This window comes from Sphingobacterium sp. B16(2022) (assembly GCF_012030425.1).
GTDB lineage: Bacteria > Bacteroidota > Bacteroidia > Sphingobacteriales > Sphingobacteriaceae > Sphingobacterium > Sphingobacterium anhuiense.
The window spans coordinates 922,742-1,099,225 of sequence record NZ_JAAUVN010000002.1; the positions used below are offsets into that span (position 1 = coordinate 922,742).

Annotated in this window: 143 protein-coding genes, 3 tRNA genes and 1 rRNA gene (1 of these 147 running past the window's edge); 59 read left to right on the forward strand and 88 right to left on the reverse strand. The window is 36.1% G+C overall.

Annotation, left to right across the window (positions count from 1 at the left end; all coding sequences use genetic code 11):
* A protein-coding gene (locus HCX49_RS13980; RefSeq protein WP_168127434.1) for a two-component regulator propeller domain-containing protein crosses the window boundary here: on the reverse strand, positions 1–350 show its 5' portion. Its footprint begins 2,806 nt before the window's first position; the window shows 350 of its 3,156 coding nt (coding positions 1–350); the start codon lies at positions 348–350; its stop codon lies off the left edge, out of view.
* A 226-nt stretch (positions 351–576) separates the two neighbouring features.
* Between HCX49_RS13980 and HCX49_RS13985 the strand changes: the two genes are divergently transcribed.
* The 8 genes from HCX49_RS13985 (at position 577) to HCX49_RS14020 (ending at position 16,608) form a co-directional block, all read left to right on the forward strand.
* Positions 577–1,737, forward strand: a complete 1,161-nt coding sequence (locus HCX49_RS13985; RefSeq protein ID WP_168127435.1) for an aldose epimerase family protein — start codon at positions 577–579, stop codon at positions 1,735–1,737.
* Between the two features lie 430 nt (positions 1,738–2,167).
* Positions 2,168–4,012 (forward strand): glycoside hydrolase family 2 protein, encoded by a 1,845-nt coding sequence (locus HCX49_RS13990; protein ID WP_132770150.1) that lies wholly within the window; start codon positions 2,168–2,170, stop codon positions 4,010–4,012.
* A 99-nt stretch (positions 4,013–4,111) separates the two neighbouring features.
* Entirely contained in the window at positions 4,112–6,589 is a 2,478-nt protein-coding gene (locus HCX49_RS13995) for a glutaminase family protein (protein WP_168127436.1), read from the forward strand.
* A 99-nt stretch (positions 6,590–6,688) separates the two neighbouring features.
* Positions 6,689–7,792 (forward strand): family 43 glycosylhydrolase, encoded by a 1,104-nt coding sequence (locus HCX49_RS14000; RefSeq protein ID WP_168127437.1) that lies wholly within the window; start codon positions 6,689–6,691, stop codon positions 7,790–7,792.
* Positions 7,793–8,744: 952 nt separating this feature from the next.
* Positions 8,745–10,208, forward strand: coding sequence for an IPT/TIG domain-containing protein (locus HCX49_RS14005; RefSeq protein ID WP_206368482.1), 1,464 nt, complete (start codon positions 8,745–8,747; stop codon positions 10,206–10,208).
* Positions 10,209–10,220: 12 nt separating this feature from the next.
* Positions 10,221–13,370, forward strand: coding sequence for a SusC/RagA family TonB-linked outer membrane protein (locus HCX49_RS14010; protein WP_237682804.1), 3,150 nt, complete (start codon positions 10,221–10,223; stop codon positions 13,368–13,370).
* A gap of 11 nt (positions 13,371–13,381) precedes the next feature.
* Positions 13,382–15,436: a RagB/SusD family nutrient uptake outer membrane protein gene (locus HCX49_RS14015; RefSeq protein WP_168127438.1), complete on the forward strand. Its 2,055-nt coding sequence runs from the start codon at positions 13,382–13,384 to the stop codon at positions 15,434–15,436.
* A gap of 188 nt (positions 15,437–15,624) precedes the next feature.
* On the forward strand, positions 15,625–16,608 hold the full coding sequence (locus HCX49_RS14020) for a DUF4973 domain-containing protein (RefSeq protein ID WP_132770142.1): 984 nt from the start codon (positions 15,625–15,627) through the stop codon (positions 16,606–16,608).
* Positions 16,609–16,811: 203 nt separating this feature from the next.
* On the opposite strand, the gene HCX49_RS14025 is transcribed toward HCX49_RS14020, so the two are convergent.
* Complete coding sequence (locus tag HCX49_RS14025; protein WP_132770140.1) at positions 16,812–17,792, reverse strand: hypothetical protein; 981 nt, start codon at positions 17,790–17,792, stop codon at positions 16,812–16,814.
* A 933-nt stretch (positions 17,793–18,725) separates the two neighbouring features.
* On the opposite strand from HCX49_RS14025, the gene HCX49_RS14030 reads away from it, so the two are divergent.
* Positions 18,726–19,385, forward strand: coding sequence for a DUF2625 family protein (locus HCX49_RS14030; RefSeq protein ID WP_206368484.1), 660 nt, complete (start codon positions 18,726–18,728; stop codon positions 19,383–19,385).
* A gap of 406 nt (positions 19,386–19,791) precedes the next feature.
* Positions 19,792–20,418 (forward strand): methyltransferase, encoded by a 627-nt coding sequence (locus HCX49_RS14035; protein ID WP_132770138.1) that lies wholly within the window; start codon positions 19,792–19,794, stop codon positions 20,416–20,418.
* Positions 20,419–20,457: 39 nt separating this feature from the next.
* Here HCX49_RS14035 and HCX49_RS14040 read toward each other — a convergent pair whose 3' ends face one another.
* Complete coding sequence (locus HCX49_RS14040) at positions 20,458–21,228, reverse strand: methyltransferase domain-containing protein (RefSeq protein ID WP_168127439.1); 771 nt, start codon at positions 21,226–21,228, stop codon at positions 20,458–20,460.
* Between the two features lie 374 nt (positions 21,229–21,602).
* On the opposite strand from HCX49_RS14040, the gene HCX49_RS14045 reads away from it, so the two are divergent.
* The gene (locus HCX49_RS14045) at positions 21,603–22,046 is read left to right on the forward strand and encodes an Hsp20/alpha crystallin family protein (RefSeq protein WP_021191225.1); all 444 of its coding nucleotides are present in this window, start codon (positions 21,603–21,605) and stop codon (positions 22,044–22,046) included.
* A gap of 50 nt (positions 22,047–22,096) precedes the next feature.
* Here the strand turns inward: HCX49_RS14045 and HCX49_RS14050 are convergent, their stop codons facing one another.
* Entirely contained in the window at positions 22,097–22,537 is a 441-nt protein-coding gene (locus tag HCX49_RS14050) for an acyl-CoA thioesterase (protein ID WP_132770134.1), read from the reverse strand.
* A gap of 143 nt (positions 22,538–22,680) precedes the next feature.
* Here HCX49_RS14050 and HCX49_RS14055 point away from each other — a divergent pair, with 143 nt between their 5' ends.
* From HCX49_RS14055 to HCX49_RS14070, 4 genes are all read left to right on the forward strand, one after another.
* Positions 22,681–23,187, forward strand: a complete 507-nt coding sequence (locus HCX49_RS14055; RefSeq protein WP_021191223.1) for an RNA polymerase sigma factor — start codon at positions 22,681–22,683, stop codon at positions 23,185–23,187.
* Positions 23,177–23,818, forward strand: coding sequence for a hypothetical protein (locus HCX49_RS14060; RefSeq protein ID WP_168127440.1), 642 nt, complete (start codon positions 23,177–23,179; stop codon positions 23,816–23,818). The genes HCX49_RS14055 and HCX49_RS14060 overlap by 11 nt, the downstream gene beginning before the upstream one ends.
* A gap of 107 nt (positions 23,819–23,925) precedes the next feature.
* Complete coding sequence (locus HCX49_RS14065) at positions 23,926–25,581, forward strand: ABC1 kinase family protein (protein WP_168127441.1); 1,656 nt, start codon at positions 23,926–23,928, stop codon at positions 25,579–25,581.
* Positions 25,582–25,612: 31 nt separating this feature from the next.
* Entirely contained in the window at positions 25,613–26,401 is a 789-nt protein-coding gene (locus tag HCX49_RS14070; RefSeq protein WP_206368487.1) for an SDR family oxidoreductase, read from the forward strand.
* A gap of 49 nt (positions 26,402–26,450) precedes the next feature.
* On the opposite strand, the gene HCX49_RS14075 is transcribed toward HCX49_RS14070, so the two are convergent.
* From HCX49_RS14075 to HCX49_RS14090, 4 genes are all read right to left on the reverse strand, one after another.
* The gene (locus HCX49_RS14075; RefSeq protein WP_132770128.1) at positions 26,451–27,041 is read right to left on the reverse strand and encodes a YceI family protein; all 591 of its coding nucleotides are present in this window, start codon (positions 27,039–27,041) and stop codon (positions 26,451–26,453) included.
* 135 nt (positions 27,042–27,176) lie between these two features.
* Positions 27,177–27,758 carry a Crp/Fnr family transcriptional regulator gene (locus HCX49_RS14080; RefSeq protein ID WP_132770126.1) on the reverse strand — a complete coding sequence of 194 codons (582 nt, stop codon included), beginning with the start codon at positions 27,756–27,758 and terminating at the stop codon, positions 27,177–27,179.
* A gap of 24 nt (positions 27,759–27,782) precedes the next feature.
* On the reverse strand, positions 27,783–28,490 hold the full coding sequence (locus HCX49_RS14085) for an FkbM family methyltransferase (RefSeq protein ID WP_132770124.1): 708 nt from the start codon (positions 28,488–28,490) through the stop codon (positions 27,783–27,785).
* A gap of 63 nt (positions 28,491–28,553) precedes the next feature.
* Positions 28,554–29,204 carry a YiiX/YebB-like N1pC/P60 family cysteine hydrolase gene (locus tag HCX49_RS14090; RefSeq protein WP_132770122.1) on the reverse strand — a complete coding sequence of 217 codons (651 nt, stop codon included), beginning with the start codon at positions 29,202–29,204 and terminating at the stop codon, positions 28,554–28,556.
* 86 nt (positions 29,205–29,290) lie between these two features.
* Here HCX49_RS14090 and HCX49_RS14095 point away from each other — a divergent pair, with 86 nt between their 5' ends.
* From HCX49_RS14095 to HCX49_RS14115, 5 genes are all read left to right on the forward strand, one after another.
* Entirely contained in the window at positions 29,291–29,782 is a 492-nt protein-coding gene (locus tag HCX49_RS14095) for a hypothetical protein (protein WP_021191216.1), read from the forward strand.
* Between the two features lie 141 nt (positions 29,783–29,923).
* A complete protein-coding gene (locus tag HCX49_RS14100) occupies positions 29,924–30,217 on the forward strand; it encodes a hypothetical protein (protein WP_021191215.1) in 294 nt (97 codons plus the stop codon).
* A 2-nt stretch (positions 30,218–30,219) separates the two neighbouring features.
* Positions 30,220–30,594 (forward strand): hypothetical protein, encoded by a 375-nt coding sequence (locus HCX49_RS14105; RefSeq protein ID WP_132770120.1) that lies wholly within the window; start codon positions 30,220–30,222, stop codon positions 30,592–30,594.
* Complete coding sequence (locus tag HCX49_RS14110) at positions 30,594–31,736, forward strand: glutathionylspermidine synthase family protein (protein ID WP_132770117.1); 1,143 nt, start codon at positions 30,594–30,596, stop codon at positions 31,734–31,736. The genes HCX49_RS14105 and HCX49_RS14110 overlap by 1 nt, the downstream gene beginning before the upstream one ends.
* Before the next feature lie 384 nt (positions 31,737–32,120).
* On the forward strand, positions 32,121–32,567 hold the full coding sequence (locus tag HCX49_RS14115; protein WP_132772605.1) for a DoxX family protein: 447 nt from the start codon (positions 32,121–32,123) through the stop codon (positions 32,565–32,567).
* A 75-nt stretch (positions 32,568–32,642) separates the two neighbouring features.
* Here HCX49_RS14115 and purL read toward each other — a convergent pair whose 3' ends face one another.
* On the reverse strand, positions 32,643–36,317 hold the full coding sequence (gene purL / locus HCX49_RS14120) for a phosphoribosylformylglycinamidine synthase (protein ID WP_168127442.1): 3,675 nt from the start codon (positions 36,315–36,317) through the stop codon (positions 32,643–32,645).
* 410 nt (positions 36,318–36,727) lie between these two features.
* On the opposite strand from purL, the gene pheT reads away from it, so the two are divergent.
* From pheT to HCX49_RS14145, 5 genes are all read left to right on the forward strand, one after another.
* Positions 36,728–39,124 (forward strand): phenylalanine--tRNA ligase subunit beta, encoded by a 2,397-nt coding sequence (gene pheT, locus HCX49_RS14125; RefSeq protein WP_168127443.1) that lies wholly within the window; start codon positions 36,728–36,730, stop codon positions 39,122–39,124.
* A 36-nt stretch (positions 39,125–39,160) separates the two neighbouring features.
* A complete protein-coding gene (locus tag HCX49_RS14130; RefSeq protein ID WP_021191211.1) occupies positions 39,161–39,469 on the forward strand; it encodes a hypothetical protein in 309 nt (102 codons plus the stop codon).
* A gap of 55 nt (positions 39,470–39,524) precedes the next feature.
* Positions 39,525–39,815, forward strand: coding sequence for a cell division protein ZapA (locus HCX49_RS14135; protein WP_021191210.1), 291 nt, complete (start codon positions 39,525–39,527; stop codon positions 39,813–39,815).
* Between the two features lie 247 nt (positions 39,816–40,062).
* Positions 40,063–41,616, forward strand: a complete 1,554-nt coding sequence (rny, locus tag HCX49_RS14140) for a ribonuclease Y (protein WP_132772610.1) — start codon at positions 40,063–40,065, stop codon at positions 41,614–41,616.
* A gap of 1,129 nt (positions 41,617–42,745) precedes the next feature.
* Complete coding sequence (locus tag HCX49_RS14145; protein WP_031289036.1) at positions 42,746–43,270, forward strand: hypothetical protein; 525 nt, start codon at positions 42,746–42,748, stop codon at positions 43,268–43,270.
* A gap of 59 nt (positions 43,271–43,329) precedes the next feature.
* On the opposite strand, the gene HCX49_RS14150 is transcribed toward HCX49_RS14145, so the two are convergent.
* Positions 43,330–44,211, reverse strand: a complete 882-nt coding sequence (locus HCX49_RS14150; protein ID WP_168127444.1) for a DUF3078 domain-containing protein — start codon at positions 44,209–44,211, stop codon at positions 43,330–43,332.
* A 497-nt stretch (positions 44,212–44,708) separates the two neighbouring features.
* Here HCX49_RS14150 and rlmH point away from each other — a divergent pair, with 497 nt between their 5' ends.
* Entirely contained in the window at positions 44,709–45,182 is a 474-nt protein-coding gene (gene rlmH, locus HCX49_RS14155) for a 23S rRNA (pseudouridine(1915)-N(3))-methyltransferase RlmH (protein WP_132842155.1), read from the forward strand.
* A 550-nt stretch (positions 45,183–45,732) separates the two neighbouring features.
* Here rlmH and HCX49_RS14160 read toward each other — a convergent pair.
* From HCX49_RS14160 to HCX49_RS14175, 4 genes are all read right to left on the reverse strand, one after another.
* Complete coding sequence (locus HCX49_RS14160; protein WP_021191207.1) at positions 45,733–46,185, reverse strand: NUDIX domain-containing protein; 453 nt, start codon at positions 46,183–46,185, stop codon at positions 45,733–45,735.
* Between the two features lie 11 nt (positions 46,186–46,196).
* Positions 46,197–47,000, reverse strand: a complete 804-nt coding sequence (locus HCX49_RS14165) for a DUF1080 domain-containing protein (RefSeq protein WP_237682805.1) — start codon at positions 46,998–47,000, stop codon at positions 46,197–46,199.
* Complete coding sequence (locus tag HCX49_RS14170) at positions 47,000–47,746, reverse strand: hypothetical protein (protein ID WP_132772619.1); 747 nt, start codon at positions 47,744–47,746, stop codon at positions 47,000–47,002. The genes HCX49_RS14165 and HCX49_RS14170 overlap by 1 nt, the downstream gene beginning before the upstream one ends.
* Positions 47,747–47,831: 85 nt before the next feature.
* Positions 47,832–49,010, reverse strand: a complete 1,179-nt coding sequence (locus HCX49_RS14175) for a DEAD/DEAH box helicase (protein WP_168127445.1) — start codon at positions 49,008–49,010, stop codon at positions 47,832–47,834.
* A gap of 212 nt (positions 49,011–49,222) precedes the next feature.
* Here HCX49_RS14175 and HCX49_RS14180 point away from each other — a divergent pair, with 212 nt between their 5' ends.
* Positions 49,223–51,637, forward strand: a complete 2,415-nt coding sequence (locus tag HCX49_RS14180) for a thiamine pyrophosphate-dependent enzyme (RefSeq protein WP_168127446.1) — start codon at positions 49,223–49,225, stop codon at positions 51,635–51,637.
* A gap of 20 nt (positions 51,638–51,657) precedes the next feature.
* Here HCX49_RS14180 and HCX49_RS14185 read toward each other — a convergent pair whose 3' ends face one another.
* From HCX49_RS14185 to HCX49_RS14205, 5 genes are all read right to left on the reverse strand, one after another.
* Positions 51,658–52,518, reverse strand: a complete 861-nt coding sequence (locus HCX49_RS14185) for an ROK family protein (RefSeq protein ID WP_021191202.1) — start codon at positions 52,516–52,518, stop codon at positions 51,658–51,660.
* Positions 52,508–53,611, reverse strand: a complete 1,104-nt coding sequence (gene aroC, locus HCX49_RS14190) for a chorismate synthase (protein WP_132842160.1) — start codon at positions 53,609–53,611, stop codon at positions 52,508–52,510. The genes HCX49_RS14185 and aroC overlap by 11 nt, the downstream gene beginning before the upstream one ends.
* Positions 53,612–53,679: 68 nt before the next feature.
* Positions 53,680–54,927: a 3-phosphoshikimate 1-carboxyvinyltransferase gene (aroA, locus tag HCX49_RS14195; RefSeq protein ID WP_132772626.1), complete on the reverse strand. Its 1,248-nt coding sequence runs from the start codon at positions 54,925–54,927 to the stop codon at positions 53,680–53,682.
* On the reverse strand, positions 54,927–56,033 hold the full coding sequence (locus HCX49_RS14200) for a chorismate mutase (RefSeq protein ID WP_021191200.1): 1,107 nt from the start codon (positions 56,031–56,033) through the stop codon (positions 54,927–54,929). Before HCX49_RS14200 ends, aroA begins: the two co-directional genes overlap by 1 nt.
* A 133-nt stretch (positions 56,034–56,166) precedes the next feature.
* A complete protein-coding gene (locus tag HCX49_RS14205) occupies positions 56,167–56,991 on the reverse strand; it encodes a prephenate dehydratase (protein WP_132772628.1) in 825 nt (274 codons plus the stop codon).
* 878 nt (positions 56,992–57,869) lie between these two features.
* Here HCX49_RS14205 and HCX49_RS14210 point away from each other — a divergent pair.
* The 3 genes from HCX49_RS14210 to HCX49_RS14220 are packed head-to-tail and all read left to right on the forward strand — an operon-like array spanning position 57,870 to position 60,198.
* Positions 57,870–58,733, forward strand: coding sequence for a hypothetical protein (locus HCX49_RS14210; protein ID WP_021191199.1), 864 nt, complete (start codon positions 57,870–57,872; stop codon positions 58,731–58,733).
* Entirely contained in the window at positions 58,730–59,347 is a 618-nt protein-coding gene (locus tag HCX49_RS14215; protein ID WP_021191198.1) for a YigZ family protein, read from the forward strand. Before HCX49_RS14210 ends, HCX49_RS14215 begins: the two co-directional genes overlap by 4 nt.
* Positions 59,344–60,198: a nucleoside phosphorylase gene (locus HCX49_RS14220; RefSeq protein WP_168127447.1), complete on the forward strand. Its 855-nt coding sequence runs from the start codon at positions 59,344–59,346 to the stop codon at positions 60,196–60,198. Before HCX49_RS14215 ends, HCX49_RS14220 begins: the two co-directional genes overlap by 4 nt.
* 20 nt (positions 60,199–60,218) lie before the next feature.
* Here the strand turns inward: HCX49_RS14220 and rodA are convergent, their stop codons facing one another.
* From rodA to HCX49_RS14285, 13 genes are all read right to left on the reverse strand, one after another.
* Positions 60,219–61,484, reverse strand: coding sequence for a rod shape-determining protein RodA (gene rodA / locus HCX49_RS14225; protein WP_132772632.1), 1,266 nt, complete (start codon positions 61,482–61,484; stop codon positions 60,219–60,221).
* Entirely contained in the window at positions 61,477–63,453 is a 1,977-nt protein-coding gene (gene mrdA, locus HCX49_RS14230; protein ID WP_168127448.1) for a penicillin-binding protein 2, read from the reverse strand. The genes rodA and mrdA overlap by 8 nt, the downstream gene beginning before the upstream one ends.
* Before the next feature lie 35 nt (positions 63,454–63,488).
* Positions 63,489–64,004: a rod shape-determining protein MreD gene (locus HCX49_RS14235; RefSeq protein WP_132772635.1), complete on the reverse strand. Its 516-nt coding sequence runs from the start codon at positions 64,002–64,004 to the stop codon at positions 63,489–63,491.
* Positions 63,997–64,839: a rod shape-determining protein MreC gene (gene mreC, locus HCX49_RS14240; RefSeq protein ID WP_132772637.1), complete on the reverse strand. Its 843-nt coding sequence runs from the start codon at positions 64,837–64,839 to the stop codon at positions 63,997–63,999. The genes HCX49_RS14235 and mreC overlap by 8 nt, the downstream gene beginning before the upstream one ends.
* Before the next feature lie 89 nt (positions 64,840–64,928).
* The gene (locus tag HCX49_RS14245; protein WP_021191193.1) at positions 64,929–65,954 is read right to left on the reverse strand and encodes a rod shape-determining protein; all 1,026 of its coding nucleotides are present in this window, start codon (positions 65,952–65,954) and stop codon (positions 64,929–64,931) included.
* 173 nt (positions 65,955–66,127) lie between these two features.
* Positions 66,128–67,786 (reverse strand): M1 family metallopeptidase, encoded by a 1,659-nt coding sequence (locus HCX49_RS14250; RefSeq protein ID WP_168127449.1) that lies wholly within the window; start codon positions 67,784–67,786, stop codon positions 66,128–66,130.
* An 83-nt stretch (positions 67,787–67,869) separates the two neighbouring features.
* Positions 67,870–69,525 (reverse strand): DNA polymerase/3'-5' exonuclease PolX, encoded by a 1,656-nt coding sequence (locus HCX49_RS14255; RefSeq protein ID WP_168127450.1) that lies wholly within the window; start codon positions 69,523–69,525, stop codon positions 67,870–67,872.
* A 1-nt stretch (position 69,526) separates the two neighbouring features.
* Positions 69,527–70,846 carry an NAD(P)/FAD-dependent oxidoreductase gene (locus tag HCX49_RS14260; protein ID WP_168127451.1) on the reverse strand — a complete coding sequence of 440 codons (1,320 nt, stop codon included), beginning with the start codon at positions 70,844–70,846 and terminating at the stop codon, positions 69,527–69,529.
* A gap of 265 nt (positions 70,847–71,111) precedes the next feature.
* Complete coding sequence (locus HCX49_RS14265) at positions 71,112–71,441, reverse strand: 2Fe-2S iron-sulfur cluster-binding protein (protein WP_132772645.1); 330 nt, start codon at positions 71,439–71,441, stop codon at positions 71,112–71,114.
* A 3-nt stretch (positions 71,442–71,444) separates the two neighbouring features.
* Positions 71,445–72,449: an NAD(P)/FAD-dependent oxidoreductase gene (locus HCX49_RS14270; protein WP_168127452.1), complete on the reverse strand. Its 1,005-nt coding sequence runs from the start codon at positions 72,447–72,449 to the stop codon at positions 71,445–71,447.
* A gap of 8 nt (positions 72,450–72,457) precedes the next feature.
* Complete coding sequence (locus tag HCX49_RS14275; RefSeq protein WP_132772649.1) at positions 72,458–72,892, reverse strand: MarR family winged helix-turn-helix transcriptional regulator; 435 nt, start codon at positions 72,890–72,892, stop codon at positions 72,458–72,460.
* A gap of 143 nt (positions 72,893–73,035) precedes the next feature.
* Positions 73,036–76,002, reverse strand: coding sequence for a protein translocase subunit SecDF (gene secDF, locus HCX49_RS14280; protein ID WP_168127453.1), 2,967 nt, complete (start codon positions 76,000–76,002; stop codon positions 73,036–73,038).
* Positions 76,003–76,242: 240 nt separating this feature from the next.
* Complete coding sequence (locus tag HCX49_RS14285) at positions 76,243–76,716, reverse strand: hypothetical protein (protein ID WP_031289033.1); 474 nt, start codon at positions 76,714–76,716, stop codon at positions 76,243–76,245.
* Between the two features lie 239 nt (positions 76,717–76,955).
* On the opposite strand from HCX49_RS14285, the gene guaB reads away from it, so the two are divergent.
* Positions 76,956–78,431, forward strand: coding sequence for an IMP dehydrogenase (gene guaB / locus HCX49_RS14290; RefSeq protein WP_168127454.1), 1,476 nt, complete (start codon positions 76,956–76,958; stop codon positions 78,429–78,431).
* 36 nt (positions 78,432–78,467) lie between these two features.
* On the opposite strand, the gene ppk1 is transcribed toward guaB, so the two are convergent.
* The 6 genes from ppk1 to HCX49_RS14320 all read right to left on the reverse strand — a co-directional run bounded on the left by ppk1 (position 78,468) and on the right by HCX49_RS14320 (position 89,387).
* Positions 78,468–80,537, reverse strand: coding sequence for a polyphosphate kinase 1 (gene ppk1, locus HCX49_RS14295; protein WP_168127455.1), 2,070 nt, complete (start codon positions 80,535–80,537; stop codon positions 78,468–78,470).
* 132 nt (positions 80,538–80,669) lie between these two features.
* Positions 80,670–86,567, reverse strand: coding sequence for an alpha-2-macroglobulin family protein (locus tag HCX49_RS14300; protein WP_168127456.1), 5,898 nt, complete (start codon positions 86,565–86,567; stop codon positions 80,670–80,672).
* Positions 86,568–86,643: 76 nt separating this feature from the next.
* Positions 86,644–87,024, reverse strand: coding sequence for a hypothetical protein (locus HCX49_RS14305; RefSeq protein ID WP_132772658.1), 381 nt, complete (start codon positions 87,022–87,024; stop codon positions 86,644–86,646).
* Between the two features lie 153 nt (positions 87,025–87,177).
* Positions 87,178–87,756, reverse strand: a complete 579-nt coding sequence (locus tag HCX49_RS14310; RefSeq protein WP_021191181.1) for a DJ-1/PfpI family protein — start codon at positions 87,754–87,756, stop codon at positions 87,178–87,180.
* Between the two features lie 72 nt (positions 87,757–87,828).
* The gene (locus tag HCX49_RS14315; protein ID WP_132772660.1) at positions 87,829–88,392 is read right to left on the reverse strand and encodes an NADPH-dependent FMN reductase; all 564 of its coding nucleotides are present in this window, start codon (positions 88,390–88,392) and stop codon (positions 87,829–87,831) included.
* A gap of 89 nt (positions 88,393–88,481) precedes the next feature.
* Positions 88,482–89,387 (reverse strand): 1-aminocyclopropane-1-carboxylate deaminase/D-cysteine desulfhydrase, encoded by a 906-nt coding sequence (locus HCX49_RS14320; RefSeq protein ID WP_021191180.1) that lies wholly within the window; start codon positions 89,385–89,387, stop codon positions 88,482–88,484.
* A 55-nt stretch (positions 89,388–89,442) separates the two neighbouring features.
* Here HCX49_RS14320 and HCX49_RS14325 point away from each other — a divergent pair, with 55 nt between their 5' ends.
* Together HCX49_RS14325 and HCX49_RS14330 are read left to right on the forward strand one after the other, a co-directional pair.
* Entirely contained in the window at positions 89,443–90,486 is a 1,044-nt protein-coding gene (locus HCX49_RS14325) for an RluA family pseudouridine synthase (protein ID WP_021191179.1), read from the forward strand.
* A gap of 13 nt (positions 90,487–90,499) precedes the next feature.
* Positions 90,500–91,357, forward strand: coding sequence for an aminotransferase class IV (locus HCX49_RS14330; protein ID WP_132841330.1), 858 nt, complete (start codon positions 90,500–90,502; stop codon positions 91,355–91,357).
* A gap of 161 nt (positions 91,358–91,518) precedes the next feature.
* Here HCX49_RS14330 and HCX49_RS14335 read toward each other — a convergent pair whose 3' ends face one another.
* The 4 genes from HCX49_RS14335 to HCX49_RS14350 form a co-directional block, all read right to left on the reverse strand.
* The gene (locus HCX49_RS14335; RefSeq protein ID WP_132772666.1) at positions 91,519–92,946 is read right to left on the reverse strand and encodes an amino acid permease; all 1,428 of its coding nucleotides are present in this window, start codon (positions 92,944–92,946) and stop codon (positions 91,519–91,521) included.
* 281 nt (positions 92,947–93,227) lie between these two features.
* Positions 93,228–93,395 carry a FeoB-associated Cys-rich membrane protein gene (locus tag HCX49_RS14340; protein WP_021191178.1) on the reverse strand — a complete coding sequence of 56 codons (168 nt, stop codon included), beginning with the start codon at positions 93,393–93,395 and terminating at the stop codon, positions 93,228–93,230.
* A 6-nt stretch (positions 93,396–93,401) separates the two neighbouring features.
* The gene (gene feoB / locus HCX49_RS14345) at positions 93,402–95,501 is read right to left on the reverse strand and encodes a ferrous iron transport protein B (RefSeq protein WP_168127457.1); all 2,100 of its coding nucleotides are present in this window, start codon (positions 95,499–95,501) and stop codon (positions 93,402–93,404) included.
* Positions 95,502–95,741: a ferrous iron transport protein A gene (locus HCX49_RS14350; RefSeq protein ID WP_021191175.1), complete on the reverse strand. Its 240-nt coding sequence runs from the start codon at positions 95,739–95,741 to the stop codon at positions 95,502–95,504.
* 106 nt (positions 95,742–95,847) lie between these two features.
* Here HCX49_RS14350 and HCX49_RS14355 point away from each other — a divergent pair, with 106 nt between their 5' ends.
* Entirely contained in the window at positions 95,848–96,324 is a 477-nt protein-coding gene (locus HCX49_RS14355) for a MarR family winged helix-turn-helix transcriptional regulator (protein WP_021191174.1), read from the forward strand.
* Here the strand turns inward: HCX49_RS14355 and HCX49_RS14360 are convergent.
* Together HCX49_RS14360 and HCX49_RS14365 are read right to left on the reverse strand one after the other, a co-directional pair.
* On the reverse strand, positions 96,321–97,139 hold the full coding sequence (locus HCX49_RS14360) for a ZIP family metal transporter (RefSeq protein ID WP_132772670.1): 819 nt from the start codon (positions 97,137–97,139) through the stop codon (positions 96,321–96,323). The genes HCX49_RS14355 and HCX49_RS14360 overlap by 4 nt on opposite strands.
* Positions 97,136–97,720: a phosphatase PAP2 family protein gene (locus HCX49_RS14365; RefSeq protein ID WP_021191172.1), complete on the reverse strand. Its 585-nt coding sequence runs from the start codon at positions 97,718–97,720 to the stop codon at positions 97,136–97,138. The genes HCX49_RS14360 and HCX49_RS14365 overlap by 4 nt, the downstream gene beginning before the upstream one ends.
* A 203-nt stretch (positions 97,721–97,923) precedes the next feature.
* Here HCX49_RS14365 and glmM point away from each other — a divergent pair, with 203 nt between their 5' ends.
* Positions 97,924–99,306, forward strand: a complete 1,383-nt coding sequence (gene glmM / locus HCX49_RS14370) for a phosphoglucosamine mutase (RefSeq protein ID WP_021191171.1) — start codon at positions 97,924–97,926, stop codon at positions 99,304–99,306.
* Between the two features lie 368 nt (positions 99,307–99,674).
* Here the strand turns inward: glmM and HCX49_RS14375 are convergent, their stop codons facing one another.
* The 9 genes from HCX49_RS14375 to HCX49_RS14415 form a co-directional block, all read right to left on the reverse strand.
* Positions 99,675–101,258, reverse strand: a complete 1,584-nt coding sequence (locus tag HCX49_RS14375) for a M60 family metallopeptidase (RefSeq protein WP_132772673.1) — start codon at positions 101,256–101,258, stop codon at positions 99,675–99,677.
* A 194-nt stretch (positions 101,259–101,452) separates the two neighbouring features.
* Positions 101,453–104,623: an efflux RND transporter permease subunit gene (locus HCX49_RS14380; protein ID WP_168127458.1), complete on the reverse strand. Its 3,171-nt coding sequence runs from the start codon at positions 104,621–104,623 to the stop codon at positions 101,453–101,455.
* A 33-nt stretch (positions 104,624–104,656) separates the two neighbouring features.
* The gene (locus HCX49_RS14385) at positions 104,657–105,802 is read right to left on the reverse strand and encodes an efflux RND transporter periplasmic adaptor subunit (RefSeq protein WP_168127459.1); all 1,146 of its coding nucleotides are present in this window, start codon (positions 105,800–105,802) and stop codon (positions 104,657–104,659) included.
* 25 nt (positions 105,803–105,827) lie between these two features.
* Positions 105,828–107,156 carry a TolC family protein gene (locus HCX49_RS14390; protein ID WP_031288119.1) on the reverse strand — a complete coding sequence of 443 codons (1,329 nt, stop codon included), beginning with the start codon at positions 107,154–107,156 and terminating at the stop codon, positions 105,828–105,830.
* A gap of 4 nt (positions 107,157–107,160) precedes the next feature.
* A complete protein-coding gene (locus HCX49_RS14395) occupies positions 107,161–107,748 on the reverse strand; it encodes a TetR/AcrR family transcriptional regulator (RefSeq protein ID WP_132772678.1) in 588 nt (195 codons plus the stop codon).
* A 304-nt stretch (positions 107,749–108,052) separates the two neighbouring features.
* Entirely contained in the window at positions 108,053–108,478 is a 426-nt protein-coding gene (locus HCX49_RS14400; protein WP_168127460.1) for a c-type cytochrome, read from the reverse strand.
* Position 108,479: 1 nt separating this feature from the next.
* Complete coding sequence (locus HCX49_RS14405; RefSeq protein ID WP_021189714.1) at positions 108,480–109,127, reverse strand: SCO family protein; 648 nt, start codon at positions 109,125–109,127, stop codon at positions 108,480–108,482.
* A gap of 1 nt (position 109,128) precedes the next feature.
* Positions 109,129–109,557, reverse strand: a complete 429-nt coding sequence (locus HCX49_RS14410; RefSeq protein WP_021189715.1) for a hypothetical protein — start codon at positions 109,555–109,557, stop codon at positions 109,129–109,131.
* 61 nt (positions 109,558–109,618) lie between these two features.
* Positions 109,619–110,098 carry a DUF4442 domain-containing protein gene (locus HCX49_RS14415; RefSeq protein ID WP_021189716.1) on the reverse strand — a complete coding sequence of 160 codons (480 nt, stop codon included), beginning with the start codon at positions 110,096–110,098 and terminating at the stop codon, positions 109,619–109,621.
* A 90-nt stretch (positions 110,099–110,188) separates the two neighbouring features.
* Between HCX49_RS14415 and HCX49_RS14420 the strand changes: the two genes are divergently transcribed.
* Positions 110,189–111,424, forward strand: coding sequence for an MFS transporter (locus HCX49_RS14420; RefSeq protein WP_237682806.1), 1,236 nt, complete (start codon positions 110,189–110,191; stop codon positions 111,422–111,424).
* A 7-nt stretch (positions 111,425–111,431) separates the two neighbouring features.
* Here HCX49_RS14420 and HCX49_RS14425 read toward each other — a convergent pair whose 3' ends face one another.
* Together HCX49_RS14425 and purN are read right to left on the reverse strand one after the other, a co-directional pair.
* Complete coding sequence (locus HCX49_RS14425) at positions 111,432–111,611, reverse strand: hypothetical protein (protein ID WP_132772682.1); 180 nt, start codon at positions 111,609–111,611, stop codon at positions 111,432–111,434.
* A gap of 50 nt (positions 111,612–111,661) precedes the next feature.
* On the reverse strand, positions 111,662–112,234 hold the full coding sequence (gene purN, locus HCX49_RS14430; RefSeq protein WP_132772684.1) for a phosphoribosylglycinamide formyltransferase: 573 nt from the start codon (positions 112,232–112,234) through the stop codon (positions 111,662–111,664).
* Between the two features lie 146 nt (positions 112,235–112,380).
* On the opposite strand from purN, the gene HCX49_RS14435 reads away from it, so the two are divergent.
* The gene (locus tag HCX49_RS14435; protein ID WP_168127461.1) at positions 112,381–112,878 is read left to right on the forward strand and encodes a peroxiredoxin family protein; all 498 of its coding nucleotides are present in this window, start codon (positions 112,381–112,383) and stop codon (positions 112,876–112,878) included.
* 98 nt (positions 112,879–112,976) lie between these two features.
* Complete coding sequence (locus HCX49_RS14440; RefSeq protein WP_168127462.1) at positions 112,977–114,887, forward strand: class II glutamine amidotransferase; 1,911 nt, start codon at positions 112,977–112,979, stop codon at positions 114,885–114,887.
* A 122-nt stretch (positions 114,888–115,009) separates the two neighbouring features.
* Here the strand turns inward: HCX49_RS14440 and HCX49_RS14445 are convergent, their stop codons facing one another.
* The 6 genes from HCX49_RS14445 to HCX49_RS14470 all read right to left on the reverse strand — a co-directional run bounded on the left by HCX49_RS14445 (position 115,010) and on the right by HCX49_RS14470 (position 120,363).
* Positions 115,010–116,221 carry an MFS transporter gene (locus tag HCX49_RS14445; protein WP_132844751.1) on the reverse strand — a complete coding sequence of 404 codons (1,212 nt, stop codon included), beginning with the start codon at positions 116,219–116,221 and terminating at the stop codon, positions 115,010–115,012.
* A 64-nt stretch (positions 116,222–116,285) separates the two neighbouring features.
* Positions 116,286–117,245, reverse strand: a complete 960-nt coding sequence (locus HCX49_RS14450) for a metallophosphoesterase (RefSeq protein WP_168127463.1) — start codon at positions 117,243–117,245, stop codon at positions 116,286–116,288.
* The gene (locus HCX49_RS14455) at positions 117,220–117,984 is read right to left on the reverse strand and encodes a 5'-nucleotidase C-terminal domain-containing protein (RefSeq protein WP_232789236.1); all 765 of its coding nucleotides are present in this window, start codon (positions 117,982–117,984) and stop codon (positions 117,220–117,222) included. Before HCX49_RS14455 ends, HCX49_RS14450 begins: the two co-directional genes overlap by 26 nt.
* 91 nt (positions 117,985–118,075) lie before the next feature.
* Positions 118,076–119,143 (reverse strand): EamA family transporter, encoded by a 1,068-nt coding sequence (locus tag HCX49_RS14460; RefSeq protein WP_168127464.1) that lies wholly within the window; start codon positions 119,141–119,143, stop codon positions 118,076–118,078.
* A 20-nt stretch (positions 119,144–119,163) separates the two neighbouring features.
* Positions 119,164–119,637, reverse strand: coding sequence for an Lrp/AsnC family transcriptional regulator (locus tag HCX49_RS14465; protein WP_021189230.1), 474 nt, complete (start codon positions 119,635–119,637; stop codon positions 119,164–119,166).
* 207 nt (positions 119,638–119,844) lie between these two features.
* A complete protein-coding gene (locus tag HCX49_RS14470; RefSeq protein WP_132772694.1) occupies positions 119,845–120,363 on the reverse strand; it encodes an FUSC family protein in 519 nt (172 codons plus the stop codon).
* Positions 120,364–120,525: 162 nt separating this feature from the next.
* Here HCX49_RS14470 and HCX49_RS14475 point away from each other — a divergent pair, with 162 nt between their 5' ends.
* Both HCX49_RS14475 and HCX49_RS14480 read left to right on the forward strand, forming a co-directional pair.
* Complete coding sequence (locus HCX49_RS14475; protein WP_168127465.1) at positions 120,526–123,444, forward strand: FAD-binding and (Fe-S)-binding domain-containing protein; 2,919 nt, start codon at positions 120,526–120,528, stop codon at positions 123,442–123,444.
* A gap of 86 nt (positions 123,445–123,530) precedes the next feature.
* Positions 123,531–124,166, forward strand: a complete 636-nt coding sequence (locus HCX49_RS14480) for a hypothetical protein (protein ID WP_132844744.1) — start codon at positions 123,531–123,533, stop codon at positions 124,164–124,166.
* A gap of 57 nt (positions 124,167–124,223) precedes the next feature.
* Here HCX49_RS14480 and HCX49_RS14485 read toward each other — a convergent pair whose 3' ends face one another.
* Entirely contained in the window at positions 124,224–126,815 is a 2,592-nt protein-coding gene (locus HCX49_RS14485; protein ID WP_168127466.1) for a DUF5686 and carboxypeptidase-like regulatory domain-containing protein, read from the reverse strand.
* Positions 126,816–127,128: 313 nt separating this feature from the next.
* Entirely contained in the window at positions 127,129–128,823 is a 1,695-nt protein-coding gene (locus HCX49_RS14490; protein ID WP_237682807.1) for an RluA family pseudouridine synthase, read from the reverse strand.
* Between the two features lie 156 nt (positions 128,824–128,979).
* On the opposite strand from HCX49_RS14490, the gene HCX49_RS14495 reads away from it, so the two are divergent.
* The 3 genes from HCX49_RS14495 to HCX49_RS14505 all read left to right on the forward strand — a co-directional run bounded on the left by HCX49_RS14495 (position 128,980) and on the right by HCX49_RS14505 (position 131,129).
* Complete coding sequence (locus HCX49_RS14495) at positions 128,980–129,450, forward strand: Dps family protein (protein WP_132772702.1); 471 nt, start codon at positions 128,980–128,982, stop codon at positions 129,448–129,450.
* A gap of 74 nt (positions 129,451–129,524) precedes the next feature.
* Positions 129,525–130,331: a hypothetical protein gene (locus HCX49_RS14500; RefSeq protein ID WP_168127467.1), complete on the forward strand. Its 807-nt coding sequence runs from the start codon at positions 129,525–129,527 to the stop codon at positions 130,329–130,331.
* Between the two features lie 6 nt (positions 130,332–130,337).
* Positions 130,338–131,129 (forward strand): zinc-dependent peptidase, encoded by a 792-nt coding sequence (locus HCX49_RS14505; RefSeq protein WP_168127468.1) that lies wholly within the window; start codon positions 130,338–130,340, stop codon positions 131,127–131,129.
* A 143-nt stretch (positions 131,130–131,272) separates the two neighbouring features.
* Here HCX49_RS14505 and HCX49_RS14510 read toward each other — a convergent pair whose 3' ends face one another.
* A complete protein-coding gene (locus HCX49_RS14510; RefSeq protein WP_132772705.1) occupies positions 131,273–133,048 on the reverse strand; it encodes an ABC transporter ATP-binding protein in 1,776 nt (591 codons plus the stop codon).
* A 172-nt stretch (positions 133,049–133,220) separates the two neighbouring features.
* On the opposite strand from HCX49_RS14510, the gene HCX49_RS14515 reads away from it, so the two are divergent.
* The 7 genes from HCX49_RS14515 to HCX49_RS14545 all read left to right on the forward strand — a co-directional run bounded on the left by HCX49_RS14515 (position 133,221) and on the right by HCX49_RS14545 (position 138,717).
* Complete coding sequence (locus tag HCX49_RS14515) at positions 133,221–134,294, forward strand: Glu/Leu/Phe/Val family dehydrogenase (RefSeq protein WP_031287814.1); 1,074 nt, start codon at positions 133,221–133,223, stop codon at positions 134,292–134,294.
* Between the two features lie 56 nt (positions 134,295–134,350).
* A complete protein-coding gene (gene nusB / locus HCX49_RS14520; RefSeq protein WP_021189220.1) occupies positions 134,351–135,298 on the forward strand; it encodes a transcription antitermination factor NusB in 948 nt (315 codons plus the stop codon).
* 10 nt (positions 135,299–135,308) lie between these two features.
* The gene (locus HCX49_RS14525; protein ID WP_021189219.1) at positions 135,309–135,776 is read left to right on the forward strand and encodes a DUF1573 domain-containing protein; all 468 of its coding nucleotides are present in this window, start codon (positions 135,309–135,311) and stop codon (positions 135,774–135,776) included.
* A 21-nt stretch (positions 135,777–135,797) separates the two neighbouring features.
* A complete protein-coding gene (gene yajC, locus HCX49_RS14530; RefSeq protein WP_021189218.1) occupies positions 135,798–136,109 on the forward strand; it encodes a preprotein translocase subunit YajC in 312 nt (103 codons plus the stop codon).
* A gap of 120 nt (positions 136,110–136,229) precedes the next feature.
* On the forward strand, positions 136,230–137,180 hold the full coding sequence (locus HCX49_RS14535) for a hypothetical protein (protein ID WP_132772709.1): 951 nt from the start codon (positions 136,230–136,232) through the stop codon (positions 137,178–137,180).
* 1 nt (position 137,181) lies between these two features.
* Complete coding sequence (gene coaE, locus HCX49_RS14540; protein WP_168127469.1) at positions 137,182–137,763, forward strand: dephospho-CoA kinase; 582 nt, start codon at positions 137,182–137,184, stop codon at positions 137,761–137,763.
* 6 nt (positions 137,764–137,769) lie between these two features.
* Entirely contained in the window at positions 137,770–138,717 is a 948-nt protein-coding gene (locus tag HCX49_RS14545) for an MBL fold metallo-hydrolase (RefSeq protein WP_168127470.1), read from the forward strand.
* Positions 138,718–138,784: 67 nt separating this feature from the next.
* Here HCX49_RS14545 and HCX49_RS14550 read toward each other — a convergent pair whose 3' ends face one another.
* From HCX49_RS14550 to HCX49_RS14570, 5 genes are all read right to left on the reverse strand, one after another.
* Positions 138,785–139,975: an MFS transporter gene (locus tag HCX49_RS14550; protein ID WP_132772712.1), complete on the reverse strand. Its 1,191-nt coding sequence runs from the start codon at positions 139,973–139,975 to the stop codon at positions 138,785–138,787.
* Between the two features lie 94 nt (positions 139,976–140,069).
* Entirely contained in the window at positions 140,070–140,876 is an 807-nt protein-coding gene (metQ, locus tag HCX49_RS14555) for a methionine ABC transporter substrate-binding lipoprotein MetQ (RefSeq protein ID WP_168127471.1), read from the reverse strand.
* A gap of 18 nt (positions 140,877–140,894) precedes the next feature.
* Entirely contained in the window at positions 140,895–141,548 is a 654-nt protein-coding gene (gene metI, locus HCX49_RS14560; RefSeq protein ID WP_132772716.1) for a methionine ABC transporter permease MetI, read from the reverse strand.
* Entirely contained in the window at positions 141,541–142,560 is a 1,020-nt protein-coding gene (locus HCX49_RS14565; protein ID WP_168127472.1) for a methionine ABC transporter ATP-binding protein, read from the reverse strand. Before HCX49_RS14565 ends, metI begins: the two co-directional genes overlap by 8 nt.
* 158 nt (positions 142,561–142,718) lie before the next feature.
* Positions 142,719–143,684: a TIGR01777 family oxidoreductase gene (locus HCX49_RS14570; protein WP_168127473.1), complete on the reverse strand. Its 966-nt coding sequence runs from the start codon at positions 143,682–143,684 to the stop codon at positions 142,719–142,721.
* Positions 143,685–143,775: 91 nt separating this feature from the next.
* Between HCX49_RS14570 and HCX49_RS14575 the strand changes: the two genes are divergently transcribed.
* The gene (locus HCX49_RS14575; protein WP_132772721.1) at positions 143,776–145,686 is read left to right on the forward strand and encodes an AAA domain-containing protein; all 1,911 of its coding nucleotides are present in this window, start codon (positions 143,776–143,778) and stop codon (positions 145,684–145,686) included.
* Positions 145,687–145,780: 94 nt separating this feature from the next.
* The gene (locus HCX49_RS14580; RefSeq protein WP_021189931.1) at positions 145,781–146,395 is read left to right on the forward strand and encodes a hypothetical protein; all 615 of its coding nucleotides are present in this window, start codon (positions 145,781–145,783) and stop codon (positions 146,393–146,395) included.
* Between the two features lie 146 nt (positions 146,396–146,541).
* On the opposite strand, the gene clpB is transcribed toward HCX49_RS14580, so the two are convergent.
* Positions 146,542–149,145, reverse strand: coding sequence for an ATP-dependent chaperone ClpB (clpB, locus tag HCX49_RS14585; RefSeq protein WP_132844729.1), 2,604 nt, complete (start codon positions 149,143–149,145; stop codon positions 146,542–146,544).
* A 280-nt stretch (positions 149,146–149,425) separates the two neighbouring features.
* Here clpB and HCX49_RS14590 point away from each other — a divergent pair.
* Both HCX49_RS14590 and HCX49_RS14595 read left to right on the forward strand, forming a co-directional pair.
* A tRNA-Thr gene (locus HCX49_RS14590) sits at positions 149,426–149,498 on the forward strand.
* 23 nt (positions 149,499–149,521) lie between these two features.
* Positions 149,522–149,594: transfer RNA gene (locus HCX49_RS14595), tRNA-Thr, on the forward strand.
* 146 nt (positions 149,595–149,740) lie between these two features.
* Here the strand turns inward: HCX49_RS14595 and HCX49_RS14600 are convergent.
* Both HCX49_RS14600 and HCX49_RS14605 read right to left on the reverse strand, forming a co-directional pair.
* Entirely contained in the window at positions 149,741–152,086 is a 2,346-nt protein-coding gene (locus HCX49_RS14600; protein WP_168127474.1) for a glycosyl hydrolase family 95 catalytic domain-containing protein, read from the reverse strand.
* Between the two features lie 446 nt (positions 152,087–152,532).
* Entirely contained in the window at positions 152,533–153,237 is a 705-nt protein-coding gene (locus HCX49_RS14605; protein ID WP_037526690.1) for a TIGR00730 family Rossman fold protein, read from the reverse strand.
* A gap of 119 nt (positions 153,238–153,356) precedes the next feature.
* Here HCX49_RS14605 and recR point away from each other — a divergent pair, with 119 nt between their 5' ends.
* The 3 genes from recR to HCX49_RS14620 all read left to right on the forward strand — a co-directional run bounded on the left by recR (position 153,357) and on the right by HCX49_RS14620 (position 158,797).
* Entirely contained in the window at positions 153,357–153,971 is a 615-nt protein-coding gene (gene recR, locus HCX49_RS14610; protein WP_168127475.1) for a recombination mediator RecR, read from the forward strand.
* A gap of 140 nt (positions 153,972–154,111) precedes the next feature.
* Positions 154,112–155,380, forward strand: coding sequence for a Gfo/Idh/MocA family oxidoreductase (locus HCX49_RS14615; RefSeq protein WP_132772727.1), 1,269 nt, complete (start codon positions 154,112–154,114; stop codon positions 155,378–155,380).
* Between the two features lie 18 nt (positions 155,381–155,398).
* Positions 155,399–158,797, forward strand: coding sequence for a DUF1080 domain-containing protein (locus HCX49_RS14620; RefSeq protein ID WP_168127476.1), 3,399 nt, complete (start codon positions 155,399–155,401; stop codon positions 158,795–158,797).
* Positions 158,798–158,971: 174 nt separating this feature from the next.
* On the opposite strand, the gene HCX49_RS14625 is transcribed toward HCX49_RS14620, so the two are convergent.
* The 12 genes from HCX49_RS14625 to xerD all read right to left on the reverse strand — a co-directional run bounded on the left by HCX49_RS14625 (position 158,972) and on the right by xerD (position 169,012).
* Positions 158,972–159,301 (reverse strand): DMT family transporter, encoded by a 330-nt coding sequence (locus HCX49_RS14625; RefSeq protein ID WP_132772730.1) that lies wholly within the window; start codon positions 159,299–159,301, stop codon positions 158,972–158,974.
* 98 nt (positions 159,302–159,399) lie between these two features.
* Positions 159,400–159,960, reverse strand: a complete 561-nt coding sequence (locus HCX49_RS14630) for a Crp/Fnr family transcriptional regulator (protein WP_168127477.1) — start codon at positions 159,958–159,960, stop codon at positions 159,400–159,402.
* A 479-nt stretch (positions 159,961–160,439) separates the two neighbouring features.
* Positions 160,440–160,652, reverse strand: a complete 213-nt coding sequence (locus HCX49_RS14635) for a hypothetical protein (protein ID WP_168127478.1) — start codon at positions 160,650–160,652, stop codon at positions 160,440–160,442.
* 34 nt (positions 160,653–160,686) lie between these two features.
* Positions 160,687–161,397 (reverse strand): siderophore-interacting protein, encoded by a 711-nt coding sequence (locus HCX49_RS14640; RefSeq protein WP_168127479.1) that lies wholly within the window; start codon positions 161,395–161,397, stop codon positions 160,687–160,689.
* Between the two features lie 77 nt (positions 161,398–161,474).
* Positions 161,475–162,338, reverse strand: a complete 864-nt coding sequence (locus HCX49_RS14645; RefSeq protein ID WP_168127480.1) for an AraC family transcriptional regulator — start codon at positions 162,336–162,338, stop codon at positions 161,475–161,477.
* A 96-nt stretch (positions 162,339–162,434) separates the two neighbouring features.
* The gene (locus tag HCX49_RS14650) at positions 162,435–163,043 is read right to left on the reverse strand and encodes an alpha-ketoglutarate-dependent dioxygenase AlkB family protein (RefSeq protein ID WP_132772736.1); all 609 of its coding nucleotides are present in this window, start codon (positions 163,041–163,043) and stop codon (positions 162,435–162,437) included.
* Positions 163,044–163,072: 29 nt separating this feature from the next.
* Complete coding sequence (locus HCX49_RS14655; protein ID WP_132772738.1) at positions 163,073–163,924, reverse strand: methylated-DNA--[protein]-cysteine S-methyltransferase; 852 nt, start codon at positions 163,922–163,924, stop codon at positions 163,073–163,075.
* 44 nt (positions 163,925–163,968) lie between these two features.
* Entirely contained in the window at positions 163,969–164,472 is a 504-nt protein-coding gene (locus tag HCX49_RS14660) for a GNAT family N-acetyltransferase (protein WP_206368490.1), read from the reverse strand.
* 372 nt (positions 164,473–164,844) lie between these two features.
* Positions 164,845–164,916, reverse strand: a tRNA-Arg gene (locus HCX49_RS14665).
* Between the two features lie 73 nt (positions 164,917–164,989).
* Positions 164,990–165,529 carry a hypothetical protein gene (locus tag HCX49_RS14670; RefSeq protein ID WP_168127481.1) on the reverse strand — a complete coding sequence of 180 codons (540 nt, stop codon included), beginning with the start codon at positions 165,527–165,529 and terminating at the stop codon, positions 164,990–164,992.
* Positions 165,530–165,549: 20 nt separating this feature from the next.
* Positions 165,550–167,862: a TonB-dependent receptor gene (locus HCX49_RS14675; RefSeq protein WP_168127482.1), complete on the reverse strand. Its 2,313-nt coding sequence runs from the start codon at positions 167,860–167,862 to the stop codon at positions 165,550–165,552.
* A 244-nt stretch (positions 167,863–168,106) separates the two neighbouring features.
* The gene (gene xerD, locus HCX49_RS14680; protein ID WP_021191774.1) at positions 168,107–169,012 is read right to left on the reverse strand and encodes a site-specific tyrosine recombinase XerD; all 906 of its coding nucleotides are present in this window, start codon (positions 169,010–169,012) and stop codon (positions 168,107–168,109) included.
* A gap of 88 nt (positions 169,013–169,100) precedes the next feature.
* Between xerD and HCX49_RS14685 the strand changes: the two genes are divergently transcribed.
* Entirely contained in the window at positions 169,101–171,956 is a 2,856-nt protein-coding gene (locus HCX49_RS14685) for a M16 family metallopeptidase (RefSeq protein WP_168127483.1), read from the forward strand.
* 79 nt (positions 171,957–172,035) lie between these two features.
* Here the strand turns inward: HCX49_RS14685 and HCX49_RS14690 are convergent, their stop codons facing one another.
* From HCX49_RS14690 to HCX49_RS14705, 4 genes are all read right to left on the reverse strand, one after another.
* The gene (locus tag HCX49_RS14690; RefSeq protein WP_168127484.1) at positions 172,036–172,497 is read right to left on the reverse strand and encodes a copper resistance protein NlpE; all 462 of its coding nucleotides are present in this window, start codon (positions 172,495–172,497) and stop codon (positions 172,036–172,038) included.
* Between the two features lie 132 nt (positions 172,498–172,629).
* On the reverse strand, positions 172,630–172,917 hold the full coding sequence (locus HCX49_RS14695; protein WP_168127485.1) for a SelT/SelW/SelH family protein: 288 nt from the start codon (positions 172,915–172,917) through the stop codon (positions 172,630–172,632).
* Positions 172,918–173,021: 104 nt separating this feature from the next.
* On the reverse strand, positions 173,022–173,906 hold the full coding sequence (gene ygiD / locus HCX49_RS14700; protein WP_168127486.1) for a 4,5-DOPA dioxygenase extradiol: 885 nt from the start codon (positions 173,904–173,906) through the stop codon (positions 173,022–173,024).
* Between the two features lie 107 nt (positions 173,907–174,013).
* On the reverse strand, positions 174,014–174,844 hold the full coding sequence (locus HCX49_RS14705) for a helix-turn-helix domain-containing protein (RefSeq protein WP_206368492.1): 831 nt from the start codon (positions 174,842–174,844) through the stop codon (positions 174,014–174,016).
* Positions 174,845–176,164: 1,320 nt separating this feature from the next.
* On the opposite strand from HCX49_RS14705, the gene HCX49_RS14710 reads away from it, so the two are divergent.
* A 16S ribosomal RNA gene (locus tag HCX49_RS14710) occupies positions 176,165–176,484 on the forward strand; the annotation flags it as partial.

The window sequence follows — 176,484 nt, forward strand, 5'->3', positions numbered from 1 at the left end:
AATATTTCAAAATTTTCATGAATGGGATCATAAGAGTAGATCCCTTGATCTGTACCGATCCACATTTTTTTTTGATAGTCTTCTTTTAAAGATATAATAGAATTACTTCCTAAACTTCGATGATCTTCTTTACTTGTAAAGTGTTTGAAAGAATTTCCATCAAAGCGATTCAATCCATCTTTGGTACCAAACCATAGAAATCCGTAGCTATCTTGCATACTGCAGATAACTGCGTTGTTAGAAAGTCCTTCATTTATTTGATAATGGTTAAAATAATAAGGTTGTGCATGGATATGAGCAGAAAATAAAAGATAAGCAAAATAAAGAAGCAACAATTTAATTTTTATCATGTCTAATTGGTAATTGATACAAAAGAGCAGTATTATGAAACAATTCTGCTAATCAATATTTTCTAAATTTAGGATTTTAGTACTTGTAAGGTTGAAGATAAAAAATTAAAAAGTAAATCGTAACTTTTAAGTTCAATTATTTCATTTATCTGTCAACTAAATCGCTTAAGTTGATCAATATGATCAAAATTATGAACCTTTATAAGGGACCTAAAATAAATTAAAAATGAAAAGAAAAATGGAGTGTATGGGTATTGTTAGTATCCTTGTCGTTGGATTAGGATGTCAGCAAAAGAATGTCACAGAAAATAAGGATCAATCTGGAATGATTTCCTATATGGATAGCGCTGCATTTGATGCTAAAATAAATGATCATGATGTCCAGTTATTTGAATTGAAAAATAAACGGGGTGTGCATGCATACTTTACAAATTTTGGTGCACGCATAGTTGGTTTGTGGGTTCCGGATAAACAAGGTAATTTAAGGGATGTGGTTTTGGGATTTACAAAAGCTACCGATTACAACAACCCGGCAGAGCCCTATTTTGGAACGATTGTCGGTCCTTTTGGAAACCGTATAGCAAAGGGAATGTTTCAACTTGATGGACAAACTTACCAACTACCTATTAATAATGGTGTCAATACACTACACGGTGGGTTTAATGGCGTTCATTTTGCCAATTGGACCTTGAAAATGAAGAGCGATTCATCGATTACATTTGCATATACCTTGCCAGATAGAGCTGAAGGTTTTCCAGGAAATATTGCGATGGAAGTTACATATGGTTTAAATGACCAAAATGAACTAACAATTGGATATGAGGCGCAATCGGATAAAAAAACGGTTGTAAATCTAACAAATCATGCTTATTTTAATTTAAACGGAGAAGGTAGTGGTTCAATATTGAATCACCAGCTTCAGTTATTTGCCGATGAATTCACGCCTGTTGATAGTACATTGATTCCAACTGGAAAACTTGAGAAAGTAGGCGGATCAGCTTTTGATTTCACGACCGCTAAGGCAATTGGTAAAGATATTGATGCTAATGATCGTCAACTGTCTTATGGTAAGGGATATGATCATAATTTTGTCTTAAATAAAAAAAGAGAAGGTGATTGGTATAAAGCTGCTCATATTGTGGGTGATCAATCCGGAATTGTCCTGGATATCTTGACGCAGGAACCGGGGATTCAATTTTACAGTGGTAATTTTATGAGTGAAAAGGTCCAATTGAAAAATGGTAAAAAAGACTCTTTTAGAACTGCATTTTGTTTAGAACCACAACATTATCCAGATTCCCCTAATCAACCGAATTTTCCAACAACCGTATTAGTTCCTGGTCAGATCTATAAAACTAAATCACTATATCGATTCTCAGTTCTGTAATTGTTATTTTCATATTATCCAAATATAATCAAGCCCATTTCTTATTTAGGTAATGGGCTTTTCTTTAATAATAATTTAGAATCCTTTGCTAAGCTTAATTAAATGATACAAATGCGCACATTTTTGAGAAAATTAGCAAGTTAAAGTAGCTTGTTAAATCATAAATTTGAGTAACCAGTAATTAAGCACAACGACCTAATAATCATTCAATAATTATTTCGAGGAATTATGGTTTAATCTTAGAAAATATGATCGTTTTGGGGTTAAAAGAGAATGATACTGATCACAGCATTTTAGGTTCGTGTGGAAAATATTGAGATTACAAAATAAGAATTGAATTGATTTTGATGGGAGCCTAAGTTCATGGTTTGTAGTCGTCCCATCTTTAAATATAGTGATATAGATATTAATGATTATACGTTTTTTTATTATGAAGAGAACTTTATTGTTTGCAGGTTTATTAATGACCATACAGATGAACTTTGCTCAAGATTGGAAGCCCGCAGGTTCGCATATTTTAACTTCTTGGGGGGAACAAGTAAATGTTGAAAAGCCACATCCAGAATATCCGAGACCACAGCTCGTCCGATCGAACAATTGGCAAAATTTGAATGGACTTTGGAAATATGCCATTACACCTGTCGATGCTCAGGCTATTCCAACGCAATGGGAAGGTAATATTTTGGTACCATTTGCTGTTGAATCATCTTTGTCTGGCGTAGGGAAAGAAGTGGGAAAAGATAAAGCGTTGTGGTATAGTAATAGCATTACTTTAGATAAAGCAGTTCAAAAAAATAAGATTTTACTTCATTTCGGTGCCGTAGATTGGCAATGTGATGTATTTATCAATAACCAACTGGTCGGTAGGCACGAAGGGGGATTCGATCCCTTTACGATGGATATCTCAAAATTTCTTAAAAAGGGATCGAAGCAGGATATTGCTATTCGGGTATGGGATCCTACCGATGATGGGCCACAGCCACGCGGTAAACAAGTAAAGCATCCTAATGGAATCTGGTATACACCTGTGACAGGTATATGGCAAACAGTTTGGCTAGAGAGCGTTTCTCAAAGTCATATTGTAAGTACTAAGCAAACTCCGCAATTGGATGAGGGAAGCTTAACCTTTGAAGCTTTGGTATCCGGAGGTCAGCCTGGCGATCAGATCAAGGTGAAAGCTGTGGATGGCAGTCGTATTCTGCAGGAGCAATTAGGTGAGCCAAATGTGGCTTTTAAGATTGCTGTTCCAAATGCAGAGGAGTGGTCTCCTTCTAATCCTAAATTGTACGATCTGGAAATTCAATTGTTACGTAAGGGTAAAGTAATTGATCAGGCTAAAAGTTATTTTGCGATGCGTAAGATATCGATGCAGCAAGATAAAGATGGTATTCAACGATTAATGCTTAATAATAAGTTTACATTTCAGTATGGTCCATTGGATCAAGGCTGGTGGCCCGATGGTCTGCATACAGCTCCTTCAGATGAAGCGTTGAAATTTGATGTGATCAAAACTAAGGAAATGGGTTTCAACATGATCAGGAAACATATTAAGGTTGAACCTGCACGTTGGTACCGTCATTGCGATAGTATCGGTATGTTAGTTTGGCAAGATATGCCAAGCGGTGATCTTGGTGGAAATAATTGGGATATGCAACCCGGAAAAATTTCAGGAGGTGATCGTGACAAGACGCGTTCGGCAATATCAGAACAGTATTATCGTAAAGAATGGAAGGCGATAATGGAAGTTTTGCATAATTTCCCAAGCATCGTCATCTGGGTGCCTTTCAATGAGGCTTGGGGACAGTTTAAAACTAAGGAAATTACAGAATGGACAATTGCAAATGATCCATCTCGTTTAGTGAACAGTGCCAGTGGAGGGAATTTCATGGAAACTGGACATATTCTTGACATTCATAATTATCCAGATGCTGCTATGCCTGATCCTTCTTTATTTGGTGCAAATCAGGTTTTAGCATTAGGTGAATTTGGAGGTTTAGGCTTACCGGTTGAGGGGCATTCTTGGCAACAAAAAGACAACTGGGGTTATCAAAGTTTTAAAAATAAAACGGAGTTATTGGATCGTTATAAAAGACTTATTCATGATCTAAACCGTTTGATTCCAATGGGATTATCAGCGGCAGTTTATACGCAAACCACAGATGTGGAAGTTGAAACAAATGGACTAATGACCTACGATCGAAAAGTAATAAAAATGCCTGAAAGTGAACTGAAGGCAATTCACAAACCTTTATTTGAGTTTTTAATTAAACGTTAGTGTGTATTAGGTTGCTCTACTTTTGTGCAAGTGGAGTAACCTGATTCATGAAGATAATAAATTGAAAATTTATTTAAGTAATCCATCAATATATTCATAATGAAATTAAAATATGTCGCTATAGCTGTTCTGTTGTGTCAATCGCTTTTTTCGTCGGCGCAACATAATCCAGTCAAAAATAATTTGCGCGCACCTGCTTTTCCTCTAGTCACCATTGACCCCAATACCAGTGCGTGGTCGTATAGTGATGAACTTTATGGTGATGTTGTGCGGCATTGGACCGGAAAAACTTTTCCGTTGCTTGGCGTCATAAAAGTAGATGGTAAAGCCTATCGTTTTTTAGGTAAAGAGGAAATAGAATTAGAACCTATCGCACGAATGGGAGAAGATGATCACTGGAAAGCGCCATACACAGAGAAGGAACCTTCTGCCGGATGGAATACCTTGGCATTTGATGAAGCGAACTGGAAAACAGGGATTGCGCCATTTGGTACAAAAGATAAAGAATCTCATGCGAAAACAGATTGGCAAGAGCCTAAGATATGGGTTAGAAGGATTATCAACTTAGAAAAAGATTTAGCGGGACAGTCTGTTTATATTGAATTTACCCATGATGATGATGCAATTTTATATGTTAATGGAATAGAAGTCGTTAATACCGGAAATAGAACCGGTAAAAATAATCGCGTCAAACTCTCAGATGAAGTTGTTAAAACCCTTCGGAAAGGGAAAAATATCATTGGAGGTTACTGCCACAACAGAGTTGCAAATGGCTTTTTTGATTTTGGCTTATTTTTAGAAAGAGAGGGGAGTAATCATTTTGATCAGGAAGCAAAGCAAGAAAGCGTTGATGTGCAAGCAACACAAACTCATTATGTTTTTGACTGTGGGCCGGTAAAAGTGAAAGTAAGTTTTACTGCTCCTATGTTTTTGGATAATTTGGATTTACTGACACGACCTGTCAATTATTTATCTTATCAAGTTGAATCAAAAGATGGTAAAAAACATCAAATCGAATTCTATCTTGAAGCATCTCCAAACTGGGCATTAAATTCGCCATTACAAGAATCTGAAAGTAGTGAATTTAAAAATGGATCCTTACAATACGTAAAAACAGGAAGTAAGAATCAACAGATACTGGGTAATAAAGGTGATGACTTGCGTATTGATTGGGGATATTTTTATATGGCTGGAGATCAAAAAAATACCAAAGCAATGATTGGTGATAGCCATGATTTAAGGAAACAATTCTTAAAATCAAATCACGTTATTCAAAGCTCTGTTTCAGGGAAGCAACTGGCCCTGCGTCAGTCATTCTCCGTAACGTCCAAATATAGTGATAAGATACTTTTAGGTTACGACGATTTATATGCGATTCAGTATTTTAACGAAAACTTACGTCCTTATTGGAATAGAGATGGCCAAAGTACCATTGAAAAGCAATTTGATTTAGCAAATAAAGAATATAGCAAATTAATAAAAGCCTCAGATCAATTTGATGCCCAATTGATGCAAAGCGCGATCAAGGCTGGTGGTAAAGAATATGCAGCATTATGCGCACTTGCGTATCGTCAAGCGATAGCTGCACATAAATTGGTAAAAGCACCAAATGGTGATTTACTTTTGTTATCGAAGGAAAATGATAGCAATGGATCTATTGGCACCGTCGATATTACTTATCCCTCAGCACCATTATTTCTATACTATAATCCTGAACTGGCAAAAGGTCTTATGAATTTTATTTTCTATTACAGTGAAAGCAATAAGTGGACAAAACCTTTTGCGGCACATGACGTGGGTACCTATCCGATAGCAAATGGGCAAACCTATGGCGGAGATATGCCAGTAGAAGAGTCTGGCAATATGTTAATATTAACTTATGCTATTGCTAAAGCAGAAGGCAATGCTGCTTATGCAAAGAAACATTGGAAAGTCTTATCTACCTGGGTAGATTATTTGGTAGAGAAAGGACTTGATCCAGAAAATCAGTTATGTACAGATGACTTTGCAGGGCATTTTGCTCATAATGCCAACTTATCGATTAAAGCGATTTTAGGAATTGCTTCTTATGGTTATTTAGCGGAGATGATGGGTGATCAGCAAACCGCTGATAAGTATCTCAATCAAGCAAAATCAATGGCTAAGAAATGGAAGACAATGGCACAAGACGGTGATCATTATAAACTTACCTTTGATCAATCTGGTACGTGGAGTCAAAAATACAACATGGTCTGGGACAAAATATTAAAAATGAAAATTTTTGATGAAGATATTCGTACAACTGAGATCAAATACTATCTCACAAAGCAGAACATTTATGGTCTTCCATTGGATAACCGTCAACAGTATACAAAAACTGATTGGATTTCTTGGACTGCAACAATGGCCGATGACAAAGAAACCTTTGAAAAATTCATTAGCCCAGTATATCGTTTTATGAATGAGACAGTAGATCGTGTACCCATGTCAGATTGGATCTATACAGATAAACCTAAACGCTCAGGTTTTAAAGCTAGATCTGTAGTAGGTGGTTATTTTATCAAAATGCTGTCAGAAAAAATGGAAAAAGTAAAGTAGATTTAGATAGGTTGGTTTGTAGGGCCTTGTGTATACCTGTATGCAACAAGGCCCTTTTTTTAATGCAGGCTCAACCTACGGACATATTATTCATTTATCATGTATCAATTAAATGTAACCGGTCGTTTTTTAGTACTTATATGTACTGTTTATTTTTCGATTTCGTGTAGTAGTTTAGGATTGCGGAAGAGCAATCTGACCGGTGGCAGTGATGCTACTACTGGATCTAACACGTATTTGAATCCAGTATTTGAGCCCATACTTGCGGATCCAACAGTACTTAAAGATCCGAAGTCAGCCTATTTCTATGCGTATGGTACTGCTGATAATTGGGGAGATGAACACGGAGAACGTCTCGTATCTATATTACAATCTAAAGACCTTGTTCATTGGAAATGGATAGGGACAGCCTTTCAACAGAAGCCATCATGGAAAATGGCTGGAGGAATCTGGGCACCTGATGTTATCAAGCTAAAGAACAAATATTTGCTGTACTATGCATTTTCCACTTGGGGAGATTCCAATCCAGGAATAGGTGTCGCGGTTGCAGATCAACCTATTGGTCCATTTTTAGATCAAGGTAAATTATTCGATAGTCAAGAAATTCAAGTTCCCAATTCTATAGATCCCCATTTCTTCTCCGATAAAGGCATTAATTATCTGTTCTGGGGAAGTTTTAGTGATGCTGATACGCAAGGTACATATGGAATACCGTTGACAGATAATGGATTAGCTATTTCCAGTTTACAGAAAAAGTTTAAAGTGGCCGCAGGAGATTTTGAAGCTGTTATGATTCATAAACGTAGAGGGTATTATTATTTATTTGGTTCAAAGGGTTCTTGCTGTGAAGGAGCCAAGAGTACTTATCATATTATGGTGGGGCGTGCAAAAGTATTGCAAGGCCCATATTTTGATAGAGAGGGGCGAGATTTGAAAATGAGGGGTGCTGGCACGCTGTTGCTAGAGGGTAATGACAACTTTGTAGGTACAGGGCATAATTCTCGTATCATGACCGATGAGAATGGCATTGATTGGATGCTGTATCATGGAATAAACCCAAAGCAAAGCCGTGTATCTTCAGGAGGTAACAGACGCGTTCTGCTCTTAGATCAAATTAAATGGGTCGCCGACTGGCCTATAGTAGAAAATAATACCAGTAGCCATTTAACTAAGGAAGCACCATTTTTTAGAGCAGTACAATAGTCGACAGCACTATCTAAATTTTTAATCTATAGAGTTCGTAATACTAGCACTTAACAATCACTAGCTGTTAAGCTCCTTTCATATCTAGTTTTTTGTCTCGTTATATTCACTTGAAGATCAGTTGAGTTAATTTTAAAATTAATAATTACACTTTTTGGTAAAATTTGATAAATTCAATTTTACTGAAGTAATGAGTTGTTTTGACCAGGTGATGGATGCAGATTAAGACGAACTCGCAATTGATAAATCTACCCATTTTGTTTCGTACATACTCACAATTTCAACTGCTCTTTTGAGACCGTTAAAGAGCGGTTTTGTGTTTATCTGATGTATATATTCTCATGTACGAGAAGCTATTCTTTACTGCCTTTTATAGAATTCTTTTTTGTGTAAAAATCGATAAACTTACTTCCTTTGGATGGTCTTTATTCATTTATTCTTTTTTTTAACCAAGTTTTTATCCTCGGAAATCTTGTTTGAAAATATATTCAACATGTCGTTTTGTTTATTTATGATACTAATTAGCAGACTGTTGAGATGAATTGGTAGTGTCATGTTTTTTGTATTGATTAATTTTGATTAATCAATTATAGCATTAAACCTTCTAATATAATTAGAGACTTTATTTGAAACCACATGTATTCTGAGGTTAGGGAAATAGCGATTTTTATAAAATTATAGCTACTATTTTTTTGACCATTATCATATAGTTCTATACTGGTATAGCAGTTATAAATGTCTTCACCTGGTTTTTTAAAAGATCTAAATTACAAGAAGTAAATTAAAAATGTAGCAGTTTATATATCGTTAAAAAGTGGAGACCGTATTGAGGTCCTTTTTTTAATTTAAAAAGCTAATACCATTTAGCTGTGGTGATATTATTCACTTATGTTATTTGTATCGATGATAATACTTTAAATACTGAGAATAAATTTTAACCAAATTATATTTTATGATAACTAAACAGTTTATTAACAGCAATAGGTGTCTCCTAAGCAATATGCTATGGACATTTCTTGTACTTATTTTTGGATTGGGGGGCTGTAAGGATGATATTAAAAATGTCACTGAGGCGTTGCCTTTTGATCCAGCTAAACCTGTGGTTGTATCTGATTTTAGTCCAAAAGCGGGAGGTATGGGGCAGCGCCTTGTTATCTATGGACAAAATTTTGGAAATGATCCCACAAAGATAAATGTGCTTATTGGAGGAAAGCAAGCAAAAGTCATTAGTGCCGTCGGAGAATCACTATACTGCTTGGTCCCAAGGCAAGCGTTTAATGGGGACATTGAAGTGCGGGTCGGAGATCCAAATAAACAAACTATTGGTAAATCTGCAAAACCTTTTGACTACCAGCGCAAAATGGTTGTATCTACCATTATAGGATACCGAAACTCGCGGGGGGATGAACCGTGGAGGGACGGAAAATTTAAGGATGCAGACCAAAGTAAAATGGCAAGTGGATTCTGGGAGCCTTCTTTTATGAAATTTGATCCTGTGAATCCGAAGCATCTCTGGATGACATTCGATAATAACAATGGACTTTACTTGATCAATTTTGCAGATAGTACCGTAACAAAAAAACGTTCTGATTTTGACCGTCCCCGTAGTATTGATTTCACGGTTGATCATAAATATATGATTATCGCAGAAGACCGCGGCGGAGAAAATGATCGAGCAACTTATCGATTATCGCGTGATAGACAGTGGCAGGATAGGGAGGTGCTGACCACCTATAGGCAGTGTAATGGTGCCTCTGTTCATCCTATTAATGGGGAGATGTATTTTAATAGTTATGAGAAAGGACAATTTTTTCGTTTCGATCTGAATAAATATTTTAATGAAGGTCTTGATGTTAAAGGCTACGAACAATTATTTGTCGTGCATGATCCGCAATGGGAATATAAGATTTTGATTCATCCTACGGGAAACTACGCATACATTGTTGTCATTAACCAGCACTATATCCTTCGTGTCGATTATAATTGGGAAAAGAAACAGTTTAATCAACCGTATTTGGTTTGTGGTCAACTTAGAGGAGCTGGTTATGAGGATGCGGTAGGTTCTTCTGCAAGACTGCGAAATCCTTATCAGGGAGTCTTTGTTAAAAATCCGAAATACGTCGCTGATGGTAAGACAGATGAATACGATTTTTATTTCACAGATCAGCAGAATCATGCTATCCGTATCTTGAAACCCGATGGGAGTGTGACGACTTTTGCAGGAAGGGGCAGTTCCAGTATCAATGCTAATCCATATGGCTATGTAGATGGAGACCTGAGACAGGAAGCACGTTTTGACAGACCTTCTGGTATCGCTTACAGTGAAACAGAAGGTGCATTTTATATAGGAGATCAATCAAATCGCCGTATCCGTAAAATCGCACTTGAAGAAATGGATCAAAGTATTAACGAATAATCAGTGGTTTTAATGATGAAAAAATTCTTAATAATATGCATGTTGCTGTTCGGCTTCACCTGTAGTCTTTTGGCTCAAGAGATCGTCGAAGTAACTGGTGTCGTCACGGACGCCCAAAAACAACCTTTAGTAGGGGTTAGTATTTTTGTAACCGATTCACCTGGATTAGGTACGGTTACCGATAATAATGGTCGGTATAAAATCAAAGTAGAACGCTATAAAAGATTAACATTTTCTTATATCGGATATATTAAACAAGACCTGCTGATTAAAGATGTCTTTGTTATAAATATGGCATTGGAAAAATCAGAAACAAGTGTTCTGGATGAAGTTGTAATCACAGGAACTGGTGCCCAAAAGCAATTGACTTCTACAGGAGCTGTAAGCAGTGTAAATGTCAATGACTTGAAATCCAATCCAACTTCGAGCTTATCCAATGCATTAGCAGGAAATGTACCGGGTGTGATGGCCATGATGCAATCTGGACAACCGGGTAAAAATATTTCTGAATTCTGGATTCGCGGTATTTCAACTTTTGGTGGTGGCACAGGTGCACTCGTTTTGGTTGATAATATTGAACGTAATATCAACGATATCAATATTGAAGACATTGAATCCTTCTCCGTGCTCAAAGATGCTGCAGTTACTGCAATATATGGTTCTAGAGGTGCAAATGGAGTTATTCTCATTACGACTAAACGAGGTAAGGAGGGTAAAATTAATATCAATTTTAAAGATGAAACAATTTATAATACCCGAACGATAACTCCTCAATTTGAAGATGGAGTTACTTACGCTAATCTCTTAAACGAATCGCGGATCACGCGTAATCAGGCACCCATTTATCAACCTGAAGAATTAGAAATTTTGAGATTAGGACTGGATCCAGATTTATATCCAAATGTAGATTGGCAAGATCTGTTACTCAAAGATGGTGCGATGACCTATAGAGCCAATCTGAATATGAGTGGCGGTGGCCCCACAGCGCGCTATTTTGCTTCAGGGAGTTATGTTGAAGAAGGTGGGATGTATAAGATCGATGAAACATTACGTAATGATTATAATACCAATGCAAATTACAAACGTTGGAATTATCGTTTGAATACTGATTTTAATATCACAAAAACTACGGTAGCTAAAATTGGTGTTGCAGGATCGTTAGATAAACGAAACAGCCCAGGAATGGGGGATGATGATTTCTGGGGGGTACTCTTTGGGTATTCGCCCATCCGTACACCTGTTATGTATTCGAATGGTTACGTACCTGCGATCGGTACAGGGAATCAGACTAATCCCTGGGTAGTAGCTACGCAGACGGGCTTTAATGAGAATTGGACCAATAGTATCCAGACAAATGTATCTATAGAACAAAATTTCGATTTCATTACTAAAGGACTTCGGGCTAGGGGAATCGTCGGTTTTGATACCAACAATAAAAGTAATATATCCCGTCGTAAATGGCCTGAGCAATGGCGTGCTGAACGTGCGCGCGATGAAAATGGAAATCTGATTTTTACGCATGTATCCAATCCCAGTGAAATGTTTCAAATGAGTGGAGCTGAGGGAGAAAGACGTGAATTTCTGGATTTAATGTTCAATTATGATCGAAGCATTGGCGATCATAATATAGGTGGGGTAATCCGTTTTACGCGTGACGCCTTAGTAAAAACCGTAAACATTGGTGATGATATTAAGAATGGTATATCGAGAAGAAATCAAGCACTCGCAGGACGGGTAACCTATAATTGGAAAAATAGATACATTACCGATTTTAATTTTGGTTACACCGGTTCCGAAAATTTCGCTATTGGACAGCAGTATGGTTTTTTTCCAGCAGTTTCTGCAGCCTGGAACGTATCAGAGGAATCCTTTATCAAGGAAAACTTGGATTGGGTCAATATGTTTAAGATCCGGTATTCATGGGGTCGCGTCGGTAATGATCAATTAAAAGTAGGTAATAATCAGGAAAGGTTTCCTTATTTATATACGATCGAAGAAATCTGGCGAAGGAATAGTGACGGAAGTTTTGCTTTAGATGGTGCAGGTAACAGGATACCAGATGGGGGTTACCAATGGGCCGATTATGGTTTCAATAGGTACTATCAAGGAATGAAATATGCGCAAGTAGCGTCTCCATATGTGACCTGGGAGATGGCAACGAAACAAAATCTAGGATTCGATATTTCACTTTTTAAAGATAAGATTGTTGCTAATCTTGATTTCTTCAATGAGGAGCGTACAGGTATATATATGGAACGCAGATTTTTACCTGCGATCGTTGGACTTGAAAGTACGCCTCGTGCCAATGTAGGCGCGGTGCAGTCACGGGGTTTCGATGGTCGATTTGAATATAAGCAAACGTTAGGGGCTTTCAATATCACTGCAAGAAGTAATATTACCTATAGTAAGAATATCATTTTAGAAAAAGATGAAGAGAATAATGTGTACGGTTATCAGAATGAACGCGGTTTCCGTGTTGATCAGGCTAAAGGATTAGTTGCTTTAGGTCTCTTCAAAGATTATGATGACATCCGCAACAGTCCGAATCAAACTTTCGGAAATTATCAACCTGGAGACTTGAAATATAAAGATATTAATGGTGATGGAGTGATTGATGATGGTGACCGTGTACCTATTGGTGCTACCAGAAGACCAAATTTGATTTATGGTATCGGTGCTTCGATCAGTTGGAAAGCGATTGATCTAAATGTCCATTTTCAAGGAGCGGGAAAATCTACTTTCTCCACCTATGGAAAAACTGTGCACGCATTCAGTGAGGGCGAGTGGGGGCAAGTTATGAAAGGCGTAATGGGCGATAACCGTTGGGTTTCTGAGGATATTTCAGGAGATCCAGCGACTGAAAACCCAAATGCTTCCTATCCACGTTTAAGTTATGGCTATAACGCTAACAATTTTAGAGAATCTACCTACTGGCTTAGAAATGGTCAATATCTTCGTCTTAAAACGCTGGATATCGGTTACTCTATTCCTAAGTCATTAGCTAATCGAATCAAGACTAATAACATTCGAATTTTTCTTGTTGGAAGTAACTTGTTGACCTGGTCAAAATTTAAGCTTTGGGATCCTGAACTCGCGAGCCCTAGGGGTGAAGACTATCCGCTTCCGAAATCATTTACGTTAGGCATTAATGTTAATCTATAAATTGAATAAAAATGCAAAAGAAGATATATTTCATGCTATTATTTGTGCTGTGCACAACTTTTATTTCCTCCTGTAAAAAGAATTATCTGGAATCTGATCAATATTTTAAGGATCGGATCACGATTGAAAAAGTCTTTAAGAGTAAAGTATATACAGAGGAGTGGTTAGCACATGTTTTCCAAGAGTTTAAAGGAGAGAATGTTGACGTTGCCAGCAAGGGGCTCACGCCCCATAATTTTGCAGATGATATGTATTATGGTGATCGGGATCGTGATTTTGATCCTTCAAAGACCGAACTATCCTATAATATGTTCAAAATGGGGATTTATACTGAAAATGATAAGCAAGGTAGCTGGACGCAGTGTTATCGGGGCATTCGCAATGCCACTACTTTTATTCATCATGTGTATATGAATACAGAAATGACTGCTGCTGAGATCGAAGATTATCGCGGGCAAGCTCGTTTTGGTAGAGCTTACCTCTATTGGTTACTCTTGCGGAAATACGGTCCGATTCCATTGTTACCTGATGAAGGAATTGATTATACACAAAGTTATGATGACATTGCTACAGCACGCAGCACCTATGAGGAGTGTGCTAAATTTATTGCTGATGAGCTATTATTGGCGGCTAAAGAAATGGAAAAGCTAGGTATGAATCGTGGTCAAGATGGTTCTGCTCGCCCTAGTTGCGGTGCCGCATTGGCCACACGTGCTAAAGTATTGCTGTATGCGGCAAGTCCATTAGCCAACGGAAATACGTCAAGCTTTTCAGTGAGATTGGTCGATGATGTCGGTAAGCGGTTGCTTTCAGTAGATTATCAAGATGAGAAATGGGCTCTGGCTGCAGCCGCTGCGCGAGATGTGATTGAATTAGGCGTATATCGGCTGTATTGGGTTCCAATCCAAGAAACTGGTGATGATGCAACTGTAGTTCCGCCAAATGATAATAATTTTTCAGGAAAGAACTGGCCGGAAGGTTGGGCAAATATTGATCCTGCCAAATCCTATGCGCAAGTGTTTGACGGTACTTTGCAAGCCTCAGGAAATCCGGAACTTATTTTCACTAGAGGTAATAATCAAGATGGTGAAAGCGTAGCAGATATGGTTATCCATCAGTTGCCTCGTTCTGCAACCGGATGGAATACGCATGGTCTTACACAGAAGCTCGTCGATGCATATTATATGAATGACGGAAAAGATATTCCAGGTAAAGATAGTGAGATCGGACGTGGAAATGGAACAAACCGGTTAAGTGGTTATGTATCAGCTGATGATTATAGCAAAGGTAAATATAGGCCATTGAGAGAAGGTGTTTCTTTGCAATATGCCAATCGAGAGCCTCGGTTTTATGCTTCTGTTGCTTATAATGGTAGCTTCTGGACTTTACTGAATGAGACCTTGGAACGCAATCGCAATCAGCAAGTGTTTTATTACCGCGATGATACAAAGGGTAATGGCTTCAACTCATCCAATGCATACTGGCTTCGTACGGGTTTTGGAGTGAAAAAATTTGTTCATCCAAGTGACACTTATGAGGGGGGGAGTGCGTCACGCGTTATTTCAAAAGCTGAACCTGCCATTCGTTATGCTGATATTTTATTGGTCTATGCCGAGGCATTAAATGAATTAAGTGGTTCCTATAATATTCCTTCGTGGCGCGGTACAACTTATGCGATCAGTCGCGATATTAAAGAGATACAGCGTGGTACTCATCCGGTTCGTATTCGTGCTGGTGTACCAGACTATCCTGCTCAGGTGTATACTAGCAAAGTGGAATTAAGAAAAACTTTGAAACGAGAACGTTTTATAGAATTGATGGGAGAGGGACAGCGTTACTATGATTTACGTCGTTGGATGGATGCGCCTGTTGAGGAGGCTTTACCAGTTTATGGGTGTAATATTTTGATGAATGTTAAGGAGCGAGATCTCTTTCATAGACCAGTAGCCATATGGACACTTAAAACGACCTTTGCGGATAAAATGTGGTTTTGGCCGATCAGTCATAGTGAGCTTAAACGTAATAAGAGATTGACTCAAAATCCAGGATGGACTTACAATGATTAAAGATATGTGATGCTTATGCATATGAGCTAAGCGGTATAACACAGTGATGGAATATTGTAAAATTAGTTGATGCATGCTTTTAGATCGTAAATAATATAGTACTTAAAATAAATGCCTTTAAAAAAAAAGAGTGTTACTAAACTCTTGTATGCCCTTTATAATTTACACTTATAAAAATAAATTGTCCAATGAAAAAAAGATATATACAACTCTTGTTACTCTCTTTGCTGTTCTTATTTAGCGGCTGCAATGATGAATGGAAAGATGAACAATTTGAAAATTTTGTGTCATTTAAAGCACCTTTGACAATTGAGGGTGTTTCTAATATCTATGTGCGGTATAAAGGAGATCAGAAAACGACTTTCATGCTACCTATGATCGTTAGCGGATCGACTATCAATGATAAAAATATGACTGTTCAAGTTCGTGTGGATCCCGATACATTGAAGGTGTTGAATTATGAACGTTTTCAAAACAGGGAAGATTTTTATTACCGGGAGCTTATGAGTCAATACTTTTCAATGATTCCAGCAGTTCATATAAAAGCTGGTGAAAGCACTGCTTTAATGCCAATAGATTTCACGCTTAAAAATATTGACATGGTCGATAAGTGGGTTCTCCCATTAACGATCTTGGACGATGCGTCCAATGGATACAAAGCTAATCCTCGAAAACATTATCGTAAAGCTCTATTGCGTATCTATCCTTTTAACAATTACTCGGGAACCTATAGCGGTACAGCTTTGAAAACAAATATGGAGGGATATGAAAACGAAACTCCTATTGTTAAAAGTGAAATTCGGAGTTATGTCGTTGATGAAAATACGATTTTCTTTTATGCAGGAAACATAGATGAAGAACGACAAGATCGTGGTAAATATAAAATTTATGCAACTTTTAATGAAACTGGTGGGGTCAGCTTTCGTGCTGATAATGCCAACATGAATTTCAAAGTGAATAAAGATGCCAGTTATACTATTTCAGAGCAGATGGATGCGGTAAGGCCTTATCTACTGCACCGCTACATTGCTATCAATAATATTGACTATCAATTTACCGACTATACGATGGTTCCAAATGTTGCTATTAAATATAAGGTTACGGGGTCATTGATTTTACAACGGCGATTGAACACCGAGATTCCTGACGAAGATCAGTCAATCGAATGGTAAAGAAGGAACGATCGGATGTGTCGCAGAAAAACTAGTTTGGTGATTTAGTTTGTAGGAAAATGCGGAGCGTAAAAACTTCGCATTTTTTTTATTTTAACGGGCTAACATCATGGAAGATATTAGCCCGTTAATTTTAAAGGTTGCGTTTTTATCATATTGTGAGAAACAGTAACCATGTCTGGCTTTTTTATTTGGTTGTTCAATTATTCATGATTTTGAATCGGTTCGTTTGTTTGCGCTAAACGTTGGGAACCATTATTTGCAGGACATGAGATATCGTCTGTCGCATCATAGATTAATTTTTTACCTGGTTTTATTAATTCTTCAGGTACATAAATTTGAATACGGGTTATGCTATATCCACTAGGGAAATAACGAATATAGTAACCATCAGGATGTAATGTCCAAATTCCACTTGGTGTATCTGTTCTTGGCATAGCCATACCCGCCAAAATTGCATATTGTTCAAATTCTTCATAGGAGTAATTACCTGAAGAAACTAGGCTTCTAATATTATTTTCAGCTTCAAAGACTGCGCGCAGCGATGCAGGCAATTGTTCTTTGGCAGCAGCCATTGCATCAAAAGGTAAAATTCCAAGTGCGCCCCCTTCTAGTTGCAAAAGTTGTTTAGGTGTTAGCAATGTCAATGCTGTTTCTTTTACGGAGCCAGCGTAATCGATAAATTTTGTTTTAGCTATTATTGTCCATAAAAGCATCTGAATATCGCTTTGTTTTACTTCGGGATGTTGTTCAGCACTTTTAAGTATGGCTGTAACAACTTCTTTTTTCTTACCTAAGGTGGGTGCATACATATAACCATCTCCCGATGATGGCGCATGAGTGCCCGCTTTTAAGCAGTAGCTTTTGTTTGTCATCTCGAAATGACCAGCCTGTAAAATATAACCATCTTTGGCGTTTCTGGGAAGTTCCTGTAATGGCTTATAATTTGCATCTTGTTGAAAACTTGGCATCTGCTCACCTTTTCTATCTACATCTTCAAAATTTGTGGATATCGCTTCGGGTTCTTTGAGTAGTTTGTCCAAACCTAGTGCTTGTGTGCCTTTACTTGTTGCTACTTTTCCTACTTTATTGAGAAAGCCTCCAAGTTGTGCGGTTGCAAGCTCAGTTGTGAGTATAAAACTTAACAAAAGTGATAGTTTTAATACCATTTTTTGAATTTTCATAGTTTTTCTATTTATGGTTAGTTTTTGTCTATTTCAAAAGCTTTGTTCATCATCTAGTTTTATCGTACTCGTTGACTTGTTTCTAGATAAGTAAAGATAGGTATCCTTTATTATTATGGAAATATAAGAATTGAAAAAACATTAACAAGTCCACAGAAGTCCTATGTTTATTGGATATAGATCCAGTGTAGCCAGTCTTTTTCCAGTTCCTTTATTGTATTTTTAATCAAGTTGAACTTAAGTTTAGGATATTTATTGTGTATGTATTACTTCAATTGATAAGTCTGGCTAAATACTTTTGAAGAGAAATAATACGGAAATCTAGAAGTAGGAAAATTAGCTCCGAAAGGCTCCTGTTTTTTCAGTATTTTCTTTTGAATGGAGAACAGTATGATGGTAGGGGTAATAGAATATTGACTTGTCTTCTTAGTCTAAGTATGAATTGGTAAGTTGTTTTTTTGTTAAAAAACAAAAGGTTTTCAAACGGGGAGAATGAAAACCTTTATAACCAATTATAAACCTAAATTATGATGACACAAATATAGTGTTATTTGTACACTAAGACAAATTTTTTTTAATATTTTTTTCGAATTGTATCCTATTTTGATTTAACCTTAATTTTTACGGGTTATTCGTTTCTTTTTTATTTCTTTGCAGTAGCGTTTTCTTTGTTTGATTTTGGGATAAGGTATTGCTTGCTATTTTGAAAACAGATTGAATATTATGCTTAGCATAAAGCATCTTATACGTTATTGATGGAGAAAAATGCGCACTATTACTTTTTACCCTGTTTTATTATAGTACCATTTGAATTATATTCAATGAAGGTAAAGTGGGGTTATCATATCAGTAATAGTTGAAAATATAATAAGTGAAAAATATTGGAGGTTATAATGTATTTATCATCACCGTATGTTTTTTTTAAAAGATTAGATGATGAAAACATTAAAAGATTTAATAAATAAGGATGGATTTGGTTGGGCACTTGTACAAAAGTGGATGGAAAATTCAAAGAATACCTTTGAAACTTTGCCAAGAGTTTCTAAGCGAGCTGATGAGGAGTTGTTACGCTTGCAGATTTCAACTAAATCGCCGATGGGGGCTATTGTTTTTGAAACAGGGGGTATTCTAATTGAAAATGGATGGTTACGTATCTTAGGTTCGGGTTCCACAAAGCTGAATAGAGGTATGATGGAGTGGAATAAAGGTAAGACCTATGTCAATGAAGGAGAGAAAGGGGGCTTCTTACTGATTGCTGATGATGTTTTGGGTGGATATTTTGCAATTAATGCTGGGGAGCTGGGGGAAGAGATAGGTGAAATATATTACTTTGCTCCAAATACTTTGCGTTGGGAAAGTTTGGAATGCGGTTACGCAGACTTCATTAATTGGTCATTAAATGGAGACCTTGGTTTATTTTATCAAGACTATCAATGGGATGGTTGGAAAGCAGATGTTGCAACGGTTGAAGGAAATCAAGTGTATTCTTTTGATCCCAATCTGAGTGTACCTGAAAAGAATAATAATATACGAAGGAGCAAAAGACTAATTTTGATTGATGAACATGTCAAATTAGCATTGCAGTCTATATAATCGTAACGTATTGTGATTAGTCTTTTTCGGCATAATTGCTCTTGTGAAGATTCGATCTTTCATAGTTAGTCGCTGGATATTTTGTTATTACACAGTAGGTAGTGAAAAAATTATCCAGCGATTTTAGTATAGAATGAAATGTTTGTTTAAAGGAATTGAAACGTGAATTTTAACGTTATAAGTTTGGTTTTCTGTTAAAAAACAAAAGGTTTTCAAACGGGGAGAATGAAAACCTTTATAACCAATTATAAACCTAAATTATGATGACACAAATATAAGTGTTATTTTTACACTAAGCAAAATTATTTTAAATTTATTTATTCAAATTGCACAAATATGACTTTTGATTAGGTAAGCGTAGATGTTCAACAGTTGTATTAAGTGATCATTATTTATTATTAGGTGTATGAATAATAAGATTAAAAAACAATTTCCAGTTAAAACAGTACAGCCTGTCCTGGATCAAAACTATTGGAATACGAAGTGGCAGAACAATCAAACCGGTTGGGATATCGGTTATGCTTCTCCGGCTATTACCGCGTATATGGCGCAATACCCTAATAAAAATGCGGCAATTTTAATAGCGGGCTGCGGAAATGCCTACGAAGCGGTCTACTTATTAGAGAATAATTTCACTGACATTACTTTAATTGATTTTGCTGAAGAAGCAGTTAAAGGATTGATTGAAAAATTTGCGGGATATCCTGCTATAAAGATTCTTTGTACAGATTTTTTTGAACACGAGAGGCAATATGATCTGTTGTTGGAACAAACTTTTTTTTGTGCGATTGCACCGGAAAGACGTGCCGATTACGTGCAAAAAGTATTATCCTTGCTGAAACCACAGGGTCGGATTGTTGGTTTACTTTTTGATAAAGCATTTGAAGCACCTGGGCCTCCTTTTGGAGGTGATGTTGTTACTTATGAAAAGCTTTTCAGACCTTTTTTTTCCATCGACAAAATGGAAAAGTGTTACAATAGTATTTCACCAAGAGCAGGAAAAGAGATTTTTATTAATTTTTCAAAACCTTAATCCAATTATGGAATTCTATGAGAGCAGGCGCATAAGAGCTTACACGGGTTTTCTTCCATATAGTAGCAATCGTTTAAAGGCATATATGGCTGGAAATTTGGGAAATTTTTGTTCGATACGACTTTTATAAACCGTAATAAACTCTTCTTTTTGATCCTCCTGTAGTTTGTCCAGATAAGGAATTAAAGCAGAGCCAGAAATAAAGTTTAGTAATTCTTGTGAACTTTGTGCAATTATGGGATATACTTTTTGAATAATTTGCAAATTTATCAATCCTGCGTCATACATAATTGCCGCATATTGATCTATTGATAACATTGGTGATTCTCTTTTCCATCCACTGAGATAGTCATTAAATGGCTGTTCTTGTACTAATGTTAATAAAATTTGATTTAAGATATTATCCGATTGCATCGGCATTTGAATTGCAATTTGGCCATTGGGATTTAATAGCGACAAAAGATCGGGAAATAAGGTTTGATGGTTATCAGACCACTGTAATGCCGCATTGCTAAATATCAGGTCCCATTTTTGTTTTGTATCGAGGACATCCTCAGTAGTAGCTATTTTAAACGCTAATCTGTCATTTTTAAATTGTGAAGACTCCGATAACATCGCTTCTGAAGAATCAACACCTACAAATTGCGCGTTTTTTAACTTGTTGGACAGGATAAAAGTTTGTTCACCTGTACCACAGCCAATATCGATACAATTTTGTTGTGGTTCTTCAGTAATAAAATTGATTAAATCGTAAAATGGTTGATTGCGTATATCTTTAAATTGATTGTAAATTTGGGGATTCCACTTCATATTTTTCTATGTTATGATTGTCAATACATCTTTGTAATCTAATTTAACTAAATTTTGATTGATAAACACTAATTATATGTTCAGCTTTTGTTTTTCTTTTTTTTTTGGCTATCAATTACAATTTTTTCTATGTTGAAAACTAAGTGTAAACAATTTATATTTTTTTGATAATAAAATTTTATTTTCAAATTGCTTGATTTTAAGTTTGTTATTTTCTTTCTTTATATCGAAAGTGACATATTGTCAACTTTAAATAAGTTATTCAGACATTTTGTCTATGTATTTTTTGTTTTAATGTTTTGGTATGGGAATTGAAATACTGATGTAAATTGATTAATAAAAAATAAAGTATAAACATAAAAGGAGGACAAAAAATGGCATTAATTAAATTTCCAACAAAAAGCTTGAATACTGATTCTGTAAATCCATTTGTAAGTACAGTGTTTGATAATTTGTTTAACGATTCTTTTATTTCGGATCGTCTGATTTCCCGCGTTCCGGCGGTGAACATTTCGGAGACAGAAAAGGCTTTTCGTATTGAGCTGGCTGCTCCAGGTTTAACGAAGTCTGATTTTAAGATCAATGTAGATAAAAAAATAATAACTATATCTGCTGAGAAAAAAGAAGAGTCAGTAAGTGAAGAGAAATTATTTAGTAAAAGAGAGTTTAATTACACTTCTTTTTCAAGATCTTTTGCATTGCCTGAAACGGTAGATCACAGCAATATTGACGCGGTCTACGAAGATGGTGTTTTAGTAGTGACAGTGGGCAAGAGAGAAGATGCTATTGTAGCAAAAAGATTAATAGAAGTTAAGTAATATGTGTTTATTGAAAAAAGCTTCAAGGAGTAAATTCCTTGAAGCTTTTTTTATTCTAAAATTTCTGTGTAATCGTCCGCTTTAGGAATTTTATCCATAAAATGATTCCATTCTTGAGGAATGAATGTTAATTTTCTTTTTTCTAAATCTAGCCAAGCACCATCGACATTAATGGTAGCACTTTTTGTTCCATCTGCTTTAAAAACGATATGCCTAAAAGAAAATCGGCTATTGGAAATATTGAATTTGGTTAATTCTACTTCAACATAAATTTCTTCATCGAGATGAATTTCTCTATGATATAGTAGCTCTTCTCTAAATAGGATGGGGCCTATGTGATGTTTAGCAAATTGCTCTAGAGATAATCCAATTTTATTTAACATATTGCTTCTTGCTTGTGCACAGAAGTCTGCATATGCGGAGTGACGTAAATGCCGATTTGGATCAATCTGCGCCCATAATACCTGACCTTTAAAAAATATTTTATCCATACGATGATATTTTTTGTTTTCAACCTAAAATAGTGAATAAAATGCAAAAGATTCTTTTTTTTAAATATTGACTGTAACATTTTCAAAAATGCGGTACTAATCCTGTATATTAAACTTAATTACATTAAGAGGCTACACGATTAATGATAAAGCCAGACGAACAGCAATTTTTAAAACAGATAGAGCAGAATAAAGGTGCTATCATTAAGGTGTCTCGAATGTATATGGACAACTTAGAGGATCAGCAGGATTTATTTCAGGAAATTGTTATGCAGTTATGGCGGTCTTATGGCTCCTTTAGGAAGGAGAGTTTATTTTCTACCTGGCTGTATCGTGTGGCAATTAACACTGCCCTCATGTATTTCAAAAAGGAGAAACGCCGGCCTGATCAGCATGAGCTTACTGTTGATATTGATGTCGTAGATGAATTTGATTCGGAAAGAAAAGAGGAGCAGTTACGTTATTTCTATCAAGCAGTTCAACATCTGAATCCTGTAGAGAAAGCATTAATCTTTCTGTTTTTGGAAGGACAAAGTCATCGCGATATTTCTATTAATCTCGGTATCTCTGAAGTAAATGCACGTGTTAAATTGAACAGAACCAAAGAAAAATTGCAACAGATTATTAAAACACAAGGTTATGAATTTTGATGAATTAAAAGAACAATGGAATAAACAAGCGGAAAATAATTTTGAGATTGATCCAAATCTTAATCATTATAAATCCGTTGGTAGCATTCTTGTGAAACTGAGGAGAAATATTAAAATGGAATTTTTCTCATGGTTGTGTGCAATTACATTTTTGATGTTATTGCCCAACATTGATACCTATATGATCACAGGATATACAAAAGTTGCCTATTACTTTTTATTACTTCAAATGTGCATATCCAGTCTATTTTACTATAAAAAGTTTTTTTATTTTTATAAAACCACAAAGCAATTTGAACTATTAAGTTCCCGTGAAAATCTGTTAAAGTTGTATTACGATTTAAAATTTTCGATTGAAACTTATAAAATGTCTTCTTATTTATTAGTTCCTCAGGGAATTCTTATTTGTTTCATATTTTTCTCTTTAGGTCATTCTGCGGAGTGGGCAGATAAGATTTATCATTTTGGTGCTACTTGGGAAAATGATTCCTCGTTTATCATATTTTTTATTCTTGGGGTTTTTGCAGGTTTGATTTGTTTGGTTGTTTGTATTGAGTCTATGAGTTATTACTACTATGGCAAATATTTGAAAATGATCAAAAAAAATATCGATGCCCTAGAGGAAGAGTAATTGTAATAAAACTGTTTTATTTTGAGTTATCAATCTTTAAAAGAGTTTCTCAATTCGATTTGTGGGCAAGGTTTTTGTATCTTGATGATCTAATCGAATAAAAGGTTATGATGCAGCATTCAGCTAAAAAAATACAGCGTAGTTCTCATATCATTAGCGTACTTGCTAAATATGGATTTCGCGATATCTTAAACAGACTCCCCTGGAATACCGGTAAAACTTCTTTAGAAATAGGTGTTGATGTCGAGAATATTTCCGTTTACAGACGTATTCGAATGGCCTTGGAAGAGTTGGGGCCAGCATTTGTTAAGCTTGGGCAGTCTGCCTCTACACGCGAGGGTTTATTGCCACAAGAGCTTATTGAAGAATTGAAGTTTTTGGAAGATCGTGTTGATCCATTTAGCATTGATATCAAAAGTTATATTGAAGAGGAACTGGATATTATTTTTGATGATCATTTCGCTTCTATTGATCCAGAACCTTTTGCCGCCGCTTCTATTTCCCAGGTTTATAAGGCGAAACTCATGGATGGAAAAGATGTTGTTGTTAAAGTTCGTAGGCCTCAAGTCGATGAGATTCTGAAAACGGATTTATCTTTAATGCGAGATATTGCCCGGATTTTGGTAGGCTATAGTGAACCTTTGCACAACCTTAATTTACCATTAATTGTTGACTCTTTTGCAACCACCTTGGTTCAGGAAATTTCGCTGTTAAATGAACGTCATAACATAGAGCGTTTCGCCAAAAACTTTAAGGGCAACAGCAAAATCAGTGTTCCTAAAGTTTATCCGAAAATAAGTTCTGATCGTATCCTGACAATGGAATTTATGGACGGTGTTAAAGTGACGGATAAGGAGAAGTTGCAGTCTATGGGGCTTGATTTAGAGGAGATTGTAGATAATGGCATCAATCTTTATTTAGAACAGGTGATCGTACATGGTTTCTTTCATGGCGATCCTCATCCTGGTAATTTACTTGTGCTTCCAAATGGTAAACTAGCTTTTATTGATTTTGGAAATATGGGTAAATTGTTAGGTATAGACCGACAAAATTTAGAAGAGTTTATCCAGGCGGCAGTTTCTTCCAATGCGATGCATCTAGCTGATACGATAGAAGATGTGGCGGTTGTGAGTAATATTCCTGATCGTGCTAGATTTGAACGTTCTTTGTATGAGATTTTTGATCTGATTGATAACGTCTCATTGGGAGATATAAGTTTGGAGTCATTATTTGATAAATTATGGACGATCATTGGGGATAACCGTCTTTATTTTCCTGAATATATCTATCAGCTTATTCGAGGCATATCATTAATGGAGGGAATTGGCAGACAACTCAATCCAAACTTGAATATTATGAAGAGTATAAGACCGTTTGCAAACCGTATTATGCGGGAGCGAATGGATCCAAAATATTTATTTGAAAAAGGGAAGAATAAGGCTTTTTCTTTTGCTCGTGATATTGAAAAACTTCCTGATGATCTTAGAGGCTTATTTAGGCAAATAAAGCTTGGAAATTTCACGCTTAATCACCACTTGATCAGTGCTAAGTCATTTACCCAGATCTTAAGAAAAGGCGTTAACCGTATTGTAATCGGAATTATGGTTTTGTCCTTGAATATGCTTGCAGGTATGGTTATTATCGCGCATGTTGAGCCTAAATTTTTAGGAATTCCAGTTTGGGCATGGGTGTTTTTAGGAACTTCTTTTTCTTTATCGATTTATCTATTTATAGCTATGATACGTGCTAAAAATCGAGATTAGTCAATAGAGGTTAGACATGATATAAAATAATATGATACAAATAAATTTAGAAAATAAGGAAGCATTGGTTGGTGCCAGTTCTGGTGGTATAGGTTGCGCAATAGCACAACAATTAGCCTTACATGGTGCATCTGTCACTTTAATGGCTAGAAATGAAGAGAAGCTGAAAATTGCACTTGCTACATTAGATAGGAGTAGAGGACAGCAGCACCGTTATCTTGTCGTAGATTTTAATGATTTTGAAGAATACCAACGTGTAATATCCCAGTATTTTACTCATCATGTTGTTGATATATTGATTAATAATACCAATGGTCCGAAGGCCGGCACTATTGCAGATCAATCATTAGCAGACTATCAACGGGCATTTGACTTATTATTTAAGACTCACTGTTATACGACAGATCTGGCATTACCTCATATGAAAAGTGCGGGTTATGGGCGTATCATTAATGTTTCTTCGTTAACTGTAAAAGAGCCAATGTCAAATTTGGTATTATCGAACACAGTGCGTACGGCATTAATGAGCTGGAGCAAATCATTAGCGAAAGATGTTGCCGTTCATAATATAACAGTTAACAGTGTATTGACAGGTCTATTTGATACTGCGCGCATTCAATCATTGACACAGATGGATGCGGAGCGTCTAGATATACCGTATGAAGAGGCTTTGTCTTTGCGATTGAAGCAAGTTCCCATGAATAGATTGGGCAGACCCGAGGAGTACGGTTATCTTGTCGCCTTCATCTGTTCTGAGTATGCGAGCTACCTCACGGGATCCAATATTCCACTTGACGGTGGCATGATGAATGGATTTTAAAATAAAAGCCCTTAAGTATTTACTTAAGGGCTTTTATCTGTTTATTTTCTTAATTCAGTACGATTTCTGTATTTACTGTGATAGCCACATCTGCTGCGACAGCTTCAACCCCTGATGGTAATTTATCATTATATTTCATTCCGAAATCAAAGCGATTAATAGTAGTTTTCGCAGTGAAACCAGCCCGTGTCTTTCCCCAAGGATCAGTAATGATTCCTCCGTTCTGAGTAACGTCAAAAGTAACTTTCTTTGTCACATCTCTGATTGTTAGATCGGCGATTAATACATATTTTCCTTTTTTACCCTGTTTAAAAGAAACAGATTTTAATTTCATTGTTGGATATTTCTCTGCATTGAAAAAGTCATCTGATTTTAAATGGCCGTCACGAGCATCTATTCGTGTGTCAATACTGTTGACATCAATCGTGAAATCTAATTTTGCATTATCAAAACTTTCTTTGTTCGGAGCATCAATGGATCCGGATACTTTCGTGAATTCACCATCGACAAAGCTTATCCCTAAGTGATTTACATCAAATCTTGCGTTTGTATGTGCAGGATCTGCACTCCATTTTACTTGTGCTAAGGCGCCATTGATCATTAAGACTGTGGCTGCTACAATTTTCAATAAATTATTCATAATCTTTCTTTTTATCTTTTTTAACAGTAATCTTGTTCAAAATGTTTGTCGATAAACAAATAAATTGTTGTATTAACTTGTACAAAGATGACGAATAATGCTGTTTTAAAAATTGACCTACATCAATAAAATGTACTATTTTTTTGGTTTTAGGATCTGCCTTTTTAATCGGCTTAAAAACTCTTGTGTAACTCCGATATAAGATGCGAGCTGCAAATTAGATATTCTGGGGTATATTTTTGGATAACGTTTAATAAAATCCAGATAGCGCTCCTGCGCCGTAAATCCCAGAGCCGCAATGATGCGATGTTGTGATGCTACTTGAGCTCTTTGGGACATAATTCTGAATAGCCGTTCTACTTGAGTACAATTAGTGAAGAGTTTTTCTTTCTGTTCTCTCGAGATTATTAGTATTTCAGAATCTTCTAAAGCTTGAATATATAATTGAGCGGGTTCTTGATCATTGAAGCTGGCAATATCTGATATCCACCATTCTTCTATAGCGAAGTATAAAATATGTTCTTCTCCATTTGGAGTCAAATAGAAAATTTTAAAACAGCCTTTCTTTACAAATCCTTCAAAATTGCATATTTCCCCTGCCCGCAGAATGAAGCTCTTTTTTTTTACATGTGTTTGGGTGTAACTAGACGTGATCTGTTCAAGTTGTTCTTCTGTAACGGCTATTCTTTTTTTTATGTAATCCTTGAAAATGTCCATGAGATAATTAATTCTGAAATGATATTAACTAGAGACTTTAATAAAAGAAATTTCTTCTAAAGTATCAGAAATCCCAAATACTTTGTATCCATGTTGATGTAAAGAGTTTAATAACTCTTTTGTTTTTTCAATTCCATTATCAAAAAATCTTTCGTGTATTTCTAATAAAATCTGGCGGATCTCGATGGATGAATTTAGAATACTTTCTATGACGCAATATTCTGAGCCTTCAATATCCATTTTTAGCACATCGATGTAGCTATGGTTGTTTTCAGATACAATATCTATAAGTGATTTCATTTGTACTTCTACCATATTATTCTCATCAACATTTTGATGGTTAATGATGGAGCCGGAGACATGCTCTTTGTTTTTTGGTAAATTGAAATGGGTTATTCTGGTTTCCTTGTCCAATCCGAACGGATGAAAATGAAATTTGGGAGATAGATCTGATCGTTGCGCTATCCATTCAATTGATTTCGGTGTTGGGTCATAGCCATGGACATGGCAATTGTGCTTTTGTATAATGGCATCATCAAAAGAAGTGTCTTGTCCTATTCCAAAAGAGTATACAATCGCATCGGGATGCAGCAGATCTGGATTGACAAAAAATCCACCATAAGAATTTCCGTACCAAACATGTGGACATTTATGTTCGATCTTGAATGATGATATTTTTCCAGAAAGTATTTTATATTGCTTCTTCAACGTGTTGATTAGGCTTGGACTCATATAATTTGTATGTTTGATGGTGGTCGTAAGTTACGATAAAAATTAATTTTAATGATATTCTAATTAATTTAAGGGTGTTAGAAAACCGATTTTTGTTAATTTTTCTGACGCTGCCAATCCATTGGGATTGCAACCTAGTTTTCCTTCAGGAACTTCCAGTCCTTGTTTGTTATAAAAATCTTTCCAAAAGTTGTCTATTTCACCCGTAGCAGGATTGATGAAGGTCATGGGCTCTAAGGTAAAAATTTGAGATTTTCTAAAAGCTCTTTCGATAAAATCGGAACAATAGTAAGTGTTTTCATTTAAAATATAGCTCCAATTGTACGGTTTTCCCAGCATATTTTTTGCAGTTTTTATCGCTAGGGGTATAGCTTTCTGATATTCTTTTTTTAGTCTGTAAACGACTAAATTGTTTTGATTATTTTTTTGAGAATCATAAAAATCTTTTAAGTTTTGACGTATGGATCCATTTTTGGAACTTGCGTGTAAAACAAAAATAGAATCATGCTCAACTTCTAAGAGTCCAATGTGATCAAAAGAATTTTTTTTGTCACGTTGTGTCACACGGTTTATAGCTCCAGATAGATTTTCTTGTTCCGCCTCTACAAAGATAAGATCACCATTTTTAAGGTTTTTAGTTTCAACTTTTTGAGCAAAACAAAGTTGGGATAAAAGTATAACTAGGATGCTGAAGAATATTCTTTGTGCTTTCATGGCATAAATTTACATGCAATTTGATGTAAATAGAATCATTAGCTAAAAATAATTATGTAATGATAGAATGTTTGTATCTTTGCAAGATGGGAAAAATGTATAATGATGTGGTGGAATTATTGCCCGAATTGATTCATTGCTTCAATAATCATTTGATGTTTGATAGCTTAGAGGAGGAAGATGTAATTTCATTTCTTCCAATCGAAGATGAAGAAGTTGCGAAAGAATTTGTAGCTCATACAAATAAGGTATTATCCGACCACTTTGAAGTTGAGGATGGTGAATTATGTTATCCTGAAGACAGTTATTTGGATAAAATTGACAATCCTATTTTCTTTTGGAAGGATTATTTAGGATGCTTTTTTAATTTTGAATTGGTTGAGGATTTGTTGGATAGAGAAGATATAAGAGGAACAAGTTTTGGAACTTACCGAATTACCCATATTGCCTTTATTAACGAAGTAAATAAACGGATCAAAAAAAGAAGATTAAATGGAATAAACCTTGAGTATCGTGTTATTCCAACTCCTTTGGACAGCAATAAACATTGGAATCGTACATACGATAAAGAATTTTAATCAAATCATTATCTATCGTTTTAAACGTTCGCTAAGTACTGTTTTTTTAATGTTTTGTATTTAGTTTTTTGTAAATTGCCCTATTATTTTCTAAGCTATCAGAATAGCTAGCAGTATTCTTCTTGTTTAAATTCCGTTGAAATGAAATATATTTTATTCGTACTTCCAGTCATGGTTTTCATGAGTTGTTCCAATGCGCAACAAGATAAGCCATTAGAGCAGTTAGATAAAAAGTCTGCTCGTGAAGTGGTTTTAGTGACCGAAGTGAAGGGTGATTCAGTCCTGCATATTACTAAACAGCATATCTGGTTTAATGGAGAGCAAATTGCTTCTCAAAGTGATACGATCATTACAGCAAAGAAAGTGAATACCTGGAGTGTTGGGGATTCTGCTCAAACACTTAGTGAAGTTCCTATTTACGTAACCGTACAGTAATTATGAGAAAAAAAACATCTTCAGCGATTAAATTAGTATTAATTACTTCCGTTTTGGCCTCATGTGGAACTGCTCAGTCTCCTCCGGAGGATAAAAATAAACAGCGTGTTTTTATGCGTGCTGATTCTACTGCTCCTTATACAGAAGTTACAAATGATTATAAGGATCAGCATCGTACGGGAGGAGGTATGGGGTCTTCTCTTTTGTGGTTTATGGCCTTTAGACATCTTGGGGGAGGAATGGGATATGCGAACAATAATCTAAATCCCAGTTCTGTTTCTGGTACTAATGCTAAAAAATCTGCTGCATATCAAGCAAAGCGAGGTGGTTTTGGCAATACTGCTGCTTCTTCCCACTCTTCTTCTGTCGGTTCATAATGAAAATTAAACATCTTACGATTGATCCAAATTGGAAATCTAGATTAACGGCTATTGGATATGGTTATCATTCGGATCATGATGAACCTTACTGGATAGATAATTATTACTACGAAATCACTAGTAATGAAGCAGACACTATTTATCAAGCAACAGCTGAGGTTTGGGATATGTGTCTAAAAGCAGTTGAACATGTGATTGCAAATAAGCTTTACGCTTTATTTCATATTCCCGATCATATGGTACCTCATATCGAACAGTCGTGGGAAAGTGAATCTCCTTCAATTTATGGTCGTTTTGATTTTGCTTATGATAGCAGTAAAAGAAAATTAAAGTTACTGGAGTTTAATGCGGATACACCGACTTCTTTATTTGAGTGTGGCATTGTCCAGTGGTATTGGAAAAACCATTATTTTTCAGAATCAGTCGATCAGTTTAATAGCGTACATGAGCAATTGATCACTTCTTGGAAAGATATTAAACCTTATCTCAAAGGTGATATTTTGTATTTCACTTGTGCAAAGGAGACATTGGAGGATCTGACCAATGTAGAATATTTAAGAGATACGGCCACACAAGCTGGCATCCAAACACAATTGATCTACATCGACGATATTGGTTGGAATGGAAATTCATTTATTGATTTAGAGGGTGACTCGATCCAATCTATATTTAAATTGTATCCTTGGGAATGGATGGTACATGAGGAGTTTGGGCACCATATTCTCAATGATATCAATAAAACTCAATGGATAGAGCCTTCATGGAAAATGATACTGTCTAACAAAGCTATTTTACCCATATTATGGGATTTGTTTCCGCATCATGATAACTTATTGCCAGCTTATTTTGAAGAGCAGAGAACACTTAGGAATTACATTAAAAAACCTATTCTATCCAGGGAGGGTGCTAATATCGCAATGTATTATGATAAGGAGCTCATTTATTCAACATCTGGTGCATATGGACATGAAGGGTATATTTATCAAGAGCTGGCCACACTTCATAAAGAAGAATCGGGTTTTTCTATCATAGGCAGCTGGATTATTGGACAGGAACCGTGTGGTATAAGTTTTAGAGAATCGACTATGCCCATCACCACGGATAAGAGTCGATTTGTTCCGCATATCATTAAGCATTGATCAAAAATTGATGATCCTTTTTATCCCAAATAGACTATTTACTTTTTGGACATTCTAATTCCTGCTTTAAAGTCCGGAATATTTGTTCATATTCTTGGAACCGATGTTCTCTTATCGGCCGAATGTACGGTTCAGTTTTAAAGTATAGCAACATGCATGGTGCAATTTGTTTGTACTTCGGTACATACTCATATGTAATGAATTCTCCATTAGCAATACGCTGTTTTATTTTATTATGATAAGGATACATCTATTTATATTAGCAATATATTAAAATTACTTTTTTTTATTAAAAACAGCTATTATTCTTTGTTGAAAATTATATAAAAACAAAACTAATTTAGGTTTGTTGTAGCTATAAATCAATAAGAAAGGAATAATATTATGAACCTTATTCACAAAATTGAGCATTGGGGTGATACGCATCATCCGCAATGGATAGATTACCTACGGATTGCTGTAGGATTCTTAATTTTAATCAAAGGAATGAGCTTTGTTGGTGATCTAGATCGGGTTAGTTCTTTGGTGCAGCAAGTTAACTATACATTTTATATTTGGGGAGGGGTGCATTATATTGTTTTTGCCCAGATTGTCGGTGGGATGTTTATTATTTTTGGCTTCCAGACCAGGTTAGCTTGTCTAGTTCTTTTGCCGATCTTGTTTGGTGCTGTATTTTTTGTAAACTTAACGCATGGATTTAGTTTTCTTAATGGAGAATTATGGTTGTCCATTGTTGTTCTACTTTTGCTTATTTTATTTCTTGTTATGGGTTCGGGTAAATATTCATTAGATAATTTAATGAATAGACCTGGTTATGAGAGAAAGATTTAATATTGATTATATCAATTCAAAAAAAACCTCCTGCAATTCATGCAAGAGGTTTTTTTATTTTTTCCGTATAGAAAACTATTTTTTATTTTTTTCAATCCAAGTACGGGCATTTACAAATGCTTCTAACCAAGGTGTCACTTCATCTTGACGATCCTTCGGATAATTTGCCCAATTCCATTGGAATGTTGAGCGCTCAATATGTGGCATGGTTACCAAGTGACGACCAGTTTTGTCACAAAGCATAGCTGTATTATAATCAGAGTCATTAGGGTTTGCAGGGTACTGATCGTAAGCGTACTTAGCAACAATATTATATTGTGACTCTTCTTCAGGTAAATTGAATTTACCTTCACCATGTGAGATCCATACCCCTAATGTTGTACCAGCTAACGTTGATAACATGATCGAGTTGTTTTCTTGAACGGTAACGGATAAGAAATTAGATTCATGTTTCTGTGAAGTATTATGAAGTAATTTACCATGAACTCCGTGTTCTGGGTTGATTAATTCTAATTCCATAAACAATTGACAGCCGTTACAAATACCTACCGACATGGTGTCAGGACGTTTAAAGAAATTTTCTAATGCCGTTTTAGCTTTTTCATTGTACAAAAATGCACCAGCCCAACCTTTTGCAGAACCTAGAACATCAGAGTTCGAGAATCCCCCAACAGCACCAATAAATTGAATGTCTTCTAGTGTTTCACGTCCTGAAATTAAATCAGTCATGTGGACATCTTTTACATCAAATCCCGCTAAGAACATCGCATTTGCCATTTCGCGTTCAGAATTTGAACCCTTTTCACGAATGATAGCTGCTTTTGGTCTAGGTTTTGATTCGTCTATTGCAGGTTTCAACCCCGTGAAGTGATTTGGGAATACAAAATTCAATGGCTGATTTTTGTAATTATCATAACGAGCTTGAGCAGTTCCATTTTTAGATTGTTTTGAATCTAATAGGAAAGACGTTTTATACCAAGTATCACGAGTTTCTACAACATTGAAAGTAAACGTGTCAGCATTATTTTTGAAGGAAACTTCTGCACCTGAGATTGCTTCTCCAATCTTAACAGCATCAATACCAGCAGCGGCGAAAGTACTTTCAAATGTAGCGTCATCTTTTGCCTGTAAAACAACAGCAATGTTTTCATTGAATAGTGCTTTTACAGTATCTGCTTCACCTAAGCTTGATAAATCATAATTTGCAGCTAAGTTTACATCTGCAAATGTCAGTTCTAATAAAGTCGTAATTAAACCTCCTGAACCAATGTCATGACCAGCTTCAATTTGTCCAGCTTTTATTAAATCTTGAATCGTATTAAAAGCCGTTTTAAAATATGTTCCATCTTGAATGGTTGGAACTTCTTTACCAATCTTGTTTAAGATCTGAGCGAATGAAGAACCGCCTAATTTGAAACTATCTTTTGATAGATTGATATAGTATATAGAACCAGCATTTTTATTTAGCACAGGTTCTATAACCTTTGTAATATCCGTACAGTTACCAGCTGCAGAAACGATCAAAGTACCTGGAGCTATGACATTGTCACCGTTCGGGTATTTTTGTTTCATCGATAGTGAATCTTTTCCTGTAGGGATATTGATTCCTAATTCCAAAGCAAAATCTGAACATGCTTTGACAGCTTTATAAAGGCGAGCATCTTCACCCTCGTTGTTACAGGCCCACATCCAGTTTGCCGACAGTGATACACCTGCAAGACCATTTTTAATAGGAGCAAATACTAAGTTTGACAATGATTCGGCAATAGCCGTTCGACTTGCCGCTGCAGGGTCTATAATTGCTGCTACGGGGGAATGACCTACTGTAGTTGCTACACCTTCTTTACCTTTGTAATCTAATGCCATTACTCCCACGTTATTCAATGGTAATTGTAATGGACCAACACATTGTTGTTTAGCAACACGTCCGCCAACACAACGGTCAACTTTATTGGTTAACCAATCTTTAGAGGCTACTGCTTCTAATTGCAGCACTTGTTTTAGGTAAGTTGGGATATTTTCAGTGCTGTAATTTACATCTGCGTAATTTCTAACGACAGTTGTATCCTTCATAATTGTTTTGGGAGATGACCCGAAGAAATCTTCTAAGGCATAATCCATTGGTTTTTCACCGGTTGTTTTTGATTCGAAAGTGAAACGGTGATCTCCTGTTACATCGCCAACAGTGTACATTGGAGAGCGTTCGCGATCGGCAACGCGTTTTAACGTGTCAATATCTTTTTCACCGATCACTAATCCCATTCTTTCCTGAGATTCGTTACCGATAATTTCTTTTGCTGATAGGGTAGGATCACCTACAGGTAGTGCATCTAAATCAATTAGGCCGCCTGTTTCTTCTACTAGTTCTGAAAGGCAGTTTAAGTGACCTCCTGCACCATGATCATGAATAGATACAATTGGATTGTGATCGGATTCCACCATTCCACGAACTGCATTTGCGGCACGTTTTTGCATTTCTGGATTTGAACGTTGAATTGCATTTAATTCAATACCGGAACCGAAAGCTCCTGTATCAGCAGAAGAAACTGCTGCTCCCCCCATACCGATACGGTAATTTTCACCACCCAGTATAACGATCTTATCACCAATTTTTGGAGTATGTTTTTTTGCCTGGTTCAATTTACCATAGCCTATACCACCAGCCTGCATGATTACTTTGTCAAATCCTAATTTTCGGGCATCTTCTTCATGTTCGAATGTTAAGACCGATCCTGTTATTAAAGGCTGTCCAAATTTATTGCCAAAATCTGAAGCACCGTTGGAAGCTTTGATTAAAATGTCCATTGGAGTTTGGTATAACCATGGACGTTCTTCCATCGCTTGTTCCCAAGGACGGTTTTCTTCTAAGCGGGAGTAAGACGTCATATAAATCGCTGTTCCTGCTAAAGGTAATGATCCTTGTCCTCCAGCTAAACGGTCGCGAATTTCACCTCCTGAACCAGTTGCTGCTCCTGAGAAAGGTTCAACGGTAGTTGGGAAATTATGTGTTTCTGCTTTTACAGAAAGTACAGAGTCAAATTCTTTTTCTTCGTAAAAATCTGGCTTATCTGCAGATTGTGGTGCAAATTGGGTGATCCGTGGGCCTTTAACAAAAGCTACGTTATCTTTATATGCCGAAACGATTTCGTTGGGATTTGTTTCAGATGTTTTCTTAATCAATTTGAAAAGCGATGTCGGCTGTTCTTCGCCATCGATAATAAAAGTACCGTTGAATATTTTATGGCGACAGTGTTCTGAATTTGCTTGAGAGAAGGCAAATACTTCTGAGTCGGTTAACTTACGATCTAATTTTGTTGCTAAGTCCGAAAGATATTGAACTTCCTCAGGATTTAAAGAAAGACCTTCTTGTTTGTTATAAGCATCAATATCCTCAATTTCTAAAATAGATTCAGGAGCAATATTGATGGTATACATTTCTTGTGTCAATGACTCATATTTTTGAGAAATCATTGGGTCGAAATCGATAAAATCAGCTTGTGCCTTATGGAATTCTTCAATTCGAATAATCCCTTGAATACCCATGTTTTGGGTTATCTCTACGGCATTGGTACTCCATGGAGTAATCATAGCTGCACGAGGACCAACATAATAATCGTTTAAGGTTGCTTTTTCGATTTTGGTAGCGTTTCCAAATAGCCAGTTTAGTTTAGAGATATCATCGGTTGATAAATCTTGTAGGGTTTGCACACCGTAAACGATGTCGCTTGGGTTCACAAAGAAATGAATCATTATAACTGTAAGTTTTGAACGTTCTTCAAATTAAAATACAAATTTACGTTAATCCTTTGACTTATTAGGAATGAAAAGTGCTAAATAATCGTAAAAATATTTTTTACTCTTAAGCGGTTCATCTTTTGCTTGATCTCAACTTCTTTTTAATTTTTGAAGTACTTACGATTTTAAGTTTTATATGCTGTAAATGAGCTGCCCATACGTTTTCTTTTTTTATTACTTAAATATAGAAACTGAGCCAGTCTATAAAACTGAATTGGTTATTTACATACAAATTTTAATATTATAGGTAGTAATAAACTCTCAAGGGTAGAGGATAAAACGATAAATTTGCATGGATAAGACTGTAATTATATTGCGAATCAGAGCAAATTTATCTAAGTTTGTGCGTAAAATAAGATTCTAAAATGAATATTTCATATAAGTGGCTTAAAGATCATATCGATATTGATAAAAAACCAGAAGAGCTTTCTTTGATTCTAACTAACGTAGGATTAGAGGTTGAGGTTTTAGATGTGGTCCAAAGTATACCAGGAGGTTTAGAAGGGTTGGTCATAGGGGAAGTAAAATCATGCGAACAACATCCGAATGCAGATAAATTGAAAGTTACAACGGTTGATGTTGGTCAGCCCGAGTTGTTAAATATTGTCTGTGGAGCTCCAAATGTAGCAGTCGGTCAAAAAGTTATTGTTGCGACAGTTGGTTCAACAGTTCATCCAACTAGCGGTGAGCCTTTTAAGATCAATAAATCAAAAATCCGTGGTGAAGTTTCTGAAGGAATGCTCTGCGGGGAGGATGAAGTTGGTTTAGGCAATTCGCATGCAGGTATTGTAGAACTTCCTTCAGATGCTGAGGTTGGTACACTTGTCAAAGATTTTTATCAGATCGAAGATGACTACCGATATGAAATTGGTTTGACTCCGAATCGTGCAGATGCAGCTTCACATTTAGGTGTCGCTCGTGATATTGCCGCATATTTTAGATCTGAAATGAAGCAAATTGATCTTTCTAAATTTAAAGAAGGGTCTGGTGTCAATACAGAAGTAATTGTAGAAAATCATTCCGGCAGTCCAAGATATTCAGGAATTAATATTTCAGGTGTTAAAGTAACTGAATCCCCTGATTGGTTAAAGGAGCGTTTAAACGTTATCGGTATTCGTCCCATTAATAACATCGTTGATGTTACTAATTTTATATTACATGACTTGGGTCAGCCACTTCATGCTTTTGATCAAGATAAGATTGCAGGTAATAAAATTACTGTAAGACAAGCGAAACAAGATGAGATTTTTGTCACTTTAGATGGTTTTGAGCGTAAGCTTTCTGCTGAAGATCTTGTTATTGCCGATGCTGAGAAGCCAATGTGCATCGCTGGTGTTTTTGGTGGTGCTAATTCAGGCGTTTCAGAATCGACTACAAACATATTTTTAGAGTCAGCATATTTTAATGCAGTTTCAGTACGTAAAACAGCAAAGCGTCATCATCTGAAAACAGATTCTTCTTTCCGATATGAAAGAGGAACTGATCCAAATATTACCGTTAATGCCTTAAAAAAGGCGGCTATTCTGATTCAAGAGATCGCTGGTGGTGAGATCACTTCTAATATTACCGATATTTATCCTGCTGTTATAAATCCATTTGCTTTTAATGTCAATTACCATAATGTCCGTAAATTAATCGGTCAGGATATACCTAATGAGGAAATAAAATCAATTATAGTTGCCTTAGGTATCGGTATTGAAAAAGAATCGGCAGATAGTATTGATGTATTAGTTCCTGCTTATCGTGTTGATGTTACGCGTGAGGTGGATGTGATAGAAGAGGTTTTGCGTATCTACGGTTACAATAACGTCGCATTGAAACCACAGATAAAGTCATCTTTAAATACTTCAGAAAAACCTGATAAAGAGGTTGTTTTAAATCAACTAGCAGATTTGCTTATTGCAAATGGTTTTAGAGAAATTCTTTCGAATTCATTAACGAAGTTGGATTATGTAAATGATGAAGCGACCGCCGTTCGTTTGTGTAATCCATTAAGTTCTGATTTGGATACCATGAGACAAAATATGTTGTTTTCAGCTTTAACAGCAGTTTCTTATAATCAAAAGAGAAGAAATTCTGATTTGAAGGTTTTTGAAATTGGAAAAACATATTCGATCGATGGTGAGGGATATAAAGAGAAACAGCACTTGGCTATTGCTATTAGTGGAAAGTTGGAAGTTGAGCAATGGAACAATAGTAAGCAATCGGTAAATTTTTACAATCTGAAAGCGGTTGTCGATCTTATTTTGAAAAGATTGAAAATTGAAGGACTTCAGTTGGAAGATGCACCTACCGATCATTTCGCTTACGGATTAAGTTATATGAAGGGTACAAAACCTTTAGTAACTTTCGGAGCGGTATCTGATGTTGCTTTATCCAAAGCTGACGTCGATGGGCAAGTGTTTTTTGCTGATTTTGACTGGGATCAAATACTGAAGATCATCCGTAAAAATGTTATTAAGTTTAAAGAGGTATCTAAGTTTCCTGCTGTAAAACGTGATTTATCGTTGTTGATCGATGAAGCAGTTACGTTCAAACAATTGGAAACAATCGCGCATAAAACCGAACGTAAACTCTTAAAAGAGGTTAAAGTATTTGATGTTTATAAGGGAGACAAGATTCCTGCAGGCAAAAAATCATATGCTTTGAGTTTTATTATCGAGGATGAGGAAAAAACTTTAATGGACAAACAAATTGACGCAATAGTTCAAAAATTAATTCTTAACTTTGAGAAAGAAGTAAACGCAGAAGTGCGTGGTTAATTTGAATAATAACATTTAATTGTATAAATTTAGTATATGGCAGCATTATCTTCACAAATGAATATTATCGTTGAGAAAACGAAAAATTTGATTCAAATGTGCGAAGTCTTGCAAGAAGAAAATGATTTACTTAAATTAGAGGTTCAATCGCTTCAAGTCGCTTTCAATACGAGTAGCGATAAGAATAAGCAAATGGAGGAGCAAATGAAAGCAATGGCAGTTGCTCGTTCTCTTGATAGTTCTGAAGCCGATAAGGATGCAATTAATGAGAAAATACTTGACACAAAGCAAAAAATTAACGATTTTGTGCGAGAAATAGACAAATGTATTAGTTTGTTGAAGTAAGTGAAGAGTGTAGTACAAGGATAACTTACTAATACAACGTAAAGCTCAAATAACAATGGGAGAGATTTCCATCAAAATAAATATCGCTGATCGTGTGTATCCGCTACGTGTTGATACAGCAGAGGAGGAGATAATCCGCCATGCAGCGAAATTGATTAATGAAAAAGTAAAAGAGTTACAAGATAGCTATACTGTTCGTGATAAACAGGATTTATTGTCAATGTGCGTCCTTCAGTACGCAACAGGAATGTTGAAAGCTGAGCGACAAGTTCAAACACAAGATCAAGGTTTAGAGCAATCAGTTCATGAACTGGATCAGCTATTATCTAATTTCTTTACAAAATAATCGTTCTTTATAGCGCTTTACTAAACGAATTTGCCGCAGTTGAATTCGGGTTGTCACTATTTTAAACTTAACGCTTCAATATTACAGGCGAAAAAGATGTAGGTCATTTTGCGTAAGCCATCTGGACCATGATCATAGCCTAATCATATGATATAGAAGTTTAATAATATTAGATACCCGTTATTTAATTGCGGTTTTTTTTTGAAAATTATAAATAAATAAAATACATATAAACAATTAATATTACATGGACATCGCAATTTATATCATACTTTCTCTGATTGTTGGTATTGCAATTGGCCGTTATCTTTTAGCTCTTTTGTTTAGTAAACAAACAGCAGAAGCTCAAGAAAAGGTGAAAAGCATTATAAAAGAGGCAGATCAAGAAGCAGAACATCTGAAAAAGAAAAAGCTTTTAGAAGCTAAAGAGAAGTTTCTACAGCTAAAATCAGAGCATGAAAAAGAGGTCAGTCAGCGAAATAATACAATCAGTCAAAAGGAAAATACCTTACGCCAGAAGGAACAATCTGTCAATCAGAAGCTTGAGAATTTAAACCGCGAAAAACAAGAATTAGATGGAACCCGTAAACAGCTTGAAAAGCTTGTTGAAGTAAATGAAAGTAAGTCTGAGGAAGTCGAGCAGTTAAAGTTACAGCAGATTAAACAACTGGAAGGTATTGCTGGAGTTACAGCGGAAGAAGCTAAAAATCAACTGGTCGACTCTTTGCGTGAAGAGGCACGTTCACAAGCAATTAGCCAAATTAAAGATATCGTTGATGAAGCTAAATTGACAGCAACAAAAGAAGCTAAAAAAGTGGTCATCCAGACCATTCAACGTACGGCTACAGAATCTGCTATTGAGAACACGGTTTCTATTTTCAATATTGAGAATGATGAAATCAAGGGCCGTATTATTGGACGTGAGGGACGTAATATTCGTGCATTAGAAGCTGCTACTGGTGTTGAGATCATTGTTGATGATACCCCTGAAGCAATTATTTTATCGGGATTCGATCCTGTTCGTCGTGAAATCGCTCGTTTGGCTTTGCACCGTCTTGTGACAGATGGACGTATCCACCCTGCGCGTATTGAGGAGGTAGTTGCAAAGACACGTACACAGATAGAAGACGAAATTGTTGAAATAGGTGAACGTACAGCTATTGATCTTGGTATTCACGGTTTACACCCGGAATTGATCCGTATGGTCGGTCGTATGCGTTACCGTTCTTCTTATGGACAGAACTTGTTACAGCACTCCCGTGAGGTTGCAAATTTTGCAGCTACAATGGCAGCAGAGTTGGGGTTAAACGTTAAGCATGCAAAACGTGCTGGTCTTTTACATGATATTGGTAAAGTGCCTGATGATAATCCAGAATTGCCACATGCTATTTTGGGAATGCAACTGGCTGAAAAGTATAAAGAACATCCTGATGTTTGTAATGCTATCGGTGCTCACCATGATGAAGTTGAAATGACGGCAATGATTTCACCAATTGTACAAGCTTGTGATGCTATTTCAGGAGCTCGTCCTGGGGCTCGCCGTGAAGTCGTGGAGAGTTATATCAAACGACTAAAGGAGTTAGAAGATCTAGCATTATCTTATCCAGGCGTTGAAAAAACTTTCGCTATACAAGCCGGTCGTGAATTACGTGTTATTGTTGAAAGTGAAAAGATATCTGATGCACAGGCTGAGATTCTAGCCGCTGATATTTCAAACCGAATTCAGACTGAGATGACTTATCCAGGTCAAATTAAAGTAACTGTTATTCGTGAAATCCGTTCTGTCGCCTACGCGAAATAAAACGAGATTTTAAAAATATAGCTTAAAACTAAGGCTGTCTCATTTATTTGAGACAGCCTTAGTTTTTTTTAATGATTTGAGCTATATTTTGAGCTGTTAAGAGGATGTTTTTACTGTTATATATTCAAAGTAGCTCATTATTCTACGTAACATGGAAAGCAGGAGCATGTGATTGATCTTATCGCGGTATAGTTTGCGCACAAATCCTTCTGTTTATTTTATTTCACCATACTGCAAAGCAAAGTTGTTACATGGATTTTTCGTTTCGCTTGACTGAAAAATAAGCTCCCAAAGATGATTATGAAAAGATTCGAGTAAAAATAACACTTTCCGTAGGTGCAGAGAGTTTCTGCGAGGAGTACTTTGGGTTTTAACAGGGGGCTAAATAGTATTGCAACGTTACTTGTTTGTAAATCGTTTATTCTTAATAGTTAAATAGGGTTACCTTAAAAGCATGTTACGTAGCGATACTTAAAGGCCATCCCGAATTTTCAATATGCCGTGTCGCAATATGAACTACCCAGAGTATCGAAATGTATCGCCATAATGCACGATACTATGGCTATGGAGATAAACCAATCGGCCATAGCGCGTTGCTTTATTGCCTTTGCGCATCATGATTGACTAAAGGCGCATAGTCAGTCCGCCATATTGTGATATATGTAGGCGGGAGGGAGAAATCAATAAGCCATTGTGCTTTGCTTTACTGCGTTTACGCAAAATGATTTCTACATTTATCGTGTCGAAAGGTCCAAGGTTCCATTGTCTTTTATGTATTGTAGTCACTCTAAACTTAAATAGAGAACATCCTGGCATAAAGCATATGTTAAGATATTTTTGCTTCTGAGCGTGAAAATATCATCCCTTGCTATCTAGTCTCTAATAAGAAAAGCTGTCTCTTAAGTAATTTTTGAATATTTGTACCGTAATGAAAATAAGTGTTTTAGATTTCTTTTTGATCCTATTTAGTGATTAAGATGTATTATTGGCATTATATTCGGTTTTCAACAGAGTAGTTTTATTTAGAGACTGGCTTTTTTTGTTTTTAATCGCTATTTCGCCTTACTTTCAACTTTTATTTTTAGTATTTTTGCAGTTCATATTGCATAGCAACTATAACGCAGATCAGATGAAGAAAAAGCAACCGCCCGTTCAAGAAGTAAAAAGACCAGTTGATCAATATTTTGAGAATTTAAATGCAAATTTTCAGAATCCTACGAATCGAATTTTTCAAATTATTTTTTTACCGTTATTCTTTTTTGGTTTAATGGGACTGATTTGGATGATTCCATTTCCTCAATTTGATTTTTTGGTTAAATTGGGATGGCATACTTTTCTGAACTGGGGTTCATTTTTTATTGCCGTGCTTATCTATTATTATTTAAAGCTTTCTCCAACACTATCTTATGCTGTTTTACTATGTATAGGCATAATGAGTTATTTTATTGTGCAACTCGAATATATTGAGCGGGATGGTGGACCAAGTGTATTACTTGTTTCTGGAGTGATTACAGCAGTTTCTTTAGCTGCATTATGGTGGGGTAAGTCTAAAGAGAATAAAGCTATTTCATTAGGTGAATTTTGGACATTAATTTCCGTAGGTCCTATTTGGCTTTGGCATTTTGTTTTTAGAAAGGTTAAGCTAAAATATTAAAACTTATATAGTTATTTGGAAGCCTTGTTCTTTACTAAGAACAAGGCTTTTTTACATTATTAGAATTTGTAAGTAATACCAGCTCCTAGTATTTGTTTCACTTGTAGATCAGATTTTTTGCCTACTTGAACTCCATTTTCTATTTTAGGAAGTTTGGTGTTATCATCATATATTAACTGTACACCTGCATTTACTGTAATCCATTTGTTCACCTTCATATTTAGATTGGCCGTATAGTCAATATCTACATTTTGTGGCTTCTCTAAATAGTTGGAATAAAGTTTTAGGATATTTTCAAAAGTAACATTCTCCATAATTTGTGTTTTATAATAGGCATCAAATGAAGCACCAAATTCTACGCGTGTATTTTTTCCAGGATCCAGTCCATAATTTGGCGCTAGGCTATCATTCTTAACAATAACAAAGCGAACGGCTGCGGGAGACAAGTTAAATTTTAAATTATCTGATTTTTTATAAGCTATACCGGGACCAAAGCTTAAATAGGCAGGAGCAAAGGCCTCTGATAGCAATTTTTTATTTGCGGATGTATAATCATAACCCTTGGCAAATTGGGTGTTAAAATTAAGAAAAAAGGTGTACAGCCAATGTTCTTTAGCTTGGTAACCCAATAAACTGTTTAAAGATAATCGGTCGTCATTTTTTCTCCAATCTGTTTCCTTTTGAAAAGTTTGACCATAAGCTGCAATTACTTTATTATCCCAAGACCATTTTTCTTTTTTATAGTTGAAGTCATAATTTAAGATTATGTTGCCTGCGAAAGAATTGACTCCCCCGGCAGCCCAATTCGAGAATGAACTTTGGTTAATCAGAAATGTGTTCTCTCCATGCATGGTCCAATTCTTTGTCGAATCAACTTGTGCCTGACCTTTGTTAATTATTAGAAAGATGGCTGTAAACAATAAAAGTTTTATTTTATTCATATTTCATTTTTTTAAGTCTAAAAGCTTAAACACAAAGCCAACTTAGATTGTTTAGTTAAAGTCAATATTTTATTATTAAACAATCAAAAAAAACAACCTTTGTCTAGAAGAACACTGTTTTTTGCAAACAATATGATGTGTATTAAGAATCACTATTCTTAAAAAAGTAATTGCTCAGATCTAAATAGGAATTAGAAAAGGAGGTCATATGGAACTGTTTGTGATCAAGATGATTATTTGATTGTTGTGCTAGTTTTTTATTAGGGGAGAGGGTTTGGTCGTAATCCGATGTCTGAAAAATAGGATACAGATTGATGCATCATTTACTTGTGAGTCGATTTGGCAGCAGGTGTTAGGACTTTGATAGAAATAGGGTAGCTTTAACTGTTCCAAATCTAGCATATTAAACAAAGTTAATAGTTCGCTTGTTTAATAATTGGAACTTTTATTACAAAATAATCAAAAAATAAGTCATTTTTGTAGAAAGAGAATGATTTATGAAAATAACTTTGTTGTGCATTGGGAAGACAGATGATAAATATTTGATTGAAGGAATTGAAAAATACTTGAAACGATTAAAGTTTTATATAACCTTCAATCTCGTAGTTATTCCAGATATCAAGAATAGTAAAAATCTAACGAAAGAACAACAAAAGGAAAAGGAAGCACAACTTTTGCTGAAACATATTAATTCTTTGGATACTGTTGTTTTACTGGATGAGTTTGGGAGGGAGTATCGTTCTTTGGAATTTGCTTCTTATTTGGAAAAGAATATGATTCAGAGTACGCAGCATCTTATCTTTGTTATAGGAGGGCCTTATGGTTTTGATGATCAGATTTATCAGCGTGCTAATCAGAAAATATCATTATCAAAGATGACATTTTCGCATCAGATGATTCGTTTGTTTTTTGTTGAGCAGACCTATCGCGCATTTTCAATTTTAAAAGGTGAGCCTTATCATCACGAATAATTGTGGAATTAATATAATTTATGCATCAATTAAAGAAAGGAGTTACATATGTTACCAAGTAAAAGAGATTATCACTTTAAGAGCGATGATAATAATTCAGGAGTCACTAAGATTATTATTATTGTTTGTATTATTATTGTATTGCTTTTGGCTTATTTTGTCTAAACGATTTATAGCACGAACTTTTCACAAGAGGTTCTATTCTTCGTTTAGAGCCTCTTTTAGTTTTAGTGATTTGATTATAAATGCGTAGAGATCCTGTATAAAAGTATATATTTTCAATATAATTTTTGAAGCAATGTAAGTTCCTGCACTTAAGTGTCTGGACTTTTATTAAAACAAAATAGGCGATACCGGGAGTATCGCCATAAAATCACACTAACTATTAAAATACCTATAGAACTAGGAATTTGCAAAATTCAGTATACCAAAGTTTTACTTTTTTAAATCTGGAATAGTCTTAACAAAATAACTTATTAGGTTCCTTCTATAAAAGGTAATTTTTTTATTGGTATACGTAAATTTAATGTTTTTTTTTATAAATACAAATTTATTTTATATCCTTATAAAAAATATTCCATGCCATTTGGTCGGTTTTGAATGTTAGATTAATTTCTTTCAAGTTTTCTATTTTTACCCATCTAAAAGATTGCGCTTTACCATCTTCATATTCCTGGCCTTCAAAGTCAAATTCTTTTTTTGTGGTTCGGATCTGAATGGGGGTGCTGTTTTTGATTAAATAATATATTGAAATAATCTGACTGTCATTAAAGCTTGATTTTTCATAAAAATCAGTTGTATAGATGTGTGATAAGATTTCAATATCAAAGTTGCATTCTTCTTGATATTCTCTTTTTAGGGCATCAATAAGTCCTTCTCCGTATTCTAAACCACCTCCAGGAAATTTGGTGAACGATACATTTTCAGTTTTCTCATCGCTGATGAGTACTTCATTATCATCATTAATCAAAATTCCATATACTCTTACATTAAAAGGAAACATGTGCTATTATTTTATTTTTTTGATAAATCTTTAAGATAAATATTTTTGAATTCCACAGGCTGACCTTCGCTTTGCAAGGCTATAAATCCTTGTTTTAGCTTTTTGCCATCAATTTTTATTCTTGGGTCATACCTATTTGCCACTCCGCCACCTATCGTTGGCTGGCTATATTGAAGGACAGTATCCCCATTAATGATATGTGTTATCAATGAATCACCATGTACGATCAATTCTGCTTTGACCCATTGATCTCCATCATATGTTTTAGAGGTTGATTCTAGACAATGTGATTCCAATTTTTTTCCTTTATAGACGATATCTGTTCCTGGAGAACACATATTGCCGGTTGGTCTCGGGTTTCCATCGCTTAACCCTCCTAAAAATTGCATTTCAACTGAGATTGGCCAATCCTGCTCTTTAGGCATCGTTCTTGGATCTTGTGAATGAAACATAAGTCCGCTATTCCGTAAGGTATAGGATGGTGCACCCTTTTGTAAATCTCCATAGAATCGATATTCTAGCTTAACGTGATAATCTGAATAGGGCGTTTTATAATAAAGATGTCCATATTGCTCATTAAAATCACCATAGCTATCGTAATTGACTTGTATTACACCGTCTTTTACTCGGAAGGTATTGGCAAAGTTTACATCAACATCATGATGGTGTATTTTCACAATCCAATTATCAAGATTTCTTCCGTTGAACAGACTGATCCACCCGTTCTTATTTTGATTTTTTGAATGATGCTGTGTAGCACAGGCAGCAGACAGTGCTAATAAGCCGATCGGCAATATATATTTGAGTTTCATCATTATAAAGGCATAAAACCATTTTCAACTGTTTGCTCGTCTATACCCATGTAGGAATAATGCCTCGGTAAAAACCAAGATATAGATGCCATAATTTGTTTAAAATCTTGCTCAGTCTGAAACATAGCTGGTGTAATATTAAAAACTAAATCCTGACTTACCAAAGTTTCATCATCATAATTTCTTGCTATCAACATAATTTTGGGTTCTTTGATCCCCATGTTTACTAAGTATTCTCTCAAATTATGGCGTAAGTCTTTTGGTAGAATTGTTTCTGAAGGTTGTCCCACTAAGATTTTTTCATCTTTATCAATGTGAGCCTCTTCCGTTTTTTTTGAAAAAATAGACTCATCAGAATAGAATTCATTATTTAAGGAATAGTTGACTAGGTCACCATATGAGAAGATCCAGTCTGGTTGCTCTTGATGCGTATTAATAGCAAGCCCCATACCTTTTTTGAGAAGGAATGATTTCAATTTATGTTTGATCACAAAAGCTTGAAAATTTTGATCTTTCGGTGCATTTTCTAATTGAAAATAAGGATATCCATCAGGACCTATGATTAGTTCTGATGCTGCCAGCTGGAAGGTTGACTCACCTATGTTGTCTAAAAATTCTGCTACCCATTTTTCATCACGTTCTTTAAACGGAATCTCCAGTAAAGAATTAATATTGATAGTTTTTGAAAGATCCCCTAGCAGATTTTCATTTGAGTTTTCACTGTCGTTAAATAAATGTACCGTACTCATATTAAATTTCGATCATTATGATAATTAGTAAAAATAGACATTTTATTAGGAATGGGATATAAGGATGTGCAACAATTTCGATTCCTTATTTTTTTTTCTTCTTAGCTGTTTTGACTTGACTTGTGGAAATCATTTGTTCCCAGGTTAATATATAAGGGTGCTGGTCGTTTATTTTTATTTGTCTATTTAATGATAATTGTAATTGGATCCACTTGTTATTGTCTTGTGCGTCGCAAAAGGTATAAGCTTTACCTGTTGTCATACTTCTTCCTGTTCTCCCAATTCTATGCGTGTATAAGGAATCACTATCCGGGACTTCGTAATTTATTACCATGGGAAGGTTTTCGATATCTACTCCTCTAGCCAGTAGGTCTGTGGCAACAAGTATCTGAATTTCTTTTGATTTAAAAGCCGTTAATAGTTGCGTTCTATTTTTCTGCGCTTTATCTGCGTAAAGCCCTTCGGCGACAATTCCTTCTTTTTTTAAATCCGCTACGATACGATCTACTGCATGTGTTGTTCTGCTAAAGATCAGTATCTGTTCTTCCGGGTTTAACTCGATTAAGTACTTGATCAGATTTTTTTTATTGGTTCTGTCTACATAAAATACACTTTCTTCGATCGTGCATTTCTTCACTTCCTTTTCTATTTCAATTTTAATTGGATTTTTCAACGTTTTATTCACAATTTTCAAAATATCTTTAGGAAGTGTAGCTGAAAAGTAAAGGCTTTGTTTTTTATTTGGTAAATGCTTTAAAATTTGATTTACTTCTTTAATAAAACCTAGCTGTAATAACTGATCAAACTCATCTATAACCAGCGTTTTAATAGTATTACATGTAATTTTCCCTTGGTCAATAAGATCTAAGATACGGCCAGGGGTCGCTATAAGTATAGTAGGACTTTGCAATAGTCCTGCTAGCTGCATATCATAAGCCTGTCCTCCAACAAGTGTGATGGTTGTAACGGGGTAGCTTTGAATGAGCTTATTTATACGGCTTTGTGTTTGCAACGCTAATTCTCTTGTAGGATTTAATATAAGTGTCTGCTCCTGTAATGTAATTTCTTGTGTGAAATAGCGATGTAAGATGGGTATTGTAAACGCTTCGGTTTTTCCTGTTCCTGTAGGAGCAATCGCAATAAGATCTTTTTTATTTAGTATATGAGGAATCACAAGTTCTTGAACGGATGTCAGGATTGTGAATCCTGATTGCTCTAAGATGGATAAAAGACTTGAATGAATATTAAGATCTTGAAATTTCAAAGTTTTGATGTTTTATTTTACCAAAGATAAGATTTAGTGACTAAATTGATAATATTCTTTAGTAGAGTAGCTATAAGCTAATTGTAAGTGCTAATTCCGTTAAGCAATTATTTATATTGTTTAAATAGCTATCTCCAATTATTTATTAATGTTAATAATGATTATTTTAGAATATTATTTTTATTAAATTTGTTGGAAACTGAAAATATAATATGTTGGAAACCACATTAGACCAAGGCAGTGATTTAAATTCGAAATTAAGTTTTGATGACTTTAGAAAGATCATTGTTGAAGATTATAGGGTTGCAGTAGAGAGCAGATATGTTAGTCTATTGGGACGTAAGGAAGTCTTAACAGGAAAAGCAAAATTTGGAATTTTTGGAGATGGGAAGGAACTGGCGCAGATTGCAGTGTCTAAAGTATTTCAAAAGGGTGATTGGCGTTCCGGATATTATAGGGACCAAACCTTGGCCTTTGCAAGTGGAATGACCTCAATTTATCATTTTTTTTCGCAATTATATGCTCATCCTGATGTTGAGTATGATCCTTCTTCTGCGGGGCGTCAAATGAATTGTCATTTTTCAGTCCGTGTTATTGATGAGGAAGGTAATTGGTTGGACCAAACGAAGCAAAAGAATACTTTCTCAGATATTTCGACTACTGGCGGGCAAATGGCTCGTATCTTAGGTCTTGGCCTAGCTTCAAAACTGTATCGTGAGAATCCGAATTTATCTTATTTAAAGTATTTTTCTAATGGGGGTAATGAGGTTGTCTTTTGTTCTGTAGGTAATGCGTCAACTTCAGAGGGAGTATTTTTCGAAGTTGTCAATGCTGTAGGTGTTAAACAGATTCCTGTTGTTATTTCGATATGGGATGACGGTTATGGAATCTCGGTTCCGAATGAGGTGCAAACGACTAAAGGGGATATCTCCGAAGTTTTGAAAGGATTTCAGAAGGAAGATGGATCTAACGGTTTTGAGATATTTAAAGTAAAAGGCTGGGATTACCCAGGACTTTGTCAGGCTTATGAGCGAGCTGCAAAATATGCTAGGGAGCACCATACGCCTTGTATTGTTCATGTTATCGAGTTGACTCAACCACAGGGGCATTCTTCTTCTGGTTCTCATGAACGTTATAAGTCGAAAGAGCGTTTAAACTGGGAGCTTGAGCATGATTGTATTGCTAAAATGCATCAATGGTTGATTGATTCGGATATTGCAACTGCTGAGCAGTTGAATTTAATTGATGAAGAAGCGAAGGATTTCGTGAGGAAGGAGCAGAGACGTGCCTGGTCTGATTATAATAAAGCTTTAGCTGTTGATGCTTCACAGGCTATTGGACTTTTAAGTCAAATTGATGACGAACTGGTCGAATTACCTTTAAAACAATTGCAATCTTTAACTGAACCTTCTTTGAAGGAGGTTTATAGTACTGTCCGCAAGGTTATTCGTGAACTGAAAGGGAAGGATATTGAAGGTAAAGGTGCTTTATTGGCTTGGTATAAACTTCAACAAGGGGTAAATGAATCCCGATATAATTCGAAATTATTTACCACAGGAGTTGATGGTCCGGAAAATGTCCAAGTTATCGCCCCTCAATATTCTGATGATGCTAAATTTATTGACGGCCGGGAAGTTCTTAACTTATGCTTCGAAGAGAATTTCCGTCGAGATGAGCGCTTGTTAGCATTTGGTGAGGATGTTGGTAAAATTGGTGATGTAAATCAAGGGTTTGCTGGTCTACAAGAGAAGTTTGGAGAACATAGAGTATTTGATACTGGAATTAGAGAGAATTCTATTATAGGGAAAGGAATTGGATTGGCTATTAGGGGACTTAAGCCTATTGCTGAAATTCAATATTTAGATTATCTTCTTTATGGTATTACGGTGGCGAGCGATGACTTGGCGAGTTTGAGTTATCGTACGTTTGGGGGACAGAAAGCGCCTGTTATTATTCGTACTCGTGGTCATCGTTTAGAGGGTATCTGGCATTCGGGTTCCCCAATGTCTATGATCTTGGGGACTTTAAGGGGGTTGCATATTTGTGTTCCTCGTAATATGACGCAAGCTGCTGGAATGTATAATACTTTGTTTAGATCCGATGAGCCTGCTCTTGTGATCGAGTGTTTAAATGGTTATCGTTTAAAAGAACGTTTACCAGATAATATTGGTGACTTTACGATCCCGATTGGTTATGCTGAGTGCATTAGAGTAGGTGCTGATATTACTGTTGTTTCATATGGTTCTACTTTACGTGTGGTCGAAGAGGCTGCGATGGAACTGGATCGATTGGGCATCAGTGTTGTAATTATTGATGCTCAAACTTTACAGCCTTTTGATAAAGCTCATTTATGTGCTGAATCGTTAAAAAAGACGAATAAATTATTGGTTGTGGATGAGGATGTCCCTGGTGGTGCATCGGCATTTATAATGCAGCAAATATTGGAGGATCAAAATGGTTATTATTTATTAGATAGTCAGCCTAGAACGTTGAGTGCTAAAGCACATAGGCCTCCTTATGGCTCTGATGGTGATTATTTCACAAAACCTTCGAGCGATGATATTGTGGAAACTGTCTTTGAAATGATGAACGAAGGTAATCCGGATAAATATCCCTCACTATTTTAGTCAGTGAGGGATAGATACTTTTATGAGAATTGAGCGGCAGCACCAATAATTGCCGCCTCTTCTCCTAGAATTGCAGTTTTTATATTATATGCTTCTACTTGATTTTTCTTTTGACCCAATAGTATAGGTAGTGCTTTTGCAATATTTCCTCCGATTACAAAGTCTATACAATTATATTTTTTACTGAAGAAATCAAGAAAATCCAATAAATGGATGCTATATTCCTCACATAATATGCTAAAGGCAGGGTTTTGTTGATGCTCATTGATAATTTGTTTAAGTCCCGTTACTTCAATATCTGTAAGTTCCTTAAACCGTTTTATAAACCATCTGGTTACTAAAAACTCTTCAAAAATTAAATCTTTATATGGTGTGTTCCAAAGATCGGCATCGAAAGATTTTTCTCCTTTGTTCCAGACTGCTGAACCGAGACCTGTACCTAAAGTGATTCCTAAAATTCTTTCTTTTGTATTTAGATGTTGAGCAAAAACCTCTCCTTGCAAAAAAGCCGCGGCATCGTTAATGAAATGAATATTTTGTTCTGGAATTCCTATTAATGTTGCCAACGGGGTTTTGACATTCATTTTATATAGGTCATCATATTTGCTTTGTCCAGTCATCATAGACACACCATTTTCATAATCGAAAGGGCCAGGCATTGCTATTCCAATGTGTTTTACCATAGATCCAGCAGCTTCTACGCAACTGTTAATTGTGTTTGCCCAAGTAAGGAAAATCGATTTAGCATTTTCTTGCGAAAAAACGTGGTTTCTCACCACGTTATTCGGAATAATTTTCCAATCTAATTTATTTACTATAGCGGCGCTAATATGTGTGCCGCCGATATCCACTCCTAAAATGAATTCACTTTTATCTGACATTTTTGTAACTAGATTGTTTTAATAAATGATCAGCAATAACTAATGCAGCCATTGCCTCAACAATAATAACAGCTCGGGAAACTACACAAGGATCATGTCTTCCTTTTCCTTGAACTGTAGCTTCATTACCATTTGAATCAATTGTCTGTTGATCTCTCATAATAGTAGCAACAGGCTTGAAAGCTGTTTTAAATGTGATGTCCATACCATTTGAAATACCACCTTGTATTCCTCCAGAGAAATTGGTATGGGTTTTAGTACGATGGATATCATGTTCTTCAGATACAAAAAGATCGTTATGCTGTGAACCTAGTAATTCAGAGCCAGCAAATCCTGATCCATATTCGAAACCGTGTACGGCATTGATGCTCATCATTGCCTTAGCTAGATCCGCATGTAATTTGTCAAAAACAGGTTCACCCAATCCGACTGGTACATTTCTAATAATAGTTGAAATGCGTCCTCCTACAGTATCACCTGATTTACGAACAGCATCAATGAATTCAATCATTTCATTCGCTGTAGCAGGATCAGCACATCGTGCAATATTAGATTCTCTCAAATCTAACAATGCTTCTAAATCTTTTGTATCTAAATTTGGAGATTCAATTTTGCCAACACCTGATACGTGCGCAAATATTTCTATTCCATGTTGTTTTAAAAAGGATTTGGCAATTGCTCCTGCGGCAACTCTAGCTGCAGTTTCTCTAGCCGATGAGCGACCTCCACCTCGGTAATCACGATGACCATATTTCATATGATATGTATAGTCTGCGTGTGATGGTCTAAAGATATCTTTTATATGTGAGTAATCTTTCGATCTTTGATCTTCGTTTGGGATAAGTATGGCAATAGGTGTTCCTGTAGACTTGCCCTCAAATACGCCAGAAAGAATTTGTGCTGTATCACTTTCTTTGCGTTGTGTGGTTATTTTTGATTGACCGGGCTTACGTTTATCAAGTTCTGCTTGGATAAAGTCCTCATCAATAGCTATATTTGGAGGACAGCCATCTAAAATAACACCAATCGCTTTTCCGTGAGATTCCCCAAAAGTGCTAATTCTAAATAAATCGCCAAATGAATTTCCTGCCATGATTTAATATAATTTCTATAAATATAGGTAAAACCGCAATAATAGGAGCATTATTGCGGTATTTTTTGCTAAGTAATAATAAATTTGTGCTCAGCTAAATGTTTCCAGAAGTCTGGATAAGATTTTTCGACAACCTGTGGTTCCTCAATATTAATACTTTTGAATATTAATGCAAGTGGGGCAAATGCCATTGCCATTCTATGATCTTCATATGTGGCGAAAGAAACAGCTGTTGGTTCGAAGACTTCATCAGTTTTGATGTGATAAGTGGTTCCATCTTCGATCAATTTTGCTCCGAATTTAGCAATTTCTGTTTTTAAAGCTAAAATTCGATCTGTTTCTTTAATTTTCAATGTTTCTAAACCTGTAAGTGATATATCGCGTCTTAATGCAGCCGCTATAACTACTACTGTCTGTGCTAAATCTGGGCATTCTTTCATGTCAAAAAATGTTTTCCCAGAAGGTTCACTTATTTTTGTAAGGTGTAAACCATCTTGTTCAAAAGCTGAGGCAACACCAAAGTGGCTCATAATTTCAACAATTGCTATATCACCTTGTAGACTACTTTTTTTCAATCCGGGAAGTATGATCGATCCTGAATTAGAAAGTGCTACTATGGCATACCAATAAGACGCCGCGCTCCAATCAGGTTCGACATAAATCGTTGCTTCCTTTGTTTCTTGATTTGGAATATGAATGGTATTATGCAACCATTCGTATTGAATACCAACTTCTTTCAACATATTCAACGTCATGGTGACATAAGGTCGTGAAGTAAGTTCGCCTTCAATTTCAAGTGTTAAACCTTTTTTTAAGGATGCCGCAATGAGCAATAGAGCTGAAATATATTGACTGCTAATATTTCCCTTAATTGAAATTTTATCCTTACTCTGAATCATGCCACCTTCTATATGAAGAGGTGGGAAGCCAGATTTTGCTTCGTAATGAATATCAGCTCCGATAGTCTTGAGCGCGTCAACTAAAATACCGATAGGTCTTTGTTGCATACGTTCTGAACCGGTTAGAATGAAATTTCCTTTAATCAGATTAAGATAGGCTGTTAAAAAACGCATTGCGGTCCCTGCGGGTCCAATATCAATTTTGGTTAGTTCAGATTGCGTATTGGTAGCTAGCAGAAGAGCCTTCTTTAGTGTAACTGTATCAAAAGCTTGCGAAAGATTTTCTATTTGTACTTTCTCTTTTCCCAATGCTTGAATAATAAGGGCACGGTTGCTTTCTGATTTTGAACCAGTAAGTTGAACCGTACCATTAATACTTTTAGATGGGTGAGTAAGTGTAATCACCTGTTGACTCATTATGCCTCCGCAGTAGGTTGAGTATTCATGATTGCATTCTGTTTACGAATTGATTCATTATGAATTAATTCTAAGAATTTAACTGCAAAATCATTGCTCAAAGTTAATGCTTCAGCGAGCTGCGTGCGTTTTTGAACGATTTCGTCCCAACGGTTAACTTGTAAGATTGTGACACTATTATCACGCTTGTATTCGCCAATTTTTTCAGCAATTTTCATACGTTCACCAATTTTTTGAATAATTAGATCATCTAATTTATCGATGCTTGTACGTAATTCTGCTAATTTATCTTCAAAAGCTTGATTATCTGAGTCTGCTTTACGTAAGTTTAAGTGATCAATTAAATCAGCCAAAGCCGCTGGAGTAACTTGTTGTTTTGCATCAGTCCAAGCAACTGAAGGGTCAATATGTGATTCAATGATCAATCCTTGTAAATCCATATCCATTGCTTTTTGAGAAATGTACGGCAACAATTCACGGTTACCACAGATATGGCTTGGATCGTTGATAATTGGCAAATCAGGACATAATGATTTTAATTGAATCGCAAGATCCCACATTGGTTCGTTACGGAAAGCTGATTTTTCGTAAGAAGAGAAACCTCTATGAATAGCTCCTAATCTTTTGATTCCCGCACGGTTAATACGCTCTAAAGCACCAAACCATAATGATAAATCAGGGTTTACCGGGTTTTTAACGAATACAGGGATATCTACTCCAACTAATGCATCAGCAATTTCTTGCACAGTAAATGGGTTTGCAGTAGAGCGCGCTCCAATCCATAACACATCTACGCCAGCAGCTAATGCTTCTTCAACATGCTTCGCTGTTGCAACCTCTGTCGCTGTCAATAATCCTGTCTCTGCTTTTGCTCTTTTCAACCATTCTAAACCAATAGAACCAATACCTTCAAATTCTCCTGGACGAGTACGTGGTTTCCATATACCTGCACGTAAGATGTTTACTTTACCAGTATTTGCTAATAAATGCGCTGTTGAAACCAATTGATCTTCTGTTTCAGCACTACAAGGTCCTGCTATGATTAAAGGCTTGTCTCCTGTATCTAACCAAGATTTTAAAGGGACGATATCTAATGTGTTTTTCATTATTATGTAATTTTATTTTTTTAGTGGTTATGAAGTTATCATGATCATTTTTCGTTACTTTTCGAGCGCTTTAGGCCATGATGATTTCAATATCTATTGTGAGTTTTATTTTTTACTTTTTATTTACTAGAACTTATATGCGGTCATTTTTTACATATTCACCCATAATATTAAAATTGATGCTGTGTTTTAATACTTTACGAATAGCAGCGTCATAATCTGATTGCTTTTTCCATTCCACATCAACGAAAAAATCATATTCATTTCTTTTTCCTATGACAGGCATAGATTGGATTTTACTTAGGTTAATATTTTGATCAGCAAAGCATTGTAAAATCGAAGCTAAAGAACCTACCGAGTTTCCTGTTTGAAAGGATAAAGAAGCTTTATTTGCACTTGCTTGTTCTTCGACATCATTGGATAACACTAAGAATCTCGTACTATTTTTTTTGTTAGTTTCAATCTTTGCTTCTAATATATTGAGACCATACGTTTTTGCAGCAAGTGTACCTGCAATAGCAGCAGTGTCAGTTAATTTTTGATTTGCCACTTTTGCTGCTGAAGCCGCTGTATCTGAACTTTCTGATATTTTAACATCTGGTAATTCCTGCAAGAACTCTTCGCATTGGCGAATGGCCATTTGATGCGATTCTATGAATTTTATATCAGCAAGTTTAACTCCTGGTAAAGCCAATAAATTTTGATGAATGCTTAAGGCAATTTCACCTACAATGTTGAATTTATAATCTCTCAAAAGATTATAATTGGGTAAGATACTTCCCGCAATTGAGTTTTCAATAGCCATTACAACATAATCAACTTTTTTCTGCTTTAATAATTCGCAGGTTTTTTTAAAAGTATCGCATTCTATCGTTTCGATGTCTTCACCGAAGTACTTAAATGATGCTTCTTCATGAAAGGAAGCTTTTACTCCCTGTATTGCAATTTTTAAACCCATTGTTTGTTTTATATGTTCTTAGAAAAAGCAAAAGTTCCGATTGTTGATCGGAACTTTTGCTTTTTAATATCTTGTGATAATTACAAATTCGTCCCTGCTCTTATTGTCTAAAATAAAAGTAATTGAAAAAATATGTAGTCGTCGTTTTCATTATTTGTTCGTTTCGATATTTCAAATATACGGATGTTTTTTATAAATGCAAGATAAAAATTAAATATTTTTTTAGTCGTAATTTTATGTGTTTTTTAATGAAAAAAACAGCTATTTTTTTATCTGTTTTTTATGTAATTTTTTATGTGCTTTTTGTGTTTGATATCCTTGTTTATTTTGTTTAAATGCATATAAATTATAATATAGATTATTTTTTTATGAAAAAAATCGGTTTATTTTGTCTCTTTTTTAAGTTTATTTTTGTGTTTTTTTTAAGTTTATTTATGTTATATTTTTGTTTTAAAAACACTATTTTATGTCATTAATTTGGTGGTTTATTTGTGTTTTTGTTTAGAATATATCGAAAATTAAGCTGAAAATTTTCAACATTTAGTCTCCGCAATGAGTTGATTAGGTATATCAAGGTGTGTTGCTTGTCATACGATCACTATTTAAGTTATGCATAAATAGAAGTCTATGTTATCGGAGATATTTCTCATATGACGGAACATAAAAACTACATCAATGACTAAGGCTGGATAGTGAGTAAGCTGTATCGCTGGAAAATTGCTAGCTAATTTTGATACCAATCACTAATTCCTATCTGAAGATAGCAACTGGCTTTTATCAGTTTTAGGTCTTCTAAATGTGAAATACGGGGAATATTTCGTAAAATTGAAGGAGAAGGCCTGAATAGCTTTAAACGGTTTTCGAAATTATTTAAGTTTATGATTTTTGTTTTATTAAGTGTTCTATGTAGTGTTACGGTCGCAGTGCTATTAAAGTATGCAAAACTACAGCAGGTAAGCACCAAACAAATTATTGTCTGGAATTATCCTGTAGCAGCAGTACTAACTTATTTTGTTTTAGAGCCAGACCTCGGAGATATACAGATTGGACAAATGCCTTGGGAATTGTATATTCCTTTGGCAATTTTACTTCCAACACTTTTTATTTTTATTGCATTGACAATTCAATACACAGGTTTGGTTAAAACGGAGATTGCACAAAGATTGTCTCTGTTTATTCCTTTAATGGCATCCTTTGTACTTTTTTCGGAAGTCATTACCTGGAATAAAGGAATTGGTATTCTAGTCGGTTTAGTTGCTATCATTTGTTCCATTGGTTGGCAAAAGGGGAATGTTAAAAATAACAATAAGATTGGTAGCCTGCTGTATCCTTTAATTGTTTTTATTGGAATGGGTGTTATTGACATTCTTTTTAAACAAATAGCGCTTCATCAATCTGTTCCTTATATTACAGCTATGTTTGTTGTTTTTTTATTGGCCATAGCTGTGGCGTTTCTATTTATGATTTATTTCTTAGCAATTGAAAAGCAGTCATTTTCTTTTAAATCTTTCGGATTTGGCATTGTATTGGGCTTTTTCAATTTTGGGAATATATTGTTTTATATGAAAGCTCATCGAGCAATTCCAGATAATCCTTCTATTGTTTTCACAGGGATGAATATTGGTGTAATTTCAATAGGGGCTCTGGTCGGTGTTTTATTATTTAAAGAAAAATTAAGTGCTATCAATAAATTAGGGCTAGCACTTTCTATTATATCAGTTTTAATTATAACATATTTGTGAGTTTATTTGAAGATACTTATCGTACAATTGAAAAAAGTGCAGAGGGAATATTTCGTGATAAAGGAAGTAAATTTATTTCCTATGCCTACCCATTCACTACGGAAGATCAGTTGAAGGAAATCATAGCAGATCTAAAAACCCTACATCCTAAAGCGAGACACCATTGCTGGGCATATCGAATTGGTCCGGATCGAACAGTATATCGGCTGAATGATGATGGAGAGCCTTCGGGGACGGCCGGTCGGCCTATTTTAAATGTATTACTATCACAAGATGTAACAAATATTATTGTGGTTGTGGTTCGTTATTTTGGAGGAACTTTATTAGGCGTCCCAGGTCTGATTAATGCTTATAAAACGGCGACTCAAGAGGTTTTATCTGCCGTAGAGATTGTAGAGAAAACTGTCAATGATATCTATAAAATTGAATTTGATTACTTAGCTATGAACGACGTGATGCGCGTGGTTAAAGAAGAGAATATAACTGTCAGTAAACAAGTTTTTGATAATACATGCTATATGGAAATTGAAGTACGAAAAATGCAGGTCAATTCGGTCATTACACGTTTTGATAAAATTGATAATTGTAAACTTTCTTATTTGCGGACAATATGATAAATGATTCAGAATTAATATTGAATAAAGATGGGAGTATTTATCATCTGAATTTAATGCCAGAAGATATTGCAGATACCATTATCACAGTAGGGGATCCTGACCGTGTAGTAAAGGTATCTCAGTATTTTGACCGTATTGAACTTCAGAAGGGAAAAAGGGAGTTTATTACACACACAGGATATATTGGTAATAAACGTATTTCTGTTATATCAACAGGCATTGGAACGGATAATATTGATATTGTCTTTAATGAATTGGATGCGCTCGTGAATATTGATTTTGAATCAAAAGCATTAAAGTCAAAGCTAACAAGTTTAAATATCATTCGAATCGGAACTTCTGGTGCTGTTCAATCGGATATTGAAATGGGAACGATTTTGGCTTCTTCATTTGGAGTAGGCTTTGATGCCCTGATGCAATATTATGTAAAACCCTATTCAGCTTATGAGAAAACTTTGGAAAGAGCAGTATGGGATGCTTTTCCGAATTTATATCTAAAGCCTTATGTTGCGGAGGCCAGTAAAAATTTATTAGCACAATATGCTTACGATTTGCCAAAAGGAGTGACGATGACTGCTCCTGGTTTTTATGCACCTCAGGGTAGGAATGTGCGCTCTGAAAATACGTTTCCTAATTTGATCCAATTGGCGAATAGCTTCAAGTCAGATGGTTTACGAATTACAAATTTAGAAATGGAGACTGCTGGAATATATGCTTTATCCCGTATGTTTGGTCATCAAGCGCTATCTATTAATGCTATTTTAGCCAGCCGTGTAGCGGGACATTTTAGTTCAGAGCCAGATAAAGTCGTAGATCGTGCTATAAAAATGATTTTAGAACGTTTTTAAAAAATAGAAAAGGAGTTGTATTAAACAACTCCTTTTCTATTTGAGTCAAATTTTAGCATGATGAAGAGTAAAATGGTGAAACTCCATAACGAAGATCCTCCATAACTTATGAATGGTAATGGAATACCAATGACAGGTACAATTCCTATTGTCATTCCTATATTAATAAAGAAGTGAAAAAATAGGATGGAAGCCACTCCATAAGCATAAATTCTTGCAAAAGCAGATCGCTGTCGTTCTGCTATATGAATGATGCGGAGCAATAATGTTAAGTATATCGCTATTAAAAATGTAGAGCCGACAAATCCCCATTCTTCACCCACTGTACAGAAAATAAAATCTGTACTTTGCTCGGGAACAAAATTGTATTTGGTCTGTGTACCTTGAAGATAGCCTTTACCCCAAAATTGTCCAGAACCAATTGCTATCTTAGATTGATTTAAATTGTAACCCTGTCCTCGTGGATCGTCCATTTTCCCAAGGATGATATCAATACGATTTCTTTGATGAGATTGTAAAACATGATTGTAGACAAGATCCACACATAATATGAATACCGACGAAGCGGCAAAAAGAATTCCTATATTAATTAAATTTTTCCGCTTTTTTCTAAACGTCCACATGAAAAAGCCCGCAATTAAAGCGAGTATGCCAATTAATATCCATGCATTTACGAGTAGTGCCATAACAAATAGGACAATACAGAGTCCTCCGAAAATAAGTAAGCTGTTATTGACATATCCTTCTCGATAGAATACAAAGATGAGGGAAAAGAAAGCTAGAGCAGAACCGGTATCAGGCTGAAGCATTACGAGGAATACGGGGAATAATACTATACCAGCACCGATGGCTAAAGTATGCATATTTGGGTTTTTGTTGCTTTGAGAGCTGAGGTAGTTGGCCAAGAGGAGACAGGTTGCCAGTTTTCCAAATTCGGATGGTTGAAGCCTGAAACTTCCAATAGGAATCCATGCCTGATTTCCACCAACATTTCGACCAATAACCAAGACCGCTATTAATAATAGCACAACTACAGCATAGATAACGGGAGATGCGGAACTGAAAAACTTAGCGTCTATAATTAAGATGGTAATACCTATAATTAATGCAGAAGCAATGTACATGGACTGTTTACCATAATTTGTTGCCATATTAAATAATCCAGGATTTTCTGGATCATAGACAGCTGCATGTATATTAAACCAACCGATCAAACATAAAGCTAACCATAAAGAAATGGTTAACCAGTCTATCTTTCCGAAAAAACTACTTTTTTGGTTATTCATGATTTCTCCTTACAGCACTATGGTGGACAATTGTTTCCTTTGGCATTACTGCAGCAATACGGTTAACGTTTTTTGTGGTATCTTTTTTAGATTTAGTTGAATCCGTAGTTTTCTTCAAATCTGCTTTCTTTGGGTCTGCTTTTGGAGCAGGCATAAAATTAGCATTGTAAATACGATCTTGAATATGCTTCGGCATTGTGATTGTATCCTTGATATATTTTTCAACCATCATACTGGCAATAGGGCCAGCCCATACACCGCCATAACCAGCATTTTCAACAAAAACGGCAATGGCAATTTTAGGATTATCCCTAGGAGCAAATGCAAAGAATACAGCATGATCTTTACCATGTGGGTTTTGTGCTGTTCCTGTTTTTCCACACATTTCAATACCAGCAATTCTATTTGCGAAGGCTGTTCCTTCTCCCATATTTACTGCTCTGCTTAATCCCTCTATTACCGGAGTATAGTATTTAGCGTCTACACCTGCTGATATTTTTTCAGTAAACTCCTTTTTAACGATCTTTTTATCGCCAATACCTTTAATAAGGTGAGGACGGTAATAAAAACCTCTATTTGCCACAATAGCCATAATATTTGCCATCTGCAGTGGAGTAACGCCCATTTCTCCCTGACCAATCGATAATGAAATATTAAAAGATGAACGCCATTTGTCGTTTCTGTAACTTTTAGTGAAATGTTCCGATTTATATAATAAGCCTGCATTTTCACCAGGTAAATCAATTCCTAATCGATGACCAATACCAAATTTGGAAATTGCATCGTACCATAGATCGTACGCTTTCGGTCCTGACAGGCCTCTTGAATCAATCATTTTGGCATAAGTATACCCATAATAGGTATTACAAGAGACTTCAATGGATCTGATCAAAGATGTTGCTCCATGGTAATGGGTACAGCGCATAAAACCTCTTCCGCCACCATAGCTATAACCATGTGGACAAAAGAAAGAGGTGTTCTCATCAATAACGCCAGCTTGTTGAGCAGTTAAGGCTGCAACAACCTTAAATACAGAGCCAGGGGGATAAGATGCTTGAATTGGACGATTAAATAAGGGTTTGGTCTCATCATTTAATAATTTCATATAATTATTACCTGTTTCACGACCGACCATGTCATTTGGATTATAACTGGGGCTACTTACATAAGCAAGCACTTCTCCTGTGGAAGGTTCAATGGCAACAATAGATCCCAGTTTGTTTTTCATCAGTTTTTCACCCAAGATCTGAAGTTCTTTGTCTAAAGAAGATACTAGACCTTCCCCAGAAACAGCCAAAGTATCATAGCGTCCTTCCATAAATACACCTTTTGGTCTATTTAAGGCATCGACCATGAGGTTTTTAACTCCTCTTTTTCCTCTTAATAAATCTTCATAAGAGCGCTCAACACCACTTCGGCCAATATAATCTCCTGGACGATAGAAGCCATTTGACTTCTCCACATCTTTTTCTGTAACTTCATTTACATAGCCTAGAAACTGTGCTGCGATACTATCCGGATAATTTCGCACAGTTCTATTTTGAACATAGAAACCTCTGAATCGATACAAATACTCTTGTAAATGGGCATACGTTCGGGATGATAGTTGTTTTTCAAAGATGGAGGCACGATAAGGGGAATGTGCACGGGCTTTATCCATACGTTTGATAAAACCTTCTTTGTCAATTTCAATCAATTGACATAATAGAGCGGTATCGATATCTTTTGCTTCTCTTGGCGTAACCATGAGGTCATATACAGGTTCATTTTGTACTAATACCTGACCTGTACGATCTAAAATAACACCACGTGCGGGATATACTATAACTTTCCGCATGACATTGCTGTTAGCAGAATGTATATAGGAGTCATCTATAATCTGAAGATAAAATAGCCTTGCTATTATTAATAACGCAATACTAATAATAATGCCTTGAATGACAAATTTACGTGCAAAAAAACTATTCATAAATTCTTTTATCCTCCTTTTAAGCGATGGAATTACTAAATTCTACTCTTTCTTTTATAGAAAAGAAAACTAAAAATGAGTAGGATAACCATTGTAAAGATACAACTTAAACCAATAGTCGCTAATGTGTACTGAAACTGTTTGAAACTGAATGTTTCTAATGTGACAAGAACAAAGTGATGAATCAATGTTCCGAAAAAAGTATATGAAAAGAACCATTTAAAATTCATTTCACCTAAAATTGGTGTAATGAATGTATCCATATCGTTTTCAATTGTAATTTTCATAAAAAATACACGATAGGCGGCTAATGCAACACACGCAGCGGCATTGACTCCAAGTGTATCATAAAATACATCTACCGAAAGTCCGGTTAAAAATGCAATTGTAAATAATACAAAGTTCGGCATTCCGGTAGGAAGCAAAAAGATAAATAGAATATATGGAAAAGGACTTGCTAGATTATAATAGCCGATATTTTTAAACAAGAATACCTGCATGGCAATAAGTACCAAAAACCGAATGATATTAAAGAGTAATATTCTAGCCATTATCCTGATTCGTTTCTTCTAATTGTTTTAATTCTTTTGCCAATAAATCTTTCACAACATATACATGGTGGAGGTTTGAAAAATTAGTACTCAAGAGAATTCTTAAATCTAAAAAAGAGTCTCCGGAAGATATTCCCGTTTCCACAACTGCGCCTACCAGTATACCTTTTGGAAAGTGGCCAGAGTAGCCTGAAGTGAACACTTTTTCCGCAGTCTTAACTTTTACGTGATTCGGGATTTCTTTGACCATTGCAAAACGGTAGTCTACGTTGCTGCCCCAAACTAAAGAACCAAATACATCTGTATTAGCTAATGTTACTGATATTTTTGTGTCGGGATGAAGTAGAGACTGAACTGTCGAAAAGTGCGGTGTTACGTTGAGCACAATACCGACCACACCATTTGGAGCAATTACGCCCATTCCTTTTTCAATACCAGCTAAAGAACCTTTATTTAGGGTGAGATAATTACTTTTTTGGTGAATGCTATTATTTGTAACGCTTGCAATAATAAACTCATAACGTCCAAATTCACTACTATCAATAACCGGTCTTTTAGCCATGGCGACTGTATCGGTCGTCAAATAGTTTTCTAACTGCGTTCTCAAACTTGCATTTTCTTTTACAAGTTGATCATTTGTTTCTGTTAGTGACAGGTAGCTTTTCCATGAATTCACTTTTTGGTAAATATTGCCAATTATAGTGTTGGAAGAGTTTAATGCACTAGCACGCTGAAAGGTATTGTTAGTAACAACCAGAAACATAGAAAATCCAAAAAAAAGGATAAACCAAAAGAAAGCGTTATAACGTCTAAGGAATAACCAAAGGTTTCTCATTGTTTAATAATTATTACTTTGCTATTTAATAAAGAAGCGATATAGTGAAAAATCAACTATATCGCATATAAAATTTTATGTTGTGGCAATTATGATTGCATTAAGAACTTAAATCTGCCAATATTCTTTAATGCTATGCCTGTACCGCGCACTACTGCACGAAGAGGATCTTCTGCAATGTGTACCGGTAATTTAGTTTTAGCTTGAATCCTGCGATCTAATCCTCTCAATAGAGCACCACCACCTGTTAAGTAGATACCAGTTTGGTAAATATCAGCAGACAACTCTGGAGGCGTAATTTCTAAAGCTTTCAATATTGCTTCTTCAATTTTAGAAATCGATTTATCTAAACAATGTGCAATTTCTGTATATGAAACGGTGATCTGTTTTGGGATACCTGTCATGAGGTCACGGCCTTGAACGGCGAAATCCTCAGGTGGATCCTGTAATTCCGGAAGAGCTGCACCAACTTCAATCTTAATTTTCTCAGCTGTACGCTCACCGATCATGATGTTGTGCTGTCTACGGATATACTGTACAATATCGGAGTCGAAGTTATCTCCTGCAACACGGATTGATTGGTCGCAAACAATACCCGAAAGTGCAATTACTGCAATCTCTGTTGTTCCACCACCGATATCAATAATCATGTTACCCATTGGTTCTTCGACATCAATTCCGATACCTACTGCGGCAGCCATTGGCTCATGAATTAAATACACTTCTTTTGCTCCTGCAATTTCTGCAGAATCGCGTACGGCACGCTTCTCTACTTCAGTGATTCCTGAAGGGATACAAACCACCATTCTTAAAGAAGGGAAAAACCAACTTTTACCATTATTTACTAATTTTACCATACCACGAATCAAATGTTCTGCGGCAGTAAAATCTGCAATAACTCCATCACGGAGAGGACGTACTGTTTTTATATTATCGTGTGTCTTACCTTCCATTTGCATTGCCTGACGTCCGATTGCAATTACTTTGTTTGTCGTACGATCAAAGGCTACAATAGAAGGTTCATCAACTACTACTTTGTCATTATAGATAATTAAGGTATTTGCGGTACCTAAATCGATGGCAACTTCTTGTGTAAACCAGTTAAATAAACCCATTTGCTGTATTTTAAGCTACTTTTTATGAATATGCAAACCTACTAAAAATTATTAGTTTTTGTAGGTAAGTCTTGATTTTTTTTATTGATAATTTAGAACTCTTTTGCGGAGCTTTAAGGATGATAACAAGTAAACGTTAATTAAAGCATTTTCTTATGTTTTTACTGCAGAAATTAATTTTTCTGTATGTCAATGTAGTAATTAAAAGTGTCAATCTTTATATTTTCTTTGGTTAGATTGTGAATATTTAATGTTTGGTCGTTGTTCGTGATATTAATTGCTTTTAAATTATTATCTGCGGTACCAATATAGACCGGCATTTCAAAATTTTCGACTGTATTTTTCCACTTCGCCTGAACTTTTCCATCTTTTGTCTCTGAAATACATAACACAGGAATCAAAGTTGTCTTCACATATTGCTCAAATATGGAGTTGAAGTTTAAACCAGATTCTTGATTGATGAAATTGACAATGTCATCATAATCAACCTGCTGATGGTAAAACTTAGCATTTAATCCTCTCAAAATAGATCGCCATTTATCATCGTCTGCTATAATTGTTCTAATCATGTTATGCAGTACACCACCTTTATTATACATGTCTCCGGACCCTTCATTATTAACATGATATTGTCCTTGAATCGGTGTTTTGTTTTGAATTGCTCTTCGATTGCCATGTATGTATTCTTGTCCAGCTTTTTTACCAAAATAGTAATCGATATAAAGTGCTTCTGAATAATTGGTGAAACTTTCATGAATCCACATGTCGGCAATATCCGATGCTGTGATATTATTTCCAAACCATTCGTGTCCGGCTTCATGTATGATGATAAAGTCCCACTTTAATCCCCATCCTGTTCCAGAACCATCTCTTCCCAGATAGCCATTTAAAAAACGATTGCCATACGCAATACCACTTTGATGTTCCATCCCTAAATGAGATGTTTCAATTAGTTTGAAACTGTCTTCATAAAAAGGGTAGGGGCCAAACCAATATTCAAATGCTTTTAGCATCGGTTTTACATTGGCCTCGAAATGCGGTTTTGCCCGCTCTATATTTTCACGTAGTACGTAGTAGTCAATATCTAGCTTTCCTTTTTCACCATTAAAGCTATCTTGAAAATGTACGTAATCACCAATATTGATTGCAATGTTATAATTGTTAATGGGATTGGAAACAAACCAGTTGAATTTAGTTTTCTTCTTACCAATGTTTTCTACATTACGGAGACGACCATTAGAAACATTCATAAGTTCTTTAGGCACTGTTACAGAGATTAAGACGCTATCGGGTTCGTCTGACTGATGATCTTTATTGGGCCACCATAAGCTTGCTCCAATACCCTGATTTGCACTCGCTACCCAAGGTTTGTTATTGCTGTCTTTTTTCCAATCAAATCCGCCATCCCAAGGAGCTCTGTTGGCTTGATGTGGTGTACCTGAGAAATACACTAAAATAGAATCCAGTGTGTTTGCTTTAATCTGTGTTGGAAAATCTATAAAAACCGCATTAAATTCTCTTGTATACTTTAGCTGTTTACCCCTGTAAAGAATTTTATCAATTGCCATATTATCAAAAAGATCAATCTGGATGCGATTGAAATCTTGAATAGTTTTAAATTTAATGAGATTGCTTCCTGCAATGCTACGTTTTGGAATATTAATATCAACATCTAAATGATAATAGGTGACATCGTAACAGGTTCTTAAGGGAGTCAGTTGACCTCTTAAAGAATCTTTGCGGGAAAATTCATTTTTGTCTGATAATAATTGCCCATTTACAAGGAAGGGAGATAATAAAAGAAATAGAATTAAATAGGATAGATTTTTCAACGCTTATAATTTTAATATAAGTGTTAAATATAAGATAATTTGCCTATTTAAAAAAATGGGATCTTTTCTAAGAAATAGATCTATTAGCTTTTTTTATTAAAAAAGCTTTCAATTTCTGTTAGTGAAAAGCTATTAAGACAATTTTTAGCACTTAATCCTCCTTTTCTTGCGACAAATATCCCATAATGCATATCAAGTAAGCCTTCCGTGCGGTGAGCATCTGGATTAATTGATAAAAGCACGCCCTTTTCTAAGGCATAACGATGCCATCTCCAATCTAAATCAAGCCTTAACGGGTTGGCATTAATTTCAATCACAACGTTGTTAGCCGCACAAGCATCAATTATTTTTTTATAATCCAGTGGATAACCGGATCTACTTAATAAGAGGCGACCTGTTGGATGTCCTAATATCGTCGTGTAGGGATTTTCTATTGCTTTTAACAGTCTAGTAGTTGCCTTCTCTTCATCCATTTTTAAATTAGAATGAACGGATGCGACTACAAAATCAAAACCTGCAAGAATTTCATCTGGATAATCTAACGAACCATCGGATAAAATATCAGACTCAATACCTTTGAATATTTTAAAGGGAGCAAGTTGTTGATTAAGCTGATCGATTTCTTCCCACTGTTTTTGCACCCGCTCAATAGGGAGGCCATTGGCATATACAGCAGTTTTTGAGTGATCACAAATTCCGAAATAACTTAGTCCTAATTCTTCCTTTGTATATCTTGCCATTTCAGCTAAGGTATGCACACCGTCACTATAAGTAGAGTGATTATGTAAAGTTCCTTTAAGATCATCAAAATTGATCAATTTGGGTAATTGATGATTTTTCGCCAAAAATACTTCATCCAGCCCTTCTCGAAGCTCAGGTTCAATATAGTCTAAGCCTTGTTTAGCATAGATTTCTTCTTCAGAACCTAAAGCTGTAACCAAAGTTAGATCGAGTAATTCTAAGTGCTTTTTAGAACCGGTGGTTAATATTAAGTTTTGGTAAAATTCTGCTGTTGCTGATAGATATATATGAAAGGAAAATCCTAATTCATCTCGAAATGAAATGTATTCAAGTTCTTCCTTTAGACTGTCAGCATAATTGGCATTTAGATAAGCTAAAGTAGTTTGTTTATCCGTATCCAATAAGATATCAACAGCGCTAAGTACTTCGCATTTTCTTCTAAAATCTCCAGTAAATGAAATCAGGGTAGGAGATAAGTTCTTTTGTAATGAAGCTAGTAAGTTGTTTGCATTGGATAATACCCTTGCATATAAAAACCAACCTTGATTGGATATGGAGAATTCGATGGATTTTTTAATATCCTCTTGTGTTTTTAGGCCAAAACCTTTTGCCTCAATGAGCCTGTTTTCGTTGCACGCGTACAATAACTCACCAACACTTTCAATCTGGAGCTCAGTCCAGATAATTTGTATCTTTTTTGGACCTAAGCCTTTTATGTTAAGCATTTCCAAAATTCCTTCTGGAGTAATGCTTAACATCGCGTCTAGCTCATCGAATGAGCCAGTTTCGGCTAATTTTTTCACCTTCTCTGCAGTGCTTTTCCCGATACCGGGCTGACTGCTTATTTCTTCTAAAGAAGCTGTTTCCAGCAGAAAAGGTATTTTATCTAACTTAAAGGATGCACTGGCAATTGCTTTTGTTCTGAATGGGTTTTCATTATGTAATTCCATCAGTTGGCTACATAACTTGAATTTTTTAGCAATTGTCTTGTTATCCATTTTAGTTATTTTCTAATACTTGATCTTCTTGTTTTACCTCTGGCGCGGGTTGATTGAATTTATAGAAAATTAATCGAACACCCGAGTTCTTCGTGAAAAATTTGACTGTCCAGTTGATAAAGGTAATTACTTTGTTTCTAAAACCAAAAATAGACATTAAGTGAACAAACATCCAAACAATCCAGCCAAAGAATCCATTAAAATGGATTTTACCCATATCGACTACAGCTTTCGCACGGCCAATTGTCGCCATTGAGCCCTTATCAAAGTAAGAGAATTTTTCATTTGAACGGTTATCCATTACATTGCTAATGTGCTTGGCAACATATTTACCTTGTTGTTGTGCTACAGGTGCCACACCAGGTAATCCACGTGGTAAATCATCTGTGATAAATGCTGAAACGTCACCAATTGCGTATACATTTTCCATATCTAACACACGACATTGGTCATCTGTTTGAATGCGGTTACCGCGTTGAATATTTTCTTTTTTGAAACCTTCAGGAAATTGTCCTGCAACACCTGCGCCCCAGATAACTGTTTTTGTTTCGATCGCACTACCATCACCAAAAGAGATTGCAGTACCATCAAAGCCCGTTACAGAAACATTTAGTAATATTTTAACACCTAATGCTTTTAAATATTTTTCAGAGTCTTCAGAAGATTTTTCCGACAAGTTTGCTAATACTTTACTTTGTCCTTCGACTAAGTAAACATTCATTTCTTCCTTGCGTAATTCAGGATAATCTTTTTCCAGAATATTATTTCTGATCTCAGCAATTGCTCCAGAAAGCTCAACACCAGTTGGGCCACCGCCTACAATTACAAAGTTTAAAAATGATTTACGATCTTCCGGATTTGCAATTTGAACAGCTTTTTCAAGATTTTGTAGCACATAGCTCCGAATGTTTAGAGCTTCTTGAATACTTTTCATTGGTAACGCATATTTTGCAATTTGCTGATTTCCAAAGAAATTTGTTGTTGCTCCAGTAGCAACCACTAAGTAATCATATTCAAAATCACCGATATTCGTTTGAACAGTTTTGTTGGACGAGTCAATATGATTAACTTCTGCAATTCTGAAACTAAAATTCTCCTGAGATTTGAACATCTTACGGATAGGGAAAGAGATCGAATCTGCAGATAATGTACCTGTAGCTACCTGATACATTAAAGGTTGGAAGGTATGAAAATTATTTCTGTCTAATAATAGTACTTCTACTTCCTTATTTTTTAACTTTTTAGCAACTTCAATTCCACCAAATCCAGCACCAATAATGACCACTTTTGGGAATTTTCTATCTGAACGATTGCTTAGCATATTATTTGAAATTTATATAAAATATTCGGAAAATTGTAATCCTTCTGCAAATATCTTAATTTTTCACTCAAAAAACTAAAATATCTTTATATATACTTGCTTTTTATTGTCATATTTATTGATAACTAACTGTTTTAATATATCTCTTGTTTTATTACTCCTTGTTAATCAGTGTTTTGTAAACCGTATTAATTGCATGGTTTATTAATACGGTTTGTCTCAAAAAATGAAAAAATGTGTGTAAAAAGTACACTTTGACAATTTATTACTGTAATGCTCCTCTTATTTTAATACTTAGGCCGTTATTTTCATTTGTTAATCGCAGCTGGCATGCAAGTCGGCTATCATCATTAGCATCGGGTAAAGTATCGAGCATATCGAGCTCCTGGTCTTGAGGTTCGGACAAGTTTTCACCTCCAGATTTGATTTCAACATGACAAGTTGCGCAAAGTGCCATGCCTCCACAGGTAGCTAGGACCTCATAATCGCATGCTTTTAGCAATTCCATTAGGGATAAGTTGACATCCGTAGGAACTTCGATTGTTTGAACAGTTCCATCCCGATCTTCAATTTCTATTTCAATAATATTGTCCATAATTTAAAAAGTATTGATGCCATTAACAGTTGTATATTTGAAGCTTAGTTTTTGATCTGGATACACATATTTAAAAGCACTTTGAGCCATTAATGCCGCTTCATGATATCCACATAAAATTAACTTTAATTTACCTGGATAGGTATTGATATCTCCTATAGCATAAATGCGTTCTATATTTGTCGAATAATCAACTGTGTTTACTACGATAGCACTCTTGTCAATATTTAAGCCCCAGTCCGCAATAGGTCCTAATTTTGGGGTTAGCCCAAATAGCGGTATAAAATAATCCGCTTCCATTTTGACTTCTTCTTTTTGTTTATTGACTGCAATCACATGCGATAAGCTATCTGAGCCGTGTACATCTGCCAGGTTGTGGGACAGTAAGAGGTTGATGGCCCCTTTTTGAGCTAGATGATAAACCTTTTCGGCAGAGTCTGGCGCTCCTCTAAAGGAGTCACTTCTGTGAATTAATGTTACTTCCTTTGCGATATCGGCTAAGTAAATCGTCCAGTCTAGAGCAGAGTCGCCACCACCCGCGATGATGATCTTCTTGTCACGATACGTTTCTGGATTTCTGACCATGTAATCAACACCTTTTCTTTCATATTTAACTAAATTAGCCAGTTCAGGTTTTCGGGGCTCAAAGCATCCTAAACCGCCTGCTATAACAACAACTTGGCAGTGTATACGTGTTCCTTCTGAACTAACGACCACATATGAACCATCTTCCTGCCTTTCCAGGCCTTCAACACGTTCGCCGAGTGTAAAAGTGGGATTGAATGGTTCGATCTGTTTCATCTGATTGTCAATCAACTCTTGAGCACGGATAGTCGGGTAGCCCGGTATATCGTATATCGGCTTATGTGGATATATTTCAGACAACTGACCTCCAACTTGAGGTAAAACATCAATGAGGTGACATCTCATCTTTAACAAACCTGCTTCAAATACAGCAAATAGACCCACTGGTCCGGCTCCTATAATACATATGTCTGTTGTTATCATATCAAATGTTAATTACTTAAGTTATTATAAATTTTGTCTAGAATACGTGTGAAGGAACTAAAGTCCTCGTCTGTTAGATTTTCCCAAGCTTTCATGCGAATGCTGGAAACGATGGGAGAGTAGTTTTCTACTTTCTTTCGACCTTCCTCTGTTAGGTGCAAGTGGATACTTCGCCTGTCAGAGGGATGGATCACTCGTTCTGTTAATCCTTTTTTTATTAACAGATCAACAATTCGGGTGAGGGTAGGTTGATCTTTGCAACATTTTTCAGCAAGTTCTTTTTGCAATAGATTATCATTCTCATAAAGTGTCTTCATGATGGTCCACTGATCTACGGTGATATCAAAATCATTATCTGTAAAAGAATTTTGTGCAAATTGTTTTACTTTTTTTGCTGTTCTTTCTAATATGAAAGAGTATCGATTGAATTTTTCGTCTTGCATTTAAAATATTTGTATTGCTAATATTTAGTACAACAAATATAATCATTAAATACTTAGTGCAACAAGTATTTGGTAGATTTATTGTAAAATAAAAAAGGCTTTCAGTTTTATCTGAAAGCCTTTTTAAACGTTTTGATTTTTTGCTAAGGAGTTACCGGTTCTGCTTTTTTAGGAGTTTCTTCGAAATGTTTTCCTTTACTTAAATCATATACTGCTGGTGCAGCTAAGAATATAGATGAATAAGTACCTACAATAATACCAATTAAGATAGCGAAAGAGAATCCTCTGATAACTTCACCACCGAAAATAAATAGTACTGCTAATACGAATACAATCGTCAATGATGTAATAACCGTTCTACTTAATGTTGTATTTATGGCGTGGTTGATCGTTTCACCAAAATCTTTATTTAAAGCATTTGGTTTGTTTAGATCTTCACGGATACGGTCAAATACAACTACAGTATCATTTACTGAATAACCTAATACTGTTAGAATAGCGGCAATAAAATGCTGATCAATATCTAATGAGAATGGAACAATACCATCTAAAATAGAGAACAAACCTAATACAATGATGGCATCATGGACAGTAGCGATTGCAGCTCCAACTGAATATTGCCATTTGTGGAAACGTAACAATATATAACCAGCAATGATTAATAAGGCAAATACTGTTGCATAAATTGATCTTGCTTTCATATCTGTCGCGATACTAGGACCAACTTTCTGAGAAGAAAGAATCTCATGTTTGTTGCTTGCATCTACCTTCGATAATCCTTCATTCAATTTAGTTAAAACTTCTTTATCTGCTTCGTCAGACGTCTCATCGATATGATAAGTTGTCGTTATACGAAGTTGATTTGCAGCGCCAAAGACTTTAACTTCAGTTGTTTTTTGGAAGATATTATCTAAATTTTCACGAACAGCTTCTAAATCTACAGGTTTATCATAGCGGATGGTATAAGTACGTCCACCTTGAAAATCTACACCTTGGCTAAAGCCTTTAATAAAGATTGATGCAAAACAAGCAATAACAATTACGATAGAAACGATGTAAAGACCTTTTCTTTTCTTGATGAATTGGAAATTTGCATTTTGCAATGTTTTTGCCGACCAAGGGAAAGAAACTTTAATTTTCATATCACGTTCTAACATCCACTCAAAAATAATGCGAGTAAGGAATATACCTGTGAATAATGAAGTGATAATACCCACCATTAATGTAGTAGCAAATCCTAAAATTGGACCTGTTCCGAAGAAGAATAATACCAAACCAACTAAGAATGTTGTAATCTGTGAATCTAAGATCGAAGGTAATGCGTGTTTGTAACCATCTGCAACCGCTTGACGGATTGATTTTCCACCGGCTAATTCTTCACGTATACGTTCGTAAATTAGTACGTTGGCATCCACCGCAGTACCCATCGTTAATACGATACCCGCGATACCTGGGAGTGTTAATACTGCATTCAGCGATGCCAATACCCCCATGATAAAGAATACGTTTACAAGAACAGCAATGTTTGCTACTAAACCTGCAGTATTATAGTATGCAATCATGAATACAAGAACAAGCACGATACCGATAACTGCTGAATTCACACCAGAATCAATAGCCGATTGTCCTAAAGTAGGACCTACGATCGCTTCTTCAACGATTTTAGCGGTAGTTGGTAAACGACCAGCTTTTAGTACGTTCGCTAAATCCTTTGTATCTTCAACTGTGAAAGAACCAGAGATGGATGAATTACCACCAGCGATTTCTTCATTAACACCAGGTGCAGAATATACTACATTATCAAGAACGATAGCGATCGATTGGTGACCTTGCGCTGCTTTAGCTGTAATTTTTTTCCATTCACGAGCACCTTCGCTGTTCATCTGCATGGAGACAACGGGTTCATTTCTCTCATTAAACTCATCACGCGCATTGGTAATAACATCACCAGTTAATACTGGGCCATTATCAACGCCTGCAGGTCTGATTGCATATAAAGAAAGGATATTTGGTGTTTTAGCTTCTGGTTTTACTGACCATAACAATTTTAAATTTCCAGGGATAATAGATTTAACCTCAGGTTTGTTTAAAAAAGCATTTACTTTGGCAGTATCTTTTAAATCTGCACTACCTACCATTGCGCCAGGCATTAAAGCCATTTGTTGATTCTCACCCATGTAAACAGCAGGTCTCAAAACATCAAATAATGGATTTTCTTGCGACAATTTAGCAGCAGCGCTATCTTTTGTGTTTTTATTAGCACCAAGGTTCGCTAATAAGTCATCAGACTTTTTAGTCGAATCTGTTGTTGCTTTATCATCTGTCGAAGCAACTTTTAAAGTTGCAGACAAAGTTTTATTGATGTTTTCCAATAAAGGATACACTTCTTGATTAGCATGAGTTTCGTAAAACTCTAATTTAGCTGATCCTTGTAATAATTTACGGACGCGTTGTTCATCGTTAACACCTGGAAGTTCGATCAAAATACGATTTGTACCTTGTTGAATCTGGATGTTAGGAGAAGCAACTCCAAATTTATCAATACGTGTACGAAGTACTTTGTATGAGTTTTGGATAGCATTATCAGCTTCTTTTTGTAAAAAAGATTCCAATTGTGCATCAGAGTCCCCCGCTTTGATTAAAGATGCATTATCTTTAGTCGCGAAATAAGTTGAAAGTGGAGTCGTACTACCTGTAGCTTTATATTCATCAATGAATAAATTAACTAGAGATTTTTGACTTGTTTTACTTTTCAAAATAGCAGCTGTAAGTGCAGCATTGAATTTCTCGTCTTTAGGATTATCTGCTAAGTTACGAATCAACTCATCGATTGAGATTTCCATCGTAACGTTCATACCCCCTTTTAGATCAAGTCCTAAAGCAAGTTCTTGTGCTTTAGCTTCTCTATAGGTGTATTTTGCAAAACCTAAATTGTAAACAACCTCGCCAGCGATAGAGTCTAGGTACGATTTTTCACGTGCCATATCTCCTTGTGCATAATTCTCAGCATCACGCTCAACTTTGCGGGTTACAAAAGTGAATGATAGGGCGTATAGACATGCTATAGATACCGCTATCACCAAAAATTTAATCAGCCCTTTACCTTGCATCGTCTGTTTTTAGTGTATTAGTTTGATATTATATGATATAATTGATAACTCATTCTTGTATGAAAATTACAATTCTCCAAGAATGCCAAAGGTATAAAAATTTTGTAAAATGAAAAGCTTTATTTGATTAAGCTTATGATAAAAAGCGATTAAATTGCAATGAATACGATATTGCTATGCAATCTAATAGAAAAAGCCTCCCGTTTGGGAGGCTTTTTCTATAAAAATGTACTGTTTTATTTATCTCAACGTGTATTTGATACCGAAAGAAAAAGTAGATGCATCAAAGTCACTATTGTGGTTTAATCTCCAATCTGGTTTCCAATCTGCGTGAAAACCGATAGGTGCAGCTGGAATTTTAAATTCTAGACCTAATTGAGGACGAAGTGCTACAAGAGTAATATTGTCACCTGCGTCAACAAAAGATAACTGTGCACCAACACCTGCATACCATCCTAATCCTTTAGCACCAGAAAATGGTCTTGCATATTGGTAATCTGCTCCTACAGCAACCACATTGTCATCGAACATAATTTGTGCCTGTCCGTTGTTTGCACCTCCCATAGACTGTTTGTACTGAACACCCCATAAATCACCAGCTGTACCGTCAAATACAACACCAATTGCAGCGCGTTGTGGTGATTGTGCTTTTGCCTCCTGTGCTCCTAGAGCTAATATGGCAACAGCTGCTACCGATAGTAATACTTTTTTCATAATATGTGTTTTATATAAATTCAATTTAGACATCTTATGCAAATAACCTGCCAAAAGTTGTTACGCACGATGCCGGAATGTTGGCTGTTTGATAAGGTTGCATGATTAAGCTAATGAGAATGAGCTGTTAACTGCATGTTAGGATAATCATTTAAATGTAATTAGTGAAATTAATTTTTATATTTCGCTGAAAATACTTAATTTTGCCTGGCAAATAGAGAACCCAATACATATTTGCCATGCAATTAGATCCACAAAAATTCGTAGCAGAAGGACTTACCTACGACGACGTATTATTAATTCCAGCTTATTCTGAAGTTTTACCACGTGATGTCGATACAAGTACTTTTCTGACAAAAAAAATCAAATTAAATATTCCATTAGTATCTGCGGCTATGGACACGGTGACGGGTGCTGATTTAGCTATTGCTATCGCACAAGCCGGCGGTATTGGTATGTTGCATAAGAACATGACGATTGCAGAGCAGGCTGCTGAAGTGCGTAAAGTAAAGCGTTCAGAAAGCGGTATGATTCAAGATCCTGTAACTTTATTGCAAACTGCAACAGTAGGAGATGCTTTTAAAATTATGAAAGATCATAAGATTGGCGGCATTCCTGTAATAGATGAAAAAGGCAAGTTAGTTGGTATTGTAACGAACCGTGATTTACGTTTCCAAAAAGTCATGAGTCAACCGATCTCTTCGTTAATGACGAAAGACAATCTAGTTACTGCACCAGAAGGGACAGATTTAGTACGAGCAGAAGAAATTTTACAAGATCATAAGATTGAAAAACTTCCAGTTGTTGATAATGAAGGTATATTAAAAGGTCTTATTACTTTTAAAGATATTCAAAAATACAAACATTATCCAAATGCAGCTAAAGATACGCACGGTCGTTTATTGGTTGGTGGTGCAGTTGGTGTCACTCCAGATACTTTAGATCGTGTAGAAGCTTTAGTAAAAGCTGGTGTTGATGTGATTACTATTGATACTGCACACGGTCATTCAAAAGGTGTAATTGATAAATTGAAATTGGTGAAAGCAACATTCCCTGACTTACAGATTATTGTTGGTAATATTGCTACAGGTGCAGCTGCAAAAGCATTAGCAGAAGCCGGTGCTGACGCTGTAAAAGTAGGCATCGGACCAGGTTCAATCTGTACAACACGTATTATTGCTGGTGTTGGAGTGCCTCAGTTGTACGCCATCTATGAAGTAGCAAAGGCATTAAAAGGGACTGGTGTTCCATTGATCGCTGATGGTGGTATAAAACAAACAGGTGATATCGCAAAAGCAATTGCAGCTGGTGCTTATACCATTATGGCCGGATCATTATTTGCAGGTGTTGAAGAAGCTCCGGGAGAAACGATCATTTACGAAGGACGTAAATTTAAATCATACCGCGGAATGGGATCTATCGAAGCGATGGAAAAAGGATCTAAAGATCGTTACTTCCAAGACGTTGAAGATGATATTAAGAAATTAGTTCCTGAGGGTATTGTTGGTCGCGTTCCATATAAAGGGACGTTAGCTGAGGTTGTATATCAATACATGGGCGGATTGAAGGCATCAATGGGCTATTGTGGAGCTGCTACAATTGAAAAGCTACAAGAAGCACAATTTGTACGTATCACAGGTGCTGGATTACGTGAATCTCATCCACATAATATTTCGATTACAAAAGAAGCTCCTAACTACAATAGTAGAGGTTAATAAAAAAAGGTCAGCGATTCAATCGCTGACCTTTTTTTATACCTCGTCTGTTTTTTTCCTGAGATAATTATAGATTTCAATTTGTGAGCGACAAGACTCCTTGTCATTTTCAACGTACCGGTTATTGAGTTCATTGTTCAAAATACGGGCTTTTACATTATCGCGTAGCTGGATCTGCAACATATCTTTGATTTCATCCCTTATTTTCTTACTGTTAATTTTTACAGCAGCCTCTATACGGTGATCCAAGTTTCTCGTCATCCAATCTGCTGAAGAGATATAGGTCACTTCTTTTCCTGCAGCATAAAAATACATCACACGGGCATGTTCCAAAAATTCGTCAACGATGCTGATAGCATTGATTGCTTTTTTAAATTTTGTTTGATTCGTGGCGCAATAGATACCTCTTACAATGAGATCAAGCTGTACACCCGCTTCGGCGGCATCATATAATTTCTTAATCAGTATCCGATCACTGAGCGAGTTCACCTTTAAGATGATACGCGCTTTTCTTCCAGCTTTAACCTCCTCAATTTCTTTATCGATATAATGAATAATTCCATTACGCATATCTGTAGGGCAGATGAGTAGGCTATTGCAGTTTTTAATGACTTCAGCTGGATTGCTTTTTGGCTTTTTTAGGAAATGAAAGACTTTGTTTATATCTGCCATGACACTTCTATTGCTGGTCAATAAACAGTAATCTCCATATAGTTTTGCTGTTTTTTCATTGATGTTCCCTGTACTTACAAAACCATATTGAATGGTTTTGGCACCAACTCTTTTTTTAATGATGCAGAGTTTTGCATGTACCTTTTTATTAGGAACACCAGTTAAAACCCGAATACCCTCAAGTTCAAGTTTCTCTTTCCAAAATAGATTATTCTCTTCATCAAATCGAGCCTGTAGTTCAAGCATTACTGTTACATCTTTTCCATTTCGTGCCGCATTAATCAACGCATTGACGATTTTACTATTTGATGCGAGGCGATATGCTGTGATTTGAATGGTCTTAACATCTGGATCCATTGCCGCTTCGCGGAGCAGATCGATTACTGGACGGAAAGTGTGATAAGGAAATGATAGCAAGATATCTTTTTTGATAATGATATCGGTAATCCTTTGTGTTTTGTTCAGTTGAGGATGTGTAAATGCTGGGTTTGTAATAGGCAGGTTTGGTTGCTTAAATACATTAGGGAAGTCCATAAAATGTTTGAAATTATGGATTTTCTGCCCGGGTATGATATTATCTTTTTTTGTTAATTGTAATTTTTTGATTAAAAATTCGACTAGCCTAGGGTCCATTTCTTTATCAAAGATAAAGCGTGTTGTTTTACCTTTTCTTCTGTTTTTTATCCCTTTTGATATTTTCTCTGCTAATGTGGTATTGATATCATTATCAATATCAAATTCTGCATCTTTAGTTATTTTGAAGACATGCGCATGAAATTCGTCGAATCCAAAATAAGAAAAGATATAAGGAAGATTGAATTTAATGATGTCTTCTAGTAAAATAATATGTTTTTCCTTCGCTGAGGCGGGTAAGATTACAAAACGACCATTTAGCGTAGTTGGAATTTCGATTATGGCAAATCTTGTTTCATATTCCCATTCCTGTTTGCGCATGGAAATTCCTAAGTAAAGACTTTTATCGCGAAGATAGGGCATAGGGCGACTATCATCGAGCAATAATGGAATGACGTTAGACTCGACATCTTCTGAATAGAAATTGCGAACAAATTCTTCTTGTTTAAGGTTGAGCTGACTTGCATCTTTGATATATACATGCTGTTGCGCCATCTCTTTTTGTATAAGCGCCCAAAAATTATCAAACTTTTTTTGCTGTTTTATAACAATCGTATTGACTTCATCCAGTATAATTTGCGGGTCTTCAAAAAAGGATGTATTAGCCTCTTTGTCTTTAATATCTATTGCGCGTTTTAGCCCCGGTATGCGTACTCTAAAAAATTCGTCTAGGTTATTAGAAAATATGCCTAAGAATTTTATTTTAGAAGGAAGAGGTACTGTTTCATCAGCCGCTTCCTGTAGAACTCTGCTATTAAAACTTAACCAGCTGACATCTCTAGGAATGAATTTTCGTGCCATATTTTTTTTAATACTTCTTATTTATGCGATTAGCCTCAAATGTAAATTTACTTAATTAATGTAGTATTTTAATAGTATTAAATAATTGTTAAATATATATGTAGTAACACCTCTTTAATACTATTAAGTGATCTAGTTATCCGTTATTTTGATCTGAATACCTGTCGAATGTGATGACATTTCTGGCGCATATAGATTTTGAATAGTTGTTATTCCATTTGAAAATATACCCGCATTATTTGCTCTTAACTCATATTCAAATACGTAGCTTCCTTGTGGTAAATAATCGATAAAAAAATTCGTTGCAGCGTCTTTGGTGCTTTCATAATAACCAAAACCTTGTTTGTATTTATAGGTTGATGTTACATTTGTTGGCTCAAACCCAGAAGCTCGCATATCTTTAAGGTGTATGAATGATAGATTTCTATCACTTTTTATCAAAATCCGTACTTTCACAATATCTCCAAGTTGAATAGTTGTTGCTGCTGTTATAGGGACTAGTACTTCTTTCAACTGTTCAATTTTCTTGAGATAAAGCTCTTTTTGTAAGCTAATGGTTGATGAGGCGGACCGTATCTGATCTAATTGTTCAAAATACTGGTAATACAAACCTCCTAATGCTATGCCAGGACTTGCTTTTGAGATTTCAACTTTCCCTAATGCAGGTTTAATTTCTTTTTTCATCCAACTTTCTTTCCTGTAACCAGAACCGATTTGTTTCGATATTTGTGTTTCATCTAATGGTTTACCAGCGACTTTTATGGTAAGACCTTCTGGAGCATCTAGCCAGTTATCGCCATAGTTGATCAAGGCATCAACAGCAGCGACGGTCGCTTTAGTTGAATTCCAGTGTCGTACTTGTTTATTTTTGATCAACCAGATCTTCATATTTTCAATTGCTTTTTTATCTTGACTTACTTCGTCAAATGCTCTTATCAGTTGGGCTTGTGTCTCAATTGGTGCTTCGTACCAAGACCAGCCAGGTTGATTTTGATTCCAGTACATACCTTTTTCAACAGATTCAATAGATTTTTGTTGCAATTGTTTGATGACTAGTGCAGCAGATTCCTTTAAGTTGTAGCGATTTAAAATAAGGGCTACTTTGGCTTGCGTGCTAATACTATATGTTAGTTTATTTTTATCAATCTCTTTTAGAAAATATGCAATAGCTGGTTCCAGTTGCGTATTTTTATCTTCAGGCGAATAACTGCTTTTTACGAAGAGATATTCGATTCCTTGATCAATATTAGGTTTCATCTTATTGTCTTGCTGAAAACGGGACCAATTATGTAAAATCTCATTGTCTAAAAATGCGAAGCCTTTCGTGATGATCGGTTTAACCATATTTGTCAAATCAAATTCAGCAATGATGCCTTTCGCATTTAATTTATTGATGCCCTCAAGTATATAGGTGGAGACCTGGAAATTCTCATTACCTCCAGGATACCATGAAAACCCTCCACCGGATGATTGCAAAGCAGCAAGTTTCGCGACGTCTGTTTTTAATGTATTTTTAAGCGTATTCTGATCAAATAGATGTGCAATGTTCTTCATTGTTTCTTCCTCATTAATTGCATCTTTTAACCAAGGTGTTTCCTGTATCATAATTGTTTTCAATTCCTCATTGATACGTAAATTTGATTGAAGTTGCTGTTTACCTTTCCATTGTTCAAATACAGGCTTTATTTTTGGGTGCTGATTGACCAGATGTGCAGAAAATGAATTTAGATAGAATTTACTGAAAATTGATTCTGATGATTCATATGGATACTCATTGACATAGGGTAGCGCAAATAAGGCATGATAGATCGGATTGCTTGTTAATTCTACTGTATAGCGGTATGGTTCGGAAGTAGACGAGCCCTGTTGTAAACTTTTCATTTCAAAAGATTTCGACTGACCTTCTCTTACAGCAATAGGTAAAGTTTCTGTGACTAACATACTGTTTTTTAGAACAGGAATAGTGGATTCTTCACCGTCAGAGAAGTTACCTCCTTTTGCCACGATACGGTATGTGATTGCTTCAATATTTTTAGGGATCGTAATTTCCCAGCTCGTATTTTCACTGCCTTTAGCAATTACCGTAATTTGTTTTATTGGAATGTTAAGAGCTAGGGGCGCCATGGTAATTGCATCAAACATTTCTAGCGAAACAGAGGTTTTTAAATCATATGCAGACAAGTTATTGACCTTTGCTTTGATTGTTATTTGATCTGCTTCTCTAAAGAAACGTGGCATATTGGGTACAATCATCAGATCTTTTTGTGTTTCAACAAAATTAGTGTAGGTACCTATAGCTAATTCTTTACTATGCGCGATTGCCATAAACCTCCAGCGGGTTAAACTTTCTGGAGAATCAAAGCTGAACACCGCATGACCATCTTTATCTGTTCGTAGTTGAGGTAAGAAGAAAGCTGTTTCCTGTAGATTTTTCCGAATCTGAATTGGATTATCGCCTTTATTTTTGTCGATTTCTGCTTGACTGGAGACTACGACTACCTCTTCCATTACAGGAGATGCTGCATCTGCGAGCATAAGATCTTCTTGGACTGCTCCAGCCGCCTGTTTTGCTACTGTACCTCGGATTCTAAGTGATCCAGTAGGGGACATTCTTCTGGTACGGCCAAAATCATAATTATTGATATTGAATCCAAAATTCTTAAATCGATCGTAATCTAGTGCTGTGTTAAAATTCAATTCTCCAAAATTTTGGATGAAAGTACTTCTGCTGAGATTATTGGTATAATACCAGGCTCTATAAGAAGGATATGAATAAGGATTTAGAGGAAATGAAAAATCATTGCTGGTCACATTTTTAAGTTTGTCTAAAGATGCGTCATACATATTCACCAAAAGCTCTGATGCAATCTGCTCCCCTTTTTTTCCTTTAATGACCAATTCCCAAGTTTCTTTTTGTCCAGGATACAGTTTATTTCTGAAAGTTTTTGTTTCTATTGTTAGCGATGGGCTATATTGTTGTATTGGCAATACCAAAGTTTTAGTGAAAAGCTGTCCATTTTTAACACCAGTGAAATTCAATACCAAACTATTCTTGATGGTTTTAGGAATTTCAACTTGAATTGTTGTTTTCGTTTTTGAAACGACTTTAAAATCTATTTTTTCATCTTCGGAAGAAGTCATGTTGAGATGAAGAGAATCAAAATCCGTTTCCAGACTTATTTTAGCCTTGTCAGCTAGTTGATAATTAGCTTTGTCAGCAGTAACGGTCAAAGGTGATTTTTCATCTGATTGTAGCCGTGAATTGTTGATTTCAATCATCCGCTCACTACGAATAGTATCTTCCGCAACAATTGAAATTGCTTCCAATTTATATTTTCCTGCAAAACTACTGCTGTTTGGAAGTTTTATTTTATTTGATTGGGAAAGATCAAAATCTGCCTCGTAAACCACCGTAAAATCCTCTTCTTTTTTATATTCAATTCCGTAAGGTTCATAGGGGAACTTCTGTAAAAATTCATCCTTAGGAATGCTATTGTAATAACTAAAGTCATGCGCAATATAGAATGACGGGGAGACAATAAGACGTTTATTTTCTATTCGTTTTTTTAGTATAAATTTACCTTTTGCAGGTACTTTTTGTCCAGATAGGTTTTGTGCACTTATTGTAATCGAATCCAGATCATTTGCATCAATTTGTTCTGGTGCATCTATCTGTAAAGTAAAGGGAATATTTCCGATAGTTAAACGGGTGGTACTTTCATTGGTTTCACCAGTAGCATCCATTACTGAGGCATTGATGTTGAATGATTGGGTAACTCGCCACTTGCTGTTAAAATCTTGTGGTATTTCACTTTTGAAACTAATGATAAAATTTCCCTCGTTATCAGTTCGTATGGTATCTATTTTGATTGTCTCGCTAAATGTGCGATCGATAATTCTATCATATACATCGAAAGGTCTTATTCTATTTTCAACTTTGTTGACCGAATATGCCACCGTGGCATTAGCTATAGGAACACCGCTAAAAGATATAGCTTTTCCTGTTATAGAAATGGAGTCACCTAATGATTTCTTATCTTTAAATTCGTCAAAAGTAACTTCAAATTTTGGACGTTTATATTCTTCTACACTGAAGCTGTAATTTTGGTTTATGCCATCACCAGTAATCTGTATATAATACTGACCTGTTACATTACCTGTATTTAAGATAAATGATCCTGCTATTGATCCAAAATCATTGGTGACCAATGTTTTTTCATCAAAACGTTGATTATTTGTATCGTATAATCCCACAACGATGCGTTTATCAGCCATAGTTGCGTATTTAATCTTTTCGTAATTCTTATATACGATTGCTTTGAAATAGACAATCTGGCCCGGTCTATAGATCGATCTATCCGTAAATATTTTTGCATCGTAATGTGCGTCTTCTTTATGATCAACTTGAGGATAATAGTATGAATTGAAGGGGATGAATACAGGTTCATCATTAATCCTTAAAAAAAGATTTCTATTTTGATTTTTATTGTTAAAAACACCATTCTTATTTGTCGCTTCAGTTGATTGTAGTTCAAACTTATCTTGACGTAAGTTGTAAAATTTCAATGAGGCATTGGATTGTTGTGCACCTGTTTCCCGGTTTACGATCAGTACAACTTGATCATCTTGCAACATTGCGTATTTGCTAAAATTTAATTTTAGATAACCATAGCAGTTTTTTTCATTGTATTCGTTTTCAAATGGAGAGGAAGCATATACGATGGTATAAGAACCTGCATCAAGTGCAGGGATTAGCAAAGTTGTCTCGTGACTTACTTGATCTTTAAAATCTTTAAGATCAAAAAAGCCTTCCTTTACAACGTTGTTATTTTTGGTGAAAGTGTGGATATTGTTCCATAATGTACTATCATTAGCGTTGTTAATTTCGGATTGAAAACGATCTAAGATATTTCTTGGACGTATTATTTTATAGAATATCTTACTGACATTTCGGTGTGTCACTTTCATTAATGCCTCTTTATTCGCGGTATTAAATTCCTTCGATTCAAGAAGAATTTCTGGTTTTAATATATTTTGACGGACTGTTGATAGATAGGTTTTTGTATGAGCACTGTCCGCAAGCGGTAAATACGTTTCTATTTTTCTTAGTAAGATATTTATTTGTTCTTGTTGATTTACCGCGACAATATTTGCCTTGTTTTTGTAGATGTTGATATAATCTACAATCATAATTTCTTTGAGTGGGGACTGCTTATATTTTGCGATCCAATTTTCAAGAATTTGTAATCTGGAAGAATCCGGATTATTTTTGCTACGCAATAATTGGTATTGATTAAATAAATAGGCATCTATATTTTTGCCCTCATGGATTTTTATAAGATCGTGGTATAAGCTATCGACAATTTTGGTATTACTATCTTTTTGATTTCTAGCTGAAGAGATCTGGTAGGGCTGATTTTGTTGAAGGAGATCGATATAATCATAAACTGCAATATCGTATAGCGTTGGCAGATAGGACTGCTGTGGTGATTCAATGAGTTTACTCCATTTTTCTTTTGGTTCATGCAAGAGCATGTCTTTTTCTATTAAGGCATTTTGATATAAGGATTTGATTTTATCTTCAAATTGTTTACTTGTCCAGAAAGTAAAATCGTTATTAACATCGTTTTGTACTTCAGTACGCTGATTAATGCTGTAATAATTACTGATGAAATAATCGTTATAATTACGGGCCTGTTGAATGGTTAAAATGGCTTTCGCGGTTTTATTCTCGAGCTGTTTAATTTTGATATCAAATTCTTGAATGACTTTTAATTTTATATCCGAATCATCTGAAGTCTGCATGTTTATCTTTTGGCGATATAGAAAAGCTTTGACCTGTTCATCATACCAATTTCTTTTTACTGCTTCGGCTTCTACCTTAGCAAGAATAGGAGAGATCTCTTTCCAAAATTGATTATCAGCCAGACTGTCAATCTGCATCCATAAGGGAGCAAGATTGTTTTTCTTTTGTGCATATGAATGCGATAAGCACAATAATGAGTATATGAAAAGGAGTATTTTTTTCATGATAAAACCTATAGAAAATAAAAAAAGAGAATACAATGCGTATTCTCTTTAAATATAAAGAATTTATTGTTCCTTTTTATTTTTTATCCATACCCGATTTTTTTGAAATTTGAATCGCTTGAAACTTCTTCCCATCATAGTGGGGAGCTTCTATAGTTAGTGAAGTAGGATAGGGCGTATTTTTATCAAAAAAGTAAGCCGTAGTTGAGCTTCCATAATCATTTACCGGTAGTAAATCTATGCAGGCCTTATAATCTGCTTCATCAGGTTTGCCAACAGAAATTGCATATATGCGTATGATACCGCCTTTATTTTGCTCATTTCTTACAAATGCAACCTCTTTAAATTCGCCAGGTAGATCTTCAATGCTTTTTTGTGTTAAAGAATCCTTTAACATGAAGGCTAGAATTGCTAGAATAGGTATGATAATTAACCATACCCGTTTATTTTTTTTCATTAAACTTATTCATTATGAGTGTAAGCTTCCATTTGTATCAGTAAGCTCAGCGTACTCGAGTTGTTTTTGTAATGGTAATGAAGCTATCATGAGCAAGAAATTTATATCCTTACTTATTTCACGATCTTGATAGCTTCCTTAAACGTATTGTAATTAAATTGCTATTGTAATTCCTAATAGTTTGTAAAACTCCTTAAGAATAGCTTGATGACCTGGCCAAGCAGGTGATGTTACTAAATTTCCATCTACAATCGCTTGATCTGCGGGGATGTTTTTCCATGTTCCGCCAGCAAGTTCGATGTCTGGTCCTACAGCTACATACGCCGTTAATGTACGTCCTTGGAGTACTTTTGCTGCTGTTAAAACTTGTATGCCATGACAGATCGCCGCAACGGGCTTATTGTTGTCAAAAAAATACTTTGTTATTTCTAATACACGTTTGTTCAGTCGGATATACTCTGCAGACCGGCCTCCCGCTATATACAGACCATCATACTCTTCTACATTAATGGTATCAAAATCTTTATTGATTCCAAAATTGTGTCCACGTAATTCCTTATAGGTTTGGTCACCTGTGAAATCATGAACTGCAGTAGGTACTACATCACCTTTTTTGCGATCTGGTGCTACAGCATCAACATCAATACCTAGAGAACCCATAGCCTGAAAAGGAACCATTGCTTCGTAGTCTTCTACGAAATCGCCAACAAGTAATAATATTTTCTTTGCCATAAATTTGTTTTTTATCTCTCCAAGATACAAAAAAAGTCACAGACGACTATGACTTTTTCTGTTAAGTTATGGTTAAACTAGCTTTGCCGTTCTCTCTTTTAAAGCACGTTTAGTTGCTCGTACTTTAGCTTCTAACTTACTTCTATGTTGAATATTTGTAACTCCTTTTCCGCTTTCGAAATTATTTCCAAATTCAGGTAAGGAGAATGAGTCCAAAACTTCTGCCCCATCCCAAGTGATTCTATTTACGGCTGTATTTAAAACAGTAGATCCACCCATAGGTCCTGGGCTAGTAGCTAATAGAAAAACAGGTTTTCCATTGAACGTTTTACGACCTGCAATTCTGGATACCCAATCGATGATGTTTTTGTAACCAACATTGTAAGAACCATTGTATTCTGCAATCGATATCAATAAAAAATCGGATTCATCAATTTTTGACGCGAAATCTAATGCTAATTGTGGAATGCCAGACTCTATTTCTCTATCAATAGAATACAAGGGCATTTCGTAATCATTCAAATCTAATATATCGATTACATCGTCTACTTCTTTATAATATTTAGAAACTGAAGTAACGAAAGTTTTGTTAATTGAATTTCTGCTGTTACTAGCAGCAAATGCTAATATTTTCATTTTGAGCTTTTATTATTTGATGTTCAAACGTACAATATTAATTTTATGAAAATGTCAAAATAATGTTTGAAAGGTTCCAAAATAGTTATTTATTGACCTAGATCAAGATTAAAACGTTCATACATGCCCAGAAAGCCAGTTAACCCTCCGGTATGAATAACCAAAATGCGTGCATCAGGTTTAAAGTAATCTTGAGAAATCAAATCATTAACCGCAAAAAAGAGTTTACCTGTATAAGTTGGTTCGATCATGATTCCTGTATTGGAAACAAATTTTTCAATGAACCGTAAAAGTTCGGGTTTAGTTTTCGCGTATCCTCCAAAATGATATCCAGTATGAAGGGTTGCAACAGGATCGCTAGGATATATTTTGTGCACTTCATCATGAATAAAATCTCCTCCTTTTAAGACAGGTACACCATGGACAACAGTTTGTAATCCAGATGCCGCTACACCGTGTTGTAATCCTGCGAGGGTAGTCCCAGTACCGCAGGCGCAAAAAATATGATCGTAAGATTCCTGTAGTGATGCTATAATTTCTTCGCATCCTTTAGAACCAAGCGGTCCATGACCTCCCTCATCTATAAAATAAGCATTTGAGTTATTACTGAAATGTTTATCAAACAGAACTTGCTTATTTTTAAATTCGGTACGATCAGTATAGATAATTTCCATCCCAAATAATCGACACATGGCGATGAGCGGATTATTTATTCCAGGGTCACTCCGTAAAAAGGCTGTTGTTTTTAGACCAAAGGTAGCACCGGCGCAAGCTGTTGCCAAAATGTGGTTAGACCATGCACCGCCAAAAGTGACCAAATGGTTTTTATTTTCTGCTAATGCACGCTCCAAATTAAATTTTAATTTCCGCCATTTATTACCTGAAATAAACGGATGGATCATGTCATCACGCTTTATAGAGACATAAATAGTTTTTTTTCCCCAGTCTGGAAAACTAATTTTTTGTTCGGGACTATAAAAATTAAAAGATATCATACACTTTAATGTACAAAGTTAGTAGAATTTGTATGAATTAGGTTATTTTTGTACGATGGCTGAAAATTTAGAGTTACAAGAGCAAGATGATCAAGAGTTATTTGAACATTTGCGTATAGAGGTAGATAAAGGACAAGCGTTACTGCGCATCGATAAGTTTCTGATGAATAGAGTAGAGAATGCATCTCGAAATAAAATTCAGGCAGCTATTGAAGCGGAGTCCGTATTAGTGAACGAAAAGCCTGTAAAGGCAAGCTACAAAGTGAGACCATTTGATGTTATCACTGTTGTCTTGCCCGATCCCCCAAGAGATACCGAAGTATATCCCGAAGATATTCCTTTGGATATCATTTATGAAGATAATGATGTATTGATCGTCAACAAAGAATCAGGAATGGTTGTCCATCCTGGTTTTAATAACTATAATGGAACATTGGTAAATGCTTTAACGCATCATATTCAGCAGTTGCCACAGTTACCCGGAAACTCTGATCGTCCAGGTTTAGTGCACCGTATTGATAAAGATACGTCTGGATTACTTGTTATTGCCAAGAATGAAAAGTCGATGACTCACTTGGCGAAGCAATTTTTTGATCACAGTATCACAAGAAAATACATTGCGCTGGTATGGGGTGATATTAAAGAAGATGGTACCATTACAGGTTATATAGGGCGTCATCAGAAAGATAGACGTATTATGGCTATGTACGACAGTGAAGCAAATGGGCGCTGGTCTGTTACCCATTACCGGGTTATAGAACGTTTAGGTTATGTGACTTTAATTGAATGTCAGTTGGAAACTGGAAGAACACATCAGATTCGTGCACACATGCAATCTATTGGTCATCCATTATTTAATGATGCCATGTATGGTGGAGACAAGATTATAAAAGGTACCGTATTTACAAAATATAAACAATTTGTAGAAAATTGTTTTAAAATATTACCTAGACAAGCTCTTCATGCAGAAGTAATTGGTTTTGTACATCCAACATCAAAAGAAAATATTAAATTTGAAGTACCATTACCAGAAGATTTTCGTTTAGGATTGGAGAAATGGCGTAATTATGCTGCTTTATCAAAACCAACTGAAGAATAATATTTATACTTAAATGCCAACAACATATATCAATTTTAACGGTAATATTTTACCTGAAGAACAAGAGATATTCTCTATTGAGAATAGGGCAGTACGTTATGGCGACGGCTTGTTTGAAACGATGCTGTTTAAAGATGGTGAGATCAGATTCCTAGCTTTCCATATGGAAAGGTTGCAAAAAGGGATGCTCGCTTTACATTTGGAAGATGCAAATCTTTATGATGAATTTTTCTTTCGTTCTAAAGTAGAGGAACTGATACGGAAAAATAATATGGTCGGTCAGCTTGTCCGGATACGCTTAACTGTTTTTAGAAATGGGGGCGGTTTGTACAGTCCACATTCAAATAAACCTTCGTACGTGTTTCAGGTTGCGAAACCTGAACCTAATCTGAAGGATAAAAAAGTAGGTTTAATTGTTGATTTGTATACCGAGTATAAAAAACCATTTAGTGATTTATCAAAAATTAAATCACTAAATTCTCAAATTTATGTTTTAGCTGGAATTCACAAGAAAAAAATGGGTTTTGATGATGTTTTATTATTGAATCAAGAAGGATTTTTATGCGAAGCATTGAGTTCAAATATATTTGTTCATTACGAGAAAACGTTATATACACCTGCTCTTTCAGAAGGCTGTATTGAAGGTGTTATGAGACGTGTTGTGATCGACATGGCCATTGATGAAGGAATAGAGGTGGTAGAAGCTCAGATAAGCCCACAGATCATGAAAGAAGCAGAAGAGATATTTCTCACGAACGCTGTTCAAGGGGTACAATGGGTCATGGGTTATAAACAAAAAAGATATTTCAATAAAATTTCCAGAATATTGCAGAATAAATTACAAAACTGGAATTATAACGATCCTGAATAAAGTAAAGTAGAAATTTAATAAAAAGCTTCTAAACGGTATTACCGTTTAGAAGCTTTTTTATTTATGTGATGATTACAATTGAAGAGAGTGGTGATCAATTTGGGAATCATTCCTATACATCTTAAACAAGTAAAGCGTTCAAAAGTATGAACGCTATATTTTTATTGTTTGGATTTGTTTCTTTTCACTAAAAGATAAGATAAATAAAGAAGGACCATCCATATCGGAATTAGTTCAACAGGTACTTTCATTCCTGTTATCCACATGATGACCAATACGGCTACTAAAAATAAAATACAGATGTAATTACTGATCGGAAAGAGAAAAGATGGAAATTTTGTTTTTATATGCCTACGGACTTTATCCTTTTTAAAGTAGAAGTGTGTTACGGTGATCATGACCCAATTAATAATGAGCGAAGAAACAACTAACGACATTAATATTTCTAATGCATCCTGGGGCATAATTTTATTAATAACAACACAGATAGCTGCAAATAATGCCGAAACTAAGATGGCATTGACAGGAACATGGTTCTTACTTAATTTGTTTAGAAACTTCGGGGCATTTCCCTGACTTGCTAAACCATATAGCATACGGCTATTGCTGTAGACACTACTGTTATAAACGGATAATGCTGCCGTTAGTACGATGAGATTTAACACATTGGCAATTAAGCTTGTTGCGTAGATGGTTTTACCAAATAGGGTAAACTGAAAACTTTTCAAAGAGTCAAACACCGTTACAAAAGGACTTGTATCTGCCGTAATCTGTTGCCAAGGCGATAGTGAGAACAAAACAATAAGGGCGCCAACATAAAAAATAAGAATTCTATAGATCACCTGATTTGTCGCTTTGGGTATATTTTTTTCAGGGTTTTCGGCCTCTGCGGCGGTGATGCCGACTAATTCTAAGCCACCAAAAGAAAACATAATCAAAGCGATCGCGGCAAGTAGACCTTCGTACGTACCATTACTGCTTTGGGATAGCCAGCCTTTTGGGAAAAATCCACCGTCATTATAAAGATTACTGATCGAAGATTGTGGGCTGCCTGTACCACTGATAAGCAAATAAGAACCAAACAAAATCATGGCTATAATCGCGGCTACCTTTACTATAGAAAACCAGAACTCGGCCTCTCCGTAAACTTTTACAGAAGCTAGGTTTAGCCCATTAATGATAAAAAAGAAAAACAGACTGGAAGTCCATAGTGGTATTTCAGGCCACCAAAACTGCACATAAACACCGATAGCAGTTAGCTCTGCCATGCTTACCAATATGTACAAGACCCAATAATTCCATCCTGAAGCATAACCTGCAAAAGATCCTAAGTATTTATTGGCAAAAAAGCTAAAGCTCCCAGAGACGGGTTCCTCTACAACCATTTCGCCCAATTGGCGCATGATAAAGAAAGCAATGATTCCTGCTAAAGCATAGCCCAATATCACAGATGGGCCCGCTAAAATAGCAGCCTTACCGATACCTAAAAATAGGCCTGTTCCAATAGCACCGCCTAAAGCAATCAGTTGAATGTGTCTATTCTGTAGACCTCTTTTTAATTCGTTATTTTGTTTTGGATTTTGATCCACGTAATTGTTTTTTATAAAGTTAATATACGGGCTGATATCATTAGATAGGACTAATATAGTTTTTATCTATCAATAATTCGGCATTGTATTGATGTTAATACGAGCTAATAACAACTAATCAAAGCTGAAGGGTAATTTTTTATTATTTAGCAACAAAAATAACTTTTCTATTTCAGCTCCGAATGGAATACAAAAACCGTTGACATCGAACATGACAACGGTTTTTATTTTTAATCCTCAGTATATATTATACTAAAGAATGATCTCTAATTTGAATGTGATTACAGATTATTTTTTTGTTGAACTTTCGGTTGCGTCATATCACAGCCACAACCTTTACCACAACTTTTTTTACCTTTGAATGAAGCACGCATCGTTTTTGAAAAGTAGATTACCGCTGCGATAATGATTACTCCAACGATGATGTATTGAATAGTTAAATTCGTCATAATATTTTATTTTAATGCCTGATAGGCGATTAAAGCTGCTATATAAGCTAAGCCTGTCATAAATCCTACTTGAATTAAAGTCCATTTCCAAGATGCTGTTTCTTTTTTTACAATTGCTATTGTACTCATACATTGCATTGCGAAAGCATAAAATAGTAGAAGGGAAACACCTGAAGCAAGATTATAGGCAGGTAAACCTGTATTTCTGTTTACCTCAGCTCTCATTTTACTTAAGATTGTTCTTTTAGAAGCATCATCTTCAATATCTGCATTATCACCAATGCTATAAACTGTAGCCATTGTTCCAACAAAGACCTCACGCGCTGCAAATGATGATATCAAACCAATTCCCATTTTCCAATCATACCCCAATGGTTCTACAATAGGCTCAATTACCATGCCCAGATATCCTAAATAGGAGTGTTCCACCTTATAAGAAGATATTTCATGATCGAGATCTTCTTGCGATAGCGACGGATTATTCTGCGTTACAATTTCTTCTGCATTTTTAAATTTATCACCAGGACCAAAACTTCCAAGCGCCCAAAGTATGACAGATATGGCTAAGATGATTTTACCTGCGCCAAAAACGAAACTGGATGATTTGTCCCAAACATTTAAAAATAAATTTTTCCAGTCCGGGAATTTATAAGTTGGTAATTCGAAAATTAAGAAAGATTTATGTTTTGTCTTAATAATTTTATTCAATAACCATGCTGAACCAAGAGCCGCTAAAATGCCCAGAATATAAAGCGCAAATAAGATAATACCCTGAATATTGAACCCAAGAAATTTAGTATCAGGAATGACTAAACCAATGATAACAATGTAAATTGGTAATCGTGCAGAACAGGTCATAAACGGTGTTACTAACATCGTTACCAGACGTTCTTTACTATTTTCAATGTTTCGTGCAGACATTACAGCAGGAACAGCACAAGCGACACCTGAGATCAATGGAATGACTGATTTACCATTAAGTCCAAAAGGTCTTAACCAACGGTCCATTAAGAATACTACACGGCTCATATAGCCTGTTTCTTCCATCAATGATATAAAAATATATAAGATCACAATTTGGGGAACAAAAATAACGATACCGCCAATTCCCTTAATAATACCATTGGATAATAGATCTGGAAGTGGTCCTGCAGGTAAGACACTCTGCACATAAGCCGCTAAATCGGCAAATTGCGTATCAATGAAATCCATGGCTGGTCCAGACCAGTTATAAATACCCTGAAATATCAAAAACAGAACCCCAAAGAAAATCAGATAACCTAAAATAGGGTGTAGTAAGATTTTATCAATACCATTCGTAACACTTTTCGAATCGATATCTTTTGATACGATTGTACTTAATGCATGTTCTAAATTCTTATTACGCTGAATGGATTCTTCTTTTTGTAATACCTGTGGAGTTAGATTATGCTGTTTTCTAATACTTTCTAGAGCATTATTTTTTTCCTCCGATAGAAATTCTACGTTACCTTTTGCTAAATACTGCCATGTATTGTACTCGTGTTCCAGAGGGAATAGTTTTTTTGCTTCCTCAACAGGTGTAACATATTGTGCGGGAATACTAAAGTTTCCAATATATAGTGGTGGAATTGAATCAAAAGCTTTGATCAATTTGTCAATTCCCTCACCATTACGTGCATTTGTTAAAAAAACTTTAGTCTTTAATAGGGACTCCAATTTTGGAATATCAATTTGAATACCTTTTGTCGTTGCTTCATCAATCATATTGATGACAAAAATGGCAGGTAATCCAAGTTCTCGTGCTTGTTGATAGAGAATAATTGATCTCTTTAAGTTGGACGGTTCACCGACAACAACAATTAAATTTGGTTTAAGCTTGTGTTGTTGATCGACAAGTATATTGAATACAACTTCTTCATCCAAAGAGTTCGGAAATAAGGTGTAAGTACCAGGTAAATCAATGATTTTATATGTTTTATTGTTTGCCGTTAACGAGCCTTCGCGTTTCTCAACGGTGATACCGGGATAATTTCCAACTTTCTGATTGAGTTTCGTAATACGATTAAACAGCGATGTTTTACCCACATTTGGATTCCCCAAAAGTGCAATAATAGGATTGTTCATTTATTTTGGATCGATAATGATTACTTTGGCTTCAGACTTTCTGATAGCAATCAATGAGTTACTAGCAATTATATTTAGACAGATTGGACCGTTTAAAGGGGCAATATGTTTGACTTCAATTTCGGTTCCGGGAAGGAATCCCATTTCATAAAATTTAGCGGGAATGTCATTCGAATTCAAATCAACTATTATAGCTTTTTGTCCCTTTTTAAGCTTGTCTAAACTAGATTTATCGCGCATTATTTCTCTTAATATGTAATTTTCAAATATATGAATTTTATCTGATTTAGAATGATTCTAATGTAATTCTTATGCATTTATGATAAATATGTGATATATTTAAATTATGAAAATTGATGAAGCCATACAAGTGAAAAAATTTAGTACGGAGTGGCAACGAGCCACTGTTAACCTATTGTACACAAGTAATTGGGTAACTGCAGTTTTGGAGAAGAGGGCAGAACAAAAGCAAATTACATTACGTCAATTCAATGTGCTACGGATATTGCGGGGACAATTTCCGAAACCGGTTACTAATAATTTGATAAAATCTAGAATGCTGACGAATACGCCTGATATTTCGAGGTTGATAGACCGATTGGTTCTAAAAGGACTAGTCGATCGCTGTAAGTCAAATGAAGATAAACGTGCAGTCAACTTATTAATAACAGAATTAGGGCTTAAAATCCTCGAAGAACTAGAACAAGAAATGCTTCTGAGTGATATTCTCCCGAATCATCTATCGGAAGCTGAATGTACCCAATTAAATGAACTCTTGGATAAATTTCGAGGAAGTTTAGAACCTGAAACCAAAACTAATTAGTGATCATGATGGTCATGGCTGTGGTCATGACCATCATGATTGATTTCTTGCGTATCCTCCGAAGAAGAATGGCTGTGACCGTGGCCATCAAATAAAAAATTCATCAAAGCAATTGCAACACCGACAAATACGGCTATCATTTTCTTTTTATTGAATTTATGATGATCTGCTGAGCCAGATTCAAATAATATTGTTGTCGATATGTGTAGGAATATACCGATGACAACAGCCATTATTTTATCAAAATACTGTTGAATATTACCAATTTCACCGGTACTTATTGCTTTACTGAAAGAGAATCCCAGAGGTGTCATCGCAGCAAAAACAATTAACAGTGTCGTAATACTCTTTTTAGAAAGATGTGTACTGATCAATAAACTTCCTAATGCAAATGCAGCAGGTATATGGTGGATTGCTATTCCAAAAACCAGCTCTGTTTGATGGGTAGCAGCTAAAGGCATCCCTTCCAAAAATGCATGTAAACATAAACTGATCATAATTCCCATAGGAAAAGCATGATGATGGCCTTCTTCATGATGAAGATGTCCATGTTCGATTCCTTGCGAGAACTGTTCTAGCACCAGTTGGAATAAGAATCCTCCTAATACATATATTCCTAAAATTTCTGCATCTGTAGTACGTGTCTGATAGACATGCGGTATTAAATGCAGTACCGTGATGGCAAACAGATAGGCACCACTAAATGATAGAATTAATTTAAGTAAATTCGTATTGTTTCTTTTTACAAAGAACACTGCTAAACCACTTGCTAATGCAGAGAAAAAAAGAATACTTACTAAGATGATTGCGCTCATTTCGCTATAACGGGATTAAAGAATTCTGGTTTTAGTTTCTTAAAGATATATCCGGTTGCCATACCGATCAGTATCCCTAAAATTGCTCCACATAAGATATCAAACGGATAGTGAACACCCACGTATATCTGTGAAACAGAAATTAATGTTGCCCATGTGATACATAACCACATCGCATGCTTCCATTTTCTTCTGAATAATGCGATCCAGAAAAATGCTAAAGCAAAATGATTGGTGGCATGAGAAGAGGTAAAGCTAAATCCTGAACCACATCTCACACGGATGTTGACCTCTTCTTTAAATACGATATCATTGCAAGGACGAACCCGTTTAACTGATTTCTTGATTAAGTGAGAAGAGACTGCATCAGAAGCTCCGAATGTAGCTAATGTCATAACAACAATCAGGATGCCCGTTTTACCATATGTTTTAATAAAGAAAATAACTAAAAAGAGGTATAAAGGAGCCCAAGTATATGGATTTCTTAAAATTGGAAGTAGCCAGTCAAATACCGGATTACTTAATCCCTGATTAATGGCTAAAAAAATTTCTTGATCAATATGTACTATTTGGTCAATCATGTTGCTGTATTAAAGTGAAATTATTTGATAACAGTTCTTCGTGATCTGAATCCAAATGTATAAATAATTTCAATTTGATGCGGATATATATGTAAAAGAAACAATGTTGCAACAAAAGTATGTTAATTATTTCAGAAAAGGAAACGCTTTATTATAAATATTTGGACTATTGTTTTATTTTTACGGAATAAACGTAATTTAACATGACTTTAATTAAATCAATATCTGGTATTAGAGGTACCATTGGTGGTCGTTCTGGAGAAGGGTTGACACCTATCGATATCGTGAAGTTCACGGCAGCTTATGGTAAGATCATTGTGAATCAGACTGGAATTAACAAAATTGTTGTTGGTCGTGATGCACGAGTTTCCGGTGAAATGGTCAGTAATTTGGTTATTGGTACTTTACAGAGTATTGGTGTAGATGTGATTGATTTAGGCTTATCCACAACTCCTACAGTTGAGATTGCGGTTCCCAAAGAAAATGCTGGTGGCGGCATAATCCTAACGGCGTCTCATAATCCAGGTCAATGGAATGCTTTAAAATTATTAAATGCTAAAGGTGAATTTATCAATGACGCCGAAGGTAAGCAAGTACTGGCATTAGGTGAAAGCTTAGATTTTGATTTTTCAGAATTCGAAGATTTGGGAACAGTTCATAAAGACACAAGCTACATGCAGAAACATATTGATGATGTTTTAGCGTTGGATCTGGTAGATGTAGAAGCTGTTAAAAATGCAAATTTCAAAATTGCAGTGGATGCCGTTAATAGCACAGGAGGTTTGTTCATTCCTGCTTTGTTAGAAGCACTAGGAGTAGAAACAATTTATAAAATTCATTGTGAGCCTGATGGTAAATTTCAACATAACCCTGAACCGCTAAAAGAAAATCTTACAGATCTTTCTAAGGCAGTATTGGAAAATGGAGCTGATTTAGGTATTGCAGTAGATCCTGATGTTGACCGTTTGGTTTTCATGATGGAAGATGGTGATTTATTTGGTGAAGAATATACCTTGGTAGCAGTATCAGATTATATTTTGCAACATACAAAAGGAAATACAGTTTCTAATTTATCTTCAACAAGAGCATTGCGCGATGTAACTGTTAAACATGGAGGTCAATATTTTGCGGCTGCAGTTGGTGAAGTGAATGTAGTGACAAAAATGAAAGAAGTTAATGCCGTTATCGGTGGTGAGGGTAATGGCGGTGTAATTTACCCGGCATCACACTACGGTCGCGATTCACTGGTTGGTGTAGCAATATTTTTAACACATTTAGCAAAGTTGGGTAAAAAGGTATCTGCATATAGAGCCGAATTGCCACAATATTTTATGTCTAAGAATAAAATCACATTAACTCCAGAATTGGACATTGATGATCTTTTAGCAAAAATGGAAGCAAAATATAAGCATGAAGAGCATTCAACTATTGATGGATTGAAGATTGATTTTGAAAATGAGTGGGTTCACTTACGCAAATCAAATACAGAGCCGATTATTCGTATCTATTCTGAAGGTCCTACAGCTGAAGCCGCAGAAGCAATTGCACAAAAAATAATAGCTGAGATCGAAGAAATTATTAAGTAATTTTTAAGATTATTTTATTTTTAAAGCCTCCAGAAACTCATGCTTCTGGAGGCTTAGTTTTTGATACTATTCCTACCTATTATCTGTCTTTATTTATTCAAGGCGTATAATTTTTTATAACATAGGAAAGAGTTTATTGATCGAAATATCCTGTTTTAAGCCAATTGTTCCTAATGATGCCCAAAATTCTGTATCTGTAAATTCAACTCTTTACAAGCGCTGAAAGGGATCTACTTTCGAGTTTTATAGGTTTTGCTCGCTCATCTCAGTTTTTTTATAAGTATTAACGAAATATGCCCTAAAAGTATTTCACCTTTAGGGCATATCTGCATTTTATTTTTACAATTTGCTTTAACGTCTGTTTTATATTAATCTGTCAGCGTAGAGATATCCATATCTGGCTTTGGAAGATTAAGTTGTTGAATTTCTTTTTTGCACTTATCAACCATTTCTTGTGTCATTTCGTATGTATAATTACCATAATCATCATAAGTGAATTTTCCAACATGGAAGAAGCCATAAAGATCAAAGAAATCTGTGAGATCAAGTTTTGCGACCTGAGATGCTGTTTTTACAAAATTCAATTGGTGTACAGCAGGGTTGTTTCCACGATCGCCCATTACTTGACCGCCACCGCGTCTGCTTCTACGTTCAGGATTCTGTTTGCGGAAGGCTTCAAATAAATCGGGGTAAAAATTAGGATTTTTACCTTGATTTGCGAAATACAGTTGAAGTTGCCAGAAAGGTACTAAGCGATTGAATACATCTGGATCCTGTAGGTAACTTATTTTACCATTAATGATACTTTCTCTGGATTTTTTGTAATTACCTTGTTCTGAAAGACGGCTTTTATTGCCATAAGAAGTTGTTACATAAAGGGAGAAAATATTATTACTTACTTCACCCAATCCTCCCCAGTTTAAGTAAGGTCTTAATTGATGCACGTGTCCTACTTCATGTGAAAACCCCCAACATGGATCCCCTTTGATTACGCGAGCTGGGTCTACAACAAGCGGCATTGCATTGCCAGGATCCGTACCCATATAAGCAACTCCATCTCCGTCACGGAACATGTAATAATTATAATTTACACGCGAGAGAATTTTGTTTTCAGGGACTTTGTTATATTTAATAAGTCCCATAATACGATGCTGTCTGTAAATAAGAGAATCATAATTACTGATCAGCTCGACACCTTTTCCATAAGCATACTTTTTAATATCGGCAGCAGGGTAGGCAATCTGAATGTGTCGACCTTTGGCATCAATAACTGGATATACAGCCTGATCTACCAACTTGTTCCAATCTTGGTCATTGTTTTTCGTAATATCAAAGTAACCATTAACTGGGCTACCAATAAAATGTACACTGATTGCTTTTTCTTTTTTAGGATTTTCGGAGAAATAATCGATATAAGCCAGACCGTCGAAATCTTTGACATCAATGATGTTGATACCATTTTTGAGTTTAAATTCTTGCTTTACAATACCCCATCCCTTTGGGTCTTTGGTCGGATCCATTCCTTCAGGAGCTCGGCGGTTCCAATTTGGAATGATCAATTTAACTTCATTATCTGCAGCGATATGATCAACAGATATGATATGGCGGCCTATAGGCAGATAAATTCCGGTTATATTTTCATATTTGCTGTATCCATCACCGATCATTAAGTTATGGCCTAAGGTTGAAGGGCTAAGGATAGCATTGTATTCTGCAAACCGGTACTTTTGATCATATTGATTATTTAATAAGGAGGTGGCAACCTGTTTGACCTGTGGATTTTTAATTTTATCAAGATCAGATTTTTTGATTCCTTTTTTTAGCTTAACGGCTAAAGGAGTTTCGAATACTTGTAAGTCTTGATAAGCGTCTGCATAGTCTTTAGCAGATTGCGCATGTAGACTACTTATCGTACCGGCAAGCAGTAATAAAGTAATGAATTTTAGCTTCATATTTAGATGGTTAGTTGAAGTGCTAAAATATCAAATTGTGCTAACATTAAAGCATTTTTCAATTGTAAGATTATTGTTAAGATTGTAGCTTCAACCGGCAGTGTTTTTAGCGATTTGAAACAGCATATAATAAAGAAAGCCTTTCAAAATGAATTGAAAGGCTTTCTTTATTATATTGAGATAAATTTTAATGTTTAGTGAGCAGATAAATTTTTAGCTTTTTCTTCATCAAAATTAGCTTCTAACTCGGCTAATTTCTTTTTACCATAAGCCAGTCGTGTGATCACAACGAACAGTACTGGAACGATAAAGATTGCTAAAACTGTCGCTGCAGACATACCACCAAATACTGTCCAGCCAATTGTTTGGCGAGAAATGGCACCGGCGCCAGTCGATAACATCAAAGGAATAATACCTAAGATAAATGCAAAAGACGTCATGATAATAGGACGCAGACGAAGCTTAACAGCATCTAATGTTGCCTCATATAAGTTCATTCCGATATCTACACGTTCTTTAGCAAACTCAACAATTAGAATCGCATTTTTAGCCGCTAAACCAATAATTGCAACTAAACCAATTTGCGCATAGATATTATTATCTAATGCTGGAATCAATGTTAATGTTAAAATTGCTCCAAATACCCCTAGTGGTACCGATAATAAAATTGAGAATGGAACAGACCAACTTTCATAAAGCGCAGCTAGTAGCAAGAATACAAACAGAATACATAAACCAAAGATCATAATAGTCATATTTCCAGATTTTGTTTCTTGTAAAGCCAATCCTGAGAAATCATAACTATAACCGTTCGGCAATGTTTCTGCGGCAACTTCCTGAAGCGCTCTGATGGCATCACCGGACGAATAACCAGGCGCAGCACTACCACTAACCTCTATACTTCTAAAGATGTTATAGTGATTGATAATAGCTGGATTCTGAACAAGGTTCCAAGTAACCAATGAACTTAAAGGAACAGATTCACCGCGGCCATTATTAACATATAATTTGTTGATGTCCTCAATGTTCATACGGTAATCTTTATCCGCCTGAGATACAACCCTAAAGTTACGTCCGTATCTTGTAAAATCATTAATATAAGAAGACCCAAGGTATGCAGATATAGTGGTATAGATTGTCGAAACAGGAACCCCCATTTTCTTCGCTTGCTCTCTATTAACAGATAACTTGTAATTTGGAGTTTTTGTGTTAAATAGGGTATAGGCCATACCGATTTCAGGTCTCTGATTGGCTGCAGCTAAGAATTTACCAACTACACCTTCGAAGACTTTGATATCTACGGTCTGTTGATCTTGAATCATTAAACTGAAACCACCAGAAGTACCAAGACCAGGAATTGCAGGAGGAGTAACAGCGAGTACACGTGCTTTATTATAGCCAGCATATTTTCCCATGATACCACCCGTAATTTGGTTAGCAGTACGCTTTCTATCTTTCCAAGGTTTTAGAGAAACGAAAACTGTCGCTACGTTAGGCTGGAAAGCTCTGTTCAAAATATTGATACCGGCAATAGCCGTAATATCTTTAATCTCTGGATAATCTTTACGTAATTCTTGCTCTACTTCATTTAAAATTTCTTTTGTACGTGTTGTAGACGAACCTTCTGGCAAGGTAATACCGGCAAAGAACATCCCATTATCTTCACCAGGAATAAATCCAGTTGGTTTTTTATTAAACATATAACCTGTACCAATGAAGATACAAAGTAAGATGATTAACGCCATAGGAGCCTTTTTGATACAGTATTTTACACCATTAGAATATTTGTTCGTTACTCTTTCGAACCAGATATTAAACTTGTAGAAAAACTTATTAAGACCTTTCGCTTCCGAGTGAACTGCTGTTGGTCTTAACATGATCGAACATAATGCCGGTGTTAATGACAGGGCAATAAATGCAGACAACATAACCGAAACGGCAATTGTTATGGAGAATTGTTGATACAATTGACCCACCATACCTGGGATAAATCCTACAGGAACGAATACTGCAGAAAGAATCAAAGCAATGGCAATAACCGGAGCTGTAATGTCTTTCATGGCACGACGCGTTGCATCTGCCGCAGACATCTTATAATGATCTATATAATGCTGCACCGCCTCAACCACAACAATCGCATCATCGACCACAATACCAATAGCAAGCACGAATGCCAATAAAGTTAAGTTATTGATTGAGAAACCGAATAATAAGAAGAAGATAAATGTACCAACAATAGATACAGGAATCGCTAATACAGGAATTAGTGTTGCTCTCCATGACTGTAAGAAGAAGAATACAACTAAAGTTACTAATAGTAAAGCTTCAATCAAAGTATGAATAACTGATTCAATGGAAGCATTAACAACAGAAATTGTCTCATAACCGACAACATAGTCAACATCATCAGGGAATGATTTTTTTAATCTTTCCAATGCAGTATAGATACCCTCTGCAGATTGCACAGCATTACCTCCTGGAGTTTGAGAAACCATCATACCAGAAGAAGTCATGCCATTTACACGCGTACTTGTTGCATAACTGAATTGGCCCAATTCTACTCTCGCTACGTCTTTTAATAAAACAATTGATCCATCTGTATTTGATTTCACAATGATTTCTTCAAAATCCTGTACCGAAGATAAATCTGAATCCGTAATCACTGGGTATTCAAATACCTGATCTGATTTTTGCGGAGTAGAACCTACTGATCCTCCCGGAATTCTTAAGTTTTGTTCAGCAATTGCTGTAGAAACATCTGCAGGAGTTAGATTTAAATTCGTTAATTTATTGGCATCTAACCAAACGCGCATGGAGAATGGCTGTCCAAAAGCGGTAACCTCACCAACACCAGTGATACGTAATAACGCATCTTTGATGTATAAATTGGCATAGTTATCTAAAAACTTAGCATCGCGGGTACCTTTTGGTGATACCAGTGAAACGAGCATTAAGATATCTGTATTCGCTTTACGTGTTGTTACTCCTAAACGTTTAACAGCTTCGGGTAACGCTGGTTCAGCAATACCCACACGGTTTTGAACGTCTAATGTAGCGATATCAATATCAGTACCTACTTCAAAAGTTACGGTTATCTGTGATTGACCATTCGATGTACTGTTTGAGGACATGTAAAGCATGCCCGGTGTACCATTAATTTGACTCTCAATAGGAGTCGTTACTGTTTGTTCAACAGTTTGAGCATCCGCGCCAGTGTAGTTTGCTGTTACTGAAACAGTTGGTGGGGCTACGGATGGATATTGACTGATCGGCAATGACACAATTGAAATTCCACCTACGATCATAATCAATAGGGAAATCACAATGGCAGTGACGGGTCTTTTTATAAAAACTTCTGAAATCATATGTTTTTTTGTATCTTATAAAGTCTGTGAAAATTATTTTTTTGGTGCAGCGGCATCAGGTGCAGCAGCAGGAGCCTCAGCAACTTTTACACCTGTTTGCACATTCATGATACCATCAACAACAATTTTCTCACCGACTTTAAGGCCTGATTTTACAACTACTTTATCTCCTAATTTTAAACCTAGATCAACTTTACGTTGTTCAGCTTTACTGCTGTCACCAACAACATACACGTTAAATACTCCCAACTGATCTTGAACAGCTTTATAAGGAATAACAATTTCTTCAGTTGCTGAATTCGTCTTGATATTTAAAGATAGATTCATTCCAGCTCTCAAGACATTACCAGGGTTGTCAAAATTAGCACGTACTCTTATCGTTCCTGTCTGTGGATCAACTGCACGGTCAATAGTGGCAATTCTTCCTGGAGCTGTATACTCCGTTCCATCCGGTAATACTGCGCCGATCTGTGCTGCAGAACCTGATTTTTGTAAGTTTACAAATTGAGGGATATCACGCTCGCTCACTTGGATTTCAACTGCCACAGGATTGATTGAAGATACCGTATTTAATCGTGTAGTTCCAGGATTAACCAAAGCCCCAAGACGTACATCTGATATACCTACAATACCCGCGAATGGCGCTCTTATAGTTGAACGATTTAAGTTTGTTTGTGCTGTTGTTACAGCAGCTTGTGCACCTAAGATCTGCGCTTTTTGATTTGCCAGATCTGTTTTAGCATAATCTAAAGTTTGTTTTGCGATCGCATCTTTATCTGCTAATGCTTGGTAACGGTTTAAATCTGTTTGCACACGATCCAAATTAGATTGTGCAATTTTAAGATTTGCTCTGGCTTGATCTAAAGCCGCAGTGTAGCGAGTGCCGTCAATTTCATATAATTTTTGACCTTTGGATACCGATGCTCCATCAGTTACAAATATTTGCGTTACATAACCAGAAACTTCAGCAAATAAATCAGCTTCATTTAAGGGTTTTACAGTAGCTGGATATGTTTGGTTTCCTGTGACAATTTCTTCTGTGGCAGTTGCTATGGAAACAGGTACAACACGTTCTGCTTGCTGTGCAGCCTGTTGTTTCTGAGCATCTTTATTGCCACATGACTGCCAGATTAGCGTAGTCCCAATAAAAAAAGCTGCTAATAAATGTTTTTTATTCATGATATTCTTGGTTTCTTAATGTTGTTTATTTTGTATCTACAGTTCCTAATGCTTTTTGAACATCTAGCTTACTCGATAGAAGTGCATAAAGTGCATTTAAATAATTCAATTGACTTGTTTTAAGATCAGTCTCAGCTGTCATTAAGTCTAAGTAAGTTTTAATACCTTCATCATATTGTAACTTAATCGTATCATAGACTTCCTTAGATAAGTCAACATTATCTCTTGATGTTTTCCAATCAATTAGGTTGGCATTATATGAAGCTGTTGCAAGTGCATATTCTGTGTTGACTTGATTTTTCAAATCTTCCATGCTTAAATCAATTCTACTTTCGCGTAGTTTGGATTGATTGATTTGATGCTTTCTTTTAAAACCTTGAAAAATTGGAATAGATACAGATAATCCAGCTACAGAGCTTGGGAAATTGTCATTATACAAATCCTTAAATTTGTTATTTCTGTAATTAAATGCATAGTTATAAAATGCGCTTACATTTGGGAGGTAGGTCCATTTATAGTATTGCGTTTCTAATTCTTGCATTTTTTTGGACGTTTCCAATTGTTGGAATTCAATTCTATTGGTTACGCTAGCAGATGAAGTTGTGTCAATCAGAATCTGATTTTCCATATTCGCATTCTCAAAAGATAATGTAATATCAACTTTATGATCAACTGCTATTAAATTTTTTAAATAATCATATTTATAACGGCGTAATTCAATAGTCCGCTTTTCGTCCGCATTTGCATTGCTTAACGCAATTTGAGCTCTTTTGAAATCGGTTTTGTCAACCATACCAACTTCGTAGCGTACTTTAGCGTCGTTATATTGTTTTTGAAGTCTAGCAATGTTTTCACGAACAATTTTGATCTGCTCTTCACTTGTTAAAATATCATAGTAAGCTTTACTCACTTCAACCACTGTGTTGATTTTTTGACTTTCAGTGTTTTGCTTATTGGATTGACGGATAAGTGTTGCCGCTTTTGAAGCTTGCATAAGTGCCGGATTCAAAATCTGTTGATCAGCCTGTAAGGTTAAAGCACTAGCATTCTTCTGTCCTAACGCAATGTTCTGTCCACCTATAAAAGAGGTGGGAACTTTAACATTGTAGTTGTAAGAACCATTAGCGTTTACCTGTGGCAACCAGCCAGACAAGGCAATGTCGATATCTTTTTCGCCAATTTCCTCATCAATTGCAGCCTGTTTCAGACTTATCTTGTTGCTAAGGGCATAGTCAATGAGTTGCTGCAAATTTGCTTTAGCAGGTAACGTCTCATTGCCTGTTTGTTGGGCATAACTAACATTGTATATTGTAGTCATGGCTGCCAAAGAAAAGGCTATTTGTCTAAACTTCATAAAATTATTTATTTTTAACTCCATCCCAAATGATGTTTACAACATCTTCGATGCTTTCATTTGATTTTAATTTGTTGTGTTTCACTCCTTTAATTGCTGATACAGCAGTTCCAAAGAAGACGCAAGCTAATGCTTCTACATTGGTGTCTTTTAATTCGCCTTTATTGATTCCTGTTGTTAAGAATTTAAGTATATTACTTTGACCACTAATAGATTCATTTGTTTCATAACTGTTCACCTTATAATAAGGAGATGAGTAAAATTGTTCAAAAAAACTGAACATTTCTACATGTTCTCTGTAAAATTTTACAAAGCCTTTCCATATATGAAAAAAAGTGTCTTTATAAGTCAATTTATCATCCAGCGATCCAAAGATTGCTTCATTTAAAGTGTCGCCACAGTATTGAAACAGGCTAACGATCAAATCATCTTTCGATGGGAAGTAATGATAGATTGTACCGATTGCGACATCAGCTTCCTGAGCTATCTTGCTCATCGCTGTGCCATGAAATCCATGATCTTTGATCAACCGAAGTGTGGTCTCAAATATGGAAATCACTTTAGAATTATTTTTTGTGTATTGAACGTTCATTCGGTTCCAAATGTAGAAATTTTAATCAAATCTAAATGTCAAAATATTGTAATGAAAAACTATATTTTATTCATTGCAGACATCTATTTATTCGCATTTCCGCTGTTAACATATTTTAACATTTAGTTGGTTTGCTAATCAATTTGCATGGCCTATATTTGTACCATCATAATTTAGGTTTATAATTGGTTAGTAAAGGTTTTCATTCTCCCCGTTTGAAAACCTTTCTTTTTTTACCTAAATAGGTACCAACACAAAAAAAGCCTAGTTGATTAACTAAGCTTTCTTTAAATCATGGAATGTCCTACTTGCAATTTTTTAAACTCATCTGAACTTCTTCTAGACTGAATATTTTATCTTGCTTACCAAAATTTGTGGTAATATAGGTTAAAACATAGGCGATATCGATGTCGGTCAAGATTTCATTCGCTGGCATTTTAGTGTTAAATGTTTTGCCCGCAACTACAATTTCTTCTTCTAGTCCATTCTTAACAATACAGGATAAATGATCTCTATTTTTTGTTAAAAATTCTACATCGGTTAATGGTGGATATAATAGGCCTAAGCCTTCACCCTTATCGCCATGACAATTTTTACAATGATTAATATATATTTTTTGTCCATTTACGGCATATTGTGCTGTCTTTATATCTTTGCCTGACTGGCAACTGCTTATCGAGCATAAAGAATATAGAGCGATCAATACTCCTAAAAGATATAGTTTTATCATTTTACTTTTCTTCGAGTAGGATAGCAAGTTCTTTTTGTAGTTTCGCAACTTGCTCATCATTAGTACCGTCATAAGCACCGCGTATTCTTTTTTGTTTATCTACTAATACCAGATATCCTTGATGATCGTATCCTCCTGGCGCATTTTTGTCTTCTGCTGTGTAGACCAGGTATTGGTTTGCAATTCCATAGATATCAGCTTTTGATCCCATTACAAAATTCCAATGATCATTGCTAACACCCAATTTATTGGCATATTCTTTTAAGACATGTGGCTGGTCATATTTGAAATCAATGCTATGTGATAAAAAGTAAACTTGATCACTATCCTTATATTGCTCGTATACTTTCAACAGATTTCTATTCATAGTAGGGCATATACTTGGGCAATGAGTGAAAAAGAAATTAGCGATATACACTTTGTTATCAAAATTCTTATCCGTTATATAGACACTATCTTGGTTTAGAAATTTGAAAGGGGGGATGGTATGGTATAGGGTATCAATAACCGTCTTACCATCTATAATTTTCTCTACTGGTTCACGTTGACCATAAATAGGAAGTGTAACTGTATTAGACTGACAACTAGATATTGTAAATGTTGTTAGTGCAATAAGAAAAGAAGCACCAATCTGAATTGATTTTAACATATTAATACTTTTTTAAGATTTCTTGTTTCTCTTTTGATACACGATCAAAGACTGCTTTCATGTCTTTTACTTTAGTCAATTCGCGATTAGCATAATCTACTGTCGTTGAATCGGCACTATAGTCTTTCATCCAATCCATCATATGATCTGTTGCATCTTCGAGATTGCTTTTTAACTGAGACAATTCTTGTCGAGTATTTGTTGTATCTAGATCAGGTTTAGCTGTTTTTATAGCACTAAGATTTGTGAGGATTGAATCGATAGTAACTGCATCTTTATCAAAAATACTTACTTGCGGCATGATCTCATCATGAATTTTCATGGTTTCTTCTTGTGTTTTCGCTAAATCATTTTGATTATTTGTATTTGAGCTATTGGCACATGAAGTTATTGCAAAAGCTGACGCAACTAAAAAAGCTAATTTTTTCATATTGAAATATTTTGTCTGTTACCGACAAAGATACCAAATAGATAAAGAAGATAATAGCTTATTATACTCTGGTGTATGTAAAATTCAGGTCACGAATATAGATTTCATTTTTCGCAATGGCACAAATTTCATTTTGATCGTTCACAATTTCTACAGAAAATGTCTTAATGATCCGACCTCTGTTTTTAAGTGTATCCATGCATTCATTAAAATCCTCGTCAGTTATTTTGATCGAAAATCTAAGATTGGTCAAGCCAGGCTTTTTATATTCAATGGATGCTGATTTGAGCCAAGCTACAGTTTTTTTAAATCCATGCGATTGTAAGCGCTGATCAATAAGAATCGCATAAAAAGGATCAACTGCTGAAAAAATTGTTCCACCAAATATGGTACTGTTTGAGTTTTTATTGAAAATACTTTTGATAATTTTTACATCCACACCTTGAAAGTCTGTATGAATTTTTTTGACCCATATGCGTTGGAATAAAAATGGCGGGTAAATTCTTAATAACCACTTTAGGGATTTGGGACTATACAACATGGTGCAAATGTAATACAATAAATTAAAATTCGTTTGCTAATTGATTTGTAAAAATGGTTCCACAATGATATTTTTATAAAAAAATAAAATATGGCTAACCAACCCGAAATGTCCTCAAACAAGAATGTTTGGATTATTATTCTTGTTGCCTCATTGGGGTATTTTGTTGATATATATGACCTCATTATCTTTTCGATTGTTCGTGTAAAATCTTTTGAAGAAATCGGTGTTTCTCCTGCGGATATGCGTTCCGAGGGGGAGTTTGTATTAAATATGCAGATGGGTGGATTACTGATTGGAGGTGTGATCTGGGGGATCATTGGTGATAAGTTTGGGCGATTGAAAGTCTTGTTTGGTTCGATTTTGCTGTATTCATTGGCGAACATATCGAATGGTTTTGTACATGATGTGATGACGTACGGTATCATTCGTTTCATTGCCGGTATTGGTTTAGCGGGTGAATTGGGAGCCGGTATTACCTTAGTTAGCGAAAGCATGCATAAATCTAAACGAGGGTATGGTACCATGCTGGTTGCTACAGTTGGTGTCTTAGGCGCCGTTTTAGGATATTTTATATCTGAACAATATGATTGGAGAACTGCTTACTTTGTTGGCGGTGGTATGGGATTGTTGTTACTGTTAATGCGGGTAGGGGCACTCGAGTCTGGCTTGTTTAAAACAGCAGAAGAGAAAACAGTAGTGAAGGGTAAGTTTAGTATGCTTTTCACTGATAAACGTCGTTTTAAAAGATATTTATACTGCTTGTGCATCGGATTACCGATTTGGTTTGTGGTAGGCGTACTTGTTACTCAGGCTCCAGAGATTGGTAAAGCGCTACATGCGCCAGTTGTTCTTAGTGCTGGAAAAGGAGTTTTGTTCACCTATCTGGGGATTTCTTTAGGGGATTTACTGGCAGGTTTATTAGCTCAGGTTTTGAAATCACGAAAGAAAGTCGTTTTACTGTGTCAAATAATTATCCTCGTAAGTTCTTCATTGTACTTATTAAGTGATGGTTTGTCTGAGACTAAATTTATATGGCTTTCCTTTTTTATGGGACTTGGTATAGGTTATTGGGCAACTTTTGTCACCATATCTGCAGAACAGTTCGGGACGAATTTGCGAGCTACAGTGGCCACTACTGCACCTAACTTTGTTCGTGGAGCACTGATCCCTTCAACAATATTGTACGGTGTTCTTGTCAATCACTTGGGTATTATTACAGCCGCATTTATGATGATATTTTTATTATCAGGAATTGCTATATATGCATTAACACAGCTCGAAGAGAGCTTTGATAAAGATCTGAATTATCTGGAAGAAGAATAGGCAAAAATTAGCGCTTTGGACATTTGCCGCAACGATTCCCTTTTTTATATTTCTTACAACATTTTTTGAAACAAGCACATGAAAAAGGAGAAAACGGACTTGATGCTTTTGTATCAGCACAAAAATCTATTTTCTCCTTTGAGAATGTATCTTGAAATTCTGTTCCTTGCAATTCTGAAGTATTCATAATGCAAAGATATATATTATTTATAAGCAGTCTAAATAAAAAACGTTAAATTACATCTTTTTTAGTAAGTTGTCAATTACTTTAGGGTATTGCTGATGTTCTAATTGTTGTCCTTTAAACTTAATTACCTCTAAAGTGTCATGAGGCTCTACTTTAAAGCGGCCTTGATAAATTACTTCTCCTTCATCAAAATGCTCATTTGCAAAATGAATTGTTATGCCATGCTCTGTTTCTTTATTTGCCAATACGGCTTTATGAACATGATCACCATACATACCTTTGCCACCATATTTAGGTAACAGCGCTGGATGGATATTAATAATCTTATTGGGAAAAGCTTGTAAAAGATTATTAGGAACTAACCAAAGGAATCCTGCAAGTACAATTAAGTCAATGTTTAAGTTTTTTAACATTTTAACAATTTCGTCCGATCTGAAAAATTCATTTCGGTCAAATACGTGGACAGGTATTTCAAAATTATCAGCTCTTTGGATAACATATGCATCAGCATTATTGCTCAATACGATAGCGATTTCGGCATCTTCAGAATATTTAAAATACTCCATTATTTTTTGGGCATTGGAACCAGAACCTGAAGCAAATATGGCAATACGTTTTTTCACAGTTTAATTGTGTTAAGTGACGTTCTAAAAAAAGTTAATCAACCAAACTTACGTTATTTTTTGTAAATAAACTAACAGCTTGGTGTTATGTGTACAATTTGACTCGTATATTTAACCTTTGGCAATACTGTTTTATTTTTAAGCTTATGAAAACATTTACATTAATACTAATTACTTTTTTACTTATACCAACAAAGCGGGTCAGTGCTCAGGCGCCTGCACAGATCCCATATTTTTCTCTTCAGGAGGTATTTACCGGTAAATCTTTTAAAACGTCCGATTTACCAAAGGAGGGACTTATCATTTTTAATTACTATGACACGGGCTGTAGTCATTGTCAGAAAATGGGGGCGGGGATAGCGGATCAGCTACAGGCGTTTAAAAATATTAAATTCTACTTTGTTGCCATGAATGATGTCGAATATGTGGAAGGATTTATAAATATGTTTGCAAAGAAATTGAGACCTCATCCTAACGTGTCTTTTATTTTAGATAAAAATGGACAGTTTATCAGCTTATTTAAACCTACACAAACACCTTCACTGTATATCTACGATGCAAAAACACACAAATTATTAAAACATTTAGATGGTGTTGATGATGTTAAGGTATTGCAAGTAGCTTTGCAACAGCTAATCAAATAGTTTTGCTTGTCTTCTAGTTGTAATTTTTAAATACAAGAGTCTTTTTTTGATACAACTAATTATAAATATTTGCTATTTTTGCGACATCAAATCAAGATATGAGCGACTCAATTAAACACGAGTGCGGTATTGCACTTATTCGACTGTTAAAGCCCCTTTCTTATTACCAGGAAAAATACGGTACGCCTTACTACGGCATAAACAAATTGTACTTATTGATGGAAAAGCAACACAACCGTGGCCAAGATGGTGCGGGTATTGCGACCATAAAATTCGACGTAAAGCCAGGAAATCGGTACATTTCTCGTTACAGAGCGATGGGATCCAGTGCTGTGGCTGATATCTTTGAATATGTACAAAAGAAGTTTGCATCTGTACACAAGGCATATCCGGAGGAATCTAAAGATACACAATGGTTAAAAGATAATGTTAGTTTTACCGGAGAGGTATTGTTAGGTCATTTGCGTTACGGTACTCATGGTAAAAATAGCATTGAAAGTTGTCACCCTTTCTTAAGACAGAACAACTGGATGTCTCGCAATTTGGTTGTTGCCGGTAATTTTAACATGACAAATGTTGACGAATTATTGCAACAGTTGTACGAGCTAGGTCAACACCCAAAAGAAAAGGCAGATACAGTTACTGTATTGGAAAAAATTGGACATTTCTTAGATGACGAAAACCAGGATTTATTTGACAAGTTTAAGAAAGAAGGTTATTCTAATATTGAAATCAGTTCTCTGATTGCAAAAAACTTGGATGTTCCTAAGATCTTAACGCGTTCAGCAAAAACTTGGGATGGTGGTTATACGATTGCAGGTATATTTGGTCATGGAGATGCATTTGTTATGCGCGACCCTGCCGGTATCCGTCCTGCTTTCTATTATAAAGACGATGAAGTGCTTGTTGTTGCTTCGGAAAGACCAGTTATTCAGACTGCATTTAATATTCCTATTGATAAAGTGCAGGAAATTAAACCTGGACATGCGTTGATTGCAAAAAAAGATGGGACAGTTACCGAAGAAATGTTTAGAGAGCCTGTTGAGCAAAAATCATGTTCTTTCGAGCGTATCTATTTTTCAAGAGGTTCAGATGCTGATATTTATAAAGAGCGCAAAAAATTAGGTCGCCTTTTATGTCCGCAAGTATTAAATGCAATTGATAATAATATTAAGAACACGGTATTTTCTTTTATTCCAAATACGGCTGAAGTATCTTACTACGGTCTGATGGATGGTATCAATACCTACGTTAGAGATTTTCAAAAGGATGCCTTATTAAATAGAGCGGATAAGATTGATGACGGTGAGTTAGAAGATATTTTAAGCATTCATCCTCGTTTTGAGAAATTGAATGTGAAAGATGCTAAGTTACGTACATTTATTACGCAAGATGCTGATCGTACTGATATGGTACAGCATGTATACGATACAACTTACGGAATTGTTAAAGATCATGAAGACACAATCGTTGCGATTGATGATTCAATTGTAAGAGGAACAACCTTAAAACAAAGTATCTTAACAATTTTAGATCGTCTGAATCCGAAGAAGATTGTAATTGTTTCATCAGCACCGCAAATTCGTTACCCAGATTGTTACGGTATCGATATGTCTAGAATGGGTGAGTTTGTTGCTTTTGAAGCGGCTATATCGTTATTAAGACAACGTGGTTTAGCACATATTATTGATGAAGTATATCAAAAATGTTTGGTTTCGATAACAGCAGATATTGACGACATAGAAAATTATGTCAAAGCTATCTACGAACCCTTTACAGATGATGAAATTTCAAATGAAATTGCGAGAATCATTACGCCACATCATTTGAAAGCTGAAGTAACAGTGATTTTCCAGACTTTAGATAATTTACATATTGCTTGTCCTGATCATAAAGGTGACTGGTACTTCTCTGGTAATTATCCGACTCCTGGAGGAAATAAAGTTGTTAATAAAGCATTTATGAACTGGGTAGAAGGTAAGAACGTAAGAGCTTACTTCAGCAGTTAATAAGAGCGAAATACATATTATAGAAAAGGCCCGATATTTATATATCGGGCCTTTTCTATAATATGTATTTTAAGTCAATTTTAATCTAAAATAATCGATTGTATACCTATTCGTTAGAACTGCTACAAACGTTTCAAAACAAAGTAAAATCCTACTGCTGTACACGCGAGAACGGCAGAGGTAGCCCACCAAAGTGCTGTGAATCCAAAGGATCCAACTATATTTGTCCCTAAAAGCGGTGAAAAAATATTCGCAGCAGAGAAGGCTAATGAATTGAAGCCCATATAAGCTCCCTGTGTTTTGGCTGTTGACCTGTTTATGGTTACAGTTGCCATAAAAGGCAGTGTTAACATTTCGCCGATGCCAAACACGAAAAAAGTAACATAGAGCATGAATACTCCTGCATGTATATTGAACATGGCATAAGATATAGAACAGAAAAGTGTTCCGATTACCAATGTTTTTGTGATGGTCAATTTGTTTTCTGCAATATGTACAATAAACATCTCTAAAAGAACGATAATTAAACCGCTCCAGCCCATTAAAAATCCGATCTCATGTTCATTTAAGTGATGCACTTCACGATAGAAAATAGGAAGTGTCGATATGAGTTGGAAAAAACATAATGAGAATATACAGCAAAGGATATTAAAGATGATAAATGGACTATCTTTATATGGATTTCGTTCTTTTTTATGCTGCGATGTCGTGGTAACAGGTGCTGTTTTTAAAGTTTTTAAATTGTTTTTTTCCTTCTTATAGAAAAATAGAAAAAAGACAACCGCTGCCACTGCTGCCGCCATTGCATTTCCGTAGAATATCCAGTTAAAGGATATCCCTGCTAAAAAGCCACCAACCGCAGGTCCAATTGAAAACCCCAGGTTAACCGCTAATCGATTCAATGAAAAAGCACGTGTTATATTTTCAGGTTTTGCATAGCTTGCGACCGAAACCGAGTTGGCAGGTCTGAATGCGTCAAAGACAGCACTCAAAATAAAGATCATTATACCTAAAGACTCGACAGTCCTGAAGTAAGGAGTGATCAGAAATAGGGGAGCTGCTAATGTCAAACTGAGTAGCTGGACTTTAAAACTCCCAAATCGATCTGTCAGCCAACCCCCTACATATGAACCGCAAACAGATCCAAAGCCGAAACACATCAGAACAAGACCAACCTGCTTAATGTTGAAATTAAGAGCCTGGGTCATGTAAATTCCTAAAAATGGGATTACCATGCTTCCCATTCTGTTGATAAGCATTACAATTGCGAGCAACCATGCGGAGCGCGATAACCCTTTGAAGGATCCGATATAGATGGATAAAAGTTTTTTCAAGTGAATATGTAAAAAAAGCCAAAGGAATAAATCATATCCCTTTGGCTAGATAAAAATGTTATTTTTAAACTAATTGGGATGCTTCGATAGAATTGTTAATTTCATAAGTTGAGGCTAACATATTCTTTTTACCTGTCGAAGGTTCAAAAATAATATCAACTCTTCCTAAGTTTATTCCTGCAAAACCCACTTGGTTAACGGCTGTCTTTGTTCCCTTTAAGTTCGTTACAAAAGTAGGTTCTTTCAAAAAGGTATGCGTATGTCCACCAATGATTAAATCGATATCACTAGTCTTGGAAGCTAATACGAGGTCGGATACCTTCTCACTTTCGTATTGATACCCTAAATGAGATAGACAAATGACAAGGTCACATTTATGCTTTTCCTTTAATTCTTTGACCACACGGTTCGCAACAAGAATTGGATCCAGGTATTTCATGCCTTTGAAATTATTCGGATCAACCAGCCCTTCAATATCTACCCCTAAACCAAAAACACCAATCTTCACTCCACCTTTTTTGAAGATGGTATAATCTTGTGTTTTTCCTTCCAGCACTGTTCCTGTGAAGTCATAGTTTGCCGTTAAAAAAGGAAATTTGGCGTGATCCAGATATTTGATAAGCCCATTTAACCCATTGTCAAATTCGTGATTACCAAATGTACCCGCATCATATCCCAATTTGGTCATTAAGTCAAGCTCTAATTTCCCTCCAAACAGATTAAAATAGGGAGTACCTTGGAACATATCGCCTGCGTCCAACAAAAGAACATGATCTTCCTCAGCCCTTACTTTTTTGATAAGTGTACTTCTGCGCGCAACTCCTGCCAATCCTTGATATCTACCGCCATCCATAGGAAAGGGTTCAATTCTGCTGTGAACATCATTGGTATGTAGAATGGTTAATTTTATTTTTTTTGAACCTGCAAATGATGAGAATGGTAACGTACCAAAGGTTACTGCTGCAGAAAGGCCTGCGGCAGTCTTTATAAAGCCTCTTCTATTTAATGATTTTAACTCTTCCATCTAATTGCATATTAATTTTTTGACCATTTTTTGTAAAGCTGGAAATATAGTCCATCAAGCTTTCCCTTACTTTTTGAGGATAATCAGTTCTTTTAAGCGCATGTGTAAATAAATCTAAATTATCTCCTCCATTCGCTAGGTAATCATAGGTGACTACTTTATAGGTTTTATTTTTGTCTATATCTTTTCCCTGTACCTGAATATTTATTGGCTTTTTGTCTTGGATAGATAAGGTAATTCCTGAAACAGGTTGCCCCCCTGTTGCCGCTATAAAGTTGGCGAGTTGTTCAATTTGTTCACCGCTCAGCTCCATCACTGTAAGCTGATTTTCAAATGGCATAACCTCAAAAACACTCTCTACAGTAATATCTCCCGCTTTTATTTCATTGCGAATACCGCCCTTTGTTGCAAAAGCGATATCAGCCTTGTTGTTGATTTTTTCACTGGCAACCAATAGCGCTTGTGTAAAGAAATTTCCCATTAAAGTTTCAGGAGTCTTTTCTTTAGTCAATGCAACTTCCGAGAAGCCGATTACCCGGTTCATCTCTGCCTGCATTTGCTTTTTATAGGGACTATAAATAGCTACGATCGCGGTATCCTCAACGGTGCTTTTATTGATCTCGTATTGCTTAAAGTCCTTTTGGACAGGACTTAATTTTTTGCTGCAAGATGTGCTAAGTAAAATAGCTAAAAACCCGAAGGTTACATATTGAAGTTGATGTATAGTAAGTTTCATCATGTAATAAGTGTTTTCGGTACAAATGTAGATAATAAAAGCCTAACATTTTTGTTAAGCTTTTATTATCAATATGCAAAAGAAGGCGCTTTTTCTAATTGGCAATCTCTGGTTTTTTAATGTCTTTTCTGACCACTGCATCTCTTTGATTTCTCAATCGTATTGATTTCCGACGATCTGCAATGGTAGTTTTTGTGATTTTTGCAACCATTTTATTATTCTTATATAATTTCCAGTTCATCAGCAATACGGAAACCAATATAATAACTAGGCCTATTACTTGTATGTATGTCACGGCATGGCTACTGAAAAAGTAACTTAATACCAATGCTACAATAGGATTAACATAGGCATATGTACTTACTTCCGTAGCAGGTCTTACTGATAGCAACCAGATGTAAGAACTGAATGCTAAAATAGATCCAAAAACAATTAAGTACGATATATTAAACCAGTCGATAGGCGTGACCTGTTGAAAACTAAAATGAGCAAATTCACCATTTAAGCTGGCAACAATTGTAAATAATACACCTGCTGTAATCATCTGCCATGCAGTCTTTACGGAGACATGTAAATCTTCCGTCTCTTCTTGCTGGCTTTTCTTCTGGTATTTGGAATATAATGAACCTGCAGTCCAGGCGATAGATCCAAGCACCATAATCACTAAAGCAATAACGGTTATTTCTTTATTTGCAGAAGATTTGCTTGCGATGATTTGCTCTACAAAGAGTAAAACAACACCAGCAAAGCCTAAAATCAAACCAGCGATGGTAGATTTGCTGCTGAAATTTTCTTTCCATTTTGGTTTATCAAGAATAACAAACCAAATCGCCGCTGCTGCCGCAATAATCGCTGCAACACCACCTGAAACATATTGCTCTGCCCAGATAAGACCACCCATATCAATAAATAAGAGTAAAAATCCGACAACAATAGAATCGCGGATTGCTCTCTTGTTGAATATTTTATAACCCTTCAATACACAGTACCCCATCAGCAAAATACTTGCAGTAATAAACCTAAAAGATCCTAAAATGAATGGCGGGAAACTGTGAAGCGCTTTTTCAATAAAGAAAAAAGTCGACCCCCATACAATGTATACGACAGCATACGCGAGTACGATCATTAAAGGGCTTGCTTGTTGTACTTTATTATTTAACATCTCTCTATTCCTTTCCTAAATTATTCCGGTATAACTAATTGTTGTTCTTCTTTCACTGTTTGCAAAACAATTGTGGTTCTTGTTGAAATTATTCCTTCAATTTTCCCCAAAGTGTTACGCATCAAATCGACTAACGCAGTAGAATCAGCCGTCCGAACTTTGATTAGGTAACCATCATCTCCAGCAATATCATGCACTTCCTGCACTTCGGGTATCTCTGCTAGAAGAATACCGACTTTCTGTTCTCCAATTATATCGTTCGCTTTGATAAATATAAACGATAGTAATTTCTGATCAATTGCCGCTGGATTTATCTTGGCGTTGTATTGTAGGATTACATTTTTTTGCTCTAATTTTTTAACACGTTCTAAAATCGCAGAAGGAGCCATACTAAGCTCTCTTGCTATATCAGCATTATTGATTCGAGCATTATCCTGCATTAAACGCAAGATTTTGAAATCTACATGATCTAAATTATATTCTACTTTTGTCATATCGAATGCAAAGGTAGTGATATTTCGAATAATATTCAAATTATTTAGTTAAATTCAGAATATAATTCTATTTGCGAGGTTATTTTTTTTAGAAAAAATAGTCTTTTCACTAGCCTGAGTACTAGTTTTTTTTATTTAATAATCTGATTATTAGGGCATTTGTGTTCTTTTGAATTATCTTTGGTATTTTAGGTGTCTCATCGAATATTATTCGCTAAAGGTTTCCATCGAGTATTTTTCACGTAATATTTTAATGATATAACTGGTGCTAAGAGTGACAATCAATCCTATGAGACAACCAATAGTGACACAGGCAAAACGATCGAGTGCGGCAACATATGACTTTAATTGATGTTCATGAACCACGACAATGATCATGGCTACCATTGCTGTACGGGCCACACTTAGGATATTGAATAACCTGCATATAGCGACGGATGTGATGACACCCAAAAGCATAGACCACATCTGAGGAAGATTGGTAAAATAAAACAGTATACCCGTCGCCGAACCAATAAAATTAGACTTAGTTCTATCAAAAGCAATTTTTGTTGCTTCATTATCATCCGGAGAAATCACTAAAACAATAGAAATTAAAGCCCATATTGCTGAATATTCAGGAAAGCTGATATATAAAAAGTAACCAATAGAAAAACCGATCAAAATACGAATCAGATAGATGATGAAGTCGGAGTGAAGGCTATATCGCATGAGGGTTTTACGCATCTTAAAATATTTTACTGCAAAAGTACATCTTATTTGCAGCATCAAAAAATCATATACATGCGTTTTTATGCATGTTTAATATTGTTTTTTCATTTTCTTGCATTATCAATTCTTTTCATTATTTAAAATAGTTAGATTTGTTGATACAAATTATACCATACTGTGAAGGAAAATATTTCTTTAGATCAATTATCGCAATCTTTAACGGGGGACTTGTATTATGATGATTCTGCTTATCACCATACCATCCGTCTTGCCTATTCCACTGATGCATCCGTGTACCAAGAACTACCTTTAGCTGTAGCGATTCCCAGAAATAGTGGAGATATCAAAATTTTAATACAGTTTGCATCTGCAAACGGCATTACGATTATTCCGAGGACAGCAGGTACATCCTTAGCTGGTCAGGTTGTTGGAAATGGTATCGTTATGGATATCTCGAAGTATTTTAATAAGATACTTGAATTAAATGTCGAAGAACAATGGGTGCGTGTGCAACCTGGTGTTATTCGTGATGATCTCAATCATTACCTCAAACCATTTGGCTTCATGTTTGGTCCAGAAACCTCAACAGCAAGTCGTGCGATGATTGGTGGAATGATCGGTAATAATTCCTCCGGATTACATTCCATTGTATGGGGCGATACCCGTCAAAATTTATTAACAGCGAATGTCATATTAGATGATCAGTCTGAGGTCGTATTTGAAGCGTTGGACGAAGCATCTTATTTCAAGAAATTAATACAAAAAGATAGGGAAGGTGCAATTTACCGCGAATTGAATGCGATGTTGACAGTGGAAGAAAATATGCAGGCAATAGCATCGGGATATCCCAAACGGTCGATAACAAGACGAAATACAGGATATGCACTGGATATGGTATCAGATAAAACTGCTCCTTTCAATATGTGCCGTCTATTAGCTGGTTCTGAAGGAACCCTAGCGATCGTTACAGAGGCCAAGTTGCAATTATTACCATTACCGCCTAAAGAATTAGGTCTCCTATGTATCCACTTTGACGATATGATTGCGTGTATGGAAGGTAATGTGATTGCTTTGTCACATAATCCCGAAGCCTCGGAACTTGTCGATAAGTATATCATGGATTTTACTGTCGGGCACCCCACTTATCAATATAATCGTTTTTTTATAGAAGGTGATCCCAAAGCTTTGCTTATAGTGGAGTTCAGAGGAAATACGCCAGATGAAGTGGAAGCAAAGGCGATGGCATTGAAGGCCGCGTTGATTCAAAAGCATTTGGGTTATGCTTATCCATATATAACAGGTGAGCAGACCAATTTGGTTTGGGATGTACGGAAGGCGGGTTTAGGGTTAATCCGTAATTTACCCGGAGATAGTCAGCCGGTTAATTTGATTGAGGATTGTGCGGTTTCTCCGGAAGATTTACCTGCATATGTAGCAGATATTCAAAATTTATTGATTGCAGAGGGAGTTCACGCATCTTATTACGCGCATGCTGGAGCAGGAGAACTCCATATTGAGCCTTTTGTTAATTTAAAAACAGAATCGGGGGTAAAAACTTTTCGCTCGATCTTAGAAAAGACAACAGATTTAGTTTTAAAATACAATGGATCTTTAAGTGGTGAGCATGGTGATGGTCGTCTGAGAGGTGAGTTTATTGAGAAAGTTTTAGGAGGAAAAGTCTTTAAACTCATTGAGCAGGTTAAAGAAATATTTGATCCTAAAGGCGTATTTAATGCCAATAAGATTGTAAATACACCACCAATGGACACCCATCTCCGTTATGATAATAATAAAAATACAACACAGATAAAGACCTATTTCGATTTTTCGAAAGAGGAAAGTATCCTACGTCTGGCCGAGAAGTGTTCCGGATCAGGTGACTGCCGAAAAACAGAAATTACCGGTGGAACGATGTGCCCCTCTTTTATGGCTACACGCGATGAAAAGGATACGACACGCGCTCGTGCCAATATGTTGCGTCAATTTTTGACAAATTCAACAAAAGAGAACCGGTTTGACCATGAAGAATTAAAAGAAGTGATGGACTTATGTTTATCATGTAAAGGTTGCAAAACTGAATGCCCTTCTAGTGTTGATGTAGCTAAGATGAAAGCCGAGTTTTTACAACATTATTACGATGAGCATGGTGTGCCCTTCCGGTCGCGAGTGATTGCAAATTTCACAGAATCTCAAAAATTAGGATCACTGGTAGCGCCCTTATACAACTTTGTTGTCAAAAATGACTTTTTAGCGGGCCTTGTAAAAAGAACCATTGGTTTTGCCCCTAAGAGATCACTGCCGTTGGTAGCTGGTACTACATTGTCACAATGGGTGAGAAAGCAGAAATACAAGACAGATGCAAAGCGGCGTGTATACTTATTCGCAGATGAATTTACAGAATATAACGATGCCGAAATAGGTATTACAGCATATAAATTACTAACTGCTTTAGGCTATGAAGTGATTATTCCAAAACATATTGAGAGTGGCCGAACTTATCTTTCAAAAGGTCTGGTTAAAGAAGCGAAGAAGATCGCTAATAAAAATATTACTTTTTTGAAAGATCTAATAACAGAGGAGACCCCCTTATTAGGAATAGAACCATCGGGTATCATTACCTTTAGAGATGAATATCTTTCTTTGGTAGATTCGGATCTCTATGAAGATGCAAGTAGAGTAGCTAAAAATGCATTGATGTTTGATGAGTTTTTACTGAAAGAGATTGAAGCTGGCCGTATTCAAAAAGAGCAGTTCAGTACGCGTGAGAAAACAATTAAGTTGCATGGACATTGCTATCAAAAAGCATTTCATTTAGTAGAAACAACAGAGAAAGTCTTGTCATTTCCTCAAAACTACCAAGTAGAGGTGATTCCATCAGGCTGTTGTGGTATGGCGGGATCATTTGGTTATGAAAAAGAACACTACGACATCTCGATGAAAGTAGCAGAATTGGTTTTGTTGCCTACTGTCCGAAATACGGATTCTTCTACATGGATTGCTGCGGCAGGTACATCTTGCCGGCACCAGATTAAAGATGGAGCGGCAAGACATTCTTACCACCCTGTAGAAATCTTATATGATGCTTTAATTAAGTAAAACAATCAATCTATTTTATTTGTTTATCAGTAAAAATCGTTAGTTTTAGTAAACGATTTTACTGATAAACATAATTACTGAAAAAGATGAGAAAAATAAATCAAATTGCTGTTCTATCTGCGTTAGCTTTTGCGACAGCATGTGGCAACACTACCCAAAACCAACAAGGTGGCGATAAATCAAAAAAAAGTAACATTCCTATTGAGGAATTGACCATTGATGGACCTGTCACTAATAATAAACATCTTTTCTTACGTATTGTTGATGATGTAAAAACGGATTCTAGTTACATCTATACGGCTAAAAGTACCTTCAAAGGAGATACTGTTGGATTGAAAGTAGAAGTCGTAAATCTTATCCCTGCCGGAATTATTGATGATGTCGCTAATGAAGATGTTGGTTTTACAAAAGGTAAAATTAAAATTTCTTCTTTAGGTGCAGAGAGTGATGCTTTTATAAAAGCATTGGGTAAAATATATGAAGTACCAGCTTCTGGCCCTTTCGCAAGTGCAACATTGATACCGACAGTTTTCTCTTCAAATAAAGTAAATGCTGATCTTGATAAAACAGCAACTTATAGCTTTAAATTATTTTTAGAGCAAAAGTCAGGGGAACCGGCTGAAATGTTTTTCAACATTGATACGTATAAAAAATCTTTAGAATTTAAAGAGAAAGATCCTAAATTCCGCGCTCCGTTTATTTCCGCACTGGAAGGTAAATAAGCTTTAAAATCATATTATAAAAAAAAGGCTTTCTATTATTAGAAAGCCTTTTTTATGTTAGAAATCAAATTTTATTCTAGCCCTTATGCCCGATTTAGGAGCACCTGGGTGATCAAGATAATTTAATCTCCGGACATAATCTACGCGAAGTATTTTGAAAATATTGGACAATCCAACACTAGCCTCCATGTATGGATCCGATCCAAAGGTGTACGAAGATTGTATATTGTCAGCATTTTTCTGAAAGTCAAATACTTTGTCAGAATGATCTGGGTTGTTCTCATCTCGAAGCCCACCGTATACAGCTTTAAAACTAAATACTTCACGAAGTTTTAGCTTTTTAATACCAGGAATTTTGTTTAACAAGAAACCATTCATGTAGTATTGGATGTTAGCGGATGCATGGTGGTCACTGACAAATTCCAAGAAGTTCATCAAATTGTAAGAATTAAGCTGATATGCATAAGTCTGATTCGCACGGTGTATCGTTAAGAAAGGAAATGGAATTCCTTTACCAGCAATATAAGTACCTGCGACATCAATATCTGCATAGCCGAACTGGCTCAGGTAAAATCTTTTGAATGCTCCTACGTTAAAGTTGTGATAACTATATTCGCCTTTGAATACATCTTTAAGTCCAGCCGTGTAGTTAAAGTTAAAAATAGGGTATTCATTAAATATAGGAGTACGATAAAGCTTTCCTTGATAAAACTGTTCATTCGGAGCGTAGCGAATATTTACTGATAACTCCGTTGAATTGATTTCGTTGAACACTTTAGTTTGACCATTATCATCTATGATCTGATACCTTAAAGATCCTGCTGGCGATTGTTTTGTTGCATTAAATCCCAATCCAATACTTAAGCGATTTTCAAATTCTTTTCTATAATCAACGCGATAAACATCATTATAGATGTAATTTTCATTATCACCTCTTTTGAAGGATAGCAAAAAGTTATCTTCTTGTATAAATTCTAAAGCTTGACCAGGAATCTTGGTGTCACGTTGGAACGATGCCCGGATGTAGTGTTGTGGAAATGAATAAACAGACTTATTGTTGAAAGCATAAGTTCCGCTTAAAAAGTATTTCCATTTTTCATCTTTAAATCCATATGCTGCATACGATTCAGCATAAAACCTTTTACTGAATGATTCTGTAGTTCTACCACCAACACGTAGTCTAAATCCTTCGACAGGGTTAAAGCTATAAAAAGTATTTACCGGACCAATTTCAACAGGACCAGCCTGTTTATATCCCGATAATACCAAAGCTGCAATATCCATAAAGGTTTTAAAAGAAGGAATCTGTTGCAGGGTGTCGATATTATGATAAATATTCAGCTCATTTTTCGTTAAAGGAATTTGACGTTGCGTATCAAAAAGTTTTCGAGTACCCTTTCCATCTGCTATATTGTAAGCAATTACCGTTTCAGGACCACTATAAATACTATCCGGTTGAACAACGCCAGTTTTATAATTTTTATAGTTGACAGTTCTATTACCACGAATACCTGTTCCTTTATCTGTTAAAGAAAAATCAATACCAAGTGTACTTTGACTTAAATAGAATCTTTTACTCTCATCCTGATCAAATTTTAGTTCAATATTCATGTCCCTTACAAAGTTCAAATTGATATCATCAGCGACAGTCATATTAGCACCTTGTACAGCATAGTTACCATCCAGTGTAATATATAACTGGCCTTTGAAAAGCATGTCCGCTTTATTGCGTGGAAAAAAACTAAGTTCAACTAACCACGGTTGCTGTGTTTTTATCGTATCTGTGATAAAAAACTTGTAAAATGTGGGAGCCGAGTTGGCGATTGGACTTAAAAATTGATTCGTTACCAGCGTGATATTGTTATCGTAAATATCTACTGTCTCATAAAGTTTATTGAAATATGCACTTAAACCATCATTATCAATAAATTTGGGATCAAATTGCGCACGTTGCTCTCCTATGATATATTGTTTTGTTTTTTTAGGGTCCTTACGAAAATATACTTTTGAAAGTTTCTCTTCCATAAAAGCAGGCAATAGATATTTATTTGCAGTTTTAGCCGAATCATCTACTTCAAAAAGAAATTGGTAATTTTTGAATATTTTCTTGTTTACAAATTTCTCTGACAAATTACTCAGTCCTAAAGAGATCTTTTCATATTGGTCATACTGCGCGAATTGTTGCCCTGTTAATCTATTTTTACTTTTATTTTCGATTACTTTACGGATCAATGCGACAGCAGGATTATCTTTGTTTGTATACTTTCTCTTTTTTGCTCTGACTACAACCTCGTCAAGGGTATTGTCCTGAGATTCCATCAATACCTCGATCTGTTGCGTCTCGTCATTCGTAACAAATACATCTTTATAATCATACCCAACACTTGATACACGGATTTTCACATAATTCTTTGGAAATTTTAAGGTGAACCGTCCAGACTCTTCAGTCGAAGTAGCATTGCCGGGGGCTGCAGGTGCTCCAACAACAGCAACTGTCGCGTAGCCAATCGGTTGTTTCGTCTTGCTGTCCTTAACGATACCCTGTACTGTTTTTAATTGGCCTAATGCTGCAGTAATACTTACTAACATGACTGATGCCAGTAAAAATAGTGTTTTTGCAATTGTACTGCTACTACGTTGGTATTCCATAATTTTACATTAATTATATCACAAATTACCGATACGTGTTATAACACCATCTTAATTTCTGACTTTTTAACTTAAAAGTTCTAATAAGTTGTATGCAAAAGAAATAAAAAATTAAGAATTAATAAAACATTTACAATTTTTTAACTTCACTATTTTTATTAATCGACTATTAACTTGTTGAATAGCAGTACATTTGTTTTAATGTCAGAATAAACTGACTATAATTTTACTTCTTTATGATGAAATTCGACCTAAATACAACCAATCTCGTTGACTATTGTAACAAAAAGGTCAGCGAAGTTGTTTTGATTTTTTAAAAATTTGGTTCCGACGCAAAATGAATGCGCTCTTTTGTAGTAGGGTGGTTAAACTCAATATAAGCAGCATGCAAGTGTAATCGATCGGATTTTTGACCATAAAGATCGTCTCCAACAATAGGACAGTTCATTCCTTTAGGATGAGCAGAATGAAGGCGAAGTTGATGTGTTCTTCCTGTCAATGGAAAGTATCGCACTTTGGTTTTACCGTTTATAATTTCGATTTTTTCCCATTTAGTAACTGCTTTCTTTCCATGTTCATAACAGACTAACTGTCGAGGTCTATCGTCAAGATCAACCCGTAGAGGTAGTGATATAATTCCAGAATCGGTATCGATAATGCCATCAAGTAAAGCAATATATTCCTTGACGATGGTATGGTTGATAAATTGACTCTGAATAAATTTGTGAGCTTCTTTAGTTTTGGCTATCACAAGAATTCCGGATGTAGACATATCTAACCGATGAACAATTAAAGGCCCTGCATCGGGATATTTTTTAAGCATGCGTGTATAGACCGAATCTTTAACATGTATGCCAGGTACGGATAGGAATTCTTCAGGCTTATCTATAATGACCAGGGTTTCATCTTCGTAAATAATCGGGAGTTCAATGCTTTCATCAGGGCTTTCGAGCATCGGATTTTTATCAACCTGTAATCCCTCAAGCATAAAGCCGAGAATAGGTTCACATTTATTACGACATGCAGGGTAGTAGCTTTGGTGTCTTCGTACTTCAGCCGAAGGCGATTGTCCCCACCAAAATTCGGCAAGTGCAATTGGCTTGTAATCATTTAAATAAGCATATTGCAATAGTTTTGGTGCGGCACATTCACCAGATCCAGCAGGTGGTTGCAAATTGTATGCTTTAAAAATGTCAATGACATTTTTAGTTTCCCCTTTCGCATTTTTAAAATTGTATTGTGCAAATAATTGATTTTGCAACTGTGCAGAACGTTTTTTACGCTCTTCCTTTAAATCTGCTATTATATTGAGGTGATCATTTAGTGGTTTTTCAGCGATGGAAATATCATGGTGATATTGTTTTTGGAAAACACTCAGTTCAAATTTATCTCTTAAACTCTGTTTGATCAGATCTTCTTCAAGCAGTTGATATGATGCAGCTGATAGGGTTAATTTTGATTTGTCTCGAAGTTGTTTACGTTCTTTCTTTTGAATTTTCAGATTTTCTTTAAAGTTGGCCAATTGCTGATCCAGCCTCACTTTAGTATCATCGAGCTTTTCTTTCAGTTGCGTACCTTTTTCACTCTGCTCTAATGCTGTAATTTGCTTATTAAGGTTATTGAGGTGTTCCTCTTCTAACAGAAAAAAAGAATTTTCCGTTAACATATCAAAAACCGGAGGTACAAAATAGCGATGATCATTTTTGCCAGCCAGTTTACCGGAGAAACCAGCTAAAAATCCGATATGACCATCTTGATCTTGGACAATTAATACACCGAACATTTTACCAATGGCCTGTCCATCCATTTTTTCGTTTAGACCAAAATTATGAACCCATTCCGTTTGAGTAAGAATATATTCTTGAACAGATGCGCAGGCTTGTTTTGCCAGTTCATGTGGTTCATAACAGAAGGGGAAAGTAAAATGTGTAGGTAAAAGTATTTCCTTGATTTCCTCATTAAATTCGTGAAAGTATAGATCACCGTTCAAACAATTCCCCTTCATCATTGTTGTTTTCATTATGCGTACAAAAGTACAAAAATGATGTTATTTTTATGACAATATTATTTCTTAATTAATGGGCTTTACGGCCTCATTTTATTAATATTGTATATCAAGTAACAGTGATTTTAATAATTTAAATAAATTGTAAAATAATTCATTATGAAAGCAAAAATTGGTATTAAAGAAGCAGACTTGGCAAAGGTAGCCGCTATTTTGAATAATGTGTTAGCGGATGAAAGTATTGTGTATCAAAAAACAAGAAATGCACATTGGAATGTTGAAGGTCCAGATTTTCATGCCGCGCATTTATTTTTGGAATCGCAGTATAATGAATTGGCAGAAATTATTGATGAAGTCGCAGAACGCATCCGTCAAATCGGACATTATGCAGTAGGTTCATACGCCAAATATCTAGAATTGACCCACCTTACAGAGACGAAGTACGAACATACAGATAGTAAAGGGTTTTTCAAAGAATTACTGTCAGATCATGAATCTGTTATTATGAATATTAGAGGAAATTTGGATGCGGTCGAAAAAGCTGGAGATCAGGCGACTGAAGATTTTCTTGTTGGTTTACTAGCGCAGCATGAAAAGATGGCTTGGATGTTACGTGCTCATGTAGCATAACTTTTATAACAATACTTTCAATAAAAAAGCAGTACCCTCGGTACTGCTTTTTTATTGAAAGTACTAAAAACTGCATGATAATTGTAAAGGGCATTACATTACTGCAAATTTATTTTTCCATTAGTATGCGCTATTATTTTGTTTTAATTATCTTTTCGCTTCTGTTTTTCTCATGTGCCGAATCCCTTATGGTACAATCGACTGGAGTTTTACAAAATGCATCGCGGACACATCACTTAAAAAATGGTGAACGTGAGCTGATTTACATTCCCATGCGGCATTTAGGTAAACGTAATTATTACGATTATATTCAGCGAATGGTTGACTCATTACAAAATCAAGGGTTTGTTGTATTTTATGAAAGTATTGCCTACCAAGTGGATAGTGCCCAACAAAGAGATGTATATGATCGAAAGTTTCGAAAATTAGTAGGACACGTAATAGGTAGTACCAAAGTCTATGAAAAAACTTCCGATACAACAAAAGTATTAATGGCTCCACTTTATAAAAATCTCGGAAGTAGAATCATCCAACAGCCCCAATATTCGTTTTTTAAAGTTGATTATAATACAGCAGTTATTGCAGATATTCCCAAAAATGAACTTTTGGACGAATTTGAATACAGCTATGGTGATATTATTCTTGATTCATGTGACTGGAAAACTCCTTTAAATGAGCCTTATACTTGTAAACCTATAAAAGCAAAGTTTAGAAATATTTTCGACCGGGAATTTATAATGAAAAAAAGAGAACAAAATTTAGCAGCTTTGGTGGCGGATGCTTCACAAAAGAAAATTCTAATTATGTTTGGGGCCGCGCATTACAAAGGCTTTCTCAAATATTTGAAAGAGCGTAACCCGGATTGGATAAATGTAAAATAAGAAAATATGGAGAAATTGTTTATTGTTATTTTGGTACCCGCTGTTATATATCTCGTGTATTACCTTTTAAATAAAACGGAGAAAAATAGCAAAGCCATCAGGCGTGTTCTGAGTAAAGAGGGAAAAGATATTCTTTTGAAAGAAGTACAGTACTATCGAAATTTGAACGAAGCGGATAAAATTGAATTTGAAAAGCGCTGCTTACATTTTTTAGATCATGTATCTGTAGAAGGAATTGGTGTTGAGGTTTCTTTAAAAGATTATATGTTAGTAGCGGCAAGTGCTATAATACCTGTTTTCGCTTTTAAAAATTGGAAATATACAAATTTAACAACTGTACTGCTTTATCCCAATACTTTTAATCAAGATTACCAGTTCGAAGGCAGTCAGGGGCGCAATATTTTAGGAATGGTAGGCGAGGGGTCCATGAACGGTCAGATGATTTTATCAAAAGAGGCTCTTGAAGCTGGTTTCTCAAATACAAAGGACGGCCAAAACACGGCCATTCATGAGTTTGTCCACCTGTTGGATAAAACGGATGGTGAAGTCGATGGATTGCCGCAGTTTTTGATAGATCATACGTATAGTCTAGCCTGGTTAGAAATGATTCGTAAAGAAATTTTAAAAATTCAAGAAGGTAAATCTGATATCAATCCGTATGGCATTACAAATCGGGCGGAGTTTTTTGCCGTTGCTTCCGAATACTTTTTTGAGAACCCAGAACGGCTTAAAAATCATCATCCTGAGCTTTACAAAGCATTAAGTATGGCATTTCAGCAAGACCTGAGTCCTGCTTAATCATGTTACCTGATTGTTGTTAAGGGACTACTATTCAATATGTATGGTTATCTCTTAAGTAAAGAATAGACTTGAAACAAAAAAGCTCTTCCATATGATGAAGAGCTTTTTTTATTGTTTTATTAAGCGTTCTTTATTAAAACCTATATCGCTTCTAAAAGTTGTTTTTCATGTAGTTCAAAATATTGTCCTTTTAAGTTCATAAGTTCATCATGAGAACCTTCTTCCGCAATTCTTCCCTGATCCAACACAATGATTTTATCGGCATTTTTGATTGTCGATACACGATGCGCTATAAACACACATGTCTTTCCTTTCATAATACGGCTTAGGGAAGTCAATATCTGTTCTTCCGTTTTGGTATCTACGGCAGACAGACAGTCATCAAAAATCAAGATCTTAGGTTCTTTAATTAAAGCCCGCGCGATGGAGACACGTTGCTTTTGTCCTCCAGAAAGCGTGATTCCACGTTCCCCAACCGAAGTTTCAAAACCTTGATCAAATCCCATTATATTTTCATAGACTGCGGCATCTTTCGCTGCCTGCTCGACTTGCTCCTGTGTAAAGTGGTCTAGACCAAATGCGATATTGTTACTGATCGTATCTGAAAATAGAAAAACCTCCTGAGGCACAAAGCCTGTTTGTTGCCTTAGATCTTGAAAATCTAGTTTTGTGATAGCAGTGTCGTCATATTTGATGGCCCCCTTGTCGATATCAAACATACGAAGCAGTAAATTCGCTAAAGTCGATTTACCCGATCCCGTTTTACCAATGATCGCCAGTGTTTTCCCTGCAGGAATATGAAACGATAAATCCTTGATCGCTTGAATCCCCGTTTCAGGATAGGTGAATGAAATGTTTTCAACCTTCAGATCTCCTGTAAGTACTTTTTTAATTTCGCCGTTAATAATAGGAGACTCGGTATTTAAAAATTCGTTGATCCGTTTTTGCGATGCTGAGGCGCGCTGTACCAGTGAAGTTACCCAAGCTAAAGACATAGCAGGGAAAGTCAATTGGTTGACATAAATGATAAACTCAGCAATATTTCCCGCAGTGATAGTACCTTTTGCAACTTCCAAACCACCCACATAAATGGTTATTATGGTGCTTAAACCAATTAATAATAGAATTAGCGGAAAGAAGACTGCCTGTACTTTGACAAGTGATAAAGCCGTATTCCGATAGATGGTACTCTCTTCTTCAAAAGAATCCATTTTATATTTTTCTCTGTTGTATGTTTTAATGACTCTGATACCTGCAAAGTTTTCTTGAACAAAAGACGCTAAACGTGCCAGTTGCTTTTGAATTTTCTCACTTCTTTTATTAATGATCTTATTTACAAACAAAATAACAGCAGAAAGAATAGGGATAGGGATAAGTGCATATGTCGCTAGACGGGCATTAACATCATACATAGCATAAATCACCATGATCGATAAGACAACGGTATTGATGGCATACATAATAGCAGGGCCGAGATAATTTCTGACCTGGTTGACATCTTCCGTAGCCCTACTCATAAGATCTCCCGTGTTATTTCTTCTAAAAAAAGCAAAATCTAGTTTTTGATAATGTCTGTAGATTTCATTTTTTAAATCATACTCAATATGGCGAGATGTCAGAATGATTGTCTGGCGCATCATAAACAAGAAAATACCACGAAGCAGAGACAGTAATAAAACTACCCCACCGAAAAATAGCAAACTAGATCCAAAAACTTTATAGATCAATTCTTGTCTTTCAAATCCGTGGTAGAGTTTATATAAATAGATATTCTCTTGTACCAGATCAAAAGCTTCTCGAATTACTTTTGCAGGAAGGATACCGAAATAATTGGAAATTATAACAAAAATTACCCCAGGAACAAGCTTCCAGCGATATTTGTAAAAATATTTATTTAAATAAGCTAACTCTTTCATATGATAATACAAATGTAAAACTTATTCGGCATTTAATTTTCTATTTTACGAACTTATACTGTCACAAACAGTTCATAAGTTTTGTATTTATTTTGAAAGAAAAATTTAGTGTGAAATATATTTTCTACTTTTGTTCCCAAATTACCATAAATAAAACTTGAAGCAGAATTTTATGTCAGCATCTCAAACTCCAATTTTCGAATTATTGGGACAATTTGGTCACCAGAATTTGTTTTTTTGTAATGATGAAGTAGTTGGTTTGAAAGCAATAGTTGCGATTCATGACACTACATTAGGTCCAGCAATAGGCGGTGTCCGCATGTTGCCATATTCCAGTACAGAAGAAGCTATCGAAGATGCTCTTCGCCTTTCTAGAGCAATAACTTACAAATCAGCAATCACGGGCCTTAATCTAGGTGGTGGTAGTGCCGTGATCATCGGTAATCATCGTATAGATAAATCTGAGGTTTTGCTGAGACGCTTAGGACAATTTATTGAGGGCCTAAATGGTAATTTCATCGCTTCGATCGATGTAGGTATCGGTCAACGCGATTTGGAACATATTTTTACAGAAACTTCACATGTGGCAGGCTTGCCTAAAGCGATCAATGGCGGGGGTGATACTTCAGTCTTTGCGGCACAAGGCGTACTCTATGGTATTAAAGCTTCCTTAAAAGAACTATACGGTTCAGACAGTTTAGCGGGACGTAAAGTTATCGTGCATGGTATAGGAAGTGTTGGTGAGCGTTTGATCGAAATGTTACGTGATGAAAATTCGCGCGTATATGTAAGTGATATTACGGAAGACCGGATGTTGAAAACAGCAGCAAAATACAAAGTTGAAACCATTGCTTTCGATAAAGTTTTTGATTTTGACTGTGATGTTTATGCACCTTGTGCATTAGGGGGGACTGTTAATCCTGAAACTGCCGCAAAAATGCAATGTAAAATTATTGCTGGTGCAGCAAATAACCAATTGAAGGATGAATTGGTTACGAGCAACATCCTGCATGAAAGAGGTATTTTATATGCACCGGACTATTTAATTAATGCAGGAGCATTGGTTAGTTGTTATTCCGAAATACAGGGCTATGGCGCTGATCATACCGAGTTTGTCATTAAAAATATATACAACGCAACGCGCGAAGTACTACAAAAATCAAAACAAGAAAATATTTCTTCGTTCCAAGCTGCTAATCAAATCGCAGAAAAACGTATCTTTGACATTCGAAAACTCAAAAGATAGAGAAAACAAACAAACAAAACAATCGTTCTTACATACAAATCGTTCTTTAAAATACTATGTTAAATAGAAGACACCTAAGGGTCAAAGTAGTGCAGACGCTTTATGCGTACAGTTTATCTGAAGATAAAGATATCAAAGCCTTTGAAAAGGCATTATTGCAAAATGTGGATGAAGTGTACGAAATGTACATTTGGACTTTAAATCTCCTGGATGAAGTGGCCGATTATGCATTGATAGATGCAGAAGGTCGTGCAAATAAGTTTTTGCCAACAGAAAAAGATTTATCGCACAACACCAAACTAAGTAGCAATACTTTTATCGAGTCTTTAAGACAAAATCCGCAGTACGCAGAAGGAGTAAAGAAATACGGTGTTTCTTGGAACTTTGATCCTGAAATCGTTCGTACAGTATTCGCTCAATTGAAGCATTCTGAAGATTATGCATATTATATGCAGTCATCAGATCGTTCTATTGCAGTGGAAAAAGATATTATTAAGTTTATCTTCAAAAAAATTATTTTAAAGTCCCCTGTAATTGAACAGGTTTTTGAAGAGAAGTTTATCAACTGGACGGTCGATAAGGAAGTTTTACAAGCATTAATTGCCAAAACATTTAAAAACTTCAGTTCAGAAGAACCGAGACAAAATAAACTGGCAGAGCTTACGCAGAACTGGTACGATGATAAAGATTTCATCTTAAATCTGATTGCAAAAACAATCCGATATACAAATGAATATCAAAAAATGATTACCGAGAAAACAAAAAATTGGGAATCAGATCGTATTGCATTAATCGATACTTTATTAATGCGCATGGCTATTTGCGAATTGGTGAATTTCCCTTCTATTCCGGTAAAGGTTACAATTAATGAGTATATTGAAATCTCAAAAGTATTCAGTACACTGAAGAGTAATACCTTTATTAATGGTATTTTAGATAAAATTTTAAGTGATTTAAATCAAGATGGCCGTATTCAAAAACAAGGTCGTGGATTGAATAATTAAAAATATTGATATGAAAAAAATGAACTATTCACTGCTTTTAGCATTCGGTATCTGGACTTTAAGTTCATGTGGTACCAGTAACAAGAGCGAAAATACAAGTTCAGATTCCGTAAATGCAACAGCAGATACATCTGTAAATACAGAAGCTGCAGCTGGTGCAATCGGTACTATCGAATTTGCAGAGCCTGCATTTGACTTTGGACAGATCAAAGAGGGAGCTGAGGTTACACATACTTTTACGCTGAAAAATACAGGAAATGCACCTTTAATTATTTCAGAAGTTAGAGCTTCTTGTGGATGTACACAACCTGAGTTTTCAAAAAGTCCAGTTCTTCCAGGTAAGACCTCAGATATAAAGGTCACTTTCAAAAGTGAGGGTCAGGTGGGTAAACAGCAGAAAATTATTACCATACACTCTAATGCTTCAAATGGGTTGACGACAGTTCAGCTGAAAGGTGAAGTATTGGCAGCTAAATAATAAAATATAACAAAGATACATATGAACACAGTTTTTTTACAGGCAGCGGGCTCAGGAAGTAGTTTAATGAGCTTCTTACCGATGATTCTTATCGTGGTTGTTTTTTATTTCTTTATGATTAGACCTCAGATGAAGAAACAAAAAGATCATAAGAAATACATTGAAGAATTAGGTGTTAATTCTCAAATTGTAACAAATGCGGGTATTCATGGTCGTATTGTTGAAGTTTCAGAAACAACGTTTTTAGTTGATGTGGGTTCTGGTGTTAAAATTCGTTTTGACAAATCAGCAGTAGCTTTAGATGCTTCTAAAGCATTGAATGCAAAAGCATAACAAAACAGAAATTCCAGAAGGCCGATCTTACTAAAATAAGATCGGCCTTCTTATTTAATCACATTCAAATTGCCCTATATTTCATCAGGATATGAAATACAAAATGTTTAAGTTTGTAGTATGGCAAATATTATTCGTATCAGTAAATCACAAAAAAGGAAATTAATCACATTCACGCGGTGTGTTCTTATTTCTTTATTTGCCTGGCTGTTATTTTCCATCTCAAATGAATATGTTATTACTGTTAAGGCAGGAATTGAATATGTAAATTTGCCAGAAAAGCGTGCTTTTCATCCGCAACAATCGGATACTGTTAATATTAAGTTAAAGATGACCGGCTGGCAGGTGTTGTTTTCAAAAGTAAAATCGCAAATTCCGACGGTGCATGTTGATATCAGCGGTTTAAAAAATAAAAATTGGATCGTTTTCTCCAATCAGATCGGTTTCATTAATCGTCAGTTCCCACATGAACAGCTAGTGGTTTCCGTAAGTCCTGATACCCTTTATTTTGATTTTTCAAAACAGACACAGCGTAAAGTGCCTGTAAAAGCAATGGCAGATATTCAATTTAGAAAGCAATATGGTTTTATAGGGGAGACGCTCGTCAATCCAAAATATGTGACAATTTCTGGTCCTTATGAGGATGTGGCGAACATTGAATATTGGGAAACAGATACAATCAGAGGAAAAGATGTATCAACAGATTTAAGAACAGTAGCCTATCTTAATAAGAATCAAAGGGCGAACATCAATGTGTATCCAACTTCAGTTGAAGTACTGATGCCAGTAGGCGAATTGACGGAGAAAATTATAGAACTACCCTTAAAGGTTGAAAATAACACACATTTTAAGTCGGTAAGAACGATGCCTAGTAAGGTTGCAATTACGGTTCTAATGTCTGTAAAAGATTATAATAATTATACTGCCCGGGATTTTGAAGCAGTTGTTGATATCAACGATTGGGAAGAAGCAAAAGTCAAATATTTACCAGTTATTTTGACTAAAGTTCCTGATTTTTGTTCTGTTCTGAGAATAGAACCTCAGAATGTTGATTTTTTTGTACGGAAGTAATATGGGAATAAAAGTAGGAATAGCTGGCGGTATCGGTTCAGGAAAAACAATCATATGCCATGTTTTTAAGGTTTTAGGTATTCCCGTTTACAATGCGGATTTAGAAGCAAAATTGATCATGAATAAGAGTGATCAAGTGCGATTGGCAGTGATGCAGGAATTCGGTGATGAAGCCTACAGTAATGGCTTGTTAAACCGAGCGTTTCTCGCAGCTCAGGTTTTTAACGATGCTGCTAAGCTTGCGCAATTAAATCGCATCGTTCATCCGGCAGTCATTCAGGCAGCGGAGGATTGGGCTGATGCACAGACAGCTCCATATTCGTTAAAAGAAGCATCTATTTTGTTTGAAAGCGGCTCTTATAAAAAAGTTGATTACAGTATTTTGGTTACAGCTCCGATAGAAATACGCATTGCTAGAGTAATGGAGCGCGATCAGGTTACTAGAGAGCAAGTCCTTGCGCGGATGAATAATCAGATGTCTGACGAAGAAAAGACCAAATTAGCGGATTTTGTCATTATCAATGACGGCATTACCCCAATAATTCCACAAGTGATGGCATTGCACCATCAATTTCAGAAATAAATTTTTATGTTAAATATATTATCAGACTTTCTGGTTCGAAGACCAGAAGGATATTATTGTCAATATGGTGACTTCTATATTGACGCAATGTTACCCGTGCCGGTAGATGTTGTCTCTCACGGTCATGGAGATCATGCAAGACCCGGTCACGGTATTATTTACTGCACAGCTGTTACAGGCGCTATTATGCATTATCGCTATGCGCAGCAGCCACTATCAAGCTACCGAAAAATAGATTTTAAAAGTAGTTTTCACATTGGCCAAGTTGAATTAACCTTTATTCCAGCAGGACATATTTTAGGTTCTGCTCAAATTTTGATGGAGTACAAGGGGGTGAGGTATCTATATACTGGAGATTACAAATTGCAGGAAGATGAAACCTGCGAGCCTATAGAGATTGTACAAGCAGATGTACTGATTACAGAATGTACTTTTGCCGATCCAGATGTTATCCATCCTGATCCCATTGCGGAAATAAAAAAACTAAACGAGCAACCTTTTAATATTCTCTTAGGAACATATGCACTTGGGAAGGCACAGCGGTTGACCGATCTGATTAATAAACATTGCCCTGATCGAAGAGTACTGGTTCATCATGGGATACTGCCACTTCACCGTATTTATGATGATCTGGGGCTTAAAAAGCTGGTGTACGAGCAGTATAGTCGACGGGAGATGAAAGTGGGCGAACCTAATAAGGTGTATATGGTGCCACCTATGACATTCAATAGTTATATTCGTGCCACCAACGTTGTCCGTGCTTTTGCATCCGGATGGAAGAGGTTGCAGCAACATAATGATCTTTCGCTCTTCATATCCGATCATGTGGACTGGAATGACATTTTGTATTTTATTCAAGCGGTAAAACCACAGGAGGTCTGGACACTGCATGGAGATGGCCGAATATTAAAACAGCATTTTGAAGGTAATCTCGATGTTCGTGATATTTATTAATATCTTATTGTCAACTATTTAATAGCATTTATATAAAAATTTTATTTATATAAATGCTAAAATTTTGCTAAGAATTTCTTTTTGATTTTTGTAGAAAAATGCAGACAACAACTCCAGATAATACGAGAATTAAACTAAAAGGAAATATATAATTCATGCCAAATTGCTTTGCCACCAATCCTACAAGTGGACCGGAGATGCCTAGTGAAATATCAATAAACAAACCATATGCGCCCAAGGCCGCACCTTTGTTTGCGCTCGAAGCACTTTTTACAGCTTCTACTCCTAACGCTGGAAAAACCATTGAAAATCCCAATCCTGTAATAGCCGCACCGATGATGGTTACAAAAGGTGTAGGGGCAAAGGAGATTAATAATAAACCAACACTTTCGATCAACATGGAGTAGAGGGCTATTTTGACGCCTCCAATTTTATTAATGCTTCCCGTGAGGACAAATCGACCTAAAACAAACATTGTACTGAAGCAGGTGATACAAATTGCAGCATTCTCCCAACCTTTATAATTATAGTACAGGGTAATGAAGGTTGATATCGTTCCAAAACCTATACCCGCCAATGCGAGTCCTGTCCCAAAAGGAGCAACAGATTTGAGAACCGAAAAAAACGAATTCCGAACCTCTTTCGATATAGCATACAGTGCTTTTTTATTAATGGTCGTAATAAGGCCAATAAGCCCGACCAAGGTAGTTAAAAGTGCGATAGACCAATTGCCCAGGTGCAGCGACATTAAGACGCCTAGCGGAGCTCCTATGGCCATTGAGCTGTAATTGAAGATTCCATTGTATGAAATTGCGGTACTGGTATGTTGTTCCCCAACACGTAAGATTGCCCAGTTGATTGGACTGGCACCGACCATTCCTTCTCCACAGCCAGTAAGTAATCGGGAGACAGCCAACAAACTTAAAGCAAGAAGCGGAGATGAGCTATTGGAGAATGCAGCCCATAAAAGTATCCCTGTAAGGATAAAGCAGATCATACTGATGATGATAGCAGGCTTAGGACCTTTTTTATCCACAATTGTCCCGGCATAAGCACGCATAAAAAAGGTCATAATATATTGTGAGCCAATTACTGCACCAGCGATAATGGTATTGAATCCCAAAGTTTGATGGATGAAAATAGGAAGGACTGCTAACGAAAGACCAATGGTGAAGTAACCGTAGAAGGTTAGAATCGCATAGCTAGCAATCTGAAAGCGGTAGTCCTGCGCCGCTTTTTGTAAAGATTTGGATAACATGCTGCAAAGGAAGCAAACCTAAAGGGGATAAAAAAATAAAAGCCAATATTCTGCATCAGAATATTGGCTTTTATCGTTAATCAATTAAAGTTGATTACCACCCTTTGATCGCTCCGCCTTTGAAAACTTTTTTAGCGATGGCTTCTACTTCCGGTGATTGATAAGCTTCTATAAATTGTTTGATACGCTCATCATTTCTATTATCCTCTCGCGATACAATTAGATTCACATAAGGTGATTCTTTGTCTTCAGCAAATAAACCTTCTTTTTCAGGGTCTAAACCAGCCTGAGCAGCAAAAGTATTGTTAATAATAGCAATGATAACCTCTTTGTCATCTAAAACCCGTGGTAATTGGGGAGCTTCAAGCTCCATAATATTTAATCTCTTCGGATTTTCTATGATATCTGTCTTTTTTGGCAGAAGGCCCACATCATCTTTTAATTTTATTAATCCTTCTTTTTGAAGTAACAACAGCGATCTGCCCCCATTCGTTGGGTCATTAGGAATGACAATAGTTGCTCCTGGCTGTAATTCATTGATTGACTTTATTTTTTTAGAATAAGCAACTATAGGAAAGACAAAGGTATTGGCGACTGCGGCTAATTTATATCCGCGCTGTCTCGATTGTTCTTGAAGATAAGGAAGGTGCTGAAATGAATTAACATCAATATCACCTTGGTTCAACGCTTCATTAGGGACTACATAATCGTTAAAAGTTACAAGCTCGACGTCAAGATTAAATTTTTCTTTTGCCACCTTTTTTGCCCCTTCAGCAATGTCTTGCTCTGGACCGGCGACAATTCCTACTTTAAGGACTTTTGAATCTGTTTTTTTTCCGTTACAAGCTGTTAAGCCAAATAGAGCCAATGCTACAACGCAAATTTTAGAATGTAATCTCATAGTTTTTTAAAATAGATGTTAACGATGATTAGCTTTTTTAGACAGGTAATCTCCTGTAAATTGAAGAATAAATACAATTAAAATTAGTAAAATTAATACAGCATTCATAATAAATGTATCATAACCGATATAACCATATTGGTATCCAATCTGTCCAAGTCCACCTGCACCTACTGCTCCGCCCATAGCTGAATAACCGACTAAGGTAATCAATGTAATTGTCAGATTATTAACGAGTGATGGTAGAGACTCGGGGAGTAAAACTTTGTATATTATCTGTAATGTAGTGGCTCCCATGGCACGCGCAGCTTCAATTAGACCATGCGGAATTTCCAATAGACTGTTTTCAACTAACCTGGCAATGAAAGGTGCGGCAGCGAAACTTAAAGGTACCAAAGCTGCAGTAACACCAATAGAAGTGCCTACAAGCTGCCTGGTAAAAGGTATCATCCAAACGATCAGGATAATAAAAGGTATGGATCGAAATATATTGACCAGTATGGCAAGTAATTGATGAATATATTTATTTTCATGTAATTGGTTTCTTCGTGTTAAAAAAAGAAAAATACCAGTAGGGAGGCCAATCAGAAAACCAAAAAAGCCAGACAGAAAAGTCATGACGATAGTTTCGATAGTACCTTTTATCAATAAATCAATAACTGTATCAGACATATCCTATGATTTCTATTTGTGAGTAATTTGATTTTAAATAGTGGAGGCTGTTTCTGATATTATCAGCATCACCAATAAGTTCCAGATTAAGTATGCCGAATTTGATTGAACCTACATAATCAATCTGCGCACTGATAATAGCCACATCAATTGCATATTGCTCATGCAGATGCTTGATAACAGAAGTTTGATTAGAATGTTCTGCAAGATAAATCTGGACGATGGGATTTCCACTCTCTTTCAGACGCTCTTGATAGATTGTCGGTAATTCGGCATGAAGTGACGATTGAATGAAGTGCTTTGTTAATGTCTGCTTAGGTGATGTGAAGATCTGTTCCACTGTGCCAGTTTCGATTAATTTTCCGCCATCAATGACAGCAACTTGATCACAAATGATCTTAATCACTTCCATCTCATGTGTAATCAGCAAGATGGTTAAATTTAATTTTTTATTGATTGCTTTTAGCAACTGCAAAATAGATTTAGTTGTAGCAGGGTCCAAAGCACTGGTTGCTTCATCACATAACAAAATCTCAGGATCACTTGCGAGGGCTCTAGCAATAGCAACACGCTGTTTTTGACCGCCAGATAAACTTGCAGGATAGTCATGTGCTTTGTCTTCCAGTCCTACCAAAGCCAGTAGCTCCATTACCTTTAGCTGAATATCATTTTTCGAAGTGCCGGTCAGTTCCAGCGGAAAAGCGATATTCTGATATACCGTACGGGAGGAAAGTAAATTGAAATGTTGAAAGATCATACCGATCTTGCGTCGATGCTGAATTAAATCCTGATTGGATAATTTCATCAGGTCGACACCGTGAATCAAAATTTGTCCCTCGTCGGGTTTTTCCAATAAATTGACGCATCGGATTAATGTGCTTTTTCCTGCACCTGAGCTACCTATAACCCCAAATATTTGCCCTTTTGGAATAGCAAGTGTTACTTGATCCAATGCTTTCGTAAACTTATTTTTTACTGCAAATGTCTTGGAAATGTTAATTAATTCTATCATTTATGTATAGTAAAAACTAATCTTACAAAAAAACCTTTCAAACATGTCCTGAAAGGCTAATGGATATTCAGTAATGGCCATATTAAACAAAGGCATATTACTATATTTTAGCGCAAATGTATCAAAAGTAGCCCTAAATCACAATACTTATATTCACATTACAGGGTTTTGATGCATTCTTCAGTTAGAAATGGGTATTTAAAATTAAAGCCTGTATCAATTATTTTTTGGTTGCTCGCTGTTGTACTTGTCAGCAAAACTTCTTCGCCCATTTGTCCAAGAGCAAATTTTAAAAGAAAAGCAGGTACGTAAATCGGTAGGTAGATTGAACCTACTTTTTGTTTAGCGATACGATCGATTATTATTTTTTGTGCCAGTACTTCTGAGGATACAGCATTGTAAATTCCTACTATTTCATTGTTACGTATGGCTGTTAAATACAACTTGCACAAATCATCGATGTGGATCCAGCTCATTTTTTGTTTTCCCGAACCTAAGTAAGTTGCACTTTTAAACTTTAATGATTTGGTCAATTCTTTTAAAGCACCCTCATCTTTACTGAAAACTACGCCTAACCTGAAAATGACCACTCTTTTATGCAATAATTCAACAGGTTTTACGCTGTCTTCCCATAGCTTGCAGGTCCAGCTTAAAAAATCCGTACCCTGTTCTTCATTTTCAGTAAAAGCATGTCCGGGTTTTTTGTCTGCTCCATACCAGCCAACTGCCGATGTTGAAATGACAGCTTTAATTTTGTTAGGAAGTTGCTGTAGCGCTTCTGCGATTAAATTACCACTATTAACCCGGCTGGAGATCAGTTCTTGACGACGCTTCTTCGTCCATCGCTTGTCAGCAATGCCAGCTCCAGCAAGATTGATAATATAATCTGCCCGTTTTATCGCATCATTGTTTATACGTTTAGTATCTGGATCCCAGTGTAAATGTTCAATATGATTGCTGTCTTTATTTACGCTGGGGTTTCGACTGAATATAATGACATGAAACCCTTCGCTAACAAGCAATTTTGTTAAATGTCGACCAATAGTTCCTGTACCTCCTGCTAGAATGACTGTTTCCATAGTTCCAAGATCTTTAAGCTTATAAATAATGTGATCGTTTCTCATAGCCAATTTAATTTTTATTTATCATATTCCACCCTTATTCAAATTAAAAAATGGTTATTTTGCTGTATATAATAGAGTAGGATTTTAAAATATGAATTATTTTGATGAGCTTAAAACGCTCTTGAATATAGAACAAGACTTTGATCGTGAGCAATATGAAACCCTTTTGCTAAAGTCAAGCTTGAATGAAAGAAAGTTAAAAGGTGTGACCTGGTTTCCGATTCAGATTAAAGGTGAAGAGATGGGGCGTGGTGATTATCTGACCATTACATTATCCAAAACAAATAACCAGGAGGATGAACATCGTTTTCGCTTTGGTATGCCGGTCGCTCTTTTCTCGAATCATGATCCCCTGGTCGATCGGGCAGAAGGACTGATTTCTTTTGTGAATAGAGATACAATGAAAATTGCATTGCGGGTCGATGAACTGCCTGACTGGACGAGAAGAGGTAAACTTGGGGTGGATCTTTTATTTGATGAAAATTCATATAAAGAAATGCATGAAGCATTAAGGAAAGCCAAAGAACTGCGTTTAGATTTAAATGAAGGAAGACTGATCCGCGAGATAATAGGTGAGGAGGAGTTAAAGGGATATAAAAAAGAAATTAATTACGATAACGCTACTTTAAATCAGAGTCAAAATGAAGCCATAGTTCATATTCTAAGTGAGAATCCGATTTCCATTATACATGGCCCTCCCGGTACAGGAAAAACGACAACTTTGGTCAAAGCAGTACAAGCCCTACTGAAAAAGGAAAATAAGCAAATTTTAATTGTGGCACCGAGTAATACGGCAGTTGATGTTTTGACCGAACGATTAGATGCCGCAGGAGTGTTAGTGACACGTATTGGAAATCCCGTCAAAATTTCAGAACATTTACAAGAATTAGCACTTGATGCCCAAGTGGATCAGCATCCGGCAAACAAGGAAGTCAAGTTACTCAAGAAAAAAGCACGGGCTTACACCGAAATGGCTCAGAAGTATAAACGAAGTTTTGGAAGATCTGAACGGGAACAGCGTAAAGCACTTTTTGATGAAGCTAGAAAAATAGGAAAAGAAATTGGCGATATACAAGATTTTATGGTCGCAGATATTCTGGATAAAGCACAGGTTGTTACTGCTACTTTAGTCGGATCCAATCAGTACGCAGTCAGAAATAGAGTATATCAGGTTGTTATTATCGATGAGGCAGCACAGGCTTTAGAACCCGCTTGTTGGATTCCGATTCTAAAAGCAAATAAGGTGGTGCTTGCAGGTGATCATTGTCAGCTTCCTCCCACGGTGAAGTCAAATGCCCAGATGAATATCGGTCTTTATCATACGTTGTTTGAAAAATTAGTAAAACGTTATCCTGAACATGTTTCTTTATTAAACGTTCAGTATCGGATGAATGAAAAGATTATGCAATACCCTTCTACGGCACTATATGATGATCATCTCATTGCAGGAGATCATGTACAGCATTGGACGCTCAAAGAAGATTCGGAACCTGTTGTTTTTATTGACACTGCAGGGGCGGGTTTTGAGGAAGAACAGGATGGTACAGCAACATTTAATGTAGGGGAGGCTCGTTTTGTTATCAATCATTTGAAACAATCATTGGTATCTTTTGAACAGGTTTATGATGAAAGTGATTTTCCGGCGATTGCAGTTATTACTCCTTACCGGAGACAAGCGACAGTGCTCAATGAATTATTAGTAAATGATGAGCAGATTGTTCCCTTTCGTCATCATATCCAAATTAACACTATCGATAGTTTTCAGGGGCAGGAAAAAGATATCATATATATCAGTTTAACAAGGAGCAATGATCAGCAGGCAATCGGTTTCCTTTCCGATGTGCGTAGGATGAATGTTGCTATGACAAGGGCAAAGAAAAAGCTCATTGTGGTGGGGGATAGTGCCACTGTGGGTAAGCATGAGTTTTATGATAATTTTATTAAATATGTAGATACCATGCAAAGCTACCATAGTGTTTGGGAGTGGGATTTGGGCGAATAGTTAATATAACATGAAATTCTAACGGAAATTAGTAGCAGATGTATTGAATTAATCTGCTATTTTAGCAACTTGACGAATTTTTACTGAAAAAATTATGGATAAGTATTATCAAAATAAAGAATTAGTTTTTAAAACGCGTTGGATGACAGCAACTGGATTTTACTTCGCCGAAGCGGAATTGCCAGAAGCATCTTTAACAGCATATTTAAATAATTCTGAAGAATCAGAAGAACATATTATTTTCATCCCTTTTAGTCAAATAAAAAGAGCTGTACCACTTTTTGATAATCAGCCACCATTGCTTGATATTGATGTATTAGATCCAAAAGATTATCAAGCTGTAGTTGCAGACTTTGAGAATAAAGCCCAATTGAAAGAAGCCATTCAGGCAATTGAAGAGCAATCAGGGCTTAGAGAAACAGTAGAAGTTATAAAAGACAAAACCTGGATACGTAATTTGCTTTATACAATTGCAATTGCTTTTTTCGGTTTTTCGCTGGTGATGATGGCAAGGGAATTAGAAAATGGCGAAGTGCCTGATACGAGTGGTAACAGATCGGGTTTCAAAAGTGTTTTAGCTGCTATTGCAGAGCAGTTGGGTTTTATGGGCAGTGCTGCATTAGCTATAGTATTGTTTTCTGGTTTCGCATACTTTACTTACACGATATATAAAAGTTCAAATACAACAAGAACTGTCTGGAAAAAGTAAGGCTTATCCATGACTTTCTGATGAACTAAAATCATGTTCAGCGTTAAGGATAAATGAAAATTGTTTTCAACTATTCTTTAAAATATAAAAAAGTGGCTAACTCTTGCGAGTAGCCACTTTTTTAATTTTAAAAGGTGCTTTGACCTTTATTCAACCTCATTTTTATTCAAGAAGACAAATTGACCATCAAATACGTCCAATTGGATAACCGCATCTTTATTTACTTTTCCTGAAAGGATTTCTTTCGAAAGTTCATTCAGGATGCGTTTTTGCATAACACGTTTCAATGGCCTTGCACCATAGATCGGATCATATCCTAATTGCGCTAGCCAATCCATAGCATCATCCGAAGCAGTGATGAAGATATTTTGCTCAGCCAATTGTTTTTGAATATGGCTAAATTGCATCCGTACGATGCTTGCAATTTCATTTCTGCTTAGAGGTGTGAACATGATGATTTCATCAATACGGTTCAGGAACTCTGGGCGAATTGATTTTTGTAAAAGTTCAAACACTTCACCTCTTGTTTTTGCAATAACCTCATCTCTGTTATTATCATTCAACTGCGAGAAATTCTCTTGAATGATATGCGATCCGGTATTGGAAGTCATGATGATGATCGTGTTTTTGAAATTCACCGTTCTACCTTTGTTATCTGTTAAGTGACCATCGTCGAGTACTTGCAGTAAAATGTTGAACACATCAGGATGTGCTTTTTCAATTTCATCCAAAAGTACGACAGAATACGGACGGCGGCGAACAGCTTCAGTCAATTGTCCACCTTCTTCATAACCTACATATCCTGGAGGCGCTCCGATAAGTCGGGACACTGCGTGACGCTCTTGGTACTCGGACATATCGATTCGGACAAGCGCATGTTCATCATCAAATAAGAACTCAGCTAGTGCTTTTGCTAACTCCGTTTTACCTACACCAGTAGTTCCCAAAAAGATGAAAGAACCAATGGGACGCTTAGCATCACTAAGTCCCGCTCTTGAACGGCGGATAGCATCAGAAATCGCTTCAATCGCCTCTTCCTGTCCGGCAACCCGTTTATGTAATTCCTCTTCTAGAGAAAGAAGCTTATCGCGCTCAGACTGGATCATCTTATTTACAGGAATACCGGTCCATTTAGATACCACATCAGCAATGTCTTCAGAAGTCACTTCCTCTTTTAACATCCGTTTGCTATCTTGCTTTTCAGCTAATTCTGCTTTTAATTTTTCGACCTTATCCTGCGCATCTTTGATACGGCCATAGCGAATCTCAGCTACCTTTCCATAATCGCCTGCACGTTCCGCCTGATCAGCTTCCTGCTTATAGTTTTCTATATTTTCAATCTCCTGGTTGACACTGTCCACCAACGTTTTTTCTGACTGCCAGGATGCACGTAAAGAATCGCGTTCGGCAGATAGATTAGCGATCGTTTCAGAAAGTTCACTGACTTTCTTATCATCATGCTCACGCTTTATTGCCTCCCGTTCAATTTCGAGTTGCATAATACGGCGATTCAGCTCATCTACAGCTTCAGGAACAGAGTCCATTTCAAGACGTAATTTTGAAGCCGCTTCATCCATTAGGTCAATCGCTTTATCTGGTAAGAAACGATCCGAGATGTAGCGGGTGGACAATTCGACAGCGGCAATGATTGCTTCGTCAAGAATGCGCACTTTATGGTGCGTTTCGTAACGTTCTTTTAATCCGCGCAGGATTGAAATTGCATCTTGAGTCGTTGGCTCGTCAACCATTACTTTTTGAAAACGACGTTCCAATGCTTTATCCTTTTCAAAGTATTTTTGATACTCGTTCAATGTTGTTGCACCAATAGCACGAAGTTCTCCACGTGCTAACGCAGGTTTTAAGATATTGGCTGCATCCATTGCACCCTCACCACCACCAGCACCAACTAAGGTGTGGATCTCATCGATAAACAGGATGATTTCACCGTTACTGTCTGCAACTTCTTTGACAACAGCTTTTAATCTTTCTTCAAACTCACCTTTGTATTTTGCACCGGCTATTAAAGCCCCCATGTCCAAAGAGAATACGATTTTTGATTTCAAATTCTCTGGCACATCACCATTGATGATGCGGTGTGCAATACCTTCGGCAATAGCGGTTTTACCAACCCCTGGTTCACCCACCAAGATGGGGTTGTTCTTAGTTCTACGGGATAAGATTTGCATCACGCGGCGAATTTCTTCATCACGCCCAATAACAGGGTCTAATTTTCCCGATTCAACAAACTCGTTTAGATTACGGGCGTATTTTCCCAAAGCATTGTAGGTAGCTTCGGCATTTTGATCCGTTACTCTTGTGTTGCCACGTAGTTCTTTGATCGCTAATTTAAGATCCTTTTCATTTACTCCTTGATCCTTCAGTAGACTAGATGTTTTATCGCCTGCATTTAGAATACCTAGAAGTAGATGCTCTACAGATACAAACTCATCATTAAACTCCTTCAAGTAGCTTTGCGCTTTTTGCAAGGCCGAATTTGAGGTATTGCTCAAATAGACATTTGTGCCGCTGACTTTCGGGAATGCCTGAATTTGCTTATCCAGTTCTCCACTTAAGTAAGGGATATTTACATTTAATTTTTTTAACAGATGACTGATTACATTTTCATCAACTGTTAGCAAGGCTTTAAGTATATGTGCGGTCTCAATAGCCTGCTGTTGATTGCCTGTGGCAATCTCCGAAGCTTTTTGAATCGCCTCTTGTGCTTTAATTGTATAGTTATTGAAATTCATGGTTTTATACGCTTTTTGATTTGATAATTGGATAACAATCAAAATGCCATATCTGTTTTTATTCTTTTTTCGGAAAAAATGTCTTGTATTTTTATTGTGAAATGACAAAATTTCATGTTTATGTGCTTTGTAGCGATGGGGTGCTATTTGAATTGAAAATAAATGGCTTGATTTTCAGAAAATTATTAAAAATATGAAAAAAAAAGCCAGTAAAGTTTGATTTTGTTGTCAAAGGTTTCGATATTTGCACCATCATAATTCGAAAGGGTTATTTAAAAAAGCCTCTTTAGCTCAGCTGGTAGAGCAACTGACTTGTAATCAGTAGGTCATTGGTTCGATTCCGATAAGAGGCTCTTTTTTAACTTTCACACATGATGCCTCCTTAGCTCAGCTGGTAGAGCAACTGACTTGTAATCAGTAGGTCATTGGTTCGATTCCGATAGGAGGCTCAAAAAGGTCAATCTCAAAAAGGTTGACCTTTTTTTGTGTTTATACTGATTGTAAGATTTAATGCCCAATTATTTACAGATCGTGTGCTTTATATAAATTAAATTTATACCAGCCATGAACCGGCATAAATTTAATTTTATTGAGCTTAAGCACCTATAGGACTGATTATATAGTGACGACCTATTTTTGTTTCAAATGAAAACCTTTCTCCTGTCTTACTTACGGCTATTTGCTTACCATTTTCCATTACTTGTATTTTTTTTTCTTTCCAAGGATTGTTGATCTGGCATTTTGTGCCTTTTTCACTATAAATGGACAGATTTGTTATGGTAATGCCATCATAATCTGCAGAAACTAAGAAGGCACCTTTAGTCCGTAGGCGCGTAAATGAAGCGCTTGATTTTACCCAGTTAGGAAATATGTACAGCGTGTTATCAAGCGTTTGAAGCATCATTGAGTTGACCGTTTCAACTAGGGCTGTTTTTTCCGAAGCATGATGGCCATCTGTAATCAAGAAGTTTTTTTGAGCACCGCTGGCCAATATGCTTAGGTTTTTAATAATTATTTCGGGGGAGAAGCCAACGCGTGCAGCCATAATATAACCACTTAGACCTAACGCATTCATTGATCCTTGAAATCCATTTTGGTCAACTTCATAGTATTCAACAGTATTTTTAGCTATCTGTAACGAATCTGGATCTGAAAGTAAATCGAGTACTTCGCAGGGGTAGACCGGATGCATTTGTATCATGTGGTTTGGTAGATCCCATCCTGCTTCATTTTTTGCAAAAACCGGCAAGCCTTTATTCGGTGTCTTGGTTGGCTGTATTACCTTGTATTTAGGAAGGTGATCGAGAATATCCTGCCACAGCGTTCTCCGGTTTTCATCCACATCCAATAACTTACTATACTTGAGAAGTAAGCTGAAGGTTTGCTGGACGAAACCTAGATCGGAGGGAGGATTGAGATCCCAGGAACTTTCATGTGCGCCAGTAGTGATACTGTATCGGTAAGTATCACCATATGGCTCCTTTTTCAGGTAATCTTCATAGAAATCACCACATTCTTTAATAAAGGGGTAAGCTCTCTTTTTTAAAAAATCCAAATCACCAGTATATTCATAGTACCAGCTGAAAAGTGGTACATTGAACGGCGCATTCATCGTTTGTTGCCAGTAATAATTGTAAGGTATGCCAATTCCTAGTCCGCCAACTAAGAAAACAGCCCCTCTAAATGATTTCCCAGCTAGAGAGGGATGGACAGTTCCCATGTCATTTTGCGCACGTCTTCTTCCGTCAGGTAAGATTGCTTCAATGAAATTGTAAAAAGGTTTTGCAATTTCGGGTCTATTCGCGGAGAAGACGCTATAAAATCCAGCTTGGCTATTATAATTTAAATGGATATCACCATGGTACATCATTTTGTCATCCATATTCCAGACACCATACATGCCACCACATGCCGGGGAATGTTCATTATAGGCAGAAGCTAGAAAATAGATCGAACTTAAGTACTGCCTGTTGATCAATTCATCATTTGTTTCCACATATGACCTATTCCACATATCCTTCCACCATGCTATTTTTGTATTTCTTAATTCATTTAAACGGTTATTTTGCAAATCATGAAGTGTTTTATATGCGTTTTCCATCTGTGCATCGTTCTTCATACCGCCCCCAGATATGTAAGACAGTACATAGACAGTTTTTCCAGCTTTAAGAGTAAAGTCCGTATTGGCCTGGGCTTGGGATTCTCTACTGCAAATAGATGATGCGCCAAGAACCTTAGTTGATATACCGGCTTTAGAGACCCATCTTACATCTGTAGTTTTAGTTTGTCTGGTTACCTGCGTTACGTTACTGTTCACATCGGCTGTTGTGCCATATGTTGCTGATATACTATCGGCATAAGTATCTACAGATATTTTGATAGGAGTTTTTGTGTTATTTACCAGTTCAGTCACTAAAAGATTTTCATTAACAGATATCCAGCTTTTCATATGCACAGGTTGTGCTGTTGCTGTACGCATGCGCAATTCATTACCTAATTGATCCATCTCATACTTAAAACCAGCGCTTATCGGTGATTCTACTGTTATTTTAACCCCGCCAACAGGAAGGGCAGCGGGGCCGGATCCGGCCCAGTCCGACCAGCCATCTGTTACAAAATCGACTTTTGAGATGCTGAAAGTCTGGCTGTTTTCAGCAGTATGGCAGACCACACCAACATCGCCATTGCCTATATAAGGTCCAATAGGTGCATGATTACTGCGGATACTTTCATAGCTAAACGGTGCGTTCCAGACGGCAGTCATTAAGTTTTTTTTACTTAAAAAGAATTGATTATCTGCATCAGAATTTTTTATCAAACTTCTCTTTTGCTGTGATTGTGCACGACTGCCAATATTATTAGATGTATTGACGTTTTGTTGCGCCTGACTTGAAAAACTTAATAATAATATACAATAGGTTAGATTTCTTTTTATCTTCATTATATTTTGAGAGGTTACAGTAGTAGGGAATTTAGAGTTTAGTTATAAGTTTTTGGAACTATTAGAACCGATATAAAGATTCAATATATTTTTTCAAAATACTACCTTTATATTTGCCAATAATGTTACTTTTTTATCATTATCAAGTTGTGGCATACTGCGCCGATCAAGTCCAAAGTAACAGCAGGCTTTAGCCTTAATTTTGATGTATGGTCTTAGCTATGCCACTAATCATTTGGGATGGTTTAAATAGAGGTGCTGTTTTAGTGTCAATTATCGGACGATGAGATGAGTTGTGTTTTTGCATGTTCCCATTTTTAGAAACTTAAGATCGCGAAGTTATGATAGCATAGCGTACGGTCATTTTGCAAAATCCCTTGCTATACCAAAACAAACGGGTCCCATACATATGTATGGAACCCGTTGTATATCGATACCAGTTATTATTAAAAGTTTGGTTTTAATAAATACTTGTCGTAGAATCTGAAAATATGATCTGCAGCTTCTTCCGCCGTATCAACGATGCGGTAGAGTTTTAGATCTTCTTCGCTGATGTAGCGTTCACCTAGCATTGTGTTCTTGATCCAGTCGAAAAGGCCACACCAATATTCGGAACCCACTAACACGATCGGGAAGCGTGCGATTTTACCTGTCTGGATTAATGTAATTGCTTCAAATAATTCATCCATTGTTCCAAATCCGCCCGGCATAACAATATACCCCTGCGAATACTTCATGAACATGACTTTTCTAACAAAGAAATAGTTAAATTCAAGAAGTTTATCACGGTCAATATATCTGTTGTGAAATTGTTCAAACGGCAATTCTATATTTAGTCCTACTGATTTACCGCCAGATTCATAAGCTCCCTTATTTGCAGCTTCCATGATACCGGGGCCACCTCCAGATATAATTCCATAGCCACGTGCAGTTAATAAACTTGCCACATCGACAGCCATTTGATAGTATTTATGATCTTGTGGAGTTCTTGCAGATCCAAAAATGGAAACACAAGGACCAATTTTAGCTAATTTTTCAAATCCATCTACAAATTCGGACATGATCTTAAATATTTGCCACGAATCTTTTACTTTTATCTCCTGCCACGTTTTGTTTTCAAAGGCACTTCTTATTTTGTCGTCTTTTGTAATATCCATGCTATACTCTTATTATAAAAATTACTGTTCCTTTTCATTTGAAAGGAATACAAGATAAGGAATATTTTTAATTTGAACAGTTTCTTTAACTATTATATTGTTAAATTTGTGCCATGAATTTTTCTTCTAAATTATTAGAAAACGCTGTATCCGAGTTTGGACGTTTACCTGGAGTAGGTCAAAAAACTGCATTGCGACTTGTTTTACACCTGTTAAAGCAATCGGATGCTGAAGTTGCACGATTTACATCTACTATTAATCAATTGAAAGAAGAAATTCAGTATTGCCATATCTGTTTTAATATTTCAGACTATCATGAATGTGAAATTTGTACCTCTCCAAAGCGGGATCATTCCATTATATGTGTCGTGGAAGATACGCGTGATGTGATGGCGATTGAAAATACCAATTCTTACCAAGGAATCTACCATGTACTAGGGGGACTTATTTCACCAATGGATGGGGTAGGACCGTCTGACTTGAAGATTGACGGTTTGGTCGACCGTATGCGTAAGCAAGATGTCAAGGAGGTGATATTGGCATTAAGTGCTACGATGGAAGGAGATACAACGATATTTTATTTGTATCGTAAGCTCAAAGAATTTAATATCCAGGTCACTACTATCGCACGTGGTATTGCTTTCGGCGGTGAGCTTGAATATGTCGATGAATTGACCTTAGGAAGGTCAATAGCGACGAGAACATTATATGAACGACCGACGTTATAAGGGTTAGAATACCGTATTATTTTGATTGTAAAAGCTTTGTTACCCGACGAAGCTTTTTTTTGGCCTGCTTTTTAGTGAAAAGTTGTATTTTAACAGATTATTAAATCTAACACAACCAAACTATCATTTATTAAATAAGTATGAAAGAAAAAAATAGCTCCAGAAGAGATTTCTTAAAGAAATCCATCACAGGAGCAGCGGCATTTTCAATTGTCCCTAGATTCGTATTAGGGGGACAAGGATATTTGGCTCCAAGTGACCATTTAACGAAGGGCATCATTGGCGTAGGTTCAATGGGGCGTGGTCATTTTGGATACGCGGGAACAAAAACAGTGGCTATATGTGATGTTGACACAAGACATTTGGCTCTAGCGCAACAGGCTTTAGGTGGCGGAGTTAAAGAACATCATGATTTTCGTGATTTAATTAAAAACCCTGAAGTAGATATCGTGCATATTGCAACTCCTCCGCATTGGCATGGTTTGATGTCTTTGGAAGCAGCGCGTGCAGGAAAAGATATCTGGTGTGAAAAGCCGATGACACGTACAATCGGTGAAGGAAAACGTGTCAAAGAAGCGATCGCACAACATGGTAATATGTTTAGATTAAATACCTGGTTCCGTTTTGCCGATAATTTCTACGGAATGAATGTTCCGGTTAAAAAAATTAAAAAATTGGTAGATACAGGTATGTTGGGTTGGCCGTTGAAAGTAACGATCAGCAAGCATACTGGTTTTGACTGGAAATTTTTCTGGGTAGGGAAAGAAAACCTTCCTGTTGAACCGGTACCAGCAGAATTGGATTATGAATTATGGTTAGGTCCTGCACCTTTCAAACCTTATAGTACGCACCGCGTGCACACAACTTTTAGAGGGTACTGGGATTATGATGGCGGTGGTCTTGGTGATATGGGCCAACATTATTTGGATCCTGTTCAATATTTCTTAGGAAAAGATGGCGAAAGTCCTGTATCGGTAGAAGTTGATGCGCCGCAGCAACATAGTGATGCGGTCGGTACCTGGAGAAGAATTGTTTATACATATGCTGATGGCTGTCAGATTATTTTAGATGGTGAAGGTAAAGATGAAGGCATGGCTTATATAGAGGGACCTAAAGGGAAGCTATATAAAGGCTTTGTGTCTGATATACCGGATATGGAAAGGAAACTGGCACAATTTCCTGAGCCAGCACCACAGATTACAGATTTCTTGGAATCGGTACGTACACGCGAGAAATTTGCATTAAATGAAGAGAACGGATACCGTTCATGTACATTGGTCAACATGGGCTTGATTGCCTTACGTTTAAACCGCTCATTGAAATTTGATTCTACAAAAGATGAGTTTATCAATGACGATGCAGCAAACCGTTTAGTTTATCAACCGATGCGTGGCCCTTGGTCAATGTAATTTTCTAATCTATCTAAAATGAAAAAAGTTTTTAATACGATATCTGCCTTATTAATACTTCAAGTGGCAGCATATGCACAACAGCCCCAAAATAGAACGACTGCTACTAAAATAGCTGATGTACTGGGGCAACAACCTGCCGAAGAAAAGGTTAAGTTTTTATACGCGATGAACGAGTTGGAAAACTTTACATCAAGTGAAATCGCGGCGATGCTAAATCAATTGAAACCGCAGGGCCAAAACAATGCGCAAGTAGAGTATGCCACAAATAGCTATTCTTTCTTTGTTAACCAACCAGGCAAAGAAAAACAGAAAGATGTATTTGTACAAGGTCTATTGGATGCATTGGGTACGGTGAAAGAGGATACCAACAAAGCTTTTGTATTGCGTCTTTTACGTCAGTGTGCAACGAACGCTGCTGTGAGTAAAGTAGCTACTTATTTAAATACACCGTATTTGGCTGATGGTGCGGCACGCACATTGGTCTCGATCAATACGAAAGAATCAAGCGATGCATTAGCACAGGGATTAGCGAAAGTAACAGATGAAAAATGTGCAGTTGCGCTCGTGACCGCTTTGGGAGATGTTAAAAATCAAGATACCGAGACGGCTATCATCGCTTTGATCGATAAGTTCAAATCGGATAGCTTCAAACGCACTGCTTTGATTGCCCTGAGCAAAATTGGAGGAACAGCAGCGCTTCCGATCTTTGAAAAAGAGCTTAAAACAGCAAATTATAGTTATGATAACCTGAATGGTATCGGTTTAGGTCTGGACTATGCCGAATCTCTAATTGAGAACAAAAAAAATAAAGAAGCAATTGCTTATTTAAATACTTTGTTTGCTGAGGCTTCTAAATTGAAAGCAATCAATGCACAAGTAGGATCGTTAACTTTATTGACAGGATTGGATGCTAAAAAACAAAAGAAAAACTTGTTTGCGGCGGCTCAAAACGAAAATAATGTCTACCGTCATGTTGCTTTAAATCTATTGCACAAATACGGAGATGCAAATGATACTAAAAAACTATTAGGACTAGCAGCGAAATCAAGCCCTGCGGTGCAAGAATCATTATTGAACTATATTGCTCAAAACGGTTCGATAACTCAATTAAAAGCAATCGAGAAAATTGTTGGCAAGTCAACAGATGCGCATGCTAAATTAGCGGGGCTTTCGGCGATCAATCTCCTTTCTAAAGGTGCTGACTCGAAAGCTTTAATTGATAATTTGTCTACTGATGCGCAACTGAATGAATCGATCAAAGCACTTTTGTTAAGTTCAAAAAATGAACAGACAATGGACGTGATCAACAATTCATTAGCAACTGTTGATGATGCTAAGAAAATCCAATTATTGGATATTTTGAGCACAAGGGCAAATGCTAATTCTTCGCAAGCTGTATTGGCTTTGAATAGCACCAATGCTGATGTAAATAAAGCTATCAACAAGGCTTTACCAAATGTTGCACAGGAGAAAGATCTAGAAGTACTTGTTAATCTATTGACAAAAGCGGATGAGGCTTCAAGCAGGAATTTAGAGGTTGCGATTGCAAATGTGATCCAGTCTAGTCCTAACAAAGAACAACATATCCAAAAACTTGCTGCGAATATTTCCCGTTCTGCAGCACCTAGTGCAACCAAATTCTTTCCAATTTTTGCCAGACTTGGCGATCAGGAGTCTTTGAATGCGGTTACGAATTACTTGAAATCTGATAATCCTGCTCTTCGTGATGCCGCTATTTTAGCGATCGCAGACTGGTCGACTCCTTTAGCTTTAAATGAGCTTATCCAGTTGTCAAGAACAAACTTATCAAGTGGTTTAAGTGAAAAAGTATTTGCTGGATTGATCAAGAATATCAATAGATCAAGCGAAACAAACGATCAGAAGACCCTTTTATTGAAAGATGCTTTTGCAGTTGCTAAAAATAACAACCAAAAAAGAACTGTTTTAGGTTCTCTACAAAGTACGGGCACTTACCAAGCGGTGGTATTTTCAGGTAAGTTTTTGAAAGATCCGGAACTGAAAGGCACTGCCGTTAATACAGCTATGAACATTGCTTTAGATAATAAATCTTTTATAGGCTCTGATGTTCGTAACATACTGAATGAGGTGGTCAGCAATTTAAGTGGAAGCGAAAGTGCATACTTAAAAGAAGCTGTGCTTAAGCATCTTGCTGAAATGCCTAAATCTGAAGGTTTTGTAAGCCTATTTAACGGACAGGATCTAACAGGCTGGAAAGGTCTGGTGGCAAACCCGATTAAAAGAGGTCAAATGACTGAAAAAGAATTAGCTGCTGCGCAGGTAAAAGCTGATGAGCAAATGCGTCAGGGATGGGCTGCTAATAATGGTGAATTGATTTTCAACGGTAAGGGAGATAACATTGCTACGGTTAAACAATATGGCGATTTTGAGATGTTGGTTGACTGGAAACTTGATAAAAACGGTAAAGAAGGTGATGCAGGGATTTATCTTCGTGGTACACCACAGGTTCAAATCTGGGACATCTCTCGCGTAAAAGATGGTGCTCAAGTGGGTTCTGGTGGTCTTTATAATAACCAAAAGGCTGAATCGAAACCATTATTGGTGGCGGATAATGCCCTAGGTGAGTGGAACACGTTCAGAATTAAGATGGTTGACGACAAGGTGACAGTTTACTTAAATGGTAAATTGGTTACAGATAATGTGCCTTTAGAAAATTATTGGGATCGCAATCAATCTATTTTCCCGACCGAGCAACTTGAGTTGCAGGCTCATGGTACAGTGGTGTCTTACAGAGACATCTACGTAAAAGAGCTGGCTAGAAAAAATGTATTTCAATTGAGTGCGGCTGAAAAGAAAGAAGGTTTTGAGGTTTTGTTTGATGGTACAAACTTAGATAAGTGGACGAAAAACGATGGTTATGTGATCAATGATGAAGGATATCTAAGAGTAGTGCCAGATGCTAAATTTGGTGGTAATCTTTATACAAAAGAAGAGTATGGAGATTTCATCTATCGTTTTGATTTCAAATTGACGGACGGTGCAAACAATGGTGTGGGTGTCAGAGCTCCTTTAGAGGGTGATGCCGCTTATGCTGGTATGGAAATCCAAGTGTTGGATAACACTGCAGATATCTATAAAGATTTGAAACCTTACCAATACCATGGTTCGGTGTATGGTGTTGTAACGGCTAAAAAAGGATTTTTAAAGCCAGTAGGCGAGTGGAATACGGAAGAAATCGTTGTAAAGGGTAACCGTGTTAAAGTTACTTTAAATGGTACAGTGATTCTTGATGCTGATATTGCATCGGCAAGCAAAAATGGTACTTTGGATGGTAAAGATCATCCAGGTTTAAAACGTACAACGGGTCATCTTGCCTTCTTAGGACATGGTTCGGAAGTATTCTTTAAAAATATCAGAGTAAAAAAATTGAAATAAGGATTATACCATTTCATTTTATAAGGTCCTTATTACGTAAAGTAATAAGGACCTTTTTTTTAACATTAAACCAAGAACGATGAGTTGTGTTCGGTTTCTCCATCGTGCCACTCAAGGTATATTTTATGGTTGAAAAAAAATATATTCAAAAAAATATATTTCAGATGCTATCGCTTAATGTGAGGCAGCTTTTGAAAAGAAATTCATTATAATGACTCCGGCAACAATCAAAACAATACCAATCACTGCTGGAAGATCAAGTGATTGTTTGAAAATAACAACCGAGATAACAGTTGTTAAAACAATACCGATACCACCCCAAGCTGCATAAGCAATACTAAGGGGAATAAATTTAAGCGCCAGGGAAAGAAAATAAAAGCAAGCTATAAAGGCCAGAATAGTGACAATAGATGGAATTAACTTTGAAAACCCATTGGATACTTTTAAAAAACTACTGCCAAGTAATTCAAATGCAATAGCTAAGCCTAAAAATAAATATTTCATTTTTTTATATGATTAAGAATCATACAAAGGAACGGTAGATTGAGATTATTTTTTTTGATATATATCAAATTAAGTTAAAATTTCAATACAAACTATCATTATTTTTTTCGGATCCGGCTTAATGTTTCCTGAGTAATACCAAGATAAGAAGCGATATGTCCTAGCGAAATGCGTTGTGCCGCTGCGGTTTCATTCTTCAGCAGTGTGTTGTAACGCTCTTCAGCAGATTCAGTCTGTAAAGAAATGGTACGTTCCTCTAATATTTTGCAATATTCTTCCGCTAATTTTCTCCCAATGGTTTCCATTTGATGATATTTTTGATAAAGCTCATTCATATCTTCTCTGGAAATATAGTAAATAGAGGAATCTTCTAAAAACTGAATGCTCTCTAAAGAAGGAAGATTGAAGAAAAGAGGAATCACTGAACCTAAGATCATATTTTCGATACCAAACCAAACATTGATCTCCCGATCTTCTTTATTGTAAAATGCGCGAACAATTCCTTTTTCAATAACAAACATATTGGATACAACTTGCCCCTGTTTAAGAAAAAAATCACCCTTTTGTTTGGTCATGAATTTAGTTCTCTTAATCAATTCTTCCTCAAGATCAGTATGAATTGGTCCGTATTTTTTTAGCTGTTGGATTAAGAAATTCATATTTTCTGTATTACTTCCCTATAATATTAAAACTTGCAAGTGCCGGTTTTACCGCTTGCGTAAGAACGCATTGCAACATAAGGAGTATCTATAAAAGATAAACGTTTACAAAACAAACCATATGTTGTCATGAGGTTTTAAATATACCTATCGAAGTTGGAACTACCAATCTGCAAAGTGAATTTATTGATGTTATGTAAAGCACAAAATTCCGCATGTTTATTTGTAATTCGTAGATATTGTATGTTCTTTCCAAGAATCATATACTTGCTAATAGCTAATTTTCATCAACTGATCTTAAGATTTGATTTTTGATTGAGTTACATAAATCCTTGATTTTAGAACAGCATAATGCTCGAACTATAACAATTTTATCGTTGCTACGACAGAGAGCTTTATCCTGATTAAAAATCTAGATTAGTAATTAGCGTAAATATGTTGATATTAAGGTTAGCTACACGACCCTATATTTGATCTGATTAGTAGGGAAGCTCTTCGCAGTGAAAGCCTTTATCCTGCAACAGTCCGATGATAGATTGTGGATTTTCCTTTAAAGTATCGATGCGTAAGATACGATCGCAATCCTGTAGATCGAAATTCCATCTGCCCGGTGTGCAGTGTTCATTTAAATCATATTCTAAAATGAGAATGTCTTTTTCAGTTTCTACTGAGGTTTTAAATACATAAATCATGCGGTTTTTAATTTTAAATTTTTAATACAATCTGTTATAATCCTTTTTTTCCTTGTAGCCAATATCCTTGAGTAGTTATACGGTTTACACCGTTTCTTTTAAGGGCCTTTCGAAAAGCTTGAACGGAAGTGACATTGCCGACTAAAGTGTAGCTGGCATGAAGCCAGTTTTCATGATGAAAAATGGGAAGACCATCGATCCATTCTGCATCGGTAAACGATCCATTTTTTGGAAAGATACTACAGTTTTCTAAGCCCAACAGCTCAGGAACTTCTCGATTTGCATCGTCTAGTTCTAGATAGAACTGGAAGGAATGATTGTTTTTTTTGAGTGTGGGAAGTAGCGAACAGGCCAATCCGAGCGAAGTTTCATCGCCGAATAGTAACTGATGCTGAAATTTTGGGTTATACACCTTATGTCCCCTCGGGCTACTGATATAGAGATGATCACCAACGCTTAAAGTGTCTGCATAACTGCTTCCGGGACCATTATTGTGGATGTGAAAGATAATGTCCAGGATACCCAGTTGCATATCATGATAGGCAATCGTATAATTCCGGTATTCGATTTCGTTTACACGGATCACACTCGCATAGCCAATCTGGAAATTCATTTTGGCAAGGTCGCTCTGAAAACGTACCTTTTTAAGATGGGGGCTGAGGTAAGTGGTGCCGATCACTTCAGCACGCTGGCCAACGAGACTTTCTAGTATGCCGCCTGCCCATTTGGGTAGTGTTGATATCATGGTATTGCTTTTTGTTCATGACAAAGAAACAGCTAATTTGTAACGCAAACAATGGAGCAAAGGAAGAGGGTATTGGACTAATCGCGGTTTTTGTTCCGAAAGGATAGTGCCGACATTCCGGTCACTTTAGTGAATAATCTCGAGAAGTAGGGGTAATCCTCAAAACCTAAGGCATCGGCGATTTCTTTTACTGACTTGTCAGAATGATAAAGCAGACGTTTAGCTTCTAAAATGATACGCTGTTGGATATGATAGGACACAGGGTAGCCGGTGACGTCTTTGACACATTCATTCAGATAGGGGGTAGAGATATTGATACCCATAGCATAGGCGGCGGGTCTTTTTATAGCGAGAAAGTCACGTTGCAGGGAAGCCTTAAATGCTTTTGTGATAATCTCAGATCGTGAAAGTTTGTCGACAGGTATAGCGCCCTCGAGGTACATCGAAGTCAAGAGCCCAATCAATGTATTGCAGCTGTCCTTTAATAAGGCGTGATACAATTGCTGATTTTTTCGTGCAGATAGGGTAAGGCATAGCGATGCACTGTTGGCTAGGATAGAAAAGATATCTTCTTGAACCATTAGAGGTTTGAGGGGAGCCAGCTCTTCTAACAAATGGAGGTATTCCGGATTTATATGTTCACTATTGATCCTCAAAAAACTACCGCTCACATTTGTCAGAGCAACAATACGATGTACCTGATGTGGATGTATATATAGAATAGAATAAGGCTTTACAGTATATTGTTGAAAATCTATTTCGATTTCAGTAGTTCCATTTTCCAACAGAAAGAACGAATGGTAGTTATCACGGTGTGATCGTCTGACGTCATCCAGATTCATGATATCCTGTTCATCAAAGTGCGCTTTGCCCATACTGATTCCTGAACCGAATTCAGCAGTCATTGTTTTTATAGGGATGGACTTATTTTTTTGACGCATGATAGGGATGTGTATATCTTCAAACCTGATTATTGCACAGCTAAGAGAAGCTAAAAATACGAGAAAATATTAAGACGTGGTGTGCACCGTCTATTTTTATTCGACAATTGTTCTAAAAGTGAGATTAATCCTTGGAGAGTGAATCTTTTTAGTAGGTGGCAGTCGATGTAGCCAATGGGATTGCGTCTCATCTTTCATGACCAATAAACTACCATGTTCTAAGATCAATCCTACATTTTCTTTCGTTTGTTTATGCTTAAAAGCAAATTTACGGACAGCCCCAAAACTCAATGATCCGATAGCACCATTTTTCTTTAAATCTTTTTCGCCATCACTGTGCCATGCCATACCCTCATCCCCGTTATGGTAGAGATTTAATAAGCAAGAATTGAACGTTTCTCCCGTTGTTCTTTCAACTATTTCTTTTAATTCCAATAATTCTATTGACCAAGGAAGAGCATGCTTGGTTGTATTGGAATAGGTATACTCAAAAGGTTTCTCACCGTACCAAGCGACTTTTCTTTTCGTTAATATATGTTTACCAAAAATAACGGCTTCATCGTTACGCCATTCGATGGCTGTCAATAGTTTTTCATAAAAGTAATCTGCACGTTCCTGTCCCAGTACTTTCCCATAATAATGTACTGTTCCGTCCTTTGGAAGCCAATTTTTCGTACTATCAATCGGATATTCAAATAATTCCATACATAATGTTTAAATGGTGGTGCTTCGTATTATAATTCCTGTTGTGTTTTGGCACTTTCCCATCCTATAATAGCTGTTTTTCGAGTTGGTCCCCACATGTATCCTCCTGTTATGCCAGAAGATTGGATAATGCGGTGGCACGGAATAAGAAATGCAATGGGGTTACTGCCAACAGCTGTGCCAACAGCTCTAGCTGCTTTTGGATTTCCGATCTGTTCCGCTATTGTTCCATATGTAGCCAGTTTCCCCATGGGAATTTTGAGTAAACTCTCCCACACACGCAATTGAAAGTCGGTGCCTTTGAGATGTAATTTAATCTGTGAAAGAGCAGACCAATCGTTTTGAAAAATGGAGAGGGCATTTTGTTGCAGATCGTCATCCCGTTGCTGAAATAGGGCATTTGGAAACTTAGCCTGTAAATCGGTGAAAGCTTTTGCTTCATTACTTTCAAATGCGATATAGCATACTCCTTTGGCTGTAGATGCAATAATTATTGGGCCAAAAGGACTGTCTGCATAACGGTAATTGATCTTGAGAAATTGACCTCCATTTTTATATTCAGCAGGAGTCATACCTTCGATATTGATAAATAGATCATGTAAACGGCTACTGCTCGAAAGTCCGGTATGGTATGCGGCATCAAAGAGTGTAAGTTCTTTGTTGTCATCAAGCAGTTTCTTGGCATATTGCAAACTGATGTACTGTAAAAATTTTTTAGGACTTGTACCTGCCCAATCAGTAAAGAGCCGTTGAAAATGAGCGGGGCTTAAATGAATTTTTTCAGCGACTTCATCCAAGTTTGGCTGTTCCTTAAAATGATGTTGAATATATTCGATAGCTGAAGCTATTCGATTGTAGTTGAGATTTGATTGTGTTTCCATTTTCATTTTAATTTATACCCAAATTTCATCATGATTGTCGTTGTTTACAATCCGAAACATGCGGAGTTTTGATTAGGCGTGATCATTTTAACCATTTTGTAATTGATAAATGGTACATTTTTTAAAATCACTTCCTGCTCCTTTACGGTTGTAAATCCCATTTTTATAAAAAATGGTTTTGCCGTCTTGCTTACATCTGCCGTTAAACGATCGGTGTTTTGTCGCCTTGCCTCTGCTTCTATATATTGGTAGAGCTGGGATGCTATTTTTTGACCTTGGTAATCTTTATGAACAAAAAATAAATCAATATAACGACCTTCAGCTAAGGTGCAAAAGCCGACAATACTGTTGTTTAACGCTGCTATGAGTACATACTGCTCAGTTAACACCTGAGTCCATCGTTGCATATTCTCACTGCTGGAGCTCCAAACCGCTACCTGCTCTGCGCTATAATCTTGGATGCAAATGCGCTTAATAGTATCGACAAACAGTTCCTGCAGGGAAACAATATCATGAAGGGTGCCAAATCTAAACGTAATTTTTTCCAAAATATACTGGTATAATGTTTTTTCTTTGATTGTATGGGCTACTCTAGACCATTCTTTTTATTGATATGATGTACTGCTGATTGATGAGTCAAACTTAATAATATTGTCTTTTATATCCAAAGTACTGGCTTGACAATTCATGTTCATTGCGCAAATTGCTTTACTATTATTTGCTATACGCAGTGATTTTAGATTTCTTGAGGATGAGTTTTTTTTAGTTTTAGTCACAAAAAAATATCAGGGTGCTGCTGTGGGCCGTTTCACCGTAATATAGGATTTACCTAAAGATGCTGGATGGAATGAAATGGGGAATATGTGCGTTAGGAATTATAAAAAAAGCAACGTTTAATACTATTAAACGCTGCTTTTGTGTGTCCCCGAAGGGAGTCGAACCCATATCAACAGAACCGGAATCTGCAATTTTATCCATTAAACTACAGGGACATGCTAGCAAAGATATACTATTTCATGAAAAATGAAAATAGCTAAATGCAATCTCTTGCCAACATCCTCATCTTTAGTCAATAAGATTTAAAGTTACATTTACTGAAATGTCTGGAGTACCGCCACCAATGCTTTGGTAGCTTGAATTGTTCCAGTCTGCTGCGGTAACCTTCGTTTTATTTAGACCGTGCATCAAGACAATTTTCATTGGAATAGCACTTGCTTTGTCTAATACTTTCCAGTTGCTTTTTAAACCTACCTGTTGATCTAAATACGTAAAGGTGATCTGCTCCTTTGTAGGGCCTACGAAGAAAAACTGATGCTCATCGGCATCGTCAGAAATTTCCTGTTGTACCTCATGTCCATCAAAATCTTTTAATTTGATATCTAAATCATAGTTGCCTTTTTTTAAGTTTAACGACTGTGGTTTTGTATCGGTAGCATCGATGATAACTTCGACTTTGGCATTTGTTGTTTTTTCTGTAAAACTTAAAGTCATGGTTTTCATTTCTTCATTATCATGTTCGTGGACAGGATCGTCTTTTTTACATGAGTTGAAAAGGAGAACTGCTGCGATCAGTACTAATTTGCTGGTGTTAATGATTTTTTTCATGATAGCTGTATTTGTTATGATTAGAATGTGTAATTAATTGTCAACTGTATATTTCGGCCTACACCATGACTGTAATAACGGAATAGATCTGTGTAAGATTTGTAGGTGCTATTGAATATGTTTTCTACCAAAAGGCGAGTTTGCAATTTATTGTTGCCAATAAGAGAGCCTAAACTAATGGAACCATTGATAAGCTGATACGCCGATGGTGCGGGGGCCATCTCCATACTTGCTGTTGTTAAAAACTGTTTGGCATAGATTTCTTGACCTAAGGCAAATTTCACGTCATGCATCCAGTTCGTCTTGCCCTTTGTTGTAAAAGCGATTTCATGTGTATACGATAGGGGCGGAATAAGAGGCAGATAGTTTTTTTCATCTAGGTTACGGGCGTAGATAAATGAGGTGTTTGCACTGTAATCTAAATGTTCACTGATGGCATATTTTCCCTGTACATCAATTCCGGCCAATAATGCATTGTTTTGACTATACTGCCAGATCGGAAATGTACCTGAAAGATTTTGTACGTATTCTTCGGTCGGTTTTACGTAAATGTAATTATTGATGTAGTTAGCATAGATGTCAATGTTTAAGAAATTTTTCTGCTCATGGATATTTAAACTGGTGATCCACTTTAATCCTTTCTCTGCTTTTAATGCTGCATCTCCTCTTTCATAGCGTGCTGTACTTTGGTGTACGTTTTGGCTGTACAGTTCTTGTGCAGATGGAGCTCTCCAGGCAAGTCCTAAGTTTGATTTAAGAGTCATATGGTTGTCGACAGTATAGGATAAACCGAGGTTGGTCGACAAGTTATGAAACTGATTGTCGCCACCATAAGCTTTACCATAAAAGTCATACCCTGCAGCATCGAAATTCTTAAAATCATAACGAGCTCCTAATTCGTAGGCCAATCGGTCTTTTTGCCATTGATATATACCGTATGCTCCGATATTAAAGGCATTGTAATTAGGAATTAATGGGGTATTAAAAGTCCCAGCAATATTATTGTTAACTTGTGTCTGCCCCTGAAGGCCTGTGATAAATTTTTGATTTAAGCCCTCAATAGTATAAGATGCATCAAGTGCATGTGTCCGTAAAACCATATCCATGCTTGGAATTGCGCTACGGCCTGCACGTCTTTTATCATATTCCTGGCGGTGGTTATTCTGGTAAGCATATTTTATGGATAAGGTTTTAGCATCGCTCAAGCGCTGGCTGTAAGCAAACTGAAATACCTCGTGTTTAACCTCTTGACGGGGAGCATCAATATGGTATGAGAATCCGAAGAGTTCGCTGGGATACGGTCTCCCATAGGCTAGACGTTCCTGAAAAGAGGTAATATCGCCGATATGAGTAGAAGATAAAATGCCCGCTTCATTGTGATATTGTTTATAGGAAGCTTCAAAATTAGCGTCTTTGTATTGATAATTTACTGCCGCATTTAGGTTGTAAATGCGCTGCCCGGTATTGTTCAGATAATAATCGGGAGTTTTTCGATTACCACTTTTGCTATAGTTTCCATTGAAAGACCATTTCAGTCCTGATATGGGAGTGATGCCCTCCAGGTTTAATGCGCTTTGCATACCTCTGCCGTTTGTGAAACCGTTTAGACTGACTTGCCCGCTAAGGCTATCAATTTTATTCCAGGGCTTAGTGGAAAGCAGAATTGCTCCACCTAATGCTTCACCACCATAACGTAAGCTTTCTGCTCCCTTTACGACTGTAATCGCATTCGCTGCGTACACATCAATTTCTGGTGCATGGTCATTACCCCATTGCTGACTTTCGAGTTTCATACCATCATTAAGTATCGCCAAGCGATTGCCGTAAAGACCGTTAATAATGGGCTTATTGATGGTAGATCCGGTCTGCAGGAGATGGACTCCGGAGATGTTTTTTAAAACTTCTGCTAGCGAACGGTTTCTATTTTCAGTTAAAGCTGTCGCATTGACCTGTTGTGCAATCTGTGTTTTGGCGGCAACCTGATAACCGTAAACCTGTGTCTCAGCGAGTCTCTTAACATCTTTTTTTAGTCTTATCAGTACGGGACGGTCATTTTTCACATAAGTAGTGTCATTTTCGTAGCCAACGAGTGAAGTCACTAATTTTATCGGGAAGTTCTGTTCAGTAATAAATTGAAATTCACCCGAAAAGTTGGAAGTTATCGCTTTCTTATGTCCTTCGTAGTGTAGGTTAGCTCCATGAATGGGACTGGTGTTTTCTAACGCTATGATCTTTCCGCTTATTTGTTTTTTTTGTGCAAATAGGCTGTACGAAGGCCATAATGAGATGAATACGGGTGCCAATATAGAGATGACGCTGAACTGTTTTGTCATGCTTAAATTAAATTACGCCTCAAAAATACAACATTGTTGCATTAAATTAAAATAATAATGCAACAATGTTGTATATAATTTAAAAAGTCATGGTTTATACCGCTTTATAATACAAATGGATTACCCTTTATTTTTTTTGAACCGTGGAGATTGGTCCAAATAATCAAAATGGTACAGGTATCAGCTAACGAATAAGTTAACTGTAAAAAATTAGGGTTGTGATTTTAGAGTTGTAAATATCCGATTAGGAACGGGGATGATATTGGGTAATCACGCTCTGTAGATAATCGCGGTCGATATGGGTGTAGATTTCTGTAGTTGTGATACTTTCGTGCCCCAGCATATCTTGTACGGCGCGTAAATCTGCCCCTCCTTCCACAAGATGAGAAGCAAAGCTATGTCTAAAAGTGTGCGGGCTAATGTTTTTTTGAAGACCAATTTTTGTAGCCAGCTCTTTTATGACAATGAATACCATAACACGAGATAAAGCAGCTCCACGCTTATTTAGAAAAACAAAATCTTCCTGCCCCGACTTGACTTTAATGTGCGGTCGGACTTCATTGATATAAATTTTCAAGTATTTAATGGCTTGGCTCCCGATTGGAATCAGACGTTCTTTATTACCCTTTCCTTCAACTTTGATAAATTCTACGTCTAAGTAAAGATTTGATAGTTTAAGACCTACCAGCTCCGAGACTCGAAGTCCACATCCATACAACACTTCCAGAATTGTTTTGTTGCGCATACCTTCGGGAGTTGATAAGTCGATGGCATTGATAAGTTGATCGATTTCTTGGATGTTAAGCACACTAGGTATCTTTCGTGCAATTCGAGGGGCTTGAATTAATTCGACTGGATTATTTTCCCAATCGTATTCCAAGAGTAGGAAATTATAAAATGTTTTAAGTCCTGACAATAGGCGTGACTGCGTGAAGGGAGAAATACCGAATCCATTTATCCAGATCAGGAAGCGCTGTATATCCTTACTGGTTATTTGTTGCAATGTCAATTTATTTTCTTCACTGTATACTTCCAGTTTGGAAACATCATTGAGGTAAGCTTCAATAGAATTATCGGACAGACCGCGTTCAAATTTCAAAAAACGGCCGAATTCTCGTTTTAAAAGCAACCAATTATTTTCTTCCTTCATGCATAACAAAAATACAATAGATTAATTGTACTTTCGAACATTAATTTTATAAAACAACTAAATTAAAAACTTAAGGTAAATCAAAAACATGAGATTTATTAAACCAATTGCATTAACATTTTTGTTGCCAACTCTTTATTGTACAGCCCCTAGTACTGCGGCAACATCACTTCGTGCTGAAGCGAGAGCAATTTTAGCACAAGACACCGTTAGTTGGAATCAAAAACTTCCTTTTGACAATGAGGTGCTTACAGGTAAACTTAAAAATGGTTTCACTTACTACATCCGTCGGAATGTAGAACCAGAAAAAAGGGTTACGATGTATTTAGCAAACAAAGTAGGTTCTATATTAGAAACAGATGACCAATTAGGCTTGGCTCACTTTTTAGAACACATGAACTTTAATGGTCTAAAACACTTTCCTAAAAACGAGTTGGTCAATTACCTACAAAAAGCTGGTGTTCGTTTTGGCTCCGATTTGAATGCTTATACCGGATTTGATGAAACGGTTTATCAGTTGCCCATTCCATCTGATGATCCTGAACTGTTGAAAAATGGTTTACAGGTGATGCGCGACTGGGCACAAGATGCATTGCTTGCTGATGATGAGATTGATAAAGAACGCGGTATTGTGATGCAGGAAATGCGTGGCGGACGTGGTGTAGGTCAACGTTTGCAGGATCAATATTTTCCAATTGTTTTAAATGGATCTCGCTATTCTAAACGTTTACCGATCGGAACAGAAAAAATTATTACAACTTTCAAACCGGAGACGATCCGGAAATTTCATCAAGACTGGTACAGACCGGACTTACAGTCTATCATCATTGTTGGTGATATCGACGTGAAAGATATGGAAGCTCGAGTTAAAGCCTTATTTTCGGATTTAAAAGCTCCTGCTAAAAAGCTGGAACGTACCAAGTATAATGTTGATTTATTGAATAAAAATCAATTTATTGCCATTACAGATCCTGAACTTCCTTATACAGTTGCTCAGATTATGATCAAAAGTAAAGAAGAGAAAACAGTAACCGTAAAAGATTATCGCAAACAGTTACTGATTTCGGCATTTAACTCGATCGTTGCCGATCGTTTTTCTGAAATCATGCAACAGGCAGATGCTCCTTTTATGCAAGCTGGAGGCAGTATATCTGGTTTCATTGCCGGATTAGATGTGTTTTCGTTGATGGTAGTTCCTAAACCAAACCAATTGGAAGTAGGATTTAAAAAGATGATGACAGAATTTGAGCGCATCCAAAAATTTGGATTTACACAGTCTGAATTAGATAGAGCCATCATTTCAATGAATAAAGGTAATGAGACTGCTTATATAGAAAAGAGCAAGAAAAAATCGGATAGTTATGTAGGTCGTTATTTGAATAACTTCTTAAAAGATGATGCCGCATTAAGTAACGATGATAGTTATAAAATAACAAAACAGCTATTACCAACATTGACCTTGAAAGAAGTAAATGCACTGATTTCAAAATATTATACAGATCTGAACCGTGATATCATCATCATGGGGCCGGAGAAAGATAAAGCTACTTTACCTGCTGAACAAACAGTCAATAATTGGATAAAGGAAGTGGAGTCTCAGAACTTAACAGCTTATGAGGATAAGGTTTCCAAATTGCCATTATTATCGAAGGAACCTGTTAAAGGATCTGTTGTTTCCAATAAGGAATTAAAAGAGATCAATGTAAAAGAATTGACTTTAAGCAATGGTGTCAAAGTGATCTTGAAACCTACCAATTTCAAGAATGATGAAATACGTATCTCAGCTTTTAGTCCAGGTGGTTCTTCCTTATATCCAGATGCAGATTATTATTCAGCGAGTAATGCTGCGGGTCTAGTGGATGCGAGTGGTGTTGGTCAATTGAATAATGTTGAATTGCAAAAGTATCTCACAGGTAAAAATATCGGGATCACACCGTATATTTCAGAAAGATATGAAGGAATCTATGGAAGTTCGGACAAAGAAGGTTTAAAAAATGCTTTTGAATTGATTTATGGCTATTTTACTGAACCTCGTCTGGATCAGGATGTTTACCAAAGTATCATCGCCCGTTCTGTAGGAAGTTTAGAAAATAGAGATAGTGATCCGTCAAATGTTTTCTCCGATAAAGTGAAAGAAACGCTTTATGGGGATAATATCCGCAGAAAAAATGCAACTGCCGATTTAGTGAAAACGATTGACAAAGATCGAGCTTTTCAAATTTATAAAGAGCGATTTGCTGATGCTTCGGACTTCACCTTTACCATCGTAGGTTCTTTTACTGAAGAAGAAATTAAACCTTATTTAGAAAATTACTTAGCGGCCTTGCCGAATCTTGGACGTAAAGAATCTTATAAAGATTTAGGTATAGTAGAACCAGCTCAAGGAAAACGTGTTGTTGTTCATAAAGGGAAAGAGGATAAAGCTTCTGTACAATTAGCTTATTATGGTGATTATACTTATTCGGAGAGCGAAAATATCAATATGGAAGCCTTAGAAAGTATCTTGACCATTAAATTATTAGAACGTCTTCGTGAAGCCGAAAGCGGGGTTTACAGTGTGGGCGCTTCTGCTAATTACGGCAAGTTGCCACGTCAACGCTATAGTTTTGGTATCGGCTTTGGCACGGCTCCGGATAAAGTGGATGTGCTGATAAAATCTGCTGTAGATGAAGTCTCTAAAATTAAGAAAAGTGGACCTGTAAAAGAGGATATTGATAAATTTGTTATTGAACAAAAGCGTCAATTAGAGCTACAGCTTAAAGAGAATGGATTTTGGGTTAGCTATCTATCAGGATCTTATCAAAATCAAGAGGATGTAACGGAAATCTTGAGAAAATTAGATGACCTGAGTAAAGTGTCTGTAGAAAGTGTAAAAGCTGTCGCTGATAAATATTTAAAAGAAGACCGCATGTTTGAATTTATTTTGTTACCAGATGCAAAATAGATCTTAAAGTCTAAAAAAGAAAGCTCCTGAATACTATTCAGGAGCTTTTTTTATGTCATATGACGCTGATGATCAGCATCTATTTTATCTTTTTGAAGTTATAGAATTCTTCTAATTCTCCTTTAATTTCTTTACCTTCCATATCTAATTTCTTCATCATACCTTCACCGACTTTATATTTGCTTTCGCCATCTTTCTCCTTTAAAATAATCGAGCCGCCGTCTGGAGTCCATGTGAACGTACCAGTTTCTTTAAAAGGTCCACCTTTTTCAAGATACTGTTCTGATTTTTCAAAAGTTCCATCCATATTTAAGGTTAAGATAACATGAATGCCCGAACAGTCTGCACATGGAAGAGTTCCTTCGTAGGTTCCAGCCCAATCAACAGAGTTTTGTGTATTATGCTCATCGTGAAATGCCGTATCTTGTTTAGTAGCAACTGTACTGCTGTCTTGTGCTTTTTTTTCTTTTGTTGGTGTTGAATTTTGGCAAGATGTAAATGAAGCAGTAATTACGAATAAGCCTATGAAGATTTTTTTCATTATAATATGTTTTATTTCTAAAAACGTGATGTGTTAATGTATGTACTTTTGCAATTTTTGTATTGTTTTAAGAGCTAAAACAATACTGTTCGTTTATAGTTTTTGTAATATACTTAAAAATGCAAAATATAACTATTTCTTTTCAGAGTGACCTAAATCTTTATCCGGGTTAATGTGATCTCTTATCAACTGTTTTAATTCCTTTATTTCAGGAAACCTTCCCATTTCTTTACGGTCAAATATGGGTTGATGATCGATTGAAATGGAGTATTTACCCGGTATTTCACTCGGTATCAGTAAGACACCATGAATATCTTCTGTAAAAGTACTTAAAATTTCTTGCGCCATATAGGCAGCGCGTAACATCCAGTTACATTTCGGACAGTATTCAACTGAAATTGTAGGTTTTGATATATCCATCTTTCTATATAGCTTATATGGCGAATATAAGGGATTTATTTTTATATTCTTAAACTGTACTATTACTATTTACTGTGCAGCAATACGGATAATTGTCGTGTTTGTCAGCCAATTTTGAATGAAGTCATGGCAAGAGATCCTCCTATAGAGTTGTCGTTAAACAGCAGTAAATCATCTTGTCTATCTTTTAGTGCCAGGCTGTAGATCATGGGAAGATAATGTTCCGGTGTCGGAATAGCTAAATCAAATGCTTTTCCCTGATTCCGGAAGTCGATCAAAGCTTTGTGATTACCATCTAAAATGTAATTTTTCATTTTTTCTTTTGCTTCCTGAGCCCAGTCCCATGCAAATCCCGCCTCATTTAATTTATCCCAGGCTACCATACGTAGGTTGTGGACCATATTGCCACTGCCTATTATCAATACACCTTTATGACGTAAGGAAGCTAATTCCTGTGCTAATTCATAATGGTAAGACGCAGGTTGCGTATAATCGATACTCATTTGAATAACCGGAACCTCAGCATCTGGGTATAGATGCTTGACAACAGACCATGCCCCGTGGTCAAGACCCCATTTATCATCCAATAATACATCAGTTTTTGTGATGATTCTTTTTGTTTCCTGTGCAAGTTCAGGGCTTCCGGGAGCTGGATACTGTACATCAAATAATGCTTGAGGAAATCCGCCAAAATCATGAATTGTCGGAGGATTATCCATTGCAGTAACGAATGTACCACGCGTTTCCCAGTGCGCTGAAATAACTAATATTGCTTTTGGTTTTTGAAAAGTCTTACCGATATTTCGGAATCCGTCCACAAATTCATTTTCTTCGATCGCATTCATAGGACTTCCATGTCCCAAAAATAACACGGGAAACTTCTCGGTTGCTTCAAAATTTTTAGATAAGTTGCGTAAGGAGTTTACTTTTAAAGCAGCTCCTGTTAAAGGTAATACAGCCATAGCGGTTATAAATTTTTTTCGATTCATGCTATTAACTCCTGATGATATATTATTGTTGACAGCTTTTTAATAGTTAAACAAATATCGGAAGTATAATAGGAGGATAGGTATTGTTTTTTGGTAATAATGTTGTACTATTTGGAAATGATCGCTTTTATATCAGTCCTAAATTCTGTAGGCGTCTGCCCCGACTTTCGCTTAAAAACATTTGTAAAGTAGGCTTTATCACTGTATCCTAATTCAAATCCAATTTCCGAAATTGTTTTATCGGTATTCATCAACAAATTTTTAGCTTCTATCAATTTTCTGGTTTCAATAATTTCGGAAACACTTTGCTGTAATATTTGATGACAGATTATATTAAGACCACGTGCACTCATAAAGAGTTTTTCCGCATAAAAATTTACGGATTCTGGGCGACGATAATTTTCTTCTAATATGGTTAAAAAGTTTTTAAATGTTGTACTAGAAGTCGATGAATAGGGTAGGCCTTCTGGAAACTGTTTCCGATATTCGGATTCGATCATCGTAAATAAGGTGCTTAATAATTGTCGGACGATACCCAAATCACTTTGTGTTTCGTGCATTTCATCGGCTATCATTTGAGCTATATGAACTATTCTTTGAAAACAAGCGGATGGAGTGATCCTAAATGTAGCTTGGTCATGAAAATGATTGTACAGTTGAAAAGTCGTTTCGGCAATAAATTCACTTTTGAATCGCAATACCCAAAATAGACATTTTCTTGCTTTTAGCTTAGGTTTTACGCGATGTGTTTTTCCTTTGGTAACAAAACTTATAAATGGTGCTGCATAAGTTTCGGATTTAAAATCAATAAAATGTTCTAATTCTCCTTCAATACCAATAATTAACTCTTCGAAATCATGGTGATGAACATTATTTTCGCTTTGGGCGATGCGGTTTGCTTCAGCTACATCGACTTGATATATTTTGAAAATTTCCATCAAAACTTTTTTGATTTCTTGTTGATTTTAAAGTTATAAAAAAAATGCAAAACCTTTGTTATATATCGGTTTATTTCACTTTTGTGTATTAGGCATAGTGGTCTTCAATACCATGATAGTGAGTATGTGAAAAATCAGCTTTATAGTAAGCAAGAGATGGGCGAGGTGCTTACAGCAATTGGACCTAATAATAGGGATTGGATTTGTGTTCGTCAGTATAATGATAAAGCAGCTCTTTAAACCAATTGAATCTGGAGAAAACTGCTGTTGTTAGCAGGGTGATACCATATTATAAGCAAGTAGGAATCTTGTTCGCATATAATGGAGGTATAACAGGGGGATAAGAGGGGGTTTATAGGGGGTTTCTAGAGGTAAACCCCTAGAAACCCCCTATAAACCCTCAGTAATCTCTATATAAATCCCATCTTAAATAATAATCAGTTCCCTGTCAGTTCCGGATCAGGTTATAATATGCCTTATTCCGGAGTATCTGTACGGAGGGGAGCTGGCTATAGTAAAACACCCCGACTTCTCTGGACCCCTTTTGTAGTATATAGTAATATAGTATAAAGTAAAGATGTCGGCCCTGCGGAAAACATGAGGAGACATGGATCACCTTATCAGTAATAGTAATAGTAATAGTAATAGTAATAGTAATAGTGTCGATGATTCCGCTGTACTGAAAAAGATATAATTTCCACTTGGCTATTCCGTAAAAGCATACTGCATCCATAAAAGACGGCCCAGGACGAACAATCCGCCCGCTACCCCTTTTTTATAGTTTAAAGCCAGGATTGTCCGTTTCTCAGGTCCTGTAATAGGCCATAGGTAAATTTATCGGTCAGGTTATAAGCTATTTACCGGTTCACGGCAAACTATTTCCGGAAAAGATTAGGAAGTGATTATAAAAAGTCGCTATCTTTGCACCACTCCGCAAGGGAGGAACGGCTGATCCGAAAGGTGAGGCACTGAAAAAAGAAGGGTTTAATTCAGGTTAAACGCAGAAACAGCAGGAAAACAAAAAAAATAAATTTTCACATTTATTTTGGAGAAACCAAAAAGATTTCTACCTTTGCAGTCCCAACGGAAACGAAGGGAAACAGAATTAAGATCGATAACGGCGCAATGCCGACATCATACAGGCCGAAGCGAGATGCGGAAGCGAGAGAAGTTCTTTAAAAATATAATCATGTAACGTAACGAGTAGTGTTGAGAAACAACGAAAGTTAAAAAAATCAACCTGTTCAATTTTAGAATTAGAAATTAAAATACAAGACAATTCTATTTATTATAAATAGTCTTGATCTTACACTTCATTTTACAATGGAGAGTTTGATCCTGGCTCAGGATGAACGCTAGCGGCAGGCCTAATACATGCAAGTCGGACGGGATTCAGGGAGTAGCTTGCTACGAACTGATGAGAGTGGCGCACGGGTGCGTAACGCGTGAGCAACCTACCCATATCAGGGGGATAGCCTCTCGAAAGAGAGATTAACACCGCATAACATCATTTACCGGCATCGGTTTTTGATCAAATATTTATAGGATATGGATGGGCTCGCGTGACATTAGCTAGTTGGAGAGGTAACGGCTCACCAAGGCTACGATGTCTAGGGGCTCTGAGAGGAGAATCCCCCACA

Excerpts from the sequence above, each read along its gene's own strand:
- HCX49_RS14425 (WP_132772682.1), bottom strand. The coding sequence starts at position 111,611 with ATGAATACTTCAGAATTGCAAGGAACAGAATTTCAAGATACATTCTCA.
- HCX49_RS14640 (WP_168127479.1), bottom strand. The coding sequence starts at position 161,397 with ATGATATCAACACTACCCAAATGGGCAGGCGGCATACTAGAAAGTCTC.
- HCX49_RS14160 (WP_021191207.1), bottom strand. The coding sequence starts at position 46,185 with ATGTTTCCTTTTAATGTAAGAGTATATGGAATTTTGATTAATGATGAT.
- HCX49_RS14375 (WP_132772673.1), bottom strand. The coding sequence starts at position 101,258 with ATGAAGCTAAAATTCATTACTTTATTACTGCTTGCCGGTACGATAAGT.
- HCX49_RS14400 (WP_168127460.1), bottom strand. The coding sequence starts at position 108,478 with ATGATAAAACTATATCTTTTAGGAGTATTGATCGCTCTATATTCTTTA.
- rlmH (WP_132842155.1), top strand. The coding sequence starts at position 44,709 with ATGAAAATAACTTTGTTGTGCATTGGGAAGACAGATGATAAATATTTG.
- HCX49_RS14185 (WP_021191202.1), bottom strand. The coding sequence starts at position 52,518 with ATGTCAGATAAAAGTGAATTCATTTTAGGAGTGGATATCGGCGGCACA.
- HCX49_RS14615 (WP_132772727.1), top strand. The coding sequence starts at position 154,112 with ATGAAAGAAAAAAATAGCTCCAGAAGAGATTTCTTAAAGAAATCCATC.
- HCX49_RS14495 (WP_132772702.1), top strand. The coding sequence starts at position 128,980 with ATGAAAGCAAAAATTGGTATTAAAGAAGCAGACTTGGCAAAGGTAGCC.
- HCX49_RS14360 (WP_132772670.1), bottom strand. The coding sequence starts at position 97,139 with ATGAGCGCAATCATCTTAGTAAGTATTCTTTTTTTCTCTGCATTAGCA.
- HCX49_RS14435 (WP_168127461.1), top strand. The coding sequence starts at position 112,381 with ATGAAAACATTTACATTAATACTAATTACTTTTTTACTTATACCAACA.
- HCX49_RS14285 (WP_031289033.1), bottom strand. The coding sequence starts at position 76,716 with ATGAAAAAAGTATTACTATCGGTAGCAGCTGTTGCCATATTAGCTCTA.
- HCX49_RS14465 (WP_021189230.1), bottom strand. The coding sequence starts at position 119,637 with ATGACAAAAGTAGAATATAATTTAGATCATGTAGATTTCAAAATCTTG.
- metQ (WP_168127471.1), bottom strand. The coding sequence starts at position 140,876 with ATGAGATTACATTCTAAAATTTGCGTTGTAGCATTGGCTCTATTTGGC.
- HCX49_RS14030 (WP_206368484.1), top strand. The coding sequence starts at position 18,726 with ATGATGAAAACATTAAAAGATTTAATAAATAAGGATGGATTTGGTTGG.
- aroA (WP_132772626.1), bottom strand. The coding sequence starts at position 54,927 with ATGAGTCAACAGGTGATTACACTTACTCACCCATCTAAAAGTATTAAT.
- HCX49_RS14205 (WP_132772628.1), bottom strand. The coding sequence starts at position 56,991 with ATGGGTTTAAAAATTGCAATACAGGGAGTAAAAGCTTCCTTTCATGAA.
- HCX49_RS14005 (WP_206368482.1), top strand. The coding sequence starts at position 8,745 with ATGATAACTAAACAGTTTATTAACAGCAATAGGTGTCTCCTAAGCAAT.
- HCX49_RS14330 (WP_132841330.1), top strand. The coding sequence starts at position 90,500 with ATGCCAACAACATATATCAATTTTAACGGTAATATTTTACCTGAAGAA.
- rny (WP_132772610.1), top strand. The coding sequence starts at position 40,063 with ATGGACATCGCAATTTATATCATACTTTCTCTGATTGTTGGTATTGCA.
- HCX49_RS14695 (WP_168127485.1), bottom strand. The coding sequence starts at position 172,917 with ATGGATATATCAAAACCTACAATTTCAGTTGAATACTGTCCGAAATGT.
- HCX49_RS14010 (WP_237682804.1), top strand. The coding sequence starts at position 10,221 with ATGATGAAAAAATTCTTAATAATATGCATGTTGCTGTTCGGCTTCACC.
- HCX49_RS14245 (WP_021191193.1), bottom strand. The coding sequence starts at position 65,954 with ATGGGTTTATTTAACTGGTTTACACAAGAAGTTGCCATCGATTTAGGT.
- ygiD (WP_168127486.1), bottom strand. The coding sequence starts at position 173,906 with ATGAATCGAAAAAAATTTATAACCGCTATGGCTGTATTACCTTTAACA.
- HCX49_RS14115 (WP_132772605.1), top strand. The coding sequence starts at position 32,121 with ATGAACCTTATTCACAAAATTGAGCATTGGGGTGATACGCATCATCCG.
- HCX49_RS14065 (WP_168127441.1), top strand. The coding sequence starts at position 23,926 with ATGATGCAGCATTCAGCTAAAAAAATACAGCGTAGTTCTCATATCATT.
- aroC (WP_132842160.1), bottom strand. The coding sequence starts at position 53,611 with ATGGCAGGAAATTCATTTGGCGATTTATTTAGAATTAGCACTTTTGGG.
- HCX49_RS14635 (WP_168127478.1), bottom strand. The coding sequence starts at position 160,652 with ATGATTTATGTATTTAAAACCTCAGTAGAAACTGAAAAAGACATTCTC.
- HCX49_RS14025 (WP_132770140.1), bottom strand. The coding sequence starts at position 17,792 with ATGAAAATTCAAAAAATGGTATTAAAACTATCACTTTTGTTAAGTTTT.
- HCX49_RS14485 (WP_168127466.1), bottom strand. The coding sequence starts at position 126,815 with ATGGAATACCAACGTAGTAGCAGTACAATTGCAAAAACACTATTTTTA.
- pheT (WP_168127443.1), top strand. The coding sequence starts at position 36,728 with ATGAATATTTCATATAAGTGGCTTAAAGATCATATCGATATTGATAAA.
- HCX49_RS14490 (WP_237682807.1), bottom strand. The coding sequence starts at position 128,823 with ATGATGAAGGGGAATTGTTTGAACGGTGATCTATACTTTCACGAATTT.
- HCX49_RS14270 (WP_168127452.1), bottom strand. The coding sequence starts at position 72,449 with ATGATAACAACAGACATATGTATTATAGGAGCCGGACCAGTGGGTCTA.
- HCX49_RS14705 (WP_206368492.1), bottom strand. The coding sequence starts at position 174,844 with ATGGAAATTTTCAAAATATATCAAGTCGATGTAGCTGAAGCAAACCGC.
- HCX49_RS14040 (WP_168127439.1), bottom strand. The coding sequence starts at position 21,228 with ATGAAGTGGAATCCCCAAATTTACAATCAATTTAAAGATATACGCAAT.
- HCX49_RS14625 (WP_132772730.1), bottom strand. The coding sequence starts at position 159,301 with ATGAAATATTTATTTTTAGGCTTAGCTATTGCATTTGAATTACTTGGC.
- HCX49_RS14395 (WP_132772678.1), bottom strand. The coding sequence starts at position 107,748 with ATGAACGTTCAATACACAAAAAATAATTCTAAAGTGATTTCCATATTT.
- HCX49_RS14105 (WP_132770120.1), top strand. The coding sequence starts at position 30,220 with ATGAGAAAAAAAACATCTTCAGCGATTAAATTAGTATTAATTACTTCC.
- HCX49_RS14380 (WP_168127458.1), bottom strand. The coding sequence starts at position 104,623 with ATGATTTCAGAAGTTTTTATAAAAAGACCCGTCACTGCCATTGTGATT.
- HCX49_RS14630 (WP_168127477.1), bottom strand. The coding sequence starts at position 159,960 with ATGAATTTCTTAATCCAACAGCTAAAAAAATACGGACCAATTCATACT.
- HCX49_RS14440 (WP_168127462.1), top strand. The coding sequence starts at position 112,977 with ATGAGCGACTCAATTAAACACGAGTGCGGTATTGCACTTATTCGACTG.
- HCX49_RS14150 (WP_168127444.1), bottom strand. The coding sequence starts at position 44,211 with ATGAATAAAATAAAACTTTTATTGTTTACAGCCATCTTTCTAATAATT.
- HCX49_RS14070 (WP_206368487.1), top strand. The coding sequence starts at position 25,613 with ATGATACAAATAAATTTAGAAAATAAGGAAGCATTGGTTGGTGCCAGT.
- HCX49_RS14130 (WP_021191211.1), top strand. The coding sequence starts at position 39,161 with ATGGCAGCATTATCTTCACAAATGAATATTATCGTTGAGAAAACGAAA.
- HCX49_RS14305 (WP_132772658.1), bottom strand. The coding sequence starts at position 87,024 with ATGAAAAAAAATAAACGGGTATGGTTAATTATCATACCTATTCTAGCA.
- nusB (WP_021189220.1), top strand. The coding sequence starts at position 134,351 with ATGTTAAATAGAAGACACCTAAGGGTCAAAGTAGTGCAGACGCTTTAT.
- HCX49_RS14320 (WP_021191180.1), bottom strand. The coding sequence starts at position 89,387 with ATGATATCTTTTAATTTTTATAGTCCCGAACAAAAAATTAGTTTTCCA.
- HCX49_RS14460 (WP_168127464.1), bottom strand. The coding sequence starts at position 119,143 with ATGTTAAATAATAAAGTACAACAAGCAAGCCCTTTAATGATCGTACTC.
- HCX49_RS14100 (WP_021191215.1), top strand. The coding sequence starts at position 29,924 with ATGAAATATATTTTATTCGTACTTCCAGTCATGGTTTTCATGAGTTGT.
- HCX49_RS14075 (WP_132770128.1), bottom strand. The coding sequence starts at position 27,041 with ATGAATAATTTATTGAAAATTGTAGCAGCCACAGTCTTAATGATCAAT.
- yajC (WP_021189218.1), top strand. The coding sequence starts at position 135,798 with ATGAACACAGTTTTTTTACAGGCAGCGGGCTCAGGAAGTAGTTTAATG.
- HCX49_RS14620 (WP_168127476.1), top strand. The coding sequence starts at position 155,399 with ATGAAAAAAGTTTTTAATACGATATCTGCCTTATTAATACTTCAAGTG.
- HCX49_RS14690 (WP_168127484.1), bottom strand. The coding sequence starts at position 172,497 with ATGAAAAAAATCTTCATAGGCTTATTCGTAATTACTGCTTCATTTACA.
- HCX49_RS14210 (WP_021191199.1), top strand. The coding sequence starts at position 57,870 with ATGATTTTTGTTTTATTAAGTGTTCTATGTAGTGTTACGGTCGCAGTG.
- HCX49_RS14450 (WP_168127463.1), bottom strand. The coding sequence starts at position 117,245 with ATGGAAGAGTTAAAATCATTAAATAGAAGAGGCTTTATAAAGACTGCC.
- HCX49_RS14505 (WP_168127468.1), top strand. The coding sequence starts at position 130,338 with ATGGAGAAATTGTTTATTGTTATTTTGGTACCCGCTGTTATATATCTC.
- HCX49_RS14325 (WP_021191179.1), top strand. The coding sequence starts at position 89,443 with ATGGCTGAAAATTTAGAGTTACAAGAGCAAGATGATCAAGAGTTATTT.
- HCX49_RS14670 (WP_168127481.1), bottom strand. The coding sequence starts at position 165,529 with ATGAAAAAAATCATTAACACCAGCAAATTAGTACTGATCGCAGCAGTT.
- coaE (WP_168127469.1), top strand. The coding sequence starts at position 137,182 with ATGGGAATAAAAGTAGGAATAGCTGGCGGTATCGGTTCAGGAAAAACA.
- guaB (WP_168127454.1), top strand. The coding sequence starts at position 76,956 with ATGCAATTAGATCCACAAAAATTCGTAGCAGAAGGACTTACCTACGAC.
- HCX49_RS14470 (WP_132772694.1), bottom strand. The coding sequence starts at position 120,363 with ATGCGTAAAACCCTCATGCGATATAGCCTTCACTCCGACTTCATCATC.
- secDF (WP_168127453.1), bottom strand. The coding sequence starts at position 76,002 with ATGCAAGGTAAAGGGCTGATTAAATTTTTGGTGATAGCGGTATCTATA.
- HCX49_RS14110 (WP_132770117.1), top strand. The coding sequence starts at position 30,594 with ATGAAAATTAAACATCTTACGATTGATCCAAATTGGAAATCTAGATTA.
- HCX49_RS14020 (WP_132770142.1), top strand. The coding sequence starts at position 15,625 with ATGAAAAAAAGATATATACAACTCTTGTTACTCTCTTTGCTGTTCTTA.
- purL (WP_168127442.1), bottom strand. The coding sequence starts at position 36,317 with ATGATTCATTTCTTTGTGAACCCAAGCGACATCGTTTACGGTGTGCAA.
- HCX49_RS14090 (WP_132770122.1), bottom strand. The coding sequence starts at position 29,204 with ATGAAAGCACAAAGAATATTCTTCAGCATCCTAGTTATACTTTTATCC.
- HCX49_RS14580 (WP_021189931.1), top strand. The coding sequence starts at position 145,781 with ATGGATAAGTATTATCAAAATAAAGAATTAGTTTTTAAAACGCGTTGG.
- HCX49_RS14265 (WP_132772645.1), bottom strand. The coding sequence starts at position 71,441 with ATGGACAATATTATTGAAATAGAAATTGAAGATCGGGATGGAACTGTT.
- HCX49_RS14015 (WP_168127438.1), top strand. The coding sequence starts at position 13,382 with ATGCAAAAGAAGATATATTTCATGCTATTATTTGTGCTGTGCACAACT.
- HCX49_RS14415 (WP_021189716.1), bottom strand. The coding sequence starts at position 110,098 with ATGTTGTATAGTCCCAAATCCCTAAAGTGGTTATTAAGAATTTACCCG.
- HCX49_RS14200 (WP_021191200.1), bottom strand. The coding sequence starts at position 56,033 with ATGAAAAACACATTAGATATCGTCCCTTTAAAATCTTGGTTAGATACA.
- HCX49_RS14550 (WP_132772712.1), bottom strand. The coding sequence starts at position 139,975 with ATGTTATCCAAATCTTTACAAAAAGCGGCGCAGGACTACCGCTTTCAG.
- HCX49_RS14045 (WP_021191225.1), top strand. The coding sequence starts at position 21,603 with ATGGCATTAATTAAATTTCCAACAAAAAGCTTGAATACTGATTCTGTA.
- HCX49_RS14310 (WP_021191181.1), bottom strand. The coding sequence starts at position 87,756 with ATGGCAAAGAAAATATTATTACTTGTTGGCGATTTCGTAGAAGACTAC.
- HCX49_RS14235 (WP_132772635.1), bottom strand. The coding sequence starts at position 64,004 with ATGGCTAGAATATTACTCTTTAATATCATTCGGTTTTTGGTACTTATT.
- glmM (WP_021191171.1), top strand. The coding sequence starts at position 97,924 with ATGACTTTAATTAAATCAATATCTGGTATTAGAGGTACCATTGGTGGT.
- HCX49_RS14480 (WP_132844744.1), top strand. The coding sequence starts at position 123,531 with ATGAGAAAAATAAATCAAATTGCTGTTCTATCTGCGTTAGCTTTTGCG.
- HCX49_RS14655 (WP_132772738.1), bottom strand. The coding sequence starts at position 163,924 with ATGGAAACACAATCAAATCTCAACTACAATCGAATAGCTTCAGCTATC.
- HCX49_RS14180 (WP_168127446.1), top strand. The coding sequence starts at position 49,223 with ATGTTGGAAACCACATTAGACCAAGGCAGTGATTTAAATTCGAAATTA.
- HCX49_RS14565 (WP_168127472.1), bottom strand. The coding sequence starts at position 142,560 with ATGATAGAATTAATTAACATTTCCAAGACATTTGCAGTAAAAAATAAG.
- HCX49_RS13990 (WP_132770150.1), top strand. The coding sequence starts at position 2,168 with ATGAAGAGAACTTTATTGTTTGCAGGTTTATTAATGACCATACAGATG.
- HCX49_RS14055 (WP_021191223.1), top strand. The coding sequence starts at position 22,681 with ATGATAAAGCCAGACGAACAGCAATTTTTAAAACAGATAGAGCAGAAT.
- HCX49_RS14165 (WP_237682805.1), bottom strand. The coding sequence starts at position 47,000 with ATGATGAAACTCAAATATATATTGCCGATCGGCTTATTAGCACTGTCT.
- HCX49_RS14420 (WP_237682806.1), top strand. The coding sequence starts at position 110,189 with ATGGCTAACCAACCCGAAATGTCCTCAAACAAGAATGTTTGGATTATT.
- HCX49_RS14350 (WP_021191175.1), bottom strand. The coding sequence starts at position 95,741 with ATGCGCGATAAATCTAGTTTAGACAAGCTTAAAAAGGGACAAAAAGCT.
- HCX49_RS14000 (WP_168127437.1), top strand. The coding sequence starts at position 6,689 with ATGTATCAATTAAATGTAACCGGTCGTTTTTTAGTACTTATATGTACT.
- HCX49_RS14650 (WP_132772736.1), bottom strand. The coding sequence starts at position 163,043 with ATGGAATTATTTGAATATCCGATTGATAGTACGAAAAATTGGCTTCCA.
- HCX49_RS14080 (WP_132770126.1), bottom strand. The coding sequence starts at position 27,758 with ATGGACATTTTCAAGGATTACATAAAAAAAAGAATAGCCGTTACAGAA.
- recR (WP_168127475.1), top strand. The coding sequence starts at position 153,357 with ATGAATTTTTCTTCTAAATTATTAGAAAACGCTGTATCCGAGTTTGGA.
- HCX49_RS14545 (WP_168127470.1), top strand. The coding sequence starts at position 137,770 with ATGTTAAATATATTATCAGACTTTCTGGTTCGAAGACCAGAAGGATAT.
- HCX49_RS14675 (WP_168127482.1), bottom strand. The coding sequence starts at position 167,862 with ATGACAAAACAGTTCAGCGTCATCTCTATATTGGCACCCGTATTCATC.
- HCX49_RS14135 (WP_021191210.1), top strand. The coding sequence starts at position 39,525 with ATGGGAGAGATTTCCATCAAAATAAATATCGCTGATCGTGTGTATCCG.
- HCX49_RS14220 (WP_168127447.1), top strand. The coding sequence starts at position 59,344 with ATGATAAATGATTCAGAATTAATATTGAATAAAGATGGGAGTATTTAT.
- HCX49_RS14575 (WP_132772721.1), top strand. The coding sequence starts at position 143,776 with ATGAATTATTTTGATGAGCTTAAAACGCTCTTGAATATAGAACAAGAC.
- HCX49_RS14390 (WP_031288119.1), bottom strand. The coding sequence starts at position 107,156 with ATGAAGTTTAGACAAATAGCCTTTTCTTTGGCAGCCATGACTACAATA.
- HCX49_RS14315 (WP_132772660.1), bottom strand. The coding sequence starts at position 88,392 with ATGAAAATATTAGCATTTGCTGCTAGTAACAGCAGAAATTCAATTAAC.
- rodA (WP_132772632.1), bottom strand. The coding sequence starts at position 61,484 with ATGAATAACCAAAAAAGTAGTTTTTTCGGAAAGATAGACTGGTTAACC.
- ppk1 (WP_168127455.1), bottom strand. The coding sequence starts at position 80,537 with ATGGCACGAAAATTCATTCCTAGAGATGTCAGCTGGTTAAGTTTTAAT.
- HCX49_RS13995 (WP_168127436.1), top strand. The coding sequence starts at position 4,112 with ATGAAATTAAAATATGTCGCTATAGCTGTTCTGTTGTGTCAATCGCTT.
- HCX49_RS14170 (WP_132772619.1), bottom strand. The coding sequence starts at position 47,746 with ATGAGTACGGTACATTTATTTAACGACAGTGAAAACTCAAATGAAAAT.
- HCX49_RS14355 (WP_021191174.1), top strand. The coding sequence starts at position 95,848 with ATGAAAATTGATGAAGCCATACAAGTGAAAAAATTTAGTACGGAGTGG.
- feoB (WP_168127457.1), bottom strand. The coding sequence starts at position 95,501 with ATGAACAATCCTATTATTGCACTTTTGGGGAATCCAAATGTGGGTAAA.
- mreC (WP_132772637.1), bottom strand. The coding sequence starts at position 64,839 with ATGAGAAACCTTTGGTTATTCCTTAGACGTTATAACGCTTTCTTTTGG.
- HCX49_RS14340 (WP_021191178.1), bottom strand. The coding sequence starts at position 93,395 with ATGACGAATTTAACTATTCAATACATCATCGTTGGAGTAATCATTATC.
- HCX49_RS14385 (WP_168127459.1), bottom strand. The coding sequence starts at position 105,802 with ATGAATAAAAAACATTTATTAGCAGCTTTTTTTATTGGGACTACGCTA.
- HCX49_RS14095 (WP_021191216.1), top strand. The coding sequence starts at position 29,291 with ATGGGAAAAATGTATAATGATGTGGTGGAATTATTGCCCGAATTGATT.
- HCX49_RS14060 (WP_168127440.1), top strand. The coding sequence starts at position 23,177 with ATGAATTTTGATGAATTAAAAGAACAATGGAATAAACAAGCGGAAAAT.
- HCX49_RS14365 (WP_021191172.1), bottom strand. The coding sequence starts at position 97,720 with ATGATTGACCAAATAGTACATATTGATCAAGAAATTTTTTTAGCCATT.
- HCX49_RS14410 (WP_021189715.1), bottom strand. The coding sequence starts at position 109,557 with ATGAAAAAATTAGCTTTTTTAGTTGCGTCAGCTTTTGCAATAACTTCA.
- HCX49_RS14535 (WP_132772709.1), top strand. The coding sequence starts at position 136,230 with ATGGCAAATATTATTCGTATCAGTAAATCACAAAAAAGGAAATTAATC.
- HCX49_RS14685 (WP_168127483.1), top strand. The coding sequence starts at position 169,101 with ATGAGATTTATTAAACCAATTGCATTAACATTTTTGTTGCCAACTCTT.
- HCX49_RS14145 (WP_031289036.1), top strand. The coding sequence starts at position 42,746 with ATGAAGAAAAAGCAACCGCCCGTTCAAGAAGTAAAAAGACCAGTTGAT.
- HCX49_RS14275 (WP_132772649.1), bottom strand. The coding sequence starts at position 72,892 with ATGCAAGACGAAAAATTCAATCGATACTCTTTCATATTAGAAAGAACA.
- HCX49_RS14600 (WP_168127474.1), bottom strand. The coding sequence starts at position 152,086 with ATGAAGATAAAAAGAAATCTAACCTATTGTATATTATTATTAAGTTTT.
- HCX49_RS14085 (WP_132770124.1), bottom strand. The coding sequence starts at position 28,490 with ATGAGTCCAAGCCTAATCAACACGTTGAAGAAGCAATATAAAATACTT.
- mrdA (WP_168127448.1), bottom strand. The coding sequence starts at position 63,453 with ATGAATAGTTTTTTTGCACGTAAATTTGTCATTCAAGGCATTATTATT.
- HCX49_RS14260 (WP_168127451.1), bottom strand. The coding sequence starts at position 70,846 with ATGCTAAGCAATCGTTCAGATAGAAAATTCCCAAAAGTGGTCATTATT.
- HCX49_RS14455 (WP_232789236.1), bottom strand. The coding sequence starts at position 117,984 with ATGATGAAACTTACTATACATCAACTTCAATATGTAACCTTCGGGTTT.
- HCX49_RS14035 (WP_132770138.1), top strand. The coding sequence starts at position 19,792 with ATGAATAATAAGATTAAAAAACAATTTCCAGTTAAAACAGTACAGCCT.
- HCX49_RS14300 (WP_168127456.1), bottom strand. The coding sequence starts at position 86,567 with ATGAAAAAAATACTCCTTTTCATATACTCATTATTGTGCTTATCGCAT.
- HCX49_RS14255 (WP_168127450.1), bottom strand. The coding sequence starts at position 69,525 with ATGGATAACAAGACAATTGCTAAAAAATTCAAGTTATGTAGCCAACTG.
- HCX49_RS14645 (WP_168127480.1), bottom strand. The coding sequence starts at position 162,338 with ATGCGTCAAAAAAATAAGTCCATCCCTATAAAAACAATGACTGCTGAA.
- HCX49_RS14405 (WP_021189714.1), bottom strand. The coding sequence starts at position 109,127 with ATGTTAAAATCAATTCAGATTGGTGCTTCTTTTCTTATTGCACTAACA.
- metI (WP_132772716.1), bottom strand. The coding sequence starts at position 141,548 with ATGTCTGATACAGTTATTGATTTATTGATAAAAGGTACTATCGAAACT.
- HCX49_RS14050 (WP_132770134.1), bottom strand. The coding sequence starts at position 22,537 with ATGGATAAAATATTTTTTAAAGGTCAGGTATTATGGGCGCAGATTGAT.
- clpB (WP_132844729.1), bottom strand. The coding sequence starts at position 149,145 with ATGAATTTCAATAACTATACAATTAAAGCACAAGAGGCGATTCAAAAA.
- HCX49_RS14510 (WP_132772705.1), bottom strand. The coding sequence starts at position 133,048 with ATGAAAGAGTTAGCTTATTTAAATAAATATTTTTACAAATATCGCTGG.
- HCX49_RS13985 (WP_168127435.1), top strand. The coding sequence starts at position 577 with ATGAAAAGAAAAATGGAGTGTATGGGTATTGTTAGTATCCTTGTCGTT.
- HCX49_RS14500 (WP_168127467.1), top strand. The coding sequence starts at position 129,525 with ATGATAATTGTAAAGGGCATTACATTACTGCAAATTTATTTTTCCATT.
- HCX49_RS14515 (WP_031287814.1), top strand. The coding sequence starts at position 133,221 with ATGTCAGCATCTCAAACTCCAATTTTCGAATTATTGGGACAATTTGGT.
- HCX49_RS14570 (WP_168127473.1), bottom strand. The coding sequence starts at position 143,684 with ATGAGAAACGATCACATTATTTATAAGCTTAAAGATCTTGGAACTATG.
- HCX49_RS14525 (WP_021189219.1), top strand. The coding sequence starts at position 135,309 with ATGAAAAAAATGAACTATTCACTGCTTTTAGCATTCGGTATCTGGACT.
- xerD (WP_021191774.1), bottom strand. The coding sequence starts at position 169,012 with ATGAAGGAAGAAAATAATTGGTTGCTTTTAAAACGAGAATTCGGCCGT.